Below are 230,686 nucleotides of genomic sequence, written 5' to 3'. Positions count from 1 at the left end.
ATATCCAGGTCGTTCCCGCCAACGCGGCAACCGCTGTGACCCAGCAGGCTTTCACGGCGGTCCGCCTTATCACGCCATTTTGGTCCCATCAGCAACATCGAGCAGTCGGTCGTACCGCCGCCGATATCCACCACCAGAACCGTCGTTTCCTGCTTCAGCGTCGCTTCGAAATCGAGTCCGGCGGCGACCGGTTCAAACTGAAACTCCACGTCACGGAAACCGGCGCGGTGAGCGGCGCGCAGCAGAATGCCTTCTGCCTGCTGGTTAGACTCTTCGCTGCCTAAGCCCTGAAAGTTGACCGGCCGCCCGATCACTGCCTGATCGATGGCCTGATCAAGCTGGCTTTCACCCTGCTGACGGATGTGCAGCATCATGGCGCAGACCAGATCTTCAAACAGGGCGATCTGCTGCGGCTTCAGGCCGCTGGCACCGAGGAACGATTTGGGGGATTTAACGAACCAGACATCTTCGGGGTCGACCATGTAATGCTGCAGCGCGGTGAGGCCGAACTGCACGCTGTTGGGCTGGACCTCGATATCCTCTTCGCGGTTATAACGCATGGCACGTTGCAGCAGCGCCGTGGTTTCGCTGTCCGGTGTCGCCACCTGATGATGACGATAAAGCCATTCGCTGATCGACTCGCGGGTCGGCGCACAGATCATTGACGGCAGCAGGCGCTGATCATTTTCCAGCGTTAACAGACGTGGCGTGCCATTTTCGCTGACTGCAATAGAGCAGTTAGCCGTGCCGTAATCGAATCCTATGAACATTTTCGCCCCCATGCCGGAAAAAAGGGGGCGACTTTAGCGCAGCTTCAGCAGGGTGGCAAGCAGGCAGCGCGGGAATTAACGGATAGCGAAGATGCGATCTTCAGCCAGAGAACGCAACGGCTGACGCTCGGCCACGGCACTGCCCCAGACGCCATCCACATCAAGGGTCGCCAGCGTGCTGAGTACTGCGGGTACTGAAATCGGACCGGCCAGCACCGAGATATTGCGCTGCGTTGCCTGGCCCTGAATGATGGTCAGCAGCATCTCATCCATCAGATTATTATGAACGTTAGCAACCAGTTCAGGGGCCAGCACCAGATAATCAACCACTTCGTCACTCAGCAGATTGAAGGCATCCAGGTTACGGCCAAAATGCTGCAACACGACACGACAGCCACACTGCCGCAGTTGCATTAGCGCGGCATAGAGCTGATCGCCTTTGCTCAGCACGCTGGCGGCAGGGAAAGCGAAACCACAGCGGCTGTCAGAGAGTCCCTCGGCAACAAAGCGCTGACAGAGTTGCTGCACGAAGACGGCATCGTTCAGTACCTGTGCATTGAATGGCAGGATCACCGGAATGCCTTTGTTATTCAGCCTCTGCACATCGTGACGGAAAAAAGCATCCAGAATATTATTATCCAGCCGGCGACGCAGCGAATCGTCAGGCAGGTTATTGCGCAGCAGGGTTTCATCCACCAGCAGCCCGTCAGCCGTTAACAGCTGCACCTCAAGCAGCCAGATAAAGGCCGCCTGCGGTGTTTTAGGCGGCGCAACGGCCCAGGCCGGCAGTTCGATCTGCAGCGCATCAATCATTACTGCATCCATGCCCTGATGATTACCCGGCAGCGGTAAACGATGCTGTTCGTAGATGACCAGTCGTCCGCGCCCGCTGCGTTTGGCGTTGTAACAGGCGATATCCGCCTGCGAAAGCACGTCGCCGCTCTGGCAGTTATCCGCTGAAATCTGCGTGACGCCCGCGCTGGCACCCACATGATAAAGGCGGCCCAGCCACTGGAACCGGTAATCATTGACCGCGGCGACGATGCGCTGCACCACGTCATGCGCCTGAGCGACTTCGCAATCGGGCATCAGCAGCGCAAACTCGTCGCCGCCCAGCCGGGCCAGGAAATCGCTGCTGCGCAGGTGGTGCTGCATTAAATCGGAGAGCTCACGCAGTAACGCATCGCCTGCGGCATGTCCGGCGCTGTCATTCACCGCTTTAAACTTATCCAGGTCGATAAACACCAGCACATGCTGATGCTGATGTTCAGCCGCATCAAACAGCAGACGTTTAAGCTGAAGCTCGAAACTGGCACGGTTCGGCAGGCGGGTCAGGGTGTCATGCAGCGCGCTATAGCTCAGCCGCTTCATCAGTTTGCGCGACTCACTCACATCCTGAATAACCATTACGGCACCCTGTTCCAGGCCCGCCTCGGAGCGCAGCGGTGTGATGCTGTAGTGAATATCGATATGGCCGCCATCGGGCGTATGCAGCACCAGATCGTCCGCCAGACCGGGGGTGATTTTTTCCGCCGGTAGCTGGCATAACAGCAGATTCTCGACTTCGGGGCCGTTACGCCCCTGAGTGATATGCAGTAGTTCACTCAGCGGCTGACCGGCTGCCTGCTCCTGCGACAGGCCACTCATTTTCTCTGCTACCGGGTTCATAAAGGTGACGCGCATCTCTTTATCGGTGCTGATCACCGCTTCGCCGATGGAATCCAGGGTGATCGCCATGCGCTCTTTCTCCTGAAACAGCGCCTCATTAAGATTGCGCAGCGGCGTGATGTCCTGGCAGATGCCCAGCATGCGCTCAATGCGCCCCTCTTTGCTCAGTTGCCGGTTAGCCTGCGTGCGCACCCAGCGCTGTCCCTGGGCATCGACCACGCGGTACTCCATATGAAAAGCGCTGCGCAGCTCAATCGCCTGCTGCACCGTCAGCGCGGCGTACTCGCGATCGGCGGGATGGAGCAGATGGACCCAGAGGTCATAGCTGGGCGACTCATGCGGCGCAAGGCCAAACAGGGCGTACATGCGCTTGTCCCATAACATCTCGCCGGTCAGCAGGTTCCACTCCCATACGCCGATGCCGCCCGCCTCGTTGGCCAGCGTAATACGCTCCATCAGCCGGCGGTTCACCTGCTCACTCTGCTTCAGCTCTGAGATATCGATAATCTGCGCAATAAAGTAGAGCGGGGCATAGCTACTGTCGCGCACCAGCGAGACCGTCAGCCGCGCCCAGACAATTTCGCCATCTTTACGGAAATAGCGCTTCTCAAAAGTGTAGGTATCGATCTCACCCTCCAGCAACCGGGTCGCATGTTCCAGGTCGAGGCTGAGATCGTCGGGATGGGTAATCTGCTGAAAGGTCAGACGCTTCAGCTCTTCTGCCGGATAGCCCAGAATCTGACAGAGAGATCGATTCACCTGCAGCCAGTTGCCCTGTGGCGCGACGAGTGCCATACCGATGGCGGAATACTCCATGGCGTGACGAAAGCGGGTTTCGCTGTCGGTAATGTGAAGTTTTTCGCGCCGGAACGCGTCCATCACCAGCGACATAATGTGACTGGGGATTAACACCAGCAGAAACGGCAGCCAGCTGGAGACCGGGCCGAGGGCGCTGTTGTTATTGACCACGTTGACCAGATCAAAAGCCAGCAGCATCGAGATAAAACTGGCGTTCAGGAAGAACAGGACAAACGCCTGCAGCTTGGGCAGGCGAACCGCGCACCAGAACAGGATCACCACAATAAAGGTAAAGGGCCACGGCAGGAAACGCAGTGCCAGATAACTGGCACCGAGGGTAAGCACCAGCGTCAGCAGGGATTCGGCCAGCCGCAGATCGCTGAACTGCGCGCGCCGCAGCGGCCAGGGCAGCAGCAGCAGCATCGGGCCTAAAACCAGCATCCCGATGATCTCGGAGATGACCCAGGTATAGAAGAAGGGAAACGAGGCATGGCCGCTGACCTGCAGCGTCCAGATCGCCAGCACGCCGCCGAGCAGCGGGGTCATGATGCCGACTGACACCACCATCCTTGCCCAGTCATTCAGCGAATTCAGCGGCGCGCGCCGATCCAGCAGGGCGCGCAGCAGCATACCACCCACGCCGGCCTGAATAAGATTAAGCAGCGCAAATTTAATATTTGAGAGGGCAGGTCCGATGATGATGGCATTCGCCCCCGCGGTGCCCAGCACACAGGCAGTCAGCAGCAGCGGCAGCTGTCTTGACGGGCAGCGGAAAACCACGACGGTCATTAAGGTGGTCGGGAACCAGAGCGGGGAAATCTTCCCACTGACAACGATCAGTTCAAGACAGAACATCGTCAGGACAAACACCACGCAGCCAAGCACCAGGGCCGAGAGCCAGCGGTTTGGCGGGTTATTTTGCGGGGACAGGATCTCTATCGTCATGCGGACTTCCGGCAGGGTGCAGGGCTCCGCAACGGCGAATCAGGCACCAGTCATTCTCTGACTGCATGCTAGCACATTCGGCAAAGAAAAAAGGGGTGAAATCAATATTGCCCGTTATTCGGCGAATTGACGGGCAGGGTAAAATTGATTGCCAGCGTGTTGATTACTGGCGGAAAAGATCGGCGCGGGTATAAGGTTTCTCCAGGCCCGCGAGGCTGGCAGAGAAGCGCTCCAGAAACTGCTGCGTTGTTGCGACGCGACCGTGACTCATCAATACAAACGGCACTAACAGCGCGGCACCTACCTGCGGCCAGCTGAAGCCTTTTAATGAGGTGCGGCGCTGCGAAATGAGAAACGCGGTGCTCAGCGTAAAGCCCAGCAGCAGACCGGTAGCGACCTCACTTTTAGAGTGAGCGTGGATCATCAGGCGTGAGAAACCGACCATCAGCGGGATCAGATAACCGACGCCAATCGCCGCGATACGCCATACGGCTTCCCAGCGCCCGGAAATCAGCCATAACATGACCGGCCATAGCGTCGCGGACATGGCACTGTGACCGCTGAAACCGGTGAAATTAAACCGGGCGCTGCCAATACCAAATCCCAGAAACAGAATTTTCGAGAGGCTGACGGCCAGGCCAGCCAGGCCAAAAGCCACAATCCAGTAAAAGACCGTAAGACGATTGTCACTCTTCCACGGCAAAATCAGCGCAATAATCACCGCTGTCGGAATCAACAGCATGCTGTCGCCAAAATAGGTCAAAGTCTTCCAGTGCATACCACTCCTGATGCATCATTCGGTCGAAACGTTTGCAGCGCGCGTCGTCAGAACAGCGCGCCGCGCAGGCCATTTTATTTATAGTATGGTGTGACGTTAGTTTATCGGTGAAATGAGTGGCGTCCAAAGGAGAAAGTCTGAAAAGTCGCCGACGCCATTTTTGTGGCATCAAAAGGCCGAAATCCCTATACTTAACGAGAACACACCCTCTCCATTTCGGCCCGTCCGCTGCCCGCGTAATGTGTGACCAGTGGCAGGCTCCAGTTATCAGGTCCTAAAATAGTATGACTGACAAGTCTCATCAGTGCGTGATTGTAGGCATTGCCGGCGCTTCCGCATCCGGTAAAAGTTTAATTGCCAGCACGCTCTATCGTGAAATCCGTGATCAGGTAGGTGACGAGCACATCGGGGTGATCCCGGAAGATGCTTATTACAAAGATCAAAGTCACCTCACCATGGAAGAGAGGGTTAAAACCAATTATGACCATCCGAGTGCGATGGATCATGATTTGCTGTTGCAGCATCTGCAGGCGGTGAAAACCGGACAGGATATTGAGCTGCCGGTTTATAGCTATGTTGAACACACCCGCACCCAGCAGACGCATCACCTGAAGGCCAAAAAGGTCATTATTCTTGAAGGCATTCTGCTGTTGACTGACGCCCGTCTGCGCCAGGAACTCAACTTCTCTATCTTCGTGGACACGCCGCTCGACATCTGTCTGATGCGCCGCATGAAACGTGACGTCAACGAGCGTGGCCGTTCAATGGATTCGGTAATGAGTCAGTATCAGAAGACCGTGCGTCCGATGTTCCTGCAGTTTATCGAGCCATCAAAACAGTACGCCGATATTATTGTGCCGCGCGGCGGAAAAAACCGTATCGCCATCGATATCCTCAAGGCGAAAATCAACCAGTTTTTTGAATAACGCACGTCCGTCCGGACGTGGTGCAGACCGGCGGCAGGCTCGCATGCCGGTTTGCTACACTTATGTCATGGAGTTACCGCAATGAGATTATGCGATCGCGATATCGAGGCCTGGCTGGACACTGGCAAACTGGCCATTGAGCCACGTCCGCCGGTCGAGCGCATTAATGGTGCCACTGTCGATGTGCGTCTGGGTAATCAGTTCCGTACTTTCAGCGGTCATACCGCGGCTTTTATCGACCTGAGCGGCCCGAAACAGGAAGTGAGTGCGGCACTGGACCGGGTGATGAGCGATGAGATCGTGCTGCCGGATGGCGAAGCCTTTTTCCTCCATCCGGGTGAACTGGCGCTGGCGGTGACGCTGGAGTCTGTAACACTGCCTGACGATCTGGTGGGCTGGCTGGATGGCCGCTCCTCGCTGGCGCGCCTCGGGCTGATGGTTCACGTGACGGCTCACCGCATTGATCCAGGCTGGCAGGGTCGTATCGTGCTGGAATTCTACAATTCAGGTAAACTGCCGCTGGCGCTGCGTCCCGGCATGTTAATTGGCGCGCTAAGTTTTGAACCGCTTTCAGGTCCGGCTGCACGTCCCTACAACCGGCGTGAAGATGCAAAATATCGCGGTCAGCAGGGCGCTGATGCCAGCCGTATCGATAAAGACTGATTTGAGGATGTAATGAAAAGAGTGATAACCACGCTGGCCATCCTGTTAGTGGTGGTCGTAACGGGAATGAGCGCGCTGGTGCTGCTGGTCAATCCCAACGACTTTCGTGCCTATATGGTGCAACAGGTCGAACAACGCAGTGGTTATCGCCTTGAAGTCAGCAGCGATCTGCGCTGGCACGTCTGGCCACAGCTCAGTATCCTGGCAGGGCGGATGAGTCTCACCGCGCCGGGTGCCAGCCAGCCGCTGGTCTCGGCAGAAAACATGCGGCTTGATGTCGATCTCTGGCCACTCTTATCCCACCAGCTCAGCGTCAGTCAGGTGCTGCTGAAAAATGCGATCGTGCGGGTCACGCCGGAGAGCAGCGCGCAGCGTGCTAAAAATGCGCCCCAGGGTCCGCGCGATGCGGAGCCAGCCCCGGCGTCCAGCGGCTGGTCATTTGATATTGCAAAGCTGCGGGTAGCCGACAGTCTGCTTATCTGGCAGCAGCCGGGCGGTGACGAATATAATTTCCGCGACCTCAACATCAATATGGATCAGGACGCGAACAAGCTGGCGACCCTGTCGCTGAGCACCAGCCTGATGCGCAATCAGCGCAACGCGACTCTGAATCTCAAAGGCCAGCTCGATGCCGCGCAATATCCCCATCGTCTCAGTGGCCAGCTGCAGCAGCTTGATTACACGCTTTCCGGTGCAGATATCCCGGTTCAGGGAATTAAAGGCTCACTGAGCCTGCAGGGTGAATGGAATGGCGACCGCCAGCAGTTCTCGTTCAGCAATCTGCAGCTCACCGCCAACGACAGTACGCTGACCGGGCAGGGCAGCGGCCAGGTTACTCCGCCACAGCAGCTGGCGCTGGATCTGAAAGCCAGCACGCTGAATCTGGATAATTTACTCACCAGCACGCCGGTCTCTGAAACGCCTGGCGTGCAGCATGCCACTGTGGCCCGTTCGCCGGTGATTGCGGCCCCACGGGAGCGCAGCAACGCCGACTCTCCGCTCAATGAACTGAACCTGGCGCTGAAATTACAGGCGGATAGTGTGGTATGGCGCGGCCTCTCCCTGACCAGCCTTGCGGTAAACGCCAGCAATCAGCAGGGGCTGATGACGCTGAACACGCTCAGCGGCAAACTGGGCAATGGCAGCTTTTCGGTTCCCGGCAGCATCGATATTCGTCAGCCGGAAACACAGGTCAGCCTGAAACCCCAACTCCGGTTGATTGCCATTCAGCCACTGCTTAAAGCGTTTGAACTGCCGGAAAGCCTGCAGGGAAATCTGAGTCTCGACGGCGAGCTGTCGGGCAATACGCTGACGGTTGAGGCGGCGAAGCGCAGCTGGCAGGGCAGGGCAACGATCAGCGCCAGCAACCTGAAGCTGGCACAGCTTAATCTGCAGCAGATGGTGCAGCGTGCCGTGGCTCGGGTCAGCGATAAAGTCAGCAACCAGGACGCCGTCGATGAAGGCATTGAGTCGATCAGTGGTCAGGTCGCGCTGAATAAAGGTGTACTCAGCTTCAGCGATATTAATGGCAATGGTCAGAATCTGGGCCTGCAGGGCGAGGGAAAAGTCGACATGGTGCAGCAACAGCTGGACGTCACGCTGGGACTGAAAATCAGCGGCTGGCGTGGCGACGATGCGCTGGTGAAGACGCTCTCCAGTCAGCCGGTTCCGCTGCGTATGTATGGTGACTGGAACAGCCTGCAATATTCCCTGCCGGTGGATGCCGTGCTGCGTGACCGTCTTCAGAGTGAAGCGAAGTCACGGCTTAATCAGTGGATCGATCGTCAGAAAGAGGGCGAGAATAAAGAGAACCTGAAGAAAATCATGCGCCCGTAGCGGGCGCATGCTGTCAAACAGGGTGACTGATTAAACCTCGTAATCGCTATCAGGCTGCAGCAGAATTTCGACTTTCTGAACCCGATGATTTTCCACCTGCAGGGTTCTCAGCCGGTAATCACCCAGCTGCAACACTTCCCCTTCCTGAGGGATATGCTGCAGCTTATCCATCAGTAAACCTGCCAGCGTATGATAGTCACGCTGCTCGTCCAGCGGCAGTTTCACATAGAGCGCCAGATCTTCCAGTGGCATATGACCGTTGGCAATCCAGTGCCCCTCTCCCTGAATCTGAATATCGTAGCGGGCATCAATCTCTCCCGCCTCATTCGGCAGATTGCCCGCAATGGTCTCCATCACATCGCTCAGGGTTACCACGCCCTCTACTGAACCAAACTCATCCACCACAAAAGCAAAGTGAGTATGGGCCTGCCGGAACTGTTCCAGCGCCTGCAGCAGCGTCAGACGTTCAGGAAAGACCAGCGGCTGCCGAATCAGGGCGCGCAGATCGAGCGAATTATGGTGCAGCGACTGGTGCAGCAGATCGATAACGTGTACCACGCCCAGCGGTTCGCTGGAGTTGTCCGTTATCAGGATGCGCGTGTGCTGATTGCGGTCGAGGCGTGACATGATCTCTGCCGGATCGTCACTGAGGTCGATATGGTCGACGTCATGGCGCGAGGTCATGATGCTGTTGACGTGGCGCTGGCCCATGCCCAGCACCCGGGCAATCATCACCCGTTCCTGACGGTTGAACAGCATGCTGGCGTCGCTGTCAGCAATCAGGGAAGAAGTTTTCGCATCCAGTTCCGCCGGTTCCGCTGCACCCCGCAGCATCCGTAACACCGCTTCCGCCGTGCGCTGGCGCAGCGGGCGACCCGCTGACAGCACACGCCGACGGTTGAAGTGGGCCAGCTGGTTCAGTGCCTCAATGATGACCGAGAAGCCGATAGCCGCGTAGAGATAGCCTTTAGGAATGACAAAGCCAAAGCCCTCCGCCACCAGGCTGAAGCCAATCATCAGCAGGAAGCTTAAACAGAGGATGACAATCGTAGGGTGGTTATTCACAAAGCGGGTCAGCGGCTTGCTGGCAAGCAGCATCAGCAGAATGGCGATGGTGACCGCAATCATCATGACCCGCAATTCATTCACCATGCCGACGGCGGTAATCACCGCATCCAGCGAGAAGATGGCATCCAGCACCACGATTTGCGCCACCACCGGCCAGAATTTAGCGCCGCCTTTTTGTTGACCGGCATCTTCATCATGACCTTCAAGGCGCGCATTCAACTCTGTTGTGGCTTTAAATAGCAGGAAAATCCCGCCTGACAGCAGCAGTAAGTCGCGCGCACTGAAGGGGTGGCCCCCCAGCGTAACCCAGGGTTCTTTGAGCGTAACCAGCCAGGAAAGCGAAGCCAGCAGCAATAAGCGGCACACTAACGCCAGCAGCAGTCCTATGACGCGCGCGCGGTCGCGAAGGGGGCCGGGAAGCTTCTCAACCAGGATGGCGATGAAGATCAGATTGTCGATGCCTAAAACCAGTTCCAGAACGATTAGCGTTACTAATCCCGCCCATAGCGAGGGATCTGCAATTACCTCCAGCATGCCTTGTTCACCTGAATGTCTTAAATTGGGTTTTCTCTGATGATAGTGGAGTGCGAAGCCGCGTACAAATGGCAGGGCAGGGGGGTGGTAACCGGCACAACCCGATATATTGTGCAAAATCTGAACATAACAGTGTGACGCTTTGATTAAATTTGCAGGGTTCAGGGGAGACTATTCTGAGTCATTTTGTCACGGGAAAGCGATATTCACCTGCCGGGCTTATGCGATTTATCTCATCGCGAGTATGGCATTAATCCGAATTGTACAGAAAGGATTGCACTGCCTGTCAGGCATCAATACTAATTGCTGGTAGTCTTTTTCCTAAAATAGTCCAGGGATGGCGGGACCTGCTTGTAAACAAGCCAGTAATAACTAGTATAGCAACAAGTTAGCAAACTCTGCCCCAGAGTCGTAATTTGCGTACCGATTCTACATTAATCGCAATGTAAGGAATCAGTAATTCATCTATGAACACTTGTGTGATGCGTTACGGTTACCTGTTACGGGGAGCAATATGAATGATGACAGCGATATTGGCAGCGACAGCCAAGGGCGGTAGCGTGCCCGAATCGCGTTTTTCGTTGATTTAATGAGCAATGCTGGCGGTGATTAAAGTCAGAGTAATCTGTTGGTATTCATCACAATATTATTGGTGTCATGGTTAAGATCACTGGCGTAAACGCCGCAGGAGCTCCCCTTAGAAACGGCTCAGTCTGGAAAGGTTTCATCGCTTAACGATTAAACGGGCGATAGCCGTTGCGGGTTTAAGGAAATAAAATAAAGAGTTAAATATGCGCGATACAGAATTTACGTTTAAAAGTCTTATTACCAAATTAATGCTGGCATGTTCAGATTTAATTTGTTTCAACGCAGCGTTATTTGTGGCGATGATGCTAATTAATGTTCAGTCAGGTTCGCCGCTGGCAGATATTTCTGAAAAAGAAATGAATTTAAAAATTGCCACACACATTTGTCTGTCGGTAATTTGTATTGGCTGGTTCTGGGTAAGGCTGCGTCACTACACATACCGCAAACCTTTCTGGTTCGAATTAAAAGAAGTTTTTCGTACCATTCTTATATTTTCTGTTATCGACCTGTCGATTACCGCACTGTCGCAGTGGCAGATGTCGCGTTTCGTCTGGTTACTGACCTGGGTACTGGCGCTGATTTTAATTCCGACCTGTCGCGCGCTGGCTAAACGTCTGCTGAATAAAAATGGCTTGTGGAAAAAACAGACCATTATTATCGGCAGCAGCAAAAATGCGCACGAAGCCTGGCAGGCGCTGCAAAGCGAAGAGGTTATGGGTTTTGACGTCATCGCCTTCTATGACGTTGACGGAACCTGTCCGCAGGAGATCATGAACGGTGTTCCGGTTCTGCGCGACGAGCAGGAGCTCTGGAGCCTGACTAACAGCGAAACCCAGTTTATCGTGGCAGTAGAATATGAGCAGAGTCAGTATCGTGATGTGTGGCTGAAATCGCTGGCGATGCACAACTGCCGTTCAGTCTCTGTCATCCCGACGCTGCGTGGTGTACCGCTTTACGGTACTGATATGGCCTATATCTTCAGCCACGAAGTGATGATCCTGCGGGTTCAGAATAACCTGGCAAAACGCACCTCGCGTTTCCTGAAGCGAGCCTTTGATATCGTCGGTGCACTCTCGATTATTCTGATGCTGATGCCGGCGCTGCTGGTCCTGGGCTTCCTGGTTGGCCGTGATGGCGGACCACCGATTTATGGTCACGAACGTGTCGGCATGAATGGCCGTAAATTCAAATGTCTGAAATTCCGTTCGATGGTGATTAATTCAAAAGAAGTGCTGGAAGAAGTGCTTCGTACCGATCCGATTGCGCGAGCGGAATGGGATAAAGATTTCAAACTCAAAAATGATCCACGTATTACTAAAGTGGGCCACTTCATCCGTAAAACAAGCCTCGATGAGTTACCTCAGCTCTGGAACGTGGTGCGCGGTGATATGAGTCTGGTCGGGCCTCGTCCGGTCATTGAAGATGAACTCTGTCGTTATGCTGGTGATGTTGATTATTACCTGATGGCTAAACCAGGCATGACGGGATTGTGGCAGGTCAGCGGTCGTAATGATGTTGACTATGAAACCCGCGTCTATTTCGACTCGTGGTACGTGAAAAACTGGTCACTGTGGAATGACATCGCGATTCTGTTTAAAACAGTGGGCGTGGTGTTGAAACGCGACGGTGCCTATTAATCGTGAGTCGGAATGAGCGTGCTCACGCGCGCTCCGAGGTGTTGTGCCGTTGTCAGGCGTGTCGTTAATAGCGGCCATCATCAGGGATATCGCCGTGCATCTATAGTCCGCTATGATGCAAGGCGTTTCGGGTACACCCTGGTTGATGGCCACTACTTATAACAAGTGGAGCAAGGATAATGAACGACAGGTTCAGAGCTTAAGGCTTAAGTCAGCCAGGATTTACTTTTTGTTGGACGCTTACACAGCGGCGGTTTCGCCTCTATCAATAAATAACTGATAGCGAAGATCTAAATGATTACAATCAAAATGAAATTGATACCTTTGCTGGTATCCGCCACATTCCTTGTCGGGTGTACAGTCGAACCCGGTTCTCGTCTTTCTACATCAGGAAAAGATGTTATTGAGCAACAGGATAGCAACTTTGACATCGATAAATATGTCAACGTCTTCCCGTTAACGCCTTCACTGGTTGAGAAAATGCGTCCTAAGCCTCTGGTGGCTCAGGCGAACCCTTCACTGCAGAACGAAATTCAGAACTACGAATACCGTATCGGTGTGGGCGATGTCCTGACCGTGACGGTCTGGGATCACCCGGAACTGACGACCCCTGCGGGTCAGTACCGTAGCGCCAGCGACACCGGTAACTGGGTGCATTCTGACGGCACTATCTTCTATCCCTACATTGGCCGTGTGCGTGTAGCGGGCCGTACTGTTGGCGAAGTGCGTAACGAAGTGGCACGCCGCCTGGCACAGTACATTGAAAGCCCACAGGTTGATGTGAGCATCGCCTCGTTCAAATCACAGAAAACCTATGTCACCGGTTCGGTAACGACCTCAGGTCAGCAGCCAATCACTAACGTGCCATTGACGATTCTGGACGCAATTAACGCCGCTGGCGGCCTGGCCGCTGATGCTGACTGGCGTAACGTCGTGCTGACGCACAACGGTCGTGAACAGCGCGTCTCGCTACAGGCACTGATGCAGAATGGCGACCTGAGCCAGAACCACCTCCTCTATCCGGGCGATATCCTTTACGTTCCGCGTAACGATGATCTGAAAATCTTCGTGATGGGTGAAGTGAAGCAGCAGGCGACCCTGAAAATGGACCGTAGCGGCATGACGCTGGCGGAAGCGCTGGGCAACGCGGCCGGGATGGATCAAACCACCTCTGACGCCACCGGCGTCTTCGTTATCCGTCCACTGCGCGGCACCGATCGCAATAAGATTGCCAACATCTATCAGTTGAACACCAAAGATGCGGCATCCATGGTGATGGGAACCGAATTCCAGCTTCAGCCATATGACATTGTCTATGTCACTTCAACGCCGCTGACGCGCTGGAACCGTGTGATCTCGCAATTACTGCCAACCATTGCGGGTATCAACGATGTGAGCGAGAGCGCACTGCGTATCCGCAACTGGTCGAACTAAGGTCTGACCATGATTACGTCCGTGTTAGTCGTTTGCGTTGGCAACATCTGCCGCTCTCCGACCGGAGAGCGCCTGTTTAAACGTGCGCTGCCCGATTTAGATGTTCGCTCTGCCGGCCTGGGGGCCCTTGTCGGCCACCCGGCCGACAAAATGGCATCTTCCGTTGCCGAAGCGCAGGGTCTGTCGCTGGAAGGCCATCAGGCACAGCAGTTGACGGCCGAAATGTGCCGCAACACTGACCTGATTCTGGTCATGGAGAAGCGACATATTGAACAGGTGAATCGCATCGACCCCGCCGCACGTGGCAAAACCATGTTGCTTGGGCACTGGCTCAATCAGAAAGAAATTGCGGATCCGTACCGAAAAAGCCGTGAGGCCTTTGAAGAGATTTACGGATTACTGGAAAACGCTACCCAGAAATGGGTCAACGTATTAAGCCGATAGTTGGGATTATCCATGAATATAAAAAATAAGGTCAGAACCGCGCCGGGAGAGGAGTCGAATGGATGGGATCTGGCGCATCTTGTGGGACAGCTAATTGACCATCGCTGGATCATTGTTGCCGTTACTGCTTTTTTCATGCTGGCGGGAACACTCTACACACTGTTTGCGACACCGATTTATAGCGCCGATGCGTTAGTTCAGGTTGAGCAGAAGAATGCCAGCACCGTTCTTAACGAAATCGACAGCATTCTGCCACCGACGCCTGCCTCTGATACGGAAATCGAGATTCTGGAATCCCGTATGGTCATCGGCAAAACCGTTGACGATCTGGGTCTGGATACCGTGGTTGAGCAGAACTACTTCCCGGTTATCGGCAAGGGTCTGTCGCGCCTGATGGGCAACAAACCGGCCAGTATCGCGATTTCGCGTCTGGAAATCCCACGCACTATCGACAAACGTAACGTTGAACTGGAAGTGACCGGTCCGGATAGCTACACCGTCTCGAAAGATGGCGATGAGCTGTTCAAAGGTAAAGTCGGCCAGCTGGAGTCGCACGGCGATATCAGCATGCTGGTGAGCGAGATTCACGCCGATGAAGGCACCAGCTTCACCGTGACCAAGCTGAATGACCTGCAGGCGATCCGTTCTGTGCTCTCTAACCTGACCGTGGCAGACAAAGGTAAAGATACCGGCGTGCTGGGTCTGGAATATCTGGGTGAAGATCCGGAGCAGATCAGCAAAGTGCTGAACCAGATCGTGAACAACTATCTGTTACAGAACGTTGAACGCAAGTCAGAGCAGGCCGAGAAAAGCCTGGAGTTCTTACGCACTCAGCTGCCTGCCGTTCGCAGCAAGCTGGATGAAGCGGAAAACAAGCTGAACACCTTCCGTCGTCAGAACGAATCTGTTGACCTGTCACTGGAAGCGAAATCTGCCCTGGACTCCTCTGTCAGCGTGCAGAGTCAGCTGAACGAACTGACCTTCCGTGAAGCAGAAGTCTCTCAGCTCTTTACCAAAGATCACCCGACTTACCGCGCGCTGCTGGAAAAACGCAAAACGCTGGAAGGTGAGCAGGCTCAGCTGAACAAGAAAATTTCTGGTATGCCACAGACTCAGCAGGAAATCCTGCGTCTGACCCGTGACGTTCAGTCTGGTCAGGAGATCTACATGCAGCTGCTGAATCGTCAGCAGGAGCTGGGCATCAGTAAAGCCAGCACCGTAGGTGATGTCCGCATCATCGACAACGCGCAGACGGCTAACGCGCCGGTTGCACCGAAGAAGATGCTGATCATTGCCGCAAGCCTGATTCTGGGTCTGTTCGTGTCAGTGGGTCTGGTTCTGCTGAAAGCGCTGCTGCATCACGGCATCGAGAACCCGGATCAGCTGGAAGAGCTGGGTATGAATGTCTATGCCAGCGTTCCCCTGTCTGACTGGCAGCGTAAGAAAGATACCGAAGCACTGGCGCGTCGTGGCAGCAAGGTGAAAACCGATCCGCACGAAACGCTGCTGGCGCTGGGTAATCCGACTGACCTCTCCATCGAAGCGATTCGTAGCCTGCGTACCAGCCTGCACTTCGCCATGATGGAAGCTAAAAACAACATCCTGATGATCACCGGTGCCAGCCCGGGTATTGGTAAAACCTTTATCTGTGCCAACCTGGCCACCCTGATTGCCAAAGCAGGCCAGCGTGTCCTGTTCATCGATGGTGACATGCGTCGTGGTTATACCCACGAACTGCTGGGCGCGGATAACAAATCTGGCCTGTCCAACGTGCTGTCCGGTAAAACCGAATTCAGCCCGGCGCTGATTCAGCAGGGCGTGTACGGTTTCGATTTCCTGCCACGTGGTCAGGTTCCGCCGAACCCGTCTGAGCTGCTGATGCATCGTCGCATGGGTGAGCTGCTGGATTGGGCGAGCAAGAACTACGACCTGGTGTTAATCGATACGCCGCCAATCCTGGCCGTCACCGATGCGTCAATTATCGGTAAGCTGGCCGGCACCTCACTGATGGTGGCGCGTTTCGAAGCCAACACCACCAAAGAAGTGGACGTCAGTTTCAAACGCTTTGCCCAGAACGGTATTGAGATTAAAGGTGTGATCCTCAACGCCGTGGTACGTAAAGCCGCGAATGCCTACGGTTATGGCTATGACTACTACGCCTATGACTACGGTAAGACCAACAAAAGCTGATCATTGAGTAACAACGAGGGGGCGGTCTGACCGCCCCTTTTTATCGTCCCTTTGAATGACGACACGCATCAATTTACACAGGTTATTCTGTCCAAACCCACAAAAGCGATACCTCTATAAATCGCATGGCGAGCGTCACTCAACAGAATTCATGACCAGCATGGCATCGCCTGCACGCATCGCCGCTGTCAGGCTCGCTGAAAAGCCAGCCGGGAAGCGAAGCGTCATTATTGCTGGCATGAGAACTTGTGGAATTAAGGAATCACACCATGGCTCCCTATTGGTATGTATCAGGCTTTTTGCTGCTGCTTTCGCTGTTTGAAATAGCGCTAAAAAAAGACGAACGCACAAATCATATTTTGACCTGGCTGCTCTGTTTTGCTGCCGTTTTGCTGATTATCTTCGGGGGAATACGCGGTCTCGGCACCGGCATGGATGATTTTCAGTACCGGAGCTTCTTTGAGGACTTTGTAAGACGCATTGAAATTAACGGCTTCTTTAAAACCGTTGCGTTTTTCCGTTACGAACCGCTGATTTTTGCGATGGCCTGGCTCACCAGTCTGGTTTCGCACAATGCCAGCATCTTCCTGTTTGTTTTCTGTGCCACGGCTGTTTCCATCAATACCTGGTTTTTCAGGAAGATGTCACCCTATCCGGTGCTGGCACTGGTGCTCTATTCGGCCCACATCTTTATCAACAAAGACATTAACCAGATTCGCTTTGGCCTCAGTTCGGCGCTGTTCCTGGGCGTCCTGTGGTCGATCTATCTCAAGCGCTACTGGTGGGCGTTTACCTTCTTCATTCTGTCGTTCACGAGTCACAACACCGGTGTCATGGTCGTCACGCTGATACCGTTCCTGTTTATTCGTGACTGGCGCTGGTGGCCGGTCATTATCATCGTTGCCAGTCTGCCGCTGTCTGTAGTGGGCGGTTCCAGCTTCATTGCTCTGATTGCCGGTCATCTGGGATCGCTGGGGGAGAGGGCATCGGGCTACAACAATGACCCGTCCTATGCCATGGGTGGCAGCATCCTGGCCGTGTCGAACCTGAAGAACATTATGCTGGTGTTCGTCTTCTTCTACTTCATGCTGACCGACGAGCTGAAGCGCGAAAACTACGCCCAGTATCGCCTTAACTACCTGCTGATTCTGAGCTTTGCTATCGGCGGTGCGATCAGGATCTTCCTGTACAACTTCCCGTCAGGTTCGCGTCTGTCCAACTATCTGCAACAGGTCGAGCCGATCATCCTGACTTCGCTGATTTACCAGGCCAGACGATCGTGGAAGCCCGCGCTTTACGCCATGCTGGTCTTCTTCCTGCTCTATTACCTTTACTACAACACCATTTCGACCAAGCAGGCGGTTACCGGCTATGAAGTGGCGCGTGAGTTTTGGCTGGTCCACTAATTAACCCATCGATCGCCCCTGCGTGAAGAGATTCACGCAGGGGCGATCGACGGTAAGCACACCGATTTTTTGTCGACCCTTGTCGATTGAACGGATTATTTTTGAACTATTTTAATGAGGTGCTGGCAATGAAGGACATTCGTTTCTCCATCGTAATTCCGGCTTATAACGCGTCAGAATCGATTGTCACGACGCTGGATTGCGTTAAAGCACAAACGTATCGTAATTTCGAAGTCATCATCGTGGATGATAAATCTGCGGATGCCGCCGCGCTGGCGGAGGTGGTTCGCAGCGACCGCTACCAGGATCTCGACATCAATCTGGTGCTCTCTGAGGTTAAGCTCAACGGGGCCGGTGCGCGTAACAAAGGCATTGAGCTGGCGACCGGTGACTATGTCAGCTTCCTTGACGCCGATGATGAGTGGGCGGCAGATAAACTGCAGCAGGTGAGTGAAAAAATTACTCAGCTGGAAGCCCAGGGCAAACAGAACTTCGTCATTTTCAGCCAGGTGAACATTTATCAGGACGGCACGTTCCTGAAAGTGATGCCAATGCAGCCACCGGGCAAAAATGAAACCGTCGCCGAGTATCTGTTCGGCTGCTACGGCTTTATCCAGACCAGCACCATTGTGCTGAAGCGCGAAGATGCGGCGAAGATTCAGTTCGATACCCGTTACATCCGTCATCAGGATTATGATTTTTGCATTCGTGCCGACCGCATGGGCTATGACTTTGTGATGATCGCCGCACCGCTGGCGAACTACCACCTGGTCACTAAGTTTGGCTCAAAACATAAAGGCGAATCGGTGAACTACTCGATGTTCTGGCTTGATAGCATGAAGCCGCATCTTACCCCGCGTGATATCCACACCTACAAAGCCTTTAAGCTGCCGCTGCGCTACAAAATGGATGGCAAGTCGCTGATGGCGAGCCTGAGCTTTGCGCGCTACTTCTTCCTCACCAACAAAGACAACCGTGCTTATTTTATGAACCGGGTTAAAGACAAGGTCAAAGCACGTTTCGGCGGTGAGAAAGCACTCTCCTGACGCGCGCCGCGCCTCGTTCTGCTCCTGACGCCAGGAGCACCTCTCTTTTCGTTTAATTCAGGGTTGAAGATGAATACTTCTGTTGGAACCGTTGGCATTGTCATGCCTATGTATAATGCACGTCAGACGGTATTACGCGCTGTGCAATCGGTTATCAATCAGCACTATACCGACTGGCACCTCTATCTGGTCAACGATAAGTCCACGGATGACTCGCTGGAATTTGTGCGTGAGCATTGTCAGGATCCGCGCATTACCATTCTGGATAATGCGGTCAATATGGGCGCAGCAGAGACCCGCAACGTCGGACTGCGCGCGGCGACTGAAGAGATTATCGCTTTTCTCGACAGCGACGATGAATGGCATGCCGATAAGCTGAGCCAGCAGGTTGCGGCCATCGCGGCCGGTGATGATTTTGTGATTACCGAATATCACTATAAAACCCGCAAGGCCGAGCACGACATTACCTACAGCAAACCGTACCTGCAGCAGGAAAACTTTGTGAAGAAGCAGTATCGCGTCTGCTTTTCTTCCGTCTGTTTCCGCCGTCCACCGCAGGGGCTTTTCTTCCAGCGCAAAGGCCACGAAGATTTCCTGTTTTTGTATGAATTATTCACCCGCTATAAGCAGGCACGCGTAATTCAGACGATTCTGGTCAACTATTACGAATTAGGCGATTCCCTTTCACGTAATAAGAACAAAGCTGCCCAGTGGCACCTTGAATTATTAAGAATTATCTATAAAAACAATCCTTTAAAAATCTATTACTATTACGCCTGGTATATGGTGAATGGTGTGCTGTTTACCCTTAAGCATCGTTAAGCCTGTCGGCAGGATTGTCTTTAAAATTTGAGGTGGATAGCGTTTCATGAAAAAAATTGTCCTGGTGATCAAAGATGCTTATTCGTATGCGGGCACCGAGAACATCTGTAACTTTATGTCAGAGTGTCTTGGCGAAACGCATGACGTCACCATCTACTCGCTGGAAGGCAGCGGTAAAACCTTTTATCCGTTTGAGCATGTCAGAGAGATCGTCAGCTTCGAAGGGCAGAGCAACCCGATTAAAAGCGCGGTAGCCCGCATCAACGAAGAGGGTTTCGACACCGTTTTCCTGATCAGCATGGGTCGCCTGAGCGTGATGTTCGCCTTCTGGAATCTGCTGGCCATGAAGAAGAAGCGGGGCAAAGTCTACGCCTGCGAACATATCGCCATTAACTCCTTCAGCAAACCAATCAAGTTCCTCAAGTTTCTGCTGCTGCGCTACTACGACCGCGTGATTGTTCTGACCGAAAAAGATCATCAGGTGTTCAGCCGCTGGCGCATTCCCAGCAAGTCAATCCCCAACCCGGTGGTATACAAAGGCTATCAGCGTCAGACCCGTCATCGTCAGGCGCTGGCGGTGGGCCGTCTGGATAACCAGAAGGGTTTTGATTTGCTGCTGGATATCTGGCGCGACTTCGCCCGCACTCATGCTGACTGGACGCTGGTGATTGCCGGTGACGGCGAACTGCGTCAGCAGCTGCATGATCAGGCGGCCGTGCTGGGCATTACCGACAGCGTGAAGTTTGTCGGCAAGGTCAGCAATATCAATGACTACTATCGCGACAGCGACATGGCGCTGATGACGTCGCGCTATGAGGGCTTGCCACTGGTGCTGCTGGAAGCAAAATCCTGGTCACTGCCGGTGGTGGCGTATGACTGCCCGACCGGGCCACAGGAGATCATCAACCACAGTGAAGATGGGTTCCTGGTGCCGATGAATGACAAAGCCACGTTTCTGGCCCGAATGGAGCAGCTTGCCAGCGATGACGCGCTGTTCTATGCCATGAGCGAAAAAACGAAACAAACCGCGCTGAAATTCGACGGTAACCAGATTAAGCAAAGCTGGCTGTCATTGGTTTAACCGGAGCTGGAAAAGCTCACTTGCGACGTGCCTCAGGGACACCGCCATGGCCAATGGCCTTATTGACTACGGGAATTGATGCATGAAAAGAAGAGAAGTTTTACAGACCGCCGCCTCCGCTCTGGTGGGGGCTCTCTCCGTGAGCACCTTTTCCAGCTACGCTGCAAAAAGTAACGGCATTGCCCTGAAGCCGGTTGATGCGGCGGCTATCCCTAAAGGCGACGTGCCTATCCTGACGCCTGAGAATGTCTACGCCATGCCGCCGCAGTTCTGGCAGGGCTTCGAGGGCAAACTCTGGATTGGTAAAGCGGGTGTGGATGCCAGCAAACCGGGTAATCAAATCCCGGTCTTCCTGCGTGATGCCAGCGGTAAAGTGTCTGAGATTGCTCAGCCTATCACGCTGAACAAGGGCAACTTTGCCCAGTTTATTCAGGACAACGCTGCACTGATTGCCGATCCTTCGCATTCGATGACGGTCGAGGACAACAACGGTCAGACCCTGTTTAACATCGCCGATGTCAGCCGTCCGGGCGCCGCCGATTTCAGTCAGCGTCTGGCGCAGCCGGCGGGTTATCAGCTGATTGGTGAGATCCCGTCCGTGGCGGAGTTACGCAAAACCCGCCCGCTGTTTGAAGGGGCCAAGGTTAAGCTGAAAAGCTGGCATGAAGGACGGGAAGTGGGCGGCGGCGAGTTTGTCGGCAGCTTCCAGACCGTTCCGAATGATGGCGGCGTAAATTTTGCCGGTGAGGGTTTCTCCTGGCGTCGCGTTGTCGATGATTTTAACCGCCTGACGCTGTTTGATTTCGGTGCGATTGCCGATGGTCAGACCGATACGGCACCCGCCATTATGGCGATGTTCAACTGGTCGCAGCAGGCTAACCAGCAGATCTGCGTCCAGTTTCCGGCCGGTACCTTCATGGTTTCCGCCTGTAACCTGGGCGACAAGTATCTCAACTTCTTCCGCATGTCCGGTGCGATGGTGAACTTCGGCTACTTCCCGGCGACCACGATCGTCTCGGATGGTAAGTCAGAGTTCGTCTTCCAGATGAACGCCCGTCGTGTCGAGCTTTCCAACCTGAATTTCAACGGCAACAGTGATAAGAGTCCGAACCAGCAGGGCTTTTTCCATAACAACTGTCCTGGCGGACAATATTTCCGGGGTGCCTGCCTGCGCTTTAACGCTGTTGGCGGCACGGCCATCAGCCTGCAGGATACCCTCGATTGTAAAATCGACCAGTGGTACGCCTCACGCTGCAGCGGCGATGTGATTAAATCGGGCTGGTCAGGTCAGAAGCAGGGCAAATGGGACCACAGTACCGCGATTGAGCTGTCAAACTTCAATGCGCAGTACTGCCGTGGCGGCAAAGTGCTTAACCTGCCGCGCTGCGGCCAGTCGATTATCCATAATGGCTGGATTGAACACTGTGATAATCCGGGCGACCTCTCTAACGGTCAGTGGATCGTTGATGCGCTGAGCCTGGAGGATTGTAAGAATCCGCTGATCGCGCACAACACCCGTCTGAATATGCGTCAGACCAGCCTGCAGTCGGGCAGCTGGATCGACAACTCCATGCAGGGCGACCGTCTGCTCAGCATCTGGGAGATGGGATCGACGCGCGTCGAGTCTTACGGCGTCGCGCTGGATGGCAGCCTGAAGTACAACTACATCACCTCGCGCTGGCGCTTAGAGAACAACACAAATCAGGAGACCTGGTTTGATCTCGGCAGCCTTTACTCACCAACAGTAGGTGATTCGTGGGAGATCGAAATCTTTGGTCAGTCGCAGTTCAGTAATGGCAGTGGTGATAAGCCGCTGATGAACCTGATTGGTGACAAGACCACTGGCGGTCGCGCAGTGATCCACGTGCAGCGTAAGAAAGACCTGTCGGAAGCGAGCTGGTCGGCCGAAGGCAGCAGCCCGATTGTGGATGTGCGCTATGTGGCAGAGCATGACACCGATGTCCATCTCTACGTCAAACTGGCGGGCTGGACGCCGTCAGCTGCTGTGCTGGTGAAAACTACCGGTAAAGATCGCTTTGTGACCGGTCGCTGTGCGCGGGTCAATGCGGTCATGGAGAAGGGCAATCCACCGTCAGGCGACGCGACGAAACGCGCGCCGCAGCGTTTCAGCCTGCATAACGGCAAAGCGGGCGTGGGGGCCAACGAGCAGGGCGATCTGCTGATGGCTTCCCGTCCGCTCTCCGCCGATCAGGTCGATACCAGTAAGCCGGAAGGCTTTGTTTCCGTGGTGATCAACGGCAAACAGGTTGCGCTGCCTTACTTCGCGATTAAGTCTTAACCCCCTTGTTTCAGGGCCGCCACAATGGAGGCGGCCGGTTTAACAGGAGCAGTACCTTTGGGTGCGTTATCCCGTAAAGCATTACTTTAAACAGAGTTCATTTTGCCCATTTCGGATCTGGGCGGCTTACAGAATTAAAAAAAATTCATTCGGAGTTGTTATGAAAATTTTATTGGTGGGTAACCATACGTGTGGGAATCGCGGGGATGGCGCGATTCTTCGTGGACTGATCGATTCAATGAAGTCTGCACGCAGTGATTTAGACATTGATGTTATTAGCCGTTATCCAACCAGCTCCGGTTATCTGCTCCAGCAGGATATTCAGCAGGATGCGCTGTATCTGCACAACAGCAAATCAGGTAAAGGTCTGGTCGGTTCGTTTAAGCGTAAAGTGGCGAACCGTCTGATGCCCGATATCATGATGGCACATCTGGGCAAGGGCGGGATCTTTAAGTCATTCTCTGTGCCGCCGCACCTGAAGGCCTTTACCGAAAGCCTGGCAAAATATGATGCGATTATTCAGGTTGGCGGATCCTTCTTCGTCGATCTCTATGGCGTGACTCAGTTTGATCATGCGCTCTGTGCGCTGATGGCGAAAAAGCCGATCTACCTGATCGGCCACTCAGTGGGACCTTTCCAGAACCCGCGTGTCAATGCGCTGGCGAACTTTGTCTTTGATCGGGTCGACAGCCTGGTACTGCGTGAATCAGTCAGCCTTGATCTGATGAAGCGCGACGGCGTGACCAGCTCTAAAGTGGCGTCCGGTGTGGATACTGCATTCCTGGTACGTGCGCGTGAAGTTGAAAATCCGAGCCACAACCTGCGCTACTGGCAGGGCATTATCGATGGCCGTAAAACCATCGCGATCACCGTGCGTGAACTGGCACCGTTTGATAAACGTCTGGGCGTGACGCAGAAAGAGTATGAAGCAGCCTTTGGCCGGGTAATCAATGCGATGATTGCCGAAGGCTATCAGGTTGTGGCGTTCTCCACCTGTACCGGCATCGACAGCTATGCCAAAGATGACCGCATGGTGGCGCTGACGCTGCGTGACCACGTGGCGCAGCCAGAACATTACCATGTCATCATGGACGAGTTTAACGACCTGGAACTGGGCATCCTGCTGAGTCACTGCCATCTGACCATCGGTACCCGCCTGCACTCGGCGATTATCTCCATGAACTTTGGCACCCCGGCTGTGGCGATCAACTATGAGCACAAGTCGATGGGTGTGATGAACCAGCTTGGTCTGCCGCAGATGGCAACCGATGTAAAAAGCCTGATGGACGGCTCGCTGATCGACAAGGTGAAAACCGTTCTTGCCGACTACGACAACATCAAGCTTAAGGTCGACACGGCCGTTGCGAATGAAAGGGAAATTGGCAACCGGATCACTGAAGAGATTCTCAAAGTATTAGGGTAATGTGATGAAACTGACTTTTTTCACCATGCGTTTCCCGGTTGCCTCTGAGACATTCGTACTAAATCAGGTGACCCATTTTATTGATGCCGGTTACGAGGTGGAGATTATTTCAGTCTTTCCCGGCGATTTAGTGAACCGGCATGCGGCGTTTGATGAGTATGGTCTGGCGGCGAAGACCCACTATCTGCTGCCGGAAGAGAAGATCTCAATTGTCGATAAGCTCAACCAGCGTATCAAGCTGGTGCTGCCAAAAGTGACGAAGCCGTCGCTGCTGCGTTCGCTGAATGTGCGCCGTTATGGCGCGCAGTCCAGCAAACTGCTGCTGCCGTCGATTGTAGCGAATGCTAAGCAGACCTTTACCGCAGATGTGTTTCTGGTGCATTTCGGCTATGCCGGTGCCCTGGCTAACAAGCTGCGTGAACTGGGTGTGCTTAAGGGTAAACAGGCGACCGTGTTTCATGGCGCTGATATTTCCCGTCGTCACATTCTGGAAGAGCACAAACTCGACTACGTGAATCTGTTCCGCCAGAGTGAGCTGATGCTGCCTATCAGCCATCTGTGGGAGAACAAGCTGATTGAAATGGGCTGCCCGCCGGAGAAAATTCACGTGACGCGTATGGGCATTGAGCCGGAGAAGTTTAACTTCCAGCCGCGCCAGGCGTTCCATACGCCGCTGCGTATCGTTTCGGTGGCGCGTCTGACTGAGAAAAAAGGGCTGGATGTGGCGGTGAAAGCCAGCGCCATCCTGAAGCAGCGTGGCGGTCAGTTTCAGTACACCATTATCGGCAACGGCGATCAGGATGAGATGATGCGTGATTTCATCGCCCGCGAGGGGATGGAAGATTGTGTCAGCATGCCGGGCTTTAAGCCGCAGGAGGAGATCCGTCGTGCGCTGAGCGAGGCTGACATCTTCCTACTGCCGTCCAAAACTGCCGCAGATGGCGATATGGAAGGGATCCCGGTCGCCCTGATGGAGGCGATGGCGGTCGGCCTGCCGGTGGTCTCTACATTCCACAGCGGCATTCCGGAGCTGATTGAGAATAATGTTTCTGGCTGGCTGGTGGAAGAGGACGATCCTGAAGCACTGGCGGAGACGCTGCTGAAACTGTCTCAGGGTGAAGTGGATGTGGCGCCGGTAGTCGCAGCCGCACGTCACAAAGTTGAGACTGAATTTAATCAGCATATCGCCTATGGCGAACTGGCACAGATTCTGGAGCGACTGGTGTGAGTGGATTTAAGTCACAGGCGATTTGGCTGTTTGGCAGTACCTGCTTTTCCGCGGTGCTGCAGGTTGCACAGCTGAGCTTTCTTGCCCGCAAACTGGAAACCCACGAGCTGGGGCTGTTAGCCATCATCAATGCCATCCTGGCGGTGGCGGGTGTGCTGCAGGATATGGGGATGAGCAGTTATCTGGTGCATCGCCAGAACATTACCCGTCGTGAGCAGAGCACCATCTATTGGGTGAACGTCTCTCTCAGCCTGTGTACCGGGTTGATCATGTTGCTGATCGCCTTCCCGGTCTCCTGGTTCTATCACCTGCCGGAGCTGACCGGGCTGATCATGCTGACCAGCCTGAACTTCCTGGTGCTGGGTCATCTGTCGCAGTATCAGGCGCACTACATCAAAACCAAGCGGATGGTCTCGCTGGCGAAGATTGAAATGGGTACCAAGCTGTTTGCCTTCCTCTGTGTGGTCGCGATGCTGGAGTTCACGTCGCTGACGGTGGCCGCAGCGATTCTGGGTCTGTTCATCAACGCCTTTACCCGCATCCTCTGTATGATTGCGCTGGGTGAGAAGTCATGGCGTCCGACCTGGGAGTTCGACAAAGCGACCTTCTTCGGCGCAATTCGCTACGGCAGCTATCAGCTCGGTTCGCAGACCATTAATCAGCTGCGTACCCAGGCCGATGCGCTGGTGGTCGGTAAAGTCATGGGCGCAGAGATGCTGGGCGTTTACTCACTGGCGAAAGAGCTGGTGCTGCAACCGCTGAAGCTGGTCACGCCGGTGATTAACCGTCTGGCACTGCCGCGCTTTGCTGAGAAACAGCACGATGCCGAGCAACTGAAAAAGCTGTTCCTGAAAGGTACGCTGGGGATCATGCTGTTCAGCAGCGCCATGTATCTGGCTATTGGTATCTTCTCGCCGGTTATCGTGCGTGTGCTTTATGGCGCGTCACATGAGCAGGTCTATCACCTGATCCCGCTGATGCTGCTGTTTGGCATGCTGCGGCCAATGGGCGGACTGACCGGGGCGATTTCGCAGGCCAACGGACGCACTAACGTGGAGTTCTACTGGAACATCGTGGCGAGTATTGTGGTTCTGGCGGTGCTGGCGACCACCTTTATCTGGCCAAACGTGCTCTACGTCGCACTGACGCTTTCTATCTCGCAGATCCTGATCTCGGCACTGGCGCATCCGTTCTTCATCAGGCCGGTGATTGGCATTCGGTTTATCCCGTATGCCCGGCAGTGGGTGGCAGTTTCGGTGGTATTTGTTGGCGTGATGATGCTGGTAAATCACTTTAATCTGTTCGTGATGCCAGAGTGGTTTGAAGGCTGGCTGTAATCACCACACAGATATATCAACGGGCGGCCTCAGGGTCGCCCGTTTTCATTTATGGCTGGTCTCAGCCCTGCAACGAAGAGTGCTCCGGAACACAGTGGCAATATTCGATTACTGATTGTCTTTGTTCAGTTTATGGTGTCGCTGGCAATGGGCAAAATGCCGAATTTCCAAGTTATGACAGAGAGTTACTGTCCGCTTTTCAGATAAAGATTATACTTGCTCTTCCGGCCGATCCTGCATAATCGACCCACATCTTCATTTTATTAAACGGAATAAATATGACCAAGCTTAAAGCAGTAATCCCGGTTGCGGGCCTCGGTATGCATATGCTCCCTGCGACTAAAGCCATTCCGAAAGAGATGCTGCCTGTCGTCGACAAACCGATGATCCAGTACATCATTGACGAGTGTGTTGCCGCAGGTATTAAAGAGATTGTGCTGGTCACGCATGCATCGAAAAATGCCGTTGAAAACCACTTCGACACCACCTATGAGCTGGAAGCACTGCTTGAAGCGCGCGTGAAGCGTCAGCTGCTGAGCGAAGTGCAGTCTATCTGCCCGCCAGGCGTCACCATCATGAACGTGCGCCAGGCGCAGCCGCTGGGTCTGGGGCACTCCATTCTCTGTGCCCGTCCGATGATCGGTGATAACCCGTTCGTGGTGGTGCTGCCGGACGTCCTGCTGGATGACTCTACCGCTGACCACATGCGTTATAACCTCGCAGCGATGGTTGCCCGTTTTGAAGAGACCGGCCACAGCCAGGTCCTGGCGCAGCACATGCCAGCGTCCGATCTCTCTGAGTACTCTGTGATCACCACGGAAGAGCCGATCGATCATCCAGGCGACATCAGCACCATCACCGATTTCGTTGAGAAGCCTGAAGATACTGCCGGACTGAGCTCTGACCTGGCTGCGGTAGGCCGCTATGTGCTTTCTGCTGATATCTGGGCAGAACTGGAGCGCACTGAGCCAGGCGCGTGGGGCCGTATCCAGCTGACCGATGCGATCGCCAGCCTGAGCAAGCACAAAACGGTTGATGTCTCTCTGCTGACTGGTCACAGTTTCGACTGCGGTCGTAAACTGGGTTACATGCAGGCGTTCGTCTCTTACGGACTGCGCAACAACGCGCAGGGTCGCGATTTCCGCGAAGCTATCCAGACAATTCTCGCAAAACAAAAGTAATTAATTGCCGCGTCCTGCGCGGCAGATTGAAAGGAGCTCACATGGCAATTTTAGTAACGGGTGGAGCAGGCTATATCGGCTCCCATACGGTACTGGCGCTGTTGCAGCGCGGTGATGATGTTGTGGTTCTGGATAACCTCTGCAATGCCTCACGTGAAGCGATTAACCGCGTAGAGAAACTGGCGGGTAAAAAGGCGACCTTCGTTGAAGGCGATATCCGTGACCGTGCCTGTCTGCGTGACCTGTTCGCATCCAACAGCATTTCCGCTGTGATCCACTTCGCCGCACTTAAAGCCGTGGGTGAATCTACCCGCATGCCGCTGGAGTACTACGAGAACAACGTCGCGGGCACCGTGGTGCTGCTGGAAGAGATGCGTAATGCCGGCGTCTGGAACTTTATCTTCAGCTCATCAGCCACCGTCTATGGCGCAGATGCACCGGTTCCTTACGTTGAGAGTACGCCAATTGGCGGCACCACCAGTCCGTACGGCACCTCAAAGCTGATGACCGAATTCGTCATGCGCGACTTCGCCAAAGCAGAACCGAAGTTTAAGGCGATTGCCCTGCGTTACTTCAATCCGGTTGGCGCGCACGAGTCTGGCGAAATCGGTGAAGACCCGACCGGCATCCCGAATAACCTGCTGCCGTACATCGCGCAGGTCGCGATTGGTCGTCTGGAGAAGCTGGGTGTGTTTGGCGGCGATTATGATACGCCAGACGGTACCTGTCTGCGTGACTACATCCATGTGGTAGACCTGGCGGAAGGCCACCTGAAAGCGCTGGACCACCTGAACAAAGTTGAAGGCTACACCGCCTTTAACCTGGGCGGCGGTAAAGGCTTCTCCGTGCTGGAGATGATCAAAGCGTTCGAGAAGGCTTCCGGCAAGGCGATTCCGTTTGAAATCAAGCCACGCCGTGACGGCGACCTGCCTGCGTTCTGGGCCGATGCGTCACTGGCAAACAGTGAGCTCGACTGGCGCGTGACGCGCGGCATCGATGAGATGATGCGCGATACGTGGAACTGGCAGAGTAAGAACCCGGATGGGTTTCGGTAGTTGAAAAGAAAGGCGAACTCAGGTTCGCCTTTCTTATATTTGATTTGAATTATCTTACCAGTCCTTTCCCACAATTCTGATTGCATCATCCTGACGCATCAGCAACCATCCCCTACGCCAGAAAAGTGTTCATTAGTTGAACTAACACCTGCGACCTATACGCATTTTGTTCGTAATAGCTATACCTGAGTGATAGAATTTACGATGGTTGAATGATAAACCCACTTAAATAATTTCATTAATAAAGTGATATCAATCAATCGAATGCTGAACATCTGTCGAGTTCATGTTGTCAGCACACTCATTCGGTCAAAGATAATCAGCATCGTGGGAGCTGTAACCCAGGGGCGGTAGCGTGCTCTGAAAACGCCTATGATTGTCTGTTTTTTATTCAGGCGCCTATGCCTCAGATAGCTTGTCAGGAATAAACACGTTATGAAGATTCTTATCACTGGTGGTGCAGGGTTTATCGGTTCAGCGGTTGTGCGTCATGTTATCAATAATACGAACGATGAAGTCATTAACGTTGATAAACTGACCTATGCGGGCAATCTTGAATCGTTGAAAGAGGTAAGCAGCAATGCACGCTACACCTTTAAGCAGATCGACATCTGCGATGGGCATGCTATTGCCGAAGCATTAAATGAATTTCAACCGGATGCCATCATGCATCTGGCCGCTGAAAGCCACGTAGACCGTTCAATTACTGGCCCTGCTGAATTTGTTCAGACCAATGTGGTAGGTACCTATGCACTACTGGAAGCGACCCGTCAATACTGGATCGCATTGCCAGAAGAACGTAAAGCAGCCTTCCGTTTTCATCATATCTCGACTGACGAGGTTTATGGTGACCTGCCGCATCCGGATGAAATGGAAGGCGATTTGCCGCTGTTTACCGAAGAAACCCCTTATGCCCCAAGTAGCCCTTACTCCTCGACTAAAGCAGCCAGCGATCATCTGGTTCGCGCCTGGGGCCGTACTTATAAATTGCCAGTCATCGTAACCAACTGCTCTAACAACTACGGTCCTTATCATTTCCCGGAAAAACTCATTCCGCTGATCATTAGCAATGCGCTGGAAGGTAAACCACTGCCAATCTATGGCAAAGGCGACCAGATTCGTGACTGGCTCTATGTTGAAGACCACGCGCGCGCGCTCTACACCGTAGTTAAAAATGCAGAGACGGGCACTACTTATAACATCGGTGGTCATAACGAAAAGAAAAATATCGATGTTGTACTGAAAGTCTGCGAACTGCTGGATCAGCTGCGTCCAAAAGCGACCCCGTACAGTGATCAGATCACCTATGTTCAGGACCGTCCGGGGCACGATCGTCGCTACGCGATCGATGCCGCTAAAATTGAAAAAGATCTGGGCTGGAAACCGGAAGAGACCTTTGAAACGGGCCTGAAGAAAACGGTCGAATGGTATCTCAACAATTCAGAGTGGGTTGAGCATGTGAAGAGCGGTGCTTATCAGAACTGGATCGAGCAGAACTACGAGAAGCGTAGCTAATGGATATTTTGCTGTTTGGTAGAAACGGGCAGGTCGGCTGGGAGCTGCAGCGTGCACTGGCTCCGTTGGGCAATCTCATCGTGGTCGATCGTCATTCCAGTGACTACTGTGGCGACTTCGAAAATCCCGAAGGCGTAGCTGAAACAGTGCGGAAGATTAAACCCGCTGTGATCGTTAATGCGACCGCCTACACTGCCGTGGATAAAGCCGAATCTGAACAGGATAAGGCTCGTCTGGTTAATGCCACCTCAATCACGGCATTGGCAGTGGCCGCTGAGGAAATTGGCGCATGGTTGATCCATTACTCCACCGATTATGTGTTTGATGGTTCGGGTGACAGGCCCTGGTGCGAAGATGACGCAACCGCTCCGTTAAATGTCTATGGACAGACAAAGCTGGAAGGAGAGCAGGCCATCGTCAATAACATGTCGAAATACCTCATCTTCCGCACCAGCTGGGTCTACGCTGCGAAGGGAAATAATTTCGCTAAGACAATGCTAAAGCTGGCTAAAGACAGGGACACCTTGTCCGTGATTAATGATCAATTTGGCGCACCCACTGGCGCTGAATTGATAGCAGACAGTACAGCACATGCGATAAGAGTGGCACTGAATGACAGCAGCGTTGCTGGCTTGTATCACCTTATTGCAGCGGGTGAAACCACTTGGCATGCCTACGCTACCAGTGTGATCGATTTTGCTAAACAGCAGGGTATAGAGCTTAACGTTCAGGTGATTAATCCTGTTCCGACCAGCGCATTCCCTACACCTGCCAGACGTCCTGCAAATTCACGACTGAATACAGAGAAGTTTCAACAAACTTTTTGTTTGACGCTGCCAGACTGGCAAAAGGGTGTTGAACGTATGTTGCTTGAGACTCTTAGATAATTAGAACAGTACGTTAAAGCGTCCTGACTACGTAAGGTAAAATTGTGAAAAAGAATAAAGGTATTATTCTCGCTGGTGGTTCTGGAACCCGTCTTTACCCGGTAACAATGGCAGTAAGCAAGCAGTTGTTACCCGTTTACGATAAGCCGATGATTTACTATCCACTGAGCACGCTGATGCTGGCAGGGATCAACGATATTTTGATCATCAGTACACCACAGGATACACCGCGCTTTGAGAGCCTGCTGGGCGATGGTTCTCAGTGGGGCATTTCTATTCAGTACAAAGTGCAACCAAGCCCGGATGGCCTTGCTCAGGCGTTTATCATTGGTGAAGAGTTTATTGGTAATGATTCTGTCGCGCTCATCCTGGGTGATAATATTTTCTACGGGCATGACCTCTATAAGCAGCTTGAAACCGCATCTCTTAAGGATGATGGGGCAACCGTCTTTGCTTATCATGTTACCGATCCTGAGCGTTATGGCGTTGTGGAATTCGACAGCGAAGGCAAAGCGATTTCACTGATAGAAAAACCTGAACACCCACGCAGCAATTATGCCGTGACCGGACTCTATTTTTACGATAATAGCGTTGTTGAAATGGCAAAAAATCTTAAGCCATCACCACGCGGCGAACTTGAGATTACCGATATCAACCGTATCTATATGGAGCAAGGCAAACTCTCAGTGTCCATTATGGGACGCGGTCACGCCTGGCTGGATACCGGTACACATCAGAGCCTTATGGAAGCCAACAACTTTATTCAGACTATCGAGTCACGTCAGGGCCTTAAAGTCGCTTGCCCGGAAGAAATTGCCTTCAGAATGGGTTTTATCGATAAAGCAAAATTACAGGAACTAGCGAAGCCGTACCTAAAAAATGAATATGGCAAATATTTGATGGCGCTGGTGGAAGGGCGTTTATAATGAAAATTATTGATACTAAAATAGCTGATGTAAAAATTATTGAGCCTAAAGTTTTCGGTGATGAGCGCGGGTTTTTCCTGGAAACGTTCCAGAGTGAAAAATATAAGCGTGCGCTTAATATCGAAGGTGAATTTGTACAGGACAACCATTCGCGCTCAGCAAAAAATGTGTTAAGAGGTTTGCATTTCCAGCGAAATAATCCTCAGGGCAAGCTGGTCCGTGTGGTAAGAGGTGAAGTATATGATGTCGCGGTCGACATCCGACCTGAATCACCAACTTATAAACAGTGGGTTGGCGTTTATCTTTCGGAAGAAAATAAGACACAATTCTGGGTTCCGCCGGGCTTAGCACATGGCTTCGTTGTTATTTCAGAGTATGCAGATTTCGAATATAAATGCACTAACTACTATGACCCTTCAAGCGAAGGTTGTCTGGCATGGAATGACCCTGAACTAGGCATTGACTGGCCTGTTTCAGATCCTATCCTGTCTGAAAAAGACAAAGCCGGACAACTGCTGTCCGGGCTGAAGTAATTATATTTAATCATTGAAATTAAGGATGAGCCAGGTAAAAAGGCCATCCTTAACTTATTTTAAGGCGTGGTACCTGAAATCTCACCACAGGCTATCCTAACAAAGATTGAGAAGAAAATTCAGTTTATGCCAGACTTTTAATGGACAGGAACAATTACCTTTCAATAACGTTAAAACAGTCATCATCGGGTTTGACAATGATCATTGTCGGGACTGCATCAATTGAGAGTCAAAATTAGTTCGTGATAGCAGTAAAAACTCCAGCTCAAGCTTTTAAGAGATTACTAATGAATCCGCATAGTTCGAGATCTACCTCACTCTTTTCTCTGATTCGTCAGACATGGGCAAATCGAAATCTCGTTTTCCAGATGACTAAACGAGAGGTTGTTGGTCGTTATCGCGGTTCGACCATGGGAATTTTGTGGTCTTTTATTAACCCCATTTTTATGCTCATGGTTTACACTTTCGTTTTTTCAGTCGTATTCAAAGCCCGGTGGGGAACCGCTGGAGCACTGAATGAATCAAAGACTGATTTTGCAGTGATTCTGTTTGTCGGTCTGATTATTCATGGTCTTTTTGCCGAAACGCTTAGTCGCGCCCCCTCCCTGATTCTTGGCAACGTAAACTATGTTAAAAAAGTGGTATTTCCTTTAGAAATATTACCGGTTGTGAGTTTTTTGAGCGTGCTCTTTCATAGCTTTATTAGCATGCTCGTTTTAATTATCGCCTTTTTCATATTCAATGGTTACATCCATTGGACACTCGTTTTTATACCCGTTGTCATTTTGCCATTAGCCTTACTGACTCTGGGGCTGACTTGGTTTTTATCATCATTAGGCGTCTATCTGCGAGATGTGGGGCAGACAATTACCATAATCATGACCGTAATGATGTTTTTATCACCAGTATTTTATCCGATATCTTCTCTCCCCGAAAACTTGCGACCGCTCATAATGCTTAATCCGTTAACGTTCATCATTGAGCAGGCCAGAGCGGTACTTATATGGGGCAAGTTACCTGATTTTTCTGGTATTGGAATCTACACACTTATCTCACTATTGGTAATGTGGCTGTGTTACGCCTGGTTCCAAAAAACACGAAAAGGTTTTGCTGATGTCCTTTAATGAAAATGCGATTGTAATAGATGGCGTAAGTAAATGTTTTCAGGTGTATGAAAATCCAGTACGAAGATTAAAACAGTTTATTGTGCCAAAAGTAGACCGGGTTGTGGGTCGTGAAAGCCGGGCTTACCATGAAGATTTTTGGGCTTTAAAGGATGTTTCTTTTGTTTTACCCAAGGGTGAAACAATGGGGATAGTCGGACGAAATGGCTCAGGAAAATCTACGTTACTTCAGATTATCGCCGGAACATTAACGCCTACATCCGGGAATGTCACCGTTAACGGGCGTGTCGCCGCGCTGCTGGAACTGGGTGCAGGCTTTAACAGTGACTTTAGCGGACTTGAGAACGTTTACCTCAATGCGTCCCTGATGGGATTGACCCGCGAAGAAACGGAAGCGAGACTTGATGACATTCTTTCGTTTGCTGATATTGGTCACTTCATCCATTCTCCCGTCCGCTCATATTCAAGCGGCATGCTCGTCCGGCTGGCTTTTGCTGTTCAGGCTCAGATTGAACCGGAAATATTGATCGTTGACGAAGCCCTTGCCGTGGGCGATGCAAAGTTTCAGGCTAAATGTTTTGCCCGGTTGAAAAAGCTCAAACAAAATGGTACCTCAATTCTCTTTGTTTCACATGCCACAGAGCAGATCGTGACACATTGCGACCGGGCATTACTCCTGGACGGTGGCGTAACACAGGAGTGTGGTGCACCCCGAGAAGTCATAAATCGCTATCTGGATATTCTATTCGGGAAAAAACGCGAAAACGACAGCACGCGTGCAGATGTGGATAAGCAAATCGCGCTGGCGGCTAAAGGTGAAGAGGAACGGCTGGAGCGGGAAACCAATCTGGAAAAAACGGAAGAGGCTAAAACAGAAAGCCAGCTCAGGCTGAACAGCGTGTTTGATGAAAGGCCTCATTACAATCCCTCTGAGTACCGGTGGGGAGATAAAGCAGCAGAAATTTATGACTATCATTTTGATCAAGATGGTCAGGCGTTCCCAGGGATCTTTGAACCCAAAAAGCCTATTAATTTTCTGTTTAAAGTCATTTGTCATGACTATATTTTCAGACCTATTTTTGGTTTTGCGATCAAAACTAAAGAAGGCGTCACCATTTACAACACGAACAGTGAGTGGCAGTCAGTATCGATCGTTGAAGAGGCGAAGCCCGACCAATCGTTTATCGTATCGGTAACGTTGCCAAATCTTCTTTTTGAAGGCGACTATTTTGTTTCTGTGGGTATCGCGAGTAGTAACACTCAGGGCGAAATAATCCCTCACGACCGTCGCTATGACTCAATTCATTTGCCTGTAGGACCTGTGGGTACTTTTACCGGTTTGGCCGATCTAAACGCGAGAATAAAACTTGAAAATGGCTAATTTAGAACAAATTTTATCAGATGCTGGTTTTCAGAAAAATGAAAAGACGGCGCTGTGGTCACCCTCAGATATGAAGGATTTTGCGTATAGCGACGGCGAAGAGACTGAAAACTACATCTACAAAACAATCAGTGAAGTCTCAGACGTCAGCGTTGATTCAGAAGAATTAGAACCCTTCATCGTAGACTGGCCCTCAACCTATCATCTTAGTCCCGTACGTTCGAACCTGCTACGTCCATTCCAGGAGTGGATGAAGGGCAAAAGAATATTAGAAATCGGCTGTGGATGTGGCGCAATCAGCCGGTTCCTGGGCGAGAATGCTGCAGAAGTTGTCTCTGTGGAAGGCAGTTTCCGTCGCGCAACGATTGCTCGCTCACGCTGCCGCGATCTTCCGAATGTCACTGTCATCTGCGCTCCTTCCGATACGCTCCCGGATTTCGGCGATTTCGATGCGGTTTTACTGATTGGTGTCCTTGAATACGCACGTGTTTTCGTGGGTGAAAATGGTGAGCAGGAACTTTTAAAGGCGTGCAAAAAGCGTTTGAAGAAGGATGGGAAATTATTTGTTGCCATTGAAAATAAACTGGGTATCAAATATTTTTCAGGCGCTCGCGAAGACCATGTGAACCTGCCGATGTATGGCATTAACAATAGTTACGATGAAAAAAGTGTTGTCACGTTTGGTCGTAAAGAGCTGTTGAATGAACTGAATAAAGCCGGTTTCCAGGATACTCTGGAATATATTCCGTTACCTGATTATAAATTACCGTGCACAGTAGTTACCCCGCTGGGCTGGCAAAAGCACTCCAAAGCGCTGAGTCAGTTAGCAATGGAAAGCGCGCATAAAGAAAAGCAAATCGTTCCACAGCATCTGTTCTCAATTGAGCAGGGCATCAAAAACATCTGGAACAATGAAATTGCTGCTGATCTCTCAAGTTCGTTTTTGATGGTCTCAAGCGCAATTAAACAGGATGTTATTCATGAAAACGTGGCGGCTATTTACTATTCAGATGAACGGAGTGCTGACAAGAAGAAGAACGTAGAATTTATACAGACGGATGAAGGCTTGTCTGTATTCTCTGGCTCCAGCCAGGACGGCAATGTCAGGTCAGCGGATATGGATAGATTCATTTATGGTCAATCTCTCTGGACCGATCTTTTACGCATTATTAATCGTCCCCACTGGCGTATTGAAGAATTAGCGGCCTGGGCAAAAGGGTGGCTTGACCAGCTTCAGCTCAAAGCACAGGTGCCGCTGGAAACAGACAAAGATATTGTCCTGCCTGATTCTTACCTGGATGCCTTGCCGTTTAATGTGATCAGAAAAAACAATGGCGAATTTGTTTTCTTTGATCAGGAGTGGCAGGCTGGCGAGACCATTACGCTGGGTTATGTAGCCTATCGCGGTATCTATCATTCCCTGTTACGTGTGACGTCTGCTGGCAATAGCCGAAACTGTAATAGCAACAACATTGCTGAGCTGACGACAGCGGTGTTAAATGCTATGGGCTTTTCATGCTCAAGTGCTGAATCGCGAAAATATCTGAAGCAGGAGTCAGCGTTTCTGGCGAAAATTCAGCACAAAGATGCTGAAGATATTTATACAACGCTCAAAGGTTTTTCCCTTTCTGTTCGTGCTGAATACTGGACTGACCTCAATAATCTCAATTCATTGAGAAGTCACGAAAAAAACATCAACGATCAAAATCTGCTCCGTATTACAAATCTGGAAGAATCGCTGAAAAATGAGAGCGAACGTGCCAGTCGGTTGCAGGAAGAGTTAAATCAGATTCATGCCCTTTATGAACATCAGGCCCATGTTCTGAGCAAGTATCGTCATGATGTCGAAACCATTTTGAATTCTGCCAGCTGGAAAATTTCCGCTCCGCTACGTGTTGCAGGCCGCCGGGTTCCATTAAAGATAAGGCAACCAGTAAAGAGAATATTTTTCAGACTGTTTTATCTGGGGCAGAGAGTAAAAGTAAAATCAGGTAAGGTTATTGCGCAGGCCACATCTAATAACAGCGGTTTAAAGAAGCGCGTGAGAGAAGTCTCGCGAAACGTCTATATGCAGTTGCCAGAGCGATATAAAGAAAAAGCGTTAAAAGTCGCTATGAAAGTGCGGCCTGCATGGTTCAGGCATCACCCTGCCTTTAACCAGGCTCTATATGAACAGACTATTATCAATAATAGTAAGGGGACTCAGCCAGTCTTCCTTTCGCATAGTAATAATGGAACCTATTCATTCTCTGATCGTCCGGATGAGTACGTTTACATTCCGGCCAAAAAGCCGAATTATTTTAAAGATATTCTTAATGAGTTTGAGGTCAAGCCGCTTTTCTCCATAATTGTGCCTATCTACAATACGCCACTGGACCTGCTGGCGTTGATGGTTAAGTCAGTAGAAGATCAATGGTATGACAACTGGGAATTAGTGCTGGCTAACGACTGCAGTCCTGATGAGGAGACTGCACCCGCTCTCGACGCTTTAAAAGATCCCCGAATCAAAGTCATTCACATGGAAAAAAACCAGGGGATTGCTGGCGCAACTAACATTGCAATAGAGAATGCAAGCGGTGATTACATTGTCTTCCTGGATCATGACGATGAGTTAACGCAGGATTGCCTGTTCGAATTTGTAAAATGCATCAACGAAGAAGATCCTGATTTTATTTATAGTGATGAGGATAAATTTACGCCGGAAGGGAATTATTCTCAGCCTCACTTCAAACCTGACTGGTCGCCAGATACCATGATGGGCACCATGTATACCTGCCATGCTGCCTGTGTACGCCTGAGCACTGCCCGCCAACTGGGAGGATTACGGACAGAATTTAATGGTTGTCAGGATTGGGACTTCATTCTCAGATTAAGTGAGATAACGCAGAAAATTTCGCACATTCCGAAAATTCTGTATCACTGGCGCATCATCCCGGCCTCTGTCGCGTCTGATATCACCGCTAAGCCCTATGTCTTAGCCGCTTCTAAAGCGGTACGTGAAGATGCGCTGAAGCGACGTGGTATTGAGGGGACTGTTGAAGAGCTGCCTGGCTATCATGGATATTTCCGCGTTAATTATGATCTCCGTCCGGAGACCCTGATTTCAATCATCATCCCTACGCGGGATAATCATGACGTGCTCGCGCGCTGCATTAATTCAATCCGCAGTAAAACCCGCTGGAGCCATTACGAGATTATTGTTGTTGATAATGGATCTCAGAAGCCCGATACGCTTGCGTATCTTGATGAACTTAAGTCCCAACACTTTGCCACTGTCATAAGACACGACCAGCCTTTCAATTTTTCTGAGTTGAATAACATCGGCGTTGCCCATTCTGAAGGTAGCCTGTTGCTTTTCCTCAACGATGACACTGAAGTCCTACAGGACGACTGGCTGAACAGACTGGGTGGTTACGCTCAGCAGAAACATGTGGGGGCTGTTGGCGCTAAACTGGTCTATGCTGACGGGCAGACTATGCAGCATACCGGAGTTCTTAATCTCCAGACCGGCCCTGTTCATGCCTATATCGGTCAGGATAAAAATCACCCCGGCTATTTTTTACGCAATCAGATTGAATATAACTGGCTCGCCGTAACAGGAGCATGTCTGATGGTTTCGCGTGAAAAATATGAATCAATAAACGGTTTTGATGAATCATTCCCTATCGCTTATAACGATGTTGATATCTGTATGCGTCTGGTCGAAAACGGTTACTATAACGTTATGTGTCAGGCGGTTACACTTATCCATCATGAATCTGTTTCACGTGGGCTTGATCACATGGATGCTGAAAAAGTAAGACGTTTGCAAAATGAACTGAGTCGTCTGAACAGTAAACATCCGCAGTACTATCAGTACGACCCTTTCTACAACGTCAACTTTGCTTTTAACGGACATAATTTCGAGATCATGAAATGATTAATTGTGATAACACTGTTAACCCTGCTTATACGAAAGAAGAGATGGATCTGATTTCACTTCGTCATTTAGCTAAAGACGCCAGAGTTATCTCTTTTGATTTTTTTGATACTCTTTTTATTCGCCCGCTGGACAATCCTGAAGATGCATTTGACCTGCTAGCGAATAAGTTTTCAATTGCTGACTTCAGGCAGTTGCGCTGCAATGCACAGAAAAATGCTTTTGCACAAATGGTTAAAGAGGGCAGGAAAGAAATAACCCTAAGAAATATTTATAATAACTTTCAGGGCACACGTGGCGATACTGAAAGTCTGATGGAAGCTGAATATCAGCTTGAGCTGGCGCTGGTCGAGCCAAATCCTTTCTTTATTGGCTTTTTCAATGATTTAATTTTATCGGGTAAAACCGTCGTTATTACCTCAGATATGTACCTTGAAGAGGATTTCTTCCGTGCGGCATTGAAAAAGTATGATATGCCGGACGTCCCGTTGTATATCTCTGCAAGTCGCAATGCGACAAAGCGGGATACGGGTGAGATATTTGATTATCTGCTTGCAGAATGCGAGGTGGAACCGCATCAGGTGTTGCACATCGGTGATAATGAAATGGCCGATTTCATTAAGCCACGCGAAAAAAGTATCAACGCATGGCATTACCAGTCGCCTCATTTGGTGAATAAAGGAAAAAAACAGCCTCTTGCCTCGTCGCTGATCAACGGCATGATTCGGACCCTGCGGCCAGATAACGTCGCTGCCGGTTCATTTCAGCAGCTGGGATACGAATACCAGGCACCCGCTACCTGGGGCTTTCTTGAGTGGATTCGTAAACAATGCCTGACAGACAATGTTGATAAACTCTTGTTTGTTTCCCGTGATGGTTATGCGCTGGAAAGACTGGCGTCGCGCTATTTTACAGAAAAGCTGCCTTCGTTCTCCTATTTCATGGGTTCACGTATTGCTTTCAATCTCTCTCTGATGGATGAAGAGAACTTCAGCCAGAACCTTGCTTTCCTGATGTCAGGTTCAGATGGATTATCCCCAGGGGAATTACTTGAGCGCATTGGTGTAGAGCCACCGGCAGATCACGTAATGATGTCGGCAGGAGTTGCACCTGACCTGGTTATTGCGCCGGAAAATTACGAGCTAGTCGAAAAGTTTCTCATCGCACTCCGCGCTGAGATTCTTAAGGTATGTCAGCGCAACCGTCGGGGGTTGTTCATCTATCTTCACTCCCTGGGCATCAAAGAGGGCGATACTGTCGCTATGGTAGATGTAGGCTGGAGCGGAACGACGCAGGAAGCGTTTATCCATACCGTTAAGAAATTCATGAACATAAATGTGATTGGCTATTATTTTTGCATTGCCAACACCTTTGAAAGAAAGCGCCGTACGCCACATCAAAAAATGAAAGCATTTATTGATAACGATACGACCAGCCCGACTTTAGTGGACAAGATTTATGAGAATCGCGTGGCCATAGAGCTGTTTTTCTCTGCGCCGCACAATACGGTCATTGGCTATAAACCTGTCAAAAACGGCGTGTGTTCAGTCACCGATCCCGGCCGGACGAAATCAAAAGATCATAATCTGATCAATGCACAACTGACCGAGGGTGTGGACAGATTCTGTAATGATTTTCTGGCGATGTTAGCAAGACTACAGGTTAATCTTACGCCAATGCAGCTGGCTGAACCGCTCATCTCGTTGACAACAAAAGATGACTGGCGCAGAAATCATCTTTTCATGCAGATTGAAAATTTTGACTCCTGGGGCAGCACACGTAATAAAGTTGTTAAGTTTCAGGATTACTTCAAGAACAGTTCCTCATGTTAATAACCGGCCAAAAGGAACATGTTGCTGTTCTTATGGGTACCTATAATGGTGCCGCTTTCATAGAGAAGCAGCTGCAGTCTGTAAAAGATCAGGACTGGAAAAACTGGTCTTTATGGGTTTCTGATGATGGATCTGAAGATGATACCCGCTCGATTACCGAGCGGGCTTTTTCGGGTGCAGAAAATAGCTGCACCCTTCTGGCCGGTCCGCAAAAAGGCTTTTGCGAAAACTTTAAGTCTCTGATTGGCAATCCGGGAATAGAAGCAGATTTTTATGCTTTTGCTGATCAGGATGACATGTGGCATCCCGCAAAACTTTTGCGTGCCGTTGAGTATCTGCAATCTCTGCCCGAAGAGGTTCCTGCGCTCTATTGCTCCCGAACCCGGTTAATTGACGAGCATGATCAGGTCCTCGGTTTATCGCCGCTTAATGCTAAAAGACCCGGTTTCCCTAACGCATTACTGCAAAATATTGCCAGCGGGAACACGATGGTCTTTAACGCAGCGGCGCGGCAGCTTTTTCTGAAGATACTCGACTTACCTGTGATCGCGCACGACTGGGCACTTTATCTCATCGTAAGCGCCTGTGGCGGCAACATCTTTTTTGACCCTGAGCCCTCAGTGTTATACAGACAGCATAACGCTAATGTTATTGGCAACGGAATGAACCTGACACAGCGGGTCAGCAATTTCATCGATGCTCATCAGGGACGCAACCGACACTGGAATGATGTGAATTTCCGCTTTCTGACGCAGCTAAAAGCGGAAATGACGCCGGAAAACCGGGTTATTTTTGAGGCTTTTCGCCATATCCGGGACAACACGTTACCTGCGCGTTTAAAATTATTCAAAGCTTCAGGCGTCTACCATCAAAATCGCCTGGGTCAAATGACGAATTTCTCTTACGCTCTATTTAACAAGTTCTAATTTTGGTAATCTTGTGAAAATAATCGCATCGCTTGTTCTGTATCGTCATGCTTATGAGGATATTTCACGCACGCTGGATTCATTGCTGGCTGAGAAAAGTATTGATAAAGTTTGCATCGTTGACAATGGTTGTCACTGTAATTGGTTAAGTGATTATTCTCATCCGAAAGTTTCAATTTTATCTGTAGCAAATAATAACGGATTTGGCGCGGGCCATAATAAAGCCTTTCAGGAATATAAAAATCAGTGCGAATATATTTTGATTTGCAATCCTGACATCAGCTTTGACTGTGGAGAAGTTGATTCTCTTTATCACTTTACCAAAGAAAATAATCTTTCACTGACTATTCCTAAAGTGATTTACCCGGATGGAAGTCTTCAGCACAGTTGTAAGCTGTTGCCAACGCCTAATCAGCTTTTTATGAGACGCTTTTTCTCGCGCTATATGAAAATTTCGAATGGTGAATACGAGCTTCATCATGCTGATTATAGCCGACCCTTCTATGCTCCATCACTTTCTGGCTGCTTCATGCTCATTAGCCAGCAGGCACTAAATCACACAAATGGTTTTGACGAACGTTTTTTCCTCTATATGGAAGATGTGGACTTATCCAGGCGTGTCTCTGCTTCGGGGTTGGGCATCCAGTATTGCCCTGCATCAACAGTTGTGCATGAATCACAACGACGCTCATATCAGGATTTTAAATTCCTTTTTTATCACATTGTTTCCGCTGTCCGATATTTCAACAAATGGGGATGGTTAATTGATCGTGAGAGAGAGCTGTTTAACACTAAATGCCTTTCTCAGTTTAACTGTAAGAATTCGTAATAAGACAGGTTTGAGATTTTACTTATTGTGCCTGTTTTATTGTTCAGCCGTGCTGTCTACTAACATGTCTCTGGTGTTACGGATAACATTTTTTAAAAAAATGTTGTATTGTAATCACTAAGTTAAAATTATCTGAATTCATAAGTGGGTTAGAGCTGAACGGCTCTGTATATATTGATCAGGAGTAAAATATGTCCAAGCAACAGATCGGCGTTGTAGGTATGGCAGTGATGGGCCGCAACCTGGCTCTTAACATTGAGAGCCGCGGTTACACTGTTTCAATCTTCAACCGTTCACGCGAAAAGACTGACGAAGTCATCGCCGAGAACCAGGGCAAGAAGCTTGCTCCTTTTTACACCGTTGAAGAGTTTGTTGAATCGCTGGAAAAACCTCGTCGTATCCTGCTGATGGTTCAGGCGGGTGAAGCGACTGACAAGACTATCGCCTCACTGACTCCACACCTGGATAAAGGCGACATCCTGATCGATGGCGGTAACACCTTCTACAAAGATACCATCCGTCGTAACAAAGAACTTTCTGATCAGGGCTTCAACTTCATCGGTACCGGTGTTTCCGGTGGTGAAGAGGGCGCACTGAAAGGCCCATCGATCATGCCTGGTGGCCAGAAAGAAGCGTATGAGCTGGTTGCGCCAATCCTGGATAAGATTGCAGCACGTGCCGAAGATGGCGAAGCCTGTGTGGCTTACATCGGTCCAAATGGCGCGGGTCACTATGTGAAGATGGTTCACAACGGCATCGAATATGGCGACATGCAGCTGATTGCTGAAGCTTACGCACTGCTGAAAGGTGCGCTGGGTCTTAACAATGAAGAGCTGGCTGAAACTTTCACCGACTGGAACAACGGCGAGCTGAGCAGCTACCTGATCGACATCACCAAAGATATCTTCACCAAGAAAGATGAAGAAGGTAAATATCTGGTTGATGTGATTCTGGATGAAGCGGCTAACAAAGGCACCGGTAAATGGACCAGCCAGAGCTCACTGGATCTGGGTGAACCTCTGTCACTGATCACTGAGTCTGTCTTCGCCCGTTACCTCTCCTCACTGAAAACCCAGCGTGTTGCGGCCTCTAAAGTACTGAGCGGCCCACAGGCTAAAGCTTTCACTGGTGATAAAGCAGAGTTCATCGAGAAAGTCCGTCGCGCGCTGTACCTGGGTAAAATAGTCTCTTATGCGCAGGGCTTTTCACAGCTGCGTGCAGCGTCAGAAGAGAACAATTGGGATCTGCACTACGGTGAAATCGCGAAGATCTTCCGCGCTGGCTGCATCATCCGTGCCCAGTTCCTGCAGAAGATCACCGATGCTTATGAAGCCGATGCAGGCATCGCTAACCTGTTGCTGGCTCCGTACTTCAAAGATATCGCGGATCAGTATCAGCAGGCGCTGCGTGATGTCGTTTCTTACGCAATTCAGAACGGTATCCCAACGCCAACCTTCTCTGCGGCGATCGCTTATTACGACAGCTACCGTTCAGAAGTGCTGCCTGCCAACCTGATTCAGGCGCAGCGTGACTACTTCGGTGCGCATACCTATAAGCGTATTGATAAAGACGGTGTGTTCCACACCGAGTGGTTAGATTAATCACTAAAAGGGCTTCCCTCGGGAAGCCCTTTTTTTACCCTACCAGCAAATCCCCGCTCCGAATCTCCCGCTCTCCCGCCAGCCGCACAACCAGCATGCCTGCCGTCGCAAACCTTACCCAGTGTCTCGCATAGAGAATACCGCCATACTCAGCCACCAGAGGGGTGATGTGGTCCGTAAGCGGATCAATAATCTCAGCCACCACTTCTCCCGGGCGAATCTGCGCACCGAGCGGTTTGCGGTGCAGGATCAGCCCTGAGACCGGCGAATGAATATATTCACAGCCCGCTAACGGCGTAGGAGGATTTTTCAGGGTAGGAGAGGCCGCCGCCGAACCCTCGCTGTGACGCTCTTTGATAACGCTACCTTCTCCCGGTGCTTCAGCGAGGTCAGGCACGTTTAAACCAATCGGACCGTCATTGATGGCCACGATATCGTCACCGCCCGCGCTCGCCGGGACCAGCTCATCGCCGCCAATGACGGGCGCGGCCACTTCCACGGAAATCGAAGGCTCGCTGTAGCCGATATAACCGCCTTCCTGCAGCGCCGAAATAATCGCATCTGCATCTTTCTCCGCCTGTTCAGGCGACACATCACGCATGCCACGCAACTCCAGCGTCACCGGCAATAAGCCACGAGGCATCGGGTAATCTTTGCCGAACCGCTCTGCCAGCGTCAGCCAGGGTTCGCAACAGGCTTCATCAAACGGCTCTCCACCGGAGATCTGCGCCAGCAGTTGTACTTCACTGCCTAACCAGCGCGCCAGCGGTTCGATATCCGGCCAGGCATGCGGCGTGGTATAGAGATGCGGCACGGCTTCCCAGTCACAGTGCAGGTCAATCATCAAATCGGCCTGACTGGCCATCCGCATCAGCGTATAGCGCTGCGCATCCAGCTCGGTCTTTGGCACGGTATCGCGATAATGACGATCAATCGCATCGCGGATAAGGTTCCTGTTCTGTGATTCACTTTGGGTCAGACTCTCAGCCAGCCCGGCCGCCAGAGTATTGCCCAGTGACGGAAAACGGCGGTTGAAGTCCTGACCGGAGAGGGTATGAAAGCGGCCGAGATGGGTGCCGTGCCAGTGCTGTCCCAGTGCCAGCGGATTAGCCACCGGCACCAGGGTAAAGGCAGCTTTAAGCTGTCCGGCGGACTCCAGCGCCTGCAGCCGCTGCTTCAAATACCAGGCCACCGCCATACCGGGCAGTTCGTCGCCATGCAGCGCAGCCTGGATATAAACCTGACGTTCATTGTCCTCAGCAAAATGGAAACTGATGATTTCACGCTGGGTGCCTAAAGAGGCGCTTAACAGTGGATGATGTTGTTGATGCATACCGTGTTAATGTCCTTTAATCGGCAAGGGACGACAGCGCGCCGTCCCGAAAAAGTTAGAGTATAGTGCCGGATCGCGGTGAGGACGAAAAAGGGCGACCGCGAGGTTACTGCTGAATAGAGATATCCGTGGCGAAGTAGCGCTTCTGAATCTGATCGAAGGTGCCATTCTTTTTGATTTCGGCAAAGGCGTTATCCAGCGCCGTTTTCAGTTCGGTATCGCCTTTGCGCAGGCCAATGGCCGTGCCGGGGCCGATAATCGGATCCTGAATAATCGGGCCAGCCAGTTCAAAATCTTTGCCCTGCGGATGCTTCAGGAAGCCAATCGCCGCCTGTGCCGCGTCGGTAAAGACGGCATCCAGTCGGCCTGAAACCAGATCGCTTTCAACCTGTGCCTGATCGCCATAAGGCACCACGGTCACACCATAGGGCTGCCATTTCGCCAGCGCATAACGCTCCTGAACCGTTCCCTGTTCCACGCCAACCGTTTTACCTTTCAGAGACTCGACGGTGGGCAGGATGCCGGCGCCTTTACGCGCAATCAGCTGGGTGTGGGTGTCATACAGCGGCACGGTAAAGTCGATCTGCTTCAGGCGCTCTTCTGTAATGCCCATGTCAGACAGAATGGCATCAAACTTACGTGCTTTCAGCGCCGGAATCATGCCGTCAAACTGGCTTTCAACCCAGACACATTTCGCCTGCATCTGCGTGCAGAGCGCATTACCCAGATCGATATCAAAGCCGACCAGCTTACCCTGCGGGGTTTTCGATTCAAACGGCGGATAGGTCGGATCGACTGCAAAACGCACCTGTTCGATTTTCGCCTGAGCTGCAAACGCGCAGCCTGCCATAACCGCCACAGCCAGCGTCTGACGCAGGCATTGAGTGAAAATGTTCATGATTTTGCTCTTATTCTGTCGTGATGAGTGATTATGCAGAGTATCGCCGGGCTGCCGGGATGGCAATTACTGCGTTATCTCTATCACGTCAGCCTTGCACAGCGCCCGGTAGTCTTCGGTGTTCAGGATCACCGAGCGCTCCAGCAGACCGGCGTTAAATGCGATCTCCGGATAACGTTCAAACAGCGCGGGGTCCACAATCAGTCGGAGGTCGGGATGAAAGCTGAACGGCGGGATCGCTCCGAATACGCAGCCGGTCAGCAGATCGGTCTCCGCCGGGCTGGCGAGTGAGGCGCGTCGTCCACCGACCGCCGCGGCGACTTTGCCCAGATCGGCCTGCCGATCGGCCGGTAACACCGCCAGCACATGCTGTTTAACGCCGTTGCCTTTTACATGGCAGACCAGCGCTTTCGCGCCCTGACCGATTTCGGTGCCGCGTATTGCCGCGACGGCTTCACATTTACCGGTCGCCTCATGCTCCATCAGGCGATAGCGCGCCTGGTGCTGGTCGAGCAGGGCGATTAATTTTTCATGGGTTGTCACGGTTCTCTCCCTGAGGTTTGAGTCGCCGTTACTGTGCGGGATTGAGATGAAGATTGAGAAGGATTCTGCTCAGAATCTGCATAAAAACGAAATTCTGAGCAGGTTATTGCACAATTACTTGTGGCGGGCGCGCAGGTTATTAATCACGGCGCTGAAGTCGAGATCCCGATCCTGCAACAGCACCATAAGGTGATAGACCAGGTCTGACGCTTCATTGGTCAGCTCATCCCGATCGTTGACGGTCGCCGCAAGCGCAGTCTCCACGCCTTCTTCGCCCACTTTTTGTGCGATGCGCTTGGTGCCGCTGGCGTAGAGCCGTGCCGTGTAAGAGCTTTCAGGGTCAGCTGATTTGCGTGACGCCAGCAGCTCTTCCAGCTGATAAAGGAAGGTCCACTCAGGTACGGCCGGCGAGAAGCAGCTGGTGGTGCCCAGATGGCAGGTCGGGCCAATCGGATTCGCCAGCACCAGCAGCGTGTCATTGTCGCAGTCAGGCGTAATGCTCACTACCTGCAGAAAGTTGCCGGACGTTTCGCCTTTGGTCCACAAGCGGTTTTTAGTGCGCGAGAAAAAGGTGACATTGCCTTCTGCCAGCGTTTTTTCCAGCGCTTCCGGGTTCATGTAGCCATGCATCAGCACTTCGCCTGAGACGTTGTGCTGAACGATGACCGGCATCATGCCCTCTGTTTTATCCCAGTCGAGAAGAGCCTGTTGTTGTTGAGTTAGCACGCGCGAATCTCCACTCCGTTGTCTATCAGAAAGCTCTTCAGCTCACCAATATTAATAATCTGCTTATGGAATACCGAGGCAGCTAAGGCGCCATCGACATTTGCCTCGGTAAACGCCTCCAGGAAGTGCTGCATGGTGCCTGCGCCGCCCGAGGCGATCAGGGGCACGTTGCAGACTTCACGCATTTTCTTCAGCTGCACCAGGTCATAGCCGTTACGCACGCCATCCTGATTCATCATGTTCAGCACGATCTCGCCTGCGCCCAGCTTCTGCACTTCCTGTACCCATTCCAGCGTTTCCCACTGTGTCACGCGGGTACGTGCTTCGTCACCGGTGTACTGATTCACCTGATATTTGCCGCTGGCTTCGTCAAACCAGGTATCTATGCCGACCACGATACACTGCACGCCAAACCGGTCCGCGAGGCGGGTGATGAGCGTAGGATCGGCCAGCGCTGGCGAGTTAATTGAAATCTTATCTGCGCCAAACTCCAGAATACGCGCTGCGTCCTCCGGGGTTTTAATGCCGCCCGCGACGCAGAACGGAATATCGATCACTTCCGCGACGCGCGACACCCAGCTTTTGTCGACGACCCGGCCATCAGATGAGGCGGTGATGTCATAGAAGACCAGTTCGTCGGCACCTTCAGCGGCGTAGCGCTGCGCCAGCGGCACGATGTCGCCGATGATCTCGTGATTACGAAACTGTACGCCTTTGACGACCTGGCCGTCACGTACGTCCAGGCAGGGAATTATCCGTTTTGCCAGCATGAGATCGCCTCCGAAACTGTGAATTTATCTTCCAGCAGCGCACGTCCGACAATCACGCCCTGAACACCGCTGCCGCGCAGTGCGGCGATATCATTGAGGTCGCCGATGCCACCCGATGACTGGAAAGCAATCGTCGGGAAGCGCGCCGTCACTTCCTGATAGAGCGCGACGTTAGAACCGCTCAGGGTGCCGTCACGGGAAATGTCGGTACAGAGCACGTGTTTCAGGCCCACCTGCTGAAAATCGGTAATTACCTCTTCCAGGGTGACGCCCGCCGCTTCCTGCCAGCCACTGATCGCCACTACTTTGCGGTTACTGGCATCAATACGCACATCTAACGCGAGCACAATCGCCTCTGCGCCAAACTCCGCGAACCACCGTTTGACCTCTTCAGGCTCTTTCACAGCAGTGGAACCGACCACCACACGACTCGCACCCGCTTCAAGCAGCGCGTACACATCGTTACGGCTGCGAATGCCGCCACCGACCTGCACCGTGACCTCAACGCCGTCGAGCAGGGTTTTCAGCAGCGCGATCTGGCGTTTCGCCGGATCTTTCGCACCGGTTAAATCCACCAGATGCAGCACGGTCGCGCCCTGGCTGACGTAATCCTGCAGACGTGGCAGCGGATCGCTGCCGTAATCACGCTGCTGGCCATAATCGCCCTGATGCAGGCGAACCACTTTGCCGTCAATTAAATCTAACGCGGGGATAATCATTACATCTCCAGGAAGTTTTTCAGCAACTGCGCGCCCGCTTTGCCCGAGCGTTCCGGATGGAACTGGACGCCGAAGAAATTATCTTTCTGCACCGCGGCGGTGAAGGCTTCACCGTAGTGACACTGGGCAATAGTGCTGGCGTTGACCGGCATGGCATAGCTGTGGACGAAGTAGAAATAAGAACCTTCATCAATGCCGCGGAACAGATGATTGCCCGCCTGCGCGGTAATCTGGTTCCAGCCCATGTGCGGCAGCGGAAGGCCGTGGGTGTCCATGAGTGACACCGGTTCATCGATAATGCCCAGCGTCGGTATGCCGCCGTTTTCATCGCTACCGCGTCCCAGCAGCTGCATACCCAGACAGATGCCCAGCACCGGCTGGGTACAGGCTTTCACCAGGTCGATCAGGTCACGCTCTTCCAGCTGATTCATTGCCGCCTGCGCTGTACCTACGCCTGGCAGAAACAGTTTATCGGCGCGCAGCACCACATCAGAATCGCGGCTCACTTCCGGGGTATAGCCCAGACGTTCAATCGCCCATTTCACCGACGAGAGGTTGGCGCAACCGGTATCCATGATCACCACGTTCATCACAGCACTCCCTTCGAGCTCGGCAGGGTATTACCCTCAACGCGGATCGCCTGGCGCAGCGTACGACCAAAGGCTTTAAACAGGCTTTCGACGCGGTGATGATCGTTCTTGCCTTTGGTTTTCAGATGCAGGGTGCTCATCATGGCGTAGGAGAGCGAGCTGAAGAAGTGCTCGACCATCTCAGTACTGAGGTCGCCCACGCGCTGATAGTTGAATTCGGCTTTGAACTCGATGTGCGGACGGCCGGAGATATCCAGCGCGCAGCGTGCCAGGCATTCGTCCATCGGCAGCACAAAGCCAAAGCGGCCAATACCGCGTTTGTCGCCCAGCGCTTTCAGCAATGCTTCGCCCAGCGCCAGACCGGTATCTTCCACCGTGTGGTGATCGTCTATGTAGAGATCGCCTTTCACTTCGATGTTCATGCGGAAGCCGCCGTGCACCGCAATCTGGTCCAGCATATGGTCGAAGAAACCCACGCCGGTATTAATCTTGCTGCCGCCTTCGCGGTCCAGCCACAGTTCGACCCGAACCTGCGTCTCTTTGGTATTACGCTGCACTAGCGCATGGCGGTCACGCTGAGTCAGACGCTGCTGGATGGTCTGCCAGTTCTCGCCGTCAGCACCGTAGCGGATAGGCTGAATGCCCATGTTCTCCGCCAGCTGCACGTCGGTCAGACGATCGCCAATCACATAACTGTTGGCGGTATCCAGTGCGCCTTCGGCCAGCCAGGCTTGCACCATTTTCGTTTTCGGCTTGCGGCAGTCGCAGTGTTCGTCCGGCATGTGCGGGCAAATCAGCACATCGTCAAACGCAATGCCCTGTGAGGTCAGGACCTGCATCATCAGATTGTGTGGACCATCGAAATCCGCCTGCGGGAAACTGGCGGTGCCAAGCCCATCCTGGTTGGTGATCATCACCAGACGATAACCGGCGGCCTGCAGCGCCAGCAGCGCCGGAATAACGTCTGGCTCAAACGCCAGCTTATCCATACGGTCGACCTGATAATCCTCAGGCGGCTCAGAGATTAACGTCCCGTCGCGGTCAATAAAAAGGGTCTTCTGACTCATGCTTGCTCCAGAGAAAAGGCTTGCAGCGCGGCGATGGCTCGTTCGCACTCTTCACGCGTGCCGATGGAGATGCGCAGGCATCCCGACAGGCCCGGATTTTTGTTCTGATCACGCAGGATAATGCCCTGATCCCATAAGGTTTTGAAGACTTTTGGGGAATCGGTAAAGCGCGCCAGCACATAGTTGGTTTCGCTGGGGAAAACCTGCTCAACGCAGGCCAGCTGCGCCAGTTCAGCCAGCAGCCAGCCGCGATTGTCATTCAGCTGGACCACATGCTCACGCATCAATGCAATGCCTTGCTCGCTCAGCGCCTGTCCGGCGACGTCGGCAACCGGCGTCGCCAGCGGGTAGGGCGCAATCACCTTCATCAGCAGGTCGATCACTTGCGGGTTCGCCAGCGCAAAGCCACAACGCAGGCCCGCCAGCGCAAAGGCTTTTGAAAGGGTACGCAGGATCACCAGATGCGGATAATCCTTCAGCCAGCCGGTCAGCGTCGCCTGCGGGCAGAACTCAATATAGGCTTCATCGGCCACCACCAGCGCTTTACCGGCGGTCATCGCCAGCAGCTGGCGGATGTCATCCTGATCGATCAGGTTGCCGGTCGGGTTGTTCGGGCTGCAAAGATAAACGACTTTGACGCCATCCAGCTGTTCGGCGATAGCAGGCAGGTTCAGCTGCCAGTCGCTCAACGCCGGCGCGGTACGATATTCAATGCCGATGGTTTCGGCGCTAACGCTGTACATGCCATAGGTGGGCGGGCAGAACAGAATGGCATCCTGCCCCGGCTCACAGAAGGCGCGCATGATCAGTTCGATGGCTTCATCCGCGCCACGGCTGACCAGCACCTGCTCTGGCGTTAAACCCGCGTAAGCCGCATAACGCTCAATCACCAGCTTAGGCTGACATTCCGGATAACGGTTCAGCGTCTGCTGCGACAGCTCAAACGGCACCGGCAGCGGGAATTCGTTGGCATTGAGCCAGACATCACCGTTGCCACCCAGACGACGCGCCGACATATAGGGCGTCAGGGCACGCACATTCGCGCGCGCCAGCTGCTCAATATCCTGACTCATGCTTGCTCCTTTAGTGCGGCGACGCGCAGGGTGACGGCATTCTTGTGGGCATCCAGCTGCTCGGCGGCGGCCAGGGTTTCAATCGTGGCGGCCAGATTCAGGAAGCCCTGCGGCGTCAGCTCCTGCACCGTCATACGTTTCTGGAAATCGGCCAGGCCCAGGCTGGAACAGGTCGAGGTATAACCGTAGGTCGGTAACACGTGATTGGTGCCCGAGGCGTAATCGCCCGCAGACTCCGGTGACCAGTCGCCTAAGAAGACTGAACCGGCGCTGGTGATCGACTCCACCAGATCGCGCGGCTGACGGGTCTGCAGAATCAGGTGCTCCGGGCCGTAGAGATTGGAAATCTCAACGCATTGCTCAAGGTCGCGCGCCACAATCAGGCGGCTGCTCTCAAGCGCCTGACGCGCCGTGGCCGCACGCGGCAACTGAGCCAGCTGCTGTTCAACCGCGTCCGCAACCGCCTCAGCCAGCGTCAGTGAAGGCGTCAGCAGAATCACCTGTGAGTCGGGGCCGTGCTCGGCCTGTGAAAGCAGATCGGAGGCGACAAACGCGGGCGTGGCACCTTCATCGGCAATCACCAGCACTTCTGACGGCCCGGCAGGCATATCAATCGCCGCGCCATCGAGTCGCTGACTCACCTGACGTTTCGCTTCGGTCACCCAGGCGTTGCCTGGGCCAAAAATCTTGTCCACGCGTGGCACGGTCTCGGTACCAAAGGCCAGCGCGGCAATAGCCTGCGCACCGCCGACCTGGAACACCTCTTCTACGCCGCACAGCTGCGCGGCATAGAGGATCTCATCGGCGATCGGCGGGGGCGAACAGAGCACCACGCGGCCACAACCGGCGATGCGGGCAGGCGTCGCCAGCATCAGCACGGTAGAGAAGAGCGGGGCGGAACCGCCAGGAATGTAGAGCCCGACCGATTTCACCGGGCGGGTAATCTGCTGGCAGCGCACGCCGGGCTGCGTTTCCACATCTACCGGCGGCAGAATCTGCGCGTTGTGGAAGGTTTCGATATTACCCACTGCGACGGCCATCGCCTGCTTCAGCTCGTCACTCAGTAGGGCGCTGGCGTCTGCGATTTGCTGCGGCGTCACACGCAGGTTTTCAACCTGCGCCTTGTCGAAGCGGGCGCTGAATTCGCGCAGCGCGTCATCACCGTTCAGCTTTACCTGCTCCAGCACGTTACGCACCGTCAGCGTGACGTTTTCAGAGGCGGCGATGGCAGGACGCAACAGCAGCGCCTGCTGCTGTTCGGGGGTGCACTGCTGCCACTCAATCGGGGTAGAAAAGGCCATGGCTTACTCCATCATCTTCTCAATAGGCAGCACCAGAATAGAACTGGCACCCAACGCTTTCAGTTTTTCCATGGTTTCCCAGAACAGGGTTTCACTGCTGACCATGTGCATTGCCACGCGGCTGACATCGCCTGCCAGCGGCAGAACGGTCGGACGCTCCGCGCCAGGCAGCAGGCTGATAACCTCTTCCAGCCGCTCACTCGGCGCGTGCAGCATGATGTACTTCGATTCACGTGCTTTAATCACGCCCTGAATACGGGTCATCATCTTGTCGATCAGCTCCTGCTTGGCGGCGGGCATCTCGCCGTCGCGCTGGATCAGGACGGCTTTTGAACGATAGATGACTTCCACTTCACGCAGGCCGTTGGCTTCCAGGGTGGCACCGGTAGAGACCAGATCGCAGATGGCGTCTGCCAGACCGGCGCGGGTCGCGACTTCGACAGAACCGTTCAGTAGGCAGGTTTTGAAGCTGACGCCTTTTTTGTCGAGATACTGTTTGAGCAGGTGCGGATAAGAGGTGGCGATACGGGATTTATCAAGGCATTCCGGGCCGGTGTACTCGGCGTCGGTCGCCATCGCCAGTGAGAGACGGCAACCGCCGAAATCCAGGCGACGTAGCGTAAAGTAGCGCGGGTCTTCGCCCTGAGCGCGGCGTGAGAGTAACTCCTCTTCCAGCACGTTTTCACCGATGATGCCGAGATCGACCACACCGTCCATCACCAGGCCAGGGATATCGTCATCGCGCACACGCAGGATGTCGATCGGCATGTTCTCCGCAAACGCAATCAGGCGCTGTTGCTGAAGATTGATTTTAACGCCGCAGCGCGCCAGCAGTTCGCGTGAATCATCACTTAAACGGCCAGATTTCTGCATAGCTATGCGTAAACGGGTGTTATCTAACATGGTTCCTGTCCTCTTAATCCTGTCCTGAAAGTGTGGTTGCGCCAGCCCATAAAAAAACCCCCGGAAGACGATCTTCCGGGGGTTCTCTTGCGTTCACACCACTGGAAGATCTTAAAAGTCTTCCAGCACCAATCGCCTGAAAGACTAGTCAGGATGATGGTGGTGATGATGGTTGAACTGAACGCGTGTCATATTAATCTCGTCGATGAATGAGTATTCATTTGTGGGGATTAACCTAGCGAAGATGGCAGCACTTGGCAACACTTTTTTAAACAGGCGGTTCAGAAAGCGCTGAAACAGGTTGTTCTGGTTTGCAATCCGGGGGCAAACTACGGTGAAGTCAGGGTTGATGTTTCACGTCAGGAGTCAAAATGAAGAAGGTCGCGATTGTGGGACTGGGCTGGCTGGGTATGCCGCTGGCCACGGCGTTAACGGCGCGAGGCTGGCAGGTTACCGGCAGCAAAACCACGCCAGACGGTGTTGAAGCCGCACGCCGCTGCGGCATTGAGGCGTTCCAGCTGGAACTGACACCGGAACTGCTGTGTGATGCTGCCGATATCGAGCCGCTCTTTAACGTCGATGCATTGATTGTCACGTTACCTGCCAGCCGTACTGCGGAAGGCGGTGAAGCTTATCTGCAGGCGGTGCAGAATGTGGTCGATACCGCGCTGGTGTATAAAGTGCCGCGCATCATCTTTACCAGCTCAACGTCAGTCTATGGTGGCAGCTCTGGCATTAAACGGGAAAACAGCCCGCTGACCGCCGAAACGGTAGCCGGTAAAACGCTGGTTAAGCTGGAGAGCTGGCTGCACGATCTGCCGGGAACGAGCGTGGATATTGTGCGTCTGTCCGGTCTGGTCGGGCCAAAGCGCCATCCGGGACGCTTCCTGGCGGGCAAGCAGGATGTGGCGAATGGCTCGCAGGGCGTGAATCTGGTGCATCTGGATGACGTGGTCGAGGCGATTACGCTGCTGCTGCAGTCGCCCAAAGGGGGCCGGGTTTATAACCTCAGTGCGCCGAAACATCCGACGCGCGACACCTTCTATCCCGCCGTTACGCGCCAGCTTGGTCTGCAGCCGCCGCAGTTCGCGCCAGAGGTCGTAAAAGACAGCGGCAAGCTGATAGATGGGTCGCGCATCTGTAGCGAGCTTGGTTTTGAGTATCGCTATGACGATCCGGTGAAGATGCCGCTGGAATGAATGGCACCATATGGAAGGTGCAGAGGAAGTCGCTTTAAGCTATCGGCTATGTGCATCATTTTTTTGGCGGGATGATGAAATCCCGCCGCGACAAAAACACCGTTAAACAAACAGTTCAGAATTAAATTCACTGTTATTTCAATGAGTATTCTACTTTTGATGACCCAAATAGCTTATTGTAGTCATTTAAAGGTGCAGGTATTTTTTTTCTGAGAAAGTTTTGTTCTGTTATTTAACTGAGATTCAATTGCGTTAATTGAAAAACTATTAACATTAGTCAGAAATTGTAAAGTACTGCCTGGATTGAGTCGGCTGCTTATAAAAGAAAAGCCCCATATGGGGCTTTAGATTTACAGGCATCGGGAAGGGTCTGTACCCTTATATATGCCATTGATACAGTTTCCTGGAGATTGGCCTAGCTTAACTACAACAACGTTATTAATTTTAAATACTGAATCTTTAGCAGGCCACATCGGAGCTGCGTTTATTTTTTCAAACCCTGGCTTTATCTCATCAAAGGAAGCCGGAATTATTTTTGCTATTGCGGTAGCATTCATAAAAGCCGAAATTCGTGCGGAGTTTCCGGCATCCCAGTTAAGGAAAGAGCTTCCAAACATGTCGTGATTGGCAGGTTTATCAACCGAGTCAACGTTGAGTGCACCATAGAAATAGACCCTGACTGGTCTGTCTGGTGGCGTACCAACATATTTGTATATGTCGTTAGCAATGAAAGACGACATATTATAATCCTGATTATAAGAGAGATAGTCGGTATAGAAGAGTTTGCTGGATGAAGCCGTCCCATAGAGTAAAACGATCACAGGAACAGCCCATAAAATCTTCTTTTCAGCATAGAGAGAAAATACGATAACACCCGATGCTGCGAAAGATATAGCAAGGCAATTCATCGCTCTGGGAGGCAAGAAACCGCCGATTATTGCATTCATCAGGAATGGTGACAATATTACTGTGGTTGCTGAAAGCAGAAAAATGAAGCGGTTTTTAATGGGCCTGGTAAAAACCACAGACAGAATAAATAAGGTAAAGCAATAGATACTCAGCCCATAAGGGGCATTAAAAGAAAAATAATCAACAACAAATGCTACTACAGACTTTATCGTTTCAATGACGGGTTGATGAATCCAGCCAATCATGTTGAGGAAGTAAGATTCCGAACTTTTACCAAAATGCCATTGAATGATCTTTGTCAGTAATGAATAGGCGACAGCAGAAACAATCATTACAATAACAGGTTTTAGCACGATGCTTTTAAATGTTAAATCAGGCTTGTTGTTGGCAAGAGTGTAGCAGACATAAGAAGCAATGATTGATACAGGAAGGAAAATTATAGACTGATAAATTGAAACGGAAAATGTTAATGCGATTACAGGTGCAAAAAAGCTCAGTAAAACCCCTTTTTTTCTCAATATAAGATAGGTTGACAAAGAGGACAGAAGAACAGCTGTAGCTAATGCATCTGATTGGTTAGAAAATTCTAACTGGAATGCAAACTGAGGCAGAGCAGAGTAAAGAATCGAGAAAAATACAGACTGTTGCGTGTTAAGGCCTAAAGTTTTTGAGATAACAGAGCATGAAAGGGCAAGTATAACCAGAGACAACATTTCAGTATAAAAAGGAATAAATGGCTCAGGGAAAATTGTTGACTTGAGCAACGCATGTCCCCACCGTCCCATACTGATAGTGTGCGCAATGTTATTGCTAAATTCCTCATCAATTGAGAGAGTAAAATGTGTAAGCTCAAAAAAGTAAACGATAAATAAAACTGATAGCGATGATATAAATGAAACTAAAAAAGTGTTTTTTTCTAAGGTGGCTTTGATTTCCATCAGAAAAATCTCCAGGTGAATTTATACTTTCAGTAAAGAAAAATGCCCTAAAAGGACAAGTTTCATTACTTTTTGATCAGATGCATTTTCCAACCTGGTGGATTGATGCTTATATCTGCTTCAGTCCCCGATGGGGATTTTTCAAATAATTGGATTTGCTCTTTATAGCCAACCTCGAAATAAGGGTATATGTGAAAATGCCTTATGTACATTGCCGCCATCAAAATGTTCAGGCATAACAAAGCGATTATCGGTCTCTTCGTTTTGCTAGCCAGAAAAGTTATAAAGCAGAAAAAGGCAATATTTGTTACAAAAAAGTATCGTTCTCCGCCCAGTGGCGATAAAAATAAAGGCCACTGTGGATCTGTCATGCTCATCATTGGCTTAGCAAGAGCAAATCCGAGCATCAGGGATGGAAAAAGAAGTATGGACTTATAGCGCCATCCTGATTTTAAAGCATAATATAATATAGACGCTATTATTATCATATTCAAAGCAATAGATGCCTGATTGCCATTTATACCTGGCTTCCAGGTGTTATCAATAAGAGCGCCACGAATGATACGATAAAAAGTAATGTCAGAGAATAACTGAATACTTGCGCCTAAAGGAGCCGAAGAACGAGTAGCACCAGATGAAGTTAAAATTGTATATAATTGAATTAAGAAACAGAGCGTAAAAACAATATCGAAGGAATTGATTTTCCTGATGGAGTTAACAATTCCGTCATGTTGGCATACTCGCTTCATGAGCAGGCACGGCGCAATGAAGATTACAAATGGTCCGCTTAGCCCACTGACTATCAATAAAACATAATCGTGTATCTTCCATGCTGTTGATTCAGGTCTTTCAGACATGATTACACAGAGAAGATACATTGAAAGATACCAGTGTGCATTGGTTATGTTTGGATAACCTTCCGCAATATTTGGCATCAAAAGAACGTAAAGTGCAACAGTTGCTCGATAAGCTAGAGGAGCGAATTTGATACGGTTTGAAAGAATAAATGCAATAAAACATGCTCTAATTAAAACGCCAATTATATTGGCGACAAGGGCCGTTTTGCTCAAACCAAAAAGCAGAGCAATACTGTATGTCAGGCGAGATATTGTCTGAAAATAGCCATTCTCCGGCATGAAAAGCGTGTTAAATATGCCATTATTATATGCGTCCTGTAACCAGAATCTACCGTCTTCAGCCCAGGGCTGCGCGTTTGTAATAATGTCTGGCCTTCTCATTATTATAAGAAAGACAATAATTAAGAATATTGTAACGTTGAGGATATACTTCTGGTTTTTTATGTTTTCTAAATTCATGAGTTCCGCCTGAACATTTAAAAAGTTATCAAACTTTTTTTCTAAGCATCGTTGTCATTTCTGATAATATATCTCGGGCGTTGCTTGGTCTCGATATAAATCCTGCCGATATACTCTCCCAGCACACCAATGCCAATTAGCTGAATACCGCCAAGGAAAAGAATAGAAACGAGAATCGACGGGTAACCCGCTACCGGATTTCCCCAGATCAGCTTATCTGCAATCATCCAGACGCCGTAAATGAAAGAGAGCCCGGCCACAAAGAAACCGATATAGGTCCACATGCGTAAAGGAAAGGTAGAGAATGACGTTATCCCCTCCAGCGCAAGGTTCCAGAGTTTCCACCCATTAAATTTTGTCGAACCCGCGATGCGTTCAGCGCGCGTGTATTCAACGACCTCTGTTTTTCCGCCTACCCATGAAAGAATACCTTTCATAAACAGATTTCGCTCAGGTAGAAGCTTAATGTTATCGACAATATGACGGGACATTAACCTGAAATCACCCACATTTTCTTCAATCTGCGGCTTGCTAATCATGTTGTGTAATTTATAGAACCATTCAGCGCTTTTACGCTTCAGGTGGCTATCGGATGAGCGGTCAACCCGTTTAGCCAGCACAACATCTGCGCCTTCCTTCCACTTCGAGATCAGGAGCGGAATAACCTCGATCGGATCCTGCAGGTCTACATCTATAGGAATAACCACATCTCCGGTCGAAGCCTCAAGGCCTGCAAACAGGGCGGGTTCTTTGCCAAAATTTCGTGTAAAGCACACGTATTTGACTAACGCGTCATTTTTCATGATCGCCTGAATCAGAGATTCAGTGTTGTCTGTGCTGCCATCATTGACGAAAACAATCTCAATCTCATCATCTGCAAGCGGCGTGTAATTTCTTACAGTCTGATAGAAAACAGGAAGTGTTTCCTGTTCGTTCAGAACGGGAACAACAAGCGATATTTTCATTTCTTATCTCGGAAAATGATGTATTTCGAATAGACAAAGCCGCATACCAGACTTATTGCTGAGAAGACGATGAGGGTTACGACAGGGTTGACCTTCATCCGGTCAGCATAGGAACCAATCATGACGGCAACCATGCCCATGAAAAACACATACATGATGTAGCGGATCGTTGTGGCTTCTGAACTGAACGTCCACTTTGCGTTGGCAAAGAAAGAGAAGGTGACAGCAATGCAGAATGCAATAAAGTTAGACAGTGACTGCTGCAAACCCCTCTCTACACAGATGGCGAAGGTCACCCAATGGATCAGCGTATTGATGACACCAACTGACATGTATCTGGCAAAAAGTTTCAGCATGGCAAAGTTCTGTAAAAAGTGAGGTGCAAATCCTGACACCTGGCAGCGATAGGATCAAGAAATTGTTAAGGCCGTAATACCATTTCATCCAGAGAGTAGTTGTGTACATCTGCAAAGAATTTGGGTGTCTGACCAATGCACTTTTCAGTCACGTGATAAGTTTTGCTCTTCAGCACATAAAAAAGGGTCTGCTACCGCTTAAAAATCGCCCTGGAAAATTTATACGCGAAATTATCGCAAAGCGACGCAATCAGGCCTGGTAGTAACTAAAACTGCACGCAAAACGTATTTGATTCACCGTTCTGCGTCAGACCTTTCCTGCTTTTGTGGGGCGTTTGAATATCAAAGCATCAATAGCAATGCGGCAAGATTAAGTCTTACTTAGGGTAGGGTAAAAAATAACCTTACACCCCCAGCCGATCCCTCAACGCATACCACACCGCACCCATTGCCGTCAGCGGCACGCTGAAGCGTCGGCCACCCGGGAACGGCAGGTGAGGCAGGCGGGCAAAGGCGTCAAACCGCTCGGCATCGCCGCGCAACACTTCGCTGATCAGCTTGCCGGAAAGATGGGTACTGGTGACGCCATGACCGCTGTCGCCCTGCATAAAATAGACATTCTTCTCCATCCGGCCAAACTGCGGCATACGCGACAGCGTCAGCAGGAAATTGCCGCTCCAGCTGAAGTCCAGCTTCACGTTCTGCAACTGCGGGAAAGTGCGGCGCAGTTTGGGCCGGATTAGCGCTTCAATGTCAGCCGGTTCCCGCGCGCCGTAGACCACACCGCCGCCATAGAGCAGCCGGTTGTCGGCGGTCAGACGGAAGTAATCCAGCAGATAGTTACAATCTTCCACACAGTAATTATTCGGCATCAGCGACAGTGCCTGGTCGGGTGTCAGCGGCTCGGTCGCCACAATCTGCGATCCGCACGGCATGCTTTTCCTGCTCAGGCGCGGCTCCAGTTGTGGTGAGAGATAGGCATTACCGGCGAAGATCACAAACGTCGCACTGACCTCTCCCTGAGCGGTTTTCACCCGGTTAGGGGAGCCATAAACCACATCTGTTGCCGCAGACTGCTCATAAATGCGTCCGCCGTGTCGCCGGATGGCTTCCGCTTCTCCCAGCGCCAGATTTAGCGGATGCAGATGGCCGCCACGTCGATCCAGCAGCCCGCCGACGTAACGTTCGGTAGCGACTTCGCGGCGAATAGCGCGTTCGTCGAGCAATTCCAGATCGTGATTGCCATACTGCTGCCATAGCTTTTTTTGCTTTTGCAGATGCGCCATCTGTCTCGGATTCAGCGCTGCAAAAATGCCGCCAGGCCGATAGTCGCACTCAATCGCATACCGCTTAATGCGATCGCGGATAATCTCAGCGCCTTCAAACATCATGCTGCCCAGCATGCGGGCGCTCTCTTTGCCGTAGCGTTGTTCAATCACATCCACGTCGCGACTATAGGAGTTCACCACCTGGCCGCCGTTCCGGCCGCTGGCACCAAAGCCGACGCGCGCCGCTTCCAGCACGACTACGTCGTAGCCGACCTCGGTCAGATGCAGCGCCGCTGAAAGACCGGTGAAACCGCCGCCAATGATGCAGACGTCGCACTGAATGCTCTCCTGCAGGGTCGGCCAGGGCGCATGCGGATTGGCGGTCGCTGCGTAATAACTCTCCACATAATTCATAACAACCTCCGGGAAGCGCCTAAAAGTTGGCTGGCGTGTGGGCACTGACAATGCGGCAGGGGATTTCAGCCCTGTTGGTGAAGCTGTGCGGTAAGCCGGTATCAATCACATAGCTCTCTCCGGCGGAGAGATGAAACTGCTGACCGTTAATGACCAGCGTAATTTCACCTTCCAGCAGCGTGCCTGTCTCTTCGCCCGGATGACGCAGTTTTTCGCCCGTGCTGGCGCCGGGTTGATAGGTCTCCAGCAGCATGCCCAGCATGCGCTGCGCACGGCCATTGTCGATGAGCTTCAGCGATACACCCTGGCTGCCAATTTCCAGCAGATCGCTGGCGCGGACGATTACCTTTGGCTCTGCGTGGGGTTTGGGTTCCGAAAAGAATTCCGACAGTGACAGCCCATAGACTTTCAGCAGCTTCTGCAGGGTGCTGACCGCCGGGCTGACCTTGTCCTGCTCAATGGTGCTGATGGCGCTGTGGGTCAGTCCGGCCAGTTCAGCAACGCGACGTTGCGACAATCCCATCGTCTGCCGGATCTGCGCCAGCCGTCGTCCCGGAGCCAGCGTGACATCACTCATCTGCTTTTCCCCTGTGATAGCGAATGGCGGCCTGAATAAAGCCGCTGAACAATGCCTGCGATCCCGCCGTACTTTCCGGCTGCCACTCGGGATGCCACTGCACCGCGAGGGCGAAGGGATGATGGCGCAGACTCACCGCCTCAATCAGGCCATCCGGCGCGCGCGCCTCAATGCGTAGCTGTGGCCCCGGTTCGCGTACGCCCTGATGATGCAGAGAATTGACCGCAAGCGGTTTGCTGCTGTCCAGCAGCGTTGCCAGCAGGCCATCCGGTTCGATAGTGATCGGATGTGCTGTCGCATACTGCTGATCCAGTGGCAGCATCTCATCTTCATGATGACGCTGAAATTCTGACTGCCCACTGAGATCCCGCCACAGCGCGCCACCATTGGCCACCACCAGCTCCTGCAGTCCACGGCAGATACCAAACATCGGCATTTTGTGGCTGGTGGCCCAGGTGATGAGCTGAAAGGCGAGACGGTCGCGGCCCGGATCGGCGTGCGGCTCTTCACCGGCTTCACCATAATGCCAGGGTTCGATATTGCTGGGACTGCCGGTGAACAGCAGACCATCCAGCACAGCCATAGCGTTTTCTGATAGATGAGGCGCATTAATAAGACTATGGGGCAGGGCGAGAGGCACGCCACCCGCCAGAACAACCGCATCAATATATTTGTTATGCACCGTCTGAGTCGCATGGCCGCCCAGATCTTTCTGGCACATCACTACGCCAATCAACGGCTTGTCAAAAATAATGCCCATCTCACGTCCTCGCATCACTGGTCGAAATATCTACCGAAAGGGCACGTCTGGCGGTTAAGTGTGCAATATTTTTTCAATCTAGCAATCTGCTGTTTGTTCTTCAAACAGATTTGTTACATTTGCACACTTTTTATGTTGGCGCTATGTTAGTGGTGTGGCTGTTATTTTGAGCATTACGCAAACCTAATAGGGGCGGGTGAGATCATGACTAACCTGGTAGAAGTGGAAGACTTCACGCTTCACAGTGAAGAGAAACGAACCAGCGCGTTCCAGCTTGAGGTGAAAGCCTGGCTGGAGCGCCATCCTGAAACGCAGTATGTCGACATCCTGTTAAATGATTTAAATGGTGTGTTCCGCGGCAAGCGCATTCCGGTTTCTGCGCTGCCTAAGCTGGAAAAAGGCTGTTATTTCCCCGCCTCAGTGTTTGCCATGGATATCCTCGGCAACACGGTGGAAGAAGCGGGACTCGGCCAGTCTCTTGGTGAACCCGATAATCTCTGTCTGCCCGTTAGCGGTACGTTAGTTCCCTCCGCCTCTGACCCTCAACACATCGCGCAGCTGCTGTTAACCATGTGCAACCAAGATGGCACTCCCTTTGACGTTGAACCCCGAAATGTCCTCAACCGGCTGTGGCAACAGTTGCGTAACCGAGGTCTGTTTCCGGTGGTAGCGGTAGAGCTGGAGTTCTATCTGGTGGACAAAAAACGCGATGCTGAAGGCTTTATCCAGCCGCCCTGTTCGCCCGGCAGCGATGAACGCAATATGCAGAGCCAGGTCTACTCGGTCGATAATCTCGATCACTTTGCCGACGTGTTGCGCGATATTGACGATCTGGCCCGTCAGCAGGGTATACCGGCTGATGGCGCGCTGGCGGAAGCCTCGCCCGGGCAGTTTGAGATCAACCTGCATCATACCCGCGACGTGCTGCGTGCCTGCGACCATGCGGTGCAGCTGAAGCGCCTGATTCGTCAGGTCGCGGAAAATCACGGCATGACCGCCACCTTTATGGCGAAGCCTTACGAGGAGTATGCGGGCAGCGGGATGCATGTGCATATCAGCATGCTGGATGCCGCCGATCACAACGCCTTTGCCTGCGATGACGGCAGTGATTCACCGCTGATGAAGCGTGCGCTGGCGGGCATGATCGACCTGATGCCCGCGTCAATGGCGCTGCTGGCACCCAACGTGAATGCCTATCGCCGCTTTGTCCCTGAAGCCTATGTGCCGTTGCAGGCTTCGTGGGGTCATAACAACCGGACCGTCGCGCTGCGCGTGCCGTGCGGAGATATCGACAATCATCGTATTGAGTATCGGGTGGCGGGCGCTGATGCCAATCCCTATCTGGTCGTCTCGGCTATACTGGCCGGGATGCTGCATGGACTGGATACGCAGCTGCCATTGCCGAATCCGGTCACCGGCAACGGACACCATGCCGAAGGGCTGGCCCTGCCGATCCGGCAGAGCGATGCGCTGTATGAGTTTGACAGCAGCTATCCGCTGCAGAAGTTACTGGGCGAACGCTTTGCCAGCGTCTGGCACAGCTGCAAAAACTATGAACTGATGCAGTTTGAACGGCTGATTACGTCTACGGAAATAGACTGGATGCTGAAAAACGCCTGATGAGCTTCTCAGCTTTACTTTGTCGCGCTTTTTTTTGCATAAGGTGCCCCAACGGCTTGTATTACTGCCACGGGTTAGGGCAGAATACGCGGCCTGCAAAATCAGATGATAACCGACGCTTAACGCGCCGGTTATTTTTTTGCATCCAGTTTTAACAGAGCGTTTTTGCTGACTTAACCGAGGCCGGGCACGCACCCGGATAGATAAACACTGAAAACACGCGTAAGCGTGAGATTGAGGATTACAAAGATGGGGATGTTTTTCACTCTGCCAGCCAACGCTGGTACGCGTTTTCGTGATGACTACGGCGCCGCGTCAACCGCTAACCTTACTCCCTGTCGCTTAATGCGCAGTTGCCCTGTGACCCAGCCCAGCCAGGCTGTCGCACATGGGGGACTGAAGCATGTCGCTTAATACCTCCGCCGCACCACAGCGTGCGCAACTCAAAAAGACGCTTACGTTACTTCCGGTCGTCATGATGGGCTTAGCCTACATGCAGCCTATGACCCTGTTCGATACTTTTGGCATCGTTTCCGGGCTGACCGATGGTCACGTCGCCACCGCTTATGCTTTCGCGCTGATTGCGATTCTGTTTACTGCCGTGAGTTACGGTAAGCTGGTACGCCGCTTCCCCTCTGCGGGCTCCGCTTATACCTACGCTCAAAAGGCGATCAGTCCGCACGTCGGCTTTATGGTCGGCTGGTCATCACTGCTGGACTACCTGTTCATGCCGATGATTAACATCCTGCTGGCTAAAAACTATTTCGAATCGCTGGTGCCGGGCATCCCGTCATGGATCTTCGTGGTGTTGCTGGTCGGCTTTATGACGCTCTCTAACCTCAAGGGCATCAAAACCGTCGCCAACTTCAACAGTGTGATTGTGGTGCTGCAGGTCATTGTCATGGTCGGGATTACCGGCATGGTGATCTACGGTGTGGCAAGCGGCGTTGGTTCCGGCACGCTGGTGAGCAGCCGTCCGTTCTGGTCTGAGAATGCGCATGTGGTGCCGATGATTACCGGTGCAACCATACTCTGCTTCTCGTTCCTCGGCTTTGATGGCATCAGTTCGCTGTCGGAAGAGACCAAAGATGCAGAACGCACCATCCCGCGCGCTATTTTCCTGACGGCGCTGATTGGCGGTGTGATCTTTATTGCGGCATCTTACTTCCTGCAGCTCTACTTCCCGGACATCACCCGTTTCCAGGACCCGGACTCCTCACAGCCAGAAATCATGCTGTTCGTAGCCGGTAAAGCGCTGCAGGTCGGTATCCTGATCTTCTCGGTGGTCACGGTACTGGCATCCGGTATGGCGGCGCACGCAGGCGTATCGCGTCTGATGTATGTGATGGGCCGTGATGGTGTGTTCCCGGAGCGTTTCTTCGGTTACATCCATCCAAAATGGCGTACCCCGTCGCTCAACGTACTGCTGGTGGGTGCGATTGCGCTGATGGCGATTAACTTTGACCTGGTCACCGCGACCGCGCTGATTAACTTCGGTGCGCTGGTAGCGTTTACCTTCGTGAACCTGTCGGTGATTGCACAGTTCTGGATCCGTGAGAAGCGAAACCGTACGCTGAAAGATCACGTTCAGTATCTGCTGCTGCCGCTGCTCGGCGCGATGACGGTCGGTGCGCTGTGGGTGAATCTGGAAGAGAGTTCTATGGTTCTGGGCCTGATCTGGGCCGCCATCGGGATTATCTACCTGGCATTCGTGACCCGCAGCTTCCGTAATCCGGTGCCGCAGTTCAGCGAAGAAGTTTAATATCGCTAACGTTGCCGCCTTCCGGCTTTATCAGGAAGGCGGCAACAGCTTAACCGGCCAGCACCAGTTCCCAGCTGCCCGCACTCAACAGTTCCCGCCCCGCATCACTCAGTTTGTTGTCTGTCACCACCTGATCAAACCTCTCCAGCGGTAACGCCAGGAACGTCGCTATTCTGTTGTACTTCGAACTGTCACTCAGTAAAACCCGCTTGCTGCTCACGTCGCACACTGCCTGCTTCACCATCACTTTATCTTCATCCGGTGTAAACAAGCCGCGTGGCCCCCAGCAGGAGGCGGAGATAAAGGCGATATCAATGGCCAGATTGCGCAGGCTGCGTGCTGCCGACTCGCCGACGCAGGAGCGGTTCTCCCGGCATACGGTGCCACCCGTGTGGATCACCCGGCACTGACTCGCCTCCATCAGCAGATTCGCCACCATGAAATCATTGGTCACCACCAGTAAATCATCACGATCCACCACTTCCTGTGCCAGCGCTAAGGTCGTGGTCCCGGCATCCAGATAGATGCAGCTATTACGGGGGATGTGACGGGCAACGGTGCGGCCAATGGCGCGCTTTTCATCGTTATAGAGGGTGCTTTTCGTCAGATGGGACGGTTCGGCCGCCAGTCGATCGGCGGAACGCACGCCGCCGGAAACCGACAGCACGGCGCCTTGTTCTTCCAGTTTCTGCACATCCCGGCGTATCGTCATGTGCGATACGCCCAGCCGCTCAGTTAACTCTGCAATGCTCACTACGCCCCGATCGGCCACCAGTGCCAGAATCTGTTGATGACGTTCAACCGGAATCATATCTGCTCCCTGATAATTACCATTTTTTCACATTATAAAGTATCTGCCGGTCAACCAGAACAAATAATAACAGCTGATACAGGGCGGGCAGCTGCAATCACCGGGCTAACGCAAGGTGAGGCAGGTAAAACAGGCAGTGTTAAAAATTGTTCCCGTTCACACTGGTGATGTTTTTTTGTGAGGAGTGACACATTTTTACCGACAGGAAGCTGGCAGGATTAACAGTAACAAACAAATAATCACTTAATTTAACAGTGGAGGCGTAACGTGCCAGCTGAAAACATCTGCGTTATCGGGTTAGGTTCCATGGGTATGGGTGCGGCGAAATCCTGTCTGCGCGTCGGTCTCAACACCTGGGGGGTCGATTTGAATCCTGCGGCCCTGGAGAGCTTACGTCAGGCCGGCGCACGTGATGCGCAGTCATCCGCCTCAGCCTTTGCAGATCAGCTCGATGCCGTTTTGCTGCTGGTGGTCAATGCAAAGCAGGTTAACGCCATTCTGTTCGGTGAAGATGGTCTGGCCGCAAAACTGCGTCCGGGCACGGTGGTAATGGTCTCATCCACACTCTCAGCGCAGGATGCGCAGCAGATTGAACAGCGGCTGGCTGAACATCAGTTGCTGATGCTGGATGCCCCGGTGTCGGGCGGCGCGGCCAAAGCGGCCAGCGGTGAAATGACGGTGATGGCATCCGGCAGTGATACGGCCTTTGCACAGTTGCAGCCGGTGCTGGATGCGGTGGCTGCCAAAGTCTATCGCGTGGGCAATGAAATTGGCCTCGGGTCAACCGTCAAAATTATTCATCAGCTGCTGGCGGGCGTTCATATCGCGGTGGGCGCAGAGGCGATGGCGCTGGCGGCGCGAGCCGGTATTCCGCTTGAAACCATGTATGAAGTGGTCACCAATGCCGCGGGCAACTCGTGGATGTTCGGGGACCGTATGAAGCATGTGGTAGATGGCGACTACAGCCCGAAATCGGCCGTCGATATCTTCGTGAAAGATCTCAACCTGGTGGCCGATACCGCAAAATCGCTGCACTTCCCGCTGCCGCTGGCTTCAACCGCCCTCAACATGTTTACCGAAGCGAGCAACGCTGGTTATGGCCGGGAAGATGACAGTGCGGTAATCAAAATCTTCAGCGGCATCACGCTGCCGCAGGCAGGGGAGAACAGCTGATGCGTCTTGGCGTAATAGCGGACGATTTTACCGGCGCAACGGATATCGCCAGTTTTCTGGTGCAGAACGGCCTGACCACCATTCAGTTCAACGGCATCCCCGCCAGCGAAGAGAGGACCGATGCGCAGGCGATTGTGGTCAGCCTGAAGAGCCGTTCCTGTCCGGCAGATCAGGCAGTTGCGCAGTCGCTGGCCGCGCTGGCGTGGCTGCAGAAGCAGGGCTGTGAACGCTTCTACTTCAAATATTGCTCCACCTTCGACAGTACTGCGCAGGGCAATATCGGTCCGGTGACCGATGCGCTGCTGAATGCGCTGGGCGAGACGCAGACGGTCATTTGTCCGGCGCTGCCGGTGAACGGGCGCACCGTCTATCAGGGCTATCTGTTTGTCGGCGATCAGATGCTGTCCGATTCCGGCATGCGGCATCATCCGGTCACGCCGATGCAGGACAGCAACCTGATGCGTCTGATGATGTCGCAGGCAACCGGCAAAGCCGGGCTGATCGCGGCGGCACAGGTCGATCAGGGCGCAGCGTCAGTGCGTCAGGCGCTGGGCCAGCTGGCGGAGCAGGGCATTAATTACGTCGTTACTGACACCCTGCATCAGGCGCATCTGTTGACGCTGGGTGAAGCACTCAGTGACAGGCGGCTGGTGACCGGCGGTTCCGGGCTGGCCATCGGTCTGGCGCGGCAGTGGGCGACGGCTGAGACAGATTCAGAGGCGGAAAAGGCAGGCCGTCCGCGCGGCGATCGCGCCGTGGTGCTGTCCGGATCCTGTTCGCAGATGACCAATCGTCAGGTTGCCGCGTACCGCCAGCTGGCACCAGCCTGCGAAGTAGAGATTGAGCATTGTCTGGAAGATGCAGAAGGGTATGCCCGGAAGCTGTGCGACTGGGTGGAAGCTAACAGCCATCAGACGCTGGCCCCGCTGCTGTTTGCCACCGCCGACGCGCAGCAACTGCAGGTGATTCAGCAGCGCTATGGCGCGCAGCGCAGCAGCGAAGCCGTTGAGCAGCTGTTCGCCGCTGTCACCCGCGAGCTGAAAGGGCGCGGCTGGCAGCGCTTTATTGTGGCGGGAGGGGAAACCTCCGGCGTAGTCGCGCAGAGCCTGGGTGTAACCGCCTTTCACATCGGCCCGACCATTTCGCCCGGCGTGCCCTGGGTGCGCGACATCCATCAGCCTCTCTCGCTGGCACTGAAATCGGGCAATTTTGGCGACGAAGATTTCTTCCGCCGCGCGCAAACGGAGTTTACCTATGTCTGAATCTTCCCTGTTAGCGGAACAGCAGGCGCGTGACGAAATGGTCCGTCTCGGCGCCTCGTTCTTTCAGCGTGGCTATGCCACCGGCTCTGCGGGCAACCTCTCCATGTTGCTGGCGGATGGCAATCTGCTGGCGACCCCTACCGGTTCCTGCCTGGGAGAGTTGCAAAGTGACCGACTGTCGAAAGTGACGCCTGAGGGGGAATGGCTCTCCGGTGATAAACCCTCAAAAGAGATTGCGTTTCACCGCGCGCTCTACCTGAATAACCCCGACTGCCGCGCAGTGGTGCATCTGCATAGCCACTACCTGACGGCGCTCTCCTGTTTACAGGGGCTGGATACGGACAACTGCATCCGTCCGTTTACCCCCTATGTGGTCATGCGCGTCGGTGATGTGCCGGTCGTGCCTTACTACAAGCCGGGCGATGGGCGTCTGGCCGATGATCTGGCGGCGCTGGCGCCGCGTTACCGAGCCTTTTTACTGGCGAATCACGGCCCGGTGGTGGTGGGGAAATCCTTACAGGAAGCGGCGGATAACACGGAAGAGCTGGAAGAGACCGCCCGTCTGATCTTTACCCTGGGTGACCGCCCGATCCGTTATCTCAGCGATGCCGAAGTGGCGGAATTAAGGAGCCGATAATGCCGAAGTTTGCTGCTAACCTTTCGACGCAGTTTAATGAATATCCCTTTGCCGAACGCTTCGCTGCAGCGGCGAAAGCCGGTTTTACAGCGGTCGAATTTCTGTTTCCTTATGACTGTCCCGCCACGCAGATAAAACAGTGGCTCGATGATAACCAGCTGCAACTGGTGCTGTTCAATACCGCGCCGGGCAATGTCGCAGCGGGTGAGTGGGGCGTCTCCGCCATCCCCGGACGGGAAGCGGAAGCAAAGGCAGATATCGACCGTGCCCTGAGCTATGCGCTGGCGCTGAACTGCCCGCAGGTTCATATCATGGCGGCGACGGTGCCGCCCGATGCCGATCGTCAGCGCTACGTTGAGACCTTTATCAGCAACATGCGCTATGCGGCTGAGCGCTTTGCGCCGCACGGCATCAGCCTGCTGATAGAAGCGCTTAACCCGGTAACCAAGCCCAACTATCTCTATGCCAGCCAGTATCAGACGCTGGAGATGGTAGAACAGATCGACCGGCCGAACGTGTTCACTCAGCTCGACCTGTTTCATGCCCAGCGGGTGGACGGCAACCTCAGCCATCTGATTCGCCACTATGCGGGACGGTATCGTCACGTACAGATTGCGTCAGCACCGGATCGCCATGAGCCGGATGAGGGGGAAGTTAATTATCCGTACCTCTTCTCGCTGCTGGATGAGGTTGGCTATTCCGGCTGGGTCGGCTGCGAATATATCCCGCGAGGCAGCACGACCGAGGGTCTTGGCTGGTTTGCTCCCTGGGCGCAAAAAACCTGATTTAACGGGCTGAAAAACCGGTGTTTCAGCACCGGTCGGGAGCGGCTTGCCCTTTTTCTGACTCTGCACCTGCTATTTCTGTACGCCTGAAACCCAAAAAATATAACAATTTCTGAGGTTTACTATGTCCACCGCACTGCTGTTAGCCATAGCGACCGCCAGCATCGTGATCCTGCTGCTGCTGGTCATCAAAGCCAAAGTTCATCCGTTTGTCGCCCTGCTGATTGTCAGCCTGCTGGTGGCGATTGCGACCGGCATTCCGGCTGAAAAAATCATGGAGACGATTATCACCGGGATGGGCGGCCTACTCGGTCACATCACCATCATCATCGTGCTGGGTGCCATGCTTGGGGCGATTATTGAAGCCTCCGGCGGGGCTGAATCACTGGCGCAACGCTTCAGTAAAACGCTGGGGCTGAAGCGAACCGTTGCGGCATTGACCATGGCAGCCTTTATCCTGGGCATTCCGGTCTTTTTCGAAGTGGGCTTTATCATCGTCATCCCGTTGATTTATGGCTTCACTAAGGTGGCGCGGGTCTCACCACTGAAGTTTGGCCTGCCGATGGCGGGCGTGATGCTGACGGTGCACGTGGCGCTGCCAACCCATCCGGGTGCGGCGGCGGCGGCCGGGATCCTGCACACCGATATGGGCTGGCTGATGATGCTGGGTATCGCGATTTCCGTGCCGGTCGGGATCATTGGCTACTACGTGGCGAAAGTGATGAACCGTCGCCATTACCATCTGTCGGTCGAGGTGCTGGAGCAGTTGCAGATGGCGAAGCCAGAGGGGCAGGAAAAGAAAAATGAACCGGCCCCGCCTGGCGCGCTGACTATCAGCGGTCTGATTGTGGTCCCGATTGTATTGATCGTGCTGGGAACGCTGTCCCACACCCTGCTGGCGGAAGGCAGTCTGCTGCGTAACGTCATGACCGTGATCGGCACGCCGCCGATTGCCCTGCTGATTGCCTTAGGACTGGCGGCCTGGCTGCTGGGCGTGCGGCGTGGCTGGAGCAAAGATAAGCTGGAAGATCTCACCGGGCGGGCCATTCCCACCTCTGCCAGCGTAATTCTGGTGGCCGGTGCGGGTGGGGCCTTCGGTAAAGTGCTGGTGGAGTCAGGGGTCGGCAAAGCGCTGGCGGTCACGCTGGAAACGCTGCATCTGCCGCTGGTGCCGGCTGCCTTTATCCTGTCGCTGGCGTTGCGCGCGTCACAGGGGTCCGCCACGGTAGCCATCCTGACCACCAGCGGTCTGCTGACGCAGGCGGTGACCGGCGTAACGGATATGCAACGGGTACTGGTGACGCTGGCAGCCTGTTTCGGCGGGCTGGGGTTGTCACACGTCAATGATGCGGGATTCTGGGTAGTGACGCGCTATCTGGGGCTTTCCGTGGCGGACGGTTTACGCACCTGGACGGTGCTGACGACGATAATGGGATTAAGCGGTTTTGTGCTGACCTGGCTGGCGTGGACGGTGCTCTGATTCAGCAAGACAGGAAAGCCTGACCCGGCAGGGTCAGGCTTTCATATTGGTTCAGGAGACCAGTTCCTGCGCATAAAGATAGAGCGCTTTGAGCTGCCCAACCTTTTCTGCATCCGCTTCATGCAGATTAGCCAGTCCCTCCAGCTCCTGCATAAATGCCTGCACCCGATCACTATTCAGTACTTCACGGCGATGCTGCAACCAGCGCTGCTGCTCGGCATCATCCAGCGTGCCGGGGAAGTTACGCGCCCGGTAGCGGAACAGCAGTTTCGCCACCCGCGCACTCTCAAAGCTCAGGTCCAGCGCAGGCAGATTGGCGGGCGCGGTCTGGCGGATAATATTCATTCCGGCACGGTCGGCATCACTGAAGAACCCATCATAGAGCTGCGTGTCCACGTCGTCTGACGGCGTAAACGGCTCGGCTTCGGCAAACAGCGTGACCAGTTTTTCCCGCACGTCAGGCTGCTGACGCAGCAGCGCCAGATTCGCCAGGCAGTGCTGACGATCAATGCCCAGCCGGGCCGCATCTTCCGGACGCAGCGTACTGGCAGGTGCCAGCACCGGACACTTGTTGATATGTACCAGTTTAACCGGCACCGCAGGCAGATCGCCCAGGTCGTTTTTCGGCGTGTAAAGACGCTCACGCAGGGTATCGGCATCCAGTTGCAGCAGCGGCGACATATCGCCTGCCAGATCCACCACGATCAGCGCATTACGGTTATCGGGATGCCAGGCCAGTGGCACAATCCAGCTGGTGTTGCCGCGCGCCGCGCCAAACATGCCGGAGACATGGACCAGCGGTTTCATCTGCGGGATGTCGATCAGGTTCATCAGCTTGTTTTTGTTACGGTGGGTAAACAAAAAATCAAACAGTTTTGGCTGCTTCTCTTTTACCAGCTTCGCCATCGCCAGCGTGGCGTAAACATCGGACATCGCATCGTGCGCATTTTCATGGGCCACGCCGTTGGCTTTGGTCAAATGCTCCAGCCGGAAGCTCGGAAAGCCTTCTTCATTTTCTGGCCAGTTGATCCCGTCAGGCCGCAGCGCATAGCAGGCACGCATCACGTCAAGCAGGTCCCAGCGTGAGTTGCCGTTTTGCCAGGCCCAGCCGTAAGGGTCGTAAAAGTTGCGATAGAAGATATTACGCGTCACTTCATCATCGAAACGCACGTTGTTGTAGCCGACCACGCAGGTTTGTTCGGTGGTGAACAGCTTATGAATGCGTTCGGCAAACTCTGCTTCGATTACGCCGCGGCTCATCGCTATCTGCGGGGTGATGCCGGTAATCATTACCGCTTCGGGCTGTGGCAGATAGTCATCAGGCGGACGGCAGTAGAACACTTCTGGCTCGCCAACAGGATTGAACTCACTGTCGGTGCGCAGGCCGGCAAACTGGGCGGGCCGGTCACGAGAGGGGCTGGTGCCGAAGGTCTCGTAATCGTGGAACAGAAAAGTGGGCTGTACGCGGTCGTTATTCAAATTTCATATCCGTTCATTGCGTTCACTGACTTTATGAACAGAAAGCCTGCGGCTTTCTGTTCGCTCTGAATTTCTCTGCGCGCAGCAGGATGAGTTTTGATCGTTGTGTCTGATGTGCACTGACTATGAGGTCTGCTGTGTGGAACATTATAGCGGCTCCTGACTGCGGCTGGCTCAGCCCCGTATGGTAAACCATATTCCACCACGTCTGAAGTTAAGGGTTTAGCCAGCCTGAAGACTGTTTTTGCCGCCAGTCAGCAACGGCAGCTGTGTCAGACGCATAAACCTCTATTACCGGAGCCTGTACCCGTTCTGAAACCGGAAGCCGTTACGCATTTTTTCAGTGCCCTGGATCACTACTCCCAGGCTATTTTACAGTACCAAACCTCCATCTCATCTTCTCTGATGACGCCAGCCGACTTTTGTTAGCCGCCAGCCTCGCTCGTCTGACTTCAGCCCGGTTCATACTTTTTTTCAATTTATTCAAACCTTCACGACGCTTTTGCCGTAAAACGTGCGGCTGTTTCCGTTTCGTTTTAGAAATTTTCTCTCCCGTGCAATTAAGGATGAAGTGTTGAAAAGGCGTCTGTTGTTCACCGTTACCGCTACTGTTTTTTGGGCCTCGCTGGCGCAGGCTGATGCGATTCCCTTTCCTGTGACGCCTCCGGCGATTGATGCGGCTTCCTGGGTTTTGATGGATGCCACCACCGGGCAGGTGCTGACCGCGGGCAATCCCGATGAACGCCGCAATCCTGCCAGCCTGACCAAACTGATGACCGGCTACGTAGTCGACCGCGCTATCGACCAGAAGAAAATCAGCCGTGACGACATGGTCACGGTCGGCAAAGATGCCTGGGCGGCGGGAAATCCGGTGTTTAAAGGCTCCTCACTGATGTTCCTGAAGCCAGGCGATAAGCTGAGCGTCCGGGATCTAAGCCGCGGCGTGATTATCGATTCCGGCAATGACGCCTGTGTTGCACTGGCGGATTACGTGGCCGGCAGCGAAGCGAACTTCGTTGGCATGATGAATCATTATGTTGAGAAGCTCGGCCTGCAGAATACCCACTTTGAGACCGTTCATGGTCTGGATGCGCCGGGTCAGTACTCCAGCGCGCTGGATATGGCGAAGCTGTCACGCGCGATTATCGATGGTGAGCCTGACTTTTATGCCATGTACAGTGAGAAAACCCTGAGCTGGAACGGCATTACTCAGAACAATCGCAATGGCTTGCTGTGGGATAACAACCTGCACGTTGATGGGCTGAAAACCGGTCACACGGAAACCGCTGGCTTTAACATCATCGCGTCAAATGTAGTGGGTAAACATCGGCTGATCGCCGTCGTGATGGGCGGTAAAAGCCCGAAAGGCCGCGAAGAGCAGGCGCGTAAACTGCTGGTCTGGGGTCAGAACACCTTTGATACCGTTCAGCTGTTCCATGCCGGTAAGAAGATTGGCAGCGAAAACGTCTGGTACGGCAATCCGCATCAGGTAGAAGTGGGAACGGCAGAAGATGTCTATCTGTCACTTCCGCGCAGTGAAGTGCAGAACGTGAAGGCGAAGTACGTCATCGATCGCAAAGATCTGGAAGCGCCGCTGAAAGCCAATGAAGTGATTGGAGAAATTCAGGTGATGGATAAAGATCAGCAGATTGCTCACTATCCGCTGGTGGCGCTGAGTGCGGTAGAGCCAGCAGGTGTGATTACCCGTCTGACGGACTATCTTAAACAGAAATTCTGATTAATCGCCGGGCAGTACAGAAACGGGCAGCCTGCGGGCTGCCCGTTTTCACATTTACACCCTGAGCCTGTTACTGATTCCTGAGAAAGGTTAAAAAGCCGTATTCAGTTGTTCATGACTTCCGGTCAGGTATGTGAGTCGGATGTTGATAATTGTAAGCGAACGTCAAAACTGTTTTGAAATATCTGGCCCGTGCTAAGCCCGAGCCGCGTTCAGGGTTAAGATAGCCCCATCATGTTCCCGTAACCGGAAAGTCACTTTGCGTCCTGACAAGCCCATCTCGAAACTGGAGTTCTGGTTTTATCGCCATTACCGATCCGTCCACGGCGTGCGCATTGCCATCGCCTTTTTACTCTGCTTTATCTTTGTCCGGGCAACCGGTATTCCGGAAGGCACCTGGCCGCTGATCACGCTGGTGGTGGTGATGGGGCCCATTTCCACCTGGGGAAATGTTTTTCCGCGAGCCCTGCAGCGCATCTGCGGCACGGTGGCGGGGTCGATTTCCGGGCTGATTGCCCTGAAGCTGGAGCTGATCTCCATGCCGGTGATGCTGGCCTGGTGCGGCATCATCATGGTAATCAGCGGCTACCTGACGCTGGGCAAACATCCCTATATGGCACTGTTGATCGGGATTACCCTAAGCGTGGTTGTGGGTGCGCCAACTGGCGATTTCACCGTGGCGCTGTGGCGCGGCGGAGATGTGATTCTGGGATCGCTGATGGCGCTGCTGTTTACCGCGATCTGGGCGCAGCGCGCCTATACACACTGGCGCATTCAGCTCTCCGACACGCTGGCGGGCATGGCAAAAATCTATCACGCTGGTTTCTCGCCCAACCTGGTTGAAAAGCCACGCCTCAACAAGCCGCTGGGCAAATTGCTGACCAGCGTGATCAAAATGCGTGCGCTGCTGGAACCGTCGAGCAAAGAGACGCGCATCCCGAAGTCGGTGCTTGAAGCGATTCAGACCATAAACCGTAATATGGTTTACACCATTGAGATGCAGATTAATGCCTGGTGGGCCTCGCGTGAGAGTCACCTGATAATGCTTAACGCGCCTGCACTCCGCCACACACAGCAGATGACAGAGAACACGCTACGGGCGCTCTCGGTAATGGCGATTGAGGGCGAAACAGAAGAGGTGATTGCCAACAGTCATGAGCTGACCGAAATCAGCGGCGAACTGCGCAGACTGATCGCCGAAGCGGGCAGCGACGGGCTGGAAGAGACGCCAATCTATGGCTACGTCTGGCTGACGCTGGAACTGGCGAAACAGCTGGAGCGCATGACCGATCTGATGCGGATGGCGCTGCGCAAATAATCACCTCAGACAATGACTTAATGTGAAACCGGGTTTCTTTGCGCTAAGATAAGAGCCAGTCTGAATTTAGCTGTGAAAATTGCTTACCTGGCGGGCTAGCCGCTAAGCTGATCGTTTTGACTCTCTCCCTGCGTCAGCAGGCTTAAAGAAAGGTGCCATCATGGAAAATGCCAAGCAGTCATTTCAGGACGTACTGGAGTTCGTGCGTATGTTCCGCCGCAAAAACAAACTGCAGCGTGAAATTGTCGATAACGAGAAGAAAATCCGCGATAACCAGAAGCGCGTTCTGCTGCTCGACAACCTGAGCGAATATATCAAACCCGGCATGAGCGTTGAGGCTATTCAGGAAATCATCGCCAGCATGCGTGTGGATTATGAAGACCGCGTGGATGAGTACATCATCAAAAACGCCGACCTGTCGAAAGAGCGTCGCGAGCTGTCGAAAAAAATCAAAGCGATGGGCGTGGGCGAACACCCGAAAGCATAAGAACAGGGCGCTTATGCGTTTTGCGTTCCATGCGAACCCGCATTCACGTCGGTGATGCGGGTTTTTTATTGCCTGTCTCAGCGCAGAATTATTTACCCGCCAGCCTGCGGGCAATCTCCTGTAGCTGACGGGAGAGCGCCACTACATCGACCCGCTCATCCGCGGGCGGGGCGGTGGTCTCACGGATCACCAGCATGGTTTCCAGCGCGTTGTCTGGTGCCTCTTCATCCTGAAGCCGCGCCAGCATCCGCTCAACACTCTGTGCGCCAAGATAGTGTAAATCCTGCCGCACCGTGGTCAGCGGCGGCTGATACCACGCGCTCTCGGCGGTATCGTCATAACCAATCACGGAGATCTCGCCAGGAATGGCGACACCATACTGATGCAGCGCCCGCATCGCACCCAGCGCCATCTGATCGTTGGCAACCAGCAGCGCCTGCGGCAGGTCATCGGGCAACTGCGTCAGCAGCGCCTGATAACCCGATTGCGCGCTCCAGTCACCGCGCAGCGCGCAATGCGGCGTTAGCTGATGATCGGCCAGCGCCTGACGCCATGCGTTTTCGCGCTGACGGGCTGACACCGAGCGCAGCGGCCCGCTTAACAGGCCAATCTGACGATGCCCCAGCGCCACCAGATGTTCAACGGCGGCACGTGCGCCGGACTCATTGGGATACTGACACTGCGCCACCGCCGCCTGCGGTTCGACATCCAGAAACAGCACCGGCTTGCCGCCGCACAGCAGCTGAATCTGCTGCGCTTCATCGGCATCCAGCGGCAGGTTAATCAGCAGCCCATCGACCCGCTGAGCCAGCAGTTCATTCACGGTGGCGGCCGCATCGTGGCCGCTGTCCATCGCAATCACCAGATGATAACCCGCCCGTGCAGCACGCTGTTGAATCGCCGAGGCGATCTGCGCCGGTGCCATCAGGGCCAGGTCGCTGGTCGCGAGACCTAACGTGCGCGTTGCTTTGCCCGCCAGCTGCTGCGCCACCCGATTGGGCACATAATTGAGCTGCTGCATCGCCGCCTCAACCCTTTCCCGCGTGCGGGCTGACACCTGTTCAGAACGATTTAAAACACGTGAAACGGTTTGATATGAGACGCCGGCCAGTTGAGCGACATCATCAAGGGTCACGGAGCGGGAAGTCATTGAACTCTCCAATAGATGAAGCGACGAGTGTAACAAATTTTCATGCTGTACTGCTGCTGCCAGCCACACGTTTACCGCCACGCCAGCGGGAAACGTGGCGGCAGCCGACCCGCGAACGCTGCCGGTTGTTAACGCTGCTGCAGATAGACCTGCAGGTTTACATCCACCGCATTCAGCAGCGGCGTGGCAAGCCCGTTTCGTTTTGCCCGCAGCAGCAGGTCGCCGATGATCTGATCGGCTTCAATATCATAACCCTGGGTGAGATCGCGGTACATTGAGGAGGTCATCGGGGTCGCGGGATTGTTTAACAGTTCAAAAATGCGGGCCGTCACCGCCGGGCGCGGCTGATAGCCTTCGGCAGTTATGACAGACAGGATCTCCGTAAAGATCCCCTGAAGCAGCGCTTCGCCGCCGCGCGCGGTGAGGACCTGCCGGGTATCGCCGCGTGCCAGGCAGCAGACTGCGCCGAGGGTGCTGAGCAGCAGCCACTTTTCCCACAGCTCATCCATAATGTTATCGCTGAACAGGGTATCAACCTGACAGTCGCGCAGCGCAGCATCAACCCGCTGTAGCCGTTCATCATTGTTGCCGTCCAGCGCGCCGTATAAGAGCTGGTGCAGTGGCGTCATCTGGATGACGTCGCCCTGATCACCCAGCGTGGCGTTGATTTTGCACAGGCCACCAATCACCTTATCTTCGCCAAAACGCTGTTGCAGCGCTGCGATATGCCGCATTCCGTTGAGAATTGGCATGATCAGCGTGTCCGGGCCGACAGCCGGCGCAATGTCCTCCATCACCTGATCAAGGGTAAAGCTTTTTACCGTCACAATAATCAGATCAAAGTGACCTGTCAGGGTGCTGGCCTGCGTCAGCTGCGGCTGTAACTTTTCGGTGCCCTGCGGCGTCTGCAACACCAGCCCATTGTTTTGCAACTGCTGATAACGGCGTTCACGCACCAGAAAAGTCACGTCCTGACCCGCCTGAGCCAGTCGTGCACCAAAGTATCCACCGGTCGCGCCGGCGCCTGCCATCAGAATCCGCATTCCACTCTTCCTTTGCTGAAAACCTTTACCTTAGAACGCCGTGAGCGCGCTTACCAGCGTTAGCCTCCGGCGCAGCGTATCGGGGTGCGTGAAAAAACAGGCAGGGTAAGCGTGAGCAGTGAGGCGAGGATGCAGAAAAATCAGATTTTCCCAGTCAGAAGGGCGAATCAGCATGCGGCGTTAAAGCCGGGTGACGCCCAGCGCGGCGGCCTGCTGTTCCCACGCCAGCACGTCCTGATAATCGTCTCGCTGCACCGGGCTGAATCCACTGATGAGATTGTCGTCGCAGACGCCGCGCCAGGCGGGATCGCTTACCAGCTGATGCAGCGCCGTGCGTAATGTCGCCAGCCGGGCCGCTGACGTTGAGGCGGCCGTGATCAGCGGCAAACCGGGTGCGGCGGGCGTCTCACCGATGATATGCAGGCCGCGCAGTTCATCCGGCACATAGCGCGCCAGCAGCGCCCAGCTCACACAGTCGATAGCGGCGATATCTGCCTGTGAATCACGCAGCGCCGCCAGCGACTGACGGTGTCCGCCGCTCAGCAGCAGCTGTGAAAAGGTCACGCCCTGAAGCGCCGCCACAAACCGCAGCGCGTTATAGCCGGATTGCGAGTCCGGGCTGTTAGCCACGGCCCGCTGACCGTTGAAATCGGCAAGCGTCGCCTGTTTATCCCGCGCCACCAGCCAGCTGCGATAATCGCGCCCGCTGCAGCCCAAAGCCTGATAGTGAAAGGTGCCGACCAGCTGAACCGCTGGTAACTGGCTGACCAGCGGATAGCCGCAGGTCTGGCTCAGCAGCAACCGCTCATCCCGCCAGTGAGCCAGCAGATCATCAGGCCAGACCGGCTGCGCGTCGGTGTCATGCTGCGCCAGCAGCGTAACCACAGCCTGCATCAATGCCCGCGTGGCAGGCGGATGGAGGGCATACATGGGCAAAGCGAGCAGATTATTCATGGGTTTTCTCCCCTGAGCGGCCCGGATGGGCATTGACGCTAACCGGTCTGGCCCAGAACTGACGCAGCCAGACCCGATAGCCCGCCACCCGAAAACCGTGGTTGCGCTGATAGTAATGCTCGCGGTCGCGCAGATAGAGCGGGCGCAGGCCATACCAGGGAACGCCAGGCAGATCGTGATGCACTGAATGGTAGTTCAGATTCAGGAACAGTATGCGCCAGGGCCAGGCCGCTTCATTATTCACCGAACGTGCCAGCGGGTCGTCCGCTGCACGATGCTCGTAAAAGGATCGTATCTTGGTCAGCGCCAGCGCCGGATAACTTACCGCCAGCAGATACCACAGCGGCGAAAACCCGAGCTCCGCCATCCAGTAAAACAGCAGAGCCAGCAGCGCGCCATGCAGCAGCCACATGCCCGTCGCATAGCGATCACCACGTCGCAACGCCTGCCACATCCCGCCAACGGTCGACGCGATATCCAGTAGCGGGCCAAGCAGCAACCGTCCTGGAAACGTGTTGCGCAGATGAATCAGCCGCTGCTGCCAGCGCGGCAACTGCGCCCAGCGGGCAGCGGAAAAATAGTAGGTTTCCGGGTCTTCGTCCGGCTCGGTCAGGGTGTGATTGCGATGATGGGCAAGATGAGAGTCACGATAGAGCCCATAGGGATACCAGACCGCCAGCGGCAGGGTGCCGAACAGCTGATTCACCCGCGGCCAGCGTGTGGGATGACCGTGGATCAGCTCATGCTGCAGTGACATATACCAGGTGGTGAAAACGATCAGCAGCAGGGTAGCGGGCATCTGTCCCAGCGTCTGCCAGTTCAGCATTACCGAGAACCAGCCACCGTAAATCACGGCCATCAGCAGCCAGGTCGGCAGTTCGCTGCGCCAGAGCCAGCTGCGCGCGCGCTGTTTCAGCCAGGCGCGCTGCTGTAAAGAGAGATAACCGTTGTGCATCGTTCACCTGACAGCAGAAGCGGGAGTCTGGAGAGTGAAAGAAAGCGCGGACAAAGACAAAGTGGATAATCTGCTTAGCTATGTCGAAATTCCTGAATATGGCGCTTAAAGATATTGACTATCAGTGGCGGCGCGGAGGGCGTAACCTTTCCCTATCAAAAATCGACTCATGCCCACAGGCGTTTATCGCCTGTCAGGAGAAATACAGATGAAAAATATCGGCTTCTTATCCTTTGGTCACTGGACGCCTTCGTCGCAGTCCGCCACCCGCACCGCGCAGGATGTGTTACTGCAATCGATCGACTTAGCGGTCGCCGCCGAAGAGCTGGGCGCAGATGGCGCTTATTTCCGTGTCCACCATTTTGCCCGCCAGCTCAGCTCGCCGTTCCCGCTGCTGGCTGCCGTGGCAGCGCGCACCAAAACGATTGAGATCGGCACCGGTGTCATCGACATGCGCTATGAAAACCCGCTCTACATGGTGGAAGACGCCAGCGCGGCAGACCTCATTTCCAACGGTCGTCTGCAGCTGGGTCTGAGCCGCGGTTCCCCTGAGCAGGTGATCGATGGCTGGCGCTACTTTGGCTTTGAACCGAAAGCGGGTGAAAGCGATGCGGATATGGGCCGTCGCCACACCGAAGAGTTTCTGGAGGTGCTGCGCGGCGAAGGCTTTGCTAAGCCGAATCCACAGCCGATGTTTCCGAATCCGCCAGGTCTGCTGCGCCCTGAGCCGCTTTCGGAAGGGCTGCGTGACCGTATCTGGTGGGGATCCGGCTCCAACGCTACCGCAGAATGGGCGGCGAAAATGGGCATGAACCTGCAAAGCTCAACCCTGAAAGATGATGAGACCGGCGAGCCGTTCCACATTCAGCAGGCGAAACAGATCCGCGCCTACCGCGAGGCCTGGAAAGCGGCGGGGCATCAGCATGCACCACGCGTTTCCGTCAGTCGCAGCATCTTTGCGCTGGTAAATGATATGGACCGCGCCTACTTTGGCCGCAGCGGTAACGATCAGGATTCCGTTGGTTTCCTGGATGAGAAAACCCGCGCCATCTTTGGCCGCAGCTATGCCGCAGAGCCAGAAGTACTGATTAAGCAGCTGGCGCAGGATGAGGCGATTGCCGAAGCGGACACGCTGCTGCTGACCGTGCCTAATCAGCTTGGTGTCGCCTACAACGCCCATGTGATTGAGGCGATTCTGAAGTACGTCGCCCCGGAACTCGGCTGGCGTTAAGTCTGAAGTCGAGCGCCCGCGTAAGCCGGGCGCTCTGTTGTTTCTTCATAAAGCGGTGTTACCTGCCATTCACCTCTGCAATCGTTAACGCTTTTTAATCATTTTCTCTTCTCGGATTTCTACCGTTTCTGCTTCGCACCTGTTTCGTCCATCCCTGCAGCTACACCGGTTTAGCCAGCGACCGCGGCCATATCAGGTCTGGCCGCTGCTCTGCCAGCAGTGAATAAGACGGTTGTGTAACCGGTTGTGCCGGAATAGTCTGATGAGCATCGATGCCGCTTCGTTGATGATTCCGGGTAGCTACATCCGTTGCGCCATTGCTGGAAGCTGTTGAAACAAACCTTATTCAAAGGGATAAGCTATCAATCTTATAGGATGAGACAGGTGTGAGTTCCTGAAAATCCTCTATAGAGTAGCGATGAAAATACAAAAAGAGGTGTGACCATGAGCAATTCCATTGATGAAGATGCAAAAGATGCAAAGCCTATTGTTGAAGCCGATCGCGAAGCGCCTGAAAGCAAATGCCCCTTTCATGCGGGCAAGCCAGCGCAGCCCAATCAGGCGCCGGGTGGCGGCACAACCAACCGCGACTGGTGGCCTAACCAGCTCCGCGTTGACCTGCTGAACCAGCACTCATCCCGTTCGAATCCGCTTGATGAATCCTTCGACTACCGTAAAGAATTTGCCAAATTAGATTACTCTGCGCTGAAAGCTGATATTAAAGGGTTGCTCACCGAGTCACAGGCGTGGTGGCCCGCTGACTGGGGCAGCTATATCGGCCTGTTCATCCGCATGGCCTGGCACAGCGCCGGAACCTATCGCTCCGTAGACGGACGCGGTGGTTCAGGCCGTGGTCAGCAACGCTTCGCGCCGTTAAACTCCTGGCCGGACAACGTCAGCCTGGATAAAGCGCGCCGCCTGCTGTGGCCTATTAAACAGAAATATGGTCAGAAAATCTCCTGGGCTGACCTCTACATCCTGGCGGGTAACGTTGCGCTGGAAAACTCCGGCTTCCGCACTTTCGGCTTTGGTGCAGGACGTGACGATGTCTGGGAACCGGATATGGATGTGAACTGGGGCGAAGAAGCCGCCTGGCTGGAACACCGTCACCCGGAATCCCTGGCACAGTCGCCACTGGGTGCTACCGAGATGGGTCTGATCTACGTGAACCCGGAAGGCCCGGAACACAGCGGCGATCCTGCCTCTGCTGCCCCGGCAATTCGTGCCACCTTTGGCAACATGGGCATGAACGACGAAGAGATTGTGGCACTGATCGCGGGTGGCCATACGCTGGGTAAAACCCACGGTGCCGCACCAGCCAGCCACGTGGGTGTCGATCCGGAAACCGCACCGATTGAAGCGCAGGGCCTGGGCTGGGTTAACAGCCACGGCACGGGCGTCGGCGCAGATGCGATTACCTCTGGCCTGGAAGTGATCTGGTCGCAGACACCGACCCAGTGGAGCAACTACTTCTTCGAGAACCTGTTCAAATATGAGTGGGTTCAGACACGCAGCCCGGCGGGTGCCATTCAGTTCGTGGCAGCTGATGCGCCGGATATCATCCCGGATGCGTTTGATTCCACTAAGAAACACAAGCCGACCATGCTGGTCACCGACCTGACGCTGCGTTTTGACCCGGAGTTTGAAAAAATTTCGCGTCGTTTCCACAACGATCCGCAGGCGTTCAACGAAGCGTTTGCGCGTGCGTGGTTTAAGCTGACGCACCGTGATATGGGACCGAAAGCGCGCTACATCGGACCTGAAGTGCCACAGGAAGATCTGATCTGGCAGGATCCGCTGCCTGCACCGGTTTATCACCCAACCGTGGCAGACATCGCCCAGCTGAAAGAGAAGATTGCCGCATCCGGCCTCAGCGTCAGCGAGCTGGTCTCTGTTGCCTGGGCTTCGGCATCAACGTTCCGTGGTGGCGACAAGCGTGGTGGTGCCAACGGTGCCCGACTGGCACTGCTGCCGCAGCGTGAGTGGGACATCAATGCCGTCGCAGCACGCGTCCTGCCAGCGCTGGAAGCCATTCAGCGCGAAGCCCACAAGGCTTCACTGGCGGATGTGATCGTGCTGGCGGGTGTTGTCGGTGTTGAGCAGGCGGCGAAAGCGGCTGGCGTCTCGATCGACGTACCCTTTACCCCGGGCCGTGTCGATGCGCGTCAGGATCAGACCGACATTGAGTCGTTCGATCTGCTTAAACCGCGTGCGGATGGTTTCCGTAACTACGGCACCGGCTTCGGCAAAACCACCACCGAAAGCCTGCTGATCGATAAAGCGCAGCAGCTGACCCTGACCGTGCCGGAGTTAACGGTGCTGGTGGGCGGGATGCGTGCCCTGGGCGCTAATTTCGATGGCAGCCAGCACGGTATCTTCACCCACCATGTGGGATCGCTGAACACAGACTTCTTCGTGAATCTGCTGGATATGCGTACCGAGTGGAAAGCGACTGATGGCAGCAATGAGAAATTCATCGGACGCGATCGCGTGAGTGGTGAAACCCGTTTCACCGCCACCCGCGCCGATCTGGTGTTTGGTTCCAATGCGGTGTTGCGCGCCTCGGCGGAAGTCTATGCCAGCAGCGACGCCCGTGAAAAATTCGTAAAAGACTTTGTCGCCGCCTGGACCAAAGTGATGAATCTGGACCGGTTCGATATCTGATAGCTGTTGACGTTGTAAAAGCTGTAATTCGCTAATACTCAACTGCACCCTAAAAGTCGGAGATCCGACTGATTAAGGTGCAGTTTTTTTTGCCAGATTTCTTTTGATTACTGGCCCTGTCGTCTGCGTAGGGAAGCCGCGCCGCAACTTTTTCATCGGATTTAGCCCAATCCTTTGCCTGCCCGGAAACGTTTTTTATTCTCATCCTGATGAAAACAGTTGTTCCCCGCACTGGTCCGGTTCAGGAGAACAATACAATGGAGCTGATCTGGTTCCGGTCACCAGCAGCGGGAACTTTGCCCTCGCAGCAGCTTTTGCCGTTTCACTGGAGGGGGCAGGGTGCAGGACAAAGGGCGTCATTCGCTGCGATCAGCTGAGGACGCTCGATATGAAGCTCGCGAAGGCAGACGGCTTGAGCAACTACCTGACGCTATCGTGAATGAAGTGCTGGCACGGCTGGAAGCCATTCTGAACTGAACACTGGAGTAGCTAAACACAGCCAATAAAAAACCCGCTCAGATTTCCCTGAGCGGGCTTCTCGAATTTGGCTCCTCTGACTGGACTCGAACCAGTGACATACGGATTAACAGTCCGCCGTTCTACCGACTGAACTACAGAGGAATCGTTTGAACGGGGCGCATAGTAACGGCCACGCCGGATCATGTCAAAGCTCTTTTTCACAAATCTGCGCGACTGCTGAAATAGTCACCACAATAGCGATTCGGACCATGAATGAATGGTCATCTCAGCGGCTTCCTGCGCTAAAAAGAGGCATGTCAGACTGAGGTGTTTATGAGGTGTTCTGACGCGGCAAAGCCCTTGTCAGACCGCACTACGCATGATTTAACCGGATAGTTTTTTACAGGCGTCACAAAGTCTCAATTCTGACTTTGTCAGCAACAAAAACGAAACGTAGATTCCATTTCAACCCTGAACTGAATATCCGGAGTTGAAATGAACAAAGTCAGAATCGGCATGATTGGCAGCGGCTATATCGGGCGCTGCCACGCAATAGCCTATGCCCAGGCCCCCACTGTATTCGCGCTGAAAGGCGAAATCGTGCGGGAGATGCTGGCCGAAGTGAATCCTGAGCTGGCGGCGCGTCAGGCGGCGACCTTTGGTTTTGCGCGCTCCACCGGCGACTGGCGCGCGCTGGTCAGCGATCCGGCGATTGATGTGGTAGATATCTGCGCACCCAACTTCCTGCATAAAGAGATGGCGCTGGAGGCGATACGCCACGGCAAGCACGTCTATTCAGAAAAGCCGCTGTCGTTAAGCGTGGCGGATGCGCAGGAGATGGTGGCAGCTGCTGAGGTGGCAGGGGTAAAAACCCTGGTTGGCTTCAACTACATGAAAAACCCGACCAGCCAACTGGCAAAAGAGATTATTGCCAGAGGCGAGATTGGCGACGTGGTGCATTTCTACGGCACCCATAACGAGGATTACCTCGCCAGACCGGAGACACCGCTCGACTGGCACTGCCAGAAAGCGTTGGCAGGTCTTGGCGCGCTGGGCGATCTGGCGGCGCACATCGTCAATATGGCGCACTACCTGGTCGGCGATATTGCTGAGGTGAGTGGCGATATGATGACGGTGATCACCTCACGGCCTGACCCGAAGGAACCTGCGCGGCAGTTACCGGTTGAAAACGAAGATCAGGCCAGCGCGCTGCTGCGCTTCCGTAATGGTGCACACGGCGTGATTGAAACCTCACGCATTGCCTGTGGCGCAAAAATGGGCCTGACCTATGTTGTCACCGGCACCAAAGGCACGCTGCGTTACACCCAGGAGCGCATGGCGGAACTGGAGCTTTATCTGCATGACGAACCTGCCGGGCGACAGGGATTTAAAACGATCCTGACCGGACCGGCCCATCCTGACTACGCGAACTTCTGTGTCTCTGCCGGGCACGGCATCGGGTTTAACGATCAAAAAACGGTGGAGATCCGCGACCTGATTAACGGCATCGCAGCCGGCGATCGCATGTGGCCCGATTTTGCCGAGGGATTGCAGGTGCAGAAGGTGCTGGAAGCGATTGCACACTCCGCTGAGCAGCGCCGCTGGGTCGAGGTGTAAGACAGAATCTGAGTAAGAGAGGATTTGGCGAAGTGGCAGGTTACAGGGTTGAATGAACAGGCGGGAAGGGCGGGAGTATCCCGCCCGTATACAGTCAGATCAGACCGCTTTTTTCCCACCACAGCTTATCCAGCGCATAGAAGCGGTCGCGATCACTTTCGGGCTGGTTGAGATCGCGTTTCCACGGCTTCGCCAGAATATAGTGCAGATTCTTCACCTCATCACCCTGCCACAGGCCGCTGTGCTGGAACGGCAGCGTTTTTAACGCATTGTAGATATAAGAGAGCGGCTTCCAGCGTTCGGCAAACACTTCATTCAGCAGATCCTGCTCGGAGAAGGGATAGGCGCTGAGATCATCAATCGCGGCAATGCGCTTCTCAAGTATATCGAACACCGCATTGTCAGGCTTCAGTACCAGAAAACCGCCGTTCAGGTAGTAGTCAACGCTCTCCGGAGCCTGCTCACCGCGTGCCTGCCAGGTATAGTGACACTGCTCTGGCTGCCACTCCGGCGGATAAGAGGCGATCTGGTTGGGATTACAGCGGCAGGCGTGACAGGCCGCCAGCGGATTATCGCCCAGATCCAGGGTGAATAGCTCATCCATGTTCTGCAGCACCAGCATATCGGCATCCAGAAACACTACGCGCTCATAATCGGTAAGCTGCCAGGCACGCAGCTTGGTCCAGACCTCGCCAAACTGCGCCGAGGCGTAATGCTGAGCCAGATCGGCGCGCGGATAGAGTGGGTCGACCGGTTTAATCACACAGCCTTCATCCTGCAAAATCTGACAGTCAGCATCAGAAATGGCTGGCGTGGTCATCACCACCAGCGGCCACTGGCTGTGGCTCTCCTGCAGCGAACGGTGCAGCGCTTTGACGCCCACCAGATAGTCGGGTTGTGTTAAAAGTGTTACCCAGGCAAACATAGCGTTCCTCAATCAGTCAAAAAGTGGCGTGATGTAGTCGTTCCCCAACCGGCCCTGCGGGTCGAGCTGATGGCGCAGGGCGCGGAAGGCGTCCCACTGCGGATAGATCTCACGCCAGTTGTAGCGTTCTTCATCGTAATACTTGCCCCAGTGCGGGCGTCCACCCTCTTCAGCCAGCAGTTTCTCCACTTCGGTCAGGAAGTGCAGGCCTTCCTGTGACAGCGAGCCATCGTCGGCGTAATAGACCACAAAGCCGAAGAAGCAGGTTGGCTGGTCAGCGGCCGGACTGAGCCAGGCTGAGGACGCGCCGGTGCAGCGCAGGATAATCGGGTAGTGCATATGCGGACGGTTCTCTGCATACCACGCCTTAATCCGGCGGATGATGGCCGGGGTTTTTGCCAGCGGCACGCCGATTTCCACATTAATCTGTGGCACCGCAATGCCGCGACAGAAGAGCTGGTAGATGTCACCGGTAACATCGGTGAAGTCGCGAAAGCGGGTGACGGTACGAAACTGCTTGCCGCCTTTGCCCTGAATCTGCGTGTCGCGATGCATATGCGCCAGCGTCTGGTCGATGGTGTCATTGAGACTGTCGTCAGCTTCACCCTCATGTTCCACCACCTGACGACCCTGCGCTTCGTAACGCTGACGCTCTTCGTCACTTGCCTCATGGGCGTTCCAGACGTGCATCAGGTTGTCATCAACAAACCACCAGGCTTTGCTCAGCGGATAGTCGTTGTTCCAGCGCAGCAGATCTTCTTCCAGCGTATCGGCAGAAACAGCATTTTTGTGGCAGGTGAAGATCTTAAACGGCTGGGTACGCAGGGTGACGGCGGTGACAATGCCCAGCGCACCCAAAGAGACCTGCGCCGCCGGAAAGTCAGCGTCGCCGCGGACAAACTCACGCACGCTGCCGTCGGCCAGCACCATGCGTATCGCCAGCGCTTCATCGGCAATCGAACTCTGCTGCAAACCCTGACCGTGCGTGCCGGTCGCCATTGCGCCCGCCAGCGTCTGAATCGCAATCACGCCTGGCGATGAGGCCAGCATCCGATTCATGTCGGTCAGACTGCGATAAACCTGCTCAAGCGGGGTCGCGCCACCAAAGGTTACGCTCTGCTCATCACTGGCTATCAGACCGCGCAGAGCGCTGAGATCCAGCAACAGATCGTCTTCAGCGACATGCAGCATCCGGCCAGGCGACAGCTTGCTGCCGATCACCCGGATCCTGCCGCGTGACTCGCGGATCAGTTTCTGCAATTCCGCTTCACTGACGGGACGCTGAACCTGCTGACGGCTGCCGATTTGCGCGTTCTGCGCCCAGTTCCACAGCGCATCATCATCGGGTTCAATATGGGTCTGGCGAAGCGGATAGAGGCGTGCGTCTCTGCTCACAACAGCATTCCTTTTATGGCGGTTTCATGACAAATGTTTACTAAGCGTAGACCATGAGTAAGCGGAGCCCGGATTGCGGGCATTTATTTGCGGATGTAGCGTAACGTTGCGGTAACAGCGAGCTGACGATTGCGGCGGATACTCTCGGCTTCACTGTTGTCAGGACTGAACAGGGCGTTGAAGGTGTAGCGGTTTGAGACGTGATGAACGCAGATACTGCTGATCAGGCGATGAACATCGATGGTCTGTACATCGCCAGTAAACACACCCTGCTGCTGACCGCGCGCCAGGATGTCATCCAGCAGATCAAGCGCGCTGCGGTTCAGCGCTTTAATCTGCGGCGACTGGGTGATGTAGCGACCGCGCAGCAGGTTCTCACTGCAGACCAGCCGGATAAAATCGGGATGCTCGACATGGTAATCAAAGCTGGCTTCCACCAGCCGGGTCATGGCCAGTTCCGGCGCCATCGACGCCAGGTTCAGGCCGGTTTCATGCTGACGTATCTGCTGATAAACCCGCTCAAGCACGGCGATATAAAGCTGCTCTTTACTGCCAAAGTGATAGACCACCATGCGTTTCGTGGTTTGCGCATGCTCAGCAATCTGCTCAAGCCTGGCGCCCTGCATACCAAATTCAGCGAAGGTTTTCAGTGCGCCTGCGATGATGCGTTTTTTCAGCCCTTCAGGGTCATTTTTACGTTTTGTTAGCTCTGACATGGTGCTCAATAAGGTGATTTTGACCGGGGAATGTTAGCACAGTGTTGAGGCGTAACCCGCAATCGCGGCGTCAGCCTGGCACAGCCTGAAAGATTACAGTTATAATCCCGGACAAAATTTCACAGGTTCAGAGACGACAATGACAAAACTTACCTTGCAAGAGCAGATGCTGAAAGCGGGCTTAGTATCCAGCAAAAAAATGGATAAGGTTCAGCGTACCGCGAAGAAATCCCGGGTTCAGGCGCGCGAAGCCAGAGCGGCGGTAGAGGACAATAAAAAAGCGCAGCTTGAGCGGGATAAGCAGCTGAATGAGCAGCAGAAGCTGGCTGTGCTGTCGAAAGAGTACAAAGCGCAGGTCAAACAGCTGATTGAAATGAACAAAATCGACGTGGCGCGAGGCGACATCAGCTTCAACTTCACCGACAACAACCTGATTAAAAAAATCATGGTGGATAAGCCGACGCAGGCTCAGCTGATCAATGGTCGTCTTGCCATTGCCCGCCTGACTGCTGACAAAAGTGGCGAGAGCCAGTACGCCATCATCCCGGCCAGCGTGGCGGATAAAATTGCCCAGCGTGATGCCAGCGCCATTGTCTTAAACAGCGCGCTGAGCGAAGAAGCGCAGGACGAAGATGATCCTTATGCAGACTTCAAAGTGCCGGATGATCTGATGTGGTAACCGCGTGCTGATGCAGTCAGAAGGGACTGGCGGCAGAGAGGTGCAGTGTCTCGCCGCTGACAGGATGAACAAACGTTAATCCGCTGGCGTGCAGCATCAGCCTCTCTGCCTGCTCAGCGCCCGGCAGCACCAGCCCGCCGTAAAGATCACAGCCCAGAATCGGGTGACCCAGTTGCTGACAGTGAATGCGTAGCTGATGGGTGCGTCCGGTTTCTGGTGTCAGCTCAACCCGCGTAACCGGCAATTCCTTTCCCTCTTTTCTCCGGTAAAAACTGCGCTCAGTGACCCGATAGCGTGAGCGTGCGGGCTTGCCCTGAGCGGCGCATATCACCATCCGGGGAAACAGCGCCGGATCTTTGGCTATCGCGGCGTCAATCACGCCTTCATCATCGGCAAGGTGTCCGCACAGCAGTGCCTGATAGGTTTTGCTCACCGTGCGCTGGCTGAACTGCTGACAAAGTGCGGCGTTTATGGCTTTGTTACGAGCCACCACCATCAGCCCGGAGGTGCCAAAATCGAGCCGATGAACCAGCGTGCAGCCTGGAAAACGTTTTACCAGCCGATGATGCACTGAATCGAGGTTTTGCGGATTTTTACCTGACAGGCTCAGCAGCCCGGTGGGTTTGTTGATTACCAGCAGATGATCGTCCTGAAACAGGAGAGTGATCTCATCAAAGCAGGGCGGGGCGATAAATGTATCGATAATGGCAGACATCGGGCAACCGGCAGCAGAATGGCAGGAGATCATAACCGATTGCCGGTGCACTGACGACGCCGGACTTGCCCCTTATTCTTCCGTAACCGTTTCACCGCTTTGACTGGAAAGCGACAAGCTGGCCTGATGCGTGCCGAATCCACCATGGGCAGCAAACACCAGGCATACCGTTGCGGCTAACAACGTGAGAAGAACAGAGAGTTTCATAGGTGCATCCGTTGCTGATAAGGCCAGCCAGTCTGGCAGGATGGACGGCAGAGACAAACAGAACAATCCGGAAAAAAACATTAAGCGTATTCGATCAGCAGGTTGCGAGATTTTTAGTGATTTATTCGGGCAGGTCTTGCTTTTACGACTACAGTCTCTGGTGAGGTTGTCATCAATTCGTACTAATGGAGGATTTTCTGTGTTAATTCAAAACGACGAGAAAGGCCACGTCATTATTGGCGAAGCGGCACTAAGCCTTGCCCTGGGTGAAAAAGAAATCAGTATCGCATCACTCTTTACTCAGCTGGGTTGCATGGCGAAATCTGAAAGCAACACCGATCGGCTGACGCAAATCTCCGAAGCCAGGAGCTGGCTGAGTAGTTTTAAGTCACCGTCGGTTGCCCAACAGCAGGTGCCGTACCTGCAGACCCTGGCAAGCCTGAACGAAGAACTGAACTAGCAGTAACTGAACTGACGCCTGTGGACGTAGTCCGGCTCCGGCCGGAAAACGACGAAGCGGACGACCTCATCGGTTGCGCGAAAGCGTATACCGGCCGGAGAAACTGTCATGGACGACACTTCTCCTGCCACCGCGATTTGATACCCATCTTAAAAGCCTTCTAAGCCACAACCCTGCCGGACCCGAAACAATAACAGACCCGGGCGAATATGCTCCCGCACCTGCTTTTTCTGTGATTACTCTGATGCCTTGTCTGTGGCGAATGTCTACTTCAGCCAGCCTCATTAAATCAGGCTGGCTGTATCAGCATGACGCTTATATAAAAGCAGCGCGGTGTATCAGAAGCTTTCCCAGCTGGATTCTGCTGATGCTTTAACCGGCATCGCAGGCACTAAACGCGGTGCCAGTGCATGTGCTGTCCGGCTGGTACCGTTTTGCCCGTCTGATAAGCGGAATACCGCCACCGTTTTTTCCAGCTCGTCTGCCTGCGCTTCCAGAGAACTGGCTGCGGCAGAAGACTCTTCAACCAGCGCGGCGTTCTGCTGCGTGGTGGTATCCATTTCGGCCATTGCTGTCGCAATCTGGGAAATACCGCGATTCTGCTCGTCGGATGCGGCAGCAATCTCGCCCATGATGTCCTTAACCTGACTGACCGAGCGAACGATATCATCCATGGTGCTGCCTGCGCGTTCCACAAACTCCGAACCATCATGAACCCGATCCAGTGATTCGCGAATCAGCGTTTCAATCTCTTTGGCAGCCAGCGAACTGCGCTGGGCCAGGTTTCTGACTTCCCCGGCCACCACCGCAAAGCCGCGACCCTGTTCACCGGCGCGAGCCGCTTCAACCGCGGCATTTAATGCCAGAATATTGGTCTGGAAGGAGATGCTGTTGATGACGTGAATGATTTCGCCGATTTTGCCTGAACTCTGGCTGATGTTATTCATGGTAACGATAACGTCACGGATAATCTCACCACCGCGTCCGGCATTTACCGACGCATCGGTTGCCAGCTGGCTGGCATGGTGAGCATTTTCCGCATTCTGTTTCACCGTAGATGAGAGCTCTTCCATGCTGGCAGCCGTCTGAACCACGGCGGCAGACTGCTGTTCGGTGCGGGAGGAAAGGTCGGTATTACCTGCTGCAATCTCCGCCGAGGCACGCGCCACGCTGCTGACGCCATCGCGCACATTGGTAATGATATTCTGCAGGCTGAGATTCATCGCATCGACGGACTGCATCAGCTGGCCCAGCTCATCACCCCGGGTGGAGTTCAGTGAGGTAGTTAAATCACCGCTGGCAATACGCTGCGCTGCATTCAGCGTCTCTTTCAATGGCAGCGTAATGTTGCGGGTAATCCGCCAGGCGATCAGCAGGCTCAGGACGACACAGATCAGTGCAGCAAAGGCGATGCGCCACTCTGCCTGTTTGATAAATTCAGCAGATTGCTGGGACTGGAAGACAAAAGTATCGGACACCGTCGCATTGAGCCGCTCTGCGGTGGTTGTCAGGCCCGAAGATTCGCTCTTTTCTTTCTCTGAAGCATCAACATACTGCGTCAAAGCCTGACGCTGCTGCGCAAGGGTCGTGATGACATTTTGCGTAACGGCATTGATCGCTGGCTGATTAAAACTGTCCAGTTGCTCACTCAGCGTGTTGATGGCGGTGTACTCCTCAATAACCGCATCTCTGCTGGCTGCTGTGGGCTTATCAAGAAACGCTTTTTCAATATTTGCGGCATCAAACAGCGCGGCGGCCAGTTTCATGACCGGCAGCGCGGCGTCGGGTGCCACAGCCATATCGAGTAATTCAGACTGATGAGCCAGACCGATCAGCGCGCCCGGTTTAATGGCAGCAAAGGCGGCAGATGTTACCTCCGCAGATGCCACAAACTTCTGGCGCTGACTCTGATAATCATTAAGTAACTGGCCCATCAGCGTGATTTTCTGCTGACCTTCATCATCCCACTTAAATCCACTCAGTCGTTGATAAAGGGTATCCAGCTCCTTAAGTGCCTGAACGTTCTTCGCGGCAAATTCAGGATTTTTGGTGTACTGGTAAAGCGTGCGATTAAGACGTGCCTTGCTTAACGTATTCACCATTTCCACGGTTGTCGTGCGGCGTGCAGAGTTGTCTTTAATACTGCGGAAACAGTCAAAAGCGATAAAGGTTATGGCGAGAGACGCCGCGATGACGACGACAAAACCGACGCCAAGTTTTTTCCCGATTTTAATACTGGAAATGCGTTGAGCAAGGCCCATGAGGTTCACCTTTATTGAGATTCAAAAGCAGACAAAAGAAATTCAAATAATTCAATCCTGATCTTTTTATCGTCAGCTTCTGATAATACTTTAAGGCTATTTATTATTTATTCAGTATCCTTATTAATTAGAGCTCCATTGTTTTACGATGTAATTATCTGTCTGCTAAGTGATATATTTTTAATTTAAATTATTGATTAATGTATATAATTAAAATAATTAAGTTGTGGTAAAGAGTCTTTACACTACCTGAATAAATATTTATTGATTTTGATCAATTAAATGACTGATGAAAATTAGCCTGAAAACATTCCAGCAATTTTAAAGATAAACTTATCAATAAAATGACACTTTCTGAGGTTGTTCGGCCGTTAACGAACCGCTGCGGAAATTACTATTATTTCGCCAGCGCCTGCAGACCTGCCCCATCTTCTTGCTCTGCAACATCTCACTCCCCGATTAAAAAGCGGAGAAAGCTCTCCATTGCCATATTCCGGCTAAATAATCCCGGTTTTAGCATTTGTGATCGCCGTCGGTCTTCACTGAGAATGACAACAGAACGTTACGAGGATGATAAAAGCACTGAAGCCCGCTGCTTCTCTGGCTTCCGGTGCTGACAACAGATCGCGATAACTTTTCCCTCTGGGGGGAACATTTTAACTATCAGGAGAAAGGTTCCAGTGAAATATATAAAAGGAATGACCCTTTTTGCCCTCGCGCTTAGTGCGCACGCCAGTTTTGCAGCCGAACCTTCAGTGCCTGCTGAAAGCAGCTTACATGTCAAAGCCGATCCGGCGCTGAAAAGCCTGATACCCGCGGATATCCTTAAGCGTGGCTATATTGTGGCGGGTACTAACCCGAATACGCCGCCCACCACCTTCTATAAAGAAGACAACAAAACGCTGGCTGGTCGGGAAATCGACATCATGAATGCGGTTGGTGAGCGTCTGGGCATCACCGTTCAGTGGCGCGACACCGGCGGCTTCGACAATATTATTCCTGGCCTGAAGACCGGACGTTACGACGTGGCGCTGTCAAACATCAATGCTACACCGACCCGCCTGAAACAGATCGACTTTGTCGGTTACTACAACGCCAGCCTGCTGGGCATTATTTCCCGCAAAGACGCTGATATCGCCCCCTTCAAATCCCTCAGCGATGTGTGTGGCAAAGAGGTGGGCGCTGGCTCTGGTACGACTCAGGTGACGCGGCTGGAAGAGGCCAGCAAAGCCTGTGAAGCCGCCGGTAAACAACCGATCAAGGTAGCGATATTCCCGGATCGTCCGGCGGGCGTGCAGGCCGTGGTCAGCGGTCGTGTTCCCTTGTTCCTCGGTCCTTATGAAGGGCTGTTGTGGCAGACCAAAGTGATCAAACCGCTGACCATGAGCGGTGAAATCACCGTGAATGATGCACCGGTCTCTGTCGCGTTCCCGAAAGACTCGCCGCTGGAGCCAGCCGTACAGGCGGCACTGAATTCGTTAATCAAAGATGGCAGCTACCGGAAAATCCTCGATAACTGGGGAATCGGTTTTGGTGCCGTGACCGAAGCCCGACGCAACGAAGAGATCTTTAAATGAGAGAAACTCCGGACCACACCGACGACCTGAAAATCGTCGGTAAACGCTACTACGGACGCTGGCTGAGTGCGCTGGTGGTGCTGTTATGCGTGGTGGCGATGGCGCATTCGATGATTAACAATCCGCGCTTTGAATGGCAGGTGATTGCAGAGAACTTCACTGCGCCCTCCATTCTGCAGGGTGTGTTAATGACGCTGCAGCTCACGGCCATCTCGGTGGTGCTGGGATTCGCTTTTGGCACGGTGCTGGCGCTGATGCGCCTCTCTTCTAACCCGGTGCTGGTAGCGGTGAGCTGGGCGTACACCTGGTTTTTCCGCGGTGTGCCGATGCTGGTGCAGCTGTTTCTCTGGTACAACATCGCCGCGCTCTATCCCCGCATCGCGCTGTCGATGCCCGGATTGGGCGAACTCTGGAGCGCGCAGTCCAATGCGCTGGTGAGTCCGTTTAGCGCGGCGGTGATCGCGCTGGTGATGCATCAGTCTGCCTATGCCGCAGAAATCGTACGCGCTGGTATCCAGAGCGTGGGCAATGGACAGATTGAAGCGGCTCGCGCCCTGGGATATCGCCCGGCGCAGATTTTCCGTCACACCGTTTTACCGCAGGCGATGCGCGCCATTATGCCGCCAGCGGGCAATGAGATTATCGGCCAGCTGAAAACCACCGCAGTGGTGTCGGTGATCTCTCTGCAGGATGTGCTGTTTTCGGCGCAGATTATTTATCAGCGCACCTATGAAGTGATCCCGCTGCTGCTGGTCGCAACCTTGTGGTATCTGCTGATGACCTCCGTGCTCTCTGTCGGCCAGTACTATGTCGAACGCTATTTTGGTCGCGGTGTGACGCGGCGAGAAAAGCGCAGCCTGCTGTCATCACTACCGCGCTTTTCGCTGCCGAAAACGCAAAGGAGCGTGAGCAATGGCTGAAGCAATCGCACTGCGCAAAGTCACCAAGCGCTTCTCCGGTGTCACCATTCTCGACGAGGTTAATCTCGATATTCCTGCCGGATCGGTGACCGTAATCCTGGGGCCATCGGGTTCCGGTAAATCCACGCTGCTGCGCTGTATTAATCATCTTGAAAAGCTGGATGGCGGTACGATCCGCATCGGCGGCCAGATGGTGGGATACCGGCAAAAAGGCCATGCGCTGCACGAACTCAGCAGCAGTGCCATTGCCCGCCAGCGGGCGGAAATAGGCATGGTGTTTCAGCAGTTCAACCTGTTTCCGCACCGCACCGTGCTGCAGAACATTACGGATGCACTGATGCGGGTAAAAAAGCAGAGCCGTCATCAGGCCACGACCAAAGCGCTGGCGCTGCTGAAGCAGGTGGGGCTGTCTGGCCGCGAAGATGAGTGGCCGCAGAACCTCTCCGGTGGTCAGCAGCAGCGGGTGGCCATTGCCCGCGCGCTGGCGATGGATCCCGGCGTCATGCTGTTTGATGAACCGACCTCGGCACTTGATCCGGAGCTGGTGGGGGAAGTGCTGCAGGTGATTAAGCAACTGGCGCACTCCGGTATCACCATGGTGGTAGTCACGCATGAGATCGGCTTTGCCCGCGAGGTTGCCGACAACATCGTGTTTATGGAGAGCGGCAGAATTGTGGCAGCGGGCCCGACGCAGCAGGTCCTTGACGATCCGGACAACGGACGTGTCAGAAACTTTATTGCAACGGTGCTTTAGGCACTGTTTTTTTCTGTAATCAGGAATCAGCATGACCCAGAAACCGGTAATGCACAGCGCCCACTGGGGCGCTTTTCACGTCCAGCACAGGGACGATCAACTGCTGATTGAGCCGTTCCACCGCGATCCCGATCCCAGCCCGCTATTGCAAAACTTCCGTCATGCACTCAATCATCCGGCGCGCGTCGCGCAGCCGATGATACGGCGTGGCTGGCTGGAAAACGGGCCAGGCCCGGATCAGCGTCGTGGTGCTGATGAGTATGTCGCGGTCAGCTGGGAAGAGGCCAGTCAGCGGGTGGCGCAGGAACTCAAGCGGGTTGGTGAAGCATACGGCCCGCAAGGCATCTTTGGCGGATCGTACGGCTGGTCAAGCGCAGGCCGTTTTCATCATGCGCAAAGCCAGGTGCACCGATTTCTGAACACCACGCTGGGCGGTTATGTCCGTTCGGTCAACAGCTACAGTTCCGGCGCGGCATCTGTCCTGCTGCCACACATTGTCGGTGACATGAACGAGATCGCCCGACGCGGCGTGAGCTGGGAGGAAATCGCCGCGCACAGCGAGGTGGTGCTGGCGTTTGGCGGCCTGGCGCTGAAAAATGCGCAGGTGGCCAGCGGCGGCCTGAGCGAACACACCGAGCGCGGTTTTATGCAGCGAGCGGCACAGCGCGGTACCCGGTTTATCTCAGTGAGCCCGCTGAAAAGCGATCTGCCTGAAGAGGCGCAGGGCGAGTGGCTGGCGCTGCGGCCCGGCACGGATGCGGCGTTTATGCTGGGTCTGCTGGCGGTGCTGATTGCGGAAGCGTTAACCGATGAGGCGTTTCTGGCGCGTTACTGTGTCGGCTGGCCACAGATGGTCGCTTACATTCGCGGTGAAGAGGATGGCGTAGTCCGTGACGCGCACTGGGCCGCTGGGATCTGCGGCGTCAGCAGCGATCTGATCGGTCAGTTTGCACGGCAGTTGCACGGTAAGCGGGTACTGGTGACCGTGGCTCATGCTTTGCAGCGTGCCGAGCATGGCGAACAGCCGGTGTGGCTCGGCCTGGTGCTGGCGGCGGCGCTCGGACAGCCAGGGCTGCCCGGCGGTGGATATACGTATGCACTGGGTGCGCTGGGCCATTATGGCAAGCATCATAATCTGGTCAGCTTTCCGGCCCTGCCGCAGGGTAAAAATGGCATTGACCGCTTTATTCCGGTGGCGCGTATCGCCGACATGCTGCTCAATCCCGGCACAAAGTTTGACTACAATGGCCGCCAGCTGACCTATCCCCATATCCGTCTGGCTTACTGGGCGGGAGGCAATCCGTTCCACCATCATCAGGATCTGGCGCGGCTGCGTCAGGCTTTCTGCCAGCTGGATACGCTGATCGTGCATGAAAGCGCCTGGACCGCCACGGCGCGTCATGCGGATATTGTCCTGCCCGCTACCATGACGCTGGAACGTGAGGATATCGGCGGTGCGCCGACCGATCGCCATTTAATCGCCATGCAGCCGGTGGCTGCGCCTTACGCCGAAGCCCGGGATGATTATACGATTTTTCGTGACCTGGCCCGGCGGCTGGGCAGGGAAGCGGCATTCAGCGAAGGGCGTGATGCGCGTGGCTGGTTGCAGCATCTTTACGGCCAGCTGCAGGAAAAACTGGCCGCTCATCAGGTGCAGACACCCGATTTCAGTCAGTTCTGGCAGGAGGGTGTGCTGGCGCTGCCGCAGTTAAAGGATGGTGGCCGGATGATCAATGCGTTTCGGGCCGACCCCGACGCCGCGCCACTGCCGACGCCAGGCGGAAAAATTGAGATTTTCTCCGCTACTATCGCCAGCTTTGGCTATGAAAATTGCCCCGGCCATCCGGTATGGCGTGAACCGCAGCAAACACCCAGCGCCGACTATCCGTTCTGGCTGATTGCCAATCAGCCCGCGACGCGTCTGCACAGCCAGCTCGATTTTGGTGATTACAGCCAGCGCAGCAAGCGGGACGGACGCGAAGTCTGTAGCCTGAACCGGGACGATGCGGCAGCACAGGCGATCGCGGATGGCGACATCATCGAACTCTTTAACGCGCGCGGCCATGTGCTCGCCAGCGCGCGTCTCACGGACACCATCATGCCTGGCGTAGTTCAGCTGTCAACCGGTGCCTGGTACGATCCGGTCGAGCCCACTGCCGCCCGTCCGTTATGCCGCCACGGTAATCCCAATGTGCTGACCATGGATATCGGCACTTCGTCGCTGACGCAGGGCTGCAGCGGCCAGATTACGGTAGTGCAGGTGCGGAAATTTGCCGGTGAGGTTACGCCGGTTCAGGCCTTCGTTCCGCCGCGCTAAGCCACTATCAGGTCAGCGCCCCGGTCAGCATCTGCAATTCTGCCGTGGAATGCAGCGCAGTGGCTGCAAGCAGTTCTGGCGACGCGTCACCCAGCGCCTGATGAAGCTTACTGCTGACATTCACGCCCTCCGCCAGCGATTGCTGGCGCGTACGGCGCTGATGCAGTGCTGTGCCATCCGCAAGCGTCAGCGTAACGACGTGAAAGCGCAGAGCGGGATTGAGCGCATCGGGCGGCGCACTCTGATCCGGCGTGCGACGTACGCGGGCGGCCAGCGGCATAACCTGATGATTGAGATCGCCTTCCGCAAAATCCTGCAGGCGCAGATCGCCATAAATCAGCATGGCGGCAATCACATATTCCAGGCTGAAGCGCGCTTCAATACCGTTAACCGGCACCCGTATCGAGGCGGCGATGTCACCGCCAGGCGGGAAGGCGACGGTGATATCAACAATCTGGCTCAGCAGCGCATCCAGCGGTTTACCCGCCGCCAGCCACTGCTGGCGCAGGATGCGGGCCGCTTCTGCCGCACTATGCGTACCGGCGCAGGTCGGGAAGGGTTTGAATTCCAGTCCCGGCGTGCTGATCCGCCACGGGCTGCCCCAGTTTTCCAGTAATTTCTCCGGCTGTGCCTGGTCCGCGCTGCTGGCGGCAACAAAGGCTTCAATAACCCCCTGCTGGCGGCCATTGATTCCGGCCAGGGTCAGCTGAGCCGCTGTCACGGCCCGTTCTGCGGCAAAGCCCGCGTGCAGCGGTTTTACCGTCGAACCAAACTGGGCGCGTAAACCGCTGGCTTGGGTCGCCGCAATGCCCAGCAGGGTGGCCGTGGCATCACTCTTCATCTCCAGCAGACGCGCCAGCGCTGCCGCCGCCGCAAGGGTCCCCAGCGTCGCCGTGTTGTGATAGCCCAGTGCGTAATGTTGCTGGCTGACCGCCAGCCCCAGACGACCGGCCATCTCTACCCCCGTGACGTAAGCATCCAGAAAATGCTCCAGGCTTCTGGGCTGAACCCGTTGCCAGGCGAAAAGTGCAGGCAGGATCACGACGCTGGGATGACCGCGAAAATCGGCATGAAAGTCGTCGTAGTCCAGCGCATGTCCTGCATAGCCCAGCAGCAGCGCCTGTGAACGCACGCTGCCATCGCTGTAGAGGGTGCGCAGAGCCGGTAAGCCGCTATCCGGTACGGTGCCCTGCAGCACTGGCCAGCTCACCGCCAGAAAATCCCGGATGCCTTCGCGCGCATGCTCACGTGCAGGGGCATCCGGCTGGCCGCTGAGAATCGCATCCGCCAGCGCGGCAGTCAGGCTCATTGTGGTCGCTCCGGAGAAAGGAGTGCCGCCTGTGCCAGGTCGGCCAGATAGCGCGCCGTTGGCAGCAGCACCTCATCATTGATACGAAAAGCAGGGTGATGCAGCGCATAGGGTTCACCGGTGCCCACCATCATAAAGGCACCAGGCAACTGTTGCTGATAGAAAGCAAAATCTTCACCAATCGGACTTGCCTCGACCACGCGTGCTTCCAGTCCGCTGTTCTCAGCCTGCTGCAAAGCAAAGTCCGCCCAGTGCGCATTGTTTACTACCGATGGCGGCCCGGCGTGCCAGGTAAAGCTCACCTGCGCATCAAAGGCTGTCGCGATGCCCGCCACAATCGCCCGGAAGCGCTGCTCAAGACGCTGGCGGGTGGATGATGAAAACGAGCGCACCGTGCCCTCCAGCCATGCACTATCCGGGATGACGTTCCAGGTGCTGCCGCTGTGGATCTGGGTGATAGAGACCACCGCGTTATCGGCAGAAGGGGCATTGCGGCTGATCAGCGTCTGCGCCGCCGAGACAATCTGTGCCGCGATGACAATCGGATCGTTGCCCTGATCGGGTTTGGCGGCATGGCTGCCGATACCGGTAATCGCAATTTCAAAACGGTCGACGGCGGCAGTGAGCGGCCCGGCTCTGGAACCGATGACGCCAGCAGGCAGTGAAGGATCGTTGTGGATACCGAAAATCGTCAGCGCGTCAGTTAATGCGCCGCTGGCAATCACCTCTGGCGCGCCCTGGCCGGTCTCTTCTGCGGCCTGAAACAGAATCCGTACCCGGCCTGGCAGGTTCGCTTCCTGCTGCTTTAACAGGATCGCCGCGCCCAGTGCCGCTGCGCTGTGAAAATCATGACCGCAGGCGTGCATCACACCCGGACGCTGCGAGCGATAGCTGACGCCAGACTGCTCTTCAATCGGCAGCGCGTCGATATCGGCCCGCAGTACAATCAGCGGCCTCGCTGACGCCCCGATTTCCGCCACCAGGCCGGTTTTCAGCGGCAGGTCGAGAATGCGTATCTGATGCTGTTCCAGCTGATCGCGCAGTCGGCGCGTGGTCTCAAACTCCTGATTCGACAGCTCCGGAAACTGGTGCAGTTCGTGACGGAAGGCGATCAGCGGTTCGCCTAATGTCGGGGGGATAGTGATGCTCATTGTGGGTTTCCTTGTGCTGCTGTCTGGCGGCTCAGCCAGGCATCGTGTGCCACCGGGTCCAGTACTTTCTTCATATAGAGGGTGATATGACCCTTGCCGAGGTCGCGGGTATGCATTGGCAGGAAGCCGCGCTTCAGGTACATCGCCTGCAGCCAGGGGTGACTGGTGGCGGTTCCCAGCGAGACCGCAGGAGCACGCAGCTGATCGATCAGAATCGCCTGTTCGACCCGTTCCAGCACCTGACGACCAAACTGCTGGCCGGGATAGTCAGGGTGCGCGCCGAACCAGCCAATATGCGGCAGACCAAACGGGCCGGGCAGCGGCCCCCAGGGATAGCGGACGGTCACTGACGAGACCATCTTCTCATCAGCATAGAGCGCATACACCCCATGGCTCTGCAGGTGGCGCAGAGCCATAGCACGGTCTGCGGTGGCGGCATCAAACTTAATGCCCAGCGCTTTCACCGGCGCATAGGCCGCATGCATCAGCGCCAGATAAACATCTGTTTCATCTTCTCTGACCTGACGAAAATCGAGTTGCATATTCTTTCCCGGAACACTGCCTGATAAGCAGTTAATTAATTCAGCCAGAGGCGCAGGTTAACAGTAAAAAGCCGGGTCGCTATATGTGAAAAATAACTAACCTCATGCAGATTTGTGAATAAACAATGGCCGGTTTTCAATTGCTTAAATTGCTGGTTGTCGTAGTATTTAAAAAAAGAAATAACACTACCCTCTCGTTAATAAATAAATGTAATTAAAGCCTTTTTGGCCTAATTCTTATAATCAGGATGCCGCTGTGTTAGCGATTACTTCTCCGCGAGCTTATGCACATGAGGCGGGCCTGCGTGCACGCGTCGGTGAGTTTATTAAACCCTACGCCAGCCATATCCGGATATTGACCTCGCCGCACGCGTGGCAGGCGGTTAATCCGGAATTAAGCCAGAGTCTTGAGGCATCGGGCATTCACTGGCAGCTGGATTATTTAGCGGGTGAATGTACTGAAGAGGCGATTGCCCGCGTAAAACAGCAAACCGAACAGCAGGGCGCAGAGTTACTGCTGGCGATTGGCGGTGGACGGGTGCTGGATGCCGCTAAAGCCGCCGCCAGCCAGTTACCGGCACTTACGCTGGTTAACTTTGCTACTCAGGCAGCGACCTGTGCCGCCTGGTCACCGATTGCCATCATCTATAACGAGGCGGGTGGGCATCTGCGCAGCCAGCCTCTGGGCAAAATGCCGGAACTGTTGCTGGTGGATAGCGAGGTCATTGCCCGAAGCGACGTGCGCTATCTGAAAGCGGGCATTGTGGATGCGCTGGCAAAATATTACGAATTCCGCCCTTACCAGCGGCATAACCCCGACGATCTGGCGCTGGATTTAAAGGTGATGACCGCGCGGCAGGCGGCAGATGTGTTTCAGCAATATGGCGAGGCCGCGATAGCCGCCTGCCAGCAGCAGCGGGTTACACCCGAACTGGTCAAAGTCATCGATTCCAGTATCGTGCTGGCCGGGCTGGCGAACAGCGTGCGCGACGCGCTGCCGACGGCAGGGCTGGCGCATGCCATCCATAATCGTCTGACCCACCAGCCGGAACTCCATCACTGGCTGCACGGCGAAAAAGTGGGCTTCAGCCTGCTGGTGCAGTCGCTGATTGAGCATGGCGGGGAGCCGGATGCAGAACTGCTAGCGCTGCTGCGCTATTACGGCATGCCACTAAAGCTTCCTGCATTGCCGGGCGATCGTGAGACCGCGCTGGGTAACATTGCGCAGCAGATTAAATTTCCCAAAGCCTGCGCAGAACGCCTGCCGTTTACCGTCTCTGCCAGCACGCTGGAACAGGCCCTGCTGGCGACCGACACCCTTCTTTAAGCGCGCTGCGGCGCGCTTTTTCATCTTTCAGACCAGGAATCGTTTATGAACTCTGCTACTTCACCACGTCGCCTGCGGCTCGGCCTGTTTGTTCAACCTGTGGGTCAGCACGTCAGTGGCTGGCGTCTGACCGAACAACTGGGCGATCCCACCGATATTGACTGGCTGATTACCCTGGCGAAAAAAGCCGAAGCGGGTAAGTTCGACCTCTTTTTTGTGGGTGATGCCCTGGCAACCAGCATGTATCGTCTGCCGTCCACCATGGCCCGTCTTGAACCCCTGACGATGCTGGCGGCGCTGGCAGTCAATACCCGGCACATTGGCCTGGCCGCGACCGCCTCCACCACTTTCAGCGATCCCTTTACGCTGGCGCGCAGCTTCTCATCGCTGGATCACATCAGCCGGGGCCGTGCCGCGTGGAACGTCGTCACCTCGTTTTCCACAGACGTTGCACGTAACTTCAGCCGCAGCGACATGCCCGATCATGCTTCACGCTACGCCCGTGCGCGTGAATTCCTTGAGGTAGCCTGTAAACTGTGGGCGGGCTGGGAAGAGGGCGCCGTGCAGCCGGATAAAGCGACCGGAAACTATTTTGTTGATGAGAAGATCCAGCCGATTAATCATCAGGGTGAACATTTTCAGGTGCAGGGTCCACTGAATATCACCCGTTCGCCGCAGGGCCGTCCGGTGATTATCGAAGCGGGTTCATCGGCGGATGGTCAGAAGCTGGCGGCGGAGACGGCGGAAGTGATCTTTACCGCCTCTGCCAGTCTGGAGGAAGCGCAATCCTTCTATCGTGCGCAGAAGGCGCAGGTGGTGGCTGCCGGACGTAACCCGGATCAGGTGGTGATCATGCCTGGCGTCATGCCGATTATTGGCCGCACGCGCGAAGACGCTAAGGCGCTGTGGAAAGCGCTGAATACGCTGGTAGATATTGATAATGGGCTGCGTCAGCTCTCACTGCGGTTCAGCATGGATCTCAGTCAGTATCCGCTGGATGGCCCGGTGCCGGAGGTGCCGCTGGGCGAAGGGAACCAGAGCCGCGTTAAGCTGATGACCGATATGGCAAAACGCGAAAACCTGACGCTGCGCGAACTGGCCGCCGTCGCCGCCGGTTCGCGCGGACACCGCGTGATTGTCGGTACGGCTGAAGATATCGCCGATGATTTCCAGCTGTGGCTGGAGCAGGGCGGTGCGGATGGCTTCAACATCATGCCCGCCATCATGCCGGAACAGCTCGATCTGTTTGTGGAACGGGTGATCCCGGAACTGCGCCGTCGCGGGCTGTTTCGTGAGGAGTATGAGTTTGCCACGCTGCGGGAGAATCTGGGACTGGACGTGATTTAACAGCCGGGCTCACTCTCATCGCGTGGAATGTTGTCGCCTGTATCGCACGGAATCTGCCAGAAGATGACGTGCGGTTAGTTTAACCAGCACGAAATCTGTATCGTGCCTCACGCTTTACCAAAACCGTTTTGCAAATCACTGCCTGCCCGATATAACAGACATTCACTCTACTGACCGCGAGCTCACTGAATGTCAGACTACAGATTCTATTCCAGAGGCAAACACACCGTTGCATTGAAAAGATCAGACGTAAACCGGGCTTCAGATCTGACAGAGCAGGGGTATAAAAAAGAGTTTGAGGAAGTGCGTGCATCAGATGAAACACAGGCGCTGGCACGCTTCGCGGATATCCGCAGGAACCAGCATATCGACCAGCACAACTTCCTGGCGGGCGCAGCGACCATGCCGCTGATTGGCGTGCTGACAGCCGTAGCTACTTTTCTCTTCTGGCGTAAAAGAGCAGGAAAGTAGGGCTAACCTGACGCAGAGAGTCAGAGTTGAGCTGTCTGGATTTCCCGCTTCACCAGGGCACAGATTCTGTTCCCTCTTCACTTAAAAGGACTTATCCATGAAAAAGATCATCGCTATTTTCTGCTGCATTCTGTCAGCTGGTTGTGCGCCTCTCACACCACATGAATGTATTAAAAAAAGCGCACTTGATAGCTGTAGCTATAAAAATTCAGGAAAAGTCAGTGACAAAGATATCTATGGCCAGCAGGCATCGGGTATTAAAAAGTCACTGGATGCTGCGCTGTCAGCACCGCACGCCTGGAACGGTAAACGCTGTAATGTGCATCTGGATTTTAAAAAGGATGGCACTCTGGAGAACTTTATTATTAAAAGGGGCGATAAAGATTACTGCCAGGCATTAGCCGAGGCAGCAAAACGCGCCAGATTCCCGGCGTTTACCGATCAGCATGTTTTTGACGTAATGGGATCGGCGCGCTGGAATATGGAAGGGCAACCCTGACACGCATTAAACCGTTAATTCCGAACGCCCGCCCGGTTAAGCCCAGGCGGGCTTCTTTATTTGCAGGCACATTCCTCATCCCGCAGCAAATCCGTTACCGCTCGCAAATCATTGCAAATTTTATGCGCAGAACACAGACAGAACAGAACCCCTCTCTGCTATTTGATTAAAGACCGCTGCCTTCCACATTCCGCTACATCACACTCGGTTATCGCTTTACACCTATATAGTATCTGACCTATATTAATAAGGAGATCCCGTGTGGATGATTAAAACGACAGAGCGGTTTGATCGCTGGTTTACGTTGCTTAATGACAGCGATCGCGCCTGCGTGCTGGCTGCATTGATGGTGTTGCGGGAAAAGGGGCCGGGATTAAGCCGACCCTATGCGGATACGATTAAAGGTTCCGCTTATAGCAACATGAAAGAGTTACGTATCCAGAGCCGCGGCGACCCAATAAGGGCTTTCTTTGCTTTTGACCCGAACCGCACGGCAATCGTGCTGTGTGCCGGTAATAAGGCGGGCAATGAAAAGCGATTTTATCGGGAGATGCTTCCGGTTGCCGATCGGGAATTCACACACTGGCTAAAAGCTTTAACCATAAGGAGTAGCGTGATGGGCAGAACGCTGGAACAGCTTATTGCGGATGAAAAACCGGAAGTCGTTGCCGACGCACAGGCTATGGCGACCGAAATCCTGCTCAACATTCACCTTGCCGAGCTGCGTGAGAAAGTGCAGAAAACGCAGGTGGAAATGGCGCAGGCGCTGGGCATCACACAGCCGACCGTGGCGGGTATGGAAAAGCCGGGGCGTGACCTGAAGCTTTCCACGCTCAAACGCTACGTCGATGCGGCGGGGGGGAAACTGCGGCTGGTGGTGGAGCTGCCGGATGGTTCCCACTTCGGGTTCGTGGTGTAAGCCTCTGGCGTGAAAACCATGCCGCCGTGATTAAAAACATCAATGCAAAAAGCCCGCTCAGGTTTCCCTGAGCGGGCTTTTCTAATTCTGGCTCCTCTGACTGGACTCGAACCAGTGACATACGGATTAACAGTCCGCCGTTCTACCGACTGAACTACAGAGGAATCGCTTGAACGGGGCGAATATTAACGGCGCTGATCCCGCTTGTCAAAGCCCTGTTTACTGAATTGCGTTCAGATGCTCGTAAAAGCAGCGGATTGGCGGTTTTTACGCAAATCTGCTGGCTTTTCAAACTGCCAACAGGATCTCACTTTGCGGGCATTTCTCGGCAGATGTTAGAGGCATGTCAAAGTTTTGTTGTTTGCCGATGTTAAAACAACCGTTTCAGTGCTTTTATGATAAAAATTTCAAAAAGACATTATATGGAACAAATAAACTGCTTATCATCACGGTCGTGATTATCATCCGGAAATGAAACGGCATTTTTAAACTAACTGTTTGCAGATCAAGTGATTGTGAAAAGGAGTGGTCGATCACAAAAATAGCCATAACCTGAAGTCTTACCTCAAATTTCCTGAAACAGACGCCAGACAGGCTGGGTGAATGTAAAAGATATTTTTCATTCGCGGGTACAGCCGCTGAGCAAGTTAACAAATAAGAAGGGTCCCTATGAACATTAAAAAAACGATTGTCGCCTCACTGTTAGCCTGCATGTTACCTGCCGCGGTTATGGCAAAAGATATCTCAGTGGGCGTCTCGATGGCGCTGTTTGATGACAACTTCCTGACGATTCTGCGTACTTCAATGCAGAAGGAGATGCAGAAGGATGGTGTTAAAGGCCAGGTTGAGGATGCAAAGGGTGACGTTTCACAACAGCTTCAGCAGGTTCAGAACTTCATCGGCCAGGGTGTTGATGCCCTGATCGTTAACCCGGTCGACACCAACGCGGTGAAACCGATTATGGATCAGGCAAGCAAAGCGGGCATTCCGCTTGTCTTTGTTAACCGCCGTCCAGGGGCTGAACTCACCGGCAAAATGGCCTATGTGGGTTCCGATTCAGAACTGGCCGGGCGGTTACAGATGGAAGCGCTGGCGAAAGCAATGAACGGCAAAGGCAACGTCGCCATTCTGATGGGTGACCTGGCGAATGAATCGACCCGCGACCGTACCAAAGGTGTGGAAGAAGTGGCCGCTAAATATCCTGGCATCAAAATTGTTCAGAAGCAGACCGCCAAATTTACCCGTAACGACGCGGTGGATGTGGTCAGTAACTGGATGACGGCCGGTGATGAAATCAATGCTATCGCGTCGAACAACGATGAAATGGCAATTGGTGCGCTGCAGGCACTGGGTAAAAACCCGAACAAAATCCTGATTGCTGGCGTCGATGGTACACCTGATGCGCTGCAGATGCTGAAGCAGGGCAAGATGGTCGCCACCGTATTCCAGGATGCGAAGGGCCAGGGTGAAGGCTCGGTACAGACGGCGATCAAACTGGTGAAAGGCGAACAAGTCCAGAAAATTATCAACATCCCTTACCAGCTGATTACTAAAGAAAATATGGAACAGTTTACCCAGCGTAACCTGAAATAATCGTTCCCGACCCAGCTGTACGGAGGTGATGTATGAACGCGTTTGCGCTTGAAGCCGAAGGCATCAGCAAGTTCTTCCCCGGCGTCAAAGCCCTCGACAACGTGTCGTTGCGGGTGCGTCCGGGAACGGTACATGCCTTGATGGGCGAAAATGGCGCGGGCAAATCCACTTTAATGAAGTGCCTTATCGGGATGTATCGTCCCGATAAGGGCACCATCAAAATTAAAGGGGAGCCGGTGCAGTTTCAGGACACCATGGACGCGTTGCGTTCCGGCATTTCAATGATCCACCAGGAACTCAATCTGGTGCCTTACATGACCGTCGCCGAGAATATCTGGCTGGGCCGTGAGCCGATGAAGTTTGGCTTTGTCGACCACGCCCGACTTAATCAGAAGACACAGGAACTGCTCAACCGCCTGAATATCCGCCTGAAAGCCGAGCGGATGGTGGGCGAGCTGAGCATTGCGTCGCAGCAGATGGTTGAGATTGCCAAAGCGGTCTCCTGGGATTCAGACATCGTCATTATGGATGAGCCGACCTCCGCGCTGACGGAAACCGAAGTGGCGCATCTGTTTACCATCATTCGCGATCTGCGGGAGCAGGGTAAAGCCATCATCTACATCAGCCACAAGATGGATGAGATTTTCAACATCACCGATGAAGTCAGTATTTTTCGCGACGGCAGCTGGATCGCCAGCGATCAGACGGCGAAATATACCCGTCAGTCGCTGATTACACAGATGGTAGGACGCGAGCTGACGCAGTTGTTCCCGAAATTCAACAGTGCCATCGGGGAAGAGGTGCTGACGGTGCGTAATCTCACCTGCAAAGATCGTTTCACCGATGTCAGTTTCAGCGTGCGCCGGGGTGAAATCCTCGGCGTCGCCGGGCTGGTGGGGGCCGGTCGCAGCGAGGTGATGGAGAGCCTGTTCGGCATGGAGAGCTTCGACAGCGGTGAGATCCTGATTGATGGCGTACCGGTGACGATCGACTCACCCTCAACCGCGATTGAAAAGGGCATGGCGTTCCTGACCGAGGACCGTAAAAAGTCCGGCCTGTTTCTGGTGCTGTCGGTGATGGAGAACATGAGCATCGTCAACATGCCGGAGTACAGCGGCAAAAGCGGTTTTGTCAGTCATGTGAAGATGGCGCAGGACTGCATGGAGCAAATCCGTCGGCTCAATATCAAAACGCCGACCATGGATCAGATCATCAATAACCTCAGCGGCGGTAATCAGCAGAAGGTTCTGATTGCCCGCTGGCTGCTGGCACAACCGAAGATTCTGATTCTGGACGAACCGACGCGCGGTATAGACGTCGGTGCAAAAGCGGAGATTTACCGCTTAATCAGTGAACTCGCCAACCGTGGCGTGGCTATCATCATGGTCTCCTCTGAACTGCCGGAAATCCTTGGCATGAGCGACCGGGTGATGGTGATGCACGGCGGGCGTATAACCGGCATCCTCGATAAAGAAGAAGCCGATCAGGAAACCATTCTGTCGTTGGCATCCGAGTGAGGCGCGAGACCACTATGAGCAATATGAAAGCTACTGCTACCCCGGCAGCCCCGCAGCAACCCTCTTTTTTTGCCAGCCTGCGCCATAAACTGCCGAAAGATACCGGCATTTTTGTGGTGATGGTGGGGATTGCATTGATTTTTGAAATGTTTGGCTGGTACGTGCGTGACCAGTCTTTCCTGCTCAACACCAACCGTCTGATCCTGATTGTCCTGCAGGTGGCGATTATCGGGATTATCGCCGTTGGCGTGACCCAGGTCATTATCACCACCGGTATCGATCTCTCGTCCGGTTCCGTCATCGCCCTGGCGGCGGTGGTCGCCGCCAGTCTGGCGCAGACCTCTGACAGCCTGTCGCCGATGTATCCGTCGCTGGTTAATATGCCTGCGGTGATCCCTATCGCGGCCGGTATTGGTGTTGGTCTGCTGGCGGGGGCGGTCAATGGTGTACTGATTACCCGCACCGGCATTCCGCCCTTCATTGCCACGCTGGGCATGATGGTGTCGGCACGCGGTCTGGCGCAGTATTACACTCAGGGTAATCCCATCAGCTTCCTTTCCGATGGCTTTACCTCAATCGGTCAGGGTGCCATGCCGGTCGTGATTTTCCTGGTGGTGGCACTGCTGTTTCACATCGCCCTGAAACATACCCGCTACGGTAAATATGTTTACGCCATCGGCGGCAACATGACCTCGGCAAAAGTCTCCGGTATCAACGTTAATAAGTATCTGATCATCGTCTACACCATTGCCGGCGCGCTCTCTGGCCTGGCGGGTGTGGTACTGGCGGCGCGCGTCAGCAGCGGCCAGTCGAGTATGGGGATGTCCTACGAGCTGGATGCGATTGCCGCAGCCGTTATCGGCGGCAGCAGCCTGATGGGCGGTGTCGGCCGTATCACCGGCACATTAATCGGTGCCGTTATTCTTGGCCTGATTAAAAGCGGATTTACCTTCGTGGGTGTCGATGCCTATATTCAGGACATCATCAAAGGGGTGATCATCGTCGCTGCGGTCTCTATCGACATGCATCGTAACCGTAAAAAACGTTAATCAGCAGGCGTTGCCTTCTTCCGCAACGGGAGAGGGCAACGGTTGCTTTTTTGTCTTCAGGAAGCGTCAGCGATAAGAAATCCCGCTGATAGCGGTTACATTCTCAGTCTGTTGGTTAATGCTTTCCTGTAAGCCCGGCAAGCCTTCATCCGGTGCAATACCTTTCCACTGCACTAAAACTGTACAGCCCGTCATCACTTTTCTGCACGTCTGACTCGCAGCATCTGCACTGCCACAGTGCGTCCGCTCGACTCCTCTGTTGCTATTACGCATTCCTGATCCTTATTAACCCTTAAGAGGTAATCAGAAACGCTTATTTTCCGGGCCGTTAGGAAAAATCTGGCTGACGGGCAAGGCGCAGGATTTAAACCTGGCCTGCATCTTGCAAAATCTCTGTCATCAGAGCGATGGGCCAGACACCTTTCGCTATTCAGGGTAAGTGACGGAGGCAAGATGAATTTAAGACGACTGAAGTACTTTGTGAAAATCGTCGATATCGGCAGTCTGACGCAGGCAGCGGAAGTGCTGCACATCGCGCAGCCTGCACTCAGTCAGCAGGTGGCAACGCTGGAGAATGAGCTGGATCAGCAACTCCTGATCCGCACCAAGCGCGGCGTCACGCCAACGGAAGCCGGAAAGATTCTCTATGGTCATGCGCGTACTATTCTGCGCCAGTGCGAGCAGGCCCAGACGGCGGTCATTAATGCCGGTCAGGTGCTGAGCGGCCAGGTATCAATTGGTCTGGCACCCGGCACAGCAGCCTCCTCGCTGACCATGCCGCTGCTGCAAACCGTTCGCGATCAGTTTCCTGAAGTACTGGTCTACCTGCATGAAAACAGCGGCAGCGTGTTGAATGAGAAAGTGATGAACGGTCAGCTGGATATGGCGGTACTGTACGATCGCGCTCCGACTGCTGGCATCAACAGCATGCCGCTGATGAAAGAAGATCTCTTCCTGGTCGGCGCTACCGACTACCCGGGTGCCAGCGTCGATCTGGCCGATGTGGCGCAGATGAGCCTGTTTTTACCACGCGACTACAGCGCAGTGCGCAAACGGGTTGATGAGGCCTTTTCACTGCGTCGCCTGAGTGCGCGCATTATTGGTGAGATCGAATCGATTTCAACCCTGACCGCAGCCATTTCCAGCGGCATGGGTGTCACCGTATTACCTGAATCGGCCGCCCGTGCGCTGGTAGGTTCAACCGATGCCTGGATGTCCCGCATCAACAGCCCGTCACTGAGTCTTCCGCTGTCGCTGAACATCTCAGCCCGGTTGCCGCTGTCGCCTTCTGCACAGGCCGTGAAAAATATCCTGCTGTCGCTGCTGAATAAGCCGCTGAGTGAGGAGCGGGAATTGATGTTAGTGGGGTAAGGATGCTTGCAGCGGACCTATAGCTAAGCTTTGCAGCGCGTTTACATCGAGCAGGTTTCGCCCGCCCCTTAACAATCCCGGCGTCCGGCTGCCTCTCCTAAAATCCCTGCCGGTTGGCGAATTTCGCTTTGCAGCGGGCTAACACTGAGGGGGTTTCGCCCGCCAGGCGGTGGGGAGTTTCAGGTTCTCCATGCAGGCGGACGCGTCAAGGGGCGGACGCCCGCCCCTTAACAATCCCGGCGTCCGGCAGCCTGCGCGCCCCACTTCGCGGGGTCCCTTCGTCACGCCCTGCGGCCAGCGGACCGTCCGGACGCGCCATCCCTGGCGCGAACCGTCCTTTCGCCGACGTCCTGACGGCTCATCCTCGCCTCCGGTTGTTCCTCAGCGCTACGGATGCCTCTGGCAAACTCCCGCCTGTTATCTCTTGTGTTTTCTCTGGTGCTGTATTGTCTGCTGACCCGTAAAGCCAATCCCGGAAACGTAAAGCGATAAAATACCCAACGTAAGAAGAAGAAATAACAGCGAGGGGTCAGGGAGGCCATCTGAACCGCTGAGCGGATGAGGGATTTCAGGACGAGCGACAGGGATGTCGCGAAGAGGCGGGTTCGCGCCAGGGATGGCGCGTCCCGGCGGTCCGTGAGAAATCAGGAAGAAGCGAAGGGACCGCGAAGCGGCGGTGAAGCAGGCCGGAGCCCGGGGTCAAGGGGGCGCGGCGACTGGCGCCCCCTTGTCGGTCGCCTGCAGAGGCGATACTGAAACTGCCCGGCTCACCAGGCGAACGAAACCCCTCTCATAGCCCGTTCGCGCAGCGAACACCCAGAGATGCCAATCCGCCAGGCGAACGAAACCTTCTCATAGCCCGTTCGCGCAGCGAACAAACACCAGCTTCAGCTCCGCACCCAGCCCCGTTCGCGCAGCGAACACCTCAGCGCATCCGCGTAACCTCCCCCTTTATTCCCTAAAGTCATAAAGCCAAATTTTTTAGTATTTCCTGTTATCAATAATAGTTCTTAACATCAGGGAATCAGATTATGTAAAGAGAGGTAAATGTCGTGAATTTCCAGCAGCTTAAAATCATCCGCGAGGCGGCCCGCTGTGAGTTTAACTTAACGGAAGTCGCTAACACGCTGTTTACCTCCCAGTCAGGTGTCAGTCGGCACATTCGTGACCTGGAAGATGAACTGGGTGTTGAGATCTTTATTCGTCGCGGTAAGCGCCTGCTGGGAATGACCGAACCGGGTAAAGCGCTGCTGACCATCGCCGAACGCATCCTCGATGAAGCAGGGAAGGTACGACGTCTGGCCGATGTCTTTACTAATGAAACCAGCGGCATTCTGACAATTGCAACGACCCATACTCAGGCGCGCTACAGTCTGCCGAAAATCATTAAAGCGTTTCGTCAGCTCTATCCCAACGTTCGTCTGGAACTCAACCAGGGATCGCCGCAGGAAATTGTCACCATGCTGCTGGCGGGTGAAGCGGACATCGGCATCGCCAGTGAAATGCTGGTCAATAACAGCAGCCTGGCGGCATTCCCCTGGTTCAGCTGGCATCATGCGTTGCTGGTGCCGAAAGATCATGAGCTGGTACAGAATCAACCGGTTTCACTGAGCACCCTCAGCCGTTATCCCCTCATTACTTACCGCCAGGGTATCACCGGTCGTTCGCGGGTTGACCGTGCCTTCCAGTCGGCGGGTTTAAAACCGGACATCGTGCTCAGCGCCCAGGACTCCGACGTGGTGAAAACCTACGTTAAACTTGGTCTGGGCGTCGGGATACTGGCCGATCAGGCGTGTGAAACGGAAGAGAGTGAAGAGCTGGTACGCATCGACGCCACGCATCTGTTTGATGCCAGCACCGTCTGGCTCGGCCTCAAGCGGGGACAGCTGCAGCGCAATTACGTCTGGCAGTTCCTGGAACTCTGTAACGCTAATCTGTCGCTGGAGGAGATCAAACGCCAGGCGCTCTCCTACAGTAATGACGACGAACCGGTCATCGACTTCCAGATTTAAAGCGCGTGCGCATCCCACCGGATGCGCGCACATTTCCGCACAGCATAAAATTTCAAATCCCCGCGAAAAACTCGCTTAGCGACCTTTCTGATTCCGCACAACAACATCCTGCGCTGACCCGGCGCGATAAAGTGGAATCAGCTGACCACAAGGGGATGTTATGTCGCGATTACAACTTAAAGACAGCGATCTGCTGCGCCAGCAGGCGTTATTTGCCGGACGCTGGCAGGATGCACATCAGGGTGCCACGCTGCCGGTTACCGATCCCGCCACGGGCGAAACGCTGGCGACCATACCGGCGCTGGGCCGTGCGGAAACAGAGCAGGCGATAGCCTATGCGGAAACGGTTCGCATCAGCTGGGGAAAAACCACTAACGCCAGCCGTGCCGCGCTGCTGGAAAAATGGCATCAACTGATTATTGAACATGCTGACGACCTGGCGATCATCATGACCGCAGAGCAGGGCAAACCGCTGGCGGAAGCCAGAGGCGAAGTGCTCTACGGGGCCAGCTTTGTGAAATGGTTCGCGGAAGAGGCGCGCCGTGTCTATGGCGACACTATTCCCGCGCCCAGTGACGACCGGCGCATTCTGGTGCTGAAACAGCCGGTAGGCGTTGCCGCCGCCATCACTCCCTGGAACTTCCCGATTGCGATGATCACCCGTAAGGTGGCCCCCGCGCTGGCCGCCGGATGCCCGATTATCGTCAAACCCTCTGAATTAACGCCGCTCTCTGCGCTGGCCCTCGCGGTGCTGGCAGAACGTGCCGGTTTTCCGTCAGGTGTGTTACAGGTGCTGACCGGCCTGCCCATAGAGATTGGCGCGGCACTGACTGGTAGCCGTACGGTGCGTAAAATCTCCTTCACCGGCTCAACCCGCATTGGGCAGTTATTGATGCAGCAGAGCGCTGACAGCATCAAACGTCTGAGCCTGGAGCTGGGCGGCAACGCGCCGCTGATCGTGTTCGATGATGCCGACATTGAGATTGCGGTCGCGGGCGTCATGCTCAGCAAGTTCCGCAACGCCGGGCAGACCTGCGTCTGCGCCAACCGCATCCTGGTGCAGCGCAACATCTATCCACGCTTCACCGCGCGACTGCTGGAGGCGGTCGCCACCCTGAAAGTGGGGGATGGCTTTGCGCCCGACAGCACCATGGGTCCGCTGATTAACCCACGTGCGGTAGAGAAGGTGAATGGTCACATCGATGATGCGATCAGCCAGGGTGCCACGCTGCTGACCGGCGGCATCAGCCAGGATAATGGTACTTTTGTTCAGCCTACGGTGCTCGGCGAGGTCACGTCCAGCATGCGCATTGCTCATGAGGAGACATTCGGTCCGGTCGCGCCGCTGTTTATCTTTGATGATGAGGATGAGGCCATCGCAATGGCGAATGACACGCCCTACGGACTGGGCGCCTACTTCTTTACCGAAAATATCCGGCGTGCCTGGCGGGTGGCGGAAGCGTTGGAGTTTGGCATGGTCGGCTTTAATACCGGCGCGATTTCTCTTGAAGTTGCCCCCTTTGGAGGCGTGAAACTTTCCGGTATTGGCCGGGAAGGATCCCGCTACGGAATTGATGAATATCTGGAACAGAAAACTTTTCACATCGGCAGTCTGTAATTAAATATGACCAAAACGCCAGCCGGACGATCCGGCTGGCGTTTTTTTATGCCTGACGCACAGAATTATTTCCACGGCGTCAAATAATCCTCTTTAAAAAGTAAAGAATTTATCAGGGATGTGAGGCCGGTCGGTAAATCGGTGTGTCATGAGTGCAGAAGTGAGCAGCCTGAGCCGGAATATCCGCTTTGGTGCAATTTCCGTGCAGGTTGCACCAGCAGGGCGCATAAATTTTGTGAAGTAAATCATCTGTTTAATTGTTCGGCAAATCCGCAAAAATTACCCCGGCAATACGGCAGAAAATTTTTTTGCGCTGTTTTAAACGCATTTTTATTTTTTGCCCGGCTGGCATACTTTCTGCATTAGCTTATTAACAGCGCAGAAATCGCCAGTTAAAAACGCTATTAAGCCAGCAACTGATGGGTGTTACAAATAAGGAATTCTTCCATGTTAAGTTTCGACCCTGAAAAAGTTTCTCTTCCGGCTGGCCATTATATTGGCGGCCAGCACTGCCAGAGTCAGGGCGCAGCCTTTGAGGTTAAACGTCCCTCTGATGGCAGGGGCTATGCCACGCTGCAGGACGCCACGCCGCAGGATGTTGATCGTGCCGTCACCGTGGCGCATCAGGCGCTGAAAACCAGCGGCTGGTCTGGCTGTCCGCCGCGTGAACGCGGTCGCGTGTTACGCCGCTGGGCTGACCTGATAGAGCAGGACGCGCTGCTGGCTCAGCTGGAAGCGCTGGGCTCAACCCGGCCCATCAGCGACGTGGTGCTGCACGAAATTCCGTTTACCGCCGAGGCGATTCGCTTTTACGCCGAATGCGCAGACAAATACAGCGGCGATCTCTTTCCCACCCGCGACAGCAGCCTCGGCATGCTGATTGCGGAACCCTATGGCGTCATCGCCGCGATTACCCCGTGGAATTTCCCGCTGTCGATGGCGTCGTGGAAATGCGGACCCGCGCTGGCAGCAGGCAATGCGGTGGTGCTGAAACCCTCTGAACTGACCCCGTTTTCGACGGTGCGCATGGCTGAACTGGCGATTCAGGCGGGCCTGCCAGCGGGCGTGCTGAACATTGTGCAGGGCAGTGGCGCGGTGACCGGCAGTGCGCTGGTGAAACATCCACTGGTGCGCAAAGTCTCGTTTACCGGCTCGACCCTGACCGGCGCGCGCATCATGAGCGATGCCGCGCAGCACGGCATGAAACCGGTGACGCTGGAGCTGGGCGGCAAAAGCCCGCAGCTGGTATTTGATGATGCGGGTGACCTTGAGGTGCTGGCTCAGCGCATTCTGCGCGGCTTCACTGCCAACGGCGGTCAGGCGTGCGTGGCGGGCACCCGTCTTATTGTGCAGCGCAACATTGCCGATCCGCTGGTTGAGCGGCTGGCCCAGCTTTGCCGGGAAGTGAAACCGGGCGTTACCTGGCAGGAGGGCAGCCGCTACGCGCCGCTGATCGATGAACGCCAGGGCAACAAAGTCTGCTCGGTCATTGAAGCCGCAAAAGCGCAGGGCGCAGAGGTGCTGGTGGGCGGAGAGCGCTTTGCCGACACGGACAACGGCTGGTTCTGGCAGCCGACGCTGCTGAGCCATGTGGCGCAGGATAACCCGGCGGTTCAGCAGGAGATTTTTGGTCCGGTGCTGACGGTACAGACGTTTGATGATGAAGAGCAGGGACTGGCGATGGCCGCCCACGACACCTACGGCCTCTGCGCCGGTGTCCACACCCTGAGCCTGCCGCGCGCGCTGCGGGCGATGCGGGCGATTGACGCAGGCACTGTCTGGATTAACCGCTATGGCCGCTCCGGCGACTTCATCATTCCTACCGGCGGTTTTCTCGGCTCCGGCATTGGCAAAGATTTAGGGCGTCAGGCGTTTCAGGCCTGCCAGCGCCAGAAGAGCGTACTCATCGATTTCTAAGCGCAACTGACAAGACGAGGGTGTTACATGGCACTGTTTAAACCGAAATTCATCACGTTTGACTGTTACGGCACGCTGATTCGCTTCGATATGGCCGGTGCGGCAGAACGCTGTTTCAGCGACCGCGTCGACCCTGAGGCCATGCACGCCTTCACCGCTGATTTTGCCAGTTACCGGCTGGATGAGGTGCTCGGCGCATGGAAACCTTATTACGACGTGGTTAGCAATGCCATCCAGCGCACCTGCAAAAAGTGGGGCGTTGAGTGGGATAAAGCCGACAGCGACTTCATTTACACCGATTGCGCCAGCTGGGGTCCGCATCCCGACGTGCCGGCCGGGCTGGCGAAAGTCGCAAAAGAGTTTCCGCTGGTGCTGCTGACTAACTCCATGAAAGACCTGATCCCGCACCATATACCGCGTCTGGGCGCACCGATCCACATGACCATCACGGCGGAAGAGGCGGGTGCCTACAAACCGCAGATGAAGGGCTTCGAGTACATGCTGGATAAGCTTGGCTGCGGCCCGGAAGAGATCCTGCACGTCTCCTCCAGCTTCCGCTATGACCTGATGACCGCCTACGATCTCGGCATCAAAAACAAAGTCTGGGTCAATCGCGGTCATGAACCGGCGAACCCGTACTACCAGTACACCGAAATCAAAGATATCGGCGGCCTGCCTGGCGTCGTCGGACTCTGAGGAACCCCCCATGAAACTGGAATCGTTCTGGCAGGCTACGGCTCCGGCCTTTGCCGGTGCTGCCCGCGAACCGTTGCCCGCCCAGGCGGAGGTGGTGGTAATTGGCGGCGGCTTCACCGGTGTCTCGGCAGCCCTTAACCTGGCGCGCAACGGCATCAGCGTGGTGCTGCTGGAGAGTGGCGACGTCATGAGCCAGGCATCGGCGCGCAACGGCGGTCACTGCAATACCGGTGTGGCGCAGAACTTCGCCTCGCTGGTGGCGAGTCAGGGTCTGGAACAGGCCAGCCGCTTCTACCGGGCATTTGACGACGCCGTGAGCTACGTACAGCAACTGATTCAGGATGAAGCGATCGACTGCGACTTCCGGCTGTGCGGCAAACTCAAGCTCGCCAGCAAAGCCTCGCATGTCGCCGGGCTGCGGGAGGCGTATGAACTGATGCGCCGCACCGTGGACCCGGAGATCGAACTGCTCGACAAAACGGCAGTGCGCGACGAGATCGCCAGCGACAAGTTCCACGGCGGCCTGCTGCAGAAGCGTGGCGGTCAGATGCACATGGGCAAATTTGGCATCGGGCTGGCTGAAGCCGCCGCGCGCAGCGGGGCGAAGATTTATCCGCATCATGCCGTGACGAAGTTAGAGCGACTGAAGGGCTATCAGCACCGGATTCACACTGCAAACGGCACCCTTCTGGCGGATAAGGTGCTGATGGCGACCGGCTGCTCCAACGTCGGCCCTTTTCCCTGGTTTCAGCGCCGCATCGTGCCGGTCGGCAGCTTTATCGTGGTGACCGAAGCACTCGACCCGGCGCTGCTGCGCCAGGTGCTGCCCAACAATCGGACCTACGTGACGTCGCTGAATATCGGCAACTACTTCCGCACCACTGCCGACAGCCGGCTGGTGTTTGGCGGCCGGGCGCGGTTTGCGGTCAGCAACCCGACCTCTGATTCGCGCAGCGGCGAGATCCTGCGCCACGCGATGACGCAGATGCTGCCGCAACTCGGCCAGGCAGCGCTGGATTACTGCTGGGGCGGCATGGTCGATATGACCGCCGACCGTCTGCCGCATGCGGGTGAACAGGATGGCCTCTTCTATTCGCTGGGCTACAGCGGCCACGGCACGCAGATGTCGGTGTGGATGGGACGGGTAATGGCCGATCTGCTGGCCGAAAAGCGCACTGAAAATCCCTGGCAGCGCGACACATGGCCCGCGCTGCCCGGTTATCACGGCAAGCCATGGTTTTTACCGCTCGCAGGACTCTATTACAAAGCAAAGGATCGCCTTTCTTAACGTCCCGTCGGGTGCTGGCCGCCAGGTTGCCAGTACCGCCAGAACATGATCCCGGTTCGCCTGACTATTGAGGGTAGAGAGATGAGTAAATTTGATAATAACGACGCTGATGCGGTAAATCCGGCACTGACGCGCATGATCACCGAAGGCTCGCTGTCACGCCGCAGCCTGATGAAGATTCTTTCCGCCGGTGCGGTGATGAGCAGCGGGCTGGTGGGCTTTTCCGGGGCGGCACTGGCGGACGACAAGCCGGTCAAAGGCGGTAAACTGCGGGCGGCAATGTCGAATGCCTCCGCTACCGACACACTCGATCCGGCGAAAAGTAACAACAGCGCGGACTATACCCGTCAGTTTATGTTCTACAGCGGCCTGACCGAACTGGACAAAAACCTGATGGCGCAACCGGCGCTGGCCGAATCAGTGGAATCCAGCGACGGCATCACCTGGCATATTAAACTGCGGAAGGGCGTCACCTTCCATGATGGCAAACCGCTGACCGCTAAAGACGTGATCTTCTCGCTCAGCCGACACAAAGATCCAGCCATCGCCTCAATCGCCTTTAAGCTGGCCGATCAGTTTAAAACCTTCAGCGCGGTCAATGATAATGAGGTGCAGCTGGAGCTGAACAACGCCAACTTTGACGTTCCTTACATGCTGGCGACGCCGCCGTTTTTGATTGTCAAAGACGGCACCACCGACTTCAGTAAAGGCATCGGCACCGGTCCGTTTGTCTGCAAAACCTTTATGCCAGGCACGCGCACCATTGGTACCAAAAATCCCAACTACTACAAGCCCGGTCTGCCGCATCTGGATGAGGTGGAGCTGATTGGCGTCACTGACAACGCGGCGCGTGTCAATGCCCTGATGTCGGGCGATCTGCAGATGGTCTCCACCCTGAGCGCCGCGGACTGCAAACGCATCAAAGCCAGCAGCGAGTTTGGCATACTGGAAAGCAAATCAGGCATGTACACCAACCTGATTATCCGCACCGACGTGAAGCCGGGTAACAACGAAGATTTCGTGCTGGCGATGAAATATCTGCAGCCGCGCGAAATGCTGGTGAAAACGGTACTGCAGGGTTACGGCGACGTCAGTAATGACACCCCGGTTCCGCCATGGCATCCGCTTTACAACGCCGACCTCAAACCGCGTCCGCTCGATATAGAAAAAGCGAAGTTCCACATTAAAAAAGCGGGCATGGCTGGCGCTACGGTAGAGATCATCACGACGCCCAACATTGAAGGGGCGAACGAAGGCGGGCAGATGATCCAGCAGATGGCGCGCGGGGCAGGGCTGAACATCAAAGTGCGACGCGTGCCGTATGACGGTTACTGGTCTTCGCACTGGATGAAAGATCCGGTGGGATATGGCTCGATAAATCCGCGTCCGACGCTCGACATGCTCTTCTCACAGTTTTATCTCTCTACCGCACCGAATAACGAGTCGGGCTGGAAAAATCCGCAGTTTGATCAACTGGTGGTCGCCGCGCGCGGAGAACGCGATCAGGCAAAGCGCAAGCAGATGTATGGCGACATGCAGACGCTGATTTATAACCACTGCGGCACGATCATCCCGACCTTTATCAGCTCCACCGATGGCTACAACAAAAAGGTCAAAGGGGTCGAAGCCTGGCCGTCAGGCATGATGATGGGCTACCGCTTCCATGAGTTTGCCTGGCTGACCGCCTGATCTCAGCCTGTCCCATCAGGCTATTCATAAGGAGTTCGCCGATGAACCGATACATGCTGTTCCTGATTGCCCGGCGCATTGGTGCTGGCATCCTGACGTTGCTTATCGTCTCGGCGGTGGTGTTTTTCATCACCAGCCTGCTGCCGGGTGACGCGGCGCAGATGATTCTCGGCCAGAACGCCACGCCGGAAACGGTGGCGGCGTTGCGGCAGCAGCTGGGTCTCGATCAGCCTCTACTGGTGCGCTATCTCCACTGGCTGACGGGTATGGTGCAGGGTGACTTTGGCATCTCGTTTGCCAGCCATCTGCCGGTCTCGCAGCTGGTGGCGCAGCGCATACCCGCCACCTTCGAACTGGCGGGCATCACCACGCTGATCTGCGTACCGCTGGCGCTGATTATCGGCATTATCGCGGCGATGAACCGCGGTTCAAGGCTCGATCGGGCGCTGGTTATCGGCACCATGGCGACGGTGGCCGTGCCGGAGTTCCTGGTCGCGACCGTGGCGGTGCTGATTTTCGCCGTCAAACTGCACTGGGTATCGGCGATGTCGTTCGGCAGTCCGGACAGCGACCTGCTGAGCTACCTCAAAGCCTATGCGCTGCCGGTGCTGACGCTCTGCTGCGTGCTGGTGGCGCAGATGGCCCGCATGACGCGGGCCGCCATTATCAACCAGCTCGACAGCCCCTACCTGGAGATGGCGCTGCTTAAAGGGGTGTCGCCGCTCCGCGCCGTGCTGCGTCACGCGCTGCCCAACGCGGTCGGACCCATCGCCAATGCGATCTCTCTCAGTCTCTCCTACCTGTTTGGCGGGGTGATCATCATCGAAACCATCTTCAGCTATCCCGGTCTGGCCAGCCAGCTGGTGGATGCGGTCAGCAACCGCGACCTGCCGGTGGTGCAGCTCTGCGTGATGCTGTTCGCCGCCTGCTACCTGGTTCTGCTGCTGGCGGCCGACATTCTGACTATCGCCTTTAACCCGAAATGGAGAAGCGCATGAATACACTCTTGTTGCCCTGGCGTTTCTTACAGTCGCTCTCCTGGTCGGGCCGGCTGGGTCTGATCATGTCGCTGTTCTGGCTGCTGATGGCGGTGTTTGGCACGCCACTGGCCCCGCACAGCATTGATGACATCGGCGGCGGCCCGCTGATGGGCGGCATGACGGTCGATAACCTGCTGGGGACCGACTACCTGGGGCGCGACATGCTGAGCCGTATCCTCTACGGCGCGAAGTTCTCCATCGGCCTGGCGCTGAGTGCGGCGCTGCTGGCCAGCCTGATCGGCACGCTGCTGGCCCTGCTGGCGGCGGTAACGGGACGCTGGCTGGAGGAGCTGCTGGGCCGCGTCAACGATGCCCTGCTGGTGCTGCCGGGCAAGGTACTGTCGCTGATGATTGTCGCGGTGTTTGGCTCCTCGCTGCCCATGCTGATCCTGACGGCGGTGTTCACCTACTGGCCGGGCGCATTCCGCATTGCTTTTGCCATGGCCAGCTCGCTGCGCAGCATGGACTACGTCCGGGCGTCACGGCTGCGGGGCGAAAGCCGCTGGTATATCGCCATTCACGATATCCTGCCTAACATGGTGCACCCGATGCTGACGGACTTTGGCCTGCGCTTTGTCTACATCGTGCTGCTGCTGAGCGGCCTGAGCTTCCTCGGCCTGGGGGTACAGCCGCCGTACGCCGACTGGGGCACGCTGGTACGTGAAAATATGCAGGGGCTGTTTGATGGCTCGCCCGCGGTACTGATGCCCGCACTGGCGATTGCCAGCCTGACCATTGGTGCCAACCTGTTTATTGACAGCCTGCAGGCGATGCGTCCGATGACGCTGGCGAAGGAGGGAGCATGAACGTGACACCACATACCGCTATGCCGGTGATTTCGGTAGATAAACTGCGCGTCACCGCGCAGACCGATCGCGGTGAAGAGCTCGACCTTGTGTCAGACATTCACTTCACGGTGCAGAAGGGCGAGGTGCTGGCGCTGATTGGCGAATCCGGCTCCGGAAAAACCACCATCGCCATGGCACTGATGGGCTATGCCCGCAACGGCTGCCGCATCGCTGAGGGCAATATTCACGTTGCCGGCACCGATGTGAACAGTCTGTCACCGGGCCAGCTGCGCGCGTTTCGCGGCAACAAGGTCGCCTATATCGCCCAGAGCGCCGCGGCGTCATTTAATCCGGGGATGAAGATCCTCGACCAGGTGATTGAGCCGGTGGTTATTCACGGCACGATGACCCGCAAAGACGCGAAAGCCAAAGCGATTGGCCTGTTCCGTGAGCTGGCGCTGCCCAATCCCGAGACCATTGGCGACCGGTTCCCGCACCAGGTATCGGGCGGTCAGTTACAGCGCCTGATGACGGCAATGGCGCTGATTGGCGATCCCGACGTCGTGATCCTGGATGAGCCCACGACCGCGCTGGATGTCACCACGCAGGTGGAAGTGTTGAAGGCGTTTCGCCGCGTGGTGGTGCAGCGCGGCGTCACCGCGATTTACGTCAGTCACGATCTGGCCGTGGTGGCACAGATGGCTGACCGGATTCTGGTGCTGCTGCGCGGTAAAATGGCGGAGTATGGCAGTACTGCGCACCTGATTGGCGCGCCGCAGGCGGAATACACGCGACTGCTGATGGAAGCGGCACGGCATAAAGAGCGGCCCAGCAACTGGTGTCCGGCCGCCGCCGATATTCAGCCGCTGCTGGAAGTGCGCGATCTCAATGCCGGTTACGGCCCGCGTGACAGCGACGGCCAGCCGAAAATACGCATTCTGGAGGAGATTAACCTTAAGCTGTGGAAAGGGCAGGCGATTGGCATCATCGGCGAGTCAGGCTCCGGCAAAACGACGCTGGCTCATGCGATTGCCGGTCTCAACGCGCCAAGCCACGGGCATATCCTGTTTAACGGCCACTATATTGCCGGCGATATGCAGAAACGTCCTGACAATGAGCTGCGGCGTATTCAGTATGTATTCCAGATGGCAGATACCGCTCTGAATCCGGCCCATAGCGTTGAGCGCATCCTGTCGCGACCGCTGACGCTGTTTCATGGCCTGAGCGGGGCAGCCCGGCAGCAGCGACTTTATCAGCTGCTGGATCTGGTGCAGCTGCCGCGCAGCGTGCTGTGGCGGCGCCCCTGGGCGCTCTCCGGCGGTCAGAAGCAGCGCGTCAATCTGGCGCGTGCGCTGGCAGCGGAGCCGGATCTGATTTTGTGCGATGAAGTGACCTCGGCGCTGGATACTGTGGTCGCCGCCGCCGTCCTCGACTTAATCAGCGAACTGCGTCGCGAACTGGGGCTTTCCGTGATCTTCATCAGCCACGACATGCATGCGGTGCGCGCGGTGTGCGACGAAATTGTGGTGATGAAAAGCGGTCGCATCGTCACCCAGCTGGCACGCAATGACTACGACAAGCCGACCAGCGAGTTGTATTTCGAGCGGCTGAAACGCGCGGTGCCGGAGCTGCGGCAGGGCTGGCTGGATGAACATGAAGAGATTTTAAAAGCGGAGTGAGTGGCCGCTGAGCCTTACGGGCAACTGAATTTATCCGTCTGCGCAGTACTGATGTGCAAGGCAGGCGGCGTGGGTCAGCGTACAGCGGCGATGTCGCCGTGCGCCAGACCCGATACTGACAACAGAGGTCATCTTGTTATGCCCGCACCGATTCGTTATGTACAGGACAGTGCTGACTTTCCCGATTCCGCCGATGTGGTGGTGATTGGCGCCGGTATCGCCGGTGCCGCCGCCACCTGGGAGCTGGCGAAGCAGGGAGTGAAGGTGGTGCTGATTGAAAAAGGGCTGGTTGGTGCTGAGCAGTCGAGCCGCAACTGGGGCTGGTGCCGCCAGCAAAACCGCGATGAGCGTGAATTGCCGCTGATTATCTATGCGCTGCAACGCTGGGGTGAGCTAAGTGAAGAAACCGGTGAAGAGCTGGGTTTCCGCCGCAGCGGGCTGGTCTACGCCACCCAGGAAGAGTCGGATATCGCGGCCTGGGATAAGTGGAACCAGATGGCGAAAGGCTATGGCATGCGCAGTTCGATTCTCACCGCAGAGCAGGCTAAAGCGATGACGCCCGGTAGCACCACAAACTGGCTGGGCGGTCTCTCGTCGCCGACCGATGGTCACGCTGAGCCGCGCCTGGCCGCACCGGGGCTGGTGGCGGGCGCGCAGAAAAAGGGTGCACTGCTGTTTCAGCAGTGCGCAGTCCGCGGGCTGGATATCGCCGCCGGACGGGTCAGCGGCGTCTGGACCGAGCGCGGTCTGATCAAAACCAGCCGGGTTATCTGTGCCGCCGGGGCCTGGACCTCCATGTTCTGCCGTCGTCACGGCATCGACCTGCCGCTGGGCAACGTGATTGGCACAGCGTTCCGCACGCAGCCTATTGAGCAGGCGATCGCCATGCCGCTCTACACACCGGGCTTTGCCTGTCGCCCACAACTGGATGGCAGCTATACTGTCTCAGTCTCAGGCCGCGGACGTCTGGAGCCGGGCGCTCAGGGGCTGCGCTATGCCCGTCAGTTCTATCCGACCTTTAAAAGCCGCCGCAAGAATCTGACCCTGAATCTCGGCCTGTCACCGTTCTTCAATGGCCCTGAAGCGATGGGGGGCTGGTCATTCGACCGCGAGTCGCCGTTTGAGCGGATGCGCATTCTCGATCCGGCAGCGGATGCAAAAATCGTGGAAGAGGGCCTGGCGGCAATGCGGCGTGAATATCCGGCGCTGGCGAATCTCCGGCTGGCGCAGTCGTGGGGCGGCATGATTGACAGCACCCCGGACGCGATTCCGGTGATCTCAACCGTGGCGAAACTGCCGGGGCTGGTGCTCTCGGCGGGTTACAGCGCCCACGGCTTCGGTATCGGACCGGGTGCCGGACGACTGGCGGCTGACCTTGCGACCGACGCCACACCCGTGGTTGATCCGACCCCGTACCGCTACAGCCGTCTGGTTGACGGCAGCGGACTTGACACGCCAGGCATGATGTAAGGAGAACGCGAATGAGCCTGACCATACGCGCAATGACGCCAGATGATATTGAAACGTGTTTCACCTTAACGCAGGTGCTGAAATGGCCCCATCGCCGTGAAGACTGGCAGCTGGCGCTGCAGCTGGGCGAGGGCACGGTAATAGAAGAGCAGGGCAAACTGATTGGCAGCGCTGTGCTCTGGCGCTGGGGTGACCATGCCGCCACGGTGGGACTGGTGATTATTGATAACCAGCAGCAGGGACGCGGCCTCGGCAAGCAGCTGATGCTGGTGCAGCTGGAAAAAGTGCCCGACGTCAACGTGCGTCTGCACGCCACCGAAATGGGCAAAGGGCTGTATGAAAAGCTCGGCTTTGTCAGCTGTGGTGAGATCCGCCAGCACCAGACGCGTGCCGTGACCACGCTGCCAGAGGTGGTGATCCCCGCGGGGCTGAAACTGCGCCCGGCGACGGCTGCCGATCATGGCACGCTGGTGACGCTGGATCAGCTGGCACACGGCATGCATCGCCCGGCGCTGATCGACCACCTGCTGCGCGACTGCCAGACAGTGATTTTAGAGGATGCGCAGCAGCAGATTCAGGGCTTTGCCAGCCTGCGCCGCTTTGGTCACGGCTGGGCGATAGGCCCGGTGATCGCCGCGGATTTCCCGATGGCTCAGGCACTGGTCGCCTCGCTGATGCAGTCGCTGCAGGGTGAATTTCTGCGCATTGACACCGACGCTGCGCTGCCGATGGCGGCCTGGCTTGAAAGTCTTGGTATTCCTCAGGTCGATGCGCCCACCACCATGGTGCGCGGCACGCCCTGGACGCCGCAGAGTATGCAGGCATTTGGACTGATGACGCAGGCGATGGCCTGATGCATATCGTCTATAAATCGGAGCCGGAACGAGGCCGGATCTGGCAGCGCTGGCTGGCGGAACATGCGCCTGATATTCAGCTGCATCTCTGGCCGGAGACCGGTGATCCGGAGCAGGTTGAGGCGCTGGTCGCCTGGCAGCCACCCGAAGACATTCCGGCGCTGTTTCCCCGGCTGAAACTGCTGTTCTCGGTGGGGGCGGGTGCCGACCAGTTTGACTTCAGCGCGCTGCCGCCTGACCTGCCGGTGATCAGAATGATCGAGCCGGGCCTGACGCAGGGCATGGTGGAATATGTCACCTTCGCGGTGCTCGGTCTGCATCGCGACATGCCGCGCTATTTCCATCAGCAACGGCAGCAGCAGTGGCAGCCTCATGCAGCCATACCTGCCGGGCAGCGTCGGGTCGGCGTGATGGGGCTGGGCGAACTGGGGCAGGCCGCGTTAGCGCAGCTGGTGGCGCTGGGCTTTGACTGCGCAGGCTGGAGCCGCACACCGCGCGAGTGCCCCGGCGTGCGCTGCTGGTACGGCAATGATCAACTCGCTGACTTCCTGGCGCACAGCGAGATTCTGGTCTGCCTGCTTCCGCTGACTGACACCACCCAGGGTTTACTGAATCAGTCGCTGTTCAGCCAGCTACCGCACGGCGCGGCGCTGGTACAGGCCGGGCGCGGCCCGCAGCTGAATGATGATGATCTGCTGAGGGCACTGGAGAGCGGTCAGCTGCGTGCCGCCGTCGTTGACGTCACCGATCCGGAGCCGTTACCGCCGGGCCATCCCTTCTGGCACCATCCCGCCATCTGGCTGACGCCGCACATTGCCAGCCAGACGCAGAATGAGAGCGCCATTGCGGCCCTGCTGGAGAACCTGCGGCGCTACCAGCGTGGCGAGCCGCTGCACGGTGAGATTGACCGTTCGCGAGGATATTAAGATGGAACATTTAGTCGCACTGCGCCGCGACCTGCATGCGCACCCGGAACTGGGTTTTCAGGAGCAGCGCACCAGCGACATCGTGGCGAACTTCCTGCACCAGCTGGGCATTGAGGTGCATCGCGGCATCGGTAAAACCGGCGTGGTCGGGATACTGAAGAAGGGCAGCAGTGAACGCATGATTGGCCTGCGCGCCGACATGGATGCGCTGCCGATGCAGGACCAGAGCGGCACGGAATGGCAAAGTCAGGCAGAGCAGGTGAGTCATGCCTGTGGCCACGACGGCCATATGGTGATGCTGCTGGGTGCCGCTGAAAAACTGGCGCGGGACGTCAGCTTTGACGGCAGCGTCTGCTTTATCTTCCAGCCAGCCGAAGAGGGACTGGCGGGTGCAAAAGCGATGATCGACGACGGTCTGTTCAGCCGCTTTCCCTGTGAGGCGGTCTACGCCATTCACAACTGGCCGGAACTGCCGCTCGGTCAGGTACAGACCCGCCCTGGCCCGATTATGGCAGCAGCCGACCGCTTTGATATCCGGGTGCTGGGCGGCGGCGGTCACGCCGCACAGCCTCACCTGACGCGTGACACTTTGCTGGCGACCAGTGAACTGGTGGTGCAGCTCAATACGCTGGTTTCACGCGCACTCGACCCGTGCGAAACCGCGCTGCTTACCGTCACACGGATGCAAGGCGGCTTTTCACACAACATGATCCCGGCCGAGGCGAGTATCACCGGCACGGTGCGTACCTTCAGCCCTGCGGCGCAGGATACGATTGAAGCACGGCTGCGCCAGATGGCGGAGCACGTCGCGGCGGCTCATGGGTTGCACGCAGAAGTGAGCTATCAGCGTTACTACCCGGCGACGGTGAACAGCGCGACGGAAGCGCAGTTTTGCCTGGAAGCGCTGACGCAGGCAGATATCCCGGCTGACACCGCGGCCAGACCCGCGCTCACCTCGGAAGATTTCGCTTTTATGCTGCAGGCGCGTCCCGGAGCCTATCTGTGGCTGGGATCGGCACCCTGTAAGCCATTGCACCATGCCGCATATGACTTCAACGATGCGCTGATCCCGTATGGCGTTAACGTTTTTGTCGCGCTGGTGCGTCAGGCGCTGGCAGAGAAATTTCCCTGCTGAATGCAGCGGGATTTTGACAGGAAATGCCGCTGCCTGGGGAATTACGGCAGCGTGAGAAACCAGCGGGTTGCGATACTTGAGCCAACCGAACGTTACGTGGATGAGGGTTTAAAATGCAGAATGTCATGGCAGAGCAGCAAGCATACTCCGATAACAGCCTGTTACTGGATGCACGCGAGCAGAACGTGCCGCGCGGTGTAGTGACCGCCCATCCGCTGGTGATTGAACGCGCCAGAGGCAGTGAAGTGTGGGACGTTGAGGGCAATCGCTATCTCGACTTTGTTGGCGGCATCGGCGTGCTGAATGTCGGCCACAATCACCCGGCGGTAGTCAATGCGGTGACCCGCCAGCTTGGTCTGGTGTCACACGCCTGTTTTCAGGTGGTGGCCTATCCGGGCTACATTGAGCTGGCGCAGCGGCTGAACAAACTGGTGGGCGGCGATGAGGCGTACAAAAGTGTCTTCTTCACCAGCGGCGCGGAAGCGGTGGAAAATGCGGTGAAGATTGCCCGCTCTCACACCCAGCGCCCCGGCATTATCGCGTTTGATGGCGCGTTTCATGGCCGCACCCTGCTGGGCATTACCCTGACCGGCATGTCCGCGCCATACAAACAGAATTTTGGCCCGTTCCCCGGCGACATCTATCGTCTGCCCTTCCCGAATCCACTGCACGGCGTGACGGAAGCGGACTGTCTGAAGGCGCTGGATCAGCTGTTCGCGGTACAGATCCTGCCTGAGCGTGTGGCGGCGATTATCATCGAGCCGGTTCAGGGCGATGGCGGCTTCCTGCCCGCCGGACCAGCCTTTATGCAGGCGCTGCGTCGCATTACCAGCCAGCACGGCATTCTGCTGATTTGTGATGAAGTGCAGTCCGGCTTCGGACGTACCGGCACGATGTTCGCCTTCCAGCAACTGGGTATCAAACCGGATTTGATCACTCTGGCAAAAAGCCTGGGCGGCGGTCTGCCGATTTCCGGCGTGGTGGGACGGGCGGCGATCATGGATGCGCCTACGCCTGGCGGCTTAGGCGGCACCTACGGCGGCAACGCACTGGGCTGTGCGGCAGCGCTGGCGGTGCTGGATCTGTTTGAACAGGAGAACCTGCTGCAGCGTTCCTGTCAGCTCGGCGAACAGCTCAATGCCCGTCTGCGACAGCTGGCGGATAAATATGCCTGCATCGGTGACGTGCGCGGCGTGGGCTTCATGCAGGCGGTGGAAATTCTCGATTTCGAAACCGGTCGTCCCGATGCGGCGCTGACTCAGAAGATCCTCGACAGCGCCTGTCAGGAAGGCCTGCTGCTGATCAAGTGCGGCCTGCATCGCAACACTATCCGTTTCCTGGCACCGCTGGTCACCACCGACTCACAGCTGGAAGAGGCGCTGCATATTTTCGATATTGCGCTGGCCCGTGCCACCGGTCGGCTGGGTTAAGCCGCATTCCTCATTGATTTTGTTAGAGTAATTTGAAAATCTCCCGCTGGTATAACCACTGCGAAGCGCTGGCGCGTTTACGGTAAAGCATGTTATATCTTCGGGAGGTTCTGAACATTTGATTGAGCGCCTGGCCCAACAGGCTCTGACAATGAGGGGGGTGCTATGAACGGCTTAATGAAACTCGACCGCATCGACATCAACATCCTGGTGCAACTCCAGAAAGATGGCCGTATCAGCAACGTTAACCTCGCCGACGCCGTAGGTCTCTCGCCCAGCCCCTGTCTGCAACGGGTCAAACGTCTGGAACAGGCCGGTTTTATCACCGGTTATGAAGCGCACATTAATCTCACCCGCATCACCGATTCAGTAACCGTCTTTACCGAAGTCACCCTGTCCGGCCATCGCCGCGAAGACTTTATGAAATTTGAAAGTGCGATGCGCGACGTCGATGAACTGATGGAGTGCCATTTGATCACCGGCGGCTATGACTATCTGCTGCGCTTTATTACCCGCAGCATTGAACATTACCAGGAAGTGATTGAGAAGATGCTCGACGCGCAGATCGGCATCGATAAGTACTTCAGCTATATCGTCATCAAATCCCCCATCATGAAAAGCAGCGTGCCGTTACGATCGCTCATCGGCAAACATAACTCAGTCGAATTCGGCGTATAACGGCTGGCCGCCCCTCGCCACCTCCCCGGTGGAGAGGGCGGCCACACGCATTGTCTCTGTCTGCTGTTCACCACACCCGCCTTTGCTCACAGACCGGCTTCCTGCCCCTTTAACCTTTGCGATTTTTCCCTCAGCATAAAATTTTTTCCCTGCCCAAAAATCAGTCGCTCTGTCCGGTTTTGGCGCGTGCTACGGCCTCAATCGTTGAGCGAACCCTTTTACACTGAATTCAACCGATACAAGGAGTTGTCATGGACTCATTACAGATTGCTGACCAGCAGTGGCAGCGCGATACGTTCACTGTTTCTACCGATCGCCAGCGGCTCGATCTGGCCTGGATCCACATTCAGCTGGCGGAGAAGTCCTACTGGGCTAAAGGCCAGCCGGAAGCGAAAACCCGGCGGGCGATTGCCGGTTCGCTGCCGTTTGGCCTCTATCACCAGCAGGAACAGATTGGCTTTGCCCGACTGATCACCGACTACACCCGCTTTGGCTGGCTGTGCGACGTGATGATTGATGAACACTGGCGTGGTCACGGGCTGGGCAGCTGGCTGGCGACCTGCGTCCGGAAACACCCGGAGCTGCAAACGGTGCATCGCTGGATGCTCTCGACCCAGGATGCGCATCAGGTCTACCAGCGGCTCGGCTGGCGTGTGGTGCAACATCCCGAGACGCTGATGGAATTTCCCCCTTCCTGACACTGGAGTTAACCCGATATGCGATACCGCGTTGGCGTGGATATTGGTGGTTCCTTTACCGATTTCGCCGTGCTCGATCAGCAAACGAACCAGATCCACACCCTGAAGGTCCTGTCGCGACCGGATAAGCCTGGCAGCGAAATCTTAACCGGACTGGCGCAGTTTCAGCAGCAGCAGGGCATTGATCCCGCTGAAATTGGCTACTTCACTCACGGCACCACGGTAGGCATCAACGCGGTGATCCAGCGGCGCGGCGTGCGGCTGGCGCTGTTTGCCACCGAGGGCTTCTGCGATGTGCTGGACCTGGCCCGGCTGAAAATCCCGCATATCCATGACCTTTTCTCACGGCGTGCCGCACCGCTGATTACCCGCGACAGGGTATTTGCTATCCGCGAACGCAGCGACGCGCAGGGCAACATACTGCAACCCGTGGATCGCCAGAGCGTGCTCGACGCTATCGAACAGGCACGCGCCGCCGGCTGTCAGGGCATCGTGGTCTCGCTGCTGCACAGTTATCGTAACCGGCACAATGAAGCGACGGTAAAAGCGATTATCGATGAGGTGGCGCCTGAACTGCTGACCTCCTGTTCCGCCGACATCTGGCCGATCATCCGCGAATATGAACGCACTATTACCGCCACCATCAACGCCTACGTGCAGCCGATGGTGATCCACTACCTGGAATCCTTTGAGCAGGCGCTGAAAAGGCTTGGCGTGAAGCCGCCGCCGCGCATTACTAAATCCAACGGCGGGGTGATGGGCGTTGACCAGGCGAAGCGCGAATGCGTGCAGATGGTGCTCTCCGGCACCGCCTCCGGCGTGATTGGTGCCAGCTATCTCGCCAGCACCTGCGGTTTTGACAAAATTCTCAGCCTGGATATCGGCGGCACCAGCGCCGACGTGGCGGTGATCATCGACGGCAAGGTGGCGCAGGGCAACGGCGAAATCATCGGAGATTTCCCGATCTTTATTCCTTCCGTCGCCGTGACCTCGGTGGGTCAGGGCGGCGGCTCGCTGGCGTGGATTGATGGGCAGGGCGTATTGCAGATGGGGCCGGACAGCGCCGGTTCGCTGCCGGGTCCGGTCTGCTTCCAGCGCGGCGGCACGCAGCCGACCGCCACCGATGCCTTTGCCGCCTGCGGCATGATGGGCCACGGTGCGCTGGGTTATGACGCGGTGACGGTGGATGTCGTCGCCGCCTGTTCGGCCTGGCAGCCGCTGGCGGATGCGCTCGCTATTTCGGTCGAAGAAACCGCCGAAACCGCTATCCAGCTGGCCATTTCCAGCATGTACAGCGACACCAGCGGCCTGCTGTCGCGCTTTGGCCTCGACCCGCGTGAATTCTGGTTCCTGGCCTTTGGCGGCGCCGGGCCGATGATGGGCTGTTTTCTCGCCCGCGAACTGAACATGAAAGGGGTGATCGTGCCGCCGACGCCGGGCGTGCTCTCCGCGCTGGGCGGGCTGGTGGCGGACATCCGCAACGACTTTATCCGCACGCTCTACGGCGATCTGACGCCTGCGCTGGCCGACACCTTAGCCAGTGAAGCCGAAGCCTTGCAGCAGCGCGCCTGCGGCTGGCTGGCGCAGGAGCACGGCAGCGACATGTCATACAGCCTGCAGTTCAGCGCGGATATGCGCTATCGCGGTCAGTCGTTTGAGATCGACGTGCCGCTGGAGGCGAGCTGGCTGACGCAGGCGGACTTCGCTGCGCTGCATGATGCCTTTGATCGCCAGCATCAACAGCTGTTTGGTCATTGTGACCCGCAGGCACCGGTGCAGTTGATCAACCTGCGGCTGGTCATCGCCTCGCCGACGCCGAAACCGGTGATCAACACACTTCCCCCCGCCACAGCACCCGTACCGGTGCTGAAACAGACCCGAGCCTGGATCGACGGCGGCTGGCATCAGGTCGATTTAGTGCTGCGTTCGATGCTGCGCGCCGGACATCAGCTCAGTGGGCCGGTCATCATCGCCCAGGACGATTGCACCACCTGCGTGCCGCCCGGCATGGGCGTCACGGTCGATTCATTCGGTAACCTGCTGATCACGGCGAACGAGGCATAACATGGCGATTGACGGACGTAACTTACAGATCCTGGCGAACTACTGCGCTGCTGCGGCCGATGCGATGGCCTTTACGCTGATGCGCACCGCGCACTCCACCTTTGTGAAAGAGACGGAAGATTTCTCCTGTCAGATTGTCAGCCGCAGCGGGCTGGCGTTTGCCTCGCCGCGCAGCTTTGGCGCGCCCTGGTACAGCGGCATTGACTATGCACCGGTGCTGGCGCTGATAGAGGAGTACGCCGAGGGCGATATCTGCATTACCAACGACGCCTATGCTGGCAACGTGGCGACTCATTCGCCCGATATCCACATCTGGAAGCCGGTGTTCCATCAGGGCAAAATCGTCTGTTTCGTGGTGGGCCACATTCATAACACTGACGTCGGCGGCGCAGTGCCTGCCTCGCTGTCGCGCTCGCTGACCGATATCGTGCAGGAGGGGATCCGCATCCCGCCGCTGAAAATCATGCAACAGGGGCAGCTCAATGAAGAGGTCGCCAGCATTATGCGGCTCAACGTGCGGGTACCGGACCAGAACTGGGGCGACTTCAAGGCGCAGCTGGCGTCGGTGAACGTGGGCGAGCGCAAAATCCACGACATCATTGCCCGCTTTGGCATCGATGATTTTTTGCAGGGCATTGAGGGCATTCTCGATTACGCCGAAGCGCAGGCGCGCAGCATTATCAGCACCATTCCCGACGGGGAATATTTTTATGCCGACTACGCCGATGAAGATGGTGAGGGCGGTTATCCCTGCCGCATCGCCATTACGCTGCGGGTGCAGGGCGATCGGCTGGAGCTGGACTACACCGGCAGCGACCCACAGCTGGCGTCGTCGCTGAACATGCCGACCGGCGGGCGCGAGCGGCATCCGCTGGCGCTGGTGGGCGTTACCTATGTGCTTTCTACATTGGATCGTTCACTGCTGCTCAACGCCGGAACGCTGCGGCCGACCCGGGCGATTCTGCCGCCTGGCACGGTAATGAACTGCGAAGCGCCCGCAGCGGTGGGGATGCGCTCGCTGACCTGTGCGCTGTCACAGATTGCGACGATTGGCGTTTTCTCGCTGGCGATGCCGGAGCGTCTGCCCGCCAATTCACCGGGCGGCAACTCGATCATGAACATCCGTACCCAGACGCACAACCGCAGCGTGGTCGCCTCACTGGGGCCGGTGGGCGGTGGCGCGGGCGGCACGCCGCGTCATGACGGACCCGACGGTTCCGGCGGCCTGTCTGCCTTCCTGAAAAATACCCCGATTGAGATCAACGAAGCGGAAGTGCCGATTCGCTTCCATCGCTACGGACTGGCGCAGGACAGCGCCGGGGCCGGTCGCTATCGCGGCGGCTTAGCCACCGAAATGGCGTTTGAGATTTTCTCGCCCAACACCACCATTACCGCGCGCAACCGTAACCGGTCGGTGTTTGCCTCGGCGGGTGTAGTGGGCGGGCAGAGCGGCGCGCTGTCGACCTTCCGTACCCGGCGCAACGGTGAAGTTATTAATCACGGTAACACCGATGTGATCCACTGCCAGCCGGGTGATGTGGTCGACGTGCGCGGACCCGGCGCGGGCGGTTACGGCCTGCCATCGCAGCGCGATAGTGAGGCAGTCATGCAGGATGTGCGCTGTGGCTATCTCAGCGTGGCGGCGGCCAGAGCGCAGTATGGCGTGGTGGTGACAGATAACCGCGTGGATCGTGAAGCCACAGAACGCCTGCGCGCTGACATGCCACAGCATCCAGTGCATCATTTTGAGCACGGCGAAGCACGCCAGCGCTTCGAAACGCTCTGGACGCCACAGCGTTATCAGTTGCTGACCGCCTTTCTGGCCAGCGCGCCGGTGAGCTGGCGTCACTTCCTGAAAATCCAGGTATTCCGGGCGGTGGAGGAGACAGGCGAAACGGCGGATATGAATCAAATATTCAGTGATTTGCGTCAGCGATACCCGGCAATGGCGAACAGTTGACGGCGATGGCTCATCGTCTACTACGCTTTAAGTCTGTAAGGACAACGAGGGGAAACGCGACGATGAGCATGAAAACCAGTGATTTTTTTGTCCAGCGACTGAAAGAGTGGGGCGTCACACGCATTTACGGCTACCCGGGAGACGGGATTAACGGCGTGCTGGGGGCGATTCAGCGTGCGAATGCCAAAGGCGACGGCATCGAATTTATTCAGGTGCGCCATGAAGAGATGGCGGCCTTTATGGCGGCCGGACACGCGAAATTTACCGGCGAGCTGGGCGTCTGCCTGTCGACTGGCGGACCGGGTGCAACCCACCTGCTGACCGGACTCTATGACGCCAAAATGGACCATGCCCCGGTGCTGGCAATTGCCGGACAGGCAGAAGCGACCGCGCGGGGTGCCAGCTATCAGCAGGAGATGAATCTGGATCGCATCTTCTCGGACGTCGCCAACTTCGTTCAGGAAGCCTCGACCACGACGCAGGTGCGCCATCTGCTGGACCGTGGCGTGCGCATTGCCAAAGCGCAAAACGGCGTTGCGGTGATCATCATCCCTAAAGATATTCAGGATGAAGAGTGGCAGCCGCCGCAGCATCTGCACGGCTTTACCCATTCCGGCAGCGGCTATCAGCGTCCTAAAGTCATTCCTTACGAAGCGGACCTGCAACGCGCCGCCGACGTGCTTAACGCCGGTAAAAAAGTGGCGATTCTGATTGGCGCAGGCGCACGCGACGCCGCCGTTGAGGTGGTGCAGGTCGCCAATGTGCTGGGTGCAGGCGTGGCGAAAGCGCTGCTTGGCAAAGATGTGCTGCCGGACGATGCGCCTTTTGTTACCGGCTCGATTGGCCTGCTCGGTACCAAACCTTCATCCGATTTAATGCAGAACTGTGACACGCTGCTGATGATCGGCAGCGGCTTCCCGTGGACGGAATTTCTGCCGGAAGAGGGCAAGGCGCGTGCGGTTCAGATAGACATCGATCCCGCTATGCTTGGCCTGCGCTATCCCAGCGAAGTCAATCTGCATGGCGATGCGGCTGAAACCCTGCGTGCGCTACTGCCGCTGCTCACCCACAAAGAGGATCGCAGCTGGCAGGAGGATATCGCGGTTCAGGTGCGTGACTGGTGGACGCTGATGGAAGAGCGCGCCATGGCACCCGCTAATCCGGTCAATCCGCAGCGGGTGGTGTGGGAGATGTCACCTCAGTTGCCGGACAACGCGATTGTCACGTCGGATTCCGGCTCCTGCGCCAACTGGTTCGCCCGCGACTATCGGGTGAAACAGGGTCAGCGTGCCTCGCTCTCCGGCGGCCTGGCCTGTATGGGCGCGGCGGTGCCTTACGCGATTGCGGCGAAATTTGCTCACCCGGAGAAACCGGTGGTAGCGCTGGTGGGTGACGGCGCGATGCAGATGAACAACATGGCCGAGCTGATCACCATCCAGAAATACTGGCAGCAGTGGACCGATCCGCGCCTGATCGTCTGCGTGTTCAATAACCAGGATCTTAATCAGGTCACCTGGGAGCAGCGCGTGATGGAGGGTAATCCGCGCTTCGACGCCTCGCAGCAGCTGCCGGACGTGAAGTATGCCGAGTTTGCGCAGTCGCTGGGGATGGTCGGAATTTTTGTCGATAACCCGGACGATCTGGCCGGTGCCTGGCAGCGTGCGCTCAGTGCCGATCGCCCTGTCTTGCTGGAGGTGAAAACCGATCCGGAGGTCGCGCCGTTACCGCCGCACATCACCCTTAAGCAGGCAAAAGCCTTTATGGCGTCGATGGTGAAGGGCGATCGCGGGGCCGCGCAGATCATCAGCGACACCGCCAGTCAGCTGTTTCATAAAAAGCATTAAGGGCTAAGTGAGGCGGTCGCGCCTCGCTAACCTTGATCCCCGGATGCACTCGCGTCCGGGTCTTAAACCACATCATCAAACTTATCGGGAGTCTTAACATGACTGCTCATTCCAGCCCTGTCTGGTTTATCTCGGGATGTTCGACCGGTTTTGGTCGTGAACTGGCGCAGCAGACCATCGCGCGTGGTTTTAAGGTCGTCGTGACGGCGCGTGAGATGTCGTCGATTGCCGATCTGGTTGAAGGACACGACAACGCACTGGCGGTGGCGCTGGATGTGACCCGTCAGGCGAGTATCGACCAGGCCGTCAGCGCAGCACTGGACACGTTCGGCACCATTGATGTGCTGGTAAACAACGCCGGTTACGGCTATCAGAGTTCGGTGGAAGAGGGTGTGGAAAGTGAAATCCGCGCCCAGTTTGATGCCAATGTTTTTGGCCTGTTCGCCCTGACGCGCGCCGTACTGCCTGCGATGCGCAAGGCGCGCAGCGGTCATGTCATCAACATTACCTCCGTGGCAGGCCTGATTGGCTTTGCCAGCTCAGGCTACTACTCTGCCAGCAAACATGCGGTGGAAGGCTGGTCCGATTCACTGGCGCTGGAAGCGGGGCCGCTGGGCATTCACGTGACCTGCGTAGAGCCCGGTCCGTTCCGCACCGACTGGGCCGGACGCTCACTGCATCAGACGCCGAGTAAATTGCCGGAATATGCAGAGACCGCGGCTGCGCGGATGAAAGCGACGTCCGAATACAGCGGTACTCAGAAAGGCGATCCGGCACGGGCCGCCACGGCAATGATCGCCATCACCGAACATGACAACCCGCCACGCCATCTGGTGATGGGGGCCTGGGGCCATGACGCCGTGACCAGCAAGCTCAAAGAGCGCCTGGCTGAGATCGAAGCGTGGAAACAGACGTCAGTGGAGACGGATTTTCCGGAATAAGAGACAAGGCACGGATGCCATTTTTGCAGGCAAACCGCAAAACCAGGTTGAGCACAGACCATCCTTAAATGGCAACTGTGCTTTTTTGCCTGGCTCGGGGAGTAATTCCAATTCCGGGCAAAGCATTGCAGAACACTAAAACCTGGAAAGCAGAATCAGCGCCATCTCATTCGCCAGAGCGCTGAGTTCACGTTCCACATCTGCTGACTCTGAAGCGGACTGAGCATCAAGCGTAATGTCCAGATCTTCAGTACAGATACGATCGCCAAAAAGCATTAATGCCTTATCGCCATGCTGCTTCGAAGACCACTGAATTCCCTGTGCCTCCGGGTTAGAGTGATGTATCTGCTCAGCCCATTGTCGGGTTTCCGGGTAGTGATCGGCCGTTGAACCCAGCAGGTCGCCTTGCGTAATGCCATGTTTTTTCATAAAGCGTGGATTGAGATCCACCAGCTTTATCTCTTCTTTAGGGGTGAGCTGACTGTGTGCCAGCTTATTCAGCACCGTCAGGTCTACGGGCGCATTCTCACAGGGCACAGGAAGATCGTGTAATACCGTCTCCATCAGGGCAACAGCCAGCGTTTTACCGCCATAAAGCGTCGGTATGATGCGACCTGCACGATCAGCAATTGGGCTGAAACGTCCAACGCCTTTTCCCGGATTGAACTCCGCAGCGCCATACTGCGACCAGTGAATGCGGTCAATCGTTTTACCTTTCGGCCAGGTGACCATAGAGACCGATAAATCATCATCTTTGCCGGGCGTTTTGATCTTTTTAGCCATGAACCGGACCGTCCTTTGCCCGCTGTGCCGCCTCCAGTACTTTTGCCGGTTCCGACGTCATCAGATTCTTAGGTTTTTCATTACCGAGCCAGCTATTTGGTGTGCCAAACCATACGGCCAGGGTCCATGGTGTTTTTGATTCTCCAAACAGCGCGATAATTTTTTTCATCAGCGGCAACGGCTGCCCGCCAACATCCACCCCATAGGCCGGATAAAGATCCCTGCCTTCGGAGGAAAGTGCAAAAATCTTACCGGCTCGCTTCCACCGGTTAGGTAATCCACTGGGATTTTTCACACTGGCACTGCTACCAGCGCGGCGTGAAACTTCCTGCGCAGGCAACCACTCGCTGTCGTCCAGAATATGCTTCCTGAGTTGTTCCAGCTTTGTAGTGTTACTCACTGTGACCGGCGGCCTGGTCTGTTCTGCTGTCGCCATTTCCCCAGCGCTGAAAGATGACTTATCGTGACTGGCGAGCTGACTGATGCCTGATACCGCCAGGAACGCGGCATCCAGTGCGATTTTAAAGGCGGCTTCATCCACAGCGTCGGGACGCTTCACCACATAGTATTGCGCTGGCTCATCATTGCAGTGCGGGACTGATACTGTGATCTCTGCTTGTCCATCCTGGGAGCGGGAAGAGGAAATACTGCCTGCCGGCACGGGTATGACGTCGAAGCCAGTGGTTTTATCAGACCTGATCATGATTTTACTCCTGCTGGCAAAATGCAAATATCGAATATCAACAATATATCGTATATAGCGAGAGTCCTCCACGTAAACTGATCAAAAACCACCCAGCAACAGACTGAGCTTTGGCATGACAAGCGCTGAGGAACAGCTCGCCCCCTTATCGCGCAGTCCTGCGCCATCATCGTGCTGAAAAAATAAACAGCCACCCATCCCCGACATCATAAGAATTCGATCTTGTATCCCAGGCCGTATTCCATCTGGCATCCCTGTCTCAGACCGCTGGCGTCACGGCTATCTGGCACGCTTCATGCACTCGCTGACAGGTACAATTCTGGCGAGGTTACTCATGTTTGACTCCTTATTAGACGAAGATGCCACCACGATGGCCGCACTGGTCCGCAGCGGGGAAGTCTCGGCCTGCGAGCTGACCGGGGCAGCACTTGCGCGGATGGAGCGGCGGGAACCGGTGATACAGGCTTTTTGTACGCCGACACCGGAACTGGCGCTGGCACAGGCCAGAGAAGTGGATGCCCGACGGGCGCGTGGAGAAACGCTGGGCGCGCTGGCAGGCGTGCCGCTGGCGGTGAAAGATTTAATCTGCACCGCTAATGTCAGAACCACCTCCGGTTCGGCGGCGTACAAAGATTTCGTACCGGAAGATGACGACATCACGGTGGAGCGATTGCTGGCCGCCGACGCCATTCTGCTGGGCAAAACCACCGCGCCTGAGTTTGGTTACAGCGGTGTCGGACACAATCCGCTGTTCCCGTCGCCGCGCAATCCCTGGGATCTGGCGATGACGCCCGGCGGTTCCAGCGCCGGATCGGGTGCGGCGGTGGCGGCGCGGCTCTGCCCGATTGCACTGGGCAGCGACGGCGGCGGTTCGGTACGCATTCCGGCGGCGCACTGCGGCATTTTTGGCTTTAAGGCGTCAATGGGCCGGGTGCCGTTGTGGCCCGGCTGTCGTGATGAACGTTATCCCGGCGTGTCGAGCTGGGAGTCGCTGGAACACATCGGGCCGATGACGCGCAGCGTGCGCGATGCCGCCCTGATGATGTCACTGATGGCGGGACCGGATATGCGTGACCGCCACTCGATCCCATGTAGCGACGTTGACTGGCTGGGTGCACCAGAGCATCTGCCCGGCAAACTGCGCATCGCCTTCAGCGCAGATTTTGGCTATGTGGCGGTTGACCCGGAAGTGCGGGCGGTGGTCAGCGCGGCGGTGCAACGCTTTGCCGCTGAAATCGGTGCGGAGCTGGAACTGGCCGATCCCGGTTTCCCGGATCCGGCTGCCGCCTTTGGCGCGCTGGTGGCGATGGAGAGCGATCTTACCGGCATGCGCCAGATGATGGCGGAGCAGGTCAGCGCGATGTCGCCGCATCTGGTCGCCATGCTGCAGCGCGACTGGCGGGCGGAAAACTTTACCGATGCCATCGCCACCCGCAAAGCGGTCAGCAACAGCCTGTGGCGCTTTATGCAGCGCTTTGATCTGCTGATCACGCCGACGCTGGCAGTGCCGCCATTTCCGTTGGGGATGCAGGGACCGGAGATCATCGATGGCCGTATGGTCCGCAACGATCACTGGCTCTCGTTCTGTTACCCGTTCAACTTCACCGGACAGCCCGCCGCGTCCGTGCCCGCCGGTTTTACCGCCAGCGGCCTGCCCGTCGGGATGCAGATTGTCGGACGTCATCTTGATGATGCGTTAGTGCTGGCTGCCAGTGCCGCTTTCGAGCGCATTCAGCCGTGGAATCACCTTCAACCCGGAATCGCCCAATGAAAAAATCTGATACACCTGCGCTGGAGCAGGAGTTTGAACATGAGCCGGTGCCGCTGTCGCATCGCCATTCCACCCGCTCCGTCTCGGCGGTCTGGTTTGGATTCCCGATGATCCTCACCAACGCGCTGTTTGGCGGCATTATCACCTGGCACCTGGGCTTCTGGCCCGCGCTGATTGCTATTCTGCTGGGCAACCTGGTGCTGTTCGCCTATGTCGGTGCGCTGAGCTGGTTCGCCGGTAACACCGGGATGAACTTTGCTTTACAGGCCAGGCGCACCTTTGGCAGCAAAGGCTACATTCTGGTCTCGGGTTTTCTCTCGACGGTGGTGATCGGCTGGTATGCTTTCCAGACGGGTCTTACCGGTACGGTCATTAACCAGACCTTTGGCTGGAATGCGCTGGCGGTGACGGCTTTTGCCATGATCCTCTATACCGGTATCACGTTCCTGGGCGTGCGGGCACTGTCGGTGCTGGGGATGATTGCCGCGCCGCTGTTTGTGGTGCTGGGGATAGTAGCGCTATGGCTGATCGGCAAACAGCACGACTTCTCCATCGTGACGCAGTGGAAGGGCAGCGCCAGCGCCGCCGGTGCGATGAGCATGGGCACCGCTGTCACTATGGTGGTGGCCGGCTTTGCCGACTCCGGCACCATGACCGCTGACTTTACCCGCTGGTCGAAGAACGGCCGCTCGGCGGTGATCGCCGCGTTCTCTGCGTTCCCGGTCGCCAATGTGATCTCCTATCTGTTCGGCGTGGTGATTGTGGCGGTGGGCGCGGCGGTTGATCCGCTGACCAACGGCGGGAACTTCCTGCCGATGCTGATGGGACATAGCGCCTTCCTGTCGGTGGTGGCCTGTCTGTTTGTCTTTATCAACCTGGGATCGGTCTGCACCCACTGTCTCTACAACGGCGCGGTGGGTTTCAGTCATCTGTTCAGCAGCAAAATGCGACTCTGGACGCTGATCCTCGGTGCCATTGGCGGTGTGCTGGCGCTGGCGGGGGTCTGGTCTTACTTCCTGGAGTGGCTCAGCCTGCTGGGGATTGTGGTGCCACCGTTTGGTGCGGTGATGATTGTGGACTTGATTTTCATGGCGCGCATCAGCGAGCAGCGTCCGGCGCAGCGTTTCCGTGGCACCGCGTTTGCCGCCTGGGCGATTGGCAGCCTGTGTGCGGTCATCGCCCATGTGGCTTTCCCGCAGTTTGGCGAAGCGGTAATCGGTCTGGTGACCGCCGCCATCAGCTACACCCTGATCACTAAAATGCGCATGCCGCGCCCGGTAATGGAGAACAGCAATGCCCGATTACAGCGTTAATTCGACCCCCTACGCCTGGCCGTTTGACGGCAGCTTTACCCCGGCTGACACGGCGCTGATCGTGATTGATATGCAGACCGATTTCTGTGGCGTCGGCGGCTATGTCGACAGCATGGGCTATGACGTGAGCCTGACCCGCGCGCCTATCGCCCCACTGCAACAGGTGCTGGCGGCGATGCGCGTCCGGCAGTTTCCGATTATTCATACCCGTGAAGGGCACCGGCCAGACCTCAGCGATCTGCCCGCTAACAAACGCTGGCGCTCGCGACGGATGAACGCCGGGATAGGCGATGTGGGACCCTGTGGCCGTATTCTGGTGCGCGGGGAACCAGGCTGGGAGATTATCCCGGAGCTGGCGCCATTGCCGGATGAAGTGGTGATTGATAAACCGGGGAAGGGATCGTTTTACGCCACCGATCTGGAGCTGATTCTGCGCAGTCGCGGTATCCGTAACCTGATCCTCACCGGCATTACCACCGACGTCTGCGTCCACACCACGCTGCGCGAAGCCAACGATCGCGGCTTTGAATGCCTGGTGCTCGCCGATTGCTGTGCCGCAACGGAGCGGCGTCATCATGAGGCGGCGCTGAGCATGATCCATATGCAGGGCGGCATCTTTGGCGCGGTCGCTACGTCGGCCGCGCTGCTGGATAGCCTGGGCGTGTAGCGTATTGCATCCCATAGCAAGAGGTGCTGCCCTGATTCTCAGGATGGTTCCGCATAGCCTGAGCGCCGTTATCCGCTCAGGCTATGCGCAGCACTATTCCCGCTGCGTCTCCTCTGGCGCAGGTAATGTCATCAGCGCGGCGAGCTGATCGGCGGGCACTGCCTGACTGAACAGATAGCCCTGTAACTGATTACAGCCTGCATCTGCCAGTGCAGACATCTGCCCTGCGGTCTCCACACCTTCTGCCGTCACCATCAGGCCCATGGCGTGACCCAGTTTCACCACGGACTCGACAATCGCCACGGAATTTTCCGCCACGCCCAGCGACTGGGTGAACGAGCGGTCGATTTTGATTTTGTCCACCGGGAAGGTGCTGAGGTAGTTGAGGCTGGAGTAGCCGGTGCCGAAGTCATCCAGCGCGATGCGGAAGCCCGCCTCACGCAGCGACACAATAATCTCGCGTGCTTCGCGTTCATCCTCGATTAACACGCCTTCGGTGATTTCCAGCTCCAGCCGCTTTGGGTCACCGCCGTGCTGGCTGACAATCGTCATCACATGGTCAACAAAGCCGGTAGAGCGGAACTGCACGGGCGAGACATTGACCGCCACCAGCAAATCGGGAAAGCGCTGCTGAGTGGCACAGGCTTCAGCCAGCACCCATTCGCCCAGCGGGATAATCAGGCCGGTCTCTTCGGCAATCGCGATAAATTCACCGGGTGCGATCAGGCCGCGTGTCGGGTGATGCCAGCGCAGCAGCGCCTCGATGCCGACCATCTGCTGACCGCCAACGTCCATCAGGGGCTGATACCACACTTCCAGTCCCTGTCGGGTTTGCAGTGCCGTACGCAGATCGGCGGCAATGGTCTGCCGCGTCTGCACTGACTCATCCATCGCCCGTTCAAACTGACGAAACCGGCCACGTCCGCCACTTTTGGCTTCATACAGCGCAATATCGGCTTTGCGCATCAGCTCCAGCCGATCGATGCCGTCTTTAGGTGCCAGCGCCAGTCCGATACTGGCCCCGCTCCAGACATCGCTGCCGAACAGGGTAAACGGCTGAGCCAGCTCGTCAATCATGCGCTGCGCCAGGCTGTTCACCTGACCGATGTTATCGACCTCCGGCATCACCACGATAAATTCATCGCCGCCGATGCGTCCCACGGTATCGCTGGCACGCACGATACGGTTCAGGCGCTGTGCTACGGCGATAATCAGCTCATCGCCAGCATGATGACCGTGGGTATCGTTGACGGCCTTAAAGCGGTCGAGATCGATCAGCAGCAGCGCTACCCGCTGATCGTTGCGCGTCGCCAGGGCCAGCGCCTGGGTCAGCCGGTCTTCCACCAGCGCGCGGTTCGGCAGTCCGGTCAGCACATCATGAAATGCCAGATGCTGCGCCTGCGCTTCTGACGCGCCAAGCCGGAGCATCGATTGCGAGAGGTTAACCGATGAGTTCCAGAGTCGCCGCACCATATACAGGCAGAGCAGCGATATCGCCAGCACCGCCAGCCCGGTAGACGGCCCGATAGTACGCAGCATCTGCGCGCCCGGACGGGAGGGGATCCAGTTGAGATAGCCGACCGGCTCGCCCGCCTGGGCGATCAGCAGATAGCGCGCGCTGGTGCCGGACTGAGACGAACCGTCGGAGAAGTGCAGTCCCTCCAGCTGATTGCGCTCCGCCAGGCTAGCCAGATAACCGTCATCGAGAAATTTCAGGCTCACCAGCCGGAAGCGCGGCAGGTCATCGCTATCCCGCTGGATGTTACCCACGGCAAGTGCCGCAGCACGCTGGGTGATACGGGCATAATCGGCGTTATCCTGGCGCCTGGGATCCTGGATCAGCGTGTTTTGCAGCACATCACCAATCAGCGGATCACTCTCTGCTGCGGAGACGGTCTGGCCTTCACGCCAGACTCTGACGATCTGGTTTTGCGCATCCAGCACCATAATCAGCTGATGACCGAACATCTCATAGAGCCACTGCCCGATGTTCTCATCCAGCCACCTGTCGCTGTTGCCCTCTGCCAGATGCTCCTCAAAGGGACGCCAGCGTGACAGGCTATGCAGCTGGCGCAGATGCTCATTCAGACTTTGCGAAAAAGAGGCCTCAATCATCCGCTGTTGCTGATGCCGGGCCTCAGTATTGGTCAGTGATGTGCCAATAAACAGTGCCGTACCTGCACCGGCAAATGTCAGCACAAGGATAGCCACCAGCGGCACCAGCACTTCACACAGGAAACTGCGGCGAAAATCAGAGGAAAGTTTAAGGGTGTTAATCATATTGTTGTTTTTCTCTGCAGCAGGGGAACAGCTTAAAAATTAGCAGATAGCAACTGATCGTCCATGAAAAGCGTGATGGATAGTGAACAGGCGAGCGTTTTTCTGTTAACGGGTGGCCGGGGAGGGCTGAAAGTGAGGATAAGAAAGTCAGCGCGTTTTATCAGTTATTTTAATGAGGATGGCAGTAATGCCGGGAGCATTCAGGTCAGGATGGTAGATCCTGACCTGATGCGGTAAGGCTGAAGGCCTCAGCAATCCCATCACCGCGCATTTCCTGCCAACTTCGCTGCTATGGTTCATACTCATGAGCGCTAATTGTGTTACAGACGGATAACCGTGCAGACAACGGTTACTGAGTGGGTCACTTATCTGACAGCTTTAGCCTGTCAGCTAACAAAAAGGGAAAATAATGCCATTGTTATTCGGTGAGTTATCTGGTTTCCCGTCATGGGTGCCTGTTGTATTACTCGTCTCGCTTTCATTTGTGCTGGGTTTTCTGGCTCGCCTTATCCTGCTCGCGTTTATCCGCTACTGGCAGGGCCGTGACAGAAAACTATTCAAATCCCTGGAAAAGCACCTCAGCGGTTCGATGTTCTTTTTCGTGCCGTTATTAATGATCAATGTCGGGATTAACTACATTGATTTTCATCCTGAATCACTCGATCTCATCACCAATATCATCAACGTCTTTATTATCATGTCATTCTGCTCGGTCTTAATCCGGCTGACCAACGTGGCGCAGGATATGCTTTATATCCGCTATGACATTAATATTTCCAATAACCTGCGTGCGCGTAAAATCCGTACGCAGATTATCTATGTTAAGAAAGTCGTTATTGTCATCCTGGTGCTATTCTGCGTTTCGCTGATTCTGCTGAGTTTCCCCGGCGTGCGTAAATTCGGCACTACCATTCTGGCCGGTGCCGGTGTCGCCGGTATCATTATCGGTTTTGCCTTACAGAAGTCGCTGGTTAACCTGTTTGCCGGTATTCAGATTGCCTTTACCCAGCCCATCAAGATTGATGATGCGGTGGTGGTGGAAAAGGAGTGGGGCTGGATTGAAGAGATCAACCTGACCTATGTGGTGGTGCGCATCTGGGATCTGCGTCGTCTGGTGCTGCCGATTACCTACTTCACCGAGAATCCGTTTCAGAACTGGACGCGCAACAACGCCCAGATTTTAGGCTCAGTGTTTCTCTACGTGGATTACTCGATGCCGCTGGAGCCACTGCGCAAGCATTTCGAGAAGGTGTTGAGTGAAACCAAACTCTGGGATCAGGAAACCTCAGTGCTTCAGGTAACCGACACCACCGAGAAAACCATGACCATCAGGATGCTGATGACTGCCCAGAACTCGCCGATCGCCTTTGATTTACGCTGTTATGTGCGTGAGAAGATGATTGAGTTTATTCAGCAGAATTACCCGGAAAGCCTGCCACAGGTGAGAGCGTCGCTGACGGATAGCGGGTCGGAGAAGGTTGGGAGAGCAGTAGTGGAATAGTCTTTTTGAGGAGTATGAGTGGGGAGTGAGTAATAGTCTCAGAGGTGTGTAAGTATCCTGATGGCTATTGCTCCGTTGTCTTTCAGGGGAGATGAAGCATTGGTATGTATGTCCGCTTTGTGTCAGTAGCAGACGTCGTTAACAGCGTGATGGGTTCATTGATAGCGAGTTTGACATCCAGTGAAAACCTTACAGGAGAAAGGATTGTCAGAAAAATTTATAAACTGCGCGTTTAAGGCACGTTGGGAGAAATCCGGATTTTCGTGGTGGGCTATCAATTAAAGGTTCTCTGTCGGCGCCATCGTTGGTGCAGCATGCCTCTGACAGGATGATTAAAGCATTCTTATTAAGAGGTCCTTAACTTTCCCAGCTCATGAGTGTCCTGTTCTTATGGAGTTTTGCGCCGGAACCCCATATGATTGATTAATAATGGTCAAGTAAAGGACGCTCTGATGCAACTCATAAAAACTGAATATGCCCTTAATTCCGGTTATCCGATTGTCAGGCGCACGCTGGAAGACAAAAAGAAATTAGTGAAACAGCCAGGGTTCGGTCCTGAGTCCTGCTGTGCAGTAGTCGAGTACAGGCTCCGGGGTAACATTCGCTATGCGTTTGGAAACAGTCAGATGCATGTAAGCATGCCGCCAGGCATCTATACCCATAACTGGGTCAAACTGCATGGTGAAATGGCCGCACTGGTTGCCGCGATAAACCGCATAGAACGCTTTTCCACGGATGATGTCATACCCATCACGGGTGCCTATATTGAATTGCGGCCCTGTGAGGCCAACTGCCTGCAGGCACTGCATAATATTCTGCCTGAGGACGCTAACGTCTATTACTCTTTTGACCACCCCACTCAGCTTGACGAATGGAAATTACGTGCCCACGAGCTTTGTCACGTTTGAAATATTTCACCACACCCTTTTCCCGGATAAATTAAAAAGGATATCCCTAAAAATTCAGGTGATGGGATGCATGAATGGAAACGCAGACTTTCCCTTAAACGTTACCCCGCGGATTACTCTCAGCGTATATTTCACTGCGTTCATCTCCGTTACGTGCCAGGCGCGGACGTTGAAGCCATAATGCCATCTTTGCATGATGTAACAGATGACGGTAGGGGTATTTTAAGAGAGATAAAACCTGACCAGAAGTTTGTCTATTAAAGGATCATTGCCCATGCGAATCCCCACGCTTACAACCGATCGGTTGATATTAAAACCATTAGTTGCCGAAGATGCTCAACAGATCCAGAAGCTTTATCCTCGCTGGGAAATCGTTCGTTATATGGTGGCGTCGGTCCCCTGGCCTTATCCAGAGAATGGTGCTGAGAATTATGTCAATAACGTTGCGTTGCCTGACATGGCCAAAGGAATTGCATGGTGCTGGACGATCAGACATTGTGAAACACCGGACAAAATCATGGGCTTGATCTGCCTTTACGATGTAGAAGATAACAATCGCGGATTCTGGCTCGCACCGGAATATCAGGGGCACGGCTTTATGCGTGAGGCGAGTATTGCGGCTACGGATTACTGGTTTAATGTGTTGAATAAGGCGGTATTACGCGCACCTAAAGCCGCCGCTAACAGCCGCTCTCAGCGTATTTCAGTCAGTAGCGGAATGCGGCTTATTAAAACTGTTAAGAAGGAATATGTCAGCGGCCTTCTGGATTCTGAGCTTTGGGAAATTACCCGCGCTGAGTGGAATGCGCAATGTCGTCAGCGAGCGGCCTCATTAACTAAGTTGAGATAGCGTGAGCCAGATATATTTCTGCCGCTTACGACGCAGACAACCTTACGCCCGCTCAGCTCCTTCGCATAACGAAGGGCTGCTGCAACCGCAGGTACGCCGGAAGGCTCTGTGACATGGCTGTGCTGATTTAGCATGAACAGCATTGCTGCTTTAATTTCGGCTTCTGAAACAAGTAGAACACGGTCAACGCGGTCACGTATCAGTGGCCAGGTCATCGCTTCAGGCTCTATATAGCCACTGATGCCTTCGGCGATTGACGCCGATAATTCGACAGGAATCGTTTCCCCTGCCTCTGTCCAGTTGGCAAAAGTCGGGCTAGCTTCACTTTGCACAGCCCATACTTCGGTAGCCGGGTTTATGGCTTTGATGGCCGTTGCAATGCCTGAGGCCAGCCCGCCGCCGCCAATGTTGACGAGAATAACGTCGGCATCTGCCCATTCCTCCATGATTTCCAGACCGACGGTGCCGGCCCCGACAATCATCTGCTCATTATTGTAGGCTGAGACGAATGTCGCCCCGGACTGTTCCGCTGTGACAAGGGCGGCCTGCCTTGCTTCTTCAATGTCTTCAAAAAAAGTTATCTGAGCACCATAACTTTTCATTGCCGAGACCTTTATAGGGTCTGCGGAATAGGGCAGGAATATGGATACAGGTATGCCAGCTGCATGACCTGCACAGGCGAGTCCTAAGCCATGGTTTCCCGCGGTGGGGGCGATGACACCTGCACTTCGCTGATCCGCATCGAGACTGGCAAGAACGTTTACGGCGCCCCTCAGTTTAAAGCTACCCGTATGCTGGAGATTTTCCATCTTAAGCCTGACCTCCGCTCCGACAAGGGCAGACAACGTCTGCGCAGGCTCCAGTGGGGTTCTGCATATGGTTTGCCTGATTCGCCCTGCGGCTGCATAGATAGCTTTCAGCGTGACACCGTCCATTGGCCTTTGAGTCTGAGTTGTCATAATATGCCCGATTAATTTATATAAGAAAATAACTATATAGGAGATTGGCTATATGAACAACGCAAAGACATCGATGGCCGATATTTTCCGCGCTCTGGGTAACGAGCATCGGCTCGTCATTGTTGAATGGCTTTCCGATCCCAGATCACATTTTCCGGAGCAGCAGGACGGCGATCTGGTTGAGGATGGTGTGTGTGTCGGGTTCATCACTGAAAAAATTGGTCTGAGTCAGCCTGCTGTAACAAGTCATCTACAGATTCTTGCTAAAGCGGGAATTATGACCTCGAAACGCATCAAGAACTGGGTATTCTATAAACTGGATCGTCAGCGGATGGATGATGCTACTGAAATGTTGTCGGGCTATGGGAAGCTGGCGACGCGTCCACCTGCAGAGTCATAGTTAAGTATGGCGCACTTCAGGCGAACAAAGCCGGTATGAGTGTTCATCTCGCGCATCATGTGCTCGACTGGCAGACTGATTTATTGCAATGTCCTGATTAACTATCATCTTTTGCCAACCCGCCGTGTCACCCTTTAAGCACTTAGCTTATCTTCAAGGTTGTTCACATTGCGTATGCTTTAGCCTGTGAACCACTGCACGCAATGTGACTTGCTTCCTGACAATTATCACCTGTCACTTCAGTGATCCTTTTTTAATAACAGACAGTTACGTCTGCTATCCCTTATAGCGCGATGTGTGCTGTCACGGCGGCGTTATGCCAGCAGCAGACTGGATAAGAATCGAATTCAGCTTGCTCATAACTTGTTTATCTGCGTATTATATGATTATGTATTCAATTTTAATGCATATAAATTCAATTTGATGAGGTTGCCATGTCTGTAGATTCGCCAGTAAAGGCGCAGTTTGAAGCCTACAATGCCCATGATATTGACGCGTTCATCGCTTGCTTTTCAGAGGATTTCAAAGGTTATAGGATGCCAGGTGAAAGTCCTGCTACCACCGGGAAGGAGTCCTTACGTGAATTTTACGTGAATAACCGTTTTAATAATCCGAATCTTAAAGCAGAACTTATTTCCAGAATCGTAATGGGGAATAAAATTTTCGATCATGAGTTAATACACGGTTTATCTGATCAACCGTTGGAAAGTGTTGCTGTTTTTGAAATTAAAAACGACCTTATTGCTACTGCCTGGTTCTATTTTCCCTGATTAAACGTCTTTAAATAAGCACCCGAGAATTTTAGTTATAGATTTTTTAATGCTGGAAAGTAAAGTTTCGCCTGGAACACACAGGCTCCTGATCTGACCCGGAGTGCTTCTTCTATCCTCGCAGAAATCATACTGATATCGTCGCTCTGACCTGAGCGAAGTGAGTGACGATAACTTTTTTAATTGGCTTCAACCCTGAGAGCCGGACGCGATGCTCCGCTCAGTTCAACACATTCAGCGCAGTCAATAGTTCGGGCCAAAGGCGCTCAGGTGTGACAGCTGACCTTAAGAATCTCCTCAACGTACTCAGCAGGCGATAATCCCGCCGTATCCAGCTTCAGATGTTCTCTTTTCCATGGCTCATAAACACGCTCCACAACGGCCTGCCAGTCGGGCACTTTTAAGCCGGGAATATCAGAGATTCTGCTCTCTACACGCGCACGGTGCTGTTCGGGATCCGAACAGATGATTTCAATTTCCAGAAAGGGAACACCTGAAGATATTGCGATATCCCGAAAACTATCACGCACCAGATTAAGATCATTCACCGAGTCAGTGACAACCGGTAATCCCAGTTTGAGGTTGTCCCGCGCAAGCCCATAAAGGATGAAATAGCCTTCCGGGCCAATGTCCCCCGAAGCCGCTGAACCATTACGCAATGCCTGTTCGATCGTATCGACGCGTAAATACACTGCTTTTAATTTTTCAGATAACAGTTTCGCGATAGTGCTTTTTCCGCAGCCAGGAAGGCCACTAAAAATGTAGAGCATAACGACTCCTGTTTAAATCCGCGCTCCAGTGGTAAAGCAGACACGTGCACATCAGTTTGCGCGAACGTATCCCAACGCATTACGGATGAATGCCACCGCTTGCCCGCAGGGAACGGTGATGTTTCTGCACAGCTAGTCGTCTGGCAAGGCTTCAAGGTCTGCTGAGATAATTGCCGGAAGGTGTTGGGTAATCTTTTCTACGGGCCAGTCCCACCAGGCCAGCTTCTCCAGTGTCGAAATGGTTTCATTGTCGAAACGCTGTTTGATAACTCTGGCCGGATTGCCACCCACAACCGACCAGGCCGGGACATCTGACGTGACGACAGAGCGTGACGAAATAATCGCGCCGTTGCCGATTTTTACGCCTGGCATAATCAGCGCCTGATAACCCATCCAGACGTCATTACCAATCACCGTATCACCTTTGTAGGGCAAATCGCCGGGCTGAGGCTGACCGGCTTCCCATCCGTTTCCGAAGATGTAGAACGGATAAGTCGAGAAACCCGCCATGCTGTGGTTAGCCCCATTCATGATGAACTGAACATCTTTTGCGATAGCGCAGAATTTGCCGATGATGAGTTTGTCGCCAATAAAGGGGAAGTGATAAAGGACATTGCGCTCGAAGTTTTCTGAGTCTTCAGGGTCATCATAATAAGTAAAATCACCGATGATGATATTGGGGTTCTTCACCGTGTTTTTAATAAAACAAACCTGTGGGAAGCCTTCCATTGGATGGGGATTGGCCGGATCCGGTCCGTACATATTCTCTCCTTAAACGCTGAATGAGTTTGTGCCAGTGTACACCATGAAGGCCGTCGTCCCTTGCGCCTAAGCCCGGCCTTTGTCACCCGCTCAACGCGCACCTGTCCCGGCTGTATTACCCGCTTCGATTTCCTGTTTCAGACGTAATTCCGGCAAAGAGTCAGCCGATATACAACCGGTTCTTAATTCTCTTTGTGTGCAAAGAAATCTAAATCCTATAAATTAAATTCTTCTGCATTCTGATAAAGAGTTTTACATGCTGACAGGACTTAATCACATCACCCTCGCAGTAAGCAACCTGACCAGTAGCCTGAGATTTTATACTGGCACTCCTGGCTTCATCCCCAAAGCTGCATGGGATCATGGCGCTTATCTGTCGCTGGGCGAACTCTGGCTCTGTCTCTCTTTGGATACCGTCTCTGCTGGAAATGATTACACCCACTATGCATTCACTATTGCGGGTGACGAATTCGAGCCGTTCGTTGAGCGATTGAGAGCGGCGGGGGTAACAGAATGGAAACGCAACAAAAGCGAGGGGAAATCCTTCTACTTTCTGGACCCCGATGGCCACAGGCTGGAGATCCATGATGGCGATCTGGAGAGCCGTATCAGAGCCTGCCTGACTCAGCCTTATCAGGGAATGACGTTCTTCTGATGGCTTTGCGCCCCGCCTGGCGGGGAAAATGACTCGCTCGCAGGAGCCATAACCTCCTGCGTGACGGCTTGCAGCCTCATCACTCACACTAACAAACACCCGCACTCTCCAGCCCCCACATTCAACTCTCCTTCACCCCTGCGTCACCGTTCTGTCATCTGCTTCCTTCAGGCTAACCCCATCTCTCAGGCTAACCCCATCCCGCAGCGTCTTATCACTGCGTTCCCACTCTGCAACCCGTGAGGATTTCATCGGGATGGCGTTATTTAGGCATCCGACCATTGTCTATCAGGCTGTTGCCGCAAAGCTGGAGCAGACGCTGAAAGAGTGCTACCGCTGCGGCGACTATCTCCCTTCCGCGCAACTGCTGGCAGAACCCACCGCAGAATGTCAGTATTACCCTGCTTAAGAGATTATTCTCTCTGTGAAAAGCCTCAGTTTACGCATTTACCCCTTAAAAGCGTTCGGGTATTTAATATGCGAAATTTTTTATTTTTTTCATCACTTTATTATCTCTCTCAGAGAATAAGAATGGGTTTTATTGATGTTGTTTCAACTTTATGAGAGATCGCACCACATCATTCTCATAGCGTGCAGTTTTAAATTTACCATTAAAAAATAAAATTATTGCAATTTTTTTAGCTTGTGCAAAGGCCAGGGTTTGCGGCTTGTATGTCATTTTTTTGATATTAAAATCAATTGGTTAGGGTGGTGTTGTGTATTATCTGCTCATAAAGATTTGGTAGGGAAGCGAAACGCTGAGAAACACAACTTTACATTGGTTTTTATATCGACTGCTTAAAAGGCTCACAAAAGACGTTAATTTAACTTTATTATTTTAAATTAAAAGGCGTGATTTTCTCCCAGCAAGCACAATAAAAATATCGTCATATACTGTCAGCATATTCTTTGAATGAATATAAATGGTTTTTAACGATAATTCATCACTGCATTGCTGGCCCGATTCGGGCGTCTTAGTACAGGAGAGAGATAAATGGATCAAACCGCATTCATGATTGGGTTTTCGGTGATGGCAATCGCATCACTGATTATCTACGCGACGGGCGACAAGAAATATCCCTTTGGTCACCATACACTCGTGCACGCATCCGTCCCGTTTATTGCTGCCACTGCCTATCTGGCTATGGCGTTCGGGTTAGGCAACCTCACGCTGGACAATGGTACGGTAGTGTATCTGGCACGTTATGCTGACTGGTCAGTGACAACACCTCTCTTGCTGGCGGGGCTGGTCATGCTGGCTTTCCATGAACAGGGTAAGCCGGGAGAAATGGGCGGCTTTCTGACGGCCATTATTGTGCTGGATGTGATGATGATCATCACCGGCCTGGTCTCTTCTCTGGCGGAAACCTCTGTCGCGAAATGGGTCTGGTATCTGTGGTCATGCGCGGCATTTCTGGGCGTTGTTTATTTGCTCTGGGGACCGCTGCGTGCCATAGCCGCTACGCGGGGTAACGCGCTGGCAGGCGCCTACAACAAAAATGTGGCCTTGCTGACCATCGTATGGTTTATCTATCCGATCGTTTTTCTGGTCGGTCCGGAAGGACTCAGGATCATCACTGATGCAACATCGGTCTGGGCATTCCTGATTCTGGATATCATCGCAAAAGTTTTCTATGCCTTCTACGCCGCGGCTAACATGAAGAAAGCCCTTTCTCATGCCGTGCCTGTTGGTGCAGTACGGAGATGACAGGCCAGGGGCGGTTCGGATGGGCAGGACTCTGGGGGGCAGCGCTGGCTGCCTCTTTCAGTCCCCTTGCGGGCCAGGTACTGTTTGCAATCGTCGCCATTGGCCTTATCGGCATGGCGCACGGTGCCAGCGATCTTGACGTCGTTAAACGCGAGCGTCAGTTCCCGTTCCTTGCCGCCTATGGGCTGGTAATTGTCCTCTGTCTGTTCTGGTGGCACGGTGCGCCGGCACTGGCGCTGCCCATTTTTCTCCTGGCCTCTGCCATACATTTTGCACTTGAGGATGCCCCTCATGGATGCAGCATTGAACGCCTGGCGCGGGGAATAAGCATGATAGCGACGCCAGCAACACTCCATTTGCAGGCGTTCAGCACAATTCTGCATGAGGCGGGGCTGGGATTTTCATTGCCAGACTCTTTTGCTATGGGTATTGCCCTCACAGGGGGACTCTGTGCAGCAGGCCTTATTTTTGTGGGCTTACTCCGCCGGGACAGGCGTCTTCTGGCCGGTACACTGGCGTTATTACTCCTTCCGCCTTTCGTCGGTTTTTCAATGGGCTTTCTGATTTTGCATGCGCTCCCGCAAACCCGGCAGCGGCGCGATCGGCTGGGGTGCAACAGTACCATCCGCTACCTGCAAGCGACATGGCCGATACTGACAGCAGCAATCCTGTTGGCGGCGGGCACCATTGTGCTAATGCATCCCACGGACAAAGCGGGTATTCAGTCACTCTTTACTGCGCTAGCCGCACTGGCAATTCCACATATGCTTATTACGCCCTGGTTTGAATCCCGGCATCAGGTGTGAAGCCATTGTGCTGCACTCTGACTACGTTATCGGGAGAGCAGGGCCGATTGCTTCATGCTGAACACTATTTTCATAAACCTCTGAGCCTTAACGTCCCTCTATCCTGACTCTCAGATTCACCTCTCCTTCACCCCCGCGTCACCGTTCTGTCATCTGCTTCCCTCAGGCTAACCCCATCCCGCAGCGTCTTATCACTGCGTTCCCACTCTGTAACCCGTGAGGATTTCATCGTGATGGAGTTATCCAGACATCCGACCACTGTCTATCAGGCTGTCGCCGCACAACTGGAGCAGGCGCTGAAAGAGCGCTACCGCTGCGGCGACTATCTTCCTTCCGAACAACAACTGGCCGATCACTATGAGGTGAACCGCCATACGCTGCGTCGGGCTGTCGATGAGCTGGTGCACAAAGGGCTGCTGCAGCGCCGTCATGGCGTTGGCATTCTGGTGCTGATGCGCCCGTATGACTATCCGCTGCATGCCCAGGCGCGCTTCAGTCAGAACCTGATGGAGCAGGGCAGTCACCCAACCAGCGAACGGCTGCTGGCGGTGCTGCGTCCGGCCAGCAACGACGTTGCCAATGCGTTAGGCGTAAAAGAGGGCGACAACGTCATTCATCTGCGCACCCTGCGCCGCGCCAACGGCGTGCCGCTCTGCCTGATCAACCATTTCCTCGCCGACCTTAGCTGGTGGCCACAGCTGCAGCAATTTAACAGTGGATCGCTACACGACTTCTTAGTCGAGCACACCGGCAAGCAGCTGGTGCGCACCCAGACGCGTATCAGCACCCGCCGGGCGCAGGCCAAAGAGTGCCGTCAGCTGGATATCGCGCTGCATGCGCCACTGCTCTGCGTGCGGACCCTGAACAAAACCAGTGATGGCGCACTGGCGGAATACTCCGTCAGCCTGACGCGCGGCGACATGATCGAACTGACTCTGGAGCACTAATGGAACAGCAAACGGATCGTCAGCGCTGGCTGTCGGTGCTGGCGCACAGCAGCGCCGCCCTGCTTGAACAGCACTGGCAGGCGCTTAACCTCCAGCCCGAATTCACCCTGATTCGTCCGGCAGAGATCGGGCTGACGCGGTTACAGGCGCGGATGGGGGCCACCGGTAAACGCTTTGTGATGGGCGATGCCACGGTGACGCGCGCAGTGGTGCAGCTGGGCGACGGCACCCTGGGCTACAGCTATCTGCTGGGGCGTGACAAAGCCCATGCCGAACGCTGCGCTCTGCTGGATGCGCTGTTGCAGCAGCCGGAAACCCGGCCACTGCTGGAAGAGAAGATTATTACCCCGCTGGCGGCGTGGCGCGATGAGCAGCGACAGCTGCGCGCCCGTGAAATCGCCAGCAGCAAAGTGGATTTCTTTACGCTGGTTCGCGGAGATAACTGATGACATTACTGGCAAGTTTTAACCATCCGGTCGCGGATGCACAGCGCGCGTTTCGCCGCATTCTGAAAGCGATGAGCGAGCCGGGCGTGATGGTCTCGCTGCCGCTGCAACAGGGCTGGGGCGCACTGTCACCGGCGGCCACAGCGCTGCTGCTGACGCTGGTCGATCAGGAAAGCCCGGTCTGGCTGGATGCGCAAATCGACAACGAACAGCTGCGCAACAATCTGCGCTTCCATACCGGCGCGCCCATCACCACGCAGCAGGATGCCCCGTTCGCGCTGAGCCATGCGGCGGCGCAGCCGGATCCCACGCAGTTCGCGGCGGGTGATAACCTGTCGCCGGAAAAAAGCACCACGCTGATCATCGAAGTACCGTCGCTGAATGGTGGATTAACGCTGCGTCTCTCCGGTCCCGGCCTGCGGGAAACCCGCGCCATTGCGCCACAGCTACCGGAAAGCGTACTGCACTATTTGCGCACCCGTCCGCATCCCTTCCCGCAGGGCGTGGATCTGATCTTCACCTGTGGCGAAGCGATCATGGCCGTGCCGCGCACCACCGTTGTGGAGGTGTGCTGATGTATGTCGCGGTGAAAGGGGGCGAAAAAGCCATCTCAAATGCCCACCAGCTGCAGGCCGATCTGCGACGCGGCGACAGGGCAGTGGCCGAACTTGGCTGCGATCAGGTGGCGCAGCAGCTGGGTCTGGCGGTGGATCGAGTGATGACCGAAGGCGGAATATACGATCCGGAACTGGCGGCGCTGGCGATTAAGCAGGCCAGCGGCGATCTGGTCGAGGCGATCTTTCTGCTGCGCGCCTATCGCACCACATTGCCACGCCTGGCGGAGAGCACGCCGCTGACGACCGGTGCGATGCGTATCGAACGCCGCATCTCGGCAGTCTACAAAGATCTGCCGGGCGGCCAGGTGCTGGGTCCAACCTATGACTACAGCCACCGGCTGCTCGACTTCACCCTGCTGGCTAACGGTGAAACGCCCGCTGCGCCGCGTGACGATCGATCGGTGCCTGACCAGTGTCCGCACATGTTCAGCATGATGACTGAGGAAGGGCTGGCCGCTGGCGAGGTGGATGACGGCAGCGAGCCGGTTGATATCACCCGTGAACCAGTGAGCTTTCCCGCCTCACGCGCCGCGCGGCTGCAACAGCTGGTACGCGGCGACGAAGGTTTTCTGCTGGCGCTGGGCTATTCAACCCAGCGCGGCTATGGCCGTACCCATCCGTTTGCTGGCGAGATCCGCACCGGATATCTCAGCGTCAGCATCTGTCCCGAAGAGCTGGGTTTTGAGCTGGAGATCGGGGAACTGCTGCTGACGGAGTGTGAAATGGTCAACGGCGTCGCCCACAGCGATGACGCTGCGCCGCAGTTTACCCGTGGCTACGGGCTGGTGTTTGGCCGCGCCGAGCGCAAAGCGATGGCGATGGCGCTGGTGGACCGGGCGCTGCAAAGCCGCGAGCAGAATGAGCGCGTGACCAGCCCGGCGCAGGACGAAGAGTTTGTGCTGTCGCATGCCGACAACGTCGAAGCCGCAGGCTTTGTCTCGCACCTCAAGCTGCCGCACTACGTCGATTTTCAGGCCGAGCTGGAGTTGCTGAAACAGCTGCAGCACGATTATCAGGAGCGCAACCATGGCTGAACTCACGGGCTATAACAACGGCTATCTCGACGAGCAGACCAAACGCACCATCCGTCGCGCCATCCTCAAAGCGGTGGCGATCCCCGGCTATCAGGTGCCGTTCGCCGGACGCGAGATGCCAATGCCTTACGGCTGGGGCACCGGCGGCATTCAGATCACCGCCAGCGTCATTGGCGATCAGGATGTGCTTAAGGTGATCGATCAGGGCGCAGATGACACCACCAATGCGGTGTCGATCCGCCAGTTCTTTAAGCGGGTCAGCGGTGCGGCGACCACCGAACGCACCGCCGATGCCACGCTGATCCAGACCCGGCACCGCATTCCGGAAACGCCGCTGGAAGAGAATCAGATCCTGATTTTCCAGGTACCGATCCCGGAGCCGCTGCGCTTTATCGAACCACGCGAAACCGAGACCCGCACCATGCATGCGCTGGAGGAGTACGGCATCATGCAGGTGAAGCTGTATGAAGACATCGCCCGCTACGGTCATATAGCCACCACCTACGCCTATCCGGTCCGGGTCAACGATCGCTACGTGATGGATCCGTCGCCCATCCCCAAATTCGACAACCCGAAAATGCACATGATGCCCGCGCTGCAGCTGTTTGGTGCCGGGCGCGAAAAGCGCATCTACGCCTTGCCGCCTTACACCCGCGTGGAGAGCCTCGACTTCGACGACCACCCGTTCACGGTGCAGCAGTGGGATGAACCCTGCGCGCTGTGTGGCTCGCGTCACAGCTACCTCGATGAGGTGGTGATGGACGATCAGGGAACGCGGATGTTTGTCTGCTCCGACACCGACTTTTGCCATCAGCAGCAGGAACAGCAACATGCACAGTGAACAGCCGCTGCTTGCGGTGAACCAGCTCACCCATCTTTACGCGCCGGGCAAAGGGTTTGAGCAGGTCAGTTTTGATCTCTGGCCCGGCGAAGTGCTGGGGATTGTCGGCGAGTCCGGCTCCGGTAAAACCACGCTGCTGCAGAGCCTGTCGGCGCGTCTGACACCGCAGCAGGGCAGCATTCTTTATCAGAATCGCGACCTTTATCAGATGAGTGAAAGCGACCGCCGTCGTCTGCTGCGCACCGAGTGGGGCGTGGTGCATCAGCATCCGATGGACGGGCTGCGTTCGCAGGTCAGCGCGGGCGGCAACATCGGTGAACGGCTGATGGCAACCGGACAGCGCCACTATGGCGACATCCGCGCTGAGGCGAGCCGCTGGTTACAGGCGGTAGAGATAGACGCCGGGCGCATCGACGATCTGCCGACCACCTTTTCCGGCGGGATGCAGCAGCGTCTGCAGATTGCCCGCAACCTGGTGACGCAGCCGCAGCTGATGTTTATGGATGAGCCGACCGGCGGGCTGGATGTGTCGGTGCAGGCGCGTCTGCTGGATCTGCTGCGAACGCTGGTGCGCGAGCTGAATCTGGCGGTGGTAATAGTCACCCACGATCTCGGCGTGGCGCGACTGCTGGCGCATCGCCTGCTGGTGATGAAACAGGGGCGGGTGGTGGAGAGCGGTCTGACCGACCGCGTGCTGGACGATCCTCATCATCCTTACACTCAACTGCTGGTCTCTTCGGTGCTTAATTAAATGACGAATCACACTCCGCGCCTGCGGGTCGAAAATCTGTGTAAAACCTTTGTGCTGCACAACCAGAACGGCGCGGCGCTGCCGGTGCTGCACAACGCCAGCCTGACGGTAGGCGAGGGCGAATGCGTGGTGCTGCACGGTCACTCCGGCAGCGGCAAATCCACGCTGCTGCGCGCGCTTTATGGCAACTATCAGCCCGACAGCGGCCACATCCGGGTTGCCCATCAGGGCGAGTGGATCGATATGGCGCAGGCATCAGCGCGCCAGATTATCGCCCTGCGCCGCGACACGCTGGGTTGGGTGAGCCAGTTTCTGCGGGTGATCCCGCGCGTGCCGACACTGGAAATTGTGATGCAGCCGCTGCTGGAGCGCGCCGTGGATCGCGAAATCTGTGAAGCGCGGGCCGCTGAGCTACTGACCCGGCTGAATGTGCCGCAGCGTCTCTGGTCGCTGGCCCCGTCCACCTTTTCCGGCGGTGAGCAGCAGCGGGTGAATATCGCACGCGGCTTTATCGCCGACTATCCGGTGCTGCTGCTGGATGAACCCACCGCCTCGCTCGACAGCGTCAACAGCGCGGCGGTCGTGGACTTGATTGAACAGGCGCGCGCCCGGGGTGCCGCCATCGTCGGTATTTTTCACGATCGGGCGGTGCGCGAGCGGGTAGCCGACCGGCTGCACCTGATGCATCCGATCGACACAGGAGTGCAGGCATGATTATCAATAACGTCAGACTGGTGCTGGAAAACGAGGTGGTGACCGGATCGCTGGAGTTTCGCGACGAGCGCATCACCAGCTTCAGCGAAACCACCAGCCAGCAGCCGGGTGCGCTGGACGGCGAAGGGGCCTGGCTGCTACCGGGGCTGGTGGAACTGCACACCGATAACCTCGACAAGTTTTTCACCCCACGCCCGAAAGTGGACTGGCCCGCGCACTCGGCGATGAGCAGCCACGATGCACTGATGGTCTCAAGTGGGATTACCACCGTGCTGGACGCGATTGGCGTGGGTGATGTGCGCGACGGTGGGCACCGGCTGGATAACCTCAGCAAGATGATCGACGCCATCCGCGACAGCAACCGCAAAGGGCTGAACCGCGCCGAGCATCTGCTGCATCTGCGCTGTGAACTGCCGCATCCCACCACCGCGCCGCTGTTTGAAGCGCTGATGGGCACGCCGGAGCTGGCGCTGGTGTCGCTGATGGACCATTCGCCGGGCCAGCGTCAGTACGCCTCGCTGATCAAATATCGCGAATATTATCAGGGCAAATATCAGCTCAACGACGCCGAAATGGATCAGTTCGAGCATGACCAGCTCACCCTGGCGGCGGAGTGGTCGCAGCCCAATCGTCAGGCGATTGCCGGACTGTGCCGGGAGCATGGCATCGCCATCGCCAGCCACGATGATGCTACCGCGGCGCACGTGGAAGAGTCTCACGCGGCAGGCAGCCGCATTGCGGAGTTTCCAACCACGCTGGAGGCGGCGCGTGCCTCGCGCTATCGCAACATGCAGGTGCTGATGGGCGCGCCCAACATCGTGCGCGGCGGCTCGCACTCCGGCAACGTTGCCGCCTGGGAACTGGCGTCACACGGCCTGCTGAATATTCTCTCATCCGACTACTACCCGGCCAGCCTGCTGGATGCGGCGTTCCGGCTGGCGGCTGATGAGCGCAACAGCCTCGGTATGGCGCAGGCCATCGCGCTGGTGACCTGTAACCCGGCCCGCGCGTTAGGTCTATTTGATCGCGGCGTCATCGCCGAAGGCTGCCGCGCCGACCTGGTGCTGGCGCACACCGCCCACGGCTACCCGCACGTGCGGCACGTCTGGAGCAAAGGCCGGCAGGTGTACTGATGGCGCGGCTGATCTGGCTCACCGGTCCCTCCGGCTCCGGCAAGGACAGCCTGCTGGATGCGCTGCGGGCGGCACCGCCGCCACGGCTGCTGATCGCCCATCGTTACATCACCCGCGCCGCCGATGCGGGTGGTGAAAATCATGTGGCGCTGACTGAGACGGAGTTTGACCGGCGCGCAGCACTCGGTCTGTTTGCGGTGAGCTGGGAGGCGCACGGCTTCCGCTACGGTATTGGCTGCGAGGCGGAACAGTGGCTGTTGCGCGGGCAGAATGTGGTGGTGAACGGGTCGCGGCTGCATCTGGCCCAGGCCCAGGCGCGGTTTGGATCGCAGCTGCTGCCGGTTTGTCTGCAGGTGACGCCCGCGGTGCTGGTGGCGCGGCTGCGTCAGCGCGGGCGCGAAGATGAGGCGGAGATCGCCCGGCGGCTGGCGCGCGCTGCCCAGCCACAGCCCGATGGCTGCCTGATTCTTAACAACGACGGCGCGCTGGCGGAAACCGTCTGCCAGCTACGCCAGATACTGGAGGCGCATCAATGACACCTGGCACCCGCGGAAACCGTCCTGCAGCGACATCCGTAACCGGAGACGCATCCATGAAACTCACTTTTCTCGGCACCGGCGGGGTGACGGCCGCGCCACTGCCGGGCTGCGACTGTCCTGCCTGCCAGCGGGCGCAGCGCAATAGCGCTCATGCGCGTGCGCCCTGCAGCGCGCTGATCGCGTTCGGCCACGAGCGCATCCTGCTGGATGCCGGTCTGCCGCTGCTGGCGTCGCGCTTTCCGCCCGGCACGCTGACGCGCATTCTGCTGACCCATTACCACATGGATCATGTGCAGGGCCTGTTTGCGCTGCGCTGGGGAAAGGGTGGTCCGATTCCGGTCTGGGGGCCGCCCGATCCGCGCGGCTGTGACGACCTCTACAAACACCCCGGCCTGCTCGATTTCCGTCCCGCCTTAACGCCGTTTGTGGCGCACGCCTTTGGTGAACTGCAGGTCACGCCGCTGCTGCTGCAGCACTCGAAGCTGACACACGGCTATCTGTTCGACTGGCACGACACCCGGCTCGCCTGGCTGTGCGACACCTGCGGACTGCCACCCGACACCGCCGATTTCCTGCGCGGCCAGCCGCTGGATCAGCTGGTGATTGACTGCAACGACCCGCCGCGTGCAGAGGCGGGCAACCACAATGATGTGACCCGGGCGCTGGCGATTGCGGCGCTGCTTCAGCCGCGTCAGACCTGGCTGACCCATCTCAGTCATGAGATGGATAACTGGTTAGCAGAAAATCCGTTGCCGGAGGGTGTGCAGCCAGCCCGGGATGGCCAGACGCTGCTGTGCGGTGCGCACTGGCCTGTCACGGTTTGATCATCTCGCTGTCATCCCGCGTTCATCGCGTCACGCCTTAATAACCGGCAGACGCAATCAGCGATGACGGAGAACAGCATGGCACAGGCACTTCTGAAAACGGTGGTCGATAACGATGCACCACCGGCCAGCCTCAGCGGACAAAAAGTGTTGTCGGTGCAGAAATTGAGCAAAGCCTATGGCGACACCCAGGTGCTGGATCAGGTCAGTTTCGACCTGCACGCCGGTGAGCTGGTGGCGGTGATTGGCCGCTCGGGCGCGGGTAAATCAACCCTGCTGCATATGCTCAACGGCACGATTAACGCCACGTCCGGCGCGATTATCAGCCTGCATGAAGGCGAAGCCGATCGTAACGTGGTCACGCTCAGCAGCCGCCAGATGCGCGAATGGCGCAGCCAGTGCGGCATGATCTTTCAGGATTTCTGTCTGGTGCCGCGCCTCGACGTGCTGACCAACGTGCTGCTGGGCCGTCTGAGCCAGACCGCGACGCTGAAGTCCTTCTTTAAAATCTTCTCTGACGAGGACCGGGCGCACGCCATTGAACTGCTGCAGTGGATGAACATGCTGCCGCAGGCGCTGCAGCGGGCGGAAAACCTCTCAGGCGGGCAGATGCAGCGCGTGGCGATCTGCCGCGCCCTGATGCAGAACCCGAAAATTCTGCTGGCCGATGAGCCGGTGGCGTCACTCGACCCTAAAAATACCAAACGCATCATGGATGTGTTGCGTCAGGTCAGCGAGCAGGGGATCAGCGTGATGGTCAACCTGCACTCGATTGAGCTGGTGAAAAGCTACTGCACCCGGGTGATTGGCATTCAGCGTGGCGTGGTGCTGTTTGACGGACATCCTTCCCGACTCACCGACAGCCTGCTTCACCAGCTGTACGGCGATGAACTTAACCAAATCCATTAACGTCCACAGCAAGAGAATAATTCCGAATGAAACTGACTTCTTTAGCACTTCTGACCAGTGTCATGGCGTTGGGTGTCAGCGCAGCGGATGCGCCAAAACAGCTTAATCTGGGGATTCTGGGTGGGCAGAACGCCACCCAGCAGATCGGCGACAATCAGTGTGTGAAGACCTTCTTTGATAAAGAGCTGGGTGTGGATACCCAGATGCGCAACGCCTCAGACTATTCGGGCGTGATCCAGGGCCTGCTGGGCGGCAAGATCGATATGGTACTGAGCATGTCACCAGCCTCGTTTGCCTCGGTCTACCTTCAGGACCCGAAAGCGGTGGATGTGGTCGGCATCGTAGTCGATGACAAAGATCAGTCACGCGGCTACCACTCTGTCGTCATCGTTAAAGCCGACAGCCCGTACAAAAAACTGGAAGACCTGAAAGGCAAATCGTTCGGGATGGCCGATCCCGACTCGACGTCCGGCTTCCTGATGCCCAACCAGGCGTTTAAGAAGATGTTCGGCGGCTCGGTGGATGACAAATATAACAACACCTTCTCCAGCGTGACCTTCTCCGGCGGCCATGAGCAGGACATTCTGGGCGTGCTGAACAACCAGTTTGATGGCGCGGTCACCTGGACTTCACTGGTCGGTGACTACAACAGCGGCTACACCTCTGGCGCGTTTGGCCGCCTGATCCGCATGGACCATCCGGACCTGATGAAGCAGATCCGCATCATCTGGCAGTCGCCGCTGATCCCCAACGGGCCGGTGCTGGTCAGCAACAAGCTGCCCGCTGACTTCAAAGCGAAAGTGGTGTCGGCAATTAAAAAGCTGGATAAGGAAGATCACGCCTGCTTCGTGAAAGCGGTGGGTGGCCAGCAGCATATCGGTGAGGCGACGGTCGCTGACTATAAAAGCATTATCGATATGAAGCGTGACCTGATGAAAGGCAGCCGCGGCTAAGCCGACGATGCCCTGACTTTCCCCGCCCAGGCGGGGAAGGCGGGACGCGGCAACCCCGCCTGCGTCCCGCTGCTTTAGCGCCGGAGAACCCCCCTTGACCGACTTCGAACACTATTACCAACGCATCCGCCGCCAGCAGAAACGTGACACGCTGCTCTGGTCACTGCTGCTGGTGGCGCTCTATCTGGCGGCCGGGAGAGTGGCAGAATTTAATCTGCTCACCGTCTGGCAGTCACTGCCGCACTTCTTCGACTATCTGCACGAAATCCTGCCGGTGCTGCATCTGCCGCTGCTGTTTGCCGACGGTAAGACCGAAGGCTCGCTGGCTTACTGGGGCTACCGTCTGCCGATTCAGCTGCCGCTGATCTGGGAAACGCTGCAGCTGGCGCTGGCTTCGACGCTGGTGGCCGTCGCCCTGGCAGCGGTACTGGCCTTTTTTGCCGCCGATAATACCCAGACGCCGGTCAGCGTGCGAATAACGATTCGCGCCTTTGTTGCCTTTCTGCGCACCATGCCGGAACTGGCGTGGGCGGTGATGTTTGTCATGGCGTTTGGCATCGGGGCGATCCCCGGCTTTCTGGCGCTGGCGCTGCACACCGTGGGCAGCCTGACCAAGCTGTTTTACGAGGCGATTGAGTCGGCGTCGGATAAGCCGGTGCGTGGCCTGGCCGCCTGCGGTGCCAGTAAGCTGCAGCGGATGCGCTTCGCCTTCTGGCCGCAGGTGAAACCGATTTTTCTCTCCTACAGCTTTATGCGGCTGGAGATTAATTTTCGCTCCTCCACCATCCTCGGACTGGTCGGCGCGGGCGGCATCGGCCAGGAGCTGATGACCAACATCAAACTGGACCGCTACGATCAGGTGAGTATTACGCTGCTGCTGATTCTGATCGTGGTGTCGCTGCTGGACACGCTATCCGGCCAGCTTCGTCGCCGTGTCACAGGAGATCGGACATGATAAGCCACGTACCGGATGTCGCACTGCTGAAGCAGCAGCATCGTGAACTGTTCGCCGCGCAGCCGCGCTATCTGCGCCGCATCGGGCTGATGGCGCTGGCGGTGCTGCTCTATTACCTCTTTTTCTTCTCGGTATTTGGCCTGGAGTGGTCGCGCCTGCTGATGGGCTGCCAGCAGCTGGGGCGCTATTTCCTGCGGATGTTTGTCTGGCACGACTTCCTGAACTGGCCGTTTGGCTACTATTTTTCACAGGTGGGGATCACTTTAGGGATTGTCTTTGCCGGGACGCTGACGGCCTCGCTGCTGGCGCTGCCGCTGTCGTTTCTGGCGGCGCGCAATGTGATGCACGATCGCGCCGCGAAGCCGCTGGCGTTCCTTGTGCGGCGTCTGTTCGATGTGCTGCGCGGTATCGATATGGCGATCTGGGGACTGATATTCGTGCGTGCGGTGGGGATGGGGCCGCTGGCCGGGGTACTGGCGATTATCCTGCAGGATGTGGGACTGCTCGGTAAGCTTTATGCCGAAGGGCACGAAGCGGTGGAGCGCTCACCCAGTCGCGGGCTGGGTGCGGTCGGCGCCAACAGCCTGCAGAAACACCGGTTCGGCATCTTCACCCAGTCATTCCCGCAGTTCCTGGCACTGAGCCTTTACCAGATTGAGTCCAATACCCGCTCTGCGGCGGTGCTGGGCTTTGTCGGTGCGGGTGGCGTCGGCCTGGTCTACGCCGAGAACATGCGGCTGTGGAACTGGGACGTGGTGATGTTCCTGACGCTGATCCTGGTGGTGGTGGTCATGGTGATGGATGTGATCTCCAGCCGCCTGCGTAAGCGCTACATCAGCGGCAAGCCGGTGCCGCTGTGGCAGCCTGCTGCGCGCGATTAAGCCGTTCACTGCGCTGCCAGGCGCGCTGGAGCGCCTGCACCAGCTGGACCTGCTGCCAGGGCTTCGCCAGTCGCTCACACAGCGGCAGCGTCACCGGCTGGTGACGCAGATCCTGACCGCTGATCAGCAGCGTCGCCAGCTGCGGCCAGCTCTGCTGCGCCTGGCGGATCACTTCCGCGCCATTTATCTCGCCGGGCAGCATCAGGTCGCTGATCAGCAGGTCGATATCGGGCGTCTGGCGCAGCAGCGCCAGCGCCGCTTCACCGTCGCCACACTCCAGCGTCAGATACCCCAGCTGGTGCAGATGCTCACACAGCGTCTGGCGCACCGCCGGTTCATCATCCAGCACCAGTATCAGCCGGTTGTTCGCTGCCTCTGCCTCGGCGGGCTTTGGCGGTGGCGGGGCGATGACGGCAGTGGCAGCGGCTTCCGCTGCGCGCGGCAACAGCAGACGCACCGTAGTGCCCTGGCCCGGCGCAGTTTCCAGTTCAATCTGCCCACCTGACTGCCGCACAAAGCCGTAAACCATCGACAGCCCCAGTCCGCTGCCGCTGCCGGTGGCTTTGGTAGTGAAGAAGGGCTCGAAAACCTGCTCGCGAACGTCGGCGGACATGCCGCAGCCGCGATCAATCACCTCAATTGTGACCCGGTCACGTTTTTCATTCCCTTGCGGCTGGTGCTGATTCCGGATACGCAGCCGGATTTCGCCGCTTTGCTGATGCATCGCATCACGCGCGTTTACCACCAGATTCATCAGCGCATTCTCCAGCTGGCTGGCATCAATCCAGGCCAGCCAGCCGGGACGCTGCGCATCTATGATCAGCTGCTGTCCCGGCAGCAGCGAGTGCTGCAGCAGCCCCTGCAGGTTATCCACCAGCGTGACCACCGACACCGCGCGCGGATAGAGCGCCTGCTTACGTGAAAACGCCAGCAGGCGCTGCGTCAGCTGGGCCGCACGGTCGGCCGCCTGCCGCGCCCGTTCTATCCGGGTGGCCAGCGGGCCGGGCATCAGCTGGCCTTCGGTCAGCGCCAGACTGCCGATAATCACCGCCAGCAGATTGTTGAAGTCGTGCGCCAGGCCGCCGGTCAGCTGGCCGACTGCCTTCATCTTCTGGCTGTGCTGTAGCGCCTCCTCCAGCGTTTTACGTGAGGTCCGGTCCAGCACGGTATTGACCATGCCGCGCCGCGGGATCGGGCTGAAGCGCAGCTCCAGCGTCCGGCCATCGGCCAGCCGGATCTCCTGGGGTTCACCGGGATCGTGCAGATCGACCGCCAGCGGGGCCAGCAGTTGCTGATAGTGGACGCCGCGATGCAGCTCACGCGGCGCGATACCCAGCAGCTCCGCATACTGCGCGTTCCACACCACCAGCTGGCCGTTGTTATCGAACAGGGCAAAGCCGTCGCGCATCGCCAGAAACGTGGACTCAAGCTGGTTGCTCTTCTCTTTCAGCAGACGTGAGGTGTGGGCCAGCGAGGCGGTATTGCGGGCAAAGACGTTAAACGCCCGCGCTAGCTCGCCCAGCTCATCGCGCCGTTGCAGTCCAGGCACGCTGACGTTCTGCTCACCCTGTGCCAGCCGCGTCATCGCCCCGGCAATCGCCGTCAGGCTCGACCCAAGATTGCGATAAATATAGATACCGGCATAGCCGGTGATCGCCAGCGCCAGCAGCACAAACAGCGCGATAAAGCCGATGATCGAATCGAGTTCGTGGTGGGTGGCCTGGGTGCGCGCCTCGCTCTGCAACGCGACCTGCTGCACCGACGCATTGATATCGTCGTTCAGCATCGCCACCAGCGCTTTAATCCGGTAGGTGGCGTAGGCGATCGCCAGGTCACTCTGCTCCAGTGCCTCCGCCAGCGGCAACAGGCGCTGCTGAGTCACCAGCAGCCGCTGTACCTGCTCGCCGGTGACACCCGTCAGCGGCACCGTGCGCCACTGCGTCATGATCTGCTGAAGCTGCTCAATCACGGCGATGGGCGAGGGCGTACGGATGGCGATGGTGATCAGTCGTTCGGTCTGCTCGCGCAGTGCGGCATCCGGCCGCGTCCGCTGTTCCCGCTGCACCCGCTGGTCGATATGACTGAGCAGAATCTGCGTTTGCCACAGATCGCTCAGCATGTTGTTGCGCTGCAGATGCCGCTGATGGCTGTTCAGCAGCAGGCTGTTAATCGTCTGCTCCAGCATCAGGCTGCGGGCGCGGATCCGGGCGATGCGCTCCGGCTGACGAGCCGCCAGCGGCGCACTCGCCAGCAGGCTCAGCGACTGCTGTAACGCCTGCTGATTCTGCTGCAGCCGCTGTGATTCGCTCTGATACTCCAGCGCCCCGACCACCTGCGACAGCCGCACGGCCGCCGTCGCGACGTTAGCGGTGTCGCGTGCCAGCGCCAGGCTGCCGTTCATATCTGCCAGCGTCTGCGCCTGTGCCTGCTCCTGAATCGCCCCGGCATGACGAAAGCCGACGATCGCTACCACGCTCACCATCAGCGTGACCAACACCACCAGCAGATTGAACATCAACAGGCGGCCACGCGCCCCGGCCTGCCACGGATAACTGTGCTGCATCCCACGACCTCTTCTTCACGGCAACCGTGGGCCGAGTATAGGAGCGTGACGTCGGGCATTTATGACAAATATGAATGGCCGCTGACATTTTCCGTTTATCTGGCGTTGCTTAACTGGCGGCTATCCACAGTCCGCAGGAGCAGGGCGATGACAGCCACACCGATACTGGAAATGCGGGGCATTACCCGACGCTTCGGCAATTTTTATGCCCTGAAGGGCGTCGATCTCACGGTGTATCCCGGTGAGGTTCACGCGCTGATGGGAGAGAACGGCGCGGGTAAAAGCACACTGATGAAGATTCTGGCCGGTGCCTATACCGCCAGCAGCGGGGAAATTCTCATTGAAGGCAAGCCCTATACGATTAAGGGGCCGAAAGAGGCGCTGGCTGCCGGGATCACCCTGATTTATCAGGAGATCAACCTGGCACCCAACCTGACGGTGGCGGAGAACATTTTTCTGGGTAGTGAAATCGCGCCCGGCGGGCTGGTGAAGCGGCGGCAGATGGCCGAAGAGGCGCAGCGGGTGATTGACCGGCTCGGCGCGCAGTTCAGCGCCTGGGATCTTGTCAGTCGTCTGAGCATCGCCGAGCAACAGCAGGTCGAGATCGCCCGCGCACTGCAGCGCAACAGCCGCATCCTGGTGATGGATGAGCCGACCGCCGCGCTCTCAAACCGTGAAACTGAACAGCTCTTCGCGCTGATTAAACGGCTGCGCAGCGAAGGGATGGCGATCATCTACATTAGTCACCGCATGGCGGAGGTCTATGAGCTGTCCGACCGCGTCAGCGTGCTGCGTGACGGGGAGTATGTCGGCAGCCTGACGCGTGACCAGCTCAACGCCAGCGAACTGGTGCGGATGATGGTCGGGCGGCCGCTCAGCGACCTGTTTAACAAAGACCGCGCTATCCCGCTGGGCGACATCCGGCTGGCGGTGAATCATCTGACCGACGGCGGCAAAGTGCATCCCAGCAGTCTGGCTGTGCGGGCAGGGGAAATTGTCGGGCTGGCCGGGCTGGTGGGTGCGGGGCGCAGCGAACTGGCGCAGCTGATCTTTGGCGTGCATAAGCCGAAAGAGGGCGAGATCTGGATCGACGGCGAGAAGGTCACCATTCATTCGCCGCGCGATGCGATTGCGCGCGGCATCGGTTTCCTCACCGAGAACCGCAAAGAGCAGGGGCTGTTTCTGGAGATGGCGGCGCAGGAGAACATCGTGATGGCGACGCTGGAGCGCGACGCCAGTTACGGGATGCTCAACCGCCGCAAAGGGCAGACCATCGCTACGGAGGCGATCGCCTCCCTCAATATTCGTGTACCGCACGCTCAGGTCCGGGCGGGCGGCCTGTCAGGTGGCAACCAGCAGAAGCTGCTGATCTCGCGCTGGGTGGCGATTGGTCCGCGCATTCTGATCCTTGATGAGCCGACGCGCGGCGTCGATGTCGGCGCGAAAAGCGAGATTTACCGCATGATGCAGGAGATGGCGCGGCAGGGCGTGGCGATTTTAATGATCTCCAGCGAACTGCCGGAAGTGGTCGGCATGAGCGACCGCGTTTACGTGATGCACGAAGGCACCATCGTCGGTGAACTGGAGGGCAGCCACATCAGTCAGGAAAATATTATGACGCTGGCAACCGGTGCGCACAGCACGTCAGCAGGCGAAATCTGAGGAGACCACCATGTCACAACTGGCCCGCACTAACGCGCCGACGCTGAAACGCGCCCTGATGGGTGATCTGCTGCAAACGGTAGGTATCCTGCCGATTCTGATCCTGATCGTGGCGGTGTTTGGTTTCGTTACGCCGAACTTCTTTACCGAAGCGAACCTGCTGAATATCACCCGCCAGGCGTCGATCAATATCGTGCTGGCGGCGGGCATGACCTTTGTCATTCTGACCGGCGGTATCGACCTGTCGGTAGGGTCAATGCTGGGCACCACGGCGGTAGTGGCGCTGGTGGCGTCGCTGGATCCGATGCTTGCCTCGCTGACCATTCCGATGGCGCTGGGCGCGGGTCTGGTGATGGGGCTGTTCAACGGTATCCTGGTCGCCTGGGCCGGATTGCCTCCCTTTATCGTCACGCTCGGCACCTACACCGCGCTGCGCGGGGCGGCTTATCTGCTGGCGAACGGCACCACGGTGATTAACTCCGATATTAACTTTGAGTGGATTGGTAACGGCTATCTCGGGCCGGTGCCGTGGCTGATTGTGATTGCCTTTGCGGTGATCGCCATCTGCTGGTTCATCCTGCGCCGCACCACGCTGGGCGTTCATATCTACGCGGTCGGCGGCAACATCCAGGCGGCACGTCTTACCGGCATCAAGGTTGGCGTGGTGCTGCTGTTTGTCTACGGCATGAGCGGCCTGCTGTCGGGACTGGGCGGCTTAATGAGCGCCTCGCGGCTCTACAGCGCCAACGGCAACCTCGGCGTCGGCTACGAGCTGGATGCGATTGCGGCGGTGATCCTCGGCGGCACCAGCTTTGTCGGCGGCATCGGCACCATCACCGGCACCCTGATTGGCGCACTGATTATCGCCACGCTGAATAACGGCATGACGCTGATGGGCGTCTCCTATTTCTGGCAGCTGGTGATCAAGGGCGCGGTCATCATCATCGCAGTCCTGATCGACAAATACCGCACCCGTCATCATGTGAGCTGAGGCTTAAAAGGGCGGATGCGCCGTGTCGCCGCCGCCACCCAAAAACGCCATTAAGCGGTTGGCACCTTGAAAACAGCAGGAGAAGGTCTATGCGTTTTAATCCGATTGTAACCGGGCTGCTGGCGGCAACGCTGTTCAGCACCGGCCTGGCTCAGGCAAAAGAACTCAAATCTATCGGCGTCACGGTCGGCGACCTGGCTAACCCCTTCTTCGTGCAGATCACTAAAGGCGCAGAGATGAAGGCGCGTCAGCTGGCGGGCGATAAGGTCAATGTCACGCTGGTCTCCAGCGGCTACGACCTCGGTCAGCAGGTCGGCCAGATTGATAACTTTATTGCGGCCAAAGTCGACATGATTATCCTCAACGCCGCGGACTCCAAAGGGATCGCCCCGGCGGTGAAGCGGGCGCGTGACGCCGGTATCGTGGTGGTGGCGGTTGACGTGGCCGCCGATGGCGCCAATGCGACCATCACCTCCGATAACACCGAGGCGGGCGCAATGGCCTGTAAATATATTTCTGACCGCCTGAAGAACAAAGGCAACGTGGTTATCATCAACGGACCGCCGGTTTCAGCCGTACAGAACCGTGTTGAAGGCTGCATGAACGAGCTGAAAACCCATCCGGACATCAAGCTGCTCTCGTACAACCAGAACGCCAAAGGCAGTCGTGAAGGCGGACTGGAAGTGATGACCGGTCTGCTCTCGGCTAACCCGAAAATTGACGCCGTGTTTGCCATCAACGACCCGACAGCGATTGGCGCGGACTTAGCCGCGAAACAGGCGCAGCGCAGCGAATTCTTCATCGTGGGCGTCGATGGATCGCCGGACGGGGAAGAGGCGCTGAAGCGTAAAAACTCGCTGTTTGTCGCCACCCCAGCCCAGGATCCGCAGGTCATGGCGGCCAAAGCGGTCGAGATTGGTTATGACATCCTGCAGGGCAAACCCGCGCCGGATAAACCGGTGCTGATCCCGGTGAAACTGATCGATCGTAATAATATCGGCAGCTATCAGGGCTGGACGGTGAAATAAGCGTCAGGGCGGCACCTTCGGGTGCCGCTCTCAGGAGGCCACCATGCAACGTTCAGAGGTTAATGACTACCTGCAGCATACACGCGAGTTTTTCCGCCAGCAGGATGTGCATCTGCCGCCGTGGGCCGATTACAGCGTCAGCCAGCGTGCGCAGGATCGCGACGTGATACAGGAGATTCTGGCGCTACGGCTGGGCTGGGATCTCACCAGCTTTGACGCGGCAGATTTTATGCAGACTGGCCTGACGCTGTTTACGCTGCGTAACGGCTCGCCAGGCGGACAGCCGTGGCATAAATCCTACGCCGAGAAGATGATGCACGTGCGCGAAGGGCAGCTGACGCCGATGCACTATCATCCGCGCAAGATGGAAGACATTATCAATCGCGGCGGCGGCAACCTGATTGTCGAACTGCATAACCGCGACGGCGACGGGCTGGCTGACACGCCAGTGGCGGTGTCGCTGGATGGCCTGCGCCAGATCCATGCTGCCGGAACACAGCTGCGACTCTCTCCGGGTGAAAGCGTGACGCTGGAGGCGGGCGTCTGGCACAGTTTCTGGGGCGAAAACGGCTTCGGCGACGTGCTGGTGGGTGAGGTATCGATGCCCAACGATGATGAAAATGACAACGTGTTTCTGACGCCGCTGGCCCGTTTCAACCCGCTGAATGAAGATGAAGCGCCGCGCTGGCTGCTGTGTAATGACTATGCGAACGGCTTTCTGTGAGTTGCCCTCCACTGAGCGCAGAATGGCAGGGCGCATCAAGTTCGCTTACCTGTCATGTTTCAGTGCCGGTCAGCCTGAGTTTTCTGATGCTGCGTGCGGGCGGTTCACCGAACAGGCGCGCATATTCCCGGGTAAACTGCGTCAGACTCTCGTAGCCCACATCTGCCGCGACGGCGGCGACATTGCCGGGCCGCAGCACCAGCGCTTTGCGCGCCTCATAGAGCCGGAGATGTTTTTGATACTGCAGCGGCGAAAGCCCGGTGCTGGCCCGAAAGCCACGATGGAAGGCCGACAGACTCATGCCCGCCATCGCTGCCAGCGTCTCAATGCGAAACGCGGTAGCATAGTGCGCGCGCAGCCAGACCAGCGCCTTTCTGATCTTCGCAAAATGCCCGTTTAACTCTGCTGCCTGACGCAGCACGCCGCCCTGCGGACCCAGCAACAGCCGGTAAAGCATCTCGCGCTCCACCAGCGGCGCCATCACCGCGATCTCCTCCGGTTTTGTCAGCAGGCGCACCATCCGCAGCCAGACATCCGCCAGCGCATCATCCACCCTGTTAACCGAAATGCCTTTGTTCGTAGCGGGAAGAGCGGTCACAGGCATCTGATGCAGCAGATCGCTGATGGCGGCGAAATCGAGCGTCAGACGTACGGCGAGATAGGGCGAGGCTTCGCTGGCTTCAGTGATGTCGCCAGTGGCGGGCAGATCGAACGACGCGGTAAACATTTCACCTGCGGAATAGCGGATGGATTGTGCGCCCACCTGCAGCCTTTTTTCTCCCTGCAGGATCAGGCTGACGAACGGTAGATAGATTTCTGGCGGCAGAGCCATCGGCTGGCTGACGCGATAGAGATCCACGCGCGGAATCGTCGTCGCAGTGAGGTCGTCTGCCGCGCACGCCAGCACTTCATCTCTTAACGCTTCAAGGCCTTTCATATTGCGTGACTCCGGCGGATTCAGCGCCTGACAGAAGAAAAGCAGGAATGGGCAAATTTTAGGCAGGATTGCAGCCGCCGCGCAACCGGCTGAGGATTATTCTCGCTCTCTGGTCTTTGAGCAGGATGGTATGAAATGAAAATTGAAGAAGCAGTGATCATGATTACTGGAGCATCGTCGGGGATCGGTGAAGCCACGGCGCGTGCGGCGCTGCAGGCGGGTGCGCGGGTTATCTTACTGGCACGACGCAAAGACCGACTGGATGCTCTCGCGGATGGATCAGGCAAAGCGCTGGCAGTAGCCTGCGATGTGACTCAGCCTGGCCAGATTGCAAACGCCGTCAGACAGGGGCTGGCACGCTTTGGCCAGATTGATGTGCTCATCAATAATGCTGGTCAGGGGCTGTACGCGGCGGTTGAGGAAATAGAGGCGGCGGATTTCAGGGCGCTGCTTGAGCTGAACCTGATTGCCCCGCTGATGATGATGCAGGCGGTGATCCCACCAATGCGGCGGCAGGGCGCAGGGCGCATTATCAACGTCAGCTCCGGGGCGACGCTGGCAACGTATCCAGGGTCGGCGGCCTATACCAGCTCCAAAGCGGGGCTGAATATGCTCTCCGGCGTGGCGCGGCTGGAACTGGCTGAGGCCGGGATTACGGTTTCCACGGTGTATCCGTTTATGACCCGCTCAGAATTTTATCAGTCGGTGAAGTTGGGACAGGAAGCCGCGATTGCGCAGGCTGAGCAGAGCGCCGCATTCGCGCACGCGCCTGAGCGCGTGGCGGAAAAAATTCTGGCAATGGTTGAAAGCGGAGAGGCACAGGGGGATCTGGTGCCGCGTGCCTGGGGCGGAACGTATGACGACTGAGGTGAGCACGCCTGTCACTGGCAGGCCGCTCAGAATGACTCAGGCGATCTGGCTGGCGCGCGGCGCGATTTCCGGTTTCATTACGTCAGCGGAAAAGACGTAACCCAGCCCGCGAATGGTGCGGATCAGGTCAGGCTGATGCGGGTTGGTTTCAATTTTGCGGCGCAGTCGCATAATCAGCACGTCGATGGTGCGGTCAAACACATCGAGACTTTCACTGTGGGTCAGCTCCAGCAGCTGATCGCGGGTCAGCACCTTACGGGCGTGACGCACCAGCGCGCGCAGCAGGCTGTATTCTCCCTGGGTCAGCGGCACCAGTTCGCGCTGCGGATTAAACAGCTGGCAGCGGCCATCGTCCAGTTGCCAGCCGCCAAACCGCCAGCCCGCCGGTTCAGGATCGGCCTGTGCAATACGCCCGCTGCGACGCAAAGCGGCACGGGCGCGGGCCACCACCACGCGGGGATTAAAAGGCTTGGCGATGTAGTCGTCTGCGCCCATCTCCAGACCCACCACCATCTCCGCTTCGGACCCCATACCGGTCAGCATAATCACCAGTACCTCGGGTCGCTGACGCTGGAGCTGCTGCAACACCAGCAGCCCGTTGGTATCGGGCAGCATCATATCCAGCATCACCAGCGATATCTCCGGGTGCTCGCTGAGTATCGATAGCGCCTCGCGTCCCTGATGACAGCGGTAGACCGTTAACAGATGTTCACTTAACGCATCCTGCAGGACGTCGCAGACAGCAGGATCATCATCCACCACCAAAATCGCTGGCTTCATGGCGCGGCCTCAATGTTACGAAAGAGTTAATTCTGGAGTCTACACAGGCCAGAGAAGGTTGCTGAAGCAGCATGCTGAAACGTGACCCGCTTCGCCTGTGAGAGTCTGGAAGCGTGCGCTGGCGCAGAGTTTTTGGCGGTTGCTGATTTGCCGCAGGAAAACGATTGCGCGGGATCGGTGCATTGCACCATAATCGCGCCCTGTTTTGATTCGGAATCTTCTTAGGCGTGTCCGGCTCTGCCAGGTAATCGATTGCGTCGGCAGATGGCATGGCAATTGCTTTGGGCAGTGGGTAACGCAGGGATTTCAGGCGGTTCTGGCACGCAAGTATGCAGCGGCCGGTAACCCTGTCCCGGAAACAGAATAATCAGCATACAAACCCCTTTGGCAAGAGAGACGGCTGTCTCCTGTATCGAGAGATGATGATGTTAGAAAAACTATTCAAACTCAAAGCGCATAACACCACGGTTCGTACCGAGATTATCGCCGGGATCACCACCTTCCTGGCGATGGCCTATATTCTGTTTGTGAACCCGAGCATTCTGGGCGCAACCGGCATGGATAAAGGCGCGGTGTTTGTCGCGACCTGTCTGGCGGCGGCGATTGGCTGCGTGCTGATGGGGCTGATCGCTAACTACCCGATCGCGCTGGCACCCGGCATGGGACTGAACGCCTTCTTCACCTATACCGTGGTGCTGCACATGGGCTACACGTGGCAGGTTGCGCTGGGCGCGGTGTTTCTCTCGGCGGTAATTTTCTTCGCGATGTCGCTGTTTAAAATCCGCGAGTGGATTATTGCCAGTATCCCGCTGCCGCTGCGCGCCGGGATTGGTGCAGGTATCGGGCTGTTCCTGGCGATTATTGCCCTGGAAGGGGCGGGCATCGTGGTCGATAACCCGGCGACGCTGGTGGGCATTGGCGATCTGACCAAACCGGGTCCGCTGCTGGCGATGCTTGGCTTTGTGGTGATCGTGGTACTGGAAGCGCGTCGCGTGACCGGTGCGGTGCTGATCGGCATCCTGCTGGTGACCTTTATCTCGATGGGCATCGGTCTGTCGCCGTTCGCGGGCGTCTTCTCTGCGCCGCCGTCGATTGCACCGACCTTCCTGCAGCTGGATATCGCCGGGGCATTTAACGTCGGCCTGATCAGCGTGATCTTTGCCTTCCTGTTTGTCGATGTGTTTGATAACACCGGCACGCTGCTGGGCGTGACTAAACGTGCCGGTCTGGCGGATGAGCAGGGCAATGTGCCCAAGATGGGGCGTGCGCTGATTGCCGACAGTGCGGCTGCACTGTTTGGTTCACTGCTCGGCACCTCGACCACCACCAGTTATGTGGAATCGGCGGCGGGCGTGAGTGCCGGTGGCCGTACCGGACTGACAGCGATCGTGGTGGGTGTGCTGTTCCTGCTGGCACTGTTCTTCTCGCCGCTGGCCTCCAGCGTGCCGGTTTACGCGACTGCGCCTGCGCTGCTGTTTGTGGCGGTATTGATGGCATCGGGACTGGCAGATATCGACTGGAAAGATATCACCACGGCCGCGCCGGTTACCGTGACTGCGCTGACCATGCCGCTGACCTATTCTATTGCTAACGGCATCGCGTTTGGTTTTATTACCTGGACGCTGGTGAAGCTGCTGAGCGGTCGTGCGAAAGAGGTGAATGCGGCGCTGGTGATCCTGTCGATTCTGTTTGTGATTAAGCTTGGGTGGTTAAGTGCCTGATGGGTGCCTGGCGGCGGGGTGAGTTTCGCCTCGCGACGGGCAGGTATGAGCGGGGTACGCGTTGCAGCGGGCTGGCTTTGAGCAGGTTTCGCCCGCCAGGCGATGGGGAGTTTCAGGTTGCCCATGCAGGCGGACGCGTCAAGGGGCGGACGCCCGCCCCTTAACAATCCCGGCGTCCGGCAGCCTGCGCGCCCCGCTGTGCGGGGTGCCTTCGTCACGCCCTGCGGCCGAAGGACCGTCCGGACGCGCTATCCCTGGCGCGAACCGTCCTTTCGCCGACGTCCTGTCGACTCATCCTCGCCTCCGGTTGTTCCTCAGCGCTACGGATGCCTCTCACCAACCCCCGCCTGTGATTTCTTTTTGTTTTCTCTGGTGCTGTATTGTCTGCAGACCTGAAAAGCCAAAGCCAAAGCCAAAGCCAAAGCCAAAGCCAAAGCCAAAGCCAAAGCCACAGCCACAGCCAAAGCCAAAGCCAAAGCCAAAGCCAAAGCCAGAGCCAAAGCCAAAGCCAAAGCCAAAGCCAGAGCCAGAGCCAGAGCCAATCCCGGAAACGTAAAGCGATAACGTGCCAACACAGAAAGAAGAGATAACAGCGAGGGGCAGGGAGGCCATCTGAACCGCTGAGCGGATGAGGGATTTCAGGACGAGCGACAGGGATGTCGCGAAGAGGCGGGTTCGCGCCAGGGATGGCGCGTCCCGGCGGTCCGTGAGAAATCCTGAAGAAGCGAAGGGACCGCGAAGCGGCGGTGAAGCAGGCCGGAGCCGGGGGTCAAGGGGGCGCGGCGACTGGCGCCCCTTGTCGGTCGCCTGCAGAGGCGATACTGAAACTGCCCAGCTGATCAGGCGAACGAAACCCCTCTCAGAGCCCGTTCGCGCAGCGAACATCCCAGCATCAGCTCTTCTGCCAGCCCGTTCGCGCAGCGAACAAAACTCCCCGAGCCAGCGGCGATACACCTACCGGAAAGGCGGCTCATTAAACGTCCGCAACTTACGTGAATGGAGCTTGTCACCCTCGGCGCGCAACAGCTCAACCGCATGGATACCAATCTGCAGATGCTCTGAAATCGCCCCCTCATAGAAGCGGTTTGCCTGACCGGGCAACTTGATCTCGCCGTGCAGTGGCTTGTCGGAGACGCACAGCAGCGTGCCGTACGGTACACGGAAACGATAGCCCTGTGCGGCAATGGTGGCGCTCTCCATATCGACCGCTACCGCGCGGCTCAGGTTAAAGCGCAGGGCCGATGCGGAGTAGCGCAGCTCCCAGTTGCGATCGTCGGTGGTCACCACGGTGCCGGTACGCAGGCGCTGTTTCACCTCTTCGCCTGGCATGCCGCTTACCGATTTGGTGGCGTCATACAGTGCGCGCTGCACTTCGGCAATGCTTGGCACCGGGATGTCTGGCGGAAGCACACTGTCGAGTACGTGATCGTCACGCAGATAGGCGTGGGCCAGCACATAGTCGCCGATCCGCTGGCTCTCGCGCAGACCGCCGCAGTGACCAATCATCAGCCAGGCGTGCGGACGCATCACCGCCAGATGATCGCAGATGGTTTTGGCATTCGACGGGCCGACACCGATATTAATCAGCGTGATGCCGCGACGATTAGGTGAGGTGAGATGCCAGGCAGGCATCTGATGCTTCTTCCACGCCAGATCAGAAAGCATCGACTCGCTGTCGGCGGTGTCGGCCGTCAGCACCACGTCACCCGCACAGGCCAGGCTGTCGTAAGGGGTGTTGGGATCGCGCACCTGCTCAATTGCCCAGCGCACGAACTCATCCACATAACGGGTGTAGTTGGTGAACAGCACAAACGGCTGGAAGTGCTCTACGCTGGTGCCGGTGTAGTGACGCAGGCGGGCCAGCGAAAAGTCGGTGCGCAGCGCGTCGAAGTGCGACAGCGGAAATTTGGCGTCGGCGTGGAACAGACCGTCGGTGGTCTCATCGCCAATCTGTGACAGCTCGGTAGTCGGGAAGTGGCGCGCAATACTGGCGCTCATGGTGCGATCCAGCGACAGATCGGAACCGTCGATCACGTAAGGATAGGGGATCTCCTGGCTGGACGGCACCACGTCGATCTCCAGCTGATACTCCTTCTCCAGCATTGCCAGCTGTTCCGAAATATAGTGGCGCAGTAACGCCGGACGGGTAACGGTGGTGCTGTAACTGCCGGTATGGGTAAAGCGGCCCCAGGCACGCGTGCGGTTCTGCTGCGGACCTTCACCGTGCCAGGTGATGCGCAGCTCCGGGTAAACAAAGAGTCCTTTTTCCCGTTCCGCGGCATCGGGCAGCGTTCCGTTTTCGGTAAACACTTTAATTGCCGCACGCAGCGCATCAACGGCACCATCGTAAAGGCGTTCGAGTTCATCCAGCGCCTGCTGGCTGGTCAGGTTTTTCCGTAGTGTCGGCATGGTTTCTCCTTCCATTTTTTTCCGCAATTTGCCCCAAGCTTAGCGGGTTTGTTGCAGAGATTGGTGAAGAATCTGTGATCGCCTTTTTTTTGCGCTAACGAAGCGCGTAATCTGACCAGTGCGGCATTGAGCCGGAACGCACATCATTAAAATTCGGTAAGAAAATCTTTATGATCGAAACAGGCGGTGTCGCCGTGTCTGTTGCGCTGCAAATGACAAGGGAGCGACAATGCAGCTAGCGGCATCGTGATGACAGGCGATCGTAACGTCCCGGAAATAATCAGGTTTGCTACAGCGGTCAGCCTGATGGGGCAGAATCTGCCGAATCTGAACGAAAAAGTTTGTAACCATGATTAATTTGTCCCGGAAAGACTTTGCATATTTCTCTGCCCACTATCATCATTAGATCTCGTCAGTCTCTTCTGATTTGGTAATCCTTTGCAAAATCCCGGCGTAGCAGTGATGCAGGCGATTAAGCGCACGGCGTGGTACCCGAAACGCCGCTCTTATCGCACGCTCTACTGGCGTGAAATATCGCCATTAGCAGTGCCTATCTTCTTCGAGAACGCCTGTGTGCTGTTGATGGGCGTACTGAGCACCTTCCTGGTCAGCTGGCTGGGCAAAGAGGCGATGGCGGGCGTTGGCCTGGCCGACAGCTTCAACATGGTGATCATCTCGTTCTTTGCGGCTATCGATCTCGGTACCACGGTGGTGGTGGCATTCAGTCTGGCAAAACGCAACGGCAAGCGCGCCCGCGCCGCCACGCGTCAGTCGCTGGCTATGATGACAATACTCGCCTTTGTGCTGGTGATCGCCATTGAGTTCTGGGGCCATCTCATCGTCGATGCCATCGCCGGTGCCGCCGACCCCAAAGTTAAAGCGCTGGCGCTGAGCTATCTGCAGACCTCCGCCTGGAGCTACCCGGCAGCGGCCATCACGCTGATCGGCAGCGGGGCGCTGCGTGGCGCGGGTAACACCAAAATCCCGATGCTGATTAACGGCGGCATGAACATCCTCAACATCATCATCAGTAGCGTGCTGATCTATGGCTGCTTCTCGTGGGACGGTTTAGGGTTTATCGGTGCCGGACTCGGGCTGACCATCACCCGTTATATCGGGGCGATCGCGGTGATTTACGTGCTGATGATCGGCTTTAACGCCTCGCTGAAGATCACGTTGTCGAGCTATTTCCGGCGCTGGAACAGCAGCATTCTGATGGAAGTTTTAGGTATAGGCGTGCCTGCCAGTATCGAGTCGGTGCTGTTCAATGGCGGTAAATTGCTGACGCAGGTGTTTGTGGCGGGCATGGGCACCAGTGAGATTGCCGGTAACTTCATCGCGTTCTCGGTCGCCTCGCTGATCAACCTGCCGGGCAACGCGCTGGGTTCAGCCTCAACCATCATCACTGGTACCCGTCTGGGAAAAAATCAGGTCTTCCAGGCGGAGCGTCAGGTGCGGCATGTTTTCTGGCTGGCAACGGCGTGCCTGAGCGCGATAGCGCTGCTGACGGTGCCGCTGGCCGGGTTGCTGGCGCGGTTCTATACCAGCGACCCGGAAGTCATCAACGTAACGAAACATCTGCTCTGGCTGAATGCGCTGTTTATGCCGCTCTGGGCCGCATCATGGGTGCTGCCGGCGGGCCTTAAAGGCGCACGCGATGCGCGTTACACCATGTATGTGTCGATGTTCAGCATGTGGTGCGCGCGCGTGGTGGTCGGTTATCTGCTGGGCATCCAGCTTGGCATGGGCGTCACCGGCGTCTGGCTGGGGATGTTCCTTGACTGGACGGTGCGTGGCATCTTCTTCTGGTGGCGACTTAACAGCGGCAAGTGGCTTAACCGCTACTATAAAATGATCGCGAAAACCGGGTAGCAGCATGTATATGCCTTCTCCTTTCACCGGGGGAAGGCATCACCTCTCAGACCCCGCCTTTTAAAATAACATCTCCGTCACATCTCCAGGCTTTCAGGTATAATTTCAGTCAGTTGCACAAAGCCAGTCTTATCAGACAGGGTTAGCGTAATTCCTGCTGCGCATTGACGCAGACACTACTTATCAAGGTGACCCTATGATCCGTCTGAAAACGGCGCTGGCACTTCTGCCGCTGCTGTGTTGCCCCCCGCTGTGGGCGACAACCTTTGTTTATGTGTCGAATGCCGAATCCGGCACGGTATCCCGCTATCAGCTCAGCGAGGCGAATGGCAGCCTGCAATGGCGGGGCGATACGCCCGCCGGGAAAAAGATTATGCCGCTCGCGGCCAGCCCGGATGGTAAACATCTCTATGGTGCGCTGCGCTCGCCGCCTTACGCAATCATCAGCTGGCGCGTCACCCGTCCACACGGTGATCTGCAGAAACTGGCGGTGACGCCGGTTACGGCCAGCTTTCCCTGGATCACTACCGATAAGCGCGGGCGCTACCTGCTGGCCGCCTCCTATGACAGCGATATCGTCACCAGTAACCGGATTGATGACAAAGGCATTGTGACCACGCAGGTCACCGGCGAAGTGAAAACCGGGCCGCATGCCCATTCGGTGATCACCGACGTCAGTAATCATTCGCTCTATGTTGGCAACCTTGGCGCTGATCGGGTACTGCAATATGCCTTCGCCAGTGACGGGGCCATCACGCCGCTGGGTGCGGGATTTGTGCAGGGCGAGAAGAACAGCGGCGCACGGCATTCCGTGATTTCACCGGACAATCGCTTTCTCTATAACCTTGCAGAGATGAGCGGCACCATTACGCAGTTCCGGCGTGCGGCCGATGGCACGCTGACGCCATTAAAAACCTGGCCCAACGCGGTAGCGAAGAAATATAACCTGCAGCATGGCGAGCAGCGTCCTGCGGGCTACAGCGATCCGACGCCGCGCATCTGGGCGGCAGACATTAAAATCACGCCGGATGGGCAATTTATCTATGTGACCGAGCGCACCTCCAGCACTGTCAGCGGTTACCGGGTCGATAAGCAGTCGGGTGAGTTAACACTCGTCAGCAACTGGCCGGTGGAAAAACAGCCGCGCAGTATCGCGATCGATGCACAGGGCAAATGGCTGATCGTCAGCGGAGAGAAGAGTGCGGTGATTGGCAGCTACGCCATTGACTCCGCCAGCGGCGAACTGAAACGCGTCGCTGAAGCGCCAGCGGGTAAAGGTGCGAACTGGGTGACACTGATAACGCAGTAACCGGCCAGTGTCTCGCGGCGGCTGATTGTGTACCAGGCAAGGTGCGTTATGCCATTTTCGGCATAAGCAGCGCAGAAATTTTTGGTTCTGATCGGGCGCATAAGCGGGTTTACTCAGGGCATCAACTGATGCGGAGATCCCGAGATGAAACAGAAACTGATAGCCTGGTTTGAACAGCTGCTGAGCGGCCCTGTGGCGAGTGAACGTGTGCATGATATTAATGTCGAACTGCTGCTGCCACTGAGCCAGCTGTATGGACTGGAATACTATCCGGCAGTGCATCGCTACCATGAAAAATAATGTTTGCTGTGTTTTATCCGGTTAAAGGCCCGCTACTTTGCGGGCCTTTTTGCATTCAGGGCAGAGTGTCATTTGAAACCTCATCTCTGATCACGAAGATATCGCCATCACTGCTTTTAAACCTGTTAATACCTGCGTACTGCTATAAGTAACAATAATCCCGCGCGTATAAATATTTATGCATGCAGGACAATACTTTCATTCCCTTAACAATCAAAAAGAGCGGCATCCTGCGAAAGTTGCAAGACAGCTGTGAATTTGATTTAAGGATTAATTATTTACGGATAATTTCACTTTTTCCGAAATTACATCTTTTTTTCAAGTCAATAAGGAACTTCTGATTGTTAAGGTGGTAGTCTGCACGCCTTTCCTTACACAAAACTTACAATAAGTGCCGTTAATACTTCGATGAAAATGCCTCATACAGGGAAGTGGCTGGTTTTCGGAGCCAGTTTGTTTATCAGCAATCTCATGGCTGCGCCGGTTACGCCCGGTGATCTTGACCTTATTCAGAATCAGCAGCAGCAGCGTCTGCAACAGGATCAGCAGCAGCGCGATGCGTTAACGCAGGCGCATCAGGTTGAACTGACAAAAAACCTGTCAGCTCCCGCCAGCGGTCCCTGCTTTGATATTCGTCAGATTACCCTGCAACAGGCGACGTTAATTACGCCAGATAAGCAGGCGAAACTCGTCGCGCCTTATATCAATCAGTGTCTGAGTCTGGCGCGCATTAATCAGCTGGTACGCGAAATATCAGAATGGTACGTCCAGCGCGGCTATATCACCAGCCGGGCATTCCTGACAGAACAGAATCTGTCGCACGGCGTTTTAATTATCACCGTGCTGGAGGGACGGCTGGAAGAAATTCGGTTGCAGGATGCCCGTTCACGTCAGTTGAAAATGGCATTCCCGACCGGTGCCGGTCGCATTTTAAATTTACGCGACATTGAACAGGGTATGGAGCAGATAAACCGGCTGCGTACCACGCCGGTTCAGATTGAAATCATCCCGTCAGCTAAGCCCGGTTATTCCATTGTCAATCTGACCAGCACACCTGAATTCCCGCTGACGCTGGGGCTGAATATAGACAACAGCGGCCAGCGAACGACAGGCACGGGTCAGCTTTCCGCCTCGCTGGTGGGTAATGACCTGCTGGGTATTGCCGATCGCTGGTTTGTCAGCGGCGGTCGCAGCAGTGCGTTCAGCGACTGGCGTGACGCGCAAAATTTCCAGGCGGGCGTCAGCGTGCCTTATGGCTATGGGCTGCTGGATTACAGCTATAGCTGGAGCAACTATCACAGCCGCTTTAACGCCAATAATTTCGACTGGTATAGCAACGGCGATAACATCTCTAACCGCCTGAGCGGCTCATGGGTGCTGTTCCGCAACGGGCAAATCAAAACCGGCGTTCAGCTCGGGCTGAACCATTATGTCAGCCATAACTGGCTGAACCAAACGCTGTTGCAAAGCAGCAGCCGCAAACTGACCAGTCTGCAGATCGGCTTTAACCATACACAAAAAGTCGCGGGCGGGGTGGCCACGCTCAACCCGATGCTGAGTCGCGGGATGCCCTGGTTTGATGCCGAAAGCGACAGCGGTAAAAATGACGATCTTCCCAAAGCTCAATTCCGCAAATGGAGTGTCAGCAGCAGCTATCAGCGTCCGGTGACGCAGAAAATGTGGTGGCTGAGTAGTCTGTATGCCCAGTGGTCGCCCGATCGGCTGTATGGCAGCGAACGTCTGACGATCGGGGGTGAGAACTCGGTTCGCGGCTACAAAGAACAATATCTTTCCGGCGATGTTGGCGGCTACCTGCGCAACGAACTCAACTACACGCTGTTTACCCTGCCAGCTATTGGCGAGGTCAGTACCACGCTGGCGCTGGATGGTGGATGGCTTCAGAGCGACAAACAGGATCGCTACGCCGCTGGCACCTTGTGGGGCAGCTCGCTCGGACTGGGTACCCGAAATGCGCACGTCTCGACTCAGCTGTCGCTGGGCATTCCTGTCAGCTATCCCGATTACCTTGCGCCTGATCGCCTCAGTGTGTATGCGCGTATTGGAGTCGTTTTTTAAATAAAGGCCCCGATTATGGATGATCAATTAACGCTTTCACTGCCGCGGCGTCTGCTGAGCTATCTCATCTGCTCACTGATCGCTTTTCAGCCCCTGCTGCCTGCCTTTTCAGCCGCGATTACGCCTGCTACACAGGGTACCCAGGTCGATGCTGCCGGTAATGGCGTGCCGGTTATCAACATCGCGACGCCAAATGCGTCAGGTCTGTCGCACAACCAGTATCAGAATTACAACGTCGGCCAGGAAGGGTTGATCCTGAATAACGCGACCGACCGGTTAACGCAGACGCAACTCGGTGGACTCATCCAGAACAACCCGAATCTGAAAGCAGGGCAGGAAGCCCGGGCAATCATCAACGAGGTGGTCGGAGCCAACCGTTCGCAGCTTCAGGGCTACACCGAAGTGGGGGGTAAAGCGGCCAACGTGATGGTCGCTAACCCTTATGGCATCACCTGTAACGGCTGCGGCTTTATTAATACGCCAAATGTGACGCTGACCACGGGTAAACCTCAGCTTGATGCACAGGGCAATCTGCAGTCGCTGGAAGTGACCAAAGGTGCCATCAGCATTGAGGGTAAAGGGCTGGATGGCAGCCAGGCCGATGCGGTTTCGATCATCGCGCGCGCAACAGAAATCAACGCGGGCATTCATGCCAGGGATCTCAATGTGACGCTGGGCGCAAACCGGGTTGGCGCAGATGGCAGCGTGACACCCATTGCCGGTGAGGGTGCTGCGCCATCGGTCGCCGTCGATACCGGCGCGCTGGGTGGCATGTACGCCAACCGCATCCATCTGGTCTCCAGCGAAAACGGCGTCGGCGTTAATCTCGGTAATCTGAATGCCCGGCAGGGCGATATGGTGCTGGATGCGCAGGGTCGGTTAAGCATTAACAATAGCCTGACCAGCGGCACGCTGACGGCAAAAGGCAGCAGCATCGCCCTGCAGGGAGAACATAAAGCGGGTGGCAACGTCGCGCTGACAGCGCAGCAGGATATTGCTTTAACGGGCGCAAAACTGGGTAGCGACACGGCGCTCGACCTGAACAGTCAGGGGCAGATAACGCTTAAAGGCAGCAGCCTGACGGCAGGCCAGACTGCCCGTCTCAGCGGCCACGCTCTGGATATTGATAACAGCAGCAGCGGCAATGCGGCAGACGCGATGCAGCTCTCTGCCAACGCGCAGCTACAGAATAGCGGTCAGATGACAGCTGGAAAGAAACTTGATCTTCAGGCCGCACAGATCATCAACAGTGGCAGCCTGATCAGTCAGGGTGACCTGCAGGTTCGCACCAGCACGCTGCAGCAGCAGGGTATGTTACTGGCTCAGGGTAATAACAGTGTCGTTGCCGGACAGCTCAGCAATGACGGTGAGATCAGCGGCAGCAGCCTGAACATTCAAAGCAGGGCAATCAATAACGGGGGCAGGCTGTTAAGCACTGGCGATGCGCTGATCAGCGCGGACAGCGTGCAGCAGCGCGGCACCCTTTCAGCCAGCAACATTAATCAGCTTAACGTTACCGGCACGCTGAACAACAGCGGTGAAGTGAGCGGGAGCAGTCTGAATATCCACAGTGGATCGCTGCTTAACAGCGGGAATCTGCTGGGCAGTCAGCAGACAGATATTACCTCTGGCATCCTGCAGCAGGATGGAACGCTCTCATCCCAGGGCAGATTGCAGCTGAAAGTCGCCGATCGGTTAAGTAACAGCGGTGAACTGAGCGGAAATAGCCTGGATGTAACCAGCAGCACGCTCGACAACAGCGGAAAAATGCTCAGCAGCGGCGATGCCCTGCTCACTGCTAATCGTCTGAATCAGGACGGCACGCTCTCCGCGCAGGGGAATGCAGCGTTTAATATCGCTGACACCTTCAGCAACAGCGGCAATATGGTCAGTCAGCGTCTGCAAATTGATGCCCCGACACTGATTAACAGCGGCGAGATGATGAGTCATAGCGATGCTGTGATGAACGCCGATACGCTGCAGCAAAACGGCTCTCTCACGGCCCGCGGTGACGCACAGCTGACCGCCCGTGGCTGGCTGGAAAATCAGGGCGCCATCAGTAGTCAGAACGCCCTCATCCTGAACAGCGCGCAGCTGCGCAATACAGGTTCATTAACTGCACCCAATCTGACTCTCACCGCCGGGCATATCACTAATAGCGGCCTGCTGCAGGGCACTAAGCTGCTCTCCTTCCATACCGGGCAGATGGATAACCTGGCTGCGGGTACGATCAGCTCTGACAACGACTTTGCCCTCGCGCTGCCACAGCTCAATAACAGCGGATTGATCAACAGCGGCAAAACACTGACTGTCACAGGCGACCAGCTGAACAACAGCGGAGAGATCAACGCTGCCAGCCTGAGCACCACACTCAAAAACTTACATAATCAGCAGGGCGGTAAATTGCTGGCAGATGATCAGCTCCGGTTACAGGGCGATGCGCTGATCAATCAGGGAACGATGGCTGCCGGCACGCTGAACAGTGATGTCAGTCAGATCACTAACAGCGGAACGGTCCAGGGCGACAAGGCATTGTCGTTGCAGGGCAGCGCGTTAACCAACAACGGCACGCTGCTGAGCGCAGGCCAGCTGAGTGTGAAACACCAGACGCTGGACAACAGCGGACTGATACAGGGCAAGCAGCTGACAGTGAAGGCTGACCACTGGCAGAACAGCGGCAATGCCCTGAGCGAAGCCGACGCCGATCTGCAGAGCGATACCCTGGTCAATAGCGGCAAAATTCTGGGGCAGCAGGGCATCGCACTGAAATCTGACCACACCGATAACAGCGGCTGGCTGATTGCACAGGCGCTGACGCTGCGCGGCGATATGATCAACAGCGGTCTGATTCAGGGAAATCAGCAGATTACGCTGCAGGGCAGCCAGCTGGACAATCAGCAGGGCGGCCAGTTGCTCAGTGACGGTACGCTGGACGGTGACTTTGTTGCTTTAAATAACCACGGTGCAATGCAGGCCGGGGAGATGACATTTAACGCGGGGACGTTGCAGAACGACGGTACCGTTCTTAGCGGAAAAGCATTCACCGCTGTGATTAACGGTGCGCTGACCAACAGCGGCAGTCTGCTCAGCCAGCAGCAGATGAATCTGCAGGCCGCGGAGATTGATAACCAGGGCACCCTGGCGGCGGATAACCTCAGCCTGCATGCGCCAGTGCTCAGCAATGCCGGTCTGCTACAGGGCAACAGCACCTTGATGCTGGATCATCAGCAGCTGCATAACCTCAATGGCGGGCAGTTGATCGCCGGAGGACCGCTGACGCTGACCTTAGATCAGCTGGATAACGCCGGGCTGATGCAGGTTAACGGTGCGCTTGCGGTAAACGGCAACCGTCTTAACAACAGCGGACGCCTGTTGAGTGACAACCTTGATCTTAAGATTAGCGATACGCTGACGAACAGCGGGACGGGTCAGATCGTGACCGGTCAGCAGGCCGATCTGCAGGCACAAACACTCAGTAACAGCGGCCAGATTGCAGCACAGCAACTCAGCGCCAGCGGCAATACGCTGGAAAACGGCGGGCTGCTACAGGGCGACGCGCTGCTGGATGTCGGATTTGCTCAGACCCTCAATCACAACAATGGGCAACTGCTGAGCGGCGATCGGCTGATCGTCAGCGGTGGCAGTGCGACCAATGATGGCAGCTGGCAGGGTCAGCAACTCGACGTCACGCTGGATTCGCTTACCAATCGCGGCAGTATAAATGGCATCAGCGCCTTGCGCGCTGACATCACCAAGGATCTGATCAACAGTGGCACGCTGGTCAGTCAGGGAGAAAGCGACCTGAACGCCAGCACGCTGAGCAACAGCGGCAAAATCATGGCGAACCGGCTGGGGTTACAGACCACCAGCCTGAACAACGACGGTCTGTTACAGGGCAAAACGGCGCTGACTGCTCAGGCCGATAACATCACGCAATCTGCCGGTGGCAAAACGCTGAGCGGCGGAACAATGACGCTCAATGCAGGCCAGATCAACACTCAGGGGCTGCTGCAGGGCGAGCAGGCCACGGTTATTGCGGATAACTGGCTGCATCAGGGATCGCTGCTGGGCAGCAAAGATCTGAACGTCAGCATCAGCAATGAATTGCATAACACCGGCTCCTTGCTGAGCCAGGACAAAGCCCAGGTTGCGGCTGGCACGCTGAACAACAGCGGCTCACTGCTCAGTGAAGGGGCAATGACGCTCAACGGTGCCGCGCTGAATAACAGCGGATCGGTGCAGGGTAAAACCCTGACCATTACCCCCGCCAGCGTGATTAATCAGGGCAGCCTGATTGGTCTCCAGGCATTAACGTTTGCGGCAATGCCACAGGTGAGCGGGCGAATGCTGCTCAGGGCGCTGGCCGCACCAGCACGTCAGCTGATCAATAATCAGGGCGGATCGCTGCTGACGCAGGGCACGCTGAACATCAACGGCGATGACGTTGTGAATAACGGCAGCTGGCAGGGTCAGCAGATCCTGCTGAATGCACGGCAACTGACCAATAATGGCGCGATCCAGAGTGCTGATGCGCTGCAACTGATTCTGGCGGACCGCCTTGATGCGGGCGCGGGCAGCAAGATTTCGGCGAATGGTACGGCGGCGCTACAGGCACTGACGCTGAGCAATCAGGGCGAATGGATAGCCAGAAACCTGACGCTGCGCGGTGACACATTAAACAATAACGGCGCCGTGACCGGTGTAGAGGCGCTGACGGTGGGCCTTAACGGTGCTCTGACCCAGCAGCAGGATAAAACGCTGCTCAGCGCGGGCAGGCTGACGCTTCAGTCATCGTCGCTCAGTAATGCCGGACGCGTGCAGGGCGGCGACCTGCAGATCACCAGTGGCGTGGTGGATAACAACGGGCGCTTACAGGGTGACAACAGCCTGCTGATCAATGCCGGTGGGCGCATCACCAACGGCGGCAACGGTGCCGTGATCACCCAAAACGCCCTGACGCTGACCGCGCCGGAACTGTTCAACTATGGCCTGATTCAGGGCAGTGGCAACGGTGTCGCGACGATTACCGGTTTAACGCAAAATGATGGACGGTGGCTCTCGGGCGGCGCGCAGACACTCAATACATCGCAGTTGAATAACAACGGCTGGTTGCAGGCGTCACAGCTGATTCTCAATGCGACCAATGCCAGCAACAATGGAACGCTGCTGGCCGACGGCCAGGGCACATTTACCGGCAATGGCTTCAGCAACCAGGGCACAGCCCAGGGCGGCAACCTTGAGGTTAATTATCAGCAGGTCAACAACAGCGGTACGCTGCTGGGTAACAACCGGCTAAGTGTGATGGCCGCTCAGGTCGGTCAGCAAGGTAGTGGTCGTCTTTTCAGCGGCGGCGACCTGCTGGTTCACAGCAACGGCTTTGACCAGAGCGGACAGGTGGTGGCGCTGGGTAACGCCACGCTGGAGATCGCGAATGGCTTTACCGGTCGCGATGTGCTGGCGGCGGGCGGGCGACTCACCGTCAGCAGTAATGGTGCGATAGACAACCAGGGCACGATGCAGGGCGGGGCGCTGACGCTGAGTGCAGGCGGCGATCTCACCAATAATGGTCAGCTCACTACCGGTTCGGGTGACAGTGCGTTAAGCGGCAACCGCATCGCCATGAACGGAAATGGCAGCCTGCAGGGTGGCGGTAATATCAGCCTGAACAGCCGCAGTGACATCACGGTTGATGGTTTTACGGGTACGTTGGGCAATCTGACCCTCAGTGCACCGGGCAGCATCGTTAACACCGCGCTGCTCTACGCGGGCGGTAATCTCTCTCTTTTTGCTAACAGCATTAAAAACCAGCGCGGCGACGTGCTGGCCGGTAACAGCCTGTGGATGCAGCGCGATGCTGCAGGAAATGCGAATGGCGAAGTAATCAATACTTCCGGCACCATTGAGTCGCAGGATGGCGATATTACAATTAATACCGGGCACTTAGTGAATCAGTGGGAATCGATTACCGCAGGTGAAACCACCACTGAAAATGTCACCAACAGCTATGGATCGGTTACACCGGGTACGGTTGAACTTCCTCTGAGCCAGTTTGAACGAGGCGAACTGAAATACTACTTTACGGAACACCCGCTTTCACCCGCGCCGCCTTTTATTGCCTGGATCTGGAATATTAAACCTATCCCAGCCGATCTGGATAAGAACAAAGAAATACTCGTCGCCAGAACGACGTCAAGCACGCGCGTAACGGGGCAGGCCGGAAGAATAGCCGCCGGAAGAAATCTTACAGGGCGGGCCAGTACGCTAGACAATCTGGGCAGCTATATCCTTGCCGGACAAAATTTATCGCTTAGCGGTGACATATTAAACAACCAGTCTTATCTATCGGGCACGCAGGCTGTATGGCGAATTTTCAAGCCATCGCCCAGCTACAGTAGTTATAGCTCGGTCAAAAGCGGTAACAGCACGATGCTGACCGATAATATCGATGATTTAAAATCCAGCGGCGCAGGTAAATATACTTATAAGGGGCAGGGGGCAGATTTAGAAGATAGTGTAACTTATGTAGCCACCGAGACTTATCGCACCGAGCAGGCCGCGACAATTCGTGGCGTTGTTCAGGCCAATGGCAACCTTAGCATACAGTTCAATAACGTTATCAATAATAGTGAGTCTCAGGACGTTCGCGGTACCATCACGCCAACACTATCGCGCCCCGCACTCAATACGCTTGTACAACAATCAGTAAGCGGCGCACTTTCCCCGCTTGCCGCGGTTGCCGTTGCTTCGGTTAACGTGGGGAGTCCTGACTGGCGTGACCAAATCACCAGCGCCTTGCAGCAGATTAACGGCGCGACCGGTCTGGATGCCGCAAATGTGTCGCAGACTGACCTGAATACCTATTCTGCCGACCCGCTTCGCCCTACTGAAATTAAGGAGAGAGGGGCCTTGGGTAAGACGCCCTACGATCTTTTACGACAACAGGCAGGAAAACCATCGCTGACCCCGGTTGATACCAGCGCCTATCCATTGCCGCAGGGAAGCGACGGCTATTTTGTTGTCTCCAGTGATGCAAAAAGCCCTTATCTTATTGTTCTTAACCCAAAATTAAAGGAATTGGGTAAGCTCGATGAAAGCTTATTTAGCGAGCTTAACCAGCTGCTGGGAAAACAACCTTCACAAGCCCCGGTAGAAACGTCAGCGGTCTGGACAGATAAAAACACGTTCCTGGGCTCATCATATTTACTGAACAGGCTTAATCTGAAACCGGAATATGACTATCGTCTGTTGGGCGATGCCGCATTTGATACGCGCTACGTTAGTAATACCGTGCTGAGCCAGACGGGAAATCGCTATATCAACAATCTCGGTTCCGATCTTGAGCAGATGCGCTATCTGATGGATAACGCTGCGGCCGCGCAGCAATCGCTGGGATTACAAAGCGGCGTAACCCTGTCTGCAGGGCAGATAGCCTCATTGGATCGCAGTATTCTCTGGTGGGAAGCGGCGACGATTAATGGCGAAACCGTGTTGGTGCCGAAGCTTTACCTGGTTGCGAATGATACCACCATCAATAACGGCAGTGTGATTTCTGGCAAAACCGTCACCGTTAATGCAGGTCAGGTAAGCAATAATGCCAGTACCCTGCTGGCACAGAATACCATGACGCTTAACAGTCAGAACGGTGTTGATAATCTTAACCACGCTCTCATTAAAGCCGGTGATGATTTAAAAATCAGCGCGCTCAATGATATTAACAATATCGGCTCAGCGATCGCTGGTAAGCGGATTGAGCTCGAAAGCATCAGCGGTAACATTAATAATATTACCCAGTTCACGAAAAATGATAACAGCTCAACGTTGAGCCGTTCATTATTTGATGAACAGGGTGAAAAGGCGACAATTAATTCACTCGATAATCTTATCCTCAACGCCGGTAAAAATATCATGAATCGTGGCGCATCGATTCAGTCCGGCGGCGATGCTTTACTTAATGCGGCTGGCGATGTGTCGATCGTTGCTAACGTTATCGATACTTCTTTTGATAATGGCTGGCGAAGTTACATCAGCAGAACTTCCGCCGCCTCCAGCCTTGAATCAACTGGCGCAATGAATATTAAGGCGGGTCGCGACGTGACCGTCACGGCCAGCGGCCTTAGTGCGGGAGGCGATGCCGCACTCACGGCCGCCAATGATCTCAATCTCAATGGAGTAAGCACCAGCCAGAACGATAGTCAGGGGCGGGATCAATCCCATGCAACCGGTGTGGATCGCACTACCATTAGCAGCGGCGGCAATCTGGTGTTAACCGCCGGACGTGACCTTACCAGTGACGCAGCGGCGATTGTGGCGGAACAGGATATTGCCGTACAGGCAGGGCGTGACGTCAATCTGCTGGCAGCTGAAACGGGTTCTGGTAATAGCTACAAATCCGGCAAAAAGATCGAGATCAATGAGTCAGTACGCCAGCAAGGCACTGAAATTGCCAGCGGTGGGAGTACGACGGTTAAAGCGGGTAGGGATGTTAACAGTGAAGCGGCTCAGGTTACCGCCAGCGGTAATATCGCGGTGGGTGCCGGACGTGACATCAGCCTGACTACGGCAACTGATAGCGATTATGCCTACAAAGAAGAGACCAAAACCAAAAAAGGATTTTTGAGTAAAAAGACTACCCATACCATAAGCGAAGACAGTAACACCCGTGAAAATGGCACCCTGCTGAGCGGCGATAATGTCACGCTTAATGCGGGCAACAATTTACTTGTCCAGGGTTCACAGGTCGTTGGCGATGGCACCGTAGCGCTCAAAGCCGGTAACAACGTAGATATTGTTGCTGCGACCAATACAAACTCAACCTGGCGTTTTTCAGAAACAAAGAAAAGCGGCCTGATGGGAACCGGCGGCATCGGCATCACGGTGGGCAGCAGTAAATCGGTCCATGACTTACGTGACAAGGGCACCACTCAAAGCCAGAGCGCCAGCACTGTTGGCAGCACGGGCGGTAACGTCAGCATTGTTGCGGGTGAACAGGCTCATGTCAGCGGCTCAGATCTGGTGGCGGGACGTGACCTCGCCATTACCGGCGACAGCGTGATCATCGATCCGGGTCATGATAAACGGATTCATGATGAACTGTTTGAGCAGAAGAAGAGCGGGCTGACACTGGCGTTATCCGGGGTGGTAGGTGAAGCCATTAATAACGCGGTTGCGGCGGCGCAGACATCGAAAAAAGAGAGTGACGGTCGCCTTGCTGCCCTGCAGGCTACCAAAGCCGTGCTTTCAGGCGTGCAGGCCGTGCTGGGCGGGCAGCTGGCGGAAGCGAGCGCCGATCCTAACAACGGCCTGGGCGTCAGCCTTTCCCTGACCACACAGAAATCAAAATCGCAGCAGCATCAGGCGTCCGACAGCGTCGCAGGATCCACGCTCAATGCCGGTAAGAACCTTTCCATTACCTCTGCCGGTAAGGGCAGTGGCGAGCACAGCGGCGACATTCTTATTGCCGGTAGCCAGCTGAAAGCTGCAGGTAATAGCAGCCTCAATGCTGCCAGGGACATTTTACTCAGCGGGGCGGCCAACACTCAGGAAAGCAGCGGTAAAAACAGCAGCAGCGGCGGCGGCGTGGGCATCAGTTTTGGTGCCGGACAGGGCAGCGCGGGTATCAGCATTTTTGCCAGCGTTAACGGCGCTAAAGGTAAGGAGAGCGGCAACGGTACGCGCTGGTCTGAAACCACCCTGGACAGCGGCGGCAGGGTAAGCCTGAACAGTGGAAGAGATACCACGCTCAACGGCGCGCAGGTCAGCGGTAATCAGGTGACGGCCGATGTGGGCCGGGATCTGACCATCACCAGCCAGCAGGACAGCGACCGTTACGATTCAAAACAGACTGGCTACGGCGCGGGCGGCAGCTTTACCATTGGTTCGATGACGGCTTCCGGGTATGCCAGCATCAATCAGGATAAAATGCACAGCAACTATGACAGTGTGCAGGAGCAAAGCGGTATCTATGCCGGTAAAGGCGGCTTCGATATCACCGTCGGCAATCACACGCAGCTTAACGGCGCAGTGATCGCCAGCCAGGGTGATGCCGCAGACAACCGTCTGGATACCGGCACGCTGGGCTTCAGCGACATCGGTAACTCTGCTGATTATAAAGTCAGTCACAGCGGCGGCAGCATTGCGCTGTCGAATGGCGCCGGCATGGGTAAACAGATGCTTGCCAATGCCGCCTCCAACAGTGCCAGCACGCTGTTATCGGGTCTGAATAATAAAGGGCACGCCGAAGGCACCACCCAGGCCGCCGTGGCAAATGGCACAATCATTGTCCGCGATCAGAACAGGCAGACCCAGGACGTATCGGCGCTCAGCCGTGATACCGAACATGCCAACGACAGCATCAGCGCGATCTTTGACAAAGAGAAAGAGCAGAAGCGACTTCAGACCGCTCAGTTAGCCGGTGAAATCAGCGGCCAGATGACAAATATCGTCACGACCATGGGCGATATCAAAGGCCTTGAGGAGGCGAAGAAAAGCGCTGCACCGCTGAAGGAAAATGCCAGTGAGGCAGAACGGACGAAATGGCTGGGCGAACTGAGACAAAGTGACGCCTATCAGAAAGAGATGAAGCAGTGGGGTATCGGCAGCACGTCGCAGAAGGTCGCACAGACGGTCGGCAGCATCCTGACGGGGCTGGTGACCGGCAATGCAGGTCAGGCGGTCGCAGGCGGCCTTAATCCGTGGGCAGCGCAGCTGATTAAGAAGGAAACGACCGACGCTTCCGGCAACGTTGATGTGGCAACCAATGCCATGGCGCATGCGGTGTGGGGTGCGGTATCATCGCAGATGTCCGGGGGAAGTGCGGCGGCGGGTGCGGCGGGAGCATTCAGCGGTGAACTTGCTACCCGCTACATCGCAGAGAAATACTGGGGCGCGGACACGCCGGAGAAGATAGCGGCACTGGGGCAGGAAGACCGTGAGCAGCTGAGCCTGCTGGGCACTCTGGCGGCAGGACTGGCGGGCGGCATGGTGGGTAACAGCAGTGCTGCGGCGACGAGCGGCGCGGTGGCCGGGAAGAATGCGGTTGAGAATAACTTCCTGAGTGTCACATCTTCCGACAAACTGGATAAGGCGATTGAGAAAATCAAACAGGGAGATAAATCACTGGCGGCGGCTAATGAGCTGATAAAGCTTGAAAATGCCGACAAACGCAGCGATGCACTGGTCTCTAAATTCACTAAAGACCCGTCGCAGATGAACAGCACAGAACGGGCTGAGCTGGCGGGTTACCTGCATGTTTATGCTGCTGAGATGGAAAAAGAATATGGCTCAGCGGTATCACAGGAACTGGTGAAAGGGTTGTTGTCGGGTCAGGACTATGTGAAACGGAATCCAGACTCTGAAGCGATGAGCAAGGCTCAGTCGATAATAAATACTTGGGGTTACCATAAATCGAATGCCAGCATCGGCGATGCGCCACTGATATTTGGTGGAAGCGTGCTGGGGGTAACTGTGAAAGGTATGGCGGCTAATGCAGCAATCGGTGTGGGAGTTAATGCTGGCGTTCAGCTTGCCGGAAAAGATCCGTTCAGTTACGTCGATGTCATTATGGCGGGAGTCACAGCAGCCGCGACAACCGGGAAGGGCATTATAGTTTCAACCCCTGTCAATGTGGGCGGCGCGGTGGTTGGGAGCGCGATAAAAGGTGAAGATCCTACAGGTTCAGCCATTGCCGCTGGGGCTGGCTCCATATTTGGAGGAGTGGCCGGAAAGGTTGCTACAGAACAGTTGAAACCTGTGGTCAAAGAAGGAAGTGCAGAAATTATAGGGACAGTTACAGGTGGAACTGTGAGCGAGATTACAGGAAAAAATGTACAAGATGCTCTGAATAATGCAGGTGACAAAAATGGAAAAAATTAACATCAAGGATCTATTTATATTGATTTTTTATTGTATGTGCATTCTTTGTTGCGCTGTAATGCTCGCATATTTAATAGCACCTACGATAATCTATTTTAAAGTAGGTATTTTCAATATCGACTGGGAAATAGTTCTACCTGATACTCTTAAAAAAGGCTGTATCGGCGGGATAATACTCGGTATCGGTATTTGGCTCAAAGGCAAGTTAAGAGAAAGGCAGGGCAACAAGGGTTGAGAATAATGCGTTGAGCGTCCAGCAAAACCTGGATCGTGCCAACGAAATGACCCAGTGTCAGAGTGATGCCTGCAATGCCGTTATTGAAAAATATAAGAAAATAAATGCTGAGCAGCATGACAGCGTGGTGAACTGCTCCGGCGCTAAGGACTGTGTTGATAAAGCGAATGATGTTGGCAGGTTGCAGACTGATTATGCTAACCGTACCAGTGAGTTGCTGGAAAAAGCCCGAGCTGATGGCGGTCTGAGTGCGGCAGCACAGAACGAGCTTTCCTTCCTTCAGGTAACGACGATCCAGCTTGAGGCGGACAGAAATGCAGCGATTCATAATGCGTTGATGTCCGATGATTCGGAAGAGGCGAAACAGCTTGCGATTAACTCGCTGGCTCAGGCTGTTGGAACCAGTGCTGCGGGTATTGCGGCAGGGATTGGGAAAAAAGGAATCAATGAACCGCCAACTACGGTTAAACCGGCAGGAAATACTTCTTCATTTGATGCTAACGAAATTCGTTTTTTGCAAAATACCGTTTCTTACAATAAGACAGATCGAGATACTGGTGTGAAATACACTTACGATGACCTTGTTTCCAGTATGAAAAAAGATGGCTGGAAAGGTGATCCAGTTGATGTTATCAAGATGCCTGATGGAAAAATGACTAGCATGGATAATACCAGGATCAGTGCAGCCAGAGAAGCAGGTATAAAAGTTGAGACTAACGTCAGAAGCTTTGATGACCCATTACCGAAAGATATGGTGGAATCGGGACGTTTTGGTTCTGCTAAAACATGGGGTGATGCTATATTAGGAAGAATAAATAACCAGAGTGGCGGTTTTGGTAACAAAAACCCCAGTGGTTCATCCGATTCGCCAAGAATAACCGGAAAGGGTAAGTAAATGTCTGAAAGAGCAAGTATGTATAAAAATTACTTATATTTTTGATTTTCTTTTCCTGATAGTTTTATTGATTATATATCAGGAAGTGAATTGGAAAATATTGAGCCTTAGTGGTTATTTTGCCACGCTCAGAATTATGTTGATTTTTGGTGCGAAAAAGTTAGAACGCTTTATCCAGAACGAAAATTGATACCTTTCGCGAACTGGCGTTATTCGGATGATATTGTCTGTTTTGATGGTGAAGATACGTCAGCCGATCCAAAAGTATATTATGTTCACGCCTTTGCTTCAGCAGGCTGGGAAGACAGAGGATACACAGATAGCTTCTCAGAATGGCTAAAAATGGCGCGTCTTGAGTCTGCCCGCCATAAAACTGAACAGGCAGAAGACGAAGAGTAGTTATTACTGAATAAATATATAAGGAACTCTGTCGGTTAGCCAGACTCCGTTATCAGCTTGGAAGAACTTAAAACCCTGTTCATACATATCTAGGGCGTTTATTTTTAACACTACTGGTTTTCCATGTCGTTGCCCTACTTTAATTGCAGTATCTTCATCTGATGAAAGATGTACGTACTGCCGTGATGAAGGGATAAGACCCTGCTCCTGAATTGCAGATATAAAATGGGTAGCTGTTCCATGATACAAAATATTTGGGGGTATTACTTCGCTGTAAGCGATATTAACTTGTTTTGTTGAGTGTCCTTGAGCTGCCCGGATTCGCAACCCATCATCTGAAATTGTAAAGCGTTTTTTATCACTGTTATCCACAATGTTATGAAGGAGATTATTATCGAGTGCGTAACCTTCTTTAATGGAGCAAAGGATAAGATCGCTTATAACAGCCCATCCTTCTCTATCTAATGATAAACCTATAGTTTCTGGTTGATGGCGTAGTATATAACTTAAGAACTTGCTTATATCTGTATTTTTTTTAGTCATAACAATAACCTATAATAAACCCGAGCCATCTATTGCTGGGATTTTTGTATATGCCGATCATACCTTAGCCAGCTGGATGATCAACTGCCCATTGTCCGGGATCACCTCGATCTTCTGCCCGGTGGTACAGCCCAGCGCGTCCAGCCAGCGGCCCTTGATGGTGAGCTGCTATAGTGGGTGCTGCTGCACACGCTGGCATCAGGACTGATTGCCAAAGCGCAGGGTGGCAGCGCTATTGGCGGCGCGGCGGGTGGACTGACTGCAGGGATGCTCAGCTATAACGACGCGCTCAGTCACCTGCTATACGGTAAAGAGGTATCGGAACTGTCAGCCGATGACAGGATGCTGATTGCCAACATTGTAACGCTGGCAGGCGCAACTGCGGGCGGTGCGGTTGATGGCAGCGCTGGGGTCGGTAGTGGGGCGTTTGCCGGTAGAACTGAGGTTGAGAATAACTATCTGAGCAGCACAGAGAAGAGCCGCCAGACATATCTCAACAACAAACAGAACCTGACGCTAGAAGAGCAGAAAGATAAGGAGAGGTTGAATCGTAAGGATCTGGAAAGCGATTTGGCTGTTTATGCGGCCTGTAATGGCAAAGGTGCTGACTGTCAGGCAGAAAGAGCGAAAGCGAAGGTCGCGCAAGATACCTATTTCAACCAGACTTACCAGAATCCGAAAGAGGCTCAGGCGGGTTACCAGCAGATAGTGAACTTGCTGAACTCTACAGATCCGAATGCGAAGGAAGTATTCAATATTCTGGAAGGGTATACTCAGGCATTCATGTCGTTTGGGTACACGGAGGATGAGGCCAAAGCGAGAGCAGGATCCTATATTGGTTCCATGTACATCGCGAGTGGAGTGAGTGCTGTAGTCGCGTCTGGTGCACTGGCGAAGCAGTTCGGGAAGGATGTAGCGCTCAACAATAAAGCTTCGGCTTCAGGGGTAGCAAGTTCACTTGTTAAGAATGCAGATGGGATTTATGAGGTAAAAATAAATTCGACTCCTTTAGAAGGGCAGCAGCGTTTAAACACGCCAGATGTCACTGGTAATGGGAAGTTAAATCCCGCAGAAGCTGCGGCAGCTGCAAGGCTTGAAGATGTGTTAGGGACACTAGAAAGAGCGCCTGATACTGGTGGGAAAACACCTGATTTTATTATAAGCAGTGGCTCTAACGCAGGTAAAACGGTTGATTTGATGTATACAACAAAGAACTTGTCTCAGAAAGAAGTTGATGGGATCAATAAGTTTTTTGAGAAGAACATGACCGTTTCAAAAGCACCTGAAAAGTTACCAGATGGCAAGCAACAAATATTGGATCACTTAAACAAAGCCGACATTGTTCCTGTTGACTTCAGCGTATTGTCGCCAGGTAATCAGAAAATATTTACTGACTACATCAAGACATTGCCTAAATCACAACAAGAAAAAATCATCATCATGAGGTAAGTGTTATGGGAGCAACTTTTTTTATCGGTTATCCAGAGGGGAAAAATTTGCATGTTACTTTGAATAGGCAAGCTTCTAATGCATTAGAGGCGCTGTTCGATGAGGCATTGCAGAGTGACTGCCCAGATATCCATGAAAAAATAATGGAGGTCTTAGTACTTGATCAGATTAGTTTTACTGAACTGAGTAGTGCTGATTTTAATTTAGCCATAAAAAAAATTAGAAATTGCATCCATAATCGAACAGAAGCAACGGAATGGCAGTCCTATCAGAAAAGTATGTGGGAAGAGCAAATGGAACCCCTTATTCAACAAGATGAACGTTATCAAAAAAAAAGTTAAGACAAGAGGTCCGGCCATCTTGCCGGGCCTCTGCTTTAAAGGCGTGACATCAAAAGTTGCGGAAGAGGCAGTTTCTGATTTAACTGGTGTTATTGGTGGTAGCTATATTAGTGAGAAAACAGGAAATTATGTAAAAGGAAATTTAGATGGGAAGGGGGAAATGAAAATAAAAAGTAATTTACTCTTATTAATAAAGTTAATATTTATGTGTCTGATGCTATTTCTATTTTTCGATATTATATCAGTGCTACTTGGATCCTCTATTATCCATTTCGATAATGGCTTTTTCGCATTCAGTTGGAATGATGTTTTCACATCTTTATTTAAATCTGGATATGTCGGAGGCCTTATTCTGGGTGTCGGAATCTGGATAAAAATCTGGTTAAAGGAAAGAAAAAAACAAAAATCCTCAATCGAATAAACACTCAGTCCCGGCCTTTGAAAACCGGAATCTTTTTACCAGCAGATCACTCCTTAGCCAACCGGATGATCAGCTGCCCCGCGTCCGGGATCACTTCAATCTTCTGCCCGGTCGTAAAGCCCAGCGCTTCCAGCTAGCGGCCTTTAATGGTCAGCTGTGGCAGCGGGTTCGGCTGGCCCCTGTTAGGCCGGTATCCGACTCTGTAATAATGCGCAGCGGTTGTGGCCGTGCGGGTCTCTGGCTTATGATGCGTGTCAGCCATAATCAACTCCTCGATAGTTGCTTGTGGTTAGCGGCTGCTGCGGGTTGCACCCCGCTTCAGCCGCGCTAAAAATCTCTCGTTATGCGCTTCCTGTGATATTTTTCCTGTTTAAATATACACCTTCTGCTGCTCAAACTCGCTGAAAGCTAAGTAATAAACTGCGAGATGACTCTGAAAACGGATTCTTTTTTTCAGGTCTGCATTTCGCTTATCCCTTCTTCCTTTAGCCTCCCGGAATATCTGTTAAAGATAAACTTTCATACTGTATATCCATGTTAACCCGCCTCGACTCTGCATTGCGGATTGCGCCTCTGCTGATTATAAAGTCAGCCACAGCGGCGGCGGCATTGCGCTGTCGAATGGCGCCGGCATGGGTAAAAAGATGCTTGCTAACGCCGCCTCTAACAGTGCCAGCACGCTGTTATCGGGTCTGAATAATAAAGGGCACGCCGAAGGCACTACCCAGGCCGCCGTGGCAAATGGCACAATCATTGTCCGCGATCAGAACAGGCAGACCCAGGACGTATCGGCGCTCAGCCGTGACACTGAACATGCCAGTGACAGCATCAGCGCGATCTTTGACAAAGAGTAAGAGCAGAAGCGGCTTCAGACCGCTCAGTTAGCCGGTGAAATCAGCGGCCAGATGACGAACATCGTCACGACCATGGGCGATATCAAAGGCCTTGAGGAAGCGAAGAAAAGCGCGGTACTGCTGAAGGAAAATGCCAGTGAGGCAGAACGGACGAAATGGCTGGGCGAACTGAGACAAAGTGACGCCTACCTCCCAAATCTAAAAGATAAAAGCCCATACTTTAACCGCAGGCTTTTATCTTTAACTAGCATCACGCTCAGTGCATTAACTGACTGACCAGCCCGGTGAGATCGGTTTTTTTATCAATCACACCTGCAGATGACGCTTTATCCACCAGCTGTGGCAGATATTTAACCAGCAGATTCAGTGCATCGCTGGTGTTGATACCCATCCGCGCAGCCAGCTGTTCAATGGCCTCAGAGTTAATCATCTTCTGCACCAGATCGCTGCTCAGGGCAACGTTCTGCTGATCGCCCAGCCAGGAGTTAACCACCTCACTGTACTCGCCGCTCTGGAGGTGGCTCACGATAGTGTGTAAACCGCCTTGCTGCTCCACCCACTCCAGCACACCTTTCACTTCCTGACTGGTCTGAGTATTCAGGCCGCACATCGCCAGCACCGTTTCCAGTAAACTCATTTTATTTCCCCTGAATAGTAAGCGCTTAAGACTGTTTACATGCTCTGATTTTATGAATAACAAATAACACAATAATTGAACCCAGGGTTGCAATCGCAATGCTGTAAATATTGAAACCACTGACCTTGCCAAAGCCCAGAGCCGTACTGGCGACACCGCCAATCAGCGCGCCGATAATACCCAGAATCATGGTCATGAAAATGCCCATATGTTCTTTACCTGGCATAATACATCTGGCGATAATACCGGCGAGCAAACCAAATACAACCCATGACATTATACCCATCAATTAACATCCTTCTTTTTATATAAATTACTGCACGTTTAGCAGTGGTTTAATCCACGAAATAAAAGCAGGTGTATCGTACGCCGCGCAGTATTTGTCTGGCAATCCTGTTTTTTTAATTAAACTAAACGTATCGGAAACGATAGGGGAGTAATTATGAGCATTCTGGATAATATTAAAAATATTGGCGATGAGTTGTTACATAGCGTTGATAAAAATGTTGAGAATAAGACCGATGCCTCAGCAGCAAGTGATCGCACTTATACCGTTAAATCGGGTGACACGCTCAGCGCAATCGCTAAGCAGTTTTATAATGACGCATCAAAATATATAAAAATCTTTGAGGCGAATAAAAACATCCTCAGCAACCCGGATAATATTGCGCCGGGTCAGGTACTGACTATTCCCGAGTAATCGTTAGCCGAGGAGACAAGCCAGTCAGAGCAGGGATTACCCGGCTGGTTTTTTGCAGTTATAGCCGCCGGACTCATCAGGAATATGCAGGTAACCGCAGGCGGGTCCGGATGGATAATCAGAAAGGAGGAGAAAATTGGCAATACTGAAAAGCAAAAAGCCCGCTCAGGTTTCCCTGAGCGGGCTTTTCTAATTCTGGCTCCTCTGACTGGACTCGAACCAGTGACATACGGATTAACAGTCCGCCGTTCTACCGACTGAACTACAGAGGAATCGTTTGAACGAGGCGAATATTAGCGGCGTCGCACTGAGGTGTCAACAGCAAAAAATACATTATCATTCAACTGGCTAGCTTTAGCGCAATGCGATCGGGATTTAAGCAGTTTGAGCAGTGTCAGAAGCCATCCTGCTCAGGGGATCCTGCTGGTAAAACTGGCGCAGATGCTGATACATGGCGGGAAAGCGTTCGGCCAGCAGAACCGGAGCCGTAAAGAAATATTCAGAGAGTACGGCGAAGCACTCCGCCGGATCGCTGGCCGCGTAGGGATCGATAGTCGCAGCCTGTTCGCCTGTCAGTTCCACTTCACTTTCAATCTCTGCCATCGCGGCTCGCAAATCCTTTTCCCACTGGGCTACGTCACGCAGCGGCATGACCGGAACGCCGCTGGTATAACCGCTGCCGCGCGCATCCAGTTTGTGGGCCACCTCATGGATCACCAGATTAAAGCCGGAGAGATCGAAAGAGTCCTGAATATCAAGCCAGTTGAGGACGACCGGTCCCTGGGTCCAGCTCTGTCCGGCGTGAACGGCAGGCGCGCTGTGAACCAGCCCATCTTCATCCTGCCACTGATCGTCAACCTCAAACGGTTCGGGATAGATCAGCACCTCATGAAAACCGTCCAGCCACTCCAGACCCAGCTTCAGCACCGGCAGAGAGAAGAGCAGGGCGATCCGCACGCTGCGCAGTTCATCCAGCTGAACGCCCCCGAGAGGCACCAGTTTTTTCTGTTGCAGAAAGCGCTTTGCCAGCTCCACCAGCGCCTGCTGTTCAGACTCATCCAGCGGGCTGAAGACAGGCTGTGACAGCGCCTGTTGCCACGGCAGTGCCGCCAGCATGGTGTCGTTATGCGTTTTCCAGGGCCATTTAAACATCGCAACTCCTGCACAGAACCGGGCTATGTCATTATCCTGACGCGGCAGACATAAAAATGCCAGCATCGAATGCTGGCATCTTCTGTCTGACTTCAGGGCTGAAGGCTGTCTATTCAACCCGTTAGCGCGGCCGTTGTCTGTGATTCAACCCGCAAAGCGCAGGGTTGAGGCATTACCTGCGTTCAACGCGCTGAAATTCAATAACCCAGACCCAGGGATTCACTTCCCAGCTGGTCGCGCCGTACTGTTTTTCCCAGGCTTTGCGATACGCCTCTTTAGGTGACTCAGAATTAACGTTCATGGTGAAGAAGTTATTAAGGAAGTGCGAGTCGGTCTGTACGCCCTCCGCCATAATGTCATCCTCACTGATATCCTGAATCTTTTCCGCACGTACGCCGGTAATTTCGAGGTTGATACGACTGGCCCAGCGCGGCATGTGGATGGCGGTCTGCCAGCCAAACTCCTCAGCTTCCGGGGTGCTCATCGCATGCTGACCCAGCTCATTACTGTCGGCACGATACTGGCAATATTCCGGCAGGCGAAACGGCGTCGGGTCACGTTCATATTCGGCCAGATCGCTTTCTGGCACCATCGGGCCGCGCCAGGTTTCACGTACCCAGAGGATGTCGCCCGATTTGCCGTAGGGACACTGATAGCTGATGTCGGTCATCGACATCATCTTGTAGCCATGCAGATGGTTAGCACTCACGTCGAAAGCATGAACGCCTTCGTGATGATCCTGTCCCGGCCCGAAAGCCTGAGTTTTCATAATGCGCCGGGTTTGTGTTTGCTGGCCAACCAACAGGGCACGAACACGCTGTTCGGAAAAAAGAATCGGCCGTTCTTTCATGGATTACCTCTTTTTATTAGTAGAACCCGGTTACTGCTGTAAACGTCCATTTGCTTCACATCTGAGAGTTATCATAAAAGCTTTAAATCATTTTGCTTAATAATTTGTCGCCTGACAGTCACTTTAAAATTGTCACGTTGGGTGTTAAAAACCAGCAAAATGCAAAAAGCGCACCAAAGCTTATCACGCAATCAGCAGAACGCGACGAACAGCCCGGATACAGTACGTTATAACAATAAAAATAGGAACCTTTTCAGACTTTTTCACCTGCTGTTGCCCACACTTTTACAATTAATTGCGTGACAAAAAAATGCTAAGCACGGCCAGTTTAACTGGTTCAGAATGAATCAAACATTACTGCTGTTAAACTAATTTTCTTAGCAGCAATTCACTGAGGAAAGGCTGAAAACCGCCGAAATTGCGGTATTTATGTAACATAGGTGCTATACAGATGATCCAGATCTCATTTTTCTGCCCGAAATCGCTGGCAGCGCCGCTCTTTTCAACAGCACTGTAAAAAAAGTGTCATTAGCCAGTCGCTATGATGGCTTGCCGTTTGCGCACTGATCACGACAGTGAATCGGCTGTCGATCACTACAGGGAGATAGATTATGTCACTTACACTCTGGCAATCCCGCTATGAAAGCTGGTTTCAGGCGAACTGGATCCACGATGACGGCGCGCACGATATCGCCCATCTGCGACGCGTCTGGATGAGCGCGCAGCGAATCATGACCGGCACGAAGGCGGACCCGCTGGTGGTGCTCACCGCCTGCTATTTTCATGATGTAGTGAATCTTCCCAAGAATCATCCGGAACGGCATCTCGCTTCTACTTATGCCGCGACGGAAACGCAGCGCATTCTGCAGCAGGATTTTCTCGACTTCCCGGCAGAAAAGATTGAAGCCGTGATGCATGCCGTTAAAACCCACAGTTTCAGCGCCGGTATCCCGCCAGAGACGCTCGAAGCCAGAATCGTGCAGGATGCAGACCGGCTGGAGTCGCTGGGCGCAATCGGACTGGCGCGGGTCTTTTACACGGCCGGTGCACTGAATCGCCCGTTATTCGACAGTCAGGATCCGCTGGGTAAAGATCGCGAGCTGAATGATGTTAAGTGGACGCTGGACCATTTCCAGAAGAAGCTGCTGCGTCTGCCGGAAACCATGCATACCGAAACCGGCCGCATGCTGGCTGAGCATAACGCCGATTTCCTGGTGCGCTACATGGCGAAGCTTTATGCCGAGCTTCAGGGCAATCTGGTGGGGATGGATGAGGGCGTACTGCGGGATTTCACCCCATTGAAAACCGAATATTAAATTTTTATGACAGTATGTTAATCGAAACGGTCATCCGGTAGCGTGTGAGCAATAACAAAAAGGAGCTGCCCGATGACCGAAACTGTTAATTTAACGATTAAAATTGATCCCGAGCTGAAAGAAACGATTAAACAGCTGGCGCTGGAAAACCAGATTTCAATGAGCCAGGAAATTGTGCAGCGTTTGCAGGCCAGTCTGGAAACGCATCCGCATCCGGCCATTGATAATCAGGACATCACTGAAGAGGGCGCCGATGAAACGGGTGCCGCTGACGTGAAAACCGATGGACTGAGCGCCAGCGAGTTGAAACAGATTCGCCTGCTGCTGAAGAAGCAGAGCAAGAAGAAGAAATAAAACAGAAACCCGTCGCAAGACGGGTTTTTTAATTCCTTCGTGGGTTAAATCCGTTAAATCTGTCCGCAACGCAATAATTCAACGCGCAGGGAACAGGGTCAGAAGAGGAAAGCGTCCCGCGCCATGGACGGCGCGGGCCGAGCAGTCATGGATGACAGTTTTTGCGTCTTTCCGATCTGACCCTGTTCCCTGAGCTGGCGCAATCTCACAGCTAATCTGGACGGGATTACGACTTCAATTGACGAATATGCGGCAGCAGCAGCTGGGCGACCGCTGCGAATACCGGCACGACCACCGAGTTACCAAACTGCTTATAGGCCTGGGTATCTGAGACCGGAATGCGGAACGGCTCGCGGCCCGGCACATCAAAGCCCATCAGGCGTGCGCATTCGCGCGGAGAAAGACGACGCGGACGCCGTGCCATATTATCCGCATCCTGAAACTCCGCTTCACCCAGCGCGCTGTCCCAGCCGCGGTCGATCAGAATCTCTGAGCCATCTTTGTAGTAGCGTGCTGACAGCGTCCGCACGCAGCAGTCAGGATTACGCGGATCGTTAAGGCCAAAACCAAAGCCGTTGCCTTTTGCTTTATGCTTTTTCGCATACTGGTAGAGGTAGCGCCACAGCACCGGCGACAGAATATATTTGTCGTCGGGCGCCTTTTCCAGCAGGCTCTGCAGGCTGGGCACCTGCGCTGGATAGAAACGACGGATATCGCGTAGCGTAAAATCCTGCTTTTTCAGGTCACGGCGAATCCCCACCAGCACAATACGTTCGCGATGCTGGGGCAGGAAGTGGCGCGCATCGATCACTTTGGCATCCGGACTGCCGGCTCCGGCATCGGCCACGTCATAGCCCAGCTCATCCAGCGTCTCCATGATAATGGCGAAGGTACGGCCCTTATCGTGGCTCTTGAGGTTTTTCACATTCTCCAGCACAAAAAACGGTGGTTTCTTGGCGGCCAGAATGCGCGCAACATCGAAAAACAGCGTGCCCTGCACCTGACATTCAAACCCGTGGGCGCGGCCCAGCGCATTTTTCTTGCTGACACCCGCCAGCGAAAAGGGCTGGCAGGGAAAACCGGCCAGCAGCACCTGATGATCGGGGATTGCCGCATCGAGCGCGCGGTATATCTCTTCGTCGTCAGTCAGACCTTCCGGCTGGGTCACCTGCCGGATATCGGTATTGAAGTGATGCTCCAGCGGATCGCTGTAGTGATTGGCTTTATAAGTGCGAACCGCCTCTTTATTCCATTCACTGGTAAAGACGCACTTGCCGCCGATTGCCTCGAATCCTTTACGGATGCCGCCAATGCCGGCAAAGAGATCGATAAAACGAAACTCAGGATTATCATAGTGGGCGGGCCGGGACGGCAGCAGACTCTGCAACAGCGACAGCTCCGCCTCACACAGTGGCGGCAGGGCGCTTTTACCCTGACGGATCCGGTTCAGCAGGGCCGGTGTCCAGCAGGAAAATCCCGCCTGCTGCAGTCGGGCCGTGAGATCACGAACCGAATAGATGTCCAGCACCTGTCCAAAGAGTTCAGACGCATCAGCAGATGAAAGTGCAGCAGAGAGTGGTTCAGCGAGGGCGGCGGGATGCATGCGTTTTTCCTTAACAGTAAGCAGCCTATGCTAACACTCCAGAGGCTGCGAGGAAATTGCCGGGATGTGCCCTGTGACAGACCGCCGGAAACTTCTGTTTTTGCGGCGTAATCTCCGAAGTCGCCCGGCAGCGGCTTTCGCTTTTCGTGGCGCAGGCTAAAGTTACAGAACCAGCAAAAAAGGAGAAGTTATGGCTGATGTTCACTCCAGCGAAACACGCAGTAAAAATATGCGTGCCATTCGCGCTCAGGATACGGCCATTGAGCAACGTATTGCGCTGTTACTGAAAGATCGGGGATTCAGCTTTCGCGTGCAGGATAAAAACCTGCCGGGACGACCTGATTTTGTCCTGACCGAACAGCAGGCGATTATTTTTGTTCATGGCTGCTTCTGGCATCGTCATCACTGCTATCTGTTTAAGCTGCCGGCGACGCGCACGGAATTCTGGACCGGAAAAATCAACAGCAATGTTGAACGTGACCGGCGTTATGTGCGCCAGCTGCAGGAAAGCGGCTGGAAAGTGCTGATCATCTGGGAATGTGCGCTGCGTGGCAAACTGCGCCTGGCGGATCAGGATCTGCTGGAACGGCTGGAGGAGTGGTTGCTGGCAATGTCGGAGAGTGCCGAGATCGACCATCAGGGCATTCATCATTACAACGCGGATTGCTAATCAGGACCATAATTGGTTAGATCTGCGCTTTCTCCGTGGCCAGGAGCCTGACATGAGCAGCATAAAACTGACGGTTAAACGCCTTTACCAGATTCGTGACGAGCGGATGGTGAACACTAAAGCCACTGCGCGGGTCTATTGCGGCGACAGGCTTATCGCTACGGAGGAGATCACCGGCATGACCGAAAGCCCGGTCAGCAAATACCTGCATGCTGAAGGCGCAGAAGGTGATGTGGTGCGGGTGGAGTGGGATTGTGAGGGCATCGCTGAGATGACCGTAACGGAAATTGAGCGCTGCCCATGTTGTCAACATAACGAACCAGATTAAGGATAAGATTTTGGCGGGCACCAGTTTACTGACTTTACTTGATGATATTGCAACACTTCTGGACGATATTTCCGTCATGGGAAAAGTGGCGGCGAAAAAGACCGCTGGCGTACTGGGCGATGATTTGTCGCTGAATGCACAGCAGGTTACCGGCGTAAAAGCCAACCGTGAGTTGCCCGTGGTCTGGGGCGTGGCGAAAGGATCGTTTCTCAACAAACTCATTCTGGTGCCGCTGGCGCTGATTATTTCTGCGTTTGCGCCCTGGCTGATCACGCCATTGCTGATGCTGGGCGGTGCCTATCTCTGCTATGAAGGCGTGGAAAAGGTGATGCACAGTCTGCAGCACGACAAGCAGAGCAAATCACCGGAAGCACGTCAGCAGCGGCTGGATTCGCTGGCGAATCAGAACGCGGCAGAGTATGAGAAAAAGAAAATAAAAGGTGCGGTGCGCACTGATTTCATCCTCTCGGCAGAAATTGTCGCGATTACGCTGGGGATTGTCTCGGAAGCGCCGCTGCTCAACCAGGTGATCATCCTGGCGGGCATCGCCATTCTGGTCACCATTGGCGTCTACGGCATCGTAGCGGGCATCGTAAAAATTGATGATCTTGGCTTCTGGCTGCGTGAGAAACCGTCGCGCGTTGCGCAGGGTATTGGCAGCGTGCTGCTGGCCGCCGCGCCCTGGCTGATGAAGATTCTCTCGGTGGTCGGCACCCTGGCGATGTTCCTGGTCGGCGGCGGTATCGTGGTGCATGGCATTGCGCCGCTGCATCATCTGATTGAGGAAGTCAGCGGCGGATTCAGCGGCTGGATCGCGATGCTGCTTAGCAACGGCGCAAACCTGGTGCTGGGCTTTATCATTGGGTCGATCGTGCTGTTAGTGGTCAACCTTATTGCCAGAGTGCGCGGAAAATCGGTATAAAGCGCACTGTGATTTACGGTCAGGAGAATGACGATGAACGACGACATGTTTGAATTTGATATCGACGCACAGCTTGAGCAGGCTGAAGCGAAAGCAGAGAAAAAAGCCAGCGAAGTGCCGGATGATCTCGGTGACGAAGCCGATTGCGAAGGCTGTAAAATCTGACGTCAGCGTCAACACTTCATCAAAGCGGATAAGTTTTATCCGCTTTTTTTATTTTCCGCATATCCAGCTGCTTAATTCTGAATTTGCCCGTTTTTTGCGTGCCTTAACAGGCAAGGGTCGGCTTTGCCTGCTATAAAGAAAATAGTCACTCAGGTTAATAACACGCATGAAAGGAGCGCCCCATGGTTTTCGCAATCAGTGAAGAAGTGCAGCACAAGGAAGAAGGTCACACGATGGTGGTGACCGGCTACGCCAGTGGCATGGTGGAATGCCGCTGGTATGACGGCTATGCCGTGCGCAGCGAGGCTTTTCGCAGTGATGAACTTTGCGCGCTGAATCCTGCGCAACAACTGGCAAGCTGAGAGCCTCAGGCCTGAGGGTCAGAGACCCGACAGACCCGGTTTCTGACTGCCTGAGGCCCGGCACACTCCCTGTGCCGCCCTGTGCCGCCCTGTTTCAGACGTTACCGTCATTATCCTCTTCAACCGCCTGATAGATGCGCTGCAATACATCCGGGAACGCCGACTGAACCCGGCTCCAGCTGGGTATAAACGGCTTATCGTTAGGACGTTCAATAAACGCCTGTCCCGCTTCCAGAATCGACTGAGTAAACATCTCTACCGCGGCCTCTTCGACGTGCTGATCAAACTTCAGTCCGTTCATTGCCGCCTCGTGGTTATAGGTCTCCATCATATCCAGCGCATTACGGTAATAGGTTGCCTTCAGCACCCGGAATGAATCGCTGGTCAGCGGCACACCCATGGTCGCGAGCTTACGCAGCAGGGACTGGACGATATCGCTGCTCATGCGCTTCAGGCCGCCGGTGCCATCATCTTCGGCCAGCGGCTGATGCTTGTGATCGTAGTTATCGGCTATCTCAACCTGGCACGACTGGCGGGTGGTGTAGTTACGGTAAATCTCCGACAGCACGCCAATCTCCAGACCCCAGTCGCCAGGAATTTTGATGCCGTTCAGCACATGCGTTCGCATGGCGAACTCGCCGGAGAGCGGATAGCGGAAGCTTGTCAGGTAATCCAGGTATTCCGAATGACCATAGACTTTCTGCAATGAGCGCAGCAGCGGCCCGACCAGCAGACGTCCGACGCGGCCGTTAAGCTTGCCATCCGCGACGCGCGCATAGAAGCCCTTACAGAACTCATACTGAAACGCCGGGTTAGCCAGCGGATAGAGCAGGCGCGCCAGCATGCCGCGCTCATAGGTCACGATATCGCAGTCATGCAGCGCCACGCAGCTGGTGCGGTCCGACGCCAGCGTATAGCCGGTGCAGAACCAGACGTTGCGCCCTTTGCCGGGATTAGTGGGCGACAGACCCTCTTTATCCAGTTCTGCATCAATGGCTTTCAGACGCGGGCCGTCGTTCCACAGAATGCGATGCCGTTGCGGCAGGCGGGAGAAGAACTCGCGGGCAAACAGGAACTGGTCGCGGTCGGCCCGATCCAGACCAATCACGATCTCATCCAGATAGGGCACTTTCGCCAGCTCATCGACGATTTTCGTCAGCGCCGGGCCTTCAAGTTCAGAAAACAGCGATGGCAGGATCAGCCCCATTTTGCGTTTGCGGGCAAAGCGAACCATCTCTTTTTCCAGCGACTCCACGCTACGGTGGGTAAGGTTGTGGAAGTTGGTGATTACGCCATTCTGATAAAAGTCACTCATCGCATCATCCTTTTAATGCCCGTGGGCAGCTTATTGAGGTTGAGTCAAAAAATAGTCCAGTCCTTCACGCCAGCCTTCGGGGCCATGGTGAGCGGTGTGATAGACCTGCTGCTGATCGGTCCGGCTGAGTGTTACCGGTGTTTTACTGTAGCCCTTAATCACTACGGCATAATCTACTGCATCCAGCATCGGCGCATCATTCGGCCCGTCACCGAGGCCAATTGTGATGGGCGCTTCACCGGGAGAATGGTCCAGCAGCCAGCGCAGCGCTTCGCCTTTGCCGCAGCCTGCTGGCATCACATGCCAGAAACGGCCGCCCTGCGTCAGTGCCAGCCCTTCAGCACCCAGTACATCCTGAAAGCTATCGAAAGCCTCGTCACTGTCGCGCCAGACAATCACTTCAGACGCGTCGCGCTGGCGTGACAGCGCGGCATCTGCCTCACTCAGTCCGGTCATTGAGGCCACTTCCGGATCGGAGAAATCATGAAAGCCGGTAAAACGGTAGGCTGTTTTCAATGCGGCCAGCCGCTGGCAGAGTGCGTCATAGGTCAGTGTATTATCAGGCAGACGGATACGCTGCTGATCCTGCGTCTGGACCACGGCACCGTTTTCGGCAATAAAGGGTGAACCACTGATCCCCAGTTTTTTTTGCAGCGGAATGACTTCGGCGGCTGTCTTACTGGAACAGATCACCAGCGGAACCTCGTGCTGTTTCAGCGTGGTAAGCCACTCCGTGGCCGCATCCCAGCGATAGGTATGGTGGTCGAGTAGGGAACCATCGAGATCGGTAATAATCATTAACGGCTGTTGAAGATCGGGCATTAACAGGCTCCTTTCATCACGTTCGCGGCTAAAGCAGCGATTTTTCAATATTATAGTTGAATATGGCTCACACTTTTTTTCCTGCCACGCTGAGTGAAAATCCAGGATAAATCTTAAAAAAGAAAGGGGGGAAAGCGAGGGATGCAGGAAGTGTGCGGGCGCTAAGTCACTGGCAGGCGCGGTGTTTTCGGTAACTATTGCCCCATAACGACCCGGTTCGTTGCAGAAACGTGCATATCTGATACTTGTTTTGGTGACGCGTTCGCGTAATCTGCAGAGGTGTTAAGAATTCCCTGGTGTAACGAATTGAATTTTTACCCGGCCTTCCCGCCGGGTATTTTTTTGAAATCGATTTCAGCGGTTAGCTTCATAGGCGCGATAGTCACAGATGTCGATTTCAAACGCTTCTGCCAGTTCGGTATACGAGTGAAAAATCTGGCCTTCAACTTCAAGCCGTGGCATCTGGCCCTGCTCCATATATTCCCGTATCTCTCCTGACGTTTTCGCCTGAATCGCCGCCAGTAAACCCTCAACATCTACCTTCAGATCGGACGCCGGCATATCGGTGTGCTGCTTTTCGTCTGTCATTTTCTGACTCCTGAGAGCAAACAGAATAATCAGTATAGAACGCCGGGCAGAAAGAGGAGATCGGGCAGATCGCAGGCGAAAAAAAGCCCGCGCTGCGCGGGCAAAATCCTTGTTACTTTAGGTTGTGGCTGCACCTATGGGGGTGGTGCAGTAGAGGGAGTGTAAAGGCCAGGCGCGTATGAAGTCTTGCGGTGAAATGTTAAGAAATTGCAAAAATGGTCCTTACTCAGATTTACCTGACTTTGCCCCTGAACAGAGCAGATTCAGCTATAGTTGATGATAAAGCTGATTTTTTTCAATACCTAAAGGAATGGTTATGGACATCTTGAGAATTATTATCGCAATTCTGCTGCCACCGCTGGGCGTATTCATGCAGGTCGGTTTTGGTGGTGCTTTCTGGCTGAATATTCTGCTGACGATCTGTGGTTATATCCCTGGTATCGTTCATGCCGTCTGGGTCATTGCCCGTCGCTAACGCGCTGCATCGCGCCGGTTCTTCGTTTAGACTGTACGCAGTAAATAATCAGGAGAACCGAAATGAAGGTAAATGACCGCGTCAGCGTCAAAACCGATGGCGGCCCGCGTCGCGTTGGCACCATTCTGGCTGTGGAGCCGTTTAACGAAGGCACTATGTTTCTGGTCGCGCTGGAAGACTATCCACTCGGCATCTGGTTTTTTAATGAAACGCAGCAGCCGGATGGCATTTTCGTCGAGCCTTACCACGACGCCTGAGCCTGACGTGCATAAAAAAGCCCCGTTACGTATAGCGTAACGGGGCTTTTTGCATTCAGCGCCGCTGCCGTTGATGACAGTCGCTGATGCTTACCAGCATGGCGTCAGAAGGTTTCCCAGTTATCACTACCGGTGGCCAGCGCCGGACGCGGTGTCAGAGCGGGTGTTCTGGCTGGTGAAGTGACGCGCGCGGCCACACTTTTCGTGGCAGGCGAATCCTGCAGACGGAATGCCGCCACCGCCTGTGTCAGTTTGCCCGCCTGATCTTCCAGCGAGGCCGCTGCCGCAGAGGCTTCTTCCACCAGTGAGGCGTTCTGCTGAGTGACGTTGTCCATCTCAGTGACCGCCTGGCTCACCTGCTGAATACCCCGGCTCTGTTCGTCCGATGCCGCTGCGATCTCCGACATGATATCGGTGACGCGACGTACCGCCTCGACAATCTCACCCATAGTGCTGCCCGCTGCGCCAACCTGATGCGACCCGTCATTAATCAGCGTAACCGACTCAGCAATCAGGGATTCAATCTCTTTAGCCGCCTGCGCACTGCGCTGGGCCAGATTGCGCACTTCGCTTGCTACCACCGCAAAGCCGCGACCCTGTTCTCCGGCACGCGCAGCTTCAACCGCTGCGTTCAGCGCCAGGATGTTGGTCTGGAACGCGATACTGTTAATGACGTTGGTAATCTCAGCGATTTTCTTCGAGCTGCCGGAAATGTTGGTCATGGTTTTCACCACGCTATTAACCAGATCACCCCCGCTGCGCGCTTTGCCAGAGGCATCCGCGGCCAGCTGGCTGGCGTGATGGGCATTCTCGGCGTTTTGTTTAACCGTGGCGGTGAGCTGTTCCATGCTGGCAGCGGTTTGTTCCAGTGCTGCCGCCTGCTGCTCGGTGCGTGAAGAGAGATCGGTGTTACCGGCGGAGATTTCGCTGGAGCCCTGATAAATCGCGACGGCACCCTCACGAACTGTTCCGACGGTGGTCACCAGCGCCTGCTGCATCAGTTGCAGATTGTGGATCAATGTACCAATCTCACTGCGGCCAAAGGGCAGGGGAGCAGAGGTCAGATCACCCTGTGCAATGCGTTCAATGCGCAGCACAGACTGACGCAGCGGGTTAATCACTACACGGCGCAGGAAGACGAAGGTCATCAGGACCAGCACCAGTGCGGCACTAAACGCCACAGCCATCGAGATAAAACCGATGCGCGACTGACGATCGGCTTCTGCGGTAATCGCACTGGCGCGGTCAGTACGGATTTTGATCGCCTTCAGTAACACCGCGTTATAGTCATCATCCAGCTTGCGGGTAACGTCCGTCTCCTGGGCGATAATGCCCTCAAAGCTGCCCTGTTTACCGGCGTTGATCATCGGTATCAGGCCTTTATTGATGTAATCGTTGAAGCGTGCCTGCAGCGTGGTATCCAGTTCCATGTCAGCGGGGGTCTTCACTTCACGTGCCTGATAGACAGCAAAGCCGTCTTTAGCCTGCTGAATACGTTTTTCAGCCGCCGCCACGTTGGCGCGAAATTCGTCCATGTCACCAATACGCGCGGCGGCACCGGCCTGAATAATGGTCAGGCGTGCTGTACGCAGATGGTTAGAACTGTTAGCGAGGCCCATACGAACCTGAATTTCGTTCGTGGCATCATCGAGGGAGTGGTTGCTTGAAATCAGAAAGTAACTGGCGACACCAATACAGAGTGCGAACAGCAGCAAAATGCCGCCGAAGATCAGGCTAAACAGCGGTACCAGGCGGAGATTCTGCCAGATGCCAGCGCTTTTCTGTCCATCATTATCTAATGCAGTGTTCATATCCTTGCTCTCTTAAGGCTGTTGTTATAAGGCTTAACATCGGCAAAAGAGCGTAAAGGCTTAGCGGCAAGAGTGAGACCTGGCTCCCAATTCAGCGCAAAAAAAACCGGCCATTAAGGCCGGTTCTTCAGGTCTGACGATCAGCGAATATTAACGTAAATACCCGAGGTCACATTATCGGTTAAACGCACCACATGATAAATAACCTGTTTATTATGGGTTTTGATTTTGCGTTTAATATTACCTTTGTGTGACGATACCGTTTTGGCCTTAATTTGCATTTTATCTGAGATCTGAATGGTGTCATGACCTGACATCCACATCTTCAGCATGTTTGACTCAGTCTGGCTCAGCGTCAGCGGGTGAACATCCATGCCCGAAGAGATGCGCGCAGACTGGTTAAGCTTCTTCTGCAAATAGGTGCTGAGTAAGGAATCCAGGGTCGATGTCTTCATCGATTTTGATGTAATAATCAGGTTCTTACGAACGTAGAGATATTCCTCAAAATGGATATTACTAATCGCCATGAATATAAAGAACAGCGTATCAGGATGCTGCGTAATAATACTGCGGATACGTTCACTGGAATCTGACTCATGAATGAAACAATCTTCATTAATAAAGACGACACCAGGATTTAATTGCTCACATTTTTGCTGTAGTTGCTCAATATCGGAGACAGAAGAGATATTTTTCTTCTTAACTCCTTTTGAAGACATGTAGTCTGATAATCCCAGGCGTGTGTAGTTGCAGGAATCCATAATAATAGTTGGCATAATAGCGACCCTCACCAATTTGTTATCCGTTTAAATCAACGATGAATACGCGTTGCGGTACGAGAGAGATTTCTTAGGTACTTTTTTATTCTGCTCGTGCAGTGTGGCAACAGGCAAACGCCCGTAAAAGTCTTCATCCCTGACCCGTTCTGCAAAAAATTTGTGCTGCCATGACATCACACATTCTCCGGCAATGGCGGGGAATGCCAGTGAAGTGCCGGAGATTCAGTAAAGCGCATTTTTTGAGACCTGTGTCACTATCCCTGAAAACAGGAAGTTTTCTGATAGGACAATTCTCAAAAACATTTGTTTTACGAAAGTGTGATGTCTCAGCGTGCGATGACAATGCCGGAAAAAACATTTTTTAACAAGAAAAATCACTTAAAGTTTTTTTTCTTTTAAATTCAGTGCATTGCCGGTTTTGCCTGCACATTCACAGTCTGACAGCTTCTGTGAACCACCCAACTAAAATACGCGAAGCCCGGTTTAATAAGAATTATTTTCAGACTCTCAGCACATTTATCAGAATTTCCTTAGTTGCATTCTGGAAAACATGGTTCGGAAAATGCACGGATGGTTTTGTGATACTTAAGTGTCGCTGAGCGAAGGTAGTTAGAAACTTAATGTTCAGGGGCGGGATAGTTCTGTCAGAAACAGGGCGAGTAAATCAAATATTTCACTGAACAAATGCTCACAGAACGGGGCCAGCAGGGGCATCAGCAGGCTGATGGTTAAAATTCCGACTGATAAGGTAATCGGGAAGCCAATTGCGAAGATTGATAACTGTGGTGAAACACGGTTTAACAAACCCAGTACCAGATTTACCATGAGTAACAAAACGATTAAGGGCAGCGCTAACATCATGCCATTAAGGAAAATTAATCCGCCGGATTTCACCAGCGCCATAAATGCGTTCGCATTTAGCGGGTGACCGCCAATCGGCAGCGTATGAAAACTGTCCGCCAGCAGTGAGATCAGCCAAAGATGTCCGTTAAAGGTCAGGAACAGCAGCATGGCCAGCATGTCGAGAAAACGGGCCAGCACCGGCATGTTAAGACGGCTGCCAGGGTCAAAAAAGGTGGCGAACGAAATGCCCATCTGCAAACCAATGACTTCCCCGGCAAGGCGCACAGCCGCAAACGCAAACTGCATGGTAAAGCCCAGTGCGATACCAATCAGCATCTGCTGGATCAGCAGCCAGAATCCGGCAGGAGAAAACAGGGTCACATTGACAGCAGGTAACAGCGGCATCAGCAGCCAGGTGATCATCACGGCCAGTCCGATTTTGACACGTTTGCTGACGGATCGTTCATTGAGGATGGGTGCGGTGGCGAACAACGCCATGATACGCACCAGTGGCCAGAAGAACTGGCTGACCCACTGAACCAGCTGGCTGCTGTCGAGAGTAATCATCAGCCGATGATATAAGGCAGGTTGGTAAAGACGGTGCGGATATAGTCCAGCAGCAGATTCAGCATCCACGGGCCGGCAATGATACCGGTGGTCGCAACCGCCAGGATCTTAGGAATAAAGGATAAGGTCTGTTCGTTGACCTGGGTCGCGGCCTGGATCAGGCTAATCAGCAGACCGCTGACCAGGGCTGCCAGCAGCAGCGGGGCGGCCAGCATCAGGGCGACGCGCATCGCTTCCTGTCCCATTACCATTACTGATTCGGGTGTCATGTCGTGCTCCGGTAAGAAAAGGGGGATCAGGAGTAGAAGCTTTGCGCCAGTGAACCGACCAGCAGTTGCCAGCCATCGACCAGAACAAACAGCATCAGTTTAAACGGCAGCGCAATGGACGCTGGCGGAACCATCATCATCCCCAGCGCCATCAGCACGCTGGCGACCACCAGGTCGATGATCAGGAACGGGATAAACACGGTAAAGCCAATCTGGAACGCGGTCTTCAGCTCGCTGGTCACATAGGCGGGCAGCAGAATACGCATGGGCACCGCTTCAGGACCGGCAATTGGCGCGGTATTTGCCAGACGGGCAAACAGGGCTAAATCCGCTTCACGGGTCTGACGCAGCATAAACTCGCGCAGCGGCTGGGCACCTTTATCAATCGCCACATCCATGCTGATCTTGTCCTGGCTGAACGGCAGATAGGCATCCTGATAAATTTTGTCGAAGGTCGGCGCCATAATAAAGAAAGTCAGAAACAGCGACAGACCGAGCAGCACCTGGTTAGGCGGTGCCGAAGGCGTGCCCAGGGCATTTCGCAGCAGGCCAAACACAATGATGATACGGGTGAAGCTGGTCATCATCAGCAGCACGGCCGGAATAAAGGTCAGCGCAGTGATAAAGACCAGTGTCTGAACCGGCAGTGACCAGCTCTGACCGCCGTTAGGCAGCGAGTGACTCACCAGGCCCGGCAGCTGGGCATGGGCAACCGGTGCCAGTAGCAGCAGTGGCAATAAAGGAAGCAGTCGACGCATCATTGTGGTTTTCCGGGACGTTTAACCAGATTCTGTAACAGCTGACGAAAATCCTGTGGCGCACGGTCAGATGGCGTCACAGCGACCGGCTCACCCGGCGGCAGCGTATGCAGATGAGTAATCTGCTGGGCAGTGACGCCCAGCACCAGACGCGCATCAGCAGTATCGATAATCACCACCCGCTCACGCTGGCCCACTGAGACGCTGGCCGTGAGTTTCAGCTCCTGACCGCTGACCTTTTTCGGCGCAAAGCCGGCACGGCGTGCCAGCCAGGCGCAGGCCAGAATCAATAAAATAATCACTGCTAACACGCTGCTGACTTGGGCCAGCATTGAACCGGTCGAAATCGCCTGTGCGTGCGGTGCAGCCGGTTGCAGCGTTTGATTCTGGCTATTCATAATGTGACTCTTAGCGACTCAGGCGACGCATACGTTCAGACGGGGTGATGATGTCAGTGATACGAACGCCATATTTGTCGTTCACAACCACCACTTCACCCTGTGCAATCAGGTAACCGTTGATCAGGATATCCAGCGGCTCACCTGCCAGGCCATCCAGTGCGACTACCGAACCCTGCGTCAGGCGCAGCAGCTCTTTGATGGTCATCTTGGTGCGGCCCAGTTCGACGGTAAGTTTTACCGGGATATCCATAATCAGATCGATATCCTGCAGCGATCCCGCAACGTTGCCGCTGTCGAATGACTTAAAGACGTCATCGGTCTGCGGCGCACTGCTGCTGCTGCCGACCTGCTCGTTCATCGCTTCAGCCCACAGATCGTCCGCAGAGATATCGTCAGACGGTTTATTACTGTCAGTCATGGGGCTGTTCCTCGTTAAGCGAATTCAGAATCGGGTTAATCAGGTGTTCGACACGGAGCGCATATTGCCCATTCATCGTGCCATATTGGCTGGTTAATACCGGGACGCTATCGACATGGGCGATAATGCGTTCCGGCTTCTCAATCGGCAGCACATCACCGGGTTTCAGCTGCAGAATCCGTGACAGACGCAGTGACGTTTCGGCAAAGTGAGCAATCAGTTCCAGCTCAGAGTGCTGCACCTGTTTGACCAGGTTATCGCGCCAGTGGTTATCTTCCTGACGGGAGTTTTCGAGCGGTGGGTTCACCAGCAGCTCGCGCAGCGGTTCAATCATTGAAAACGGGATGCAGATATTAAACTCACCCACCAGGTTACCAATCTCCACCTGGAACGGCGTGTTAACCACGATGTCGTTCGGTGAAGTGGTGATGTTGGTGAACTTCACCTGCATCTCTGAACGTACATACTCGACGTCCAGTGGATAAATAGCCTTCCATGCGTCGCTGTAACCATCCAGCGCCAGCTTCAGCATGCGGCGGATAACGCGCTGCTCGGTATGGGTAAACTCACGGCCTTCGACTTTCGTCGGAAAACGTCCGTCACCACCAAACAGGTTGTCGACGGCGATAAACACCAGGCTGGGTGAGAACACCACCAGCGCCGTGCCGCGCAGCGGTTTCAGGTGGATCAGATTCAGGTTGGTTGGCACCGGCAGATTGCGGGCAAACTCGTGGTACGGCTGAATCTTGATCGCCCCGACGCTGATGTCCGGGCTGCGGCGCAGCAGGTTAAACAGCGTCATACGGAAACTACGGGCAAAACGCTCGTTAATAATCTCCAGCGCCTGCAAACGCTCGCGCACCACGCGGCGCTGGGTATTCGGGTCGTAAGGGCGAATATCGCCCTCCGGCCCGTTTTGTTTCTTTTCTTCTTCCGCGCTGCCACTGTCGCCGTTTAAAAGGGCGTCAATTTCAGCCTGGGAGAGAATGCTATCGCCCATTGATTCACCTCAAAATGAAGGCAGTAAACAGCACGTCGTTTACGGCCTGCGGAGGTTGACCTTTTACCAGCGGAGGTGTCAGCGCCTGTTTGATTTGTTCAACAAGCGCCTGTTTTCCTTGCTCTGTCGCCAGCGCCGCAGCACTCTGACGTGAGAGCAGCAGCAGCAGACGGCTGCGCACCTCAGGCAGATAGTCATTCATCCGACTCCGGGACTCCTCATCGGCCAGACGCAGGGTAAAGCCTACGTAAAGCACGCGGTCAGGATCGTTGTCGGGATTGACCAGGTTAACCGTAAATGTATCAAGTGCAAAAAAGACCGGAGCGGGAGGCGGTTCAACTTTCGCCACCTCAGGCTTATCGCCCTCGTGTTTATTCATCATTCGCCAGACTGCATAGCCTGCCACGCTGCAAGCGGCCAGCGTCAGAATGATCAACACTGGTATTAAGATTTTACGTTTGCTGCCTTTTGCTTTCGCGTTATCAGACATGGTGCAGTTACTTCCTGTGAATTATGGGCAAGCCTCTCGGCTCACGGGACAGATTATCCGCGTCTTAAGTCAAACCAATGGGTAGAAAAGACGCGGGTTTTACGCTTACCTTCAGCGTTTGCCGCTGTCAGGCGAAAGTGTCGACGGCGCTGTTGCCGCTAACGCGAGCCTGAAGGGCAGCGGGAACGGCGATCGGCGTAATGTCGGTGTCACTGTCCTGGGTGAGGGAGAAGCGGCCATGCTGTCCATCGCGGCGCGCCTCCTGTTGTTGCTGGAATTGCTGGCCCTGCGCGGAACTGTCACTGCTCACCTGACTCTCGCCCAGGTTGATTCCGCTCTCTGCCAGCGCGCTGCGCAGCTGCGGTATCGCGGCTTCCAGTGCCGATCTGACGTGGCTATGGCTGGAAACCAGACTAATTTGTGCCTGATCGTTATCCAGTTTCAGGCTGATCTGGATAGCGCCAAGGTCTTCCGGATGTAAACGCAACTCCGCGTTCTGCTGGCCGTTGCGGCTGAACATCACAATCTGCTGACTCAGCGCCTGCTGCCACTCGTCGCTGCCCAGCTGTGAATTCAGCATCGGGGTGGACGGGGTGCTGCTGGTCGCGGAGGCGGTCACCGGCGCGGGCAGGCTGCTGGCGCTGGCGAACGGTGTGGCGCTGATCGCGTTGTCGCTGGTGCTGGCTTTGATCGCACTCTGATCATCCTGCTTCACCATATTGCTCAGCGCCTGCTGGAAACTGCTGTCAAGCGTCAGGCCGCTGCTGGTCGTACTTTGCGCGGCGGGCTGACTCTGACTGGCAGTGCTGTTCACGGCTGGTGAGTTCTGTGTGGCACTTTTAGCGTCGTGCTTCTCATCTTTACCCGGCGCAGGGCTCTGCTGTGCGCTGTTCAACAGTTGTGTCAGCGAGGTCTGACTTTTCCGGCCGGTGTCGGTCTGGGCAATCAGCTCACCTGCTTCACTGCTGACCGGCGTCGAAGGTGTCGCTGTTGGCGTCACCGCACCCGGTAACATGGCGAACAGGGCCTGCACATTCTGCATGTCACTGGCGCTTAAGAGTGTGGCCTCCGGCTTGTCTTTATCATCGGCTGATTTTGACCCAGCTTTAGTATTTTCCGGTTTAAACAGGGCGGTCAGTTCAGCAGGATTATCCAGCGCCGCCATCAGCGCATTCAGCGGCGCCTTCGCTCGGGCGTCGTCGACAGTTTCTGCTTTTACATCAGCGGATTGTGCCGCTTTTCCCTGCTGCTTCGCCAGGCCTGCCAGCTGATTTCCCAGCGTGGTCAGAAAGTCCTTTGGCAGGGCATCAGCCCCTGCTGCAAGGTCCGTCGCGCCTGATGGTTCCGCGTCGGTTTTAGCCGCCGCTTTTATGCCAATGTGTGGCAGCGTAATCATTCGCCTCTCCTCGATGCGGCCCGTTGGGCAAATTCATCCATCCGTTTCTGATCGAGACGGTTTTCCTGTCGTAATGCATTTTCCGCTGCCCGCGTTATCAGGGTCTGATAGGCGTTCAGCCGCTGCTGTTTGTCGCGCCAGTTGATCAGCGCCTGCTCCAGTCGCTGATTCCAGTTATTCAGTTGGTTGCGATGCTGCTCAATCGCTTTTTCCAGCGTCTGAATAAACTGGTGATAGTTCGTCCAGCGGGTGCTGGCGATGCCGGACGACATGTCATCGTTAAGTTTGTTGCGATACTCGTCCTGATAATCAAGCAGCATCGTCAGCTGCTCGTTAGCGGCGTGCTGGCCGCGGCGCATATCGCCTAAATAGATGGCGGCACGTTCGAGATCCTGCTCCGCTAAGTCGCGCAGCGTATCAATGGCATTTGCAGTTTTCATTGCCGTTACCTCGCGTTAATTACTGAGACGAGCCAAACAGCGCATGCAGATGCAGGCTGGCGTCGTCATAATCGCTGCGCTCAAAGATGCCCTGTTGCAGGAAGGCTTCCATCTGCGGATAGAGCCTGATGGCTTTATCCAGCATCGGATCGCTGCCGGCGGCGTAGGCCCCGACGCTGACCAGATCGCGGTTACGCTGGAAGCTGGAGAGCAACTGCTTAAACTGGCGCACCTGCGCATAGTGGTTCTCATCGATCAGCGAGGTCATCGCACGGCTGATCGAGGCTTCGATATCAATAGCCGGATAGTGACCCGCTTCGCCAAGCCGACGCGACAGCACGATGTGACCGTCAAGGATGGCGCGCGCGGAGTCCGCGATCGGATCCTGCTGATCGTCGCCTTCGGTCAGGACGGTATAGAAGGCGGTGATCGAACCGCCGCCGTCGATGCCGTTACCGGCACGCTCAACCAGCGCAGGCAGTTTAGCGAACACGGAAGGCGGGTAGCCTTTGGTCGCCGGAGGCTCACCAATCGCCAGCGCGATCTCACGCTGCGCCATGGCGTAGCGGGTCAGTGAATCCATAATCAGCAGCACATGCTTGCCGCGATCGCGAAAATCTTCAGCGATACGGGTGGCGTAAGCGGCACCCTGCATACGCAGCAGCGGCGACACATCCGCCGGGGCAGCAATGACCACCGAACGGGCGCGGCCTTCAGCACCCAGAATGTTTTCGATAAAATCTTTAACTTCGCGGCCACGTTCGCCAATCAGACCGACCACGATAACGTCCGCTTTGGTGTAGCGCGCCATCATGCCGAGCAGCACGCTTTTCCCCACGCCTGAACCGGCAAACAGACCCATACGCTGCCCGCGACCGACCGTCAGCAGGGCATTAATGGCACGCACGCCGGTATCCAGCACGTCGGTAATCGGCGTCCGTTGCAGCGGGTTAAACGGCGGGGTGATCAGCGGTGCGCGATAGCCGGTATCCGGCGACGGCAGGCCGTCCAGCGGTCGGCCGCTACCGTCGAGCACGCGACCCAGCAGTTCCGGCCCCAGCATCAGCTGTTTGCCCGCCTGCGGGTTGTCGCCGTTCTGACGCGCATAGACCCGCGCACCCGGTAAAATGCCGTCCACTTCTTCCAGTGGCATCATCAGCAGTTTCTGACCGTTGAATCCCACCACTTCACTTTCGATTTCGCTGATGGTTTTGCCATCGTTGCGTTCGATGATGCAGGTCGCACCCAGCGGCAGCTGTAAACCGGTCGCTTCCAGCACCAGGCCGGTCGCGCGGGTCAGGCGGCCATAACGGCGCACTGGCTGCACCTGGGTAATGCGTTTTTCAAAGGCGTCGAGCGAGCCCAGCCAGCGGTTCAGACGGGTGGTCATCAGATTTCTCCCGGCGCGGCAAGGCGGCAGAGTTCCTGCCAGCGCGTTGCGACGCTGGCATCCAGATCGCCATCTTCAGCGCTGAGTTTGCAGCCGCCAGGGTGCAGGGTGCTGTCTGCGATCAGCCGCCAGCCGTGCAGGTCCAGCGTCGGACCTAAAGTCTGCTCAATACGCTGTAAGTCGTCCGGGTGAACACGCAGTTGCGGTTTGCCGCTGAACATCGGTTCCTGCTGCAGCAGACCCTGAATCTGGCGCAGCAGGGCGGTGCCATCTACCGTAGTGGCCTGCCCAATCACCGAGCGAGCCGCTTCAAGCGCCAGCTGCATCAGACGGGCAGCAATCACGCTGTCCAGTGACTCCAGTGTGTTCTGGAACTCCGTCACCAGCTGCTGCATCCGCGCCTGAAGTGGCGCCTGCTGCTGCTGGGCATCGGCCAGTCCCTGCTGAAAACCGGCGTCGTAGCCCGCTTTCTGACCTTCGGTCATACCCTGCTGATAGCCTTCGTTGTAACCCTGGCCCTGCGCCTCTTTGCGCATCTGCTGCTGCAGACGTTCGAGCTGCTGTTGCTGCTCATCCACGCCGTCTTCAGCTTCGTAAATTTCTGGCTGCAGCTCCGGTTCAGGCTCGTCAAAACGGCCTAAATCAGTAGGCTGCCACAGCTGCCAGGGGCGGGCAGAAAATGCATCAGACATAGGTTTCCTCGCCACCACCAATCACCATCTCGCCCGATTCGGCCAGGCGACGTACCACCAGCAGGATCGCTTTCTGTTCGTTCTCCACTGCGGACATACGTACAGGACCGCGGTTGGCCAGATCGTCGCGCAGGATATCGGCCGCACGGGCTGACATGTTCTTGAGGAACTTCTCGCGCAGAGGCTGTTCGGAACCTTTCAGTGCAACCAGCAGCTGCTCGGACTCCACTTCCTGCAACAGGCGCTGGATGCTGCGGTCGTCCACTTCCACCAGGTTTTCGAACAGGAACATCTCGTCGATAATTTTTTGCGCCAGTTCGCCATCGAAGTCGCGTACCGCTTCGATAACCGCCTCTTCCTGCTGCGTTTTCATCAGGTTGATGATCTCGGCTGCGGTTCTCACGCCGCCCATCTTCGCGCGCTTGAGGTTGGTGCCATCCAGCAGGCCATTCAGCACTTCGGTCAGTTCGGCCAGCGCGGCTGGCTGCACACCACCAAAGGTAGCGATACGCAGCATCACATCGTGACGCAGACGTTCGTCGAACAGCGCCACAATATCGGCGGCCTGGCCACGCTTGAGGTGGACCAGGATGGTGGCGATGATCTGTGGATGCTCGTCGCGGATAAGGTCGGCGGCCGCCTGCGGCTCCATAAAGTTGAGCGTTTCCATCCCGCTGGTGGTTTCGCGTGTTTCGAGTATGTCCTCCAGCAGGCTGGAGGCACGCTCTTCGCCCAGCGCCCGGGTCAGGACCGAACGCAGGTATTCGTTGGAGTTCAGGCTCAATGCAGCAAACTGCTCAGCATCGGTTTCGAACTCACGCAATATTTCAGTCAGCTGCTTGTGTGACACCTGACGCATGTTGGCCATCGCCGCGCTGAGGTGCTGTA

The 230,686-nt window shown here is 55.2% G+C and carries 201 protein-coding genes, 3 tRNA genes, 6 pseudogenes and 1 other annotated feature (2 of these 211 running past the window's edge); of the genes and pseudogenes, 133 read left to right on the top strand and 77 right to left on the bottom strand.

Annotated features, from left to right (window positions below):
- The 3 genes from yegD to AC6I8E_RS12295 form a co-directional block, all read right to left on the bottom strand.
- Window positions 1–770, bottom strand: the 5' portion of a protein-coding gene (gene yegD / locus AC6I8E_RS12305) for a molecular chaperone (protein WP_201252349.1). Its footprint begins 583 nt before the window's first position; only the first 770 of its 1,353 coding nucleotides appear in the window; its start codon is at window positions 768–770; its stop codon lies beyond the left edge, outside the window.
- A 75-nt stretch (window positions 771–845) separates the two neighbouring features.
- Complete coding sequence (locus AC6I8E_RS12300) at window positions 846–4,181, bottom strand: diguanylate cyclase (RefSeq protein WP_095706903.1); 3,336 nt, start codon at window positions 4,179–4,181, stop codon at window positions 846–848.
- A 163-nt stretch (window positions 4,182–4,344) separates the two neighbouring features.
- Window positions 4,345–4,959 (bottom strand): phosphatase PAP2 family protein, encoded by a 615-nt coding sequence (locus AC6I8E_RS12295; protein ID WP_497824043.1) that lies wholly within the window; start codon window positions 4,957–4,959, stop codon window positions 4,345–4,347.
- 284 nt (window positions 4,960–5,243) lie between these two features.
- Between AC6I8E_RS12295 and udk the strand changes: the two genes are divergently transcribed.
- From udk to asmA, 3 genes are all read left to right on the top strand, one after another.
- Window positions 5,244–5,885, top strand: a complete 642-nt coding sequence (gene udk, locus AC6I8E_RS12290) for a uridine kinase (protein WP_497824042.1) — start codon at window positions 5,244–5,246, stop codon at window positions 5,883–5,885.
- An 81-nt stretch (window positions 5,886–5,966) separates the two neighbouring features.
- Window positions 5,967–6,548: a dCTP deaminase gene (gene dcd, locus AC6I8E_RS12285; RefSeq protein WP_013358470.1), complete on the top strand. Its 582-nt coding sequence runs from the start codon at window positions 5,967–5,969 to the stop codon at window positions 6,546–6,548.
- Window positions 6,549–6,560: 12 nt separating this feature from the next.
- Window positions 6,561–8,384, top strand: coding sequence for an outer membrane assembly protein AsmA (asmA, locus tag AC6I8E_RS12280; RefSeq protein ID WP_497824041.1), 1,824 nt, complete (start codon window positions 6,561–6,563; stop codon window positions 8,382–8,384).
- Between the two features lie 30 nt (window positions 8,385–8,414).
- Here the strand turns inward: asmA and AC6I8E_RS12275 are convergent, their stop codons facing one another.
- Window positions 8,415–9,986, bottom strand: coding sequence for a TerC family protein (locus tag AC6I8E_RS12275; RefSeq protein ID WP_497824040.1), 1,572 nt, complete (start codon window positions 9,984–9,986; stop codon window positions 8,415–8,417).
- A 791-nt stretch (window positions 9,987–10,777) separates the two neighbouring features.
- On the opposite strand from AC6I8E_RS12275, the gene wbaP reads away from it, so the two are divergent.
- The 25 genes from wbaP to gnd all read left to right on the top strand — a co-directional run bounded on the left by wbaP (window position 10,778) and on the right by gnd (window position 44,630).
- On the top strand, window positions 10,778–12,211 hold the full coding sequence (wbaP, locus tag AC6I8E_RS12270) for an undecaprenyl-phosphate galactose phosphotransferase WbaP (RefSeq protein ID WP_033733245.1): 1,434 nt from the start codon (window positions 10,778–10,780) through the stop codon (window positions 12,209–12,211).
- 294 nt (window positions 12,212–12,505) lie between these two features.
- A complete protein-coding gene (locus AC6I8E_RS12265) occupies window positions 12,506–13,645 on the top strand; it encodes a polysaccharide export protein (RefSeq protein WP_013358466.1) in 1,140 nt (379 codons plus the stop codon).
- A 9-nt stretch (window positions 13,646–13,654) separates the two neighbouring features.
- Window positions 13,655–14,089: an arsenate reductase/protein-tyrosine-phosphatase family protein gene (locus AC6I8E_RS12260; protein ID WP_013358465.1), complete on the top strand. Its 435-nt coding sequence runs from the start codon at window positions 13,655–13,657 to the stop codon at window positions 14,087–14,089.
- A gap of 12 nt (window positions 14,090–14,101) precedes the next feature.
- A complete protein-coding gene (gene wzc / locus AC6I8E_RS12255; RefSeq protein WP_013358464.1) occupies window positions 14,102–16,279 on the top strand; it encodes a tyrosine-protein kinase Wzc in 2,178 nt (725 codons plus the stop codon).
- 269 nt (window positions 16,280–16,548) lie between these two features.
- Complete coding sequence (locus AC6I8E_RS12250; protein ID WP_013358463.1) at window positions 16,549–17,685, top strand: EpsG family protein; 1,137 nt, start codon at window positions 16,549–16,551, stop codon at window positions 17,683–17,685.
- A gap of 128 nt (window positions 17,686–17,813) precedes the next feature.
- The gene (locus AC6I8E_RS12245) at window positions 17,814–18,731 is read left to right on the top strand and encodes a glycosyltransferase family 2 protein (RefSeq protein ID WP_033784642.1); all 918 of its coding nucleotides are present in this window, start codon (window positions 17,814–17,816) and stop codon (window positions 18,729–18,731) included.
- A gap of 69 nt (window positions 18,732–18,800) precedes the next feature.
- On the top strand, window positions 18,801–19,553 hold the full coding sequence (locus tag AC6I8E_RS12240; protein ID WP_013358461.1) for a glycosyltransferase family 2 protein: 753 nt from the start codon (window positions 18,801–18,803) through the stop codon (window positions 19,551–19,553).
- A 46-nt stretch (window positions 19,554–19,599) separates the two neighbouring features.
- Window positions 19,600–20,634: a glycosyltransferase gene (locus AC6I8E_RS12235; protein ID WP_497824039.1), complete on the top strand. Its 1,035-nt coding sequence runs from the start codon at window positions 19,600–19,602 to the stop codon at window positions 20,632–20,634.
- A gap of 82 nt (window positions 20,635–20,716) precedes the next feature.
- Window positions 20,717–22,933 carry a phage tailspike protein gene (locus AC6I8E_RS12230; RefSeq protein WP_497824038.1) on the top strand — a complete coding sequence of 739 codons (2,217 nt, stop codon included), beginning with the start codon at window positions 20,717–20,719 and terminating at the stop codon, window positions 22,931–22,933.
- 160 nt (window positions 22,934–23,093) lie between these two features.
- Complete coding sequence (wcaK, locus tag AC6I8E_RS12225) at window positions 23,094–24,356, top strand: colanic acid biosynthesis pyruvyl transferase WcaK (protein ID WP_013358458.1); 1,263 nt, start codon at window positions 23,094–23,096, stop codon at window positions 24,354–24,356.
- Window positions 24,357–24,360: 4 nt separating this feature from the next.
- On the top strand, window positions 24,361–25,584 hold the full coding sequence (locus tag AC6I8E_RS12220; RefSeq protein ID WP_013358457.1) for a glycosyltransferase: 1,224 nt from the start codon (window positions 24,361–24,363) through the stop codon (window positions 25,582–25,584).
- Complete coding sequence (locus AC6I8E_RS12215; protein ID WP_033783657.1) at window positions 25,581–26,921, top strand: lipopolysaccharide biosynthesis protein; 1,341 nt, start codon at window positions 25,581–25,583, stop codon at window positions 26,919–26,921. Before AC6I8E_RS12220 ends, AC6I8E_RS12215 begins: the two co-directional genes overlap by 4 nt.
- A 278-nt stretch (window positions 26,922–27,199) precedes the next feature.
- Window positions 27,200–28,102 (top strand): UTP--glucose-1-phosphate uridylyltransferase GalF, encoded by a 903-nt coding sequence (gene galF, locus AC6I8E_RS12210; protein WP_013358455.1) that lies wholly within the window; start codon window positions 27,200–27,202, stop codon window positions 28,100–28,102.
- Window positions 28,103–28,143: 41 nt separating this feature from the next.
- Window positions 28,144–29,157 carry a UDP-glucose 4-epimerase GalE gene (gene galE / locus AC6I8E_RS12205; protein ID WP_497824037.1) on the top strand — a complete coding sequence of 338 codons (1,014 nt, stop codon included), beginning with the start codon at window positions 28,144–28,146 and terminating at the stop codon, window positions 29,155–29,157.
- A gap of 435 nt (window positions 29,158–29,592) precedes the next feature.
- The gene (gene rfbB, locus AC6I8E_RS12200) at window positions 29,593–30,672 is read left to right on the top strand and encodes a dTDP-glucose 4,6-dehydratase (RefSeq protein WP_418162926.1); all 1,080 of its coding nucleotides are present in this window, start codon (window positions 29,593–29,595) and stop codon (window positions 30,670–30,672) included.
- Window positions 30,672–31,559 (top strand): dTDP-4-dehydrorhamnose reductase, encoded by an 888-nt coding sequence (gene rfbD / locus AC6I8E_RS12195; RefSeq protein WP_418162927.1) that lies wholly within the window; start codon window positions 30,672–30,674, stop codon window positions 31,557–31,559. The genes rfbB and rfbD overlap by 1 nt, the downstream gene beginning before the upstream one ends.
- 44 nt (window positions 31,560–31,603) lie before the next feature.
- The gene (gene rfbA, locus AC6I8E_RS12190; RefSeq protein ID WP_418162928.1) at window positions 31,604–32,485 is read left to right on the top strand and encodes a glucose-1-phosphate thymidylyltransferase RfbA; all 882 of its coding nucleotides are present in this window, start codon (window positions 31,604–31,606) and stop codon (window positions 32,483–32,485) included.
- A complete protein-coding gene (gene rfbC, locus AC6I8E_RS12185) occupies window positions 32,485–33,018 on the top strand; it encodes a dTDP-4-dehydrorhamnose 3,5-epimerase (RefSeq protein ID WP_418162929.1) in 534 nt (177 codons plus the stop codon). Before rfbA ends, rfbC begins: the two co-directional genes overlap by 1 nt.
- A gap of 287 nt (window positions 33,019–33,305) precedes the next feature.
- The gene (locus tag AC6I8E_RS12180) at window positions 33,306–34,142 is read left to right on the top strand and encodes an ABC transporter permease (RefSeq protein ID WP_418162930.1); all 837 of its coding nucleotides are present in this window, start codon (window positions 33,306–33,308) and stop codon (window positions 34,140–34,142) included.
- Complete coding sequence (locus tag AC6I8E_RS12175) at window positions 34,132–35,523, top strand: ABC transporter ATP-binding protein (RefSeq protein ID WP_497824036.1); 1,392 nt, start codon at window positions 34,132–34,134, stop codon at window positions 35,521–35,523. Before AC6I8E_RS12180 ends, AC6I8E_RS12175 begins: the two co-directional genes overlap by 11 nt.
- Window positions 35,516–39,442 carry a glycosyltransferase gene (locus AC6I8E_RS12170; protein ID WP_497824035.1) on the top strand — a complete coding sequence of 1,309 codons (3,927 nt, stop codon included), beginning with the start codon at window positions 35,516–35,518 and terminating at the stop codon, window positions 39,440–39,442. Before AC6I8E_RS12175 ends, AC6I8E_RS12170 begins: the two co-directional genes overlap by 8 nt.
- A complete protein-coding gene (locus tag AC6I8E_RS12165; protein WP_497824034.1) occupies window positions 39,439–41,274 on the top strand; it encodes an HAD family hydrolase in 1,836 nt (611 codons plus the stop codon). The genes AC6I8E_RS12170 and AC6I8E_RS12165 overlap by 4 nt, the downstream gene beginning before the upstream one ends.
- The gene (locus tag AC6I8E_RS12160) at window positions 41,268–42,200 is read left to right on the top strand and encodes a glycosyltransferase family 2 protein (RefSeq protein ID WP_110330616.1); all 933 of its coding nucleotides are present in this window, start codon (window positions 41,268–41,270) and stop codon (window positions 42,198–42,200) included. The genes AC6I8E_RS12165 and AC6I8E_RS12160 overlap by 7 nt, the downstream gene beginning before the upstream one ends.
- Before the next feature lie 13 nt (window positions 42,201–42,213).
- Window positions 42,214–43,029: a glycosyltransferase gene (locus AC6I8E_RS12155; RefSeq protein WP_110330615.1), complete on the top strand. Its 816-nt coding sequence runs from the start codon at window positions 42,214–42,216 to the stop codon at window positions 43,027–43,029.
- Window positions 43,030–43,220: 191 nt separating this feature from the next.
- Window positions 43,221–44,630: an NADP-dependent phosphogluconate dehydrogenase gene (gnd, locus tag AC6I8E_RS12150; protein WP_013358445.1), complete on the top strand. Its 1,410-nt coding sequence runs from the start codon at window positions 43,221–43,223 to the stop codon at window positions 44,628–44,630.
- Between the two features lie 34 nt (window positions 44,631–44,664).
- Here gnd and AC6I8E_RS12145 read toward each other — a convergent pair whose 3' ends face one another.
- From AC6I8E_RS12145 to hisL, 12 genes are all read right to left on the bottom strand, one after another.
- A complete protein-coding gene (locus tag AC6I8E_RS12145; protein WP_497824033.1) occupies window positions 44,665–45,963 on the bottom strand; it encodes a succinylglutamate desuccinylase/aspartoacylase family protein in 1,299 nt (432 codons plus the stop codon).
- A 106-nt stretch (window positions 45,964–46,069) separates the two neighbouring features.
- Window positions 46,070–46,861: an ABC transporter substrate-binding protein gene (locus AC6I8E_RS12140; protein WP_095706915.1), complete on the bottom strand. Its 792-nt coding sequence runs from the start codon at window positions 46,859–46,861 to the stop codon at window positions 46,070–46,072.
- 66 nt (window positions 46,862–46,927) lie between these two features.
- Window positions 46,928–47,404, bottom strand: a complete 477-nt coding sequence (locus AC6I8E_RS12135) for a YbaK/prolyl-tRNA synthetase associated domain-containing protein (protein WP_095706916.1) — start codon at window positions 47,402–47,404, stop codon at window positions 46,928–46,930.
- 114 nt (window positions 47,405–47,518) lie between these two features.
- Window positions 47,519–48,130: a bifunctional phosphoribosyl-AMP cyclohydrolase/phosphoribosyl-ATP diphosphatase HisIE gene (gene hisIE, locus AC6I8E_RS12130; RefSeq protein ID WP_497824032.1), complete on the bottom strand. Its 612-nt coding sequence runs from the start codon at window positions 48,128–48,130 to the stop codon at window positions 47,519–47,521.
- Window positions 48,124–48,900, bottom strand: coding sequence for an imidazole glycerol phosphate synthase subunit HisF (hisF, locus tag AC6I8E_RS12125; protein WP_033783632.1), 777 nt, complete (start codon window positions 48,898–48,900; stop codon window positions 48,124–48,126). The genes hisIE and hisF overlap by 7 nt, the downstream gene beginning before the upstream one ends.
- A complete protein-coding gene (gene hisA / locus AC6I8E_RS12120; protein WP_497824031.1) occupies window positions 48,882–49,619 on the bottom strand; it encodes a 1-(5-phosphoribosyl)-5-[(5-phosphoribosylamino)methylideneamino]imidazole-4-carboxamide isomerase in 738 nt (245 codons plus the stop codon). Before hisA ends, hisF begins: the two co-directional genes overlap by 19 nt.
- Window positions 49,619–50,209 carry an imidazole glycerol phosphate synthase subunit HisH gene (gene hisH, locus AC6I8E_RS12115; RefSeq protein WP_013358439.1) on the bottom strand — a complete coding sequence of 197 codons (591 nt, stop codon included), beginning with the start codon at window positions 50,207–50,209 and terminating at the stop codon, window positions 49,619–49,621. The genes hisA and hisH overlap by 1 nt, the downstream gene beginning before the upstream one ends.
- Entirely contained in the window at window positions 50,209–51,276 is a 1,068-nt protein-coding gene (gene hisB, locus AC6I8E_RS12110) for a bifunctional histidinol-phosphatase/imidazoleglycerol-phosphate dehydratase HisB (protein WP_346435357.1), read from the bottom strand. The genes hisH and hisB overlap by 1 nt, the downstream gene beginning before the upstream one ends.
- Window positions 51,273–52,349, bottom strand: coding sequence for a histidinol-phosphate transaminase (gene hisC, locus AC6I8E_RS12105; RefSeq protein ID WP_013358437.1), 1,077 nt, complete (start codon window positions 52,347–52,349; stop codon window positions 51,273–51,275). Before hisC ends, hisB begins: the two co-directional genes overlap by 4 nt.
- Entirely contained in the window at window positions 52,346–53,650 is a 1,305-nt protein-coding gene (gene hisD / locus AC6I8E_RS12100; RefSeq protein ID WP_497824030.1) for a histidinol dehydrogenase, read from the bottom strand. The genes hisC and hisD overlap by 4 nt, the downstream gene beginning before the upstream one ends.
- A gap of 3 nt (window positions 53,651–53,653) precedes the next feature.
- Entirely contained in the window at window positions 53,654–54,553 is a 900-nt protein-coding gene (gene hisG / locus AC6I8E_RS12095; protein WP_004571317.1) for an ATP phosphoribosyltransferase, read from the bottom strand.
- Between the two features lie 48 nt (window positions 54,554–54,601).
- Window positions 54,602–54,722: a sequence feature (His leader region), on the bottom strand.
- Window positions 54,698–54,745 carry a his operon leader peptide gene (gene hisL / locus AC6I8E_RS12090; protein WP_100396937.1) on the bottom strand — a complete coding sequence of 16 codons (48 nt, stop codon included), beginning with the start codon at window positions 54,743–54,745 and terminating at the stop codon, window positions 54,698–54,700. It overlaps the preceding feature by 25 nt.
- Before the next feature lie 179 nt (window positions 54,746–54,924).
- On the opposite strand from hisL, the gene AC6I8E_RS12085 reads away from it, so the two are divergent.
- Complete coding sequence (locus AC6I8E_RS12085) at window positions 54,925–55,752, top strand: SDR family oxidoreductase (protein WP_095706922.1); 828 nt, start codon at window positions 54,925–54,927, stop codon at window positions 55,750–55,752.
- Between the two features lie 350 nt (window positions 55,753–56,102).
- Here the strand turns inward: AC6I8E_RS12085 and AC6I8E_RS12080 are convergent, their stop codons facing one another.
- The 7 genes from AC6I8E_RS12080 to puuD all read right to left on the bottom strand — a co-directional run bounded on the left by AC6I8E_RS12080 (window position 56,103) and on the right by puuD (window position 63,255).
- Entirely contained in the window at window positions 56,103–57,599 is a 1,497-nt protein-coding gene (locus AC6I8E_RS12080; protein WP_497824029.1) for a glucosyltransferase domain-containing protein, read from the bottom strand.
- Window positions 57,600–57,664: 65 nt separating this feature from the next.
- On the bottom strand, window positions 57,665–58,915 hold the full coding sequence (locus AC6I8E_RS12075) for a glucosyl transferase (protein ID WP_497824028.1): 1,251 nt from the start codon (window positions 58,913–58,915) through the stop codon (window positions 57,665–57,667).
- A gap of 41 nt (window positions 58,916–58,956) precedes the next feature.
- Entirely contained in the window at window positions 58,957–59,880 is a 924-nt protein-coding gene (locus tag AC6I8E_RS12070) for a glycosyltransferase family 2 protein (protein ID WP_497824027.1), read from the bottom strand.
- Window positions 59,877–60,236, bottom strand: a complete 360-nt coding sequence (locus AC6I8E_RS12065; RefSeq protein WP_497816966.1) for a GtrA family protein — start codon at window positions 60,234–60,236, stop codon at window positions 59,877–59,879. Before AC6I8E_RS12065 ends, AC6I8E_RS12070 begins: the two co-directional genes overlap by 4 nt.
- Window positions 60,237–60,640: 404 nt before the next feature.
- Window positions 60,641–61,918, bottom strand: a complete 1,278-nt coding sequence (locus AC6I8E_RS12060; RefSeq protein WP_497824026.1) for an NAD(P)/FAD-dependent oxidoreductase — start codon at window positions 61,916–61,918, stop codon at window positions 60,641–60,643.
- Window positions 61,919–61,937: 19 nt separating this feature from the next.
- On the bottom strand, window positions 61,938–62,495 hold the full coding sequence (gene puuR, locus AC6I8E_RS12055) for an HTH-type transcriptional regulator PuuR (RefSeq protein WP_147789747.1): 558 nt from the start codon (window positions 62,493–62,495) through the stop codon (window positions 61,938–61,940).
- Window positions 62,488–63,255, bottom strand: coding sequence for a gamma-glutamyl-gamma-aminobutyrate hydrolase (puuD, locus tag AC6I8E_RS12050; RefSeq protein ID WP_497824025.1), 768 nt, complete (start codon window positions 63,253–63,255; stop codon window positions 62,488–62,490). The genes puuR and puuD overlap by 8 nt, the downstream gene beginning before the upstream one ends.
- Before the next feature lie 204 nt (window positions 63,256–63,459).
- On the opposite strand from puuD, the gene AC6I8E_RS12045 reads away from it, so the two are divergent.
- Together AC6I8E_RS12045 and AC6I8E_RS12040 are read left to right on the top strand one after the other, a co-directional pair.
- Window positions 63,460–64,875, top strand: coding sequence for a glutamine synthetase family protein (locus AC6I8E_RS12045; RefSeq protein ID WP_013358430.1), 1,416 nt, complete (start codon window positions 63,460–63,462; stop codon window positions 64,873–64,875).
- 403 nt (window positions 64,876–65,278) lie between these two features.
- Entirely contained in the window at window positions 65,279–66,637 is a 1,359-nt protein-coding gene (locus AC6I8E_RS12040) for an APC family permease (RefSeq protein ID WP_013358429.1), read from the top strand.
- 49 nt (window positions 66,638–66,686) lie between these two features.
- Here the strand turns inward: AC6I8E_RS12040 and ygbI are convergent, their stop codons facing one another.
- Complete coding sequence (gene ygbI / locus AC6I8E_RS12035) at window positions 66,687–67,448, bottom strand: DNA-binding transcriptional repressor YgbI (protein WP_370426575.1); 762 nt, start codon at window positions 67,446–67,448, stop codon at window positions 66,687–66,689.
- A gap of 267 nt (window positions 67,449–67,715) precedes the next feature.
- Here ygbI and ltnD point away from each other — a divergent pair, with 267 nt between their 5' ends.
- From ltnD to AC6I8E_RS12010, 5 genes are all read left to right on the top strand, one after another.
- Window positions 67,716–68,621, top strand: coding sequence for an L-threonate dehydrogenase (gene ltnD / locus AC6I8E_RS12030; protein WP_370426574.1), 906 nt, complete (start codon window positions 67,716–67,718; stop codon window positions 68,619–68,621).
- Entirely contained in the window at window positions 68,621–69,883 is a 1,263-nt protein-coding gene (gene otnK / locus AC6I8E_RS12025) for a 3-oxo-tetronate kinase (RefSeq protein WP_497824024.1), read from the top strand. The genes ltnD and otnK overlap by 1 nt, the downstream gene beginning before the upstream one ends.
- Window positions 69,876–70,520: a 3-oxo-tetronate 4-phosphate decarboxylase gene (gene otnC / locus AC6I8E_RS12020; RefSeq protein WP_497824023.1), complete on the top strand. Its 645-nt coding sequence runs from the start codon at window positions 69,876–69,878 to the stop codon at window positions 70,518–70,520. The genes otnK and otnC overlap by 8 nt, the downstream gene beginning before the upstream one ends.
- Window positions 70,520–71,305: an HPr family phosphocarrier protein gene (locus AC6I8E_RS12015; RefSeq protein WP_497824022.1), complete on the top strand. Its 786-nt coding sequence runs from the start codon at window positions 70,520–70,522 to the stop codon at window positions 71,303–71,305. The genes otnC and AC6I8E_RS12015 overlap by 1 nt, the downstream gene beginning before the upstream one ends.
- A 124-nt stretch (window positions 71,306–71,429) precedes the next feature.
- A complete protein-coding gene (locus AC6I8E_RS12010) occupies window positions 71,430–72,785 on the top strand; it encodes a GntP family transporter (protein ID WP_013358423.1) in 1,356 nt (451 codons plus the stop codon).
- Window positions 72,786–72,836: 51 nt separating this feature from the next.
- On the opposite strand, the gene sbcB is transcribed toward AC6I8E_RS12010, so the two are convergent.
- The gene (gene sbcB / locus AC6I8E_RS12005; protein WP_013358422.1) at window positions 72,837–74,264 is read right to left on the bottom strand and encodes an exodeoxyribonuclease I; all 1,428 of its coding nucleotides are present in this window, start codon (window positions 74,262–74,264) and stop codon (window positions 72,837–72,839) included.
- A 574-nt stretch (window positions 74,265–74,838) separates the two neighbouring features.
- Between sbcB and dacD the strand changes: the two genes are divergently transcribed.
- From dacD to tmaR, 3 genes are all read left to right on the top strand, one after another.
- Window positions 74,839–76,002: a serine-type D-Ala-D-Ala carboxypeptidase DacD gene (gene dacD, locus AC6I8E_RS12000; RefSeq protein WP_179291158.1), complete on the top strand. Its 1,164-nt coding sequence runs from the start codon at window positions 74,839–74,841 to the stop codon at window positions 76,000–76,002.
- A gap of 259 nt (window positions 76,003–76,261) precedes the next feature.
- A complete protein-coding gene (locus AC6I8E_RS11995) occupies window positions 76,262–77,320 on the top strand; it encodes an FUSC family protein (protein ID WP_095706932.1) in 1,059 nt (352 codons plus the stop codon).
- A gap of 160 nt (window positions 77,321–77,480) precedes the next feature.
- Window positions 77,481–77,807 carry a PTS system regulator TmaR gene (tmaR, locus tag AC6I8E_RS11990; protein ID WP_004571340.1) on the top strand — a complete coding sequence of 109 codons (327 nt, stop codon included), beginning with the start codon at window positions 77,481–77,483 and terminating at the stop codon, window positions 77,805–77,807.
- 88 nt (window positions 77,808–77,895) lie between these two features.
- Here tmaR and AC6I8E_RS11985 read toward each other — a convergent pair whose 3' ends face one another.
- The 4 genes from AC6I8E_RS11985 to AC6I8E_RS11970 all read right to left on the bottom strand — a co-directional run bounded on the left by AC6I8E_RS11985 (window position 77,896) and on the right by AC6I8E_RS11970 (window position 81,909).
- The gene (locus AC6I8E_RS11985; RefSeq protein ID WP_095706933.1) at window positions 77,896–78,957 is read right to left on the bottom strand and encodes a LacI family DNA-binding transcriptional regulator; all 1,062 of its coding nucleotides are present in this window, start codon (window positions 78,955–78,957) and stop codon (window positions 77,896–77,898) included.
- Between the two features lie 128 nt (window positions 78,958–79,085).
- Complete coding sequence (locus AC6I8E_RS11980; RefSeq protein WP_497824021.1) at window positions 79,086–80,000, bottom strand: ketopantoate reductase family protein; 915 nt, start codon at window positions 79,998–80,000, stop codon at window positions 79,086–79,088.
- A gap of 180 nt (window positions 80,001–80,180) precedes the next feature.
- On the bottom strand, window positions 80,181–80,954 hold the full coding sequence (locus tag AC6I8E_RS11975) for a phosphate/phosphite/phosphonate ABC transporter substrate-binding protein (protein WP_013358416.1): 774 nt from the start codon (window positions 80,952–80,954) through the stop codon (window positions 80,181–80,183).
- Window positions 80,947–81,909 carry a fatty acid desaturase gene (locus AC6I8E_RS11970; RefSeq protein WP_095706935.1) on the bottom strand — a complete coding sequence of 321 codons (963 nt, stop codon included), beginning with the start codon at window positions 81,907–81,909 and terminating at the stop codon, window positions 80,947–80,949. The genes AC6I8E_RS11975 and AC6I8E_RS11970 overlap by 8 nt, the downstream gene beginning before the upstream one ends.
- A gap of 208 nt (window positions 81,910–82,117) precedes the next feature.
- Between AC6I8E_RS11970 and AC6I8E_RS11965 the strand changes: the two genes are divergently transcribed.
- The 3 genes and pseudogenes from AC6I8E_RS11965 to AC6I8E_RS11955 form a co-directional block, all read left to right on the top strand.
- Window positions 82,118–83,140 carry an LLM class flavin-dependent oxidoreductase gene (locus AC6I8E_RS11965; protein WP_013358412.1) on the top strand — a complete coding sequence of 341 codons (1,023 nt, stop codon included), beginning with the start codon at window positions 82,118–82,120 and terminating at the stop codon, window positions 83,138–83,140.
- Window positions 83,141–83,584: 444 nt separating this feature from the next.
- Window positions 83,585–85,804 carry a catalase/peroxidase HPI gene (gene katG / locus AC6I8E_RS11960; RefSeq protein WP_033783611.1) on the top strand — a complete coding sequence of 740 codons (2,220 nt, stop codon included), beginning with the start codon at window positions 83,585–83,587 and terminating at the stop codon, window positions 85,802–85,804.
- Between the two features lie 268 nt (window positions 85,805–86,072).
- A pseudogene (locus AC6I8E_RS11955) lies at window positions 86,073–86,281 on the top strand (type II toxin-antitoxin system PemK/MazF family toxin); the annotation flags it as partial.
- 68 nt (window positions 86,282–86,349) lie between these two features.
- On the opposite strand, the gene AC6I8E_RS11950 reads toward AC6I8E_RS11955, so the two are convergent.
- Window positions 86,350–86,425: transfer RNA gene (locus AC6I8E_RS11950), tRNA-Asn, on the bottom strand.
- 333 nt (window positions 86,426–86,758) lie between these two features.
- Here AC6I8E_RS11950 and AC6I8E_RS11945 point away from each other — a divergent pair.
- The gene (locus tag AC6I8E_RS11945; protein WP_497824020.1) at window positions 86,759–87,880 is read left to right on the top strand and encodes a Gfo/Idh/MocA family protein; all 1,122 of its coding nucleotides are present in this window, start codon (window positions 86,759–86,761) and stop codon (window positions 87,878–87,880) included.
- A gap of 94 nt (window positions 87,881–87,974) precedes the next feature.
- Here the strand turns inward: AC6I8E_RS11945 and AC6I8E_RS11940 are convergent, their stop codons facing one another.
- From AC6I8E_RS11940 to AC6I8E_RS11930, 3 genes are all read right to left on the bottom strand, one after another.
- Window positions 87,975–88,805, bottom strand: a complete 831-nt coding sequence (locus AC6I8E_RS11940; RefSeq protein ID WP_313679704.1) for a glycosyltransferase family 8 protein — start codon at window positions 88,803–88,805, stop codon at window positions 87,975–87,977.
- Window positions 88,806–88,817: 12 nt separating this feature from the next.
- Window positions 88,818–90,200, bottom strand: coding sequence for a D-arabinono-1,4-lactone oxidase (locus AC6I8E_RS11935; protein ID WP_013358402.1), 1,383 nt, complete (start codon window positions 90,198–90,200; stop codon window positions 88,818–88,820).
- Window positions 90,201–90,283: 83 nt separating this feature from the next.
- Window positions 90,284–90,916 carry a TetR/AcrR family transcriptional regulator gene (locus AC6I8E_RS11930; protein WP_013358401.1) on the bottom strand — a complete coding sequence of 211 codons (633 nt, stop codon included), beginning with the start codon at window positions 90,914–90,916 and terminating at the stop codon, window positions 90,284–90,286.
- A gap of 139 nt (window positions 90,917–91,055) precedes the next feature.
- On the opposite strand from AC6I8E_RS11930, the gene AC6I8E_RS11925 reads away from it, so the two are divergent.
- Window positions 91,056–91,595 (top strand): DUF2058 domain-containing protein, encoded by a 540-nt coding sequence (locus AC6I8E_RS11925; protein ID WP_033783601.1) that lies wholly within the window; start codon window positions 91,056–91,058, stop codon window positions 91,593–91,595.
- 16 nt (window positions 91,596–91,611) lie between these two features.
- On the opposite strand, the gene AC6I8E_RS11920 is transcribed toward AC6I8E_RS11925, so the two are convergent.
- Both AC6I8E_RS11920 and AC6I8E_RS11915 read right to left on the bottom strand, forming a co-directional pair.
- Window positions 91,612–92,310 carry an RluA family pseudouridine synthase gene (locus AC6I8E_RS11920; RefSeq protein ID WP_201252379.1) on the bottom strand — a complete coding sequence of 233 codons (699 nt, stop codon included), beginning with the start codon at window positions 92,308–92,310 and terminating at the stop codon, window positions 91,612–91,614.
- A 72-nt stretch (window positions 92,311–92,382) separates the two neighbouring features.
- Entirely contained in the window at window positions 92,383–92,517 is a 135-nt protein-coding gene (locus AC6I8E_RS11915; RefSeq protein WP_255529974.1) for a hypothetical protein, read from the bottom strand.
- A gap of 199 nt (window positions 92,518–92,716) precedes the next feature.
- Between AC6I8E_RS11915 and AC6I8E_RS11910 the strand changes: the two genes are divergently transcribed.
- On the top strand, window positions 92,717–92,977 hold the full coding sequence (locus tag AC6I8E_RS11910) for a hypothetical protein (protein ID WP_041456966.1): 261 nt from the start codon (window positions 92,717–92,719) through the stop codon (window positions 92,975–92,977).
- Between the two features lie 338 nt (window positions 92,978–93,315).
- On the opposite strand, the gene AC6I8E_RS11905 is transcribed toward AC6I8E_RS11910, so the two are convergent.
- Window positions 93,316–95,238 carry a methyl-accepting chemotaxis protein gene (locus AC6I8E_RS11905; RefSeq protein ID WP_497824019.1) on the bottom strand — a complete coding sequence of 641 codons (1,923 nt, stop codon included), beginning with the start codon at window positions 95,236–95,238 and terminating at the stop codon, window positions 93,316–93,318.
- Window positions 95,239–95,918: 680 nt separating this feature from the next.
- On the opposite strand from AC6I8E_RS11905, the gene AC6I8E_RS11900 reads away from it, so the two are divergent.
- The 4 genes from AC6I8E_RS11900 to AC6I8E_RS11885 are packed head-to-tail and all read left to right on the top strand — an operon-like array spanning window position 95,919 to window position 100,806.
- A complete protein-coding gene (locus AC6I8E_RS11900) occupies window positions 95,919–96,815 on the top strand; it encodes an ABC transporter substrate-binding protein (RefSeq protein WP_107319895.1) in 897 nt (298 codons plus the stop codon).
- The gene (locus tag AC6I8E_RS11895; RefSeq protein ID WP_497824018.1) at window positions 96,812–97,735 is read left to right on the top strand and encodes an amino acid ABC transporter permease; all 924 of its coding nucleotides are present in this window, start codon (window positions 96,812–96,814) and stop codon (window positions 97,733–97,735) included. The genes AC6I8E_RS11900 and AC6I8E_RS11895 overlap by 4 nt, the downstream gene beginning before the upstream one ends.
- Window positions 97,728–98,489 (top strand): amino acid ABC transporter ATP-binding protein, encoded by a 762-nt coding sequence (locus tag AC6I8E_RS11890; RefSeq protein ID WP_497824017.1) that lies wholly within the window; start codon window positions 97,728–97,730, stop codon window positions 98,487–98,489. Before AC6I8E_RS11895 ends, AC6I8E_RS11890 begins: the two co-directional genes overlap by 8 nt.
- 31 nt (window positions 98,490–98,520) lie before the next feature.
- Entirely contained in the window at window positions 98,521–100,806 is a 2,286-nt protein-coding gene (locus AC6I8E_RS11885; protein ID WP_497824016.1) for a molybdopterin-dependent oxidoreductase, read from the top strand.
- A 7-nt stretch (window positions 100,807–100,813) separates the two neighbouring features.
- On the opposite strand, the gene AC6I8E_RS11880 is transcribed toward AC6I8E_RS11885, so the two are convergent.
- The 3 genes from AC6I8E_RS11880 to AC6I8E_RS11870 are packed head-to-tail and all read right to left on the bottom strand — an operon-like array spanning window position 100,814 to window position 103,808.
- Window positions 100,814–102,115 (bottom strand): MmgE/PrpD family protein, encoded by a 1,302-nt coding sequence (locus AC6I8E_RS11880; RefSeq protein ID WP_497824015.1) that lies wholly within the window; start codon window positions 102,113–102,115, stop codon window positions 100,814–100,816.
- Window positions 102,112–103,266, bottom strand: a complete 1,155-nt coding sequence (locus AC6I8E_RS11875; protein ID WP_497824014.1) for an amidohydrolase — start codon at window positions 103,264–103,266, stop codon at window positions 102,112–102,114. The genes AC6I8E_RS11880 and AC6I8E_RS11875 overlap by 4 nt, the downstream gene beginning before the upstream one ends.
- Window positions 103,263–103,808, bottom strand: a complete 546-nt coding sequence (locus AC6I8E_RS11870) for a GNAT family N-acetyltransferase (RefSeq protein WP_095706951.1) — start codon at window positions 103,806–103,808, stop codon at window positions 103,263–103,265. Before AC6I8E_RS11870 ends, AC6I8E_RS11875 begins: the two co-directional genes overlap by 4 nt.
- Window positions 103,809–104,064: 256 nt before the next feature.
- Between AC6I8E_RS11870 and AC6I8E_RS11865 the strand changes: the two genes are divergently transcribed.
- The 6 genes and pseudogenes from AC6I8E_RS11865 to proR all read left to right on the top strand — a co-directional run bounded on the left by AC6I8E_RS11865 (window position 104,065) and on the right by proR (window position 108,371).
- On the top strand, window positions 104,065–105,135 hold the full coding sequence (locus AC6I8E_RS11865) for an iron-containing alcohol dehydrogenase family protein (protein ID WP_497824013.1): 1,071 nt from the start codon (window positions 104,065–104,067) through the stop codon (window positions 105,133–105,135).
- A 45-nt stretch (window positions 105,136–105,180) separates the two neighbouring features.
- Entirely contained in the window at window positions 105,181–106,482 is a 1,302-nt protein-coding gene (locus tag AC6I8E_RS11860) for an LLM class flavin-dependent oxidoreductase (RefSeq protein WP_497824012.1), read from the top strand.
- A 303-nt stretch (window positions 106,483–106,785) separates the two neighbouring features.
- Window positions 106,786–106,953: a hypothetical protein gene (locus tag AC6I8E_RS11855; protein WP_370420775.1), complete on the top strand. Its 168-nt coding sequence runs from the start codon at window positions 106,786–106,788 to the stop codon at window positions 106,951–106,953.
- 97 nt (window positions 106,954–107,050) lie between these two features.
- Complete coding sequence (locus AC6I8E_RS11850; RefSeq protein WP_497824011.1) at window positions 107,051–107,452, top strand: cell envelope integrity TolA C-terminal domain-containing protein; 402 nt, start codon at window positions 107,051–107,053, stop codon at window positions 107,450–107,452.
- Between the two features lie 259 nt (window positions 107,453–107,711).
- Window positions 107,712–108,050: pseudogene (locus tag AC6I8E_RS11845) on the top strand (type II toxin-antitoxin system RelE/ParE family toxin); the annotation flags it as partial.
- 18 nt (window positions 108,051–108,068) lie between these two features.
- Entirely contained in the window at window positions 108,069–108,371 is a 303-nt protein-coding gene (gene proR, locus AC6I8E_RS11840) for a transcriptional regulator ProR (RefSeq protein WP_013358385.1), read from the top strand.
- An 88-nt stretch (window positions 108,372–108,459) separates the two neighbouring features.
- Here proR and AC6I8E_RS11835 read toward each other — a convergent pair.
- A tRNA-Asn gene (locus AC6I8E_RS11835) sits at window positions 108,460–108,535 on the bottom strand.
- Window positions 108,536–109,040: 505 nt separating this feature from the next.
- Here AC6I8E_RS11835 and AC6I8E_RS11830 point away from each other — a divergent pair.
- The 24 genes from AC6I8E_RS11830 to AC6I8E_RS11715 all read left to right on the top strand — a co-directional run bounded on the left by AC6I8E_RS11830 (window position 109,041) and on the right by AC6I8E_RS11715 (window position 140,628).
- Window positions 109,041–109,964: a sugar ABC transporter substrate-binding protein gene (locus AC6I8E_RS11830; RefSeq protein WP_013358384.1), complete on the top strand. Its 924-nt coding sequence runs from the start codon at window positions 109,041–109,043 to the stop codon at window positions 109,962–109,964.
- A gap of 32 nt (window positions 109,965–109,996) precedes the next feature.
- On the top strand, window positions 109,997–111,481 hold the full coding sequence (locus AC6I8E_RS11825) for a sugar ABC transporter ATP-binding protein (protein ID WP_013358383.1): 1,485 nt from the start codon (window positions 109,997–109,999) through the stop codon (window positions 111,479–111,481).
- Window positions 111,482–111,504: 23 nt separating this feature from the next.
- A complete protein-coding gene (locus tag AC6I8E_RS11820; RefSeq protein WP_179291192.1) occupies window positions 111,505–112,530 on the top strand; it encodes an ABC transporter permease in 1,026 nt (341 codons plus the stop codon).
- A gap of 453 nt (window positions 112,531–112,983) precedes the next feature.
- Window positions 112,984–113,901: a nitrogen assimilation transcriptional regulator NAC gene (nac, locus tag AC6I8E_RS11815; protein WP_033783480.1), complete on the top strand. Its 918-nt coding sequence runs from the start codon at window positions 112,984–112,986 to the stop codon at window positions 113,899–113,901.
- 1,052 nt (window positions 113,902–114,953) lie between these two features.
- Entirely contained in the window at window positions 114,954–115,913 is a 960-nt protein-coding gene (cbl, locus tag AC6I8E_RS11810; RefSeq protein ID WP_013358380.1) for an HTH-type transcriptional regulator Cbl, read from the top strand.
- Window positions 115,914–116,073: 160 nt separating this feature from the next.
- A complete protein-coding gene (locus tag AC6I8E_RS11805; protein ID WP_497824010.1) occupies window positions 116,074–117,531 on the top strand; it encodes an NAD-dependent succinate-semialdehyde dehydrogenase in 1,458 nt (485 codons plus the stop codon).
- A 447-nt stretch (window positions 117,532–117,978) separates the two neighbouring features.
- Window positions 117,979–119,448: an aldehyde dehydrogenase family protein gene (locus AC6I8E_RS11800; protein WP_013358376.1), complete on the top strand. Its 1,470-nt coding sequence runs from the start codon at window positions 117,979–117,981 to the stop codon at window positions 119,446–119,448.
- A gap of 27 nt (window positions 119,449–119,475) precedes the next feature.
- The gene (locus tag AC6I8E_RS11795; RefSeq protein ID WP_095706957.1) at window positions 119,476–120,144 is read left to right on the top strand and encodes a haloacid dehalogenase type II; all 669 of its coding nucleotides are present in this window, start codon (window positions 119,476–119,478) and stop codon (window positions 120,142–120,144) included.
- A 10-nt stretch (window positions 120,145–120,154) separates the two neighbouring features.
- Window positions 120,155–121,432, top strand: a complete 1,278-nt coding sequence (locus AC6I8E_RS11790) for an NAD(P)/FAD-dependent oxidoreductase (protein ID WP_497824009.1) — start codon at window positions 120,155–120,157, stop codon at window positions 121,430–121,432.
- A gap of 81 nt (window positions 121,433–121,513) precedes the next feature.
- On the top strand, window positions 121,514–123,121 hold the full coding sequence (locus tag AC6I8E_RS11785) for an ABC transporter substrate-binding protein (RefSeq protein WP_497824008.1): 1,608 nt from the start codon (window positions 121,514–121,516) through the stop codon (window positions 123,119–123,121).
- A 41-nt stretch (window positions 123,122–123,162) separates the two neighbouring features.
- A complete protein-coding gene (locus AC6I8E_RS11780) occupies window positions 123,163–124,119 on the top strand; it encodes an ABC transporter permease (protein ID WP_013358372.1) in 957 nt (318 codons plus the stop codon).
- On the top strand, window positions 124,116–124,967 hold the full coding sequence (locus tag AC6I8E_RS11775) for an ABC transporter permease (protein ID WP_095706960.1): 852 nt from the start codon (window positions 124,116–124,118) through the stop codon (window positions 124,965–124,967). The genes AC6I8E_RS11780 and AC6I8E_RS11775 overlap by 4 nt, the downstream gene beginning before the upstream one ends.
- Window positions 124,964–126,628 carry an ABC transporter ATP-binding protein gene (locus tag AC6I8E_RS11770; protein ID WP_497824007.1) on the top strand — a complete coding sequence of 555 codons (1,665 nt, stop codon included), beginning with the start codon at window positions 124,964–124,966 and terminating at the stop codon, window positions 126,626–126,628. The genes AC6I8E_RS11775 and AC6I8E_RS11770 overlap by 4 nt, the downstream gene beginning before the upstream one ends.
- Window positions 126,629–126,766: 138 nt before the next feature.
- Window positions 126,767–128,098 carry an NAD(P)/FAD-dependent oxidoreductase gene (locus tag AC6I8E_RS11765; protein ID WP_497824704.1) on the top strand — a complete coding sequence of 444 codons (1,332 nt, stop codon included), beginning with the start codon at window positions 126,767–126,769 and terminating at the stop codon, window positions 128,096–128,098.
- 11 nt (window positions 128,099–128,109) lie between these two features.
- The gene (locus tag AC6I8E_RS11760; protein ID WP_497824006.1) at window positions 128,110–128,952 is read left to right on the top strand and encodes a GNAT family N-acetyltransferase; all 843 of its coding nucleotides are present in this window, start codon (window positions 128,110–128,112) and stop codon (window positions 128,950–128,952) included.
- The gene (locus tag AC6I8E_RS11755) at window positions 128,952–129,878 is read left to right on the top strand and encodes a 2-hydroxyacid dehydrogenase (RefSeq protein WP_013358367.1); all 927 of its coding nucleotides are present in this window, start codon (window positions 128,952–128,954) and stop codon (window positions 129,876–129,878) included. Before AC6I8E_RS11760 ends, AC6I8E_RS11755 begins: the two co-directional genes overlap by 1 nt.
- Before the next feature lies 1 nt (window position 129,879).
- On the top strand, window positions 129,880–131,013 hold the full coding sequence (locus AC6I8E_RS11750; protein WP_497824005.1) for a M20 aminoacylase family protein: 1,134 nt from the start codon (window positions 129,880–129,882) through the stop codon (window positions 131,011–131,013).
- Between the two features lie 113 nt (window positions 131,014–131,126).
- Window positions 131,127–132,443 carry a 4-aminobutyrate--2-oxoglutarate transaminase gene (gene gabT, locus AC6I8E_RS11745; protein ID WP_095706964.1) on the top strand — a complete coding sequence of 439 codons (1,317 nt, stop codon included), beginning with the start codon at window positions 131,127–131,129 and terminating at the stop codon, window positions 132,441–132,443.
- A gap of 165 nt (window positions 132,444–132,608) precedes the next feature.
- On the top strand, window positions 132,609–133,121 hold the full coding sequence (locus AC6I8E_RS11740) for an Lrp/AsnC family transcriptional regulator (protein ID WP_010247853.1): 513 nt from the start codon (window positions 132,609–132,611) through the stop codon (window positions 133,119–133,121).
- A 251-nt stretch (window positions 133,122–133,372) separates the two neighbouring features.
- Window positions 133,373–133,819 carry a GNAT family N-acetyltransferase gene (locus tag AC6I8E_RS11735; RefSeq protein ID WP_095706965.1) on the top strand — a complete coding sequence of 149 codons (447 nt, stop codon included), beginning with the start codon at window positions 133,373–133,375 and terminating at the stop codon, window positions 133,817–133,819.
- Between the two features lie 18 nt (window positions 133,820–133,837).
- Window positions 133,838–135,883 (top strand): hydantoinase/oxoprolinase family protein, encoded by a 2,046-nt coding sequence (locus tag AC6I8E_RS11730; protein ID WP_497824004.1) that lies wholly within the window; start codon window positions 133,838–133,840, stop codon window positions 135,881–135,883.
- Between the two features lies 1 nt (window position 135,884).
- On the top strand, window positions 135,885–137,843 hold the full coding sequence (locus tag AC6I8E_RS11725) for a hydantoinase B/oxoprolinase family protein (RefSeq protein WP_497824003.1): 1,959 nt from the start codon (window positions 135,885–135,887) through the stop codon (window positions 137,841–137,843).
- A gap of 62 nt (window positions 137,844–137,905) precedes the next feature.
- Window positions 137,906–139,687 (top strand): thiamine pyrophosphate-requiring protein, encoded by a 1,782-nt coding sequence (locus tag AC6I8E_RS11720; RefSeq protein WP_095706968.1) that lies wholly within the window; start codon window positions 137,906–137,908, stop codon window positions 139,685–139,687.
- Between the two features lie 98 nt (window positions 139,688–139,785).
- A complete protein-coding gene (locus AC6I8E_RS11715) occupies window positions 139,786–140,628 on the top strand; it encodes an oxidoreductase (protein ID WP_095706969.1) in 843 nt (280 codons plus the stop codon).
- 135 nt (window positions 140,629–140,763) lie between these two features.
- On the opposite strand, the gene AC6I8E_RS11710 is transcribed toward AC6I8E_RS11715, so the two are convergent.
- The gene (locus AC6I8E_RS11710; protein ID WP_497824002.1) at window positions 140,764–141,411 is read right to left on the bottom strand and encodes an RES family NAD+ phosphorylase; all 648 of its coding nucleotides are present in this window, start codon (window positions 141,409–141,411) and stop codon (window positions 140,764–140,766) included.
- A complete protein-coding gene (locus AC6I8E_RS11705) occupies window positions 141,404–142,114 on the bottom strand; it encodes a hypothetical protein (RefSeq protein WP_095706971.1) in 711 nt (236 codons plus the stop codon). The genes AC6I8E_RS11710 and AC6I8E_RS11705 overlap by 8 nt, the downstream gene beginning before the upstream one ends.
- Window positions 142,115–142,448: 334 nt before the next feature.
- Here AC6I8E_RS11705 and AC6I8E_RS11700 point away from each other — a divergent pair, with 334 nt between their 5' ends.
- Genes AC6I8E_RS11700 through biuH form a run of 3 tightly spaced genes read left to right on the top strand, consistent with a single transcriptional unit; the run spans window position 142,449 to window position 145,865 of the window.
- A complete protein-coding gene (locus tag AC6I8E_RS11700; RefSeq protein WP_497824001.1) occupies window positions 142,449–143,885 on the top strand; it encodes an amidase in 1,437 nt (478 codons plus the stop codon).
- Window positions 143,882–145,198 (top strand): purine-cytosine permease family protein, encoded by a 1,317-nt coding sequence (locus AC6I8E_RS11695; RefSeq protein WP_147789718.1) that lies wholly within the window; start codon window positions 143,882–143,884, stop codon window positions 145,196–145,198. Before AC6I8E_RS11700 ends, AC6I8E_RS11695 begins: the two co-directional genes overlap by 4 nt.
- A complete protein-coding gene (biuH, locus tag AC6I8E_RS11690; RefSeq protein WP_147789717.1) occupies window positions 145,179–145,865 on the top strand; it encodes a biuret amidohydrolase in 687 nt (228 codons plus the stop codon). The genes AC6I8E_RS11695 and biuH overlap by 20 nt, the downstream gene beginning before the upstream one ends.
- A 93-nt stretch (window positions 145,866–145,958) precedes the next feature.
- Here the strand turns inward: biuH and AC6I8E_RS11685 are convergent, their stop codons facing one another.
- The gene (locus tag AC6I8E_RS11685; RefSeq protein WP_147789716.1) at window positions 145,959–148,145 is read right to left on the bottom strand and encodes a putative bifunctional diguanylate cyclase/phosphodiesterase; all 2,187 of its coding nucleotides are present in this window, start codon (window positions 148,143–148,145) and stop codon (window positions 145,959–145,961) included.
- Between the two features lie 409 nt (window positions 148,146–148,554).
- Here AC6I8E_RS11685 and AC6I8E_RS11680 point away from each other — a divergent pair, with 409 nt between their 5' ends.
- The 3 genes from AC6I8E_RS11680 (at window position 148,555) to AC6I8E_RS11670 (ending at window position 151,404) form a co-directional block, all read left to right on the top strand.
- Window positions 148,555–149,646 (top strand): mechanosensitive ion channel family protein, encoded by a 1,092-nt coding sequence (locus AC6I8E_RS11680; protein ID WP_013358353.1) that lies wholly within the window; start codon window positions 148,555–148,557, stop codon window positions 149,644–149,646.
- A 452-nt stretch (window positions 149,647–150,098) separates the two neighbouring features.
- Entirely contained in the window at window positions 150,099–150,554 is a 456-nt protein-coding gene (locus AC6I8E_RS11675; protein ID WP_013358352.1) for a hypothetical protein, read from the top strand.
- Between the two features lie 274 nt (window positions 150,555–150,828).
- On the top strand, window positions 150,829–151,404 hold the full coding sequence (locus tag AC6I8E_RS11670) for a GNAT family N-acetyltransferase (protein ID WP_497824000.1): 576 nt from the start codon (window positions 150,829–150,831) through the stop codon (window positions 151,402–151,404).
- On the opposite strand, the gene AC6I8E_RS11665 is transcribed toward AC6I8E_RS11670, so the two are convergent.
- Window positions 151,371–152,363, bottom strand: a complete 993-nt coding sequence (locus AC6I8E_RS11665; protein WP_081463849.1) for a threonine ammonia-lyase — start codon at window positions 152,361–152,363, stop codon at window positions 151,371–151,373. The genes AC6I8E_RS11670 and AC6I8E_RS11665 overlap by 34 nt on opposite strands.
- A 52-nt stretch (window positions 152,364–152,415) precedes the next feature.
- Here AC6I8E_RS11665 and AC6I8E_RS11660 point away from each other — a divergent pair, with 52 nt between their 5' ends.
- A complete protein-coding gene (locus AC6I8E_RS11660) occupies window positions 152,416–152,763 on the top strand; it encodes an ArsR/SmtB family transcription factor (protein ID WP_013358349.1) in 348 nt (115 codons plus the stop codon).
- Window positions 152,764–153,197: 434 nt separating this feature from the next.
- The gene (locus AC6I8E_RS11655; protein WP_147789715.1) at window positions 153,198–153,533 is read left to right on the top strand and encodes a nuclear transport factor 2 family protein; all 336 of its coding nucleotides are present in this window, start codon (window positions 153,198–153,200) and stop codon (window positions 153,531–153,533) included.
- 266 nt (window positions 153,534–153,799) lie between these two features.
- Here AC6I8E_RS11655 and AC6I8E_RS11650 read toward each other — a convergent pair whose 3' ends face one another.
- A complete protein-coding gene (locus tag AC6I8E_RS11650) occupies window positions 153,800–154,303 on the bottom strand; it encodes a P-loop nucleotide/nucleoside kinase family protein (protein ID WP_497823999.1) in 504 nt (167 codons plus the stop codon).
- 132 nt (window positions 154,304–154,435) lie between these two features.
- Window positions 154,436–155,065, bottom strand: a complete 630-nt coding sequence (locus tag AC6I8E_RS11645) for a Vat family streptogramin A O-acetyltransferase (protein WP_147789713.1) — start codon at window positions 155,063–155,065, stop codon at window positions 154,436–154,438.
- A 256-nt stretch (window positions 155,066–155,321) separates the two neighbouring features.
- Between AC6I8E_RS11645 and fos the strand changes: the two genes are divergently transcribed.
- The 18 genes and pseudogenes from fos to phnE (AC6I8E_RS11555) all read left to right on the top strand — a co-directional run bounded on the left by fos (window position 155,322) and on the right by phnE (AC6I8E_RS11555) (window position 169,778).
- Window positions 155,322–155,720: a fosfomycin resistance glutathione transferase gene (gene fos / locus AC6I8E_RS11640; protein ID WP_095706980.1), complete on the top strand. Its 399-nt coding sequence runs from the start codon at window positions 155,322–155,324 to the stop codon at window positions 155,718–155,720.
- 256 nt (window positions 155,721–155,976) lie between these two features.
- Window positions 155,977–156,096 (top strand): annotated as a pseudogene (locus AC6I8E_RS11635) (phosphonate metabolism transcriptional regulator PhnF); the annotation flags it as partial.
- Between the two features lie 618 nt (window positions 156,097–156,714).
- Window positions 156,715–157,428 (top strand): bacteriorhodopsin, encoded by a 714-nt coding sequence (locus AC6I8E_RS11630; protein ID WP_147789712.1) that lies wholly within the window; start codon window positions 156,715–156,717, stop codon window positions 157,426–157,428.
- Window positions 157,425–158,234, top strand: coding sequence for a Brp/Blh family beta-carotene 15,15'-dioxygenase (locus AC6I8E_RS11625; protein ID WP_013358342.1), 810 nt, complete (start codon window positions 157,425–157,427; stop codon window positions 158,232–158,234). Before AC6I8E_RS11630 ends, AC6I8E_RS11625 begins: the two co-directional genes overlap by 4 nt.
- Before the next feature lie 233 nt (window positions 158,235–158,467).
- The gene (gene phnF, locus AC6I8E_RS11620; RefSeq protein ID WP_013358341.1) at window positions 158,468–159,181 is read left to right on the top strand and encodes a phosphonate metabolism transcriptional regulator PhnF; all 714 of its coding nucleotides are present in this window, start codon (window positions 158,468–158,470) and stop codon (window positions 159,179–159,181) included.
- Window positions 159,181–159,627: a phosphonate C-P lyase system protein PhnG gene (gene phnG / locus AC6I8E_RS11615; RefSeq protein ID WP_013358340.1), complete on the top strand. Its 447-nt coding sequence runs from the start codon at window positions 159,181–159,183 to the stop codon at window positions 159,625–159,627. Before phnF ends, phnG begins: the two co-directional genes overlap by 1 nt.
- Window positions 159,627–160,202: a phosphonate C-P lyase system protein PhnH gene (phnH, locus tag AC6I8E_RS11610; protein ID WP_013358339.1), complete on the top strand. Its 576-nt coding sequence runs from the start codon at window positions 159,627–159,629 to the stop codon at window positions 160,200–160,202. The genes phnG and phnH overlap by 1 nt, the downstream gene beginning before the upstream one ends.
- The gene (locus AC6I8E_RS11605; protein WP_201253124.1) at window positions 160,202–161,278 is read left to right on the top strand and encodes a carbon-phosphorus lyase complex subunit; all 1,077 of its coding nucleotides are present in this window, start codon (window positions 160,202–160,204) and stop codon (window positions 161,276–161,278) included. The genes phnH and AC6I8E_RS11605 overlap by 1 nt, the downstream gene beginning before the upstream one ends.
- Window positions 161,271–162,119, top strand: coding sequence for an alpha-D-ribose 1-methylphosphonate 5-phosphate C-P-lyase PhnJ (locus AC6I8E_RS11600; protein ID WP_313680014.1), 849 nt, complete (start codon window positions 161,271–161,273; stop codon window positions 162,117–162,119). The genes AC6I8E_RS11605 and AC6I8E_RS11600 overlap by 8 nt, the downstream gene beginning before the upstream one ends.
- Window positions 162,109–162,870 (top strand): phosphonate C-P lyase system protein PhnK, encoded by a 762-nt coding sequence (gene phnK, locus AC6I8E_RS11595; RefSeq protein WP_013358336.1) that lies wholly within the window; start codon window positions 162,109–162,111, stop codon window positions 162,868–162,870. The genes AC6I8E_RS11600 and phnK overlap by 11 nt, the downstream gene beginning before the upstream one ends.
- Window positions 162,871–163,584, top strand: a complete 714-nt coding sequence (gene phnL / locus AC6I8E_RS11590; protein ID WP_095706985.1) for a phosphonate C-P lyase system protein PhnL — start codon at window positions 162,871–162,873, stop codon at window positions 163,582–163,584.
- Window positions 163,581–164,717 (top strand): alpha-D-ribose 1-methylphosphonate 5-triphosphate diphosphatase, encoded by a 1,137-nt coding sequence (phnM, locus tag AC6I8E_RS11585; protein WP_013358334.1) that lies wholly within the window; start codon window positions 163,581–163,583, stop codon window positions 164,715–164,717. Before phnL ends, phnM begins: the two co-directional genes overlap by 4 nt.
- A complete protein-coding gene (gene phnN / locus AC6I8E_RS11580; protein ID WP_147789709.1) occupies window positions 164,717–165,253 on the top strand; it encodes a ribose 1,5-bisphosphokinase in 537 nt (178 codons plus the stop codon). Before phnM ends, phnN begins: the two co-directional genes overlap by 1 nt.
- 56 nt (window positions 165,254–165,309) lie before the next feature.
- Window positions 165,310–166,080: a phosphonate metabolism protein PhnP gene (phnP, locus tag AC6I8E_RS11575; RefSeq protein ID WP_147789708.1), complete on the top strand. Its 771-nt coding sequence runs from the start codon at window positions 165,310–165,312 to the stop codon at window positions 166,078–166,080.
- Window positions 166,081–166,158: 78 nt separating this feature from the next.
- Window positions 166,159–166,989: a phosphonate ABC transporter ATP-binding protein gene (gene phnC / locus AC6I8E_RS11570; protein WP_147789707.1), complete on the top strand. Its 831-nt coding sequence runs from the start codon at window positions 166,159–166,161 to the stop codon at window positions 166,987–166,989.
- Window positions 166,990–167,015: 26 nt separating this feature from the next.
- Complete coding sequence (gene phnD, locus AC6I8E_RS11565) at window positions 167,016–167,942, top strand: phosphonate ABC transporter substrate-binding protein (protein WP_033783438.1); 927 nt, start codon at window positions 167,016–167,018, stop codon at window positions 167,940–167,942.
- A gap of 94 nt (window positions 167,943–168,036) precedes the next feature.
- A complete protein-coding gene (phnE, locus tag AC6I8E_RS11560; protein ID WP_013358329.1) occupies window positions 168,037–168,897 on the top strand; it encodes a phosphonate ABC transporter, permease protein PhnE in 861 nt (286 codons plus the stop codon).
- The gene (gene phnE, locus AC6I8E_RS11555) at window positions 168,894–169,778 is read left to right on the top strand and encodes a phosphonate ABC transporter, permease protein PhnE (protein WP_095706989.1); all 885 of its coding nucleotides are present in this window, start codon (window positions 168,894–168,896) and stop codon (window positions 169,776–169,778) included. Before phnE (AC6I8E_RS11560) ends, phnE (AC6I8E_RS11555) begins: the two co-directional genes overlap by 4 nt.
- Here phnE (AC6I8E_RS11555) and AC6I8E_RS11550 read toward each other — a convergent pair.
- Window positions 169,732–172,341, bottom strand: a complete 2,610-nt coding sequence (locus tag AC6I8E_RS11550; RefSeq protein ID WP_147789705.1) for an ATP-binding protein — start codon at window positions 172,339–172,341, stop codon at window positions 169,732–169,734. The two genes, phnE (AC6I8E_RS11555) and AC6I8E_RS11550, sit on opposite strands and share 47 nt — an antisense overlap.
- Before the next feature lie 147 nt (window positions 172,342–172,488).
- Here AC6I8E_RS11550 and AC6I8E_RS11545 point away from each other — a divergent pair, with 147 nt between their 5' ends.
- The 4 genes from AC6I8E_RS11545 (at window position 172,489) to AC6I8E_RS11530 (ending at window position 176,746) form a co-directional block, all read left to right on the top strand.
- Entirely contained in the window at window positions 172,489–174,003 is a 1,515-nt protein-coding gene (locus AC6I8E_RS11545) for a sugar ABC transporter ATP-binding protein (protein WP_095706991.1), read from the top strand.
- A gap of 10 nt (window positions 174,004–174,013) precedes the next feature.
- Window positions 174,014–174,994, top strand: coding sequence for an ABC transporter permease subunit (locus AC6I8E_RS11540; protein ID WP_013358325.1), 981 nt, complete (start codon window positions 174,014–174,016; stop codon window positions 174,992–174,994).
- A gap of 89 nt (window positions 174,995–175,083) precedes the next feature.
- Window positions 175,084–176,022: an ABC transporter substrate-binding protein gene (locus AC6I8E_RS11535; RefSeq protein WP_013358324.1), complete on the top strand. Its 939-nt coding sequence runs from the start codon at window positions 175,084–175,086 to the stop codon at window positions 176,020–176,022.
- 43 nt (window positions 176,023–176,065) lie between these two features.
- Window positions 176,066–176,746, top strand: a complete 681-nt coding sequence (locus AC6I8E_RS11530; protein WP_497823998.1) for a D-lyxose/D-mannose isomerase — start codon at window positions 176,066–176,068, stop codon at window positions 176,744–176,746.
- Window positions 176,747–176,798: 52 nt separating this feature from the next.
- Here AC6I8E_RS11530 and AC6I8E_RS11525 read toward each other — a convergent pair whose 3' ends face one another.
- On the bottom strand, window positions 176,799–177,683 hold the full coding sequence (locus tag AC6I8E_RS11525; protein ID WP_187266256.1) for an AraC family transcriptional regulator: 885 nt from the start codon (window positions 177,681–177,683) through the stop codon (window positions 176,799–176,801).
- Window positions 177,684–177,818: 135 nt separating this feature from the next.
- Here AC6I8E_RS11525 and AC6I8E_RS11520 point away from each other — a divergent pair, with 135 nt between their 5' ends.
- Window positions 177,819–178,550, top strand: coding sequence for an SDR family oxidoreductase (locus AC6I8E_RS11520; RefSeq protein ID WP_147789703.1), 732 nt, complete (start codon window positions 177,819–177,821; stop codon window positions 178,548–178,550).
- A gap of 39 nt (window positions 178,551–178,589) precedes the next feature.
- On the opposite strand, the gene AC6I8E_RS11515 is transcribed toward AC6I8E_RS11520, so the two are convergent.
- Window positions 178,590–179,333, bottom strand: coding sequence for a response regulator (locus AC6I8E_RS11515; protein ID WP_147789702.1), 744 nt, complete (start codon window positions 179,331–179,333; stop codon window positions 178,590–178,592).
- A 422-nt stretch (window positions 179,334–179,755) separates the two neighbouring features.
- On the opposite strand from AC6I8E_RS11515, the gene AC6I8E_RS11510 reads away from it, so the two are divergent.
- Complete coding sequence (locus tag AC6I8E_RS11510) at window positions 179,756–181,054, top strand: NCS2 family permease (protein ID WP_197042348.1); 1,299 nt, start codon at window positions 179,756–179,758, stop codon at window positions 181,052–181,054.
- Between the two features lie 333 nt (window positions 181,055–181,387).
- Here AC6I8E_RS11510 and AC6I8E_RS11505 read toward each other — a convergent pair whose 3' ends face one another.
- On the bottom strand, window positions 181,388–181,666 hold the full coding sequence (locus AC6I8E_RS11505) for a hypothetical protein (RefSeq protein ID WP_497823997.1): 279 nt from the start codon (window positions 181,664–181,666) through the stop codon (window positions 181,388–181,390).
- A gap of 342 nt (window positions 181,667–182,008) precedes the next feature.
- The gene (locus tag AC6I8E_RS11500; RefSeq protein WP_147790136.1) at window positions 182,009–183,463 is read right to left on the bottom strand and encodes an AMP nucleosidase; all 1,455 of its coding nucleotides are present in this window, start codon (window positions 183,461–183,463) and stop codon (window positions 182,009–182,011) included.
- A gap of 462 nt (window positions 183,464–183,925) precedes the next feature.
- Here AC6I8E_RS11500 and AC6I8E_RS11495 point away from each other — a divergent pair, with 462 nt between their 5' ends.
- The 7 genes from AC6I8E_RS11495 (at window position 183,926) to AC6I8E_RS11465 (ending at window position 202,021) form a co-directional block, all read left to right on the top strand.
- Entirely contained in the window at window positions 183,926–185,335 is a 1,410-nt protein-coding gene (locus AC6I8E_RS11495; RefSeq protein ID WP_013358314.1) for an EmmdR/YeeO family multidrug/toxin efflux MATE transporter, read from the top strand.
- 196 nt (window positions 185,336–185,531) lie between these two features.
- Window positions 185,532–186,644 carry a lactonase family protein gene (locus tag AC6I8E_RS11490; protein WP_147790137.1) on the top strand — a complete coding sequence of 371 codons (1,113 nt, stop codon included), beginning with the start codon at window positions 185,532–185,534 and terminating at the stop codon, window positions 186,642–186,644.
- 144 nt (window positions 186,645–186,788) lie between these two features.
- Entirely contained in the window at window positions 186,789–186,944 is a 156-nt protein-coding gene (locus tag AC6I8E_RS11485; protein ID WP_010670871.1) for a hypothetical protein, read from the top strand.
- A gap of 408 nt (window positions 186,945–187,352) precedes the next feature.
- Window positions 187,353–189,020 carry a ShlB/FhaC/HecB family hemolysin secretion/activation protein gene (locus AC6I8E_RS11480; RefSeq protein ID WP_147790138.1) on the top strand — a complete coding sequence of 556 codons (1,668 nt, stop codon included), beginning with the start codon at window positions 187,353–187,355 and terminating at the stop codon, window positions 189,018–189,020.
- Between the two features lie 15 nt (window positions 189,021–189,035).
- Window positions 189,036–200,891, top strand: a complete 11,856-nt coding sequence (locus tag AC6I8E_RS11475; protein WP_497823996.1) for a hemagglutinin repeat-containing protein — start codon at window positions 189,036–189,038, stop codon at window positions 200,889–200,891.
- Window positions 200,878–201,126, top strand: coding sequence for a hypothetical protein (locus tag AC6I8E_RS11470; RefSeq protein WP_497823995.1), 249 nt, complete (start codon window positions 200,878–200,880; stop codon window positions 201,124–201,126). The genes AC6I8E_RS11475 and AC6I8E_RS11470 overlap by 14 nt, the downstream gene beginning before the upstream one ends.
- Window positions 201,127–201,136: 10 nt before the next feature.
- A complete protein-coding gene (locus AC6I8E_RS11465; protein WP_497823994.1) occupies window positions 201,137–202,021 on the top strand; it encodes a hypothetical protein in 885 nt (294 codons plus the stop codon).
- A 402-nt stretch (window positions 202,022–202,423) separates the two neighbouring features.
- Here AC6I8E_RS11465 and AC6I8E_RS11460 read toward each other — a convergent pair whose 3' ends face one another.
- Complete coding sequence (locus tag AC6I8E_RS11460) at window positions 202,424–202,963, bottom strand: RNA 2'-phosphotransferase (protein ID WP_497823993.1); 540 nt, start codon at window positions 202,961–202,963, stop codon at window positions 202,424–202,426.
- Window positions 202,964–203,020: 57 nt separating this feature from the next.
- Window positions 203,021–203,131 (bottom strand): annotated as a pseudogene (locus tag AC6I8E_RS11455) (SymE family type I addiction module toxin); the annotation flags it as partial.
- 9 nt (window positions 203,132–203,140) lie between these two features.
- On the opposite strand from AC6I8E_RS11455, the gene AC6I8E_RS11450 reads away from it, so the two are divergent.
- From AC6I8E_RS11450 to AC6I8E_RS11440, 3 genes are read left to right on the top strand one after another with little or no spacing between them, the layout of a single operon-like run.
- Window positions 203,141–204,412, top strand: a complete 1,272-nt coding sequence (locus tag AC6I8E_RS11450; protein ID WP_497823992.1) for a VENN motif pre-toxin domain-containing protein — start codon at window positions 203,141–203,143, stop codon at window positions 204,410–204,412.
- A gap of 5 nt (window positions 204,413–204,417) precedes the next feature.
- On the top strand, window positions 204,418–204,753 hold the full coding sequence (locus tag AC6I8E_RS11445) for a hypothetical protein (protein WP_312217403.1): 336 nt from the start codon (window positions 204,418–204,420) through the stop codon (window positions 204,751–204,753).
- On the top strand, window positions 204,728–205,174 hold the full coding sequence (locus tag AC6I8E_RS11440; protein WP_497823991.1) for a hypothetical protein: 447 nt from the start codon (window positions 204,728–204,730) through the stop codon (window positions 205,172–205,174). The genes AC6I8E_RS11445 and AC6I8E_RS11440 overlap by 26 nt, the downstream gene beginning before the upstream one ends.
- A 46-nt stretch (window positions 205,175–205,220) precedes the next feature.
- Here the strand turns inward: AC6I8E_RS11440 and AC6I8E_RS11435 are convergent.
- Window positions 205,221–205,436 (bottom strand): annotated as a pseudogene (locus AC6I8E_RS11435) (SymE family type I addiction module toxin).
- 370 nt (window positions 205,437–205,806) lie between these two features.
- Here AC6I8E_RS11435 and AC6I8E_RS11430 point away from each other — a divergent pair.
- Window positions 205,807–206,028: a hypothetical protein gene (locus tag AC6I8E_RS11430; RefSeq protein ID WP_497823990.1), complete on the top strand. Its 222-nt coding sequence runs from the start codon at window positions 205,807–205,809 to the stop codon at window positions 206,026–206,028.
- 51 nt (window positions 206,029–206,079) lie between these two features.
- Window positions 206,080–206,304 carry a hypothetical protein gene (locus tag AC6I8E_RS11425; protein ID WP_497823989.1) on the top strand — a complete coding sequence of 75 codons (225 nt, stop codon included), beginning with the start codon at window positions 206,080–206,082 and terminating at the stop codon, window positions 206,302–206,304.
- Here AC6I8E_RS11425 and AC6I8E_RS11420 read toward each other — a convergent pair.
- Both AC6I8E_RS11420 and AC6I8E_RS11415 read right to left on the bottom strand, forming a co-directional pair.
- Window positions 206,285–206,665, bottom strand: coding sequence for a YidB family protein (locus AC6I8E_RS11420; protein ID WP_377797668.1), 381 nt, complete (start codon window positions 206,663–206,665; stop codon window positions 206,285–206,287). The two genes, AC6I8E_RS11425 and AC6I8E_RS11420, sit on opposite strands and share 20 nt — an antisense overlap.
- 25 nt (window positions 206,666–206,690) lie before the next feature.
- Window positions 206,691–206,951, bottom strand: coding sequence for a GlsB/YeaQ/YmgE family stress response membrane protein (locus AC6I8E_RS11415; RefSeq protein WP_201253092.1), 261 nt, complete (start codon window positions 206,949–206,951; stop codon window positions 206,691–206,693).
- Window positions 206,952–207,104: 153 nt separating this feature from the next.
- Here AC6I8E_RS11415 and AC6I8E_RS11410 point away from each other — a divergent pair.
- Window positions 207,105–207,365 (top strand): annotated as a pseudogene (locus AC6I8E_RS11410) (LysM peptidoglycan-binding domain-containing protein); the annotation flags it as partial.
- A 196-nt stretch (window positions 207,366–207,561) separates the two neighbouring features.
- Here AC6I8E_RS11410 and AC6I8E_RS11405 read toward each other — a convergent pair.
- From AC6I8E_RS11405 to AC6I8E_RS11395, 3 genes are all read right to left on the bottom strand, one after another.
- Window positions 207,562–207,637: transfer RNA gene (locus AC6I8E_RS11405), tRNA-Asn, on the bottom strand.
- 103 nt (window positions 207,638–207,740) lie between these two features.
- Window positions 207,741–208,517 carry a DgsA anti-repressor MtfA gene (mtfA, locus tag AC6I8E_RS11400; protein ID WP_497823988.1) on the bottom strand — a complete coding sequence of 259 codons (777 nt, stop codon included), beginning with the start codon at window positions 208,515–208,517 and terminating at the stop codon, window positions 207,741–207,743.
- A 172-nt stretch (window positions 208,518–208,689) separates the two neighbouring features.
- Window positions 208,690–209,367, bottom strand: coding sequence for an ASCH domain-containing protein (locus tag AC6I8E_RS11395; protein ID WP_033783409.1), 678 nt, complete (start codon window positions 209,365–209,367; stop codon window positions 208,690–208,692).
- Window positions 209,368–209,978: 611 nt separating this feature from the next.
- Between AC6I8E_RS11395 and AC6I8E_RS11390 the strand changes: the two genes are divergently transcribed.
- Both AC6I8E_RS11390 and AC6I8E_RS11385 read left to right on the top strand, forming a co-directional pair.
- The gene (locus tag AC6I8E_RS11390) at window positions 209,979–210,683 is read left to right on the top strand and encodes a phosphohydrolase (protein WP_013358304.1); all 705 of its coding nucleotides are present in this window, start codon (window positions 209,979–209,981) and stop codon (window positions 210,681–210,683) included.
- Window positions 210,684–210,755: 72 nt separating this feature from the next.
- The gene (locus tag AC6I8E_RS11385) at window positions 210,756–211,037 is read left to right on the top strand and encodes an Arc family DNA-binding protein (RefSeq protein WP_013358303.1); all 282 of its coding nucleotides are present in this window, start codon (window positions 210,756–210,758) and stop codon (window positions 211,035–211,037) included.
- A 226-nt stretch (window positions 211,038–211,263) separates the two neighbouring features.
- Here AC6I8E_RS11385 and dcm read toward each other — a convergent pair whose 3' ends face one another.
- Window positions 211,264–212,640, bottom strand: a complete 1,377-nt coding sequence (gene dcm, locus AC6I8E_RS11380; RefSeq protein ID WP_497823987.1) for a DNA (cytosine-5-)-methyltransferase — start codon at window positions 212,638–212,640, stop codon at window positions 211,264–211,266.
- Between the two features lie 190 nt (window positions 212,641–212,830).
- On the opposite strand from dcm, the gene AC6I8E_RS11375 reads away from it, so the two are divergent.
- The 5 genes from AC6I8E_RS11375 (at window position 212,831) to AC6I8E_RS11355 (ending at window position 215,087) form a co-directional block, all read left to right on the top strand.
- Window positions 212,831–213,310 carry a very short patch repair endonuclease gene (locus tag AC6I8E_RS11375; protein ID WP_013358301.1) on the top strand — a complete coding sequence of 160 codons (480 nt, stop codon included), beginning with the start codon at window positions 212,831–212,833 and terminating at the stop codon, window positions 213,308–213,310.
- Window positions 213,311–213,362: 52 nt separating this feature from the next.
- Window positions 213,363–213,638 carry a hypothetical protein gene (locus AC6I8E_RS11370; RefSeq protein ID WP_095706998.1) on the top strand — a complete coding sequence of 92 codons (276 nt, stop codon included), beginning with the start codon at window positions 213,363–213,365 and terminating at the stop codon, window positions 213,636–213,638.
- A gap of 10 nt (window positions 213,639–213,648) precedes the next feature.
- Window positions 213,649–214,560 carry a DUF808 domain-containing protein gene (locus AC6I8E_RS11365; RefSeq protein ID WP_013358299.1) on the top strand — a complete coding sequence of 304 codons (912 nt, stop codon included), beginning with the start codon at window positions 213,649–213,651 and terminating at the stop codon, window positions 214,558–214,560.
- Between the two features lie 33 nt (window positions 214,561–214,593).
- Window positions 214,594–214,725: a hypothetical protein gene (locus AC6I8E_RS11360; protein WP_003854444.1), complete on the top strand. Its 132-nt coding sequence runs from the start codon at window positions 214,594–214,596 to the stop codon at window positions 214,723–214,725.
- Window positions 214,726–214,907: 182 nt separating this feature from the next.
- The gene (locus tag AC6I8E_RS11355) at window positions 214,908–215,087 is read left to right on the top strand and encodes a YodC family protein (protein WP_013358298.1); all 180 of its coding nucleotides are present in this window, start codon (window positions 214,908–214,910) and stop codon (window positions 215,085–215,087) included.
- Window positions 215,088–215,181: 94 nt separating this feature from the next.
- Here AC6I8E_RS11355 and AC6I8E_RS11350 read toward each other — a convergent pair whose 3' ends face one another.
- The 3 genes from AC6I8E_RS11350 to AC6I8E_RS11340 all read right to left on the bottom strand — a co-directional run bounded on the left by AC6I8E_RS11350 (window position 215,182) and on the right by AC6I8E_RS11340 (window position 217,812).
- A complete protein-coding gene (locus AC6I8E_RS11350; protein WP_013358297.1) occupies window positions 215,182–216,402 on the bottom strand; it encodes a glycosyltransferase family protein in 1,221 nt (406 codons plus the stop codon).
- A 30-nt stretch (window positions 216,403–216,432) separates the two neighbouring features.
- Window positions 216,433–217,224, bottom strand: a complete 792-nt coding sequence (locus AC6I8E_RS11345) for a mannosyl-3-phosphoglycerate phosphatase-related protein (protein WP_346435416.1) — start codon at window positions 217,222–217,224, stop codon at window positions 216,433–216,435.
- 354 nt (window positions 217,225–217,578) lie between these two features.
- Window positions 217,579–217,812 carry a DUF2525 domain-containing protein gene (locus AC6I8E_RS11340; RefSeq protein ID WP_013358295.1) on the bottom strand — a complete coding sequence of 78 codons (234 nt, stop codon included), beginning with the start codon at window positions 217,810–217,812 and terminating at the stop codon, window positions 217,579–217,581.
- A gap of 316 nt (window positions 217,813–218,128) precedes the next feature.
- Between AC6I8E_RS11340 and AC6I8E_RS11335 the strand changes: the two genes are divergently transcribed.
- Window positions 218,129–218,287 carry a YqaE/Pmp3 family membrane protein gene (locus AC6I8E_RS11335; RefSeq protein ID WP_013358294.1) on the top strand — a complete coding sequence of 53 codons (159 nt, stop codon included), beginning with the start codon at window positions 218,129–218,131 and terminating at the stop codon, window positions 218,285–218,287.
- Between the two features lie 62 nt (window positions 218,288–218,349).
- Window positions 218,350–218,544: a protein DsrB gene (dsrB, locus tag AC6I8E_RS11330; protein WP_497823986.1), complete on the top strand. Its 195-nt coding sequence runs from the start codon at window positions 218,350–218,352 to the stop codon at window positions 218,542–218,544.
- 104 nt (window positions 218,545–218,648) lie between these two features.
- Here dsrB and AC6I8E_RS11325 read toward each other — a convergent pair whose 3' ends face one another.
- From AC6I8E_RS11325 to fliG, 14 genes are all read right to left on the bottom strand, one after another.
- Window positions 218,649–220,355 carry a methyl-accepting chemotaxis protein gene (locus tag AC6I8E_RS11325; protein WP_013358292.1) on the bottom strand — a complete coding sequence of 569 codons (1,707 nt, stop codon included), beginning with the start codon at window positions 220,353–220,355 and terminating at the stop codon, window positions 218,649–218,651.
- A gap of 140 nt (window positions 220,356–220,495) precedes the next feature.
- The gene (gene rcsA / locus AC6I8E_RS11320) at window positions 220,496–221,131 is read right to left on the bottom strand and encodes a transcriptional regulator RcsA (protein ID WP_013358291.1); all 636 of its coding nucleotides are present in this window, start codon (window positions 221,129–221,131) and stop codon (window positions 220,496–220,498) included.
- A 627-nt stretch (window positions 221,132–221,758) separates the two neighbouring features.
- Window positions 221,759–222,544 (bottom strand): flagellar biosynthetic protein FliR, encoded by a 786-nt coding sequence (gene fliR / locus AC6I8E_RS11315; protein WP_013358290.1) that lies wholly within the window; start codon window positions 222,542–222,544, stop codon window positions 221,759–221,761.
- Window positions 222,544–222,813 (bottom strand): flagellar biosynthesis protein FliQ, encoded by a 270-nt coding sequence (gene fliQ / locus AC6I8E_RS11310; protein ID WP_003854466.1) that lies wholly within the window; start codon window positions 222,811–222,813, stop codon window positions 222,544–222,546. Before fliQ ends, fliR begins: the two co-directional genes overlap by 1 nt.
- A gap of 26 nt (window positions 222,814–222,839) precedes the next feature.
- The gene (fliP, locus tag AC6I8E_RS11305) at window positions 222,840–223,571 is read right to left on the bottom strand and encodes a flagellar type III secretion system pore protein FliP (RefSeq protein ID WP_031593200.1); all 732 of its coding nucleotides are present in this window, start codon (window positions 223,569–223,571) and stop codon (window positions 222,840–222,842) included.
- Entirely contained in the window at window positions 223,571–223,969 is a 399-nt protein-coding gene (gene fliO, locus AC6I8E_RS11300) for a flagellar biosynthetic protein FliO (RefSeq protein ID WP_013358289.1), read from the bottom strand. Before fliO ends, fliP begins: the two co-directional genes overlap by 1 nt.
- Before the next feature lie 10 nt (window positions 223,970–223,979).
- Window positions 223,980–224,390: a flagellar motor switch protein FliN gene (fliN, locus tag AC6I8E_RS11295; RefSeq protein WP_033783392.1), complete on the bottom strand. Its 411-nt coding sequence runs from the start codon at window positions 224,388–224,390 to the stop codon at window positions 223,980–223,982.
- Window positions 224,383–225,390, bottom strand: a complete 1,008-nt coding sequence (gene fliM, locus AC6I8E_RS11290) for a flagellar motor switch protein FliM (protein WP_013358287.1) — start codon at window positions 225,388–225,390, stop codon at window positions 224,383–224,385. Before fliM ends, fliN begins: the two co-directional genes overlap by 8 nt.
- A gap of 4 nt (window positions 225,391–225,394) precedes the next feature.
- On the bottom strand, window positions 225,395–225,880 hold the full coding sequence (fliL, locus tag AC6I8E_RS11285; RefSeq protein WP_013358286.1) for a flagellar basal body-associated protein FliL: 486 nt from the start codon (window positions 225,878–225,880) through the stop codon (window positions 225,395–225,397).
- A gap of 127 nt (window positions 225,881–226,007) precedes the next feature.
- Window positions 226,008–227,276 carry a flagellar hook-length control protein FliK gene (locus AC6I8E_RS11280; protein WP_497823985.1) on the bottom strand — a complete coding sequence of 423 codons (1,269 nt, stop codon included), beginning with the start codon at window positions 227,274–227,276 and terminating at the stop codon, window positions 226,008–226,010.
- A complete protein-coding gene (gene fliJ, locus AC6I8E_RS11275; RefSeq protein WP_003854478.1) occupies window positions 227,273–227,716 on the bottom strand; it encodes a flagellar export protein FliJ in 444 nt (147 codons plus the stop codon). The genes AC6I8E_RS11280 and fliJ overlap by 4 nt, the downstream gene beginning before the upstream one ends.
- A gap of 19 nt (window positions 227,717–227,735) precedes the next feature.
- Window positions 227,736–229,106, bottom strand: a complete 1,371-nt coding sequence (gene fliI / locus AC6I8E_RS11270) for a flagellar protein export ATPase FliI (RefSeq protein WP_013358284.1) — start codon at window positions 229,104–229,106, stop codon at window positions 227,736–227,738.
- Window positions 229,106–229,798, bottom strand: a complete 693-nt coding sequence (gene fliH / locus AC6I8E_RS11265) for a flagellar assembly protein FliH (protein WP_013358283.1) — start codon at window positions 229,796–229,798, stop codon at window positions 229,106–229,108. The genes fliI and fliH overlap by 1 nt, the downstream gene beginning before the upstream one ends.
- Window positions 229,791–230,686, bottom strand: partial view of a flagellar motor switch protein FliG gene (gene fliG, locus AC6I8E_RS11260; RefSeq protein ID WP_013358282.1) — the 3' portion only. 97 nt of this gene lie beyond the right edge of the window; 896 of the gene's 993 nt are visible here — the last part of the coding sequence; its start codon lies off the right edge, out of view — the gene reads right to left on this strand; it ends in the stop codon at window positions 229,791–229,793. The genes fliH and fliG overlap by 8 nt, the downstream gene beginning before the upstream one ends.

The sequence above is a fragment of the Pantoea sp. X-Soil-YNGN-785 genome, assembly GCF_059730585.1.
The sequence above is the reverse complement of the archived record's forward strand: the minus strand, read 5'-3'. Positions and strand labels throughout refer to the sequence as shown.

What these genes read in the sequence shown, in the direction of transcription:
- AC6I8E_RS11460 (WP_497823993.1), bottom strand. Translation starts at nt 202,963, where the DNA reads ATGACTAAAAAAAATACAGATATAAGCAAGTTCTTAAGTTATATACTA.
- phnC (WP_147789707.1), top strand. Translation starts at nt 166,159, where the DNA reads ATGGCACAGGCACTTCTGAAAACGGTGGTCGATAACGATGCACCACCG.
- AC6I8E_RS12015 (WP_497824022.1), top strand. Translation starts at nt 70,520, where the DNA reads ATGCCGAAGTTTGCTGCTAACCTTTCGACGCAGTTTAATGAATATCCC.
- AC6I8E_RS11730 (WP_497824004.1), top strand. Translation starts at nt 133,838, where the DNA reads ATGCGATACCGCGTTGGCGTGGATATTGGTGGTTCCTTTACCGATTTC.
- fliL (WP_013358286.1), bottom strand. Translation starts at nt 225,880, where the DNA reads ATGTCTGATAACGCGAAAGCAAAAGGCAGCAAACGTAAAATCTTAATA.
- AC6I8E_RS11515 (WP_147789702.1), bottom strand. Translation starts at nt 179,333, where the DNA reads ATGAAGCCAGCGATTTTGGTGGTGGATGATGATCCTGCTGTCTGCGAC.
- AC6I8E_RS12250 (WP_013358463.1), top strand. Translation starts at nt 16,549, where the DNA reads ATGGCTCCCTATTGGTATGTATCAGGCTTTTTGCTGCTGCTTTCGCTG.
- wcaK (WP_013358458.1), top strand. Translation starts at nt 23,094, where the DNA reads ATGAAAATTTTATTGGTGGGTAACCATACGTGTGGGAATCGCGGGGAT.
- rfbB (WP_418162926.1), top strand. Translation starts at nt 29,593, where the DNA reads ATGAAGATTCTTATCACTGGTGGTGCAGGGTTTATCGGTTCAGCGGTT.
- phnK (WP_013358336.1), top strand. Translation starts at nt 162,109, where the DNA reads ATGCACAGTGAACAGCCGCTGCTTGCGGTGAACCAGCTCACCCATCTT.
- katG (WP_033783611.1), top strand. Translation starts at nt 83,585, where the DNA reads ATGAGCAATTCCATTGATGAAGATGCAAAAGATGCAAAGCCTATTGTT.
- AC6I8E_RS11785 (WP_497824008.1), top strand. Translation starts at nt 121,514, where the DNA reads ATGAGTAAATTTGATAATAACGACGCTGATGCGGTAAATCCGGCACTG.
- AC6I8E_RS11355 (WP_013358298.1), top strand. Translation starts at nt 214,908, where the DNA reads ATGGTTTTCGCAATCAGTGAAGAAGTGCAGCACAAGGAAGAAGGTCAC.
- AC6I8E_RS11470 (WP_497823995.1), top strand. Translation starts at nt 200,878, where the DNA reads ATGGAAAAAATTAACATCAAGGATCTATTTATATTGATTTTTTATTGT.
- AC6I8E_RS12165 (WP_497824034.1), top strand. Translation starts at nt 39,439, where the DNA reads ATGATTAATTGTGATAACACTGTTAACCCTGCTTATACGAAAGAAGAG.
- AC6I8E_RS11965 (WP_013358412.1), top strand. Translation starts at nt 82,118, where the DNA reads ATGAAAAATATCGGCTTCTTATCCTTTGGTCACTGGACGCCTTCGTCG.
- AC6I8E_RS11545 (WP_095706991.1), top strand. Translation starts at nt 172,489, where the DNA reads ATGACAGCCACACCGATACTGGAAATGCGGGGCATTACCCGACGCTTC.
- AC6I8E_RS11830 (WP_013358384.1), top strand. Translation starts at nt 109,041, where the DNA reads ATGAACATTAAAAAAACGATTGTCGCCTCACTGTTAGCCTGCATGTTA.
- AC6I8E_RS12045 (WP_013358430.1), top strand. Translation starts at nt 63,460, where the DNA reads ATGACTAACCTGGTAGAAGTGGAAGACTTCACGCTTCACAGTGAAGAG.
- AC6I8E_RS11795 (WP_095706957.1), top strand. Translation starts at nt 119,476, where the DNA reads ATGGCACTGTTTAAACCGAAATTCATCACGTTTGACTGTTACGGCACG.
- AC6I8E_RS11350 (WP_013358297.1), bottom strand. Translation starts at nt 216,402, where the DNA reads ATGAGTGACTTTTATCAGAATGGCGTAATCACCAACTTCCACAACCTT.
- AC6I8E_RS11780 (WP_013358372.1), top strand. Translation starts at nt 123,163, where the DNA reads ATGAACCGATACATGCTGTTCCTGATTGCCCGGCGCATTGGTGCTGGC.
- AC6I8E_RS11390 (WP_013358304.1), top strand. Translation starts at nt 209,979, where the DNA reads ATGTCACTTACACTCTGGCAATCCCGCTATGAAAGCTGGTTTCAGGCG.
- AC6I8E_RS11540 (WP_013358325.1), top strand. Translation starts at nt 174,014, where the DNA reads ATGTCACAACTGGCCCGCACTAACGCGCCGACGCTGAAACGCGCCCTG.
- AC6I8E_RS11870 (WP_095706951.1), bottom strand. Translation starts at nt 103,808, where the DNA reads ATGCAACTCGATTTTCGTCAGGTCAGAGAAGATGAAACAGATGTTTAT.
- AC6I8E_RS11805 (WP_497824010.1), top strand. Translation starts at nt 116,074, where the DNA reads ATGTCGCGATTACAACTTAAAGACAGCGATCTGCTGCGCCAGCAGGCG.
- AC6I8E_RS12170 (WP_497824035.1), top strand. Translation starts at nt 35,516, where the DNA reads ATGGCTAATTTAGAACAAATTTTATCAGATGCTGGTTTTCAGAAAAAT.
- AC6I8E_RS12060 (WP_497824026.1), bottom strand. Translation starts at nt 61,918, where the DNA reads ATGAATTATGTGGAGAGTTATTACGCAGCGACCGCCAATCCGCATGCG.
- puuD (WP_497824025.1), bottom strand. Translation starts at nt 63,255, where the DNA reads ATGGGCATTATTTTTGACAAGCCGTTGATTGGCGTAGTGATGTGCCAG.
- AC6I8E_RS12240 (WP_013358461.1), top strand. Translation starts at nt 18,801, where the DNA reads ATGAATACTTCTGTTGGAACCGTTGGCATTGTCATGCCTATGTATAAT.
- AC6I8E_RS12180 (WP_418162930.1), top strand. Translation starts at nt 33,306, where the DNA reads ATGAATCCGCATAGTTCGAGATCTACCTCACTCTTTTCTCTGATTCGT.
- AC6I8E_RS11375 (WP_013358301.1), top strand. Translation starts at nt 212,831, where the DNA reads ATGGCTGATGTTCACTCCAGCGAAACACGCAGTAAAAATATGCGTGCC.
- wzc (WP_013358464.1), top strand. Translation starts at nt 14,102, where the DNA reads ATGAATATAAAAAATAAGGTCAGAACCGCGCCGGGAGAGGAGTCGAAT.
- hisC (WP_013358437.1), bottom strand. Translation starts at nt 52,349, where the DNA reads ATGAGTCAGGATATTGAGCAGCTGGCGCGCGCGAATGTGCGTGCCCTG.
- phnF (WP_013358341.1), top strand. Translation starts at nt 158,468, where the DNA reads ATGGAGTTATCCAGACATCCGACCACTGTCTATCAGGCTGTCGCCGCA.
- AC6I8E_RS11625 (WP_013358342.1), top strand. Translation starts at nt 157,425, where the DNA reads ATGACAGGCCAGGGGCGGTTCGGATGGGCAGGACTCTGGGGGGCAGCG.
- AC6I8E_RS11495 (WP_013358314.1), top strand. Translation starts at nt 183,926, where the DNA reads ATGCAGGCGATTAAGCGCACGGCGTGGTACCCGAAACGCCGCTCTTAT.
- AC6I8E_RS11535 (WP_013358324.1), top strand. Translation starts at nt 175,084, where the DNA reads ATGCGTTTTAATCCGATTGTAACCGGGCTGCTGGCGGCAACGCTGTTC.
- hisF (WP_033783632.1), bottom strand. Translation starts at nt 48,900, where the DNA reads ATGCTGGCAAAACGGATAATTCCCTGCCTGGACGTACGTGACGGCCAG.
- ygbI (WP_370426575.1), bottom strand. Translation starts at nt 67,448, where the DNA reads ATGATTCCGGTTGAACGTCATCAACAGATTCTGGCACTGGTGGCCGAT.
- fliI (WP_013358284.1), bottom strand. Translation starts at nt 229,106, where the DNA reads ATGACCACCCGTCTGAACCGCTGGCTGGGCTCGCTCGACGCCTTTGAA.
- phnE (WP_095706989.1), top strand. Translation starts at nt 168,894, where the DNA reads ATGATAAGCCACGTACCGGATGTCGCACTGCTGAAGCAGCAGCATCGT.
- AC6I8E_RS11710 (WP_497824002.1), bottom strand. Translation starts at nt 141,411, where the DNA reads ATGGCTAAAAAGATCAAAACGCCCGGCAAAGATGATGATTTATCGGTC.
- AC6I8E_RS11370 (WP_095706998.1), top strand. Translation starts at nt 213,363, where the DNA reads ATGAGCAGCATAAAACTGACGGTTAAACGCCTTTACCAGATTCGTGAC.
- AC6I8E_RS12085 (WP_095706922.1), top strand. Translation starts at nt 54,925, where the DNA reads ATGAAGAAGGTCGCGATTGTGGGACTGGGCTGGCTGGGTATGCCGCTG.
- AC6I8E_RS12140 (WP_095706915.1), bottom strand. Translation starts at nt 46,861, where the DNA reads ATGAACATTTTCACTCAATGCCTGCGTCAGACGCTGGCTGTGGCGGTT.
- AC6I8E_RS12265 (WP_013358466.1), top strand. Translation starts at nt 12,506, where the DNA reads ATGATTACAATCAAAATGAAATTGATACCTTTGCTGGTATCCGCCACA.
- AC6I8E_RS11700 (WP_497824001.1), top strand. Translation starts at nt 142,449, where the DNA reads ATGTTTGACTCCTTATTAGACGAAGATGCCACCACGATGGCCGCACTG.
- AC6I8E_RS11630 (WP_147789712.1), top strand. Translation starts at nt 156,715, where the DNA reads ATGGATCAAACCGCATTCATGATTGGGTTTTCGGTGATGGCAATCGCA.
- AC6I8E_RS11395 (WP_033783409.1), bottom strand. Translation starts at nt 209,367, where the DNA reads ATGAAAGAACGGCCGATTCTTTTTTCCGAACAGCGTGTTCGTGCCCTG.
- fliP (WP_031593200.1), bottom strand. Translation starts at nt 223,571, where the DNA reads ATGCGTCGACTGCTTCCTTTATTGCCACTGCTGCTACTGGCACCGGTT.
- hisH (WP_013358439.1), bottom strand. Translation starts at nt 50,209, where the DNA reads ATGAACGTGGTGATCATGGATACCGGTTGCGCCAACCTCTCGTCGGTG.
- AC6I8E_RS11705 (WP_095706971.1), bottom strand. Translation starts at nt 142,114, where the DNA reads ATGATCAGGTCTGATAAAACCACTGGCTTCGACGTCATACCCGTGCCG.
- AC6I8E_RS11325 (WP_013358292.1), bottom strand. Translation starts at nt 220,355, where the DNA reads ATGAACACTGCATTAGATAATGATGGACAGAAAAGCGCTGGCATCTGG.
- AC6I8E_RS12080 (WP_497824029.1), bottom strand. Translation starts at nt 57,599, where the DNA reads ATGGAAATCAAAGCCACCTTAGAAAAAAACACTTTTTTAGTTTCATTT.
- AC6I8E_RS11510 (WP_197042348.1), top strand. Translation starts at nt 179,756, where the DNA reads ATGATGTTAGAAAAACTATTCAAACTCAAAGCGCATAACACCACGGTT.
- wbaP (WP_033733245.1), top strand. Translation starts at nt 10,778, where the DNA reads ATGCGCGATACAGAATTTACGTTTAAAAGTCTTATTACCAAATTAATG.
- AC6I8E_RS11790 (WP_497824009.1), top strand. Translation starts at nt 120,155, where the DNA reads ATGAAACTGGAATCGTTCTGGCAGGCTACGGCTCCGGCCTTTGCCGGT.
- AC6I8E_RS11660 (WP_013358349.1), top strand. Translation starts at nt 152,416, where the DNA reads ATGAACAACGCAAAGACATCGATGGCCGATATTTTCCGCGCTCTGGGT.
- fliH (WP_013358283.1), bottom strand. Translation starts at nt 229,798, where the DNA reads ATGTCTGATGCATTTTCTGCCCGCCCCTGGCAGCTGTGGCAGCCTACT.
- hisG (WP_004571317.1), bottom strand. Translation starts at nt 54,553, where the DNA reads ATGTTAGATAACACCCGTTTACGCATAGCTATGCAGAAATCTGGCCGT.
- AC6I8E_RS12230 (WP_497824038.1), top strand. Translation starts at nt 20,717, where the DNA reads ATGAAAAGAAGAGAAGTTTTACAGACCGCCGCCTCCGCTCTGGTGGGG.
- galE (WP_497824037.1), top strand. Translation starts at nt 28,144, where the DNA reads ATGGCAATTTTAGTAACGGGTGGAGCAGGCTATATCGGCTCCCATACG.
- rcsA (WP_013358291.1), bottom strand. Translation starts at nt 221,131, where the DNA reads ATGCCAACTATTATTATGGATTCCTGCAACTACACACGCCTGGGATTA.
- hisB (WP_346435357.1), bottom strand. Translation starts at nt 51,276, where the DNA reads ATGAGTCAGAAGACCCTTTTTATTGACCGCGACGGGACGTTAATCTCT.
- AC6I8E_RS11650 (WP_497823999.1), bottom strand. Translation starts at nt 154,303, where the DNA reads ATGCTCTACATTTTTAGTGGCCTTCCTGGCTGCGGAAAAAGCACTATC.
- AC6I8E_RS11500 (WP_147790136.1), bottom strand. Translation starts at nt 183,463, where the DNA reads ATGCCGACACTACGGAAAAACCTGACCAGCCAGCAGGCGCTGGATGAA.
- AC6I8E_RS11475 (WP_497823996.1), top strand. Translation starts at nt 189,036, where the DNA reads ATGGATGATCAATTAACGCTTTCACTGCCGCGGCGTCTGCTGAGCTAT.
- AC6I8E_RS11770 (WP_497824007.1), top strand. Translation starts at nt 124,964, where the DNA reads ATGAACGTGACACCACATACCGCTATGCCGGTGATTTCGGTAGATAAA.
- nac (WP_033783480.1), top strand. Translation starts at nt 112,984, where the DNA reads ATGAATTTAAGACGACTGAAGTACTTTGTGAAAATCGTCGATATCGGC.
- AC6I8E_RS12275 (WP_497824040.1), bottom strand. Translation starts at nt 9,986, where the DNA reads ATGCTGGAGGTAATTGCAGATCCCTCGCTATGGGCGGGATTAGTAACG.
- AC6I8E_RS11505 (WP_497823997.1), bottom strand. Translation starts at nt 181,666, where the DNA reads ATGGCCTCCCTGCCCCTCGCTGTTATCTCTTCTTTCTGTGTTGGCACG.
- mtfA (WP_497823988.1), bottom strand. Translation starts at nt 208,517, where the DNA reads ATGTTTAAATGGCCCTGGAAAACGCATAACGACACCATGCTGGCGGCA.
- AC6I8E_RS11280 (WP_497823985.1), bottom strand. Translation starts at nt 227,276, where the DNA reads ATGATTACGCTGCCACACATTGGCATAAAAGCGGCGGCTAAAACCGAC.
- AC6I8E_RS11850 (WP_497824011.1), top strand. Translation starts at nt 107,051, where the DNA reads ATGAAAAAGATCATCGCTATTTTCTGCTGCATTCTGTCAGCTGGTTGT.
- AC6I8E_RS11755 (WP_013358367.1), top strand. Translation starts at nt 128,952, where the DNA reads ATGCATATCGTCTATAAATCGGAGCCGGAACGAGGCCGGATCTGGCAG.
- AC6I8E_RS12040 (WP_013358429.1), top strand. Translation starts at nt 65,279, where the DNA reads ATGTCGCTTAATACCTCCGCCGCACCACAGCGTGCGCAACTCAAAAAG.
- AC6I8E_RS12295 (WP_497824043.1), bottom strand. Translation starts at nt 4,959, where the DNA reads ATGCACTGGAAGACTTTGACCTATTTTGGCGACAGCATGCTGTTGATT.
- biuH (WP_147789717.1), top strand. Translation starts at nt 145,179, where the DNA reads ATGCCCGATTACAGCGTTAATTCGACCCCCTACGCCTGGCCGTTTGAC.
- AC6I8E_RS12245 (WP_033784642.1), top strand. Translation starts at nt 17,814, where the DNA reads ATGAAGGACATTCGTTTCTCCATCGTAATTCCGGCTTATAACGCGTCA.
- AC6I8E_RS11345 (WP_346435416.1), bottom strand. Translation starts at nt 217,224, where the DNA reads ATGCCCGATCTTCAACAGCCGTTAATGATTATTACCGATCTCGATGGT.
- AC6I8E_RS12145 (WP_497824033.1), bottom strand. Translation starts at nt 45,963, where the DNA reads ATGCATCAACAACATCATCCACTGTTAAGCGCCTCTTTAGGCACCCAG.
- udk (WP_497824042.1), top strand. Translation starts at nt 5,244, where the DNA reads ATGACTGACAAGTCTCATCAGTGCGTGATTGTAGGCATTGCCGGCGCT.
- AC6I8E_RS11695 (WP_147789718.1), top strand. Translation starts at nt 143,882, where the DNA reads ATGAAAAAATCTGATACACCTGCGCTGGAGCAGGAGTTTGAACATGAG.
- AC6I8E_RS11360 (WP_003854444.1), top strand. Translation starts at nt 214,594, where the DNA reads ATGAACGACGACATGTTTGAATTTGATATCGACGCACAGCTTGAGCAG.
- asmA (WP_497824041.1), top strand. Translation starts at nt 6,561, where the DNA reads ATGAAAAGAGTGATAACCACGCTGGCCATCCTGTTAGTGGTGGTCGTA.
- phnL (WP_095706985.1), top strand. Translation starts at nt 162,871, where the DNA reads ATGACGAATCACACTCCGCGCCTGCGGGTCGAAAATCTGTGTAAAACC.
- AC6I8E_RS12260 (WP_013358465.1), top strand. Translation starts at nt 13,655, where the DNA reads ATGATTACGTCCGTGTTAGTCGTTTGCGTTGGCAACATCTGCCGCTCT.
- AC6I8E_RS11985 (WP_095706933.1), bottom strand. Translation starts at nt 78,957, where the DNA reads ATGACTTCCCGCTCCGTGACCCTTGATGATGTCGCTCAACTGGCCGGC.
- dcd (WP_013358470.1), top strand. Translation starts at nt 5,967, where the DNA reads ATGAGATTATGCGATCGCGATATCGAGGCCTGGCTGGACACTGGCAAA.
- AC6I8E_RS11980 (WP_497824021.1), bottom strand. Translation starts at nt 80,000, where the DNA reads ATGCGGATTCTGATGGCAGGCGCCGGCGCGACCGGTGGATACTTTGGT.
- gabT (WP_095706964.1), top strand. Translation starts at nt 131,127, where the DNA reads ATGCAGAATGTCATGGCAGAGCAGCAAGCATACTCCGATAACAGCCTG.
- AC6I8E_RS12300 (WP_095706903.1), bottom strand. Translation starts at nt 4,181, where the DNA reads ATGACGATAGAGATCCTGTCCCCGCAAAATAACCCGCCAAACCGCTGG.
- AC6I8E_RS11335 (WP_013358294.1), top strand. Translation starts at nt 218,129, where the DNA reads ATGGACATCTTGAGAATTATTATCGCAATTCTGCTGCCACCGCTGGGC.
- AC6I8E_RS12160 (WP_110330616.1), top strand. Translation starts at nt 41,268, where the DNA reads ATGTTAATAACCGGCCAAAAGGAACATGTTGCTGTTCTTATGGGTACC.
- fliM (WP_013358287.1), bottom strand. Translation starts at nt 225,390, where the DNA reads ATGGGCGATAGCATTCTCTCCCAGGCTGAAATTGACGCCCTTTTAAAC.
- AC6I8E_RS11905 (WP_497824019.1), bottom strand. Translation starts at nt 95,238, where the DNA reads ATGGGCCTTGCTCAACGCATTTCCAGTATTAAAATCGGGAAAAAACTT.
- AC6I8E_RS11975 (WP_013358416.1), bottom strand. Translation starts at nt 80,954, where the DNA reads ATGAATAATCTGCTCGCTTTGCCCATGTATGCCCTCCATCCGCCTGCC.
- AC6I8E_RS11445 (WP_312217403.1), top strand. Translation starts at nt 204,418, where the DNA reads ATGGGAGCAACTTTTTTTATCGGTTATCCAGAGGGGAAAAATTTGCAT.
- AC6I8E_RS12070 (WP_497824027.1), bottom strand. Translation starts at nt 59,880, where the DNA reads ATGAAAATATCGCTTGTTGTTCCCGTTCTGAACGAACAGGAAACACTT.
- AC6I8E_RS11880 (WP_497824015.1), bottom strand. Translation starts at nt 102,115, where the DNA reads ATGAGCCTGACTGCCGCGCTGGCGGATGCGATTCTCAGCGGCCAGCCG.
- AC6I8E_RS11490 (WP_147790137.1), top strand. Translation starts at nt 185,532, where the DNA reads ATGATCCGTCTGAAAACGGCGCTGGCACTTCTGCCGCTGCTGTGTTGC.
- AC6I8E_RS11930 (WP_013358401.1), bottom strand. Translation starts at nt 90,916, where the DNA reads ATGTCAGAGCTAACAAAACGTAAAAATGACCCTGAAGGGCTGAAAAAA.
- AC6I8E_RS11440 (WP_497823991.1), top strand. Translation starts at nt 204,728, where the DNA reads ATGAACGTTATCAAAAAAAAAGTTAAGACAAGAGGTCCGGCCATCTTG.
- AC6I8E_RS11680 (WP_013358353.1), top strand. Translation starts at nt 148,555, where the DNA reads ATGCCATTGTTATTCGGTGAGTTATCTGGTTTCCCGTCATGGGTGCCT.
- AC6I8E_RS12075 (WP_497824028.1), bottom strand. Translation starts at nt 58,915, where the DNA reads ATGAATTTAGAAAACATAAAAAACCAGAAGTATATCCTCAACGTTACA.
- AC6I8E_RS11875 (WP_497824014.1), bottom strand. Translation starts at nt 103,266, where the DNA reads ATGAGCATCACTATCCCCCCGACATTAGGCGAACCGCTGATCGCCTTC.
- AC6I8E_RS11340 (WP_013358295.1), bottom strand. Translation starts at nt 217,812, where the DNA reads ATGACAGACGAAAAGCAGCACACCGATATGCCGGCGTCCGATCTGAAG.
- AC6I8E_RS11825 (WP_013358383.1), top strand. Translation starts at nt 109,997, where the DNA reads ATGAACGCGTTTGCGCTTGAAGCCGAAGGCATCAGCAAGTTCTTCCCC.
- AC6I8E_RS12010 (WP_013358423.1), top strand. Translation starts at nt 71,430, where the DNA reads ATGTCCACCGCACTGCTGTTAGCCATAGCGACCGCCAGCATCGTGATC.
- puuR (WP_147789747.1), bottom strand. Translation starts at nt 62,495, where the DNA reads ATGAGTGATGTCACGCTGGCTCCGGGACGACGGCTGGCGCAGATCCGG.
- AC6I8E_RS11685 (WP_147789716.1), bottom strand. Translation starts at nt 148,145, where the DNA reads ATGATTAACACCCTTAAACTTTCCTCTGATTTTCGCCGCAGTTTCCTG.
- AC6I8E_RS11530 (WP_497823998.1), top strand. Translation starts at nt 176,066, where the DNA reads ATGCAACGTTCAGAGGTTAATGACTACCTGCAGCATACACGCGAGTTT.
- AC6I8E_RS11915 (WP_255529974.1), bottom strand. Translation starts at nt 92,517, where the DNA reads ATGAAACTCTCTGTTCTTCTCACGTTGTTAGCCGCAACGGTATGCCTG.
- AC6I8E_RS11945 (WP_497824020.1), top strand. Translation starts at nt 86,759, where the DNA reads ATGAACAAAGTCAGAATCGGCATGATTGGCAGCGGCTATATCGGGCGC.
- phnP (WP_147789708.1), top strand. Translation starts at nt 165,310, where the DNA reads ATGAAACTCACTTTTCTCGGCACCGGCGGGGTGACGGCCGCGCCACTG.
- AC6I8E_RS11600 (WP_313680014.1), top strand. Translation starts at nt 161,271, where the DNA reads ATGGCTGAACTCACGGGCTATAACAACGGCTATCTCGACGAGCAGACC.
- AC6I8E_RS11800 (WP_013358376.1), top strand. Translation starts at nt 117,979, where the DNA reads ATGTTAAGTTTCGACCCTGAAAAAGTTTCTCTTCCGGCTGGCCATTAT.
- rfbD (WP_418162927.1), top strand. Translation starts at nt 30,672, where the DNA reads ATGGATATTTTGCTGTTTGGTAGAAACGGGCAGGTCGGCTGGGAGCTG.
- dsrB (WP_497823986.1), top strand. Translation starts at nt 218,350, where the DNA reads ATGAAGGTAAATGACCGCGTCAGCGTCAAAACCGATGGCGGCCCGCGT.
- tmaR (WP_004571340.1), top strand. Translation starts at nt 77,481, where the DNA reads ATGGAAAATGCCAAGCAGTCATTTCAGGACGTACTGGAGTTCGTGCGT.
- AC6I8E_RS11940 (WP_313679704.1), bottom strand. Translation starts at nt 88,805, where the DNA reads ATGTTTGCCTGGGTAACACTTTTAACACAACCCGACTATCTGGTGGGC.
- AC6I8E_RS11760 (WP_497824006.1), top strand. Translation starts at nt 128,110, where the DNA reads ATGAGCCTGACCATACGCGCAATGACGCCAGATGATATTGAAACGTGT.
- dcm (WP_497823987.1), bottom strand. Translation starts at nt 212,640, where the DNA reads ATGCATCCCGCCGCCCTCGCTGAACCACTCTCTGCTGCACTTTCATCT.
- AC6I8E_RS11860 (WP_497824012.1), top strand. Translation starts at nt 105,181, where the DNA reads ATGAACTCTGCTACTTCACCACGTCGCCTGCGGCTCGGCCTGTTTGTT.
- AC6I8E_RS11665 (WP_081463849.1), bottom strand. Translation starts at nt 152,363, where the DNA reads ATGACAACTCAGACTCAAAGGCCAATGGACGGTGTCACGCTGAAAGCT.
- fos (WP_095706980.1), top strand. Translation starts at nt 155,322, where the DNA reads ATGCTGACAGGACTTAATCACATCACCCTCGCAGTAAGCAACCTGACC.
- proR (WP_013358385.1), top strand. Translation starts at nt 108,069, where the DNA reads ATGGGCAGAACGCTGGAACAGCTTATTGCGGATGAAAAACCGGAAGTC.
- AC6I8E_RS11525 (WP_187266256.1), bottom strand. Translation starts at nt 177,683, where the DNA reads ATGAAAGGCCTTGAAGCGTTAAGAGATGAAGTGCTGGCGTGCGCGGCA.
- AC6I8E_RS11970 (WP_095706935.1), bottom strand. Translation starts at nt 81,909, where the DNA reads ATGCACAACGGTTATCTCTCTTTACAGCAGCGCGCCTGGCTGAAACAG.
- hisA (WP_497824031.1), bottom strand. Translation starts at nt 49,619, where the DNA reads ATGATTATCCCCGCGTTAGATTTAATTGACGGCAAAGTGGTTCGCCTG.
- AC6I8E_RS11895 (WP_497824018.1), top strand. Translation starts at nt 96,812, where the DNA reads ATGAGAGAAACTCCGGACCACACCGACGACCTGAAAATCGTCGGTAAA.
- phnD (WP_033783438.1), top strand. Translation starts at nt 167,016, where the DNA reads ATGAAACTGACTTCTTTAGCACTTCTGACCAGTGTCATGGCGTTGGGT.
- fliR (WP_013358290.1), bottom strand. Translation starts at nt 222,544, where the DNA reads ATGATTACTCTCGACAGCAGCCAGCTGGTTCAGTGGGTCAGCCAGTTC.
- AC6I8E_RS11485 (WP_010670871.1), top strand. Translation starts at nt 186,789, where the DNA reads ATGAAACAGAAACTGATAGCCTGGTTTGAACAGCTGCTGAGCGGCCCT.
- AC6I8E_RS11420 (WP_377797668.1), bottom strand. Translation starts at nt 206,665, where the DNA reads ATGAGTTTACTGGAAACGGTGCTGGCGATGTGCGGCCTGAATACTCAG.
- AC6I8E_RS11890 (WP_497824017.1), top strand. Translation starts at nt 97,728, where the DNA reads ATGGCTGAAGCAATCGCACTGCGCAAAGTCACCAAGCGCTTCTCCGGT.
- AC6I8E_RS11385 (WP_013358303.1), top strand. Translation starts at nt 210,756, where the DNA reads ATGACCGAAACTGTTAATTTAACGATTAAAATTGATCCCGAGCTGAAA.
- AC6I8E_RS11820 (WP_179291192.1), top strand. Translation starts at nt 111,505, where the DNA reads ATGAAAGCTACTGCTACCCCGGCAGCCCCGCAGCAACCCTCTTTTTTT.
- fliJ (WP_003854478.1), bottom strand. Translation starts at nt 227,716, where the DNA reads ATGAAAACTGCAAATGCCATTGATACGCTGCGCGACTTAGCGGAGCAG.
- AC6I8E_RS11885 (WP_497824016.1), top strand. Translation starts at nt 98,521, where the DNA reads ATGACCCAGAAACCGGTAATGCACAGCGCCCACTGGGGCGCTTTTCAC.
- phnN (WP_147789709.1), top strand. Translation starts at nt 164,717, where the DNA reads ATGGCGCGGCTGATCTGGCTCACCGGTCCCTCCGGCTCCGGCAAGGAC.
- AC6I8E_RS11655 (WP_147789715.1), top strand. Translation starts at nt 153,198, where the DNA reads ATGTCTGTAGATTCGCCAGTAAAGGCGCAGTTTGAAGCCTACAATGCC.
- AC6I8E_RS12065 (WP_497816966.1), bottom strand. Translation starts at nt 60,236, where the DNA reads ATGCTGAAACTTTTTGCCAGATACATGTCAGTTGGTGTCATCAATACG.
- AC6I8E_RS11925 (WP_033783601.1), top strand. Translation starts at nt 91,056, where the DNA reads ATGACAAAACTTACCTTGCAAGAGCAGATGCTGAAAGCGGGCTTAGTA.
- AC6I8E_RS11775 (WP_095706960.1), top strand. Translation starts at nt 124,116, where the DNA reads ATGAATACACTCTTGTTGCCCTGGCGTTTCTTACAGTCGCTCTCCTGG.
- AC6I8E_RS11725 (WP_497824003.1), top strand. Translation starts at nt 135,885, where the DNA reads ATGGCGATTGACGGACGTAACTTACAGATCCTGGCGAACTACTGCGCT.
- AC6I8E_RS11735 (WP_095706965.1), top strand. Translation starts at nt 133,373, where the DNA reads ATGGACTCATTACAGATTGCTGACCAGCAGTGGCAGCGCGATACGTTC.
- rfbC (WP_418162929.1), top strand. Translation starts at nt 32,485, where the DNA reads ATGAAAATTATTGATACTAAAATAGCTGATGTAAAAATTATTGAGCCT.
- phnG (WP_013358340.1), top strand. Translation starts at nt 159,181, where the DNA reads ATGGAACAGCAAACGGATCGTCAGCGCTGGCTGTCGGTGCTGGCGCAC.
- AC6I8E_RS11415 (WP_201253092.1), bottom strand. Translation starts at nt 206,951, where the DNA reads ATGGGTATAATGTCATGGGTTGTATTTGGTTTGCTCGCCGGTATTATC.
- AC6I8E_RS11670 (WP_497824000.1), top strand. Translation starts at nt 150,829, where the DNA reads ATGCGAATCCCCACGCTTACAACCGATCGGTTGATATTAAAACCATTA.
- AC6I8E_RS11720 (WP_095706968.1), top strand. Translation starts at nt 137,906, where the DNA reads ATGAGCATGAAAACCAGTGATTTTTTTGTCCAGCGACTGAAAGAGTGG.
- AC6I8E_RS12220 (WP_013358457.1), top strand. Translation starts at nt 24,361, where the DNA reads ATGAAACTGACTTTTTTCACCATGCGTTTCCCGGTTGCCTCTGAGACA.
- fliN (WP_033783392.1), bottom strand. Translation starts at nt 224,390, where the DNA reads ATGACTGACAGTAATAAACCGTCTGACGATATCTCTGCGGACGATCTG.
- fliO (WP_013358289.1), bottom strand. Translation starts at nt 223,969, where the DNA reads ATGAATAGCCAGAATCAAACGCTGCAACCGGCTGCACCGCACGCACAG.
- AC6I8E_RS11765 (WP_497824704.1), top strand. Translation starts at nt 126,767, where the DNA reads ATGCCCGCACCGATTCGTTATGTACAGGACAGTGCTGACTTTCCCGAT.
- AC6I8E_RS11750 (WP_497824005.1), top strand. Translation starts at nt 129,880, where the DNA reads ATGGAACATTTAGTCGCACTGCGCCGCGACCTGCATGCGCACCCGGAA.
- phnH (WP_013358339.1), top strand. Translation starts at nt 159,627, where the DNA reads ATGACATTACTGGCAAGTTTTAACCATCCGGTCGCGGATGCACAGCGC.
- otnC (WP_497824023.1), top strand. Translation starts at nt 69,876, where the DNA reads ATGTCTGAATCTTCCCTGTTAGCGGAACAGCAGGCGCGTGACGAAATG.
- AC6I8E_RS11645 (WP_147789713.1), bottom strand. Translation starts at nt 155,065, where the DNA reads ATGTACGGACCGGATCCGGCCAATCCCCATCCAATGGAAGGCTTCCCA.
- AC6I8E_RS11675 (WP_013358352.1), top strand. Translation starts at nt 150,099, where the DNA reads ATGCAACTCATAAAAACTGAATATGCCCTTAATTCCGGTTATCCGATT.
- otnK (WP_497824024.1), top strand. Translation starts at nt 68,621, where the DNA reads ATGCGTCTTGGCGTAATAGCGGACGATTTTACCGGCGCAACGGATATC.
- hisD (WP_497824030.1), bottom strand. Translation starts at nt 53,650, where the DNA reads ATGGCCTTTTCTACCCCGATTGAGTGGCAGCAGTGCACCCCCGAACAG.
- AC6I8E_RS12175 (WP_497824036.1), top strand. Translation starts at nt 34,132, where the DNA reads ATGTCCTTTAATGAAAATGCGATTGTAATAGATGGCGTAAGTAAATGT.
- AC6I8E_RS11740 (WP_010247853.1), top strand. Translation starts at nt 132,609, where the DNA reads ATGAACGGCTTAATGAAACTCGACCGCATCGACATCAACATCCTGGTG.
- AC6I8E_RS11425 (WP_497823989.1), top strand. Translation starts at nt 206,080, where the DNA reads ATGACGAACATCGTCACGACCATGGGCGATATCAAAGGCCTTGAGGAA.
- gnd (WP_013358445.1), top strand. Translation starts at nt 43,221, where the DNA reads ATGTCCAAGCAACAGATCGGCGTTGTAGGTATGGCAGTGATGGGCCGC.
- AC6I8E_RS11550 (WP_147789705.1), bottom strand. Translation starts at nt 172,341, where the DNA reads ATGCAGCACAGTTATCCGTGGCAGGCCGGGGCGCGTGGCCGCCTGTTG.
- AC6I8E_RS11430 (WP_497823990.1), top strand. Translation starts at nt 205,807, where the DNA reads ATGGGTAAAAAGATGCTTGCTAACGCCGCCTCTAACAGTGCCAGCACG.
- galF (WP_013358455.1), top strand. Translation starts at nt 27,200, where the DNA reads ATGACCAAGCTTAAAGCAGTAATCCCGGTTGCGGGCCTCGGTATGCAT.
- phnM (WP_013358334.1), top strand. Translation starts at nt 163,581, where the DNA reads ATGATTATCAATAACGTCAGACTGGTGCTGGAAAACGAGGTGGTGACC.
- AC6I8E_RS11480 (WP_147790138.1), top strand. Translation starts at nt 187,353, where the DNA reads ATGAAAATGCCTCATACAGGGAAGTGGCTGGTTTTCGGAGCCAGTTTG.
- AC6I8E_RS11520 (WP_147789703.1), top strand. Translation starts at nt 177,819, where the DNA reads ATGAAAATTGAAGAAGCAGTGATCATGATTACTGGAGCATCGTCGGGG.
- AC6I8E_RS11715 (WP_095706969.1), top strand. Translation starts at nt 139,786, where the DNA reads ATGACTGCTCATTCCAGCCCTGTCTGGTTTATCTCGGGATGTTCGACC.
- AC6I8E_RS11605 (WP_201253124.1), top strand. Translation starts at nt 160,202, where the DNA reads ATGTATGTCGCGGTGAAAGGGGGCGAAAAAGCCATCTCAAATGCCCAC.
- fliQ (WP_003854466.1), bottom strand. Translation starts at nt 222,813, where the DNA reads ATGACACCCGAATCAGTAATGGTAATGGGACAGGAAGCGATGCGCGTC.
- AC6I8E_RS12235 (WP_497824039.1), top strand. Translation starts at nt 19,600, where the DNA reads ATGAAAAAAATTGTCCTGGTGATCAAAGATGCTTATTCGTATGCGGGC.
- AC6I8E_RS11920 (WP_201252379.1), bottom strand. Translation starts at nt 92,310, where the DNA reads ATGTCTGCCATTATCGATACATTTATCGCCCCGCCCTGCTTTGATGAG.